Origin of the sequence: Streptomyces yaizuensis (assembly GCF_034961445.1) — a bacterium.
Taxonomy (GTDB): Bacteria; Actinomycetota; Actinomycetes; order Streptomycetales; family Streptomycetaceae; genus Streptomyces; species Streptomyces yaizuensis.
This window is the reverse complement of record NZ_BSBI01000001.1, coordinates 519,044-749,729: the sequence shown is the minus strand read 5'-3', so window position 1 is coordinate 749,729 and position 230,686 is coordinate 519,044. Positions and strand designations below refer to the sequence as shown.

The 230,686-nt window shown below is 73.3% G+C and carries 178 protein-coding genes, 4 pseudogenes and 4 riboswitches (2 of these 186 cut by a window edge); of the genes and pseudogenes, 97 read left to right on the top strand and 85 right to left on the bottom strand.

All coding sequences use genetic code 11. The features are described 5' to 3' along the window. The 5 genes from SYYSPA8_RS02795 to SYYSPA8_RS02775 all read right to left on the bottom strand — a co-directional run. Positions 1-877, bottom strand: the 5' portion of a protein-coding gene (locus tag SYYSPA8_RS02795) for an ABC transporter permease (protein ID WP_323445267.1). Its footprint begins 89 nt before the window's first position; only the first 877 of its 966 coding nucleotides appear in the window; its start codon is at positions 875-877; its stop codon lies beyond the left edge, outside the window. Positions 878-930: 53 nt separating this feature from the next. Then, entirely contained in the window at positions 931-2,469 is a 1,539-nt protein-coding gene (locus SYYSPA8_RS02790; protein WP_323445516.1) for an ABC transporter substrate-binding protein, read from the bottom strand. A gap of 253 nt (positions 2,470-2,722) precedes the next feature. Next, positions 2,723-3,904: an acyl-CoA dehydrogenase family protein gene (locus SYYSPA8_RS02785; protein WP_323445266.1), complete on the bottom strand. Its 1,182-nt coding sequence runs from the start codon at positions 3,902-3,904 to the stop codon at positions 2,723-2,725. Further along, positions 3,901-5,097: an acyl-CoA dehydrogenase family protein gene (locus SYYSPA8_RS02780; RefSeq protein WP_323445265.1), complete on the bottom strand. Its 1,197-nt coding sequence runs from the start codon at positions 5,095-5,097 to the stop codon at positions 3,901-3,903. The genes SYYSPA8_RS02785 and SYYSPA8_RS02780 overlap by 4 nt, the downstream gene beginning before the upstream one ends. Next, positions 5,094-6,107, bottom strand: a complete 1,014-nt coding sequence (locus SYYSPA8_RS02775; RefSeq protein ID WP_323445264.1) for an NADPH:quinone oxidoreductase family protein — start codon at positions 6,105-6,107, stop codon at positions 5,094-5,096. Before SYYSPA8_RS02775 ends, SYYSPA8_RS02780 begins: the two co-directional genes overlap by 4 nt. 235 nt (positions 6,108-6,342) lie before the next feature. Between SYYSPA8_RS02775 and SYYSPA8_RS02770 the strand changes: the two genes are divergently transcribed. Together SYYSPA8_RS02770 and SYYSPA8_RS02765 are read left to right on the top strand one after the other, a co-directional pair. Beyond that, a complete protein-coding gene (locus SYYSPA8_RS02770) occupies positions 6,343-7,311 on the top strand; it encodes a ribokinase (RefSeq protein WP_323445263.1) in 969 nt (322 codons plus the stop codon). Positions 7,312-7,392: 81 nt separating this feature from the next. Further along, entirely contained in the window at positions 7,393-8,094 is a 702-nt protein-coding gene (locus SYYSPA8_RS02765) for a nitroreductase family protein (RefSeq protein ID WP_323445262.1), read from the top strand. A gap of 51 nt (positions 8,095-8,145) precedes the next feature. On the opposite strand, the gene SYYSPA8_RS02760 is transcribed toward SYYSPA8_RS02765, so the two are convergent. From SYYSPA8_RS02760 to SYYSPA8_RS02740, 5 genes are all read right to left on the bottom strand, one after another. Continuing rightward, entirely contained in the window at positions 8,146-9,975 is a 1,830-nt protein-coding gene (locus SYYSPA8_RS02760; RefSeq protein ID WP_323445261.1) for a caspase family protein, read from the bottom strand. 3 nt (positions 9,976-9,978) lie between these two features. Next, complete coding sequence (locus tag SYYSPA8_RS02755; RefSeq protein ID WP_323445260.1) at positions 9,979-10,392, bottom strand: effector-associated constant component EACC1; 414 nt, start codon at positions 10,390-10,392, stop codon at positions 9,979-9,981. Between the two features lie 105 nt (positions 10,393-10,497). Beyond that, on the bottom strand, positions 10,498-11,211 hold the full coding sequence (locus tag SYYSPA8_RS02750; RefSeq protein WP_323445515.1) for a PIG-L deacetylase family protein: 714 nt from the start codon (positions 11,209-11,211) through the stop codon (positions 10,498-10,500). A 110-nt stretch (positions 11,212-11,321) separates the two neighbouring features. Next, positions 11,322-12,620 carry an alpha/beta fold hydrolase gene (locus SYYSPA8_RS02745; RefSeq protein ID WP_323445259.1) on the bottom strand — a complete coding sequence of 433 codons (1,299 nt, stop codon included), beginning with the start codon at positions 12,618-12,620 and terminating at the stop codon, positions 11,322-11,324. Between the two features lie 154 nt (positions 12,621-12,774). Beyond that, complete coding sequence (locus SYYSPA8_RS02740) at positions 12,775-14,271, bottom strand: cellulase family glycosylhydrolase (protein ID WP_323445258.1); 1,497 nt, start codon at positions 14,269-14,271, stop codon at positions 12,775-12,777. Between the two features lie 190 nt (positions 14,272-14,461). Here SYYSPA8_RS02740 and SYYSPA8_RS02735 point away from each other — a divergent pair, with 190 nt between their 5' ends. Both SYYSPA8_RS02735 and SYYSPA8_RS02730 read left to right on the top strand, forming a co-directional pair. Further along, the gene (locus SYYSPA8_RS02735) at positions 14,462-15,625 is read left to right on the top strand and encodes an ABC transporter ATP-binding protein (RefSeq protein WP_323445257.1); all 1,164 of its coding nucleotides are present in this window, start codon (positions 14,462-14,464) and stop codon (positions 15,623-15,625) included. 504 nt (positions 15,626-16,129) lie between these two features. Beyond that, positions 16,130-17,293, top strand: coding sequence for a hypothetical protein (locus SYYSPA8_RS02730; protein ID WP_323445256.1), 1,164 nt, complete (start codon positions 16,130-16,132; stop codon positions 17,291-17,293). A gap of 22 nt (positions 17,294-17,315) precedes the next feature. Here SYYSPA8_RS02730 and SYYSPA8_RS02725 read toward each other — a convergent pair whose 3' ends face one another. The 6 genes and pseudogenes from SYYSPA8_RS02725 to SYYSPA8_RS02700 form a co-directional block, all read right to left on the bottom strand. Next, positions 17,316-17,939, bottom strand: coding sequence for a S1 family peptidase (locus tag SYYSPA8_RS02725; RefSeq protein WP_323445255.1), 624 nt, complete (start codon positions 17,937-17,939; stop codon positions 17,316-17,318). A 135-nt stretch (positions 17,940-18,074) separates the two neighbouring features. Further along, complete coding sequence (locus tag SYYSPA8_RS02720; protein ID WP_323445254.1) at positions 18,075-18,572, bottom strand: transglycosylase SLT domain-containing protein; 498 nt, start codon at positions 18,570-18,572, stop codon at positions 18,075-18,077. A gap of 576 nt (positions 18,573-19,148) precedes the next feature. Further along, positions 19,149-20,030: pseudogene (locus SYYSPA8_RS02715) on the bottom strand (ABC transporter substrate-binding protein); the annotation flags it as partial. 68 nt (positions 20,031-20,098) lie between these two features. Next, positions 20,099-20,770, bottom strand: a complete 672-nt coding sequence (locus SYYSPA8_RS02710) for an ABC transporter permease (protein WP_323445253.1) — start codon at positions 20,768-20,770, stop codon at positions 20,099-20,101. Then, on the bottom strand, positions 20,767-21,465 hold the full coding sequence (locus tag SYYSPA8_RS02705) for an ABC transporter permease (RefSeq protein WP_323445252.1): 699 nt from the start codon (positions 21,463-21,465) through the stop codon (positions 20,767-20,769). The genes SYYSPA8_RS02710 and SYYSPA8_RS02705 overlap by 4 nt, the downstream gene beginning before the upstream one ends. A 63-nt stretch (positions 21,466-21,528) precedes the next feature. After that, entirely contained in the window at positions 21,529-21,960 is a 432-nt protein-coding gene (locus SYYSPA8_RS02700) for a VOC family protein (protein ID WP_323445251.1), read from the bottom strand. Between the two features lie 94 nt (positions 21,961-22,054). On the opposite strand from SYYSPA8_RS02700, the gene SYYSPA8_RS02695 reads away from it, so the two are divergent. Continuing rightward, on the top strand, positions 22,055-22,642 hold the full coding sequence (locus tag SYYSPA8_RS02695; protein WP_323445250.1) for a TetR/AcrR family transcriptional regulator: 588 nt from the start codon (positions 22,055-22,057) through the stop codon (positions 22,640-22,642). 42 nt (positions 22,643-22,684) lie between these two features. Here the strand turns inward: SYYSPA8_RS02695 and SYYSPA8_RS02690 are convergent, their stop codons facing one another. Both SYYSPA8_RS02690 and SYYSPA8_RS02685 read right to left on the bottom strand, forming a co-directional pair. Further along, positions 22,685-23,080 carry a Zn-ribbon domain-containing OB-fold protein gene (locus SYYSPA8_RS02690; protein WP_323445249.1) on the bottom strand — a complete coding sequence of 132 codons (396 nt, stop codon included), beginning with the start codon at positions 23,078-23,080 and terminating at the stop codon, positions 22,685-22,687. 143 nt (positions 23,081-23,223) lie between these two features. Next, complete coding sequence (locus SYYSPA8_RS02685) at positions 23,224-23,925, bottom strand: TetR family transcriptional regulator (RefSeq protein ID WP_323445514.1); 702 nt, start codon at positions 23,923-23,925, stop codon at positions 23,224-23,226. Positions 23,926-24,111: 186 nt separating this feature from the next. Here SYYSPA8_RS02685 and SYYSPA8_RS02680 point away from each other — a divergent pair, with 186 nt between their 5' ends. From SYYSPA8_RS02680 to SYYSPA8_RS02670, 3 genes are all read left to right on the top strand, one after another. After that, entirely contained in the window at positions 24,112-24,900 is a 789-nt protein-coding gene (locus SYYSPA8_RS02680; RefSeq protein WP_323445248.1) for an electron transfer flavoprotein subunit beta/FixA family protein, read from the top strand. A gap of 65 nt (positions 24,901-24,965) precedes the next feature. Further along, positions 24,966-25,949: an electron transfer flavoprotein subunit alpha/FixB family protein gene (locus tag SYYSPA8_RS02675; protein ID WP_323445247.1), complete on the top strand. Its 984-nt coding sequence runs from the start codon at positions 24,966-24,968 to the stop codon at positions 25,947-25,949. A 183-nt stretch (positions 25,950-26,132) separates the two neighbouring features. Then, entirely contained in the window at positions 26,133-26,918 is a 786-nt protein-coding gene (locus tag SYYSPA8_RS02670) for a thioesterase II family protein (RefSeq protein WP_323445246.1), read from the top strand. Positions 26,919-27,255: 337 nt separating this feature from the next. Here SYYSPA8_RS02670 and SYYSPA8_RS02665 read toward each other — a convergent pair whose 3' ends face one another. The 13 genes from SYYSPA8_RS02665 to SYYSPA8_RS02600 form a co-directional block, all read right to left on the bottom strand. Further along, positions 27,256-27,765: a GNAT family N-acetyltransferase gene (locus SYYSPA8_RS02665; protein ID WP_323445245.1), complete on the bottom strand. Its 510-nt coding sequence runs from the start codon at positions 27,763-27,765 to the stop codon at positions 27,256-27,258. Positions 27,766-27,830: 65 nt separating this feature from the next. Further along, a complete protein-coding gene (locus tag SYYSPA8_RS02660) occupies positions 27,831-29,075 on the bottom strand; it encodes a cytochrome P450 family protein (protein WP_323445244.1) in 1,245 nt (414 codons plus the stop codon). After that, positions 29,072-30,130: an amidohydrolase family protein gene (locus tag SYYSPA8_RS02655; protein WP_323445243.1), complete on the bottom strand. Its 1,059-nt coding sequence runs from the start codon at positions 30,128-30,130 to the stop codon at positions 29,072-29,074. Before SYYSPA8_RS02655 ends, SYYSPA8_RS02660 begins: the two co-directional genes overlap by 4 nt. Next, positions 30,127-31,026 (bottom strand): NAD(P)-dependent oxidoreductase, encoded by a 900-nt coding sequence (locus SYYSPA8_RS02650; protein WP_323445242.1) that lies wholly within the window; start codon positions 31,024-31,026, stop codon positions 30,127-30,129. Before SYYSPA8_RS02650 ends, SYYSPA8_RS02655 begins: the two co-directional genes overlap by 4 nt. Beyond that, positions 31,023-31,361 carry an antibiotic biosynthesis monooxygenase family protein gene (locus tag SYYSPA8_RS02645; RefSeq protein WP_323445241.1) on the bottom strand — a complete coding sequence of 113 codons (339 nt, stop codon included), beginning with the start codon at positions 31,359-31,361 and terminating at the stop codon, positions 31,023-31,025. Before SYYSPA8_RS02645 ends, SYYSPA8_RS02650 begins: the two co-directional genes overlap by 4 nt. A gap of 214 nt (positions 31,362-31,575) precedes the next feature. After that, positions 31,576-34,137, bottom strand: coding sequence for a SufS family cysteine desulfurase (locus SYYSPA8_RS38470; protein WP_456115153.1), 2,562 nt, complete (start codon positions 34,135-34,137; stop codon positions 31,576-31,578). A gap of 336 nt (positions 34,138-34,473) precedes the next feature. Continuing rightward, positions 34,474-35,541, bottom strand: a complete 1,068-nt coding sequence (locus SYYSPA8_RS02630; protein WP_323445240.1) for a trypsin-like peptidase domain-containing protein — start codon at positions 35,539-35,541, stop codon at positions 34,474-34,476. A gap of 117 nt (positions 35,542-35,658) precedes the next feature. Beyond that, complete coding sequence (locus SYYSPA8_RS02625) at positions 35,659-36,828, bottom strand: trypsin-like peptidase domain-containing protein (protein ID WP_323445239.1); 1,170 nt, start codon at positions 36,826-36,828, stop codon at positions 35,659-35,661. After that, positions 36,825-40,004 carry an ATP-binding protein gene (locus tag SYYSPA8_RS02620; RefSeq protein ID WP_323445238.1) on the bottom strand — a complete coding sequence of 1,060 codons (3,180 nt, stop codon included), beginning with the start codon at positions 40,002-40,004 and terminating at the stop codon, positions 36,825-36,827. Before SYYSPA8_RS02620 ends, SYYSPA8_RS02625 begins: the two co-directional genes overlap by 4 nt. Continuing rightward, the gene (locus tag SYYSPA8_RS02615) at positions 39,985-41,109 is read right to left on the bottom strand and encodes a hypothetical protein (RefSeq protein ID WP_323445237.1); all 1,125 of its coding nucleotides are present in this window, start codon (positions 41,107-41,109) and stop codon (positions 39,985-39,987) included. Before SYYSPA8_RS02615 ends, SYYSPA8_RS02620 begins: the two co-directional genes overlap by 20 nt. A 92-nt stretch (positions 41,110-41,201) precedes the next feature. Further along, the gene (locus SYYSPA8_RS02610; RefSeq protein WP_323445236.1) at positions 41,202-42,257 is read right to left on the bottom strand and encodes a hypothetical protein; all 1,056 of its coding nucleotides are present in this window, start codon (positions 42,255-42,257) and stop codon (positions 41,202-41,204) included. A 141-nt stretch (positions 42,258-42,398) separates the two neighbouring features. Then, positions 42,399-42,860, bottom strand: a complete 462-nt coding sequence (locus SYYSPA8_RS02605; RefSeq protein WP_323445512.1) for a DNA/RNA non-specific endonuclease — start codon at positions 42,858-42,860, stop codon at positions 42,399-42,401. Beyond that, the gene (locus SYYSPA8_RS02600; RefSeq protein ID WP_323445235.1) at positions 42,773-43,294 is read right to left on the bottom strand and encodes a DNA/RNA non-specific endonuclease; all 522 of its coding nucleotides are present in this window, start codon (positions 43,292-43,294) and stop codon (positions 42,773-42,775) included. The genes SYYSPA8_RS02605 and SYYSPA8_RS02600 overlap by 88 nt, the downstream gene beginning before the upstream one ends. Between SYYSPA8_RS02600 and SYYSPA8_RS02595 the strand changes: the two are divergent. From SYYSPA8_RS02595 to SYYSPA8_RS02485, 23 genes and pseudogenes are all read left to right on the top strand, one after another. Then, positions 43,285-44,190, top strand: a pseudogene (locus SYYSPA8_RS02595) (caspase family protein); the annotation flags it as partial. The gene SYYSPA8_RS02600 and the pseudogene SYYSPA8_RS02595 overlap by 10 nt on opposite strands. Positions 44,191-44,644: 454 nt before the next feature. Continuing rightward, a complete protein-coding gene (locus SYYSPA8_RS02590; RefSeq protein ID WP_323445234.1) occupies positions 44,645-46,003 on the top strand; it encodes a bifunctional o-acetylhomoserine/o-acetylserine sulfhydrylase in 1,359 nt (452 codons plus the stop codon). 5 nt (positions 46,004-46,008) lie between these two features. Next, the gene (locus SYYSPA8_RS02585; RefSeq protein ID WP_323445511.1) at positions 46,009-47,241 is read left to right on the top strand and encodes a homoserine O-acetyltransferase family protein; all 1,233 of its coding nucleotides are present in this window, start codon (positions 46,009-46,011) and stop codon (positions 47,239-47,241) included. Between the two features lie 463 nt (positions 47,242-47,704). Next, positions 47,705-49,552 (top strand): phage tail sheath family protein, encoded by a 1,848-nt coding sequence (locus tag SYYSPA8_RS02580; protein ID WP_323445233.1) that lies wholly within the window; start codon positions 47,705-47,707, stop codon positions 49,550-49,552. Positions 49,553-49,664: 112 nt separating this feature from the next. Further along, positions 49,665-50,189, top strand: a complete 525-nt coding sequence (locus tag SYYSPA8_RS02575) for a phage tail protein (protein WP_323445232.1) — start codon at positions 49,665-49,667, stop codon at positions 50,187-50,189. A gap of 31 nt (positions 50,190-50,220) precedes the next feature. Further along, a complete protein-coding gene (locus SYYSPA8_RS02570) occupies positions 50,221-50,967 on the top strand; it encodes a T4 family baseplate hub assembly chaperone (RefSeq protein WP_323445231.1) in 747 nt (248 codons plus the stop codon). Next, the gene (locus tag SYYSPA8_RS02565) at positions 50,960-51,664 is read left to right on the top strand and encodes a hypothetical protein (protein WP_323445230.1); all 705 of its coding nucleotides are present in this window, start codon (positions 50,960-50,962) and stop codon (positions 51,662-51,664) included. Before SYYSPA8_RS02570 ends, SYYSPA8_RS02565 begins: the two co-directional genes overlap by 8 nt. Positions 51,665-51,668: 4 nt before the next feature. Further along, a complete protein-coding gene (locus tag SYYSPA8_RS02560) occupies positions 51,669-52,466 on the top strand; it encodes a DUF4255 domain-containing protein (protein WP_323445229.1) in 798 nt (265 codons plus the stop codon). 227 nt (positions 52,467-52,693) lie between these two features. Next, positions 52,694-54,520, top strand: coding sequence for an ATP-binding protein (locus SYYSPA8_RS02555; protein ID WP_323445228.1), 1,827 nt, complete (start codon positions 52,694-52,696; stop codon positions 54,518-54,520). Continuing rightward, entirely contained in the window at positions 54,511-54,795 is a 285-nt protein-coding gene (locus SYYSPA8_RS02550) for a hypothetical protein (RefSeq protein ID WP_323445227.1), read from the top strand. Before SYYSPA8_RS02555 ends, SYYSPA8_RS02550 begins: the two co-directional genes overlap by 10 nt. After that, complete coding sequence (locus SYYSPA8_RS02545) at positions 54,792-61,019, top strand: eCIS core domain-containing protein (protein WP_323445226.1); 6,228 nt, start codon at positions 54,792-54,794, stop codon at positions 61,017-61,019. Before SYYSPA8_RS02550 ends, SYYSPA8_RS02545 begins: the two co-directional genes overlap by 4 nt. A 10-nt stretch (positions 61,020-61,029) precedes the next feature. Next, a complete protein-coding gene (locus SYYSPA8_RS02540) occupies positions 61,030-61,716 on the top strand; it encodes a hypothetical protein (protein WP_323445225.1) in 687 nt (228 codons plus the stop codon). Positions 61,717-61,760: 44 nt separating this feature from the next. Next, positions 61,761-62,450: a hypothetical protein gene (locus tag SYYSPA8_RS02535; RefSeq protein WP_323445224.1), complete on the top strand. Its 690-nt coding sequence runs from the start codon at positions 61,761-61,763 to the stop codon at positions 62,448-62,450. Then, positions 62,447-62,800 carry a hypothetical protein gene (locus tag SYYSPA8_RS02530; RefSeq protein ID WP_323445223.1) on the top strand — a complete coding sequence of 118 codons (354 nt, stop codon included), beginning with the start codon at positions 62,447-62,449 and terminating at the stop codon, positions 62,798-62,800. Before SYYSPA8_RS02535 ends, SYYSPA8_RS02530 begins: the two co-directional genes overlap by 4 nt. Further along, positions 62,790-63,929 (top strand): hypothetical protein, encoded by a 1,140-nt coding sequence (locus SYYSPA8_RS02525; RefSeq protein ID WP_323445222.1) that lies wholly within the window; start codon positions 62,790-62,792, stop codon positions 63,927-63,929. Before SYYSPA8_RS02530 ends, SYYSPA8_RS02525 begins: the two co-directional genes overlap by 11 nt. A gap of 49 nt (positions 63,930-63,978) precedes the next feature. Then, positions 63,979-64,503 (top strand): phage baseplate assembly protein V, encoded by a 525-nt coding sequence (locus SYYSPA8_RS02520; protein WP_323445221.1) that lies wholly within the window; start codon positions 63,979-63,981, stop codon positions 64,501-64,503. A 14-nt stretch (positions 64,504-64,517) separates the two neighbouring features. Continuing rightward, positions 64,518-64,862, top strand: coding sequence for a hypothetical protein (locus SYYSPA8_RS02515; RefSeq protein WP_323445220.1), 345 nt, complete (start codon positions 64,518-64,520; stop codon positions 64,860-64,862). Further along, a complete protein-coding gene (locus tag SYYSPA8_RS02510; RefSeq protein WP_323445219.1) occupies positions 64,859-65,245 on the top strand; it encodes a GPW/gp25 family protein in 387 nt (128 codons plus the stop codon). The genes SYYSPA8_RS02515 and SYYSPA8_RS02510 overlap by 4 nt, the downstream gene beginning before the upstream one ends. Next, on the top strand, positions 65,242-68,499 hold the full coding sequence (locus tag SYYSPA8_RS02505; RefSeq protein WP_323445218.1) for a putative baseplate assembly protein: 3,258 nt from the start codon (positions 65,242-65,244) through the stop codon (positions 68,497-68,499). Before SYYSPA8_RS02510 ends, SYYSPA8_RS02505 begins: the two co-directional genes overlap by 4 nt. Beyond that, positions 68,496-72,146 carry a putative baseplate assembly protein gene (locus tag SYYSPA8_RS02500; RefSeq protein ID WP_323445217.1) on the top strand — a complete coding sequence of 1,217 codons (3,651 nt, stop codon included), beginning with the start codon at positions 68,496-68,498 and terminating at the stop codon, positions 72,144-72,146. The genes SYYSPA8_RS02505 and SYYSPA8_RS02500 overlap by 4 nt, the downstream gene beginning before the upstream one ends. A gap of 718 nt (positions 72,147-72,864) precedes the next feature. Further along, positions 72,865-75,039 carry a hypothetical protein gene (locus tag SYYSPA8_RS02495; protein ID WP_323445216.1) on the top strand — a complete coding sequence of 725 codons (2,175 nt, stop codon included), beginning with the start codon at positions 72,865-72,867 and terminating at the stop codon, positions 75,037-75,039. Between the two features lie 140 nt (positions 75,040-75,179). After that, the gene (locus tag SYYSPA8_RS02490; RefSeq protein WP_323445215.1) at positions 75,180-76,856 is read left to right on the top strand and encodes a DUF6519 domain-containing protein; all 1,677 of its coding nucleotides are present in this window, start codon (positions 75,180-75,182) and stop codon (positions 76,854-76,856) included. Between the two features lie 38 nt (positions 76,857-76,894). Continuing rightward, positions 76,895-77,830 (top strand): peptidoglycan-binding protein, encoded by a 936-nt coding sequence (locus tag SYYSPA8_RS02485; protein WP_323445214.1) that lies wholly within the window; start codon positions 76,895-76,897, stop codon positions 77,828-77,830. A 174-nt stretch (positions 77,831-78,004) separates the two neighbouring features. On the opposite strand, the gene SYYSPA8_RS02480 is transcribed toward SYYSPA8_RS02485, so the two are convergent. Continuing rightward, positions 78,005-78,649: an HD domain-containing protein gene (locus tag SYYSPA8_RS02480; protein ID WP_323445213.1), complete on the bottom strand. Its 645-nt coding sequence runs from the start codon at positions 78,647-78,649 to the stop codon at positions 78,005-78,007. Between the two features lie 96 nt (positions 78,650-78,745). Further along, on the bottom strand, positions 78,746-79,141 hold the full coding sequence (locus tag SYYSPA8_RS02475; RefSeq protein ID WP_323445212.1) for a hypothetical protein: 396 nt from the start codon (positions 79,139-79,141) through the stop codon (positions 78,746-78,748). A gap of 563 nt (positions 79,142-79,704) precedes the next feature. On the opposite strand from SYYSPA8_RS02475, the gene SYYSPA8_RS02470 reads away from it, so the two are divergent. The 7 genes from SYYSPA8_RS02470 to SYYSPA8_RS02440 all read left to right on the top strand — a co-directional run bounded on the left by SYYSPA8_RS02470 (position 79,705) and on the right by SYYSPA8_RS02440 (position 91,020). Next, the gene (locus SYYSPA8_RS02470) at positions 79,705-81,441 is read left to right on the top strand and encodes a hydrogenase maturation protein (protein ID WP_323445211.1); all 1,737 of its coding nucleotides are present in this window, start codon (positions 79,705-79,707) and stop codon (positions 81,439-81,441) included. Between the two features lie 325 nt (positions 81,442-81,766). Next, positions 81,767-81,994: a hypothetical protein gene (locus SYYSPA8_RS02465; RefSeq protein ID WP_323445210.1), complete on the top strand. Its 228-nt coding sequence runs from the start codon at positions 81,767-81,769 to the stop codon at positions 81,992-81,994. 180 nt (positions 81,995-82,174) lie between these two features. Continuing rightward, on the top strand, positions 82,175-83,569 hold the full coding sequence (locus SYYSPA8_RS02460) for a cytochrome P450 (protein WP_323445209.1): 1,395 nt from the start codon (positions 82,175-82,177) through the stop codon (positions 83,567-83,569). A 558-nt stretch (positions 83,570-84,127) separates the two neighbouring features. Then, positions 84,128-85,378, top strand: coding sequence for a glycosyltransferase (locus tag SYYSPA8_RS02455; protein WP_323445208.1), 1,251 nt, complete (start codon positions 84,128-84,130; stop codon positions 85,376-85,378). Beyond that, a complete protein-coding gene (locus SYYSPA8_RS02450; RefSeq protein ID WP_323445207.1) occupies positions 85,375-87,192 on the top strand; it encodes an ArnT family glycosyltransferase in 1,818 nt (605 codons plus the stop codon). Before SYYSPA8_RS02455 ends, SYYSPA8_RS02450 begins: the two co-directional genes overlap by 4 nt. Beyond that, the gene (locus SYYSPA8_RS02445; protein WP_323445206.1) at positions 87,189-88,433 is read left to right on the top strand and encodes a glycosyltransferase; all 1,245 of its coding nucleotides are present in this window, start codon (positions 87,189-87,191) and stop codon (positions 88,431-88,433) included. Before SYYSPA8_RS02450 ends, SYYSPA8_RS02445 begins: the two co-directional genes overlap by 4 nt. 199 nt (positions 88,434-88,632) lie before the next feature. After that, positions 88,633-91,020, top strand: a complete 2,388-nt coding sequence (locus tag SYYSPA8_RS02440) for a galactose oxidase early set domain-containing protein (protein WP_323445510.1) — start codon at positions 88,633-88,635, stop codon at positions 91,018-91,020. Positions 91,021-91,106: 86 nt separating this feature from the next. Here the strand turns inward: SYYSPA8_RS02440 and SYYSPA8_RS02435 are convergent, their stop codons facing one another. Beyond that, positions 91,107-93,926, bottom strand: a complete 2,820-nt coding sequence (locus tag SYYSPA8_RS02435) for a type 1 periplasmic-binding domain-containing protein (RefSeq protein WP_323445205.1) — start codon at positions 93,924-93,926, stop codon at positions 91,107-91,109. Positions 93,927-94,403: 477 nt separating this feature from the next. Between SYYSPA8_RS02435 and SYYSPA8_RS02430 the strand changes: the two genes are divergently transcribed. Both SYYSPA8_RS02430 and SYYSPA8_RS02425 read left to right on the top strand, forming a co-directional pair. Further along, a complete protein-coding gene (locus SYYSPA8_RS02430; protein ID WP_323445204.1) occupies positions 94,404-95,606 on the top strand; it encodes an amidohydrolase in 1,203 nt (400 codons plus the stop codon). A gap of 153 nt (positions 95,607-95,759) precedes the next feature. Next, positions 95,760-96,143, top strand: a complete 384-nt coding sequence (locus SYYSPA8_RS02425; RefSeq protein WP_323445203.1) for a VOC family protein — start codon at positions 95,760-95,762, stop codon at positions 96,141-96,143. 100 nt (positions 96,144-96,243) lie between these two features. Here SYYSPA8_RS02425 and SYYSPA8_RS02420 read toward each other — a convergent pair whose 3' ends face one another. Then, on the bottom strand, positions 96,244-96,657 hold the full coding sequence (locus tag SYYSPA8_RS02420) for a DUF5997 family protein (RefSeq protein WP_323445202.1): 414 nt from the start codon (positions 96,655-96,657) through the stop codon (positions 96,244-96,246). Between the two features lie 58 nt (positions 96,658-96,715). On the opposite strand from SYYSPA8_RS02420, the gene SYYSPA8_RS02415 reads away from it, so the two are divergent. The 3 genes from SYYSPA8_RS02415 (at position 96,716) to SYYSPA8_RS02405 (ending at position 100,339) form a co-directional block, all read left to right on the top strand. Next, positions 96,716-97,516 (top strand): LysR family substrate-binding domain-containing protein, encoded by an 801-nt coding sequence (locus tag SYYSPA8_RS02415; RefSeq protein WP_323445201.1) that lies wholly within the window; start codon positions 96,716-96,718, stop codon positions 97,514-97,516. Positions 97,517-97,732: 216 nt separating this feature from the next. Continuing rightward, complete coding sequence (locus SYYSPA8_RS02410) at positions 97,733-98,389, top strand: DUF7019 family protein (protein WP_323445200.1); 657 nt, start codon at positions 97,733-97,735, stop codon at positions 98,387-98,389. Beyond that, on the top strand, positions 98,390-100,339 hold the full coding sequence (locus SYYSPA8_RS02405; protein ID WP_323445199.1) for a HEAT repeat domain-containing protein: 1,950 nt from the start codon (positions 98,390-98,392) through the stop codon (positions 100,337-100,339). A gap of 685 nt (positions 100,340-101,024) precedes the next feature. Here the strand turns inward: SYYSPA8_RS02405 and SYYSPA8_RS02400 are convergent. Both SYYSPA8_RS02400 and SYYSPA8_RS02395 read right to left on the bottom strand, forming a co-directional pair. Next, positions 101,025-101,543 carry a hypothetical protein gene (locus tag SYYSPA8_RS02400; protein WP_323445198.1) on the bottom strand — a complete coding sequence of 173 codons (519 nt, stop codon included), beginning with the start codon at positions 101,541-101,543 and terminating at the stop codon, positions 101,025-101,027. Positions 101,544-101,576: 33 nt separating this feature from the next. Beyond that, positions 101,577-102,623: an aminotransferase class V-fold PLP-dependent enzyme gene (locus SYYSPA8_RS02395; RefSeq protein ID WP_323445197.1), complete on the bottom strand. Its 1,047-nt coding sequence runs from the start codon at positions 102,621-102,623 to the stop codon at positions 101,577-101,579. Between the two features lie 333 nt (positions 102,624-102,956). Between SYYSPA8_RS02395 and SYYSPA8_RS02390 the strand changes: the two genes are divergently transcribed. Continuing rightward, entirely contained in the window at positions 102,957-104,018 is a 1,062-nt protein-coding gene (locus SYYSPA8_RS02390) for a hypothetical protein (protein WP_323445196.1), read from the top strand. On the opposite strand, the gene SYYSPA8_RS02385 is transcribed toward SYYSPA8_RS02390, so the two are convergent. After that, the gene (locus tag SYYSPA8_RS02385) at positions 104,008-105,762 is read right to left on the bottom strand and encodes a VanW family protein (RefSeq protein ID WP_407705886.1); all 1,755 of its coding nucleotides are present in this window, start codon (positions 105,760-105,762) and stop codon (positions 104,008-104,010) included. The two genes, SYYSPA8_RS02390 and SYYSPA8_RS02385, sit on opposite strands and share 11 nt — an antisense overlap. A 538-nt stretch (positions 105,763-106,300) precedes the next feature. Here SYYSPA8_RS02385 and SYYSPA8_RS02380 point away from each other — a divergent pair. The 5 genes from SYYSPA8_RS02380 (at position 106,301) to SYYSPA8_RS02360 (ending at position 111,197) form a co-directional block, all read left to right on the top strand. Then, the gene (locus SYYSPA8_RS02380) at positions 106,301-106,573 is read left to right on the top strand and encodes a DUF6400 family protein (RefSeq protein ID WP_323445508.1); all 273 of its coding nucleotides are present in this window, start codon (positions 106,301-106,303) and stop codon (positions 106,571-106,573) included. Beyond that, positions 106,557-106,799, top strand: coding sequence for an LSm family protein (locus tag SYYSPA8_RS02375; RefSeq protein ID WP_323445195.1), 243 nt, complete (start codon positions 106,557-106,559; stop codon positions 106,797-106,799). Before SYYSPA8_RS02380 ends, SYYSPA8_RS02375 begins: the two co-directional genes overlap by 17 nt. A gap of 126 nt (positions 106,800-106,925) precedes the next feature. Further along, entirely contained in the window at positions 106,926-107,978 is a 1,053-nt protein-coding gene (locus tag SYYSPA8_RS02370) for a polyphosphate kinase 2 family protein (protein WP_323445194.1), read from the top strand. After that, entirely contained in the window at positions 107,975-110,863 is a 2,889-nt protein-coding gene (locus SYYSPA8_RS02365; protein WP_323445193.1) for a cation-translocating P-type ATPase, read from the top strand. Before SYYSPA8_RS02370 ends, SYYSPA8_RS02365 begins: the two co-directional genes overlap by 4 nt. A gap of 136 nt (positions 110,864-110,999) precedes the next feature. Then, positions 111,000-111,197 carry a hypothetical protein gene (locus SYYSPA8_RS02360; RefSeq protein WP_323445192.1) on the top strand — a complete coding sequence of 66 codons (198 nt, stop codon included), beginning with the start codon at positions 111,000-111,002 and terminating at the stop codon, positions 111,195-111,197. Positions 111,198-111,321: 124 nt separating this feature from the next. Here SYYSPA8_RS02360 and SYYSPA8_RS02355 read toward each other — a convergent pair whose 3' ends face one another. Together SYYSPA8_RS02355 and SYYSPA8_RS02350 are read right to left on the bottom strand one after the other, a co-directional pair. Then, the gene (locus tag SYYSPA8_RS02355; protein WP_323445191.1) at positions 111,322-112,218 is read right to left on the bottom strand and encodes a hypothetical protein; all 897 of its coding nucleotides are present in this window, start codon (positions 112,216-112,218) and stop codon (positions 111,322-111,324) included. Between the two features lie 419 nt (positions 112,219-112,637). After that, the gene (locus SYYSPA8_RS02350) at positions 112,638-113,261 is read right to left on the bottom strand and encodes a GNAT family N-acetyltransferase (protein ID WP_323445190.1); all 624 of its coding nucleotides are present in this window, start codon (positions 113,259-113,261) and stop codon (positions 112,638-112,640) included. 195 nt (positions 113,262-113,456) lie between these two features. Here SYYSPA8_RS02350 and SYYSPA8_RS02345 point away from each other — a divergent pair, with 195 nt between their 5' ends. From SYYSPA8_RS02345 to SYYSPA8_RS02320, 6 genes and pseudogenes are all read left to right on the top strand, one after another. After that, positions 113,457-113,801 carry a DUF5713 family protein gene (locus SYYSPA8_RS02345; protein ID WP_323445189.1) on the top strand — a complete coding sequence of 115 codons (345 nt, stop codon included), beginning with the start codon at positions 113,457-113,459 and terminating at the stop codon, positions 113,799-113,801. 137 nt (positions 113,802-113,938) lie between these two features. Beyond that, positions 113,939-114,505, top strand: coding sequence for an EF-hand domain-containing protein (locus SYYSPA8_RS02340; protein WP_323445188.1), 567 nt, complete (start codon positions 113,939-113,941; stop codon positions 114,503-114,505). Beyond that, positions 114,496-114,768: pseudogene (locus tag SYYSPA8_RS02335) on the top strand (AraC family transcriptional regulator); the annotation flags it as partial. The gene SYYSPA8_RS02340 and the pseudogene SYYSPA8_RS02335, both read left to right, overlap by 10 nt. Positions 114,769-115,441: 673 nt before the next feature. Beyond that, complete coding sequence (locus SYYSPA8_RS02330) at positions 115,442-116,689, top strand: FAD-dependent monooxygenase (protein ID WP_323445187.1); 1,248 nt, start codon at positions 115,442-115,444, stop codon at positions 116,687-116,689. 348 nt (positions 116,690-117,037) lie between these two features. Further along, positions 117,038-118,432, top strand: a complete 1,395-nt coding sequence (locus SYYSPA8_RS02325; RefSeq protein ID WP_323445186.1) for an SGNH/GDSL hydrolase family protein — start codon at positions 117,038-117,040, stop codon at positions 118,430-118,432. A gap of 261 nt (positions 118,433-118,693) precedes the next feature. After that, entirely contained in the window at positions 118,694-119,887 is a 1,194-nt protein-coding gene (locus SYYSPA8_RS02320; protein ID WP_323445185.1) for a L,D-transpeptidase, read from the top strand. Between the two features lie 149 nt (positions 119,888-120,036). Here the strand turns inward: SYYSPA8_RS02320 and SYYSPA8_RS02315 are convergent, their stop codons facing one another. Beyond that, a complete protein-coding gene (locus SYYSPA8_RS02315) occupies positions 120,037-121,251 on the bottom strand; it encodes an alpha/beta hydrolase family protein (RefSeq protein WP_323445184.1) in 1,215 nt (404 codons plus the stop codon). A gap of 497 nt (positions 121,252-121,748) precedes the next feature. Between SYYSPA8_RS02315 and SYYSPA8_RS02310 the strand changes: the two genes are divergently transcribed. Continuing rightward, positions 121,749-123,020, top strand: coding sequence for a YrhB domain-containing protein (locus SYYSPA8_RS02310; RefSeq protein WP_323445183.1), 1,272 nt, complete (start codon positions 121,749-121,751; stop codon positions 123,018-123,020). Between the two features lie 148 nt (positions 123,021-123,168). Here the strand turns inward: SYYSPA8_RS02310 and SYYSPA8_RS02305 are convergent, their stop codons facing one another. Beyond that, positions 123,169-125,154, bottom strand: a complete 1,986-nt coding sequence (locus tag SYYSPA8_RS02305; RefSeq protein WP_323445507.1) for an NAD-binding protein — start codon at positions 125,152-125,154, stop codon at positions 123,169-123,171. 505 nt (positions 125,155-125,659) lie between these two features. On the opposite strand from SYYSPA8_RS02305, the gene melC1 reads away from it, so the two are divergent. From melC1 to SYYSPA8_RS02290, 3 genes are all read left to right on the top strand, one after another. Beyond that, positions 125,660-126,067: an apotyrosinase chaperone MelC1 gene (melC1, locus tag SYYSPA8_RS02300; protein ID WP_323445182.1), complete on the top strand. Its 408-nt coding sequence runs from the start codon at positions 125,660-125,662 to the stop codon at positions 126,065-126,067. Between the two features lie 19 nt (positions 126,068-126,086). Beyond that, on the top strand, positions 126,087-126,920 hold the full coding sequence (locus tag SYYSPA8_RS02295; RefSeq protein ID WP_323445181.1) for a tyrosinase family protein: 834 nt from the start codon (positions 126,087-126,089) through the stop codon (positions 126,918-126,920). 160 nt (positions 126,921-127,080) lie between these two features. Beyond that, on the top strand, positions 127,081-127,314 hold the full coding sequence (locus SYYSPA8_RS02290; RefSeq protein ID WP_323445180.1) for a chaplin: 234 nt from the start codon (positions 127,081-127,083) through the stop codon (positions 127,312-127,314). A 44-nt stretch (positions 127,315-127,358) separates the two neighbouring features. Here the strand turns inward: SYYSPA8_RS02290 and SYYSPA8_RS02285 are convergent. The 5 genes and pseudogenes from SYYSPA8_RS02285 to SYYSPA8_RS02265 form a co-directional block, all read right to left on the bottom strand. Beyond that, positions 127,359-128,157: pseudogene (locus tag SYYSPA8_RS02285) on the bottom strand (ECF transporter S component); the annotation flags it as partial. Next, the gene (locus SYYSPA8_RS02280; RefSeq protein WP_323445179.1) at positions 128,154-129,902 is read right to left on the bottom strand and encodes an ABC transporter ATP-binding protein; all 1,749 of its coding nucleotides are present in this window, start codon (positions 129,900-129,902) and stop codon (positions 128,154-128,156) included. The pseudogene SYYSPA8_RS02285 and the gene SYYSPA8_RS02280, both read right to left, overlap by 4 nt. Continuing rightward, positions 129,899-131,101 (bottom strand): energy-coupling factor transporter transmembrane component T, encoded by a 1,203-nt coding sequence (locus tag SYYSPA8_RS02275; RefSeq protein WP_407705885.1) that lies wholly within the window; start codon positions 131,099-131,101, stop codon positions 129,899-129,901. Before SYYSPA8_RS02275 ends, SYYSPA8_RS02280 begins: the two co-directional genes overlap by 4 nt. A gap of 3 nt (positions 131,102-131,104) precedes the next feature. Continuing rightward, positions 131,105-132,076 carry a hypothetical protein gene (locus SYYSPA8_RS02270; protein WP_323445178.1) on the bottom strand — a complete coding sequence of 324 codons (972 nt, stop codon included), beginning with the start codon at positions 132,074-132,076 and terminating at the stop codon, positions 131,105-131,107. Then, positions 132,073-134,829 (bottom strand): prenyltransferase/squalene oxidase repeat-containing protein, encoded by a 2,757-nt coding sequence (locus SYYSPA8_RS02265; RefSeq protein WP_323445505.1) that lies wholly within the window; start codon positions 134,827-134,829, stop codon positions 132,073-132,075. Before SYYSPA8_RS02265 ends, SYYSPA8_RS02270 begins: the two co-directional genes overlap by 4 nt. A 203-nt stretch (positions 134,830-135,032) precedes the next feature. Beyond that, positions 135,033-135,182: riboswitch (cobalamin riboswitch) on the bottom strand. Positions 135,183-135,285: 103 nt separating this feature from the next. Next, positions 135,286-135,359, top strand: a riboswitch (cobalamin riboswitch). Positions 135,360-135,494: 135 nt separating this feature from the next. Between SYYSPA8_RS02265 and SYYSPA8_RS02260 the strand changes: the two genes are divergently transcribed. Beyond that, on the top strand, positions 135,495-136,907 hold the full coding sequence (locus SYYSPA8_RS02260) for a prenyltransferase/squalene oxidase repeat-containing protein (RefSeq protein WP_323445177.1): 1,413 nt from the start codon (positions 135,495-135,497) through the stop codon (positions 136,905-136,907). A 27-nt stretch (positions 136,908-136,934) separates the two neighbouring features. Here SYYSPA8_RS02260 and SYYSPA8_RS02255 read toward each other — a convergent pair whose 3' ends face one another. Beyond that, positions 136,935-137,354: a hypothetical protein gene (locus SYYSPA8_RS02255; RefSeq protein ID WP_323445176.1), complete on the bottom strand. Its 420-nt coding sequence runs from the start codon at positions 137,352-137,354 to the stop codon at positions 136,935-136,937. A 163-nt stretch (positions 137,355-137,517) separates the two neighbouring features. Then, on the bottom strand, positions 137,518-138,033 hold the full coding sequence (locus SYYSPA8_RS02250) for a lytic polysaccharide monooxygenase auxiliary activity family 9 protein (RefSeq protein WP_323445175.1): 516 nt from the start codon (positions 138,031-138,033) through the stop codon (positions 137,518-137,520). A 471-nt stretch (positions 138,034-138,504) separates the two neighbouring features. On the opposite strand from SYYSPA8_RS02250, the gene SYYSPA8_RS02245 reads away from it, so the two are divergent. Both SYYSPA8_RS02245 and SYYSPA8_RS02240 read left to right on the top strand, forming a co-directional pair. Further along, positions 138,505-138,660 carry a DUF6131 family protein gene (locus SYYSPA8_RS02245; protein ID WP_323445174.1) on the top strand — a complete coding sequence of 52 codons (156 nt, stop codon included), beginning with the start codon at positions 138,505-138,507 and terminating at the stop codon, positions 138,658-138,660. Between the two features lie 233 nt (positions 138,661-138,893). Next, on the top strand, positions 138,894-140,039 hold the full coding sequence (locus SYYSPA8_RS02240) for a GDSL-type esterase/lipase family protein (protein WP_323445504.1): 1,146 nt from the start codon (positions 138,894-138,896) through the stop codon (positions 140,037-140,039). A 37-nt stretch (positions 140,040-140,076) separates the two neighbouring features. Here the strand turns inward: SYYSPA8_RS02240 and SYYSPA8_RS02235 are convergent, their stop codons facing one another. From SYYSPA8_RS02235 to stsA, 9 genes are all read right to left on the bottom strand, one after another. Next, positions 140,077-140,427: a PRC-barrel domain-containing protein gene (locus tag SYYSPA8_RS02235; RefSeq protein WP_323445173.1), complete on the bottom strand. Its 351-nt coding sequence runs from the start codon at positions 140,425-140,427 to the stop codon at positions 140,077-140,079. Positions 140,428-140,639: 212 nt separating this feature from the next. Then, positions 140,640-141,428 (bottom strand): SigB/SigF/SigG family RNA polymerase sigma factor, encoded by a 789-nt coding sequence (locus SYYSPA8_RS02230; protein WP_323445172.1) that lies wholly within the window; start codon positions 141,426-141,428, stop codon positions 140,640-140,642. Positions 141,429-141,566: 138 nt separating this feature from the next. Beyond that, entirely contained in the window at positions 141,567-142,121 is a 555-nt protein-coding gene (locus SYYSPA8_RS02225) for a DUF6328 family protein (protein WP_323445171.1), read from the bottom strand. Positions 142,122-142,199: 78 nt separating this feature from the next. After that, positions 142,200-144,044, bottom strand: a complete 1,845-nt coding sequence (locus tag SYYSPA8_RS02220) for a transketolase (protein ID WP_323445170.1) — start codon at positions 144,042-144,044, stop codon at positions 142,200-142,202. 311 nt (positions 144,045-144,355) lie between these two features. Next, the gene (locus tag SYYSPA8_RS02215; protein ID WP_323445169.1) at positions 144,356-145,165 is read right to left on the bottom strand and encodes an ABC transporter permease; all 810 of its coding nucleotides are present in this window, start codon (positions 145,163-145,165) and stop codon (positions 144,356-144,358) included. Continuing rightward, positions 145,155-146,129: an ABC transporter ATP-binding protein gene (locus tag SYYSPA8_RS02210; protein ID WP_323445168.1), complete on the bottom strand. Its 975-nt coding sequence runs from the start codon at positions 146,127-146,129 to the stop codon at positions 145,155-145,157. The genes SYYSPA8_RS02215 and SYYSPA8_RS02210 overlap by 11 nt, the downstream gene beginning before the upstream one ends. Further along, a complete protein-coding gene (locus SYYSPA8_RS02205) occupies positions 146,122-146,433 on the bottom strand; it encodes a PqqD family protein (protein ID WP_323445167.1) in 312 nt (103 codons plus the stop codon). Before SYYSPA8_RS02205 ends, SYYSPA8_RS02210 begins: the two co-directional genes overlap by 8 nt. Before the next feature lie 25 nt (positions 146,434-146,458). Then, a complete protein-coding gene (stsB, locus tag SYYSPA8_RS02200; protein WP_323445166.1) occupies positions 146,459-147,946 on the bottom strand; it encodes a StsB family radical SAM/SPASM domain sactipeptide maturase in 1,488 nt (495 codons plus the stop codon). A gap of 90 nt (positions 147,947-148,036) precedes the next feature. Further along, on the bottom strand, positions 148,037-148,150 hold the full coding sequence (gene stsA, locus SYYSPA8_RS02195) for a StsA family sactipeptide RiPP (protein WP_323445165.1): 114 nt from the start codon (positions 148,148-148,150) through the stop codon (positions 148,037-148,039). Between the two features lie 414 nt (positions 148,151-148,564). Between stsA and SYYSPA8_RS02190 the strand changes: the two genes are divergently transcribed. Then, positions 148,565-149,491, top strand: a complete 927-nt coding sequence (locus SYYSPA8_RS02190; protein WP_323445164.1) for an ABC transporter substrate-binding protein — start codon at positions 148,565-148,567, stop codon at positions 149,489-149,491. An 84-nt stretch (positions 149,492-149,575) separates the two neighbouring features. Here SYYSPA8_RS02190 and SYYSPA8_RS02185 read toward each other — a convergent pair whose 3' ends face one another. Continuing rightward, a complete protein-coding gene (locus SYYSPA8_RS02185; RefSeq protein WP_323445163.1) occupies positions 149,576-150,070 on the bottom strand; it encodes a DUF4430 domain-containing protein in 495 nt (164 codons plus the stop codon). A 161-nt stretch (positions 150,071-150,231) separates the two neighbouring features. Continuing rightward, a riboswitch (cobalamin riboswitch) is annotated at positions 150,232-150,304 on the bottom strand. A gap of 251 nt (positions 150,305-150,555) precedes the next feature. Further along, the gene (gene metE, locus SYYSPA8_RS02180; protein WP_323445162.1) at positions 150,556-152,874 is read right to left on the bottom strand and encodes a 5-methyltetrahydropteroyltriglutamate--homocysteine S-methyltransferase; all 2,319 of its coding nucleotides are present in this window, start codon (positions 152,872-152,874) and stop codon (positions 150,556-150,558) included. Positions 152,875-153,042: 168 nt separating this feature from the next. Next, a riboswitch (cobalamin riboswitch) is annotated at positions 153,043-153,267 on the bottom strand. 483 nt (positions 153,268-153,750) lie between these two features. On the opposite strand from metE, the gene SYYSPA8_RS02175 reads away from it, so the two are divergent. Both SYYSPA8_RS02175 and SYYSPA8_RS02170 read left to right on the top strand, forming a co-directional pair. Then, entirely contained in the window at positions 153,751-154,263 is a 513-nt protein-coding gene (locus SYYSPA8_RS02175; RefSeq protein WP_323445161.1) for a hypothetical protein, read from the top strand. Then, positions 154,260-155,555 (top strand): FAD-dependent oxidoreductase, encoded by a 1,296-nt coding sequence (locus tag SYYSPA8_RS02170; protein WP_323445160.1) that lies wholly within the window; start codon positions 154,260-154,262, stop codon positions 155,553-155,555. Before SYYSPA8_RS02175 ends, SYYSPA8_RS02170 begins: the two co-directional genes overlap by 4 nt. Positions 155,556-155,657: 102 nt before the next feature. Here the strand turns inward: SYYSPA8_RS02170 and SYYSPA8_RS02165 are convergent, their stop codons facing one another. After that, a complete protein-coding gene (locus SYYSPA8_RS02165; RefSeq protein ID WP_323445159.1) occupies positions 155,658-156,830 on the bottom strand; it encodes a cytochrome P450 family protein in 1,173 nt (390 codons plus the stop codon). A gap of 204 nt (positions 156,831-157,034) precedes the next feature. Between SYYSPA8_RS02165 and SYYSPA8_RS02160 the strand changes: the two genes are divergently transcribed. Together SYYSPA8_RS02160 and SYYSPA8_RS02155 are read left to right on the top strand one after the other, a co-directional pair. Then, on the top strand, positions 157,035-157,514 hold the full coding sequence (locus tag SYYSPA8_RS02160) for a MarR family winged helix-turn-helix transcriptional regulator (RefSeq protein ID WP_323445158.1): 480 nt from the start codon (positions 157,035-157,037) through the stop codon (positions 157,512-157,514). A 76-nt stretch (positions 157,515-157,590) separates the two neighbouring features. Continuing rightward, positions 157,591-157,953, top strand: coding sequence for a DUF4180 domain-containing protein (locus tag SYYSPA8_RS02155; RefSeq protein WP_323445157.1), 363 nt, complete (start codon positions 157,591-157,593; stop codon positions 157,951-157,953). 27 nt (positions 157,954-157,980) lie between these two features. Here SYYSPA8_RS02155 and SYYSPA8_RS02150 read toward each other — a convergent pair whose 3' ends face one another. The 7 genes from SYYSPA8_RS02150 to SYYSPA8_RS02120 form a co-directional block, all read right to left on the bottom strand. Beyond that, positions 157,981-159,093 (bottom strand): LLM class flavin-dependent oxidoreductase, encoded by a 1,113-nt coding sequence (locus tag SYYSPA8_RS02150; RefSeq protein ID WP_323445156.1) that lies wholly within the window; start codon positions 159,091-159,093, stop codon positions 157,981-157,983. Positions 159,094-159,224: 131 nt separating this feature from the next. Next, complete coding sequence (locus tag SYYSPA8_RS02145; RefSeq protein WP_323445155.1) at positions 159,225-160,259, bottom strand: LLM class F420-dependent oxidoreductase; 1,035 nt, start codon at positions 160,257-160,259, stop codon at positions 159,225-159,227. 83 nt (positions 160,260-160,342) lie between these two features. Continuing rightward, positions 160,343-161,962: an ABC transporter substrate-binding protein gene (locus tag SYYSPA8_RS02140; protein ID WP_323445154.1), complete on the bottom strand. Its 1,620-nt coding sequence runs from the start codon at positions 161,960-161,962 to the stop codon at positions 160,343-160,345. Positions 161,963-162,041: 79 nt separating this feature from the next. Beyond that, the gene (locus SYYSPA8_RS02135; protein WP_323445153.1) at positions 162,042-162,911 is read right to left on the bottom strand and encodes an ABC transporter ATP-binding protein; all 870 of its coding nucleotides are present in this window, start codon (positions 162,909-162,911) and stop codon (positions 162,042-162,044) included. Continuing rightward, on the bottom strand, positions 162,908-163,741 hold the full coding sequence (locus SYYSPA8_RS02130; protein WP_323445152.1) for an ABC transporter ATP-binding protein: 834 nt from the start codon (positions 163,739-163,741) through the stop codon (positions 162,908-162,910). Before SYYSPA8_RS02130 ends, SYYSPA8_RS02135 begins: the two co-directional genes overlap by 4 nt. Further along, positions 163,738-164,610: an ABC transporter permease gene (locus SYYSPA8_RS02125; RefSeq protein ID WP_323445151.1), complete on the bottom strand. Its 873-nt coding sequence runs from the start codon at positions 164,608-164,610 to the stop codon at positions 163,738-163,740. The genes SYYSPA8_RS02130 and SYYSPA8_RS02125 overlap by 4 nt, the downstream gene beginning before the upstream one ends. After that, complete coding sequence (locus tag SYYSPA8_RS02120; RefSeq protein ID WP_323445150.1) at positions 164,607-165,557, bottom strand: ABC transporter permease; 951 nt, start codon at positions 165,555-165,557, stop codon at positions 164,607-164,609. The genes SYYSPA8_RS02125 and SYYSPA8_RS02120 overlap by 4 nt, the downstream gene beginning before the upstream one ends. Positions 165,558-166,350: 793 nt before the next feature. Here SYYSPA8_RS02120 and SYYSPA8_RS02115 point away from each other — a divergent pair. The 7 genes from SYYSPA8_RS02115 to SYYSPA8_RS02085 all read left to right on the top strand — a co-directional run bounded on the left by SYYSPA8_RS02115 (position 166,351) and on the right by SYYSPA8_RS02085 (position 174,735). Continuing rightward, positions 166,351-167,283: a response regulator transcription factor gene (locus SYYSPA8_RS02115; protein WP_323445149.1), complete on the top strand. Its 933-nt coding sequence runs from the start codon at positions 166,351-166,353 to the stop codon at positions 167,281-167,283. An 849-nt stretch (positions 167,284-168,132) separates the two neighbouring features. After that, the gene (locus SYYSPA8_RS02110) at positions 168,133-168,984 is read left to right on the top strand and encodes a hypothetical protein (RefSeq protein WP_323445148.1); all 852 of its coding nucleotides are present in this window, start codon (positions 168,133-168,135) and stop codon (positions 168,982-168,984) included. Next, the gene (gene asnB, locus SYYSPA8_RS02105) at positions 168,985-170,823 is read left to right on the top strand and encodes an asparagine synthase (glutamine-hydrolyzing) (protein ID WP_323445147.1); all 1,839 of its coding nucleotides are present in this window, start codon (positions 168,985-168,987) and stop codon (positions 170,821-170,823) included. It begins immediately after the preceding gene. After that, a complete protein-coding gene (locus SYYSPA8_RS02100) occupies positions 170,820-171,413 on the top strand; it encodes a flavin reductase family protein (protein ID WP_323445146.1) in 594 nt (197 codons plus the stop codon). The genes asnB (SYYSPA8_RS02105) and SYYSPA8_RS02100 overlap by 4 nt, the downstream gene beginning before the upstream one ends. Next, the gene (locus SYYSPA8_RS02095; protein ID WP_323445145.1) at positions 171,410-172,909 is read left to right on the top strand and encodes a 4-hydroxyphenylacetate 3-hydroxylase family protein; all 1,500 of its coding nucleotides are present in this window, start codon (positions 171,410-171,412) and stop codon (positions 172,907-172,909) included. The genes SYYSPA8_RS02100 and SYYSPA8_RS02095 overlap by 4 nt, the downstream gene beginning before the upstream one ends. Beyond that, positions 172,906-173,763, top strand: coding sequence for a class I SAM-dependent methyltransferase (locus SYYSPA8_RS02090; protein ID WP_323445144.1), 858 nt, complete (start codon positions 172,906-172,908; stop codon positions 173,761-173,763). Before SYYSPA8_RS02095 ends, SYYSPA8_RS02090 begins: the two co-directional genes overlap by 4 nt. Before the next feature lie 114 nt (positions 173,764-173,877). Continuing rightward, complete coding sequence (locus SYYSPA8_RS02085; protein WP_323445143.1) at positions 173,878-174,735, top strand: helix-turn-helix domain-containing protein; 858 nt, start codon at positions 173,878-173,880, stop codon at positions 174,733-174,735. Between the two features lie 44 nt (positions 174,736-174,779). Here the strand turns inward: SYYSPA8_RS02085 and SYYSPA8_RS02080 are convergent, their stop codons facing one another. Continuing rightward, a complete protein-coding gene (locus SYYSPA8_RS02080) occupies positions 174,780-176,015 on the bottom strand; it encodes an MFS transporter (protein WP_323445142.1) in 1,236 nt (411 codons plus the stop codon). A 782-nt stretch (positions 176,016-176,797) separates the two neighbouring features. Here SYYSPA8_RS02080 and SYYSPA8_RS02075 point away from each other — a divergent pair. From SYYSPA8_RS02075 to SYYSPA8_RS02055, 5 genes are all read left to right on the top strand, one after another. Further along, the gene (locus tag SYYSPA8_RS02075; protein ID WP_407705884.1) at positions 176,798-181,030 is read left to right on the top strand and encodes a LamG domain-containing protein; all 4,233 of its coding nucleotides are present in this window, start codon (positions 176,798-176,800) and stop codon (positions 181,028-181,030) included. A 133-nt stretch (positions 181,031-181,163) separates the two neighbouring features. Then, complete coding sequence (locus SYYSPA8_RS02070; RefSeq protein WP_323445140.1) at positions 181,164-188,108, top strand: polymorphic toxin-type HINT domain-containing protein; 6,945 nt, start codon at positions 181,164-181,166, stop codon at positions 188,106-188,108. Between the two features lie 18 nt (positions 188,109-188,126). Further along, on the top strand, positions 188,127-188,555 hold the full coding sequence (locus SYYSPA8_RS02065) for a DUF4259 domain-containing protein (protein ID WP_323445139.1): 429 nt from the start codon (positions 188,127-188,129) through the stop codon (positions 188,553-188,555). Positions 188,556-188,741: 186 nt separating this feature from the next. After that, positions 188,742-189,554 carry an SAM-dependent methyltransferase gene (locus tag SYYSPA8_RS02060; protein WP_323445138.1) on the top strand — a complete coding sequence of 271 codons (813 nt, stop codon included), beginning with the start codon at positions 188,742-188,744 and terminating at the stop codon, positions 189,552-189,554. A 97-nt stretch (positions 189,555-189,651) separates the two neighbouring features. Beyond that, positions 189,652-189,915 (top strand): DUF4190 domain-containing protein, encoded by a 264-nt coding sequence (locus SYYSPA8_RS02055; RefSeq protein WP_323445137.1) that lies wholly within the window; start codon positions 189,652-189,654, stop codon positions 189,913-189,915. A gap of 48 nt (positions 189,916-189,963) precedes the next feature. On the opposite strand, the gene SYYSPA8_RS02050 is transcribed toward SYYSPA8_RS02055, so the two are convergent. From SYYSPA8_RS02050 to SYYSPA8_RS01990, 13 genes are all read right to left on the bottom strand, one after another. Beyond that, a complete protein-coding gene (locus tag SYYSPA8_RS02050; protein WP_323445136.1) occupies positions 189,964-190,137 on the bottom strand; it encodes a CsbD family protein in 174 nt (57 codons plus the stop codon). Positions 190,138-190,242: 105 nt separating this feature from the next. Beyond that, positions 190,243-190,512: a 4Fe-4S dicluster domain-containing protein gene (locus SYYSPA8_RS02045; protein WP_407705883.1), complete on the bottom strand. Its 270-nt coding sequence runs from the start codon at positions 190,510-190,512 to the stop codon at positions 190,243-190,245. 51 nt (positions 190,513-190,563) lie between these two features. Next, entirely contained in the window at positions 190,564-191,808 is a 1,245-nt protein-coding gene (locus SYYSPA8_RS02040) for an NAD(P)/FAD-dependent oxidoreductase (protein WP_323445135.1), read from the bottom strand. A gap of 152 nt (positions 191,809-191,960) precedes the next feature. After that, complete coding sequence (locus SYYSPA8_RS02035) at positions 191,961-192,887, bottom strand: DUF1702 family protein (RefSeq protein WP_323445134.1); 927 nt, start codon at positions 192,885-192,887, stop codon at positions 191,961-191,963. Beyond that, a complete protein-coding gene (locus SYYSPA8_RS02030) occupies positions 192,884-193,894 on the bottom strand; it encodes a DUF1702 family protein (protein ID WP_323445133.1) in 1,011 nt (336 codons plus the stop codon). Before SYYSPA8_RS02030 ends, SYYSPA8_RS02035 begins: the two co-directional genes overlap by 4 nt. Further along, positions 193,891-195,201, bottom strand: coding sequence for a cation:proton antiporter (locus SYYSPA8_RS02025; protein ID WP_323445132.1), 1,311 nt, complete (start codon positions 195,199-195,201; stop codon positions 193,891-193,893). Before SYYSPA8_RS02025 ends, SYYSPA8_RS02030 begins: the two co-directional genes overlap by 4 nt. A 38-nt stretch (positions 195,202-195,239) precedes the next feature. Continuing rightward, a complete protein-coding gene (locus tag SYYSPA8_RS02020) occupies positions 195,240-196,163 on the bottom strand; it encodes a DUF1702 family protein (protein ID WP_323445131.1) in 924 nt (307 codons plus the stop codon). Then, a complete protein-coding gene (locus SYYSPA8_RS02015) occupies positions 196,160-197,116 on the bottom strand; it encodes a DUF1702 family protein (protein ID WP_323445130.1) in 957 nt (318 codons plus the stop codon). Before SYYSPA8_RS02015 ends, SYYSPA8_RS02020 begins: the two co-directional genes overlap by 4 nt. Before the next feature lie 6 nt (positions 197,117-197,122). Beyond that, entirely contained in the window at positions 197,123-202,747 is a 5,625-nt protein-coding gene (locus tag SYYSPA8_RS02010) for a polyketide synthase (RefSeq protein ID WP_323445129.1), read from the bottom strand. After that, positions 202,740-203,624 carry a thioesterase II family protein gene (locus tag SYYSPA8_RS02005; protein ID WP_323445128.1) on the bottom strand — a complete coding sequence of 295 codons (885 nt, stop codon included), beginning with the start codon at positions 203,622-203,624 and terminating at the stop codon, positions 202,740-202,742. The genes SYYSPA8_RS02010 and SYYSPA8_RS02005 overlap by 8 nt, the downstream gene beginning before the upstream one ends. Further along, positions 203,621-205,426 carry an NAD(P)/FAD-dependent oxidoreductase gene (locus SYYSPA8_RS02000; RefSeq protein WP_323445127.1) on the bottom strand — a complete coding sequence of 602 codons (1,806 nt, stop codon included), beginning with the start codon at positions 205,424-205,426 and terminating at the stop codon, positions 203,621-203,623. The genes SYYSPA8_RS02005 and SYYSPA8_RS02000 overlap by 4 nt, the downstream gene beginning before the upstream one ends. After that, a complete protein-coding gene (locus SYYSPA8_RS01995; RefSeq protein ID WP_323445126.1) occupies positions 205,423-207,123 on the bottom strand; it encodes an NAD(P)/FAD-dependent oxidoreductase in 1,701 nt (566 codons plus the stop codon). Before SYYSPA8_RS01995 ends, SYYSPA8_RS02000 begins: the two co-directional genes overlap by 4 nt. Further along, on the bottom strand, positions 207,116-208,966 hold the full coding sequence (locus SYYSPA8_RS01990; RefSeq protein WP_323445125.1) for an NAD(P)/FAD-dependent oxidoreductase: 1,851 nt from the start codon (positions 208,964-208,966) through the stop codon (positions 207,116-207,118). The genes SYYSPA8_RS01995 and SYYSPA8_RS01990 overlap by 8 nt, the downstream gene beginning before the upstream one ends. Positions 208,967-209,347: 381 nt before the next feature. Here SYYSPA8_RS01990 and SYYSPA8_RS01985 point away from each other — a divergent pair, with 381 nt between their 5' ends. Next, on the top strand, positions 209,348-209,734 hold the full coding sequence (locus SYYSPA8_RS01985; protein ID WP_323445124.1) for a nuclear transport factor 2 family protein: 387 nt from the start codon (positions 209,348-209,350) through the stop codon (positions 209,732-209,734). Between the two features lie 62 nt (positions 209,735-209,796). Here the strand turns inward: SYYSPA8_RS01985 and SYYSPA8_RS01980 are convergent, their stop codons facing one another. After that, the gene (locus tag SYYSPA8_RS01980; RefSeq protein ID WP_323445123.1) at positions 209,797-210,687 is read right to left on the bottom strand and encodes an AfsR/SARP family transcriptional regulator; all 891 of its coding nucleotides are present in this window, start codon (positions 210,685-210,687) and stop codon (positions 209,797-209,799) included. Between the two features lie 175 nt (positions 210,688-210,862). Between SYYSPA8_RS01980 and SYYSPA8_RS01975 the strand changes: the two genes are divergently transcribed. Continuing rightward, complete coding sequence (locus tag SYYSPA8_RS01975) at positions 210,863-211,708, top strand: TetR/AcrR family transcriptional regulator (RefSeq protein WP_323445122.1); 846 nt, start codon at positions 210,863-210,865, stop codon at positions 211,706-211,708. A 95-nt stretch (positions 211,709-211,803) separates the two neighbouring features. On the opposite strand, the gene SYYSPA8_RS01970 is transcribed toward SYYSPA8_RS01975, so the two are convergent. Then, positions 211,804-212,538: an AfsR/SARP family transcriptional regulator gene (locus tag SYYSPA8_RS01970; protein WP_323445121.1), complete on the bottom strand. Its 735-nt coding sequence runs from the start codon at positions 212,536-212,538 to the stop codon at positions 211,804-211,806. A gap of 503 nt (positions 212,539-213,041) precedes the next feature. Here SYYSPA8_RS01970 and SYYSPA8_RS01965 point away from each other — a divergent pair. The 8 genes from SYYSPA8_RS01965 (at position 213,042) to asnB (SYYSPA8_RS01930) (ending at position 220,555) form a co-directional block, all read left to right on the top strand. Further along, complete coding sequence (locus SYYSPA8_RS01965; protein ID WP_323445120.1) at positions 213,042-213,470, top strand: VOC family protein; 429 nt, start codon at positions 213,042-213,044, stop codon at positions 213,468-213,470. Positions 213,471-213,487: 17 nt separating this feature from the next. Further along, a complete protein-coding gene (locus tag SYYSPA8_RS01960) occupies positions 213,488-213,817 on the top strand; it encodes an SCP2 sterol-binding domain-containing protein (protein ID WP_323445119.1) in 330 nt (109 codons plus the stop codon). A gap of 38 nt (positions 213,818-213,855) precedes the next feature. Beyond that, a complete protein-coding gene (locus SYYSPA8_RS01955; protein WP_323445118.1) occupies positions 213,856-214,638 on the top strand; it encodes a methyltransferase domain-containing protein in 783 nt (260 codons plus the stop codon). A 104-nt stretch (positions 214,639-214,742) separates the two neighbouring features. Beyond that, the gene (locus SYYSPA8_RS01950; protein WP_323445117.1) at positions 214,743-215,075 is read left to right on the top strand and encodes a YciI family protein; all 333 of its coding nucleotides are present in this window, start codon (positions 214,743-214,745) and stop codon (positions 215,073-215,075) included. A gap of 46 nt (positions 215,076-215,121) precedes the next feature. Continuing rightward, positions 215,122-217,536 carry a DHA2 family efflux MFS transporter permease subunit gene (locus tag SYYSPA8_RS01945; RefSeq protein ID WP_323445116.1) on the top strand — a complete coding sequence of 805 codons (2,415 nt, stop codon included), beginning with the start codon at positions 215,122-215,124 and terminating at the stop codon, positions 217,534-217,536. A 13-nt stretch (positions 217,537-217,549) separates the two neighbouring features. Continuing rightward, a complete protein-coding gene (locus SYYSPA8_RS01940) occupies positions 217,550-217,891 on the top strand; it encodes a TfoX/Sxy family protein (protein ID WP_323445115.1) in 342 nt (113 codons plus the stop codon). Beyond that, positions 217,881-218,585, top strand: coding sequence for a DUF2461 domain-containing protein (locus SYYSPA8_RS01935; protein ID WP_323445114.1), 705 nt, complete (start codon positions 217,881-217,883; stop codon positions 218,583-218,585). The genes SYYSPA8_RS01940 and SYYSPA8_RS01935 overlap by 11 nt, the downstream gene beginning before the upstream one ends. A 116-nt stretch (positions 218,586-218,701) precedes the next feature. Then, a complete protein-coding gene (gene asnB / locus SYYSPA8_RS01930; protein WP_323445113.1) occupies positions 218,702-220,555 on the top strand; it encodes an asparagine synthase (glutamine-hydrolyzing) in 1,854 nt (617 codons plus the stop codon). Positions 220,556-220,591: 36 nt separating this feature from the next. On the opposite strand, the gene SYYSPA8_RS01925 is transcribed toward asnB (SYYSPA8_RS01930), so the two are convergent. Next, positions 220,592-220,876, bottom strand: a complete 285-nt coding sequence (locus tag SYYSPA8_RS01925; protein ID WP_323445112.1) for a putative quinol monooxygenase — start codon at positions 220,874-220,876, stop codon at positions 220,592-220,594. A 507-nt stretch (positions 220,877-221,383) separates the two neighbouring features. On the opposite strand from SYYSPA8_RS01925, the gene SYYSPA8_RS01920 reads away from it, so the two are divergent. The 8 genes from SYYSPA8_RS01920 to SYYSPA8_RS01885 all read left to right on the top strand — a co-directional run. Continuing rightward, on the top strand, positions 221,384-223,573 hold the full coding sequence (locus SYYSPA8_RS01920) for a transglycosylase domain-containing protein (protein ID WP_323445111.1): 2,190 nt from the start codon (positions 221,384-221,386) through the stop codon (positions 223,571-223,573). Between the two features lie 105 nt (positions 223,574-223,678). Next, complete coding sequence (locus SYYSPA8_RS01915) at positions 223,679-224,671, top strand: LysR family transcriptional regulator (RefSeq protein WP_323445110.1); 993 nt, start codon at positions 223,679-223,681, stop codon at positions 224,669-224,671. Beyond that, a complete protein-coding gene (locus SYYSPA8_RS01910; RefSeq protein WP_323445109.1) occupies positions 224,668-225,570 on the top strand; it encodes a serine hydrolase in 903 nt (300 codons plus the stop codon). Before SYYSPA8_RS01915 ends, SYYSPA8_RS01910 begins: the two co-directional genes overlap by 4 nt. Positions 225,571-225,760: 190 nt before the next feature. Further along, positions 225,761-226,570, top strand: a complete 810-nt coding sequence (locus SYYSPA8_RS01905; protein ID WP_323445108.1) for a heparin lyase I family protein — start codon at positions 225,761-225,763, stop codon at positions 226,568-226,570. Between the two features lie 194 nt (positions 226,571-226,764). Further along, on the top strand, positions 226,765-226,896 hold the full coding sequence (locus SYYSPA8_RS01900; RefSeq protein WP_323445107.1) for a hypothetical protein: 132 nt from the start codon (positions 226,765-226,767) through the stop codon (positions 226,894-226,896). Positions 226,897-226,987: 91 nt separating this feature from the next. Beyond that, positions 226,988-228,337, top strand: coding sequence for a YcaO-like family protein (locus tag SYYSPA8_RS01895; RefSeq protein WP_323445106.1), 1,350 nt, complete (start codon positions 226,988-226,990; stop codon positions 228,335-228,337). A 12-nt stretch (positions 228,338-228,349) separates the two neighbouring features. Then, a complete protein-coding gene (locus SYYSPA8_RS01890) occupies positions 228,350-229,258 on the top strand; it encodes a LysR family transcriptional regulator (RefSeq protein WP_323445105.1) in 909 nt (302 codons plus the stop codon). A gap of 244 nt (positions 229,259-229,502) precedes the next feature. Then, positions 229,503-230,686, top strand: the 5' portion of a protein-coding gene (locus tag SYYSPA8_RS01885) for an FAD-dependent monooxygenase (RefSeq protein ID WP_323445104.1). Its footprint extends 82 nt past the window's final position; 1,184 of the gene's 1,266 nt are visible here — the first part of the coding sequence; it begins with the start codon at positions 229,503-229,505; the stop codon falls past the right edge of the window.

Below are 230,686 nucleotides of genomic sequence, written 5' to 3'. Positions count from 1 at the left end.
CGGTGAGGGCCGCGAGCAGCGGGAAGTCCGCGGCGAGGGCGGCGTCGACGGTCGCGGCGGCGATGCCGGGCCAGCTGAAGACGGTCTCGACGAGCAGGGCGCCGGTGATCAGTTCGGGGACGCGGGAGCCGACGAGGGTGAGGGCGGGCAGCATCCCGGAGCGCAGGGCGTGGCCGAGGAGGACCCTCCGCTCGCTGAGGCCGCGGGCGCGGGCGCCGCGTACGGGGTCCTCGTCCAGGGCGTCGCCGACGCCCTGCCGGACGAAGAGGAAGAACCAGGGCAGCTGGGTGACGCCGAGGACGGCGGCGGGCAGCACCAGATGGGTGGCGACCTGGCCGGCGGTGACGACGTCGCTGCCGGTGTCGGTGAGTCCCCCGGCGGGCAGGACGCCGAGTTCGAGGGAGAAGAACCAGATGGCGAGCAGCCCGAGCCAGAAGGCGGGGGCGGCTTCGAGGGTGTACGCGGCGGAGCCGGCGGCCCGGTCGAGCCAGCCGCCCCGGCGGCGCGCGGCCAGCACGCCGAGGGTGGTGCCGAGGACGACGGCGACGAGGAAGGCGGTGGTGGCGAGGAGCACGGACCAGCCGACGCGTTCGGCGATGGCGTCCGCGACGGGCTGCCGCAGGGAGCTGGAGTCGCCGAGGTCGCCCGTCAGGGCGGAGGTGAGCCACGACCACCAGCGGTCGGCCAGGGGGCGGTCGACGCCGAGGTTGGCGCGGATCTGGTCCAGGTTCTCCTGGGAGGCGGTCAGTCCGGCGCCGCCGGTGTACGCCTTGACGGGGTCGAACGGGGAGGCGTCGGCGACGGCGAAGACCCCGAAGGTCACCACCAGCAGGACGGGGATGGCGAACAGGGTCCGCCGTCCCGCCATCCGTGCCATGGGCCCCCAGGGGAGTCGGCGGCCGCCCGCCTTCTCCACGCGGAGGCCGGCGCTCACTTCTTGGGCTTCCAGTCCTGGACGTTCCACCACGGGCCGTTGGCGAGGCCGTGGTCGTGCGGCTCGACCTGGGTGCTGAGCCCGGTCCACTCGTCGTTGACGACGTAGAGGTGGTCGATGTGGGTGAGGAAGGTGTAGCCGGGGTTCTTCACCAGTTCGCGCTGGACGGTGTCGTACGCCGCCTTGCGGACCGCCTTGTCGCCGCTCTCCCGGGCCTGCCGGAGCGCCTTGTCGACGGTCTTGTTGTCGTACCAGGCCATGTTGTTGAAGCCGTCGCCCGCGAGGGAGGAGGTCAGCAGCAGGTACTGGTCGAAGTCGGGGTCGGCCGGGGAGCCGCCGCCGGCGAGGACGGCGTCCTGCTTCATCCGGGGCTCGATGACCTCCCAGGTGCCGGCCTGGGTCTTGATGGAGATGCCGGCCTTCTTGGCGTCGGAGGCGTAGGCGAGGGCGTGGTCCTGGCGGAGCTTGTCGCCGGAGAGGTACCAGAGCGGGAACTCGGCGCGGACGCCGTCCTTCTCCCGGACGCCGTCCTTCCCGGGCTTCCAGCCGGCCTCGTCCAGGATCTTCTTCGCGGCGTCGAGGTCGTGGGCGCGCTCGGTGCCCCGGGTGAACCACTCGCTGTCGGTGGGGACGGGGCCGTAGGCGGGCTTGCCCGCGCCCTCCAGGATCCGGTCGACCATGGTCTGCCGGTCGACGGCGACGTCGAGGGCGCGGCGGACGGCGGTGTCGCCGGTGACCCGGTGGTGGGTCGGCAGGGTCACGGTGCGGTAGTCGTAGGTCTTCGCGGTGTGGGTCTTCTTCCCCTTGTCCCCGGCGAAGCCCTTGGCGAGGTTGGGCGGCAGGATCGCGCCGTCGAGGTCCCCGGCGCGCAGCCGGGTGGCGCGGACGTCGTCGTCCTTGATGATCGCCATGGTGAACCGTTCCACCGCGGGCTTTCCGCCCCAGTAGGTGGGGTTCGCCTTGAAGCTGATCTTCTCGCCCCTGGACCAGTCGGCCAGGGTGTACGGGCCGGTGCCGATCGGCTTACTGGTGAAGGGGCCGGTGTTGGCGTCCTGGCCGGAGGCTATGTGGGCGGGGACGATGGGGTGCACGGTCCGCTGGGCGAAGGGCGCGTAGGGGTATTTCAGGGTGAAGACGACGGTGTCGTCGCCGGTGGCCCTGATGTCCTTGACCGCTTCGAGTTCGGACCGGGAGGGGTTGTTCGTCTTCTCGTCCAGGACGGTGCGGTAGGTGAAGACCACGTCCTTGGCGCCGAAGGGCTTGCCGTCGCTGAAGGTGACGCCCTTGCGGAGCTTGTACGTGTAGGTCAGGCCGTCCGCGCTGATGTCGGGGAGGGCGGCGGCGAGCGCGGGCTTCAGCTGCATCCGCTCGTCGAGGGCGAGCAGCCCGTCGAAGATCTTGGAGTTGCCGTCCTTGCCGTAGCCGAGCAGGGGGCTCAGGGTCTCCGGCTCGTAGGCGATGCCGACGACGGCGGAGGTGCCGGCGTCCGCGCCGCCGGAGTCGTTGCCGGGGGTGGAACAGGCCGCGGCGCCCATGGTCAGCGCGCCCGCCGTTCCGACGGCGGCCAGGCCGCGCAGCGTACGGCGCGATCGGATCGAACGGGAAGGCACGGCTCCCACACCCCTACTGATACTCAGCTGTTTTTGCGAACAGCTCGCAATTAAACCGCACCTAAAGGATGGCGCATACACCGGCCCGACCTGGGCTTCTGGCGGGCGGGCCGGTGTATGCGGAGGCCACCGGGGGTCAGGAGCGGGAGCAGGGAGCGGGGGCAGGGGGGCGTACGGCTCAGGGGGCGGGCAGATCGATCAGTTCCGCGAGGGCCGCGTGGTGCGCCCCCGGGGAGCCAAGAGCGATTTGAGACGATTTAGCTCTTTTGAGATAGAGGTGGGCGGGGTGTTCCCAGGTCATTCCGATCCCGGCGTGCAGCTGCACGCACTCCTCGGCGGTGCGGACGGCGACCGTCGCGGCATGGGACTGGGCGACGGCGACGGCGATCCCGGTGTCGGCGCCGGCCCCGGCGGTGGGCGTGTCCGCGGCGGGTCGGTCCGCGGCGAGCGCGGCGGCGGCGGCGCGGGCGACGGCCCGGGCGGAGACGATGCCCAGCCAGAGCTGGGCCATGCGGTGCTTGAGCGCCTGGAAGGAGCCGATGGGCCGGTTGAACTGGTGGCGCCGGCCGGTGTGGGCGACGGTCTCCTCCAGACACCACTCGGCCACGCCCAGCTGCTCGGAGGCGAGCAGTCCGGCCCCGGTGAGCAGGGCCCGGGCCACCGCGGGGGCGGCGGCGTCCCGGCCGGCGAGCCGGGTACCCCCGGCGGGCACGGTGACGGTGGCCAGCGGGCGGGTGAGGTCGAGGGTGGTCAGCGCCGCGACCCGGGCCCCGGCCCGGTCCAGCGCGTACAGGCCGTCGGCGCGGGGAATCAGCAGCACATCGGCCTCCAGCGCGCCGGCGACGCCGTCGGCCCTGCCGCCGTCCGGCACGGCCGGGTAGGGCGCGGACGGCGCGGTGGCGTACGGCACGACCAGGGCGGCGGTGGCCCGGCCGGTGGCGAGGTCCGTGAGGAGCCCGGCGGCCCCGGTGACCCCGGGCGCCTCGGGCCCGAGGGCGAGCAGGGCCTCGGTGGCGATGACGGAGCTGGTGAGATACGGGGCGGGGGTGACGGCCCGGCCCAGCTCCTCCAGGACGACGGCGGCCTCGCGGTGGCTCGCGCCCTGGCCGCCGTACTGCTCGGGGACGAGGAGTCCGGCGGCGCCGATGCCGTGGGCGAGGGCGGTCCACAGACCGGGGTCGCCGGGGTCGCCCGCCTCGGCGCGGGCGAGCAGGGCGGCCGTGTCGGCACGGTCGGTGAGCAGCGAGCGGACGGCGGCGCGCAGCTCGTCCTCGGTGTCGGAGTAGAGCAGGTCGAGCGGGGCGTCCACGGCGGTGGACCGGGGCGCGGGTACCGGGGCGGGGGTCGGCGCCGGGGTCATCGGGCCAGATCCTTCCAGGCGATGTCCTTGTCGTCGCGCGGCTCGGACGGCAGCCCGAGCACCCGTTCGGCGACGATGTTCAGCAGCACCTCGCTGGTGCCGCCCTCGATGGAGTTGCCCTTGGCGCGGAGATAGCGGTAGCCCGCGTCCCGGCCGGTGAAGTCGACCAGCTCGGGGCGGCGCAGCGTCCAGTCGTCGTACAGCAGCCCCTCCGGGCCGCGCAGTTCCACCTCCAGTGCGCTGATCTCCTGGTTGAGGCGGGCGAAGAAGAGCTTCATGGCGCTGCCCTCGGGGCCGGGCACCCCGGCGGCGAGCTGCTGGCGCAGGCGCTCGCCCGCGAGGCGGGCGGCCTCGGCCTCGACCCAGAGGGTCAGCAGCCGCTGGTGGAGGGCGTGGGTGCGCAGCTCGGGCCGCTCCCGCCAGGTCCGGGCGGCCGGGGCGATCATGCCGCCCTCGCGTGGCAGCCGCCGTCCGCCGATGGAGACGCGCTCGTTCATCAGAGTGGTCCGGGCGACCTGCCAGCCCGCGCCGACGGCGCCGAGCCGGTGGCGGTCGGGGATCCGTACGCCGCTGAGGAAGACCTCGTTGAACTCGGCCTCGCCGGTGAGCTGGCGCAGCGGGCGGACGTCGACGCCCGGGGCGGTCATGTCGCAGACGAAGTAGGTGAGGCCCCGGTGCTTGGGGAGGCCGGGGTCGCTGCGGGCGATGAGGATGGCCCAGCGGGCGGTGTGGGCGCTGGAGGTCCACACTTTCTGGCCGGTGACGATCCAGTCGTCGCCGTCGCGGACCGCGCGGGTCGCGAGCGCCGCCAGGTCGGAGCCGGCCCCGGGTTCGCTGAAGAGCTGGCACCACACCTCCTCGCCGACCCACAGAGGGCGCAGGAAGCGGCGTCTGACCTCGTCGGAGCCGTGGGCGAGCAGGGTCGGGGCGGCCATGCCGAGGCCGATGCCGATCCGGCGGGGGTCGTTGTCGGGGGCGCCGGCGGCGGCGAGTCCGTCGTCCACGACGGACTGGAGGGCGCGGGGGGCGCCCAGGCCGCCGAGTCCCTCGGGGTAGTGCACCCAGGCGAGCCCGGCGTCGAAGCGGGCGCGGAGGAAGTCGGTCCGGTCGGTGTCGGCCGGGGGGTGCGCGGCGAGCAGGTCCCGGGTCCGGGCGCGCAGGGCGCCGGCATCGGCGGGGGCGGCGGCCGTCATCGGCCGGCCCCCTCGCGGACGGCGGCGCTCCGGTCGGTGTCCTCTCCGGGCGGGGCCCCGGGCAGGACCGCGAGCCGGCCGGTGGTGGTGCCGTCCGCGACCCGCCGGACCGCGTCGGCGGCGCCCGCCAGCGGGACCCGTTCGCTGATGAGCGGCTTGACCACGCCCTGCGCGGCCAGGGTGGTGAGCCGGTCGTGGCAGTCGAGGACGGCGGCCGGGTCCTTGCGCACGTACAGGCCCCAGTGGACGCCGAGGATCGCGTAGTTCTTCACCAGGGCGTGGTGGAGCGCGGGGGCGGGGACGGTGCCGCTCGCGAAGCCGACGACGAGGATCCGCCCCTCGAAGGCGACGCACTTGGCGGACCAGGTGTACGCGTCGCCGCCCACCGGGTCGTAGACCACGTCCGCGCCCCGGCCGCCGGTCGCCTCCTTCACGGCCGCGACCACGTCCTCGGAGCGCCGGTCGACGACGACGTCGCAGCCGAGTCCGCGGGCGGCACGGGCCTTGTCGGGGCCGGAGACGACACCGATGACGCGGGCTCCGGCGGCGCGGCCGAGCTGGACGGCGGCGCTGCCGACCCCGCCGGCCGCCGCGTGCACGAGCAGGGTCTCGCCCGCCGTGAGCCGGGCGCGGCGGTGCAGCGCGAACCAGCCTGTCTGATAACCGATGTGCAGGGCGGCCGCCTCGGCGTCGTCCAGGGCCTCGGGGGCGGGCAGCGCCGCCGCCTCGTCCACGACGGCGTACTCGGCGAACCCTCCGTACGGCAGCGCGGGGTTGCCGATGATCCGGCGCCCGTCGGCGGTCTCGCCGCAGATCTCCACGCCGGGGGTGAACGGCAGCGGCGGCTGGACCTGGTACTTCCCGCGGACCATCAGCGCGTCGGGGAAGTTGACATTGGCGGCGCGGACCCGTACCAGGAGCTGTCCGGCGCCGGGCACCGGCCGGTCCACCTCTTCGAGCCGCATCACCTCGCCCGGCTCGCCGTTGCGGTGCACTCGCCATGCCTGCATGGTGGGGCCTCCCCCTGCCGTCGTCGGTACGGTGCTCGCCGCCGCATACTAAGCGGTCGCTTGCCTTCGGGGAACCCCCGGCGGCCGCTGTCGCCCCTTCGGCCCAGCGCCCCGCCCACAGCGGACGGGCGGCATCCGTCGTTGCGGGTACGGGAGTACAACCGGAGCGGCGGCCCGGCCGACGGAGACGGGCCGGCCCACGGCCGACCCACGGCAGCGAGGGAAGAGGGATCGCATGACGCGAACGGATGGAACGGCCGGGGCAGCGGCGCCCGCTGGTGAACGGGGCGGCGCCCCGGACGCGTTCGATCTGCTGGTGGTGGGGTCGGCCAACGCCGATCTGGTGGTGCGGGTGGAGCGCAGGCCCGGCGCGGGCGAGACCGTCCTCGGCTCCGATCTCGCCGTCCACCCCGGCGGCAAGGGCGCCAACCAGGCCGTCGCGGCGGCCCGGCTCGGCGCCCGTACGGCGCTGCTCGCCCGGGTCGGCGACGACGCGCACGGGCGGCTGCTGCTCCAGGCCCAGCGCGCGGCGGGGGTCGCGGTGGACGGGGTGCTCACCGGCGGCGCCCCCACCGGGGTCGCGCTGATCACCGTCGACCCGTCGGGCGACAACAGCATCGTGGTGTCCCCGGGCGCCAACGCGCTGCTGACCCCCGGCGACATCCGGTCGGCGGCCCGGCTCGTGCGGGCGGCCCGGGTGGTCTCCGCGCAGTTGGAGATCCCCCTCGCGACGGTGGTGGAGACGGTACGGGTGCTCGGTGGCGCGGGCCGGTTCGTCCTCAACCCCTCCCCCGCCGGTCCGCTGCCCGCCGAGGTGCTGACGGCCTGTGATCCGCTCGTCGTCAACGAGCACGAGGCCCGTGTCCTCCTCGGTGACGGCGCCGGGCCGGATCCGGCCGGCTGGGCGCGGTCCCTGCTCGCCCTCGGCCCCCGCTCGGTGGTGGTGACGCTGGGCGCGGCGGGCGCGCTCACCGCCGACGGCCGTACGGGGGTGGTGGAACGGGTCGCCGCCCCCCGGGTGAGCGCGGTCGACACCACGGGTGCGGGCGACGCGTTCACGGCGGCGCTGGCCTGGCGGCTCGGGCGGGGCGAGGAGCCGGCGGCGGCCGCCCGTTACGCGGCCCGGGTGGGCGCGGCGGCCGTGACCCGGCCGGGTGCCCAGGAGGCGTACCCCGTACCGGCGCAGTTGCCGCCCCCGGCCTGACGGGGGGGCGGCCGGGGCCGGCCGCGGCAGCCGCCCCGCGCCCCCTGTCGCGTACGCGTCCCACCGGGCACACTCGCCCCCATGGCCACCACGACACGACACTGGACCCCCACCCACGGCGACCCGTACCGGCCGGTGCCCTACCGCCCCGGCCGGATGGCACCCGCCGAATCCCTGGCCCGTGCGGCCGAGTTGCGTGCCCGGATGGACGAGCGGCGCACGGTCCGGCAGTTCGCCACCGACCCCGTCCCCCTCGACGTGGTCCGGGACGCCATCGCCTGTGCCGCCACCGCGCCATCGGGGGCGCATCAGCAGCCGTGGACCTTCGTCCTGGTGCGGGACCCCGGTGTACGGCGGCGCATCCGGGACGCCGCCGAGGAGGAGGAACGTCTCTCCTACGACGGCCGGCTGGGCGAGGAATGGCTCGCCGCCCTGCGCCCGCTGGGCACCGACGAGGTCAAGCCGCACCTCACGGACGCGCCCGCGCTGATCGTGGTCTTCCAGCAGCGCTACTGGCTGGGCGAGGACGGCACCAAGCGCAAGCACTACTACGTGGACGAGTCCGTGGGCATCGCGGTCGGCATGCTGCTGTCCGCGCTCCATCTGTCCGGTCTCGCCGCGCTGATCCACACCCCCAGCCCCATGCGCTTCCTCTCCGACGTCCTGGGACGGCCGGCGAACGAGAAGGCGTTCGCCGTGATCCCGGTGGGGTATCCGGCGCCCGACTGCCAGGTGCCCGATCTGGTGCGCAAGTCCCTGGACCAGGTGCTCGTCGAGTTCTGAGCGACCGTGGGCGGGGAGCAGCGGCGGAGGGGCAGGGGGCGGGGGCCGTGGTCAGGCGGGTCCGAGCCGGCCGGCGGCCGAGGTCGCCAGCGTGGTCGCGGTCCGGCACAGCGCTTCCTCGGGGCGGTCGCCGCCGACCGTGACGTTCACCGTCTCGACGGCGGTGTTCCCGTCCTGGTCGTCATAGGAGCGGTGGACGAAGCGGATGAGACAGGTGTCCTCGCCCTCCCCGCCCGGCTGGACCACGGCGGTCCGGCCGGCGATCCGGGTGAGGGCCCCCTCCGCGCCGTCCAGCGGGGTTCCCCGGTCGAACCGCAGTTCCACCCACATGTTCCGGGTGGTGCTGGACCATTCGCACGCGAAGTGGCCGAATTCCATGTCGTCGGCCCTGGCGTCGATCCCGGGCACGACTTCGAGGGCGCGGGAGGTGAGCAGCCGGCAGGCGTCGTACCGGCCGAGGGAGCCGGCGGCCAGGGGGGAGCGCCGGGGCAGCGTGCCCCGGCCGAGCACGGCGGCGGCGTGGCCGGTGGCCGCGTCGGCCAGCGGACAGAGCGCGGGCGTGGTCTCCCACCGTTTGGCCAGCACCCGGACGGTCACCTCCTGCTCCCCGTCGGCCAGCAGTCTGCGGCTGCAACCGCGGCCGTCGGACGGATCCTCCTCGACGCCGATGGCTCCGATGCGCCGGTCGGGGTCCCAGCCGTCGGGCCGTCCGGTGGTGTCGAGGTCGACCACGACGTCCACCGGGTCGCCGTCGCCGATGTCCACCAGGACGTCGCAGCGGTCGAAGTTGCCGTAGTCGCGGTCGAGCCGGGCCCGGCCGAAGCGGGCGAACACGGCGGGGTCGAGCAGCGCGCAGGGGTCGGCGGTGCGGTGGTCGCCGAAGCGGGACCCGGTCGGGGACGGCTCCGCCCCGGGCGAGGCGCGGGGGCCGTCTTGTGGCGTGTCGGCGAGCAGGCCGAACGGGAGGGTGATGGCGAGCAGCACACCGGCGGCCACCGTCACGGCCCGCCGCCACCCGGAGCCGCGGGGGTCGTCCGGCGGCCCGCCCGCATGGGCACCGTCCCTGTCACCGACCGGAACGCCGTCCCCGCCACCGCCTGGGGCGCCGGGCTCCGCGAGGTCCGGCGCCGGGGGCCGTTCCGTGGCGGGGGCGCCGGCGGCACGGTTGCGGACGAGGGCGATGGCGTGCCCGTCCTTGTGCGCGAGTTGCTGCGGCTCCGGCCACCCCTTGGCTCTCAGCCGGGTCCGCACCTCGGTGAAGACGGCCGCCATGCCCACCGGGTCGCAGGCGCCGGGGACGCCCTCCTCGATGGTGGCGACCAGCTCCCCCGTGAAGGCCGTGAACCGCTCCCCCGGCGGGGCCCACGCGGGCTGGAACCCGGCGGACGCCGTCATCACGTACGTACCCGCGACAGCCGCCGGCACAGGACCGACAGGCCCGCCCATGTGGCCGTCGAGCGCGCGCCCGCTGTAGCAGCAGTCCAGGATCACGACCCTGCTGGGCGCGTTGCAGGTGAACATCAGCTCATGGCGGATGTCGCGGTAGGCGACGGAGCGGTACAGCCGCTCGCTCTGCGCCGTCGGCAGCGCGAGCCGCAGTTCGGCGTCCGGCGACAGCAGCCCGTGGCCCGCGAAGTAGAGGAGGAAGGCGTCCGTGGCCGCTTCGGCGGCGCTGTGCACCGCGTCCAGGACGTCATCGGTCGACGCGGGCCGGTCGACCACCACGCAGTGCCCGGGGTCCAGACCCCAGAGCCCGGGGTCGGTGAGCAGCCCCTTGAGGGCGGTGAGGTTGTTCCGTACGGCGGGCAGCGGCCCCAGCTCGGTGTAGGCGTCGACGCCGATCAGTACCGCGCGGGAGCGCGCGGGGTCGGGCAGGGGCATGGCTCACCGGGCCCCGGGCCCCGGGCGGTCCTCCGCGTCCTGCCGCGGAGGGTCCGGCGGGGTCGGCGGGGTCGGCTCGGCCGGCGGGCGGGTGTTCAGCAGGTGCACCAGCCGCCGGATCTCGTCGTCGGACGCCCCCGTCAGGGTGACCGTCGCCCCCGGGGTGGTGAGGGTCACCGGCGGGGCGGTGCGCCGGGCCGCGCGCCACGCGGCGTACGACAGGGCGAGGTTGAGCACCGCCACGCTCTGCCCGACGACCAGGTCGATGATGTCGACCGTGCCCATCGTGCCCGGGGCCGGGCGGTGCGTCAGCCGTATCCGGGTGTCCCGCCGGACCTCGTCGTCGAGCCGGAGCCACCGGTGCAGGTCGGCGACGGCCCCGTCGCCTCCCCCGGGGGCGCTGATCTGGATCCGCATCGTCTCTCCTCGGTCGGGCCCGCGCGGGTGCCGGGCCCTCACACAGGAGAACGAGTGGACGCCGTGCATGACACGACCATCGGCTGAGATGTCCGCGTCCCGGGGTCAGCGCGGGAACAGCTCGAAGGTCACGGCGGGCACCCCGCCGAAACGGTCGGCCGCCCGCCGGGCGTTGCCGGTGAGGAAGTCCCGGCAGTATGTCTCCGGGTCGGCGTCGGTCAGCGCCTCGATGTAGGTGCGGTGCTCCATGAGGGAGGCCACCGAACGCTCCAGACCGGGCCGGGCGTCGACCGCGTGGGTGGGCTCGGTGGAGCCGGCGACGGCGATCCAGCGGACTCCGTCCCACGGTTCGAGGCCCTGCTCGGTGCGGAGTTCGGGGAAGATCCAGCGGTTGCCCGCGTCCGCCGCCGCGTCCAGGCTCGCCCGGCCGACGGCCCGGTGGTCGGGGGTGTTCCAGACCGTGCCGCCCCAGGTGTCCCGGTGGTTGAGCGTGATGAGCAGCTCGGGGCGGTGGCGCCGGATGGCGGCCGCGATGTCCCGGCGCAGCGCGGTGCCGTACTCGACCACGCCGTCCCGGTGGTCCAGGAACTCCACCGACGTCACGCCGACGACGGCCGCGCTCGCCCGCTGCTCGCGCTCGCGCAGCGGGGCGCACACGGCCGGGTCGAGGGTGTCGATGCCGGCCTCACCCCGGGTGGCCAGGAGATAGGAGACCTCCCGGCCGCCGTCGATCCAGCCCGCGATGGCCGCGGCGCAGCCGTATTCGAGGTCGTCGGGGTGGGCGACGACGGCGAGAGCGCGCCGCCAGTCGCCGGGCATCGGCGCCAGCGGCGGGAGGCCGGACTCCGCCGCCCCCGTCGCCCCTGTGGTGTCTGTCGTTCCTGTTGTTCCTGTCGTGTCTGCCATGATCGAAAGCCTACGGGCGGGGGTCAGACCTCGTCGCGCGACAGGGCGATCAGCCGGTCCAGGACCCGGGTCCCGCTCGCGCGCACGCCGTCGTGCTCGTACTCGTCGGTGACCCAGGTCCGCAGGCCGCGGATGGCGCGGGCGGTGCGCAGGGAGTGCCCGGTGTCGACGTACATGTCGTCGTGGTAGACGGCGGCGGCGACCGGGACGGTGGTGGTGGCGAGCCGTCCGGCGTCGTACAGCGGGGCCCAGTCGGTCCGGGCGGCGAGCAGGTCGGCGCACTCCCGCAGCGGGCGCAGCGCGGGATCGGCCTCGAAGTGCCAGGGGTGGATGGTCTCGCCGGTGAACAGCAGCGGCGCGTCGCCGTCGAGGGCGGTGGCGGCGTCGAACCGGGGGAACTCGGCCCGGACGCGTTCGGCGGACCAGGCGGTGGGCCGGTCGCCCTGGGCGTAGCACGCCTCGTGGAGGACGGCGTAGAGGGGATTTCCGGCGAAGGACAGCTCGGCGGCGACCGCCTCCTGGAAGGAGTCGGAGAGTTCGCGCCGGTCGCCGGCCCGGACGAAGGCGTTCTCCAGCAGGTAGTGGAGACGGTGGCTGCCGTCGCCGGAGCCGAGGAGGAGGCCGAGCGACTGGAACGCCTCGGGGGTGAGGCGGTAGCCGGTGGGCAGGACGGCGGGGTGGGCCGCGAGGTGGGCGGCGATCTCGCGGGCGCGCGCCACGTCCTGGGGGTAGCGGTCGTAGTGCGCGGCGACCTTGCGCTCGATACGGGGGTAGGCGGCGCGGTAGACGTCGTCGGCGTGGCCGTCGAGGGAGGGCAGTCCGCCGGTGATGAAGACCTCGCGGAGTCCTTCGGGGGCGAAGGAGAGGTAGTGGGTGGCGCAGAAGCCGCCGAAGCTCTGGCCGAGGACGCTCCAGGGCGCTCCGCCGGTGAGGCGGCGCCGGATGGTCTCGCAGTCGCGGACGATGCTGTCGGCGCGGAAGAGGGCGAGGTGGTCGGCCTGGGCGCGGGCGTCGCCGCGGGCGGCGAGGGTCTGGCGGTTCTGCGGGGTGGAGCGGCCGGTGCCGCGCTGGTCGAGGAGCAGGACGCGGTATTCGCGTACGGCGCGTTCCAGCCATGCCTGGGTGCCGACGAAGCGGCGGGCCGCGCAGCCGGGGCCGCCTTCCAGGTAGACCAGCCAGGGCAGGTCCTCACCGGCGCGGGAGCCGGCGACGACCTCCCGGGCGTAGATCTCGATCTGTTCGCCGTCGGGGCGGTCGTGGTCGAGGGGGACGGTGAAGACATGGTCGGTGAGGACGACGCCGGGCTGGCGGTAGCTGGTCACGGACACACTCCTGTTCGGTACGGCACGCCCGCCCATGGGATCACATGGATCTCCCGGGGGCGGGCGCGGGTGGTGCGCCACACAGGAGGACAGACACCTCCACGGCCCACCCGCCGCAGGGGCGGGTGGGCCGTGGAGGTGCCTCCGGGCGGGGTCAGCGGGTGCGGAAGTCGTCCGGGGTCCTCATCCGGTCGCGGATCCACACCCCGGCCGGCTTGAGGGAGGAGGTGCCGGCGTAGGGCCCGCCCGCGTTGCAGGTGCCTTCCTTGAAGACGGCTCCGGAGCGGTGGTCGTCGGAGTAGTTCCAGCTGGTCCAGCTGATCTTCTTGCTGGCCATGAGGTCGAGGTAGCGCTGGGCGTAGGCGAAGTCGTTGCCGCCGTCGCCGGTGTAGGTCTGGGTGCCGAACTCGGTGACGAACATGGGGAGCCGGTCGGCGGCGCGGGAGAGCGCGTTCAGGTACTCGTCGCGGTGCGAGGCCGCGTAGAAGTGGAAGGTGTACATGATGTTGGTGGCGTTCACGGGGCTGTTGACGATCTCGGCCTCGGTGGCGCCCTCGGAGACGCCGAGGGAGGACCAGGCGCGGGTGCCGACGAGGACGGGGGTCTCGGGGTCGTACCGGCGGATGACCGGGATCAGCTGCTCGGCGTAGCTCTTGATCCGCGCCCAGGAGACTCCGCTGGGCTCGTTGGCGATCTCGAACAGCAGGTTCTTCTTGTCGTTGTGGCGCTGGGCGATCTCGGTGAAGAACGTCTTGGCGCGGGCGAGGTTGGCGTGCGGGTCGCCGGGGGTCAGCATGTGCCAGTCGACGAGGGCGTACATGCCGCGCGCGCTGGCCTGTTCGATGAGGTTGTGGACCCGGTCGGTGAACCCGCGCGGGTCGGTCTCGTAGCCGCCCTCCTGGATGTACAGGGAGATGCGCAGGACGTCGCCCTTCCAGTCCTGGGCGAGGGCGTCGAGGGAGGCGGCGGTGGCGCACTGGGAGTACCACTGGAGTCCGTGGGTGGACATGCCGCGCAGCTGGACGGCCTTGCCGTTCTGGTTGCAGAGCTTGGTGCCGCAGACCCGGAGCTGGCCGTTGGCGGCGACGGGGGTGCCGCCGGGGCCGGGGCCCGGTCCGCCGGAGTCGCCCACGGTGAGGCTGTCCACGTTGGGGCCCCCGTTGGCGGTGGTGGCGGTCGCCCGGACGGTGTTGGTGCCTTCCTGGAGGTTCACGTCGAGGGTGGTGGTCTGCCAGCGGGTCCAGGCGCCGGTGCCGGGGAAGGAGCGGCCGGTGGCGACGGGGGTCCCGTTGACGGTGAGGGTCATCGGGCGGTCGGTGGTGGTGCCGTTGGCGAACCGGAGGGTGAGGGGGACGCTCCCGGCGGCGCCGGCCTCGACGGTCCATTCGACGCTGCTGCCGGTGACGTTGTCGTAGTTGACGAAGCCACGGCCGGTGTAGCCGCGGTGGTTGGACTCGACCGCGCCCCGGGCGACGGTGGCGTCCTCGGCTTCGAGCACGGCGGCGCGGTGGTCGGTGCCGCCGGCGGGGGCGGCGGGGGCGGGGGTCGCACCGGTGGGGGCGGCGGGGGCGGCTGTCACTCCGGCGAGCAGGGCGGCGGTGAGGATGCCCGCGCCGGCGAGTGAGCGCAGCGCGTTGCGTGGGGGTGTCATGAGGGTCTCCGTTGCCTGGTGAGGGTACCGGGACTGGAAGGAAACTTTCCTAACCGATGGAAGCAGCACCCGTCGGCCACTGGCAAGGGTCATGACAAGAGAGATCGCGGTGGCCGGATCCGGCCACCCGGATGGCCCGTGTGCGCCCGGCCCGTGTGCGCCCCCGGGGCCCGGCTCCTAGCGTGGAGACATGATCCGGTTCGAGCAGGTCGGCAAGGTCTACCCGGACGGCACCACCGCCGTCGACGGCCTGTCCTTCGAGGTCGCGAAGGGTGAGCTGGTCACTCTGGTGGGTCCGTCGGGCTGCGGCAAGACCACCACCATGATGATGGTCAACCGGCTGATCGAGCCCACGGCGGGCCGGATCCTCGTCGACGGGGAGGACGTCTCCACGGTCGACCCGGTCCGGCTGCGGCGCCGGATGGGCTATGTCATCCAGCAGGTCGGGCTCTTCCCGCACCGTACGGTTCTCGACAACACCGCGACCGTCCCCGCGCTCATCGGCTGGAAACGCGCACGGGCCCGCGCACGGGCGGCGGAACTCCTCGAACTGGTGGGGCTCGACCCCGCCGTCCACGGGCCGCGCTACCCCGCGCAGCTCTCCGGCGGCCAGCGCCAGCGGGTCGGTGTCGCCCGCGCGCTGGCCGCCGATCCGCCGGTGCTGCTGATGGACGAGCCCTTCGGCGCGGTCGACCCGGTGGTGCGCGAACACCTCCAGAACGAGTTCCTGGCGCTCCAGGCCACCGTGCGCAAGACGGTGCTGCTCGTCACCCACGACATCGAGGAGGCGGTGCGGATGGGGGACCGGATCGCCGTGTACGGGCAGGGGCGGATCGAGCAGTTCGACACCCCGGGTACGGTCCTGGGGGCGCCCGCCAACGCCTATGTCGCCCGGTTCGTCGGCGCCGACCGGGGGCTGAAGAGGCTCGCGGTCACCCGGATCGAGCCGGACGACCTGGAGGAGCCGCCGCTGGCCCGGCTGGACGAGCCGGCGGGGGCGGCGGCCCGCCGGCTGCGCTCCGTGGGGGCGCGCTGGGCGGTGGTCGTCTCCCCCGCCGGCGATCTGCACGGCTGGGTGGCGGCGGACACGCTCGACCTCGCCGGGGAGGGGGCCACGGTGGGCTCTCTCGCCCGGCGGATGGAGGCGTGGGTGCCCCTCGGGTCCACGCTCAAAAGGGCGTTCAGCGAGATGCTCCAGCACGACGCCGGGTGGATCGCGGTGGTCGACGGGTCCCGCTTCCTGGGGGTGCTGACCCCGGCACGGCTCCACGAGGCGCTGCGGCGGTCGGTGGACGCGGACGAGCGCGGCATCCCGCGCGACGAGGTGGAGTTCCACTCGGTGTCGGACGCCTGACCGCGCCGCGCGCTCCGGTGGACCCGCGCGGCAGGGGCGCACGTGAGCGCGCGTGCACGCCCTTCCGGCCGGGGGGTGTGCACGGTTTTCGGCCACCGCCGTCCTGCATCCCGGTCCCGGTCCCGATCCCGTTCGGGGACGCAGGGGCGGACACGAGGGAAGTCCCCGCGGCTGACGGGGAACGTACCCCTGGCCCTGCGCCGGAGTCCCGTGCCGCCGGGCCCTGCGCCGGATCCCGGCGGGCTCCCCCGTACCCCGTCGGGACCGTGCCTGCCGGCCGGCTCCCGGGGCACGGACCGCGCACATCTCCGGCGGGTGCGGGCCGGTGCCCGCGCGTCCCCGGGACGCGTCCCGGGGCCGGTGGCCCGGCGTCAACGTCCGTACGCGCCGGTGCCCGTACCGGCAGGCGGACCCGGCGCGGGAGGCCGCCGGGGTGCCGGGCCGGTCGGCGGGGCGGGCCCCCTGGGCCGCCGGGGGACGGACCGGGGCGCGGAGTCGGATACCGTGCGGGGTGTGCTGATCACGGGAGGGGACACCGCCGCGCCGGGAACCGCGCTGCTCGTCGCGGCCGCGCCGGTGGGCAGGGGGCGGCTGGTCGACGCGAGTTCCGTACTGCCCGCGCTGGCGGCGGTGCCACCGGGCGTCCTGGCCGGGACACCGGCGGCGACGGTGGTCGAACTGGCCGACCCCGTCGACCCGCAGACCGTCCTCACCCGGATCAGATCGGCCGCCGCCACGGCGGGCCCGCTCCGGCTCTTCCTCGCCGGACAGCTCCATCTCGACCGCAAGCAGCGGCTGCCGCATCTCGCGCTCGCCCGGTCCACGCCGTCGACCCTCCGCTACACCGGGCTGCCCTGGCACTGGCTCGCCACCGAACTGACGATCCGCCGGCCCGGCACCACCACGGTCTTCGTGGATCTGGTGGCCGATCAGGAGGCATGGCGCTGGGCGGCCGAGGAGGGCCTGGGGCTGGGCCTCGGGGTGCGGATGTACGGCCGGGTGGCCCGGCCCGCCCCCCGCAGGACCCGCGACCCGGACGCCGCCGGTCCGGCGTATCTGCGGGCCTGCGCGGCGATCTGGCGCAGCGGTGCCCGGCCCGACGCGGACACCCTGCACGAGCTGGCGGGGGCCGAGTCCGGGGCCGGATCGGCGGACGTGCTGCTGCTGGGCGGGGAGCCGGCCGTGCGGGAGGCCCCTGCCCCGCCGTTCGCCGGGTCCGCGCCCGCCGCCCCGGCCACGGCCGACCCCCATCCGGCGATACTGGCCGCCGCGCGGGCCGGACGGCACACCGAGGCGGCGGCGGCAGCGGCCGCCTGGGAGCAGCAGGAGCTGCGGGCGCACGGACCGGGTTCGGCGCAGGCGCTCCACTGGCTGGAGGTACGGGCGGACCTGGCCCGGCTGGCCGACGAGCCGGCGCTCAGCTGCGAGTTGTGGATGACGGTCGCCGACGCCCGGCTCACCCGCTCCCAGCCGGCGGACGACCCGGAGGTCGAGGGCGCCGTCGACCGGGCCCACCACCAGTGGGAACAGATCCGTGACGCCCCGGCCGCGCGGGCGCTGGCGCCCCGGCTGGTGGCGCTGCGCCGCCGGGTCCCGGGCCGTCAGCGCGGGGCGCTCACGGTGCTCCAGCGGCGGTTGGAGAGTCTGCACACGGAGCGCACGTCGTAAGGGGCGGCAGCGCGGACGGCACTCAGTAGACGGACAGTCCGAACTGGTTGATGACGGAGATCGGCCAGTACGTCGTGGTCCCTGTGGGGCAGACGCCGTTGTTCCGGGCGATGAGCCCGAGCGCGGTGGTGCCGGAGAACGCCGGACCGCCGAGGTCTCCGGGCGTCGAGCAGGCACTCGCCGCGGTGCCCCAGGTTCCGCAGCGCTGTCCGGAGACCTGGCCGACGTGGCAGTAGGGCTGGCCCGATGCCGGGGTGCCGGCGGCGGTGATGTCCACGGTCGTCCCGTTGAGCAGGTTCACCTCCCCCGGGTGGGACACGGCGGGATTGGTGTACTGGACGACTCCGACCTGCGTCGTGGAGGCGACCCGGGAGCCGGCCGGCACGGTGAGCGCCGGGTCCGCGTACCAGGTGGTGGCGAGGTTGACGCAGCTGGGCGGGAGCAGGGCGTAGTAGAGCGTGCCCCGGCGGACGTTGAAGCCGACCGTGCAGGCGACGCCGCCGGCGGCGTGGAGGGTGTCCCCGCCGCGCACCACCGGGTTCCTCGGCGTCTCCTCGGCCGCCTGCGCCGCCGTCGCGGGCAGGGAGAAGGCGGCGCACACGACGGTGGCGGCGGCGCACAGGGCGGTACGGATCGTCCTCGGCATCGGCGTGTCCCCTCGTGAACGGCGGCCCTCCCGGGGGCACCAGGCCCCGGGAGGGCCTCATTGTGGGGAGTGGCCCGTCCCCCCGCACAGTCGACTACCGGCCACGCGGGGGGATCATGCCGGGCGGGGCCCGGGTCAGTAGGCTCCGAAGACGTTGTCGATCGAGCCGTACCGGTCGGCGGCGTAGTTGGCGGCGGCGACGATGTTGGCGACGGGATGGAAGGGGTCGTTCGGGGTCCCGGCCACCCAGTAGGCGTCGAAGGTCGGGTCGATGACCTGGAGCAGGCCCTTCGAGGGGGTGCCGTTGACGGCGTTGATGTCCCAGTTGTTGACGGCCAGCGGATTGCCGCTGGACTCCCGCATGATGTTGCGGTGCAGGCCCTCGTAGCTGCCGGGGATGCCGTTGGCGCTCATGATGTCGAGCGCCTCCAGGATCCACCCGTCCAGATTGTTCGCGTAGGTCACGGCGGCGGGCGCGGCCGGGGCGGCGGCCGGCGCCGCCGAGGCGGTGGTGGGGAGCAGGGCGAGGACGACGGCCATGGCGCCGGAGAGCACGAGGCCCCCGGCGACGGTGGTACGGGCCGTGGCCCGGCGGTGCGTACGGAGACGGCTGCGGGTACGGAGAACGGACATGCCGGATTCCCTTCCGATGGGGAGAGCCGCGCACGGAAGGGAGCCGTTCTGCGCTCCGGTGGCGGCGGGTGCGCAGATTCTTAGCGGCGCCGGGAAGCGGTGACAATGCCCGGAACGCTAAGCCGGATAGTGGACGCGTCCGCCCCGGCCCGCCCGCTTCGGTGCCCCACCGGCCCCCGGCACCCGCTCACGCCACTAGGCACGCTCGTATGTGATATAGGCCCCACGAATGCCAAAGCGGACGCAAAGGGAATAATCCGACAGGGGTGTGCGGGTGCCGTGCCGGGTGGGCCACCAGCGCACCGATCACGGACGGCGCGGGCCCGCCGCCGGACAGGCGCCGGCCCCGGGGCACGGCGACACGGTGCCGCTTCCGGCGGGGCCGCCGGGCGGCCGGATCACGGCCGCGCGCCGGATCCACCAGGCCCCGTCCGGGACCCAGGACCGTCCGGTACGGGCGGGCAGCCCGGGCAGGGGATGCTCGTGCGGGCCCTGGGGGTGGCCGTGGTCGGGGGGCGGGAAGAGCCGGCGGGCCGGTGCCGGTGGCGGCGCGGCGGGCGGAGCGGCCGCGGGGCCCAGCAGCCCCCGTTCCTGGAGGTACTGCCGGGCCACGTCGTCGGGGAGCCGGCGCCAGCTGTCCACCCGCTCGTTCAGCCCGGCCAGGTCGGCGGTGGTGAGGACGGTGTTGAGGCGGTTCAGGGCGCCGACGGCGCGGGGGCCGCCGGCGCGCGCCCGGTTGACCACCGGCACGATGTAGTCGGCGTTCTGGAGGTGCCGGTCGTCCTGGAGCAGCACCAGCCCGAAGGCGCCGAGGGTCGCGTCGGTCGTGGTCGTCAGCACCATCTGGTCCTGGCCCCGCTGGACGGCCTGTTTGGCCTGGGTGGTGCCGACGCCCTTGGGGTCGACGGCGGTGATGTCGATGCCGTAGACGCGTCTCAGGCCGGGTGCGCAGTAGGGGCGTTCCACGCATTCGTCGCCCGCCGCGAGCCGTACCGGGAGTCCCGATCGGCCGAGGTCGCTGAGGGTCCGCAGCCGGTGGCGGGCGGCGTAGTCCCGGGCGACCGCGAAGGCGTTCTGGTCGACCGCCCGGCCCGGCGGCAGGACGTCGAGTCCGCGCGGGGTGGCCAGCCGCCGCAGCGCGGTCATGGTCCGGGCGAGGTCGGGCGATCCGGCGGGGGGCGCGCCGGGCCCGTTGGTCCGGGCGTTCAGCCAGTCGGCGAAGGTCGCCGCGTACTCGGGGACCACGTCGATCCGGCCGCTCTCCAGGGCCGGTTCGTAGATCTCCCGGTTGGTGACGGTGAGGACGTCGGCGGTGAGCCCGGCGTGGCGCAGCAGCAGCGCGTACATCCGGGCGATCAGGTCGCTCTCGGTGAACCCGGCCGAGCCCACGGTCAGATGGCGGCTGTCGCCGGGGGGCGCGGTGACGGCCTCGCGGTTCTCCAGCGCGGGCCCGGTCATGCAGGCGCCGGCGACGGCGAGGACGCCGGTGGCCAGGGCGAGCGCGGCGCTCCTGGACCGGGGCCGCATCAGCCGCCCTCCCGCGCCCAGGCGGGGGCCAGCCGCCCGCCCACGACGAACAGTCCCTCGACGAGGAGGGCGAAGACGGCGACCAGCGTCGCGCCCGCGACGACCTGCGGGGTGGAGGCGAGATTGAAACCGGCGGTGATGATCCGGCCGAGGCCGCCGCCGCCCGCGAGGGCCGCGAGGGTGGCGGTGGCGACCAGTTGCACGGCGGCGATCCGGACCCCGGTGAGGATCAGCGGCAGCGCCAGCGGGATCTCCACCCCGTACAGCATCTGGCGTCCGGTCATGCCCATGCCCCGGGCGGAGCGCACCACGTCGCGGTCGACCTCGCGCATGCCGGTGTAGGCGTTGACGAGCAGCGGGGGTACGGCGAAGAGCACCAGCGCGATGACGGTGGGCCAGGAGCCCCAGGTGCCGATCGGGCTGAGGAGCAGCAGGACGAGGACGGCGAAGGTGGGGACGGCGCGGCCGATGTGGGAGATGTTGACGGCGAGCGCGCCGCCCCTGCCGAGGTGGCCGAGGACGAGGGCGACGGGCAGGGCGATCAGGCAGCTGATGCCGAGGCAGACGGCGGTGAGGTAGAGGTGTTCGCCGAGGCGCTGCCAGATGCCGCCGTCGCCGGACCAGTGGGCGGGGTCGGTGAGCCACTGCCAGGCGTCGGCGAGGGTGTTCACGCGGCCACCGCCCGGGTCCAGGGGGTGGCGAGCCGCTGGACGCCGAGCAGCAGCAGATCGGCGGCGATCGCGATGACGACGCAGAGCGCGGACGCGGTGAGCACCTGCGCCTTGAAGTAGGTGTTCATCCCGGAGTAGATGAGGTTGCCGAGGCCGCCGTGGCCCACGATGGCGCCGATGGTGACCAGGGAGACCGCGGAGACGGTCGCGATCCGCAGCCCGGCCATGGCGGCGGGCAGGGCGAGCGGGAGTTCGACGGCGAGCAGCAGGCGCAGCGGCCCGTAGCCGAGACCGCGGGCCGCCCGCCGGGTCTCCTCGGGGACGGCGCGCAGTCCGGCGAGGATGTTCCGTACCAGCAGGGTGAGCGAGTAGAGGACGAGGCCGGCGACGACGAGCGCGCCGGAGAGCCCGTACAGGGGCAGGAGCAGGGAGAACATCGCCAGCGACGGGATGGCGTAGAGGACGGTGGTGAGGCCGAGGACCGGTCCGGCGGCCCAGCGCCAGCGGCGGGCGGCGACCGCGAGGGGCACGGAGAGGGCGAGGGCGATCAGCACGGAGACGGCGGTGAGCTGGAGGTGCTGGGAGACCGCGTCGAGGAGGATGTCGCGCCGGGTGGTCAGGTACTCGCCGCAGATCCAGTCGTTGCGGGCGAGGCAGTCGTCGGGAGGCGCCTGCGTGTCGCTCCCGTTCGTCATCCTCCCATTGCAGCCCGGGCCCCGGGGGCGCGCACGCCGTACGGGGCCGTCCGGGCGCGGGGTTCAGCCGGTGGCGGTGCCGTCGGCACTGTCAGTGCTGCGGGCGTACTGGCCGGTCGGCGGGATCTCGGTGATGACGTCGATGAGCACCCCGCTGGGGTCGGCGACGATGAAGTGGCGCTGTCCGAAGTCCTCGCTGCGCAACTCCAGCCGGGGGGTGAGGCCTTCGCGGACGACCAGGCGCTCCCATTCGGCGTCGACGTCGTCGACCTCGAAGTTGAGCAGGAGTCCGCTGACCTCGTTGCGGTAGCCCTCGGGGATGGTGGGGTGGGTGTGGTCCAGCAGGGCCAGTTCGTACGGGAGGGTGCCGGGCCGGCGGAGGCTGACGTACCAGTCCGCCTCGAAGGTGATCCCGAAGCCCATCAGCCGGGTGTAGAAGTCCTTGGACTCCTCGATCCGGGAGGTGGCGATCACGGGGTAGAAGCTGCTCAGCATGGGTGCGACCCTTCGTTCACATACCGATGGTAGGTGAGAGACGGTATTGACGTACCATCGGTATGTCAACAGGGGACGGAAGGAGCCACCGGGGATGGGACAGACGGCCAGGGAGCGGCAGCGGGAGCGGACCCGCAGGAGACTGCTGGACGTGAGCAGGGAGCTGTTCGCGACGGAGGGGTACGGCGCGGTGGGGCTCGCGGAGATCGTCGCCGCCGCCGAGGTCACCAAGGGCGCGCTCTACCACCACTTCAGCGGAAAGGCGGATCTCTTCCGCGCGGTGCTGCGGGAGGTGCAGGAGGACGTGGGGCGGCGGGTGGCCGGGGCGGCGGACGCCCGGGAGGACCCCTGGGAGCGGCTGACGGCGGGCTGCCAGGAGTTCCTCACGGCGGCCACCGGACCCGGCATCCAGCGGATCATGCTCGTCGACGGCCCCGCCGTGCTCGGCTGGAACGAGTGGCGGGGCATGGACGAGGAGTCGTCGGCGCGCCACCTGGGCGAGGCACTCGCGGAACTGATGGAGCACGGGGTGGTGGCCCGTCAGCCCGTCGCCCCGCTGGCGCATCTGCTCTCGGGCGCGATGAACGAGGCCGCGCTCTGGCTCGCCACCTCGGCACAGCCGCAGGACATGGCGGACACGCGGGCGGCGCTCGCCCGGCTCCTGGAGGCGCTGCGGGCGTGATCGCCGCCCCCGGGGCCCCGGGGCGGGGGCCGGCCGGGCAGGTCAGTAGGGGGAGACGGGGGTGACGGGATCGCAGATCTCCAGGACCGCCTCCCCCGCGCGGGGGTCGGTTCCGGCCGTGGGCCGGACCCTGGCCCCGACCCAGACCAGGTGCGGCGCGGTGCCGACCACCCGGCAGCGGAGCGTGAAGCCCTCCGGGAAGCGCACCAGCGACTCGTTGCGCGCCACCCGGGTGTAGCGGTTGACCACGGCCGACTGGATGACGACCCCCTCGCCCTCGCTGCACGCGGACTCCAGATCGCTGGAGGCGCAGACGGGGCAGAGCATCCGCCGGAACGACGCGGTGCCGCACCAGCGGCAGCGCTGATAGATGAGGCCGGACTCGCCCCGCACCGGTGGCGCGGCGCAGGCTCCGGGCTGGGACATGTCTCGATGCATCTCGACTCCCTGCACTCGGCTCCAGGGCGCCCCGCCTCGCGGAGGCGCCCCAGCACCATATGGCACTGAGTGCCGCCACGTATAGGCACTGGGTGCTCTCCAACATCCGGGCGGGCGGCGGCGGTGGGTTCGGCGGGCGGTTCTCAGCCCTCCGCGAGGACCGCTTCCAGCTCTTGGACGACCCGCCAGAGCGGGGTCCTGCGGGAGGCCACCATGACCACCACCTCGCCGTCGGCGCCGCCCGCCGCCGGGAGGGCCACCACCGGGGGCGGCGGGGGCCCGAGCGGGTCGATCCGGCCCGCCCACACCTCGCGGACCAGGGCGAAGGCGTGCTCCACCGCGAGACGGGCATCGCCGGAGCCACCCGAACGCAGCCAGGCCCGCAGGCCGTTGTTGTGCGCGGCGACCACCGCCGAGGCGATCATCTCCGCACGCAGCGAGCCGTCGGGGGCCGCGCCGAGGCGCCGCCGCAGATAGCCGGCCAGGGTGCGTTCGTAGCGGCGGACCACGGACAGCTCATAGGTGCGCAGGCCCGGCACCTCGCGGGTGAGCCGGTAGCGCTGGACGGAGAACTCGGGGTTGGCCGCGTACATCCGCAGCACGATCCGGGCCGCGTCGAAGACCCGGTCCAGCGGATCGCCGTCGGGCCGGGCCTCCAGAAAGGCCGTCATCTCCGCGAGACTGCTCTCGTGGTCGGGGAAGACCGCGTCCTCCTTGGACGGGAAATAACGGAAGAACGACCGCCGTCCCACGCCCGCCCGTGCCACGATGTCGTCGACAGTGGTGCGCTCGAACCCGTGCTCCAGGAAGAGCTGGAACGCAGCCTCCGCCAGCGCCTCGCGCATGGGCGCCCGGGCGGCCGCCGTCCCGTCCCCGGGGAGGGCCGGGGTGGCCTTGCGTGCTCTGCGTGGCTGCGTCATGCGGGGCAACGTAGCACCGGAAGCCATATTTTGGCACTAGGTGCCTTTACATGGGGTACTCAGTGCCATAGCCTCGCGACAACGGACCACCCACCGGTAGGAGAAAGCGTCGTGAGCTTGAGGATCGTTGTCTGTGTGAAGTTTGTGCCGGATGCGGCGGGTGAGCGGCGGTTCGGTGGGGATCTGACGGTGGATCGTGAGGATGCGGACGGTCTGTTGTCGGAGCTGGACGAGTACGCGGTGGAGCAGGCGCTGCGGATTTCGGAGGCCTCGGAGGGTGAGGTGGAGGTGACCGTTCTGACGGTGGGTCCGGAGGATGCGCGGGAGGCGGTCGCGAAGGGTCTGCGGATGGGTGCGGACCGGGGGGTGCATGTCGAGGACGACGGGGTGCACGGGTCGGATGTGATGGGGACGTCGCTGGTGGTGGCGAAGGCGGTGGAGAAGGCCGGCTTTGATCTGGTGCTGTGCGGGATGGCGTCCACGGACGGCGGGATGGGGGTGCTGCCGGCGCTGCTCGCGGAGCGGCTGGGGGTGCCGCAGGTGTCGCTGCTGTCCGAGGTGGCCGTGGAGGGTGGCACGGTGTCGGGGCGGCGGGACGGTGACAGTGCGACGGTGCGCGTGGAGGCGTCGCTGCCGGCGGTGGTGTCGGTGACGGACCAGTCCGGTGAGGCCCGCTACCCGTCGTTCAAGGGGATCATGGCGGCGAAGAAGAAGCCGGTGGTGTCCTGGGACCTGGACGACCTCGGCATCGACCCGGGCGACATCGGCCTCGGCGGGTCGTGGACGCGGGTCGAGGACGCGGCCGAGCGCCCCGCCCGGGTGAAGGGGCAGCTGGTCACCGACGAGGGCGACGGCGGCCTGAAGGCCGCGGCCTTCCTCGCCGAACGCAAATTCGTCTGACCCCCGCCCCCGCCGTTCCATCCCCTGCTTCCGGTTCTTCGTAGAGAAAGTGTGTGTGCCCGGTCATGGCTGAGGTTCTTGTTCTTGTCGATCACGAGGGCGGCGCGGTCCGCAAGCCCACCCTCGAACTCCTGACGCTGGCCCGCCGTCTGGGTGACCCGGTCGCCCTCGCGACCGGCCCCGGCGCCCGCGCCACCGCCGGCACCCTCGCCCGGCACGGCGCCGTCCGCGTCCTCGTCTGCGAGGACGAGCGTTTCGGGCAGTACCTGGTGGTCCCCGAACTCGACGCCCTCACGAGCGCCCATGAGGCGGTCGGCCCGGTGGCGGTGCTGGTGCCCTCCAGCGGCGAGGGCCGGGAGACCGCCGCCCGTCTCGCCCTGCGCACCGGCTCCGGCCTGATCACCGACGCCGTCGACATCGAACCCGGCAACAGTGACGGCGATGGTGATGGTGAGGGTCCGGTGGTGGTGCAGTCGGTGTTCGCCGGCTCCTTCACCACCCGCTCCCGCGTCACCCGCGGCATCCCCGTCATCACCGTCAAGCCCAACAGCGCCCCCGTCGAGGAGGCCCCCACCGGCGCCGTGGCGGAGGACCTGGCCGTGGTCTTCTCCGACCCCGCCACCGCCGCCCGCATCACCGAGCGGGCGCCGCGGGCCGCCTCGGGACGGCCCGAGCTGGCCGAGGCCGCGATCGTGGTCTCCGGCGGCCGCGGCGTCGGCAGCGCCGACAGCTTCGCGGTGATCGAGGCCCTCGCCGACGCCCTCGGCGCGGCCGTCGGCGCCTCCCGCGCCGCCGTCGACTCCGGCTGGTACCCCCACTCCCACCAGGTCGGCCAGACCGGCAAGAGCGTCTCCCCCCAGCTCTACATCGCCTCCGGGATCTCCGGCGCCATCCAGCACCGCGCCGGCATGCAGACCTCCAAGACCATCGTCGCCGTCAACAAGGACCCCGAGGCCCCCATCTTCGACCTCGCCGACTACGGCGTCGTCGGCGACCTCCACACCGTCCTCCCCCAACTCACCGACGACATCAACCACCGCAAGAACTGACAACCCGCAGGACGACGACCGGGGGCCGTACGGGACACACCCGCACGGCCCCAGCACTTGAAGTCGCTGGTCACTGGCGGCCCACCGCACGGGGCGGGCATACTCTCCCGGGCATGACGGCGGCCCGCCGACGGCGGGGAGAACCACCCGGGGGACCGGGCAGTGAGAGAGGGCGAGCGGACCATGGCTCAGCACGTCGGCGACACTCGGTTGTGGCTGCGGAACTACTCCCCCGCGCCCGAGGCGGCGATCCGGCTGGTGTGCTTTCCCCACGCCGGGGGCTCGGCCAGTGCCTACCACCCGATGGTGAAGGCGCTGTCGCCGGCGGTGGACGTGACGGGGGTCCAGTACCCGGGCCGTCAGGACCGCCGGTCGGAGCCGTGTGTGGACACCATCCCCGGCCTGGTGGACCGCATCGTGCCGGTGCTCGCGTCGGTCGCCGACGACCGGCCGCTCGCCCTCTTCGGGCACAGCATGGGCGCGACCGTGGCGTACGAGGTGGCGCGGCGTCTTGAGGCGGCCGGCGGGCCGGGCGCCCCGGTGCTGGTGTTCCTGTCCGGGCGGCGCCCGCCGCACCTCCAGCACAGCTCACAGGTGCACCTCCTCGACGACGAGGGCATCCTGCGGGAGCTGATGACGCTCGGCGGCTCGGCGGTCGAGGCGCTGGCCGACCCGGAGCTGCGGGAGCTGGTGATGCCCTCGATCCGCAACGACTACCACGCGGTGGAGACCTACGAGCACGTGCCGGGCCCGCCGCTGCGCTGCCCGGTGGTGGGGCTTTCGGGGGACGCGGACCCGCGTGCCTCGGTGACCGACGTCGAGGGCTGGCGGCAGTACACCGAGGGGCCGTTCGCGATGCACGTCTTCCCCGGCGGCCACTTCTACCTCCAGGACCGGGGCGACGAGCTGCACGCGGCCGTCCGTGCCGAACTCGCCCAGGTGGGCGCCCGGGGCGCGAACGCCCGCTGACCCGCGCACCGCCCGCTCCCCCGGTCCGCTCCCCCTGCTCGTACACCCGTTTGGGTTCCGGACGGTGCTCCGTCCCCGGCGGCCGGTCGCGCGGTGCCGCGCGGCGCAGCTTGCCGGATGCGGTCCGGGGCAGCCCCGTGGTGAACTCCAGGCACCGCGGGGCGGGCGGGAACCGGCAGTTCGGCGTGGAGCAGGGCGAGGACGGCGGCCGCGGTGGCGGCGGTGGCCGGGGCCCACGGCCCGGATCCGCAGGGCAGGGCCGGGGTCCGGGACGGCCCCGGCCCCCGGTGGTTGCCTGGGGCGGTCACCGGGGCCGGGGCGCGTGTCCTGGCGGGGCTCAGACGCCGAAGGGCGCCGCGTAGCGGATGACGCCCGACGGCACCGGCCGGTCGGAGTCGAGCACCAGGGCCATCATGGCCTCGTCGGGTACGTCGAAGGGGGCCCGGATGCCCCAGCGGGACGCGGGCTCGAAGCCGAACCGGGGGTAGTAGCCGGGATGCCCCAGGACCACCACCAGCCCCTCTCCCCACTCCCGCGCGGACTCCAGCGCCGACCGGATCGCCGCACCCCCGGCGCCCTGCCGCTGATACGCGGGAAGCACCGCGCACGGGGCGAGGGCCAGCGCGGGCGCGTCACCGACATGGCAGCGGGTGAGCAGGGCATGCGCCGCGACGGTGCCGTCGGGCGCCTGGGCGATCCAGGAGAGTCCGTCGATCCAGGCGCCGGGGTCGGCGCGCAGCGCGTCCACGAGATCCGCCTCCGCCTCCGTTTCAAAGGCGGCCGCGTTGACCGCGTGGATCGCGGGAATGTCGCCAGGGGTTTCCGGACGGGTGGTCCAGAGGGTCATACAGGGTCCGTTCTGCCGTGTGTCGGTCGTTCCGCCGCCCCGGGGGCCCCGCCGCGCCCCCTCGGTCAGGGCGCCGGCGGTTCCAGGACGACGGGCAGCTCCGCGAGTCCGCGGAAGGCTGGGAACGGTACCACCAGCCACTGCGGCTCCCGCGCGGGGTCCGCCGGGGTGATGCGGGGGAACCGTTCGAGGAGCCCGGTGAGGGCGAGCCGGGTCTCCAGCCGGGCCAGCGCCGCGCCCAGGCAGTAGTGGATGCCGTGGCCGAAACCGAGGTGGGCGCTCTGCGTGTTCGCGGGACGGCGCACGTCGAAGGTGTCGGGCGCGTCGAACTTCAGCGGGTCGCGGTTGGCGGAGTTGAGGGCGATCTGCACCAGCGCCCCGCGCGGGATGGTGGTGCCGGCGATCTCCACGTCCTCGGTGGCGTACCGGAAGGTGGCCGTCTCCACGGAGCCGTCGTACCGCAGCACCTCCTCCACGGCCCGGGGGACCAGCTCCGGGTCCTCCCGTACCGCACGGAGCTGGTCGGGGTGGGTGAGGAGATGGTGGACGGCGTTGCCGATGAGGTAGGCGTTGGTCTTGTGGCCCGCGAACATCAGCAGGAAGGCGGTGGAGATGAGTTCGTGCTCGGTGAGTCTGCCGTCCTCGTCACGGGCGGCGATCATCGCGCTGAGCAGGTCGTCGCTGGGGCGTTGCCGCTTCTGCTCGACGAGTTCGGCGAAGTAGGCGTGCAGGGCCTCCTCGGCGCGCTGCTGGGCCTGCTTGGACTCCTTGCTGAATCCGGTCTGGGCCACCGTGATCGACCAGGTCTGGACCTTGGGCCGGTCCTCCGGCGGGACTCCGAGCAGTTCGCAGATGACGATGATCGGCAGCGGGAACGCGAACGCGGTCAGCAGGTCGACCGGTTCACCGACGGGGCAGTCGTCCAGCAGTCCGGTGACGATCTGCCGGATGTGCGGCCGCAGCGACTCGACCCGGTGCGGGGTGAACTGGGAGCTGACCAGCCGGCGCAGCCGGGTGTGCTTGGGCGGGTCGGAGTTGAGCATGTGGTCGTCCAGCGCGACGGAGGAGTCGCCGAAGATCCGCCGGTACGAGTCCAGCGCGCCGTACATGTCCTTGCTCAGCCGGGGTTCGGCGAGGGCGGTGCGGGCGTCCTCGTACCGGGTGATCAGGTAGGTGCTGATGCCGTGCGGGGGGTTGAGGGGGCAGACGGGCGCGGTGTCCCGGAGGTGGCCGTAGACCGGGTAGGGGTTCCGCCGGAACTCGGGGGTGCACCGCTCGGCTGCGGCCGCCGGGTCCTCCACGCTGGTCATGGGCGCTTCCTCAGGTCGAAGAGGGCCTCGGCGTTGCCGCCGAGGATGAGCTGCTGGGCCGCCTTGTCGACGGGGAGCTTCTCGATCATGCGGATGAAGTCCTCCAGCGGCACGTCGATGGGCGGCGAGTCGGTGCCGAAGAGCATCCGTTCGGGCCCCAGTACCTCTGCGTTGAGGCCCAGATGGGCGGGGCTGAAGGTGCTGGTGTCGACGTACATGCGGCGCAGCGCGGCGCCCGGGTCGGCGGTCGGCGGCACGGGGAGCGGCGGCACGGCGAATTCCGGCCCGGTCGATTCCAGCCCGGCCGATTCGGGTCCGGTCGATCCCGGTCCGGCGGGCGGCGGTGGGCCGCCGGGAGCGGAGGCACCGGGTGCCGGCGGCCCCTGGCCCCAGTGCCGGGGGCGGGCGGCGGTCTGGAGCCGTTCGGGCAGCAGCGCCAGCGCGCCCCCGCCCGTCGCCCCGATCACCCGCAGCCCGGGGTACTTCTCCAGCCACCCGCCGAAGGCGATCATGGAGAGTCCGAGCTGGACATCGCCGAAGCGCCCGATCTGCTCGACGAAGCCGTGGGAGGTCACGCCCTCGGTGCCGATCGGCTCGGCGGGGGCGTGCACCAGCACCGGCGCACCGCTCTCCGCCGCGAGGGCGAAGAACGCGTCGGAGCGGGGCGAGCCGAGGAGTTCGCCGTGGACGCTGGAGGTGGTGATCAGCCCGACGAACGCGGGGTCGGCCAGCGTCTCCCGGACCCCTTCCAGATGGTCGTCGTCGCCGAAGGGGTTGGCGTACACATAGCCGCGCAGCTGGTCGGGGAAGGTGCCGATGAGTCCGGAGAGCCAGGCGTGGAAGCGGCGCAGCCGGTCGCGGGGCTGGCGGTAGTTGTCGACGCCGGGGACGCGGGCCATGGCCCCCGCGCCGACGGGGCTGCCGATGAGGGTGAGGTCGATACCGGCGCGGGCGCGGGCGGCGAGCATGCCGTCGACGTCGGTCAGGCTCGGGGGCATCGGAAAGCGCTTGGCGGCCTCGGGCGGGGACAGGTGCCCGTGAATATCAATGATCATCTCTGTGGTCCCGGGTCGGGGGGGTCGGGTGCCAGGGCGTGGGCGACGGCGACGCAGTCCTCGTCGCCGTGTCCCCGCTCGGTGGCGCGTACGTGGGTGTCCCGCGCGGCTTCCAGCAGGGGCAGTGCGAGCCCGGCGCGTTCGGCCTGGCCCGCCGCGAGCAGCAGGTCCTTGGCCATCAGCCGGAGCCGGAAGTCGGGTTCGCCGAAGCGGCCCGCGGCCAGTCGCTTCGCCTTGAAGGCCATCACCGGGGAGGCGAAGCCGCTGCCGGCGATGGCGCCGAGGACGCGGCCCCGGTCCAGGCCGCTGGCGGCGGCGAGTTCGACGGCCTCGGCCATCGCCTGCACCTCGATGCCCATGAGGAGGTTGAGGAGCAGTTTCATCCGCATGCCGGAGCCGAGGACGCCCAGATGGACGACTTCCTTGCCGAGGAGTTCCAGCAGGGGCAGACCGGCGGCGAAGACCTGGTCCTCGCCGCCGACGAAGAGGCGCAGTTCGCCGCTGCGGGCGTGGTCGCGGTTGCCCAGCATGCCGACATCGAGGACGGAGCGCACTCCTCCGGTGAGGCGGACGACGTCCTCGGGGGCGACGGTGCTGGCACAGACCAGGGCCCCGGGGTAGGGGCCGTCGGAGAGGATGCCGTCCGGTCCGCGCAGGACGGCGGAGAGGGCCTCGCTGTCGGCGACCGTGCAGATCGCCGCGCTGGTCCCGGCGACGGCCTCGGCGGGGTGGGCGGCGGCCACGGCGCCCGCGCGGGCGAGCGGTTCGGTCCGTTCGGCGGTCCGGTTCCAGACGCGTACCCGCACGCCCTGGTCGAGCAGGCGCCCGGCGAGTCCGCTGCCCATCGAGCCGAGGCCCAGCACGGCGACGGGGCCGGGGCCGGTGTGGTCGGTCATGCCTCGGCCCCCGCGGTCTCCTGGACGACGCGGAAGCGGAGCGACTGGGTCTGGTCGACCCACTGCCGCAGCGGGGCGAGCAGGGCCCGGTGGTCCTCCCCCTGCTGCCAGGCGAAGAAGTGCTCGGGGGTCTCCCACTCGCTGGTGATCACCCACTGCCGGGAGTCGTCGATGGGCTCGCCCAGCCGGTCGATGATGTGCCCGGGAACGCTCGCGACGGACTTCCGTATGCGGTCGTAGGCGTCGCGGAAGCCCCGCTCGCCCCCTTCGACGACATGGACCGAGTACACCACGGACAGTTTGTCGGTCTCCTGACCGTTCGGCATGGTGCGCATATCTCCTCCTGACGGTGATATCCGGCTGAGCATGCCTTCACGGACTCATGACCGGGGGGTGCCCGCAACTCCGGCGCGGCGGCCTCCCCCGGTGCCGGGCGGGTGCGGTGGCGCGGAACGACGCGTTCGGGTGATGGACTCCGCCCCCTGGCCGTGACTCTCCGTCATCGGACCGCGGAGCGGAGCCCGTCACCCGGACGGGCGCCCGGGGCGGTCAGGCGCGCAGCTCGTAGACCGCGCTGCGGGGGGTCTCGGCGGCCCGCCGCCAGCGGGTGAAGCCGGCCTCCCGCGCCAGCCGGCGCAGGGTGGCCTCCCCGGCGTGGTTGCCGAGGGCGAGCGGTCCGTTCTGCGCGGCGGCGGCCGGCAGGCAGAGCGCGGTGGACAGGGCCATGAAGAGCCGGCCCACGGGGTGGTCGTTGGCGGTGGGGTCGGCCTCGGCGTTGGGCTCCACGAGCATCACGGTGCCGTCGGGTCCGATCGCCTCGCGGGCGCCCTTCAGCGCGGCGAGCGGGTCGCCCATGTCGTGCAGACAGTTGAAGAGGGTGACGAGGTCGAAGCCGCGGCCCGAGCGGGCCAGCTCGGCGGCGGGCACCGTGTCGAAGCGGGCCCGGTCGTCCAGCTCGCGTTCCTCGGCGATGATCCTGGCCCGGTCGATGGACTCCCGGTGGGTGTCGTAGCCGTGGAAGACGGAGCGGGGGTACGCCTTGGCCATGAGCAGGGTCGAGTAACCGACGCCGCAGCCCACGTCGGCGACCTTGGCGCCCTCGGCGAGCCGGGTCTCGACTCCGTCGAGGGCGGGGATCCACTTCTGGGTGATGTTGGCGCGGTACGCGGGGCGGAAGAACCGGGCGACGCTGCGGAACATCTGCGGCGGGTACTCGCCCCAGTCGATGCCGCCGCCCCGGCGGAAGCACTCCGCGAGCCGGTCCTCGACGCCGTAGAGGGTGCGGAGCGAGGCGAAGATGCCGACCCCGGCGGCGGGGGCGTCCGGGTCGGCGAGGACGGGGGCGTGCGCGGCGGGGAGTTCGTAGCCGCGCCCGGCCCCGGACTCGTCCCCGGTTCCGGACCCGTCGAGGGGGACGGCCCGGACATAGCCCGCGCCGACCTGCGTGTGCAGCCACTCCCGTACGTACAGCTCCTGGGTGCCGGTACGGGCGGCGAGCGCGGCGGCGGTGAGGGGGCCGGCGCCGGCCATGGCCCGGTAGAGGCCGAGGCGGTCGCCGAGCGAGACGGAGAGTCCCGTGGCGGCGGTGGCGGCGTCAGCGAAGACCCGGTCGAGGAACGCGGCCGTCTCGTCGCGGCCGCCGGCCGCGCCCGGCCCGCCGCCCCGGGCCGGGCGCCCGTCCCCGGACCCGGCGGGGACGGTCGCCGCCGGTACGGTCGCCTCCGGGACGGCCGCGGCCGGTCCGGACAGCGCCGCGCCGGGGTACGCGCTCGGCTCGGCCAGCTCCGCGATCGCCCGGGTGAACGCGTCGACGTCCTCCTCGGTGGTGTACGCGTAGAACGAGGCGCGGGTGGTCGCGGGCAGCCCGAAGCGCAGGCACGCGGGGCGGGCGCACAGATGTCCCACCCGGATCGCGATGCCGCGCGCGTCCAGGTGCTCCCCCACCTCCTCGGGGTGGTGCCCGGAGACGGCGAAGGAGAGCGCCGGGCCCCGGTCGGTGGTGTCGCCGGGTCCGACGATCCGGACGCCCTCGATGGCGTTCAGGGCGTCCAGGGCGCGTGCGGTGAGGCGTTCGCCGTGGTCGGCGATCCGGCGCCGGCCGAGTCCGTCGAGGTAGGCGCAGGCGGCGGCGAGCGCGACGGTCTGTGCCACGACGGGGGTGCCCGCCTCGAACCGGTGGGGCGGGTCGGCGAAGGTCGCGTGGTCCATGGCGACGGTGTCGTTCATCTCGCCGCCGGTGAGGAAGGGCGGCAGGGCGGCCAGCCGGTCGGGCCGGCCCCAGAGGACCCCGATGCCGGTCGGGCCGCACATCTTGTGGCCGGAGAAGGCGAGGAAGTCGACGCCGAGGGCCGCGACGTCCACCGGCAGATGCGGGACCGACTGGCAGGCGTCCAGCACGGTGAGCGCCCCCACCGCACGGGCCCGGCGGACGAGCCGGGCGACCGGGTTGACCGTTCCGTACACATTGGACTGGTGGGTGAAGGCGAACACCCGGGTGGTCTCGTCGACGATCTCGTCCAGCCGGTCGAGGTCGAGCCGGCCGTCGGGGGTGATGGTGAGCCAGCGCAGGGTGGCGCCGGTGTGCTGGCAGAGCTGCTGCCACGGCATCAGGTTGGAGTGGTGTTCCATCTCGGTGACGACGACGCTGTCACCGGGCCCGATGGCGAGGGAACGCAGGTCCCTGCGGGCGTGCGGCGCGTTCATCAGGCCGTAGGCGACCAGGTTGAGGGCTTCCGAGGCGTTCTTCGTCAGGACGATCTCCTCGGGCCCGGCGCCGACGAAGGCCGCGATCCGGGCACGGGAGCGCTCCAGGAGGTCCGTGGCCTCCCGGGCCAGCTCGTGGAAGCTGCGGTGGACGGTGGCGTTGTGGAGCCGGTAGTAGTCGCTCTCGGCGTCCAGGACGGAGTCGGGCTTCTGGGAGGTGGCGGCGGAGTCGAGGTATCTCAGCGGCAGTCCGCCGCCGACGGTCCGGCGCAGGATGGGGAAGTCCGCGCGGACTTCCCAGGGGTCGAGGATCCGGTCCGCGCCGCCGGGCCGGTGGTCTGTCCCGATGGGGTCCAGAGCCCGGTGGGCGGCGCAGGTACAGGAGTGTCCGGAACCGGTGGCGGTCATGGGTCACGCCCCCTTGCAGGTGCTGTTACTCGCGGTTCGCTCCTTTCAGGGAAGCAGGCGCCGGACGGCCCGCTTGAAGGCGATTTTCAGCCAGTGACCGAGTAAGCCATCCGGTCGCATTCCAGCCAGTGCGCGCAACATTCGTCCACGCCGTACGAGAACCGGCGGGACAACCGGAAGGAGCGTGTACCGAGCACTTCAGGACATCTCACGCCCAGCGGCCCGCGCAGCACTGGACGCGCGCCCGGCGCGCGAAAGTGCGCCAGGGGTACGCCGGGAGTGCGCCGACAGCGGCCGTGGTTCCCGGACGGCCGGTCCGGCCGCTCCGGCCGGGTGTCAGACGAAGTTCACCCCGGCGCTCCGCAGCAGCGGATCGTCCGTGAACCGCCACAGCGGTACGGCGTAGTTGCCGACGCCGTAGCGGCCACCGAAGTGCAGGCCGACGACCCGCTCGTCGAAGAGGTCGACGACCGGGGAGCCGCTGTTGCCGCCGAGGGTCGAGCAGTCGTGCGCCAGGACCGCGCCGCCGGGGAGGAGTTCGGTCACGGTGCCCGGCTGGAGCCGTTTGACGTTGTAGACGTCCATGAAGATCCGGCGCATCGCGGCCGGTTCGTTACGGCGTCCGTCGTAGGCGGGGTAGCCGACGCAGTAGACGGGCCGGCCCTCAAGGGCGCCGGGGCCGGTCGCGGCGACGGCGAAGGGCGTGGGCGGCGGACCGGCGACGGGGTCCGGCTCGATCCGCAGCAGGGCGAGGTCGAGATCGGGGTGGATCCCGATGACGCCGGCGACCCGGTAGGCCGGGCCCCCGGCCGTCGCCGACGGCCCCGGACAGTCCTCGCCGGGGGTGATCCGGGCGCTCATGCCGCCCTGGAAGGTCCAGCCCGCGCCGTCCTGGCGGGCGAACTCGGCGGCCACATGACGGTTGGTCATCACCACGTCGTCGCCGACGACGAAGGCGGTACCGAGCCAGTCCAGGCTGGGATGCCCGCCGACCTCGACCCGGCCCACCCGGGCGATGGACCGGCGGATCGCGTCCCGACGCTCGTCGAGGACCGCCCAGTCGCCGCCCTGAGCGGCGAAGTCCTGGTTCTCGACGAGGATGGCGGGCCGGCCCTCCAGCAGGACGATGGCCTCCATCCCGAAGGACTCGTCGTCGCGGATCTCGTCGGCGCGGCCGCCGGCCAGCTTCTCCAGACCGGCCGCGCCCGCCGCGAGGACCCGGTCCCGCTCCCGCCGGGCCCCTTCGAGCACCCGCTCGGCGGGCTCCTCTTCGGCGGACAGCTCCCGGGCCGACTCGGGCACCTCCTGCCGGAGCCGGTCGCGCACCCGCCGGGCGACGGCCCCGGGATCGGCGAAGATCCGCTCGGGGCCCGCGGCCACCGGTGATCGTGTACGGCTGCCCATGGCGCGCTCCTCCGTTCCGCTCCGTTCCGCTCCGGTCCGGTCCCGCCGGGGGATCCGGCGGTTCGGTCGTTCTGTACGGCTCAGTCGTGCTGTGCGGCTCAGTCGGCCTGTCTCGTTTCAGTCGGCCGGTACGGTTCGATCGTGCTGTGCCGCCGCGATCTCCTCGTGGAGCGCGGGGCTGGTGGCCGCCAGATGGCCCATGACCCGGCTGATCTGGGTGCCGACGTTGACGAACGCGGTCGACCTGCCCTGGAAGCGGACGTCCTCCACCCGGCGGGTCCCCCGGTGGAGCGCGACCACCTTCCAGTCGTCGGTGAGCACGGGCGACCCGGAGGAGCCGCCCCGGGTGTCCGTGAAGTAGCGCACATCCTGCTCGTCGGCCGCGTAGACCAGGTTGTTGCGCAGCCCGACCCGCTTGGCGCGTCCCCCGGGGTGCTGGATGATGTTGACGGCGACGATCTCCCCGTCGGCGACCGTCATCGGGCGGGCCGCGAGGCGCAGCGCGGATCTGCCGGGCGCCTCGGCCAACCGCAGCACCGCGTAGTCGAGTTCCGCGTCCGCCGCCGCGAGCGCGGCCACCGCGCCTTCCGTGCCGGCCGCCTCTCCCAGCGCGTCGAGGGTGTCGGGGTCGTCGTCCTCGAAGTCGAAGAGGACCCGGGTGTGGCGGGCCTGGAGTTCCAGGTCGGCTGCGTCGGCGTGGGGGCGTTCCCCGCCCGTGGCGCTGCGGGCGTTGACGACGTGGTGGTTGGTGACGAGGAGCCCGGGGGCGACGAGCCAGCCCGTGCCCGCGTGCGGGAAGCCGTTCGGCCGGAGCGGGGCGCCGTCCCGGTAGGGCGGGACCTTGAGCCGGGCGACGGCGGCCCCCGCCAGGTCGCCGCCCCGCAGGAAGCCGAAGGGGACGGTGTCGTCGCGGTGGACGATCTCCTCCTTGGTCTCGGCCGCGGGCAGGCGGGCCGCGATGTCCGGCTCTCCCCCGGCGCTGCGGGCCACTTCGTCCAGGGCGCGCTGGAACAGGGCGAGCGCCGTGGCCTCGGTGGTCTGGGCGACGGCGTTGCGCAGCCAGGTCTCCAGCGGTACGGAGCCGTCCACGAGCCGTTCGACGCGGTTCATCTCCTGGAGGTCGGAGTGCACCTGCCGGCCGGGGGCGGGGAGCATGGGGAGGGTGCCCCGGTAGCGGGGCAGGATCCCGTCGAGGAGCAGCGGGCGGACGGTGGGGTCGGCGAGGCCGGTCTCGACGGCGGCGTCCCGGATCAGCAGGATGTCCTCCGGGGGCAGATAGGCGGTCATGGGCGACCAGGCCGTACGAGGCCGTTCCCTTCGCCCGGGGGCGCCCCGCGCGGGCCCGGGGCGCCCGGGAGCGGCGCGGCGGGTGGGGCGGTGGGCGGCGCGGCGGGTGGGGCAGCAGGTGGGGCGGTGGGCGGTGCTGCTCCCGTGCCGGCGCCCATCGCGGCGGCCACCGCCGCGGCGATCTCGCCGCTCGGGTCGGGTACGTCGAGCAGCCGCCGGGCCAGGGTGTCGAGGGTGCCCCGGTCGCGGGCGAGCCGCAGGATGTCGCTGGTGCTGGTGGGTCCGGTGCTGGCCGAGGGGCCGGTGGGGCCCGCAGCGTCGCGCAGCAGCCCCATCAGGGTGCCGAGGAGTTCGGGACGGCGGGAGGCGGCGGTCCGGATCGCGGCGCCCAGGGTCTCGACGGCCTCGTCGTCGGTGGGCAGCCCCACGACCTCCAGCGCGTGGTCGAGGGCGCCGGGGTCCCGTCCGTACACCTGCGAGGCGACCGCGCGCACCAGGGCGGGCTGGTCGGCGAGGACGGCGTCGGGGGTGTGCCGCAGCCGCTGCGCGAGCCGGCTGCCGGCGGCGGATCCGGTGCCTTCGGTTCCGCCGAGGCGGGCGCGTGCCAGCAGGGCGCCCATCGCCTCCAGGTCCTGTCCGAGGTCGACGGCGAGATCCTCGGCGCGGCGCAGCGCGCGGTCGGCCGCGCCGGTGTCGCCGGCCTCCTCGGAGAGCCGGGCGGCGAGCAGCAGCAGTTCCAGCAGGGTGCCGGAGCAGCCCGCCGCCTCGGCGGCGGCGGTGGCGTCCGCGACGGCGGTGCGGGCCTCGTCGGCGCGGCCGATCCGGTGCAAGGTCTCCCCCAGCAGGGGGTGGAGCGGCGCGCAGGGGGTCCAGGGGCGGCGCTCCGACAGCCGTTCCAGGGCCGCTTCGGCGAACCCCTGGGCCAGCAGGTCCTCCACCTCGCGGGCGGCGATCCGCTCCCAGTCCTCCTGTTCGGCCCCGGCGAGGACGGGGCGGGGCGCCTCCCCGCCGAGGCGGGCGGTGAGCAGGGCGGCCGCGCGGTGAGGCATGTCGTCGACGGCTCCGGCGAGCAGCCGTTCGACGCCGGGCAGCCAGCGCTCCTCGACGGTGCGGGGGTCCTCGTCGAGCCGGAGCCGGTGGTAGATCTCCTCGGCGCGGGCCTCCAGTCCGTCGCGGGCGGCGTAGTAGGCGACGGCGTTCTGTTCGACGGCCCGCATGACGCCGGTGCGGTCGCCGCCGGGCAGCCGGAGCATGATGGCGCGGACGTCGCCCCGGTGGCGGACCGCGCCGGGTCCCGCCGGTTCCACGAGGTCCAGCCGGGCGAGTTCGCCGTAGAGCCGCAGGGCGTCCTCGGGGGTGTCGACGCCCAGTCCGCAGGGTCCGGCCAGTACTTCCTGGATGATGCCGGGGGTGATGACCCGCAGGACGAGGCCGGGGTGGGCGAGCCGGCGGACCTCGGGGTCGGGGATGTGGTGCAGGATCCGGTCGTAGAGGATGCCCTGGACGAGCATCTGGTCGACCCGGCGGAAGACGGTGTCGCGCCGTTCGGGCAGGCTGCGGATCAGCTCGTCGGCGTCCGTCCCAGGCGGCCCCGCGCCCGCGTACCCCGCGTCTGCCCTGTCCTCGGCGGTGGCATCGGCAGTGCCATCGGCGGGGGCCGCGAGGGTGGCGGCGCGGGCGGCGAGGCGGAGGCTGAGGGGGTGGCCGCCGACGCGTTCGGCCAGGGCCCGCGCGACCTCGGGGTCGCTCACCCCGCTGCTGGTGAGCAGGGCGACGGCGGCGTCCGGGTCGAGTTCCGACAGTTCGATGTCCGGGGAGCGGGGGAAGTCGGCGGGGTGCTCGACGGAGGCCCGCCCGGAGATCACGATCCGCAGCCGGGGGTAGACGCTCTGGAGGGAGACGCACATGGCCCACATCCGGCCGAGGACGGGCGAACCCCGGTACTGGGCCGCCTCGAAGGAGTCGACCACCATCACCAGGGGTGCCCCGTCCTGCCCGGCCTCCGCGACCGCCGCCACCAGTTCGGCGGCGGTGCGTCGGATGAGGTCACTCTCGCGGGCGGTCGCCAGTGTCTGGAACTCCTGCGAGGAACTGCGCCCGAGGACCGAGCGGGTGGTGGCGAGCCCGTGCAGCTGGGTGACCCGTTCCTGGCCCTCGCGCTGGCTGCGGGCGGTGCGGTGGCATTCGTCCACGAGGGCCTCGAACCCGGCCCGCCGGCCGGGGTACTGGATGGCGAGCTGCCGGGCGGTCTCGGCGATCAGGGTGACCGGTTCGTGGACGGAGAGGGTGGGGCGTTCGAAGTCGATGTAGGCGAAGGGGAAGCCGGAGGCGTGGCCGTGGATGCTGTCGAGGAGGAAGCGGGCGAGCAGGGTGCTCTTGCCCATGCCGCCGGGGCCGTGGATGACCAGCGGCGGGACGGGCGGGGCGGGCGCGGCACCCGTCCCGGCGCCCCCGGGGGCCGCCGGGGGCGCCGCCGGGAGGTCCAGGGCCCCGCGGACGTACGCCCGGAGCGCGGCGAGTTCCCGTGCACGTCCCTGGAACGGATGGCTGACCAGGCGTTCCAGGGGTTGCAGCAGCCGGGCCCGCGCCAGGGCGTGGTGGACCGATGAGGGGTCGGGCAGCCCGCCCGTGCCCGGTACCCGGGAGAGCCAGAGCACCGCGCGCAGCAGATCGGCGAGGCCCTGCGGGCCGAGTCCGTCGATCCGCGGCGGGGTGCCGGCGAGGCAGGCGAGGGCGACCCGCTCCGGGCCGCCGCACCGTTCGTCCTGGACCGCGCCCAGGTTGTGTTCGAGCGCGCGCCGGGCGGCACCGGGTCCCGAGAGTGAGCGCAGGGTCTCGTCCCGCACCTCCCGCCGCAGGCTCCACACGGTCCCTTCCTTGGTCCCGGTGGTGGTGCAGTCGTCGACGAGTTCGAGCACGGCACCGCCGGTGGGCTGTTCCTCGCCGGGGAGCCTGAGGAGGGTGGGGTCGAAGTGGGAGAGGAGGCAGGCGGCTTCGCGGTAGGCCCGGCGGGCCGGGGCGGGGCCGCCGGGGCCCTCGCCGGAGCGCAGTTCCTCGCGCAGCCGGGCGGTGAAGATCCGTACCACGTCGGCCGGGGTGGTGGGCGGTGTCCCCGGGGGTGCCCCGGGCGCGGGGTGGGGCGGGTCCGAGGCGGCGTCAGAGGGAGTGGTAGACACGGATCGCCCCCTCGGCCGCGGTACAGACCCGGCGCATGTAGCCCTCGTCGCCGCTGTCCTGCCCGGTCGCCCGCAGCACCTCGGCGACGGCGGCGTCGACCAGGGCGTCGACAACGGGGTCCGGCTGCTGCCCGGCGTCGAGGAAGGGCGGCGGCCGCTCGTGGAAGTACTGGTCGAAGAAGGTGCGCAGATCGTCGGGCCCGGCGGCGCGGGCGGTGTCCCGGCAGAGGCTGCCCCGCAGGTCGTACGGGAGCTGGCGCATCGAGGACCCGTAGCCGAGGAGGACGAGCCGGGGGGACTGCCCGGCGCTGACGGCGGTGTGCTCGTAGACGGCGAGGGCGAGCTGACCGATGAAGTCCCAGACGTCGGAGCTGGGATCCAGCCGGTCGCACTCATCGAGAACCAGCCAGAACCGGTCGTCCGCGGCGGTGGCACGGCCGACCACCCAGTGCACGGCGTCCTCGATCGACGGCAGCGCGTCGTTGAGCCCGGTGGGGTCGAGCGGGGAGGCCGTGGTGCCGGGCTCGGCGACGAACGCGGCGAGCCGGCGCACGACCCGGTCGGCGGTGGAGGTCCGGGAGAGGGTGACGCGCGCGGGCCGGAAGCCCTGGTGCTGGCCGATGTGGCGGATCAGGTTGTACGTGTACGAACGGCCGCTGCCGGGGTCGCCGTCGACCAGCAGGACGGACTTCTCGGGGTCGTCCACGAAGCGGCGCAGCGTCTCGCGGAGGTCCCGGCGGTCGATGAAGACCTCCGTGCCGTTCTTCAGTACGCAGGTGCGGAAGGTGTCCTGGGAGGCGTGGGCCCGGCTGTCCTCGCGGAGCCGGTTGCGGAACTCCCGCGCCTTGGCGATCTCGGGGAGCACCGCGAGCCGGTCGGCGGAGGTGAGGATGTCGATCAGCCGCAGCTGCCGTTCGATGTCCTTGCGGGACGCCCGGACGAGGGAGTGCGCGTTCTCGGTGCTCACGGCGGTCAGCCGGAGGGCGGCCACGAAGTCGGAGGGGAAGCCGTACGCCACGAGCCGGCCGTGCGGGTCCGTGGTGTCGAGCAGGTACTCGCGTACCCAGAGCGTGACGAGATCCCACTCCGTTTCGGCCAATGGCATGGTGCACCTGCCCATCCGGCCCGGTCATCCGGGACGGATCAGTTGCTCACAGAGGTGATTTTTCCACCCATAGTGGAGCAGTGCAAGGCAGGTCAGCGGGGTGCCGCGGGGTACAGATCGGCCACGACCAGCCGCAACGCCGCCCGGACCTGCGCGTTCCGCAGATAGCCGGTGATGCCGTGGTGGTTTCTGCTGGTGTTGGTGACGAGCAGATCGGTGATCCGCCCGGCCGGTGGGTAGGCGGGGGCGAGCAGATGGCCGAGGGAGACCAGGTCCCGCAGGTCGCAGACGTTGTGCCAGGAGCGGACCCCGGGCGGGACGGCGGGCGGGACGGCCAGCAGGTCCTTGAACTCGGTGACCGCGAGCGGCGATCCGGCGGTCAGGAAGAGGCCGAGATCGCGGTGGCGCTCGGCCAGTGCCTCGTACGCGATCACGGAGCCGAGGCTGTGGCCGACGACGACGCCCCGGTGGCCGTCGAAGTCCGCCAGCGCGTCCGCCACGATCCGGCGGATCGCGGGGCCGTCCCCGCCGAAGAAGTAGGCGTGGACGTCGGTGAAGGCGACCTTGACGAGGGCCCGGAAGACGGGGGTGCGGACCGGGCGGGGCAGGGGCAGCACCTCGTACCCGTTCTCGTGGTCGCGGTCGTCCCCCTGTTCATGGACGGGATCGTGCCCGGAACCGGAACCCGCGTCGGCGTCGGGGCCGGGGCCGGGCTGCGGGGCGGCCGGACCGGTCTCCCGCGCGGCGAGGGCGTCGGCCAGTTGGGTGGTCCGGCGCAGCCACTGCCGCAGTGCCTCCCACTCGCCGGTGTCGGGACCCCGGCCCGGGACGGACTCGGTGGCCGCCTCCCCCGCGCCGGCCAGGAGCCGTTCGACGAACTCCTCGGCGGATTCAGGGGACTCGGGGGACTCCGCGAGGGCGGAGGCGGAGACGGACCCGGTGGGCTCCGCCGCGCCTTCCGCCGGGTCCAACCGGCCGTCGGGCAGCGGCCGGGCGTGCCGGACCCCGGCCCAGTACGCCACCCGGGAGGCGTCCCCCAGGTCCCGGCCGAAGAGGGCCCGGTCCCACTGGGACTTGAGCGCGTCCGGTGCGGCCTTGTTGCCGATTCCGTGCACATAGAGGACGCGGGGGGCTTCCGTGGTGCCCATCGTTGCCTCCCGACACCGCGGCGACGCCGGTCAAGGACAGTATCGGCCGGGTCCGGGGCGGTCGCCATTCGATGCCGCGCGCACCGCCTTCCCGCCGCACCGCTTCCCTTCGCCCCGGGCCCCTCCGCCGGCGCGGTCGCCTCAGTCGCCCCGTCCGCCGAGGGCGATGTCGTCGTACGACTCCAGCCGCCGCCAGCGCAGTTGCGGATCGCGGGCGAGCGGCATCAGGTCGGCGCCGGGCAGCGGCCCCAGTTCGAGACCGGTCAGCTCGGCGATGTCGGAGACCGGCACCTGGAAGGTCCGGAACGGCCCCAGCGGCGGCGGCTCGCCCGGCCGGGCCCCGGCGAACGCCCGGTCGGCGTCCCGGGTGAGGTCGGGGCTCTGGTCGAGGAGGTACGCCGTCGAGGCCAGCGCCCCGGACTGGACGAAGGCCGCCACCTTCCAGAACCGCAGGGGGACCTGGATGCCCGGGTAGGGCGGATCGGAGTCGTGGAGCACCGGCCCGGTGAAGACGCTCAGCCTCCGGTCGAACCGCGCCGCGTGGTCGAGCAGATGGTTCTCCAGACCCTGCCACAACTCCTTGCCCTGGTTGAAGAGGTCCATCTGCGGGGCGGCGTTGGTGAAGTGGAAGCTGTCCGAGTTGGCCTGTTCGGCCTCCCCCTCCCGCCCCACACGGGATCGAGCCGGCGCACCAGATGGCCCCGGTCCAGCCGGTTGTTCGCGTAGATCTCCTTGCCCGCCTGCGCGGATCCCGGCAGCCGGGGGTCGAGCCGCCAGTCGTCGCCGCGCGGCACGTCCTCCTGGGGCAGGGAGCCGTCGATGCAGACCCCGGTGGCGGCGGCCAGCCGCCGGTCGGGCCGGTGCACGACGGTGAAATGGGTGTACGGCAGGACCACGGTCCCGACGCCGGGGTCGGCGGGCACCGGCAGCGGCACGGGCGTGCCGAGGAAGTGCTCGTCGTACCCCTGCCGGTCGCCCAGGGACCGCGCGGCGGCCGCGTCGGGCGCCGGGGCGGGGGAATCGTCCGATGGGCTCATGTCCGGCCCCTACCACCGGGCAGTCCGCGCGCGCCGGGGGCACGGGGGACGCCACTCCGATGCCCCCCCGGGGACCATCCGGCGGAGCGGGCCCGTTCGGGGGGTTGCCCGCGGGCCGGCGGTTGGGACGGCGCCGGTCCATGGAACGGATGGAACGCGGCGGGGCGGGCCCGCCGCTCCCCCGCCCGGGGTCCTCCCCGCCCCCTCGCACCCCCGGTACGGGCCCCGCCGCACCACCGACACCCTACGGAGCTGCCATGGCCACCGGCCGATCCCTGCACATCGGACTCAACAGCGTCGACCCGGCCCGGTACGGAGGCTGGGACGGCCGGCTGGTGGCCTGCGAGAACGACGCCCGGGACATGGCCCGGATCGCCCGTGCCGCCGGATTCGAGGACACGGTGGTGCTCACCGCCGACGGCACGGTGGAGAACGTCGCCGCCGAACTGGGCCGGGCGGCCCGGGCGCTGGACCCCGGCGACATCTTCCTCCTCACCTGCTCGGGCCACGGCGGCCGGCTCCCGGACACCGGCAGGGACCTGGAGGACGACCTGCTCGACGAGACCCTGGTCCTCTACGACCGGGAGTTCCTCGACGACGAGCTGGACCGGGAGTTCTCGTACTTCGCCGACGGTGTACGGATCCCGACGTTCCTCGACTGCTGCCACAGCGGGACCGCCATCGAGCTGCCCGCCGACACGGGCGGTCCCTCGCCCCGGCTGATGCCGCCGGACCGGCAGCGGGAGGTCTTCGAGCGGGACCGGGAGCTGTACGACGGGATCCGGCGGGACCTGGCCGAGTCCGGCGGGCGGCAGGACGCGAGCGCCCTGCTGATCTCCGCCTGCCAGGACCACCAGGTCGCCTCCGACGGGCCGGTCAACGGGAAGTTCACCGGGACCCTGCTGGAGGTCTGGGGCGACGGCGCCTTCGACGACGGCGGGTACCAGGCCTTCCACCAGGCGATCCTGCGCCGCACGCCCCGGGACCAGAGCCCGAACCTGTTCACGTCGGGACAGGTCGGCGAGGACTTCCTGGGGCAGCGCCCGTTCACCGTCCGAACCGTTCCCGCCGGCCCGCCTGATCCCCCTTCCCGGGGTCCGCCGCCCCTCCGTCGGCCCTCCATCGCCCGGCGGCCGCCGTACGGAACATTGCCTGCGTATTGCGGCAGTGTGGAGATACCGCCCGCCACGTTCCATGTTCGATTTTTCGGTCGTTACGGTGCTGGGCGGCACAGTCCCGGACGGTCCGGGAGCGTCCGCCGGGCCGGTTCCGGTGGCGGACGTGTGCGCCAGGTCCCGCCTGCCCGCCCTCCCCCGGGCCAGGCGGGCGGACAACGCACGGAGGAAACGCATGAGCCAGCCCCTCGACGAGGTGGCCGCCGGTCACACGCCCGACGAGCCCGCCGCCGACGCCCGTCCCGGCTGGTCGTTCGAGACCCGGCAGCTGCACGCCGGCGCCGCGCCCGACCCGGCCACCGGGGCCCGCGCGGTGCCCATCTACCAGACGACGTCCTTCGTCTTCCGGGACACCCAGCACGCAGCGGACCTGTTCTCGCTGGCCGAGCCCGGCCATATCTACACCCGGATCCACAACCCGACCACGGACGTCCTGGAGCAGCGGGTCGCCGCCCTGGAGCAGGGCGTGGCCGCGGTCGCGCTGAGTTCCGGGCAGGCGGCGGAGACCCTGGCCATCCTGACCCTGGCCGGCGCGGGCGACCACATCGTCTCCAGCACCTCGCTCTACGGCGGTACGTACAACCTCTTCCGCCACACCCTGCCGAGGCTCGGCATCGAGGTCTCCTTCGTCGACGACCCCGACGACCTGGACGCCTGGCGGGCCGCCGTCCGGCCCACCACCAAGGCGTTCTTCGCGGAGACGCTGGGCAACCCGCGCGGCAACGTCCTCGATGTCGCCGGGGTCGCCGACACCGCGCACGCCGCCGGCGTACCGCTGATCGTCGACAACACGGTGCCGACGCCGTACCTGCTGCGTCCGATCGAGCACGGCGCGGACATCGTGGTGCACTCGGCGACCAAGTTCCTCGGCGGGCACGGCACCACGATCGGCGGCGTGGTGGTGGACGCCGGGTCCTTCGACTTCGGCGCGCACCCCGAGCGCTTCCCCGACTTCACCGAGCCCGACCCCAGCTACCACGGGCTGCGCTACTGGCCCGACCTGGGCGCGGGCGCGTTCGCCGTGAAGCTGCGGGTGCAGCTGCTGCGGGACATCGGCCCGGCCCTCGCCCCGCACTCGGCCTTCCTGCTGCTCCAGGGGATCGAGACGCTGAGCCTGCGGATGGAGCGCCACTCCGCCAACGCCCTCGCGCTGGCGCGGTGGCTGAGCGAGCGCGACGAGGTGGCGGCCGTGCACTACCCGGGGCTGCCGGGCAACCGCTGGTACGAGGCGGCCCGGCGCTATCTGCCGCAGGGGGCGGGCGCGGTGCTCTCCTTCGAGCTGCGGGACGGGGTGGAGGCGGGGCGGCGGTTCGTGGACGGCGTGGAGCTGTTCAGCCATCTCGCCAACATCGGCGACGTCCGGAGTCTGATCATCCACCCGGCGTCCACCACCCACAGCCAGCTCACCCCGGAGCAGCTGGTGGCGACCGGCACCACGCCGGGTCTGGTGCGGCTCTCGGCCGGCATCGAGAATCTGACGGACCTCACCGCCGACCTGGAGGCGGGGTTCCGGGCCGCGAAGGGCGCGTCCTGAACACGGTGCCCGGCGCACGGCTCCCCGTGGCCGCCCCGCCGCCCGCCTCGGGGGCCTGGCAGGAGGGGGACCCGGCCGGCCGCCGCCGCTGGGTCCGCCTCCCGGCGCCCCTGCCGCTGGAGGCGGGCGGGGCGCTCCCGGACGTGAGGATCGCCTACGAGACCTGGGGGCGGCCCGCCCCGGACGGTTCCAACGCGGTCCTCGTGCTGCACGCGCTCACCGGCGACAGCCATGTCGCCGGTCCTGCCGGGCCCGGCCACCCCACCACCGGCTGGTGGGACGCCCTGGTCGGGCCCGGCCGGGCGCTCGACACCGACCGCTGGTTCGTGGTCGCCCCCAATGTGCTGGGCGGCTGCCAGGGCAGCACCGGCCCGGCCTCGTACCGGGAGTACGGAGAGGACGGAGAGTACGGAGAGGACGCAGAGAATCCGGCGGGCCCGGCCGGTCGGGACGATCGGGGTGGTCGGGGTGGTTCCACAGCCCGCTGGGGCGGCGCGTTCCCCTTCCTGACCACCCGTGACCAGGTCGAGGCCGAGGCCGCCGTCGCCGATCACCTGGGGATCGGGCGGTGGGCGCTGGTCCTCGGCGGCTCCATGGGCGGCATGCGGGCCCTGGAGTGGGCGGTGGGCCGGCCGGAGCGGTGCGCCGCGCTCCTGGTGCTCGCGAGTACGGCGGAGGCCAGCGCCGAACAGATCGCCTGGGCCGGGGTGCAGCTGCACGCGATCCGCGCGGATCCCCGGTGGCGCGGCGGCGACTACCACGAAGCGGGCCCCGGCGGGGGCCCGCACCGGGGGCTGGGCACGGCCCGCCGGCTCGCCCATGTCACCTACCGCAGCGAGGCCGAACTCGCCTCCCGCTTCGGCCGCGCGCCCCAGGACACCGAGCACCCGTGGCGCGGCGGCCGCTACCGGGTGGAGTCGTATCTCGACCACCACGCCGACAAGCTGGCCCGCCGGTTCGACGCGGGCAGCTATGTGGTCCTGACCGAGGCCATGAACAGCCATGACATCGGCCGGGGCCGCGGGGGTACGGAGAGCGCGCTGCGCCGGGTACGGGCCAGGACCCTGGTCGCCGGGGTCGACTCCGACCGGCTCTACCCCCTGGCGCAGCAGCGCAGGCTGGCCGACGGCATCCCGGGCGCCGACCGGCTGCGGACGATCGAGTCGCCGTACGGCCACGACGGCTTCCTCATCGAGACGGAGCAGGTCGCCGCGCTGGTGCGCGAGCTGACGGGCTGACGCCCCGGCAGGGGTCCGCGCCCGCGCGCCGGTACGACTTCCGTACCGGCGCGCGGGCCTTTTTTCCGGCGGTGACGGGTGGCCGGCGCGGGGACCGTCGAGTTTTCCCGCCCATCACCGTGAAGTCCCGGTGAATATCCCGCCGCCATTACCGCGTGATATCTCTCTGACCTGACCGGACGCCCTCCATATGCCCATCGGAAAAATGATCAATGGGCTGACCGAAACAACCTCTTGACCCTGGACCGTGGCGAGAACAAGACTCCGAGGGGCACGCAGGCACCGGGATCCACTGCACACGCGTATGCCGAAGGCCCGGCGATACCGATATCGCACGGGGTGTGCGACGGGGGAAAGACGGCGAGCACCGCCGAGTCACGCACATTTTTCGTGCGACGGCTGGACGCACTCTCTTCACCTCCCCTCCCCAACTCTCCTGGTGCGCGAAGGGAATGGAGGGGGAATGCCTGTGCACATGGGCCATCCCGGCGTTTACATCGAAGAGCTTCCCAGCACCGTCCGGACCATCGCCCCGGTCACCACGTCGGTGACCGCGTTCGTGGGGCACACCCGCCGTGGTCCGCTCAATCAGCCCGTGCGCATCACCGGTTTCGCCGAATTCGAGCGCCGTTTCGGCGGACTGACCGCCGGCGCCCCCGTCGGTCACGCCGTGCACCAGTTCTTCGGCAACGGCGGCGGCGTGGCGGTCGTCGTCCGGGTGGCCCGGGCGGGCACCGGCGAGGAGGCGTGCGTCGCCCTGGAGTCCACCGAGGGGCACAGCGCCTGTCCCGTTCTGGAGATCCGGGCCAAGGAGCCGGGCGGCTGGGGGTCGGGGCTGCGGGTCGTCGTCGACCAGGACACGCCCGCGCCCGACGCGACCTTCAACCTCCAGGTCCTGGACCCGCGTTCGGGTGCCCGCGAGGCGTTCACCGGGCTCTCCATGGACCGCGGCCACGACCGTTTCGTCGAGGGCGTCGTGAACGCCGGATCCGCGCTGGTCCGGGCGAAGGCGCTGGCCGAGGACCGGCCGGACCCCTCCGGGACCGTCTCCCGGCCCTTCGCCGACCGGCTGCCGGACCTCGCCGTGGACCTCCAGGTCAAGATCGGTGCGGTGGAGCGGGAGTTCACCCTGTACCGGCCCGGCGCGGACGGCGAGGCTCCGACCGATGTCACCGGGCTCGCCCTGCTGCTCGAACGGAAGCTGCGGGCCCTGCCCGACGCCCCCGGCAAGCACACCTACGCCGGGGTCAGGGTCATCCCCTTCGGCCGCCGCCTCCAGGTCGTCGCCGGCTCCACCGACCCCGGCGACGTGGTGCGGTTCATCGGCGAGGCCGCCAACGACCTCGGCCTGGAGACCTCCGTCAACCCGCCGGTCTTCCCGCTGAGCGGCGGCCGCGACGGCGAGGCCCCGGGCCCGCGCGACCTCATCGGCAGCGAGGCGGAGAAGACCGGCATCCAGGCCCTGCGCGACGTGCCCGACGTCAATCTGCTCTCCCTGCCCGAACTCGCGGGCTACGACTCCACCGAGGACATGGTCACCGTGATCTCGGCCGCCGACAGGCTCTGCCGGGACCAGCGGATCTTCCAGCTGGTGGACGCCCCGGCGGCCTGGACGAGCGTGGACGCGGCCCGGGCCGGGATCGGCGCCTTCGACCCCGTACGCAGCGATCATGCCGCGATCTACTTCCCGCAGCTGCGGCTCACCGACCCGCTCACCGGACGGCTGGGCTCCTTCCCGCCCTCCGGCGCCATCGCCGGGGTCATCGCCCGGACCGACGGCGAACGCGGGGTGTGGAAGGCCCCGGCCGGGACCGACGCCCGGCTCGCGGGCACGCACTCGCTCGCCGTGCCCCTCACCGACCGGGAGAACGGGCTGCTCAACCCGCTGGGCCTGAACTGCCTGCGGGCCTTCCCGGTCGCGGGCCCCCTGGTGTGGGGCACGCGCACCCTGGCCGGCGCGGACGCGCTGGACGGCGAGTGGCGCTGGGTGCCGGTCCGCCGGCTCGCGCTGCACATCGAGGAGAGCGTGTACCGGGGGCTGCGCTGGGTGGTCTTCGAACCCAACGGGGAACAGCTCTGGCAGCAGATCCGGCTCAACGCCTCCGCCTATCTCAACGATCTCTTCCGGCAGGGCGCGTTCAAGGGCACCACGCCCCGCGAGGCGTACTTCGTCAAGTGCGACAAGGACACCACGACCCCGTCCGACATCGAACGCGGAATCGTGAATGTGGTGATCGGTTTCGCCCCGGTGAAGCCCGCCGAGTTCGTGATCGTGAAGATTCAGCAGATCGCCGGTGACCTCGCCCTCTGACGATCCGGAGCGCCCCGGCGCACACGGCGGGAACCACCGGTAGCCACCGAGGACTTCCCCGAACTCCAGAACTTCCCAGGACTTCCCAGGACCTCTAAGGACATGGACACCGATGGCTGAGTTCCAGGTCAACGCCCACCGATTCGACCCGTACAAGAATTTCAAGTTCCTGGTTCTGTGGGACGGTCGGACGGTCGCGGGCATCAGCAAGATCAGTCCCTTGAAGCGGACCACCGAGGTCGTCAAGCACCGCCACGGCGGCGACCCCAGTTCCCCCCGGAAATCCCCGGGCCGCTCGGAATTCGAAGGGGTGACACTCGAACGCGGGGTCACCCACGACCCGGAGTTCGACCGCTGGGCCAACAAGGTCTGGCAGGTCGGGGCGGGGCTCGGCGCGGAGGTCTCGCTGCGCGACTTCCGCAAGGACATCGTCATCCAGGTGCTCAACGAGGCCGGCCAGGTGGCGGTCTCCCACAAGCTCTACCGGGCCTGGGTGAGCGAGTACCAGGTCCTCGGCGAGCTGGACGCCAACGCCAACGCCGTCGCCATCCAGAGCGTCAAGCTGGAGTGCGAGGGCTGGGAACGCGACTACGAGACGGAGGAGCCCACCGAGCCCTCGTTCACCCACCCGGCCTGAACGGCGCCACGTACGGACAGGGGGGTGAGCGATGACAGCGACGGGACCCGCCGAGCTGCTGGCCGTCTGGGAGGCCGGGCTCGCCCGGCCCGCCGGGGACCGCTCCCGGCTGCTCCACCGGGCCGCCCGGCCCGCGGCGGGCGAGGGCGAACTGCTCGCGCTGACCGCCGGGGAGCGCGAGGCCGACCTGTACGCCCTGCGCCGTGCGCTCTTCGGCGAGCGGATGCAGATCCGGGTGGCGTGCGCGGGGTGCGGCGAGGAGATGGAGTTTGACCTCGACGCCGCCCCGCCGGGCGCGGACACCCCCGTACCCGAGGGGCCGCTGCGGGTGACGGAGGGCACCTGGAGCGTGGAGTTCCGGCTGCCCACCGTCGCCGACGTCCTGGCGGCGGCCTCCGCGCCCGACCGGGAGACGGCCCGCGAACGGCTGCTGGAGCGCTGCGCGGTCACGGCGGCGCACGACGGGACGCCCGTCCCGGCGGCAGGGCTGGCGCGGCTGCTGCCCGACACGGTACGGCGGCGGATCGCGCGGGCCGCCGAGGAGGCCGACCCGGCGGCGGCGACGACCCTGGACGTCCGCTGCCCCGAGTGCTCCGCGAGCACTCCCGCCGAGCTGGACATCGCCTCCTTCCTCTGGACCGAGGTGGACCACTGGGCACGGGACCTGCTGCTCGACGTCCATCTCCTCGCCACCGCCTACGGGTGGAGCGAGCCGGAGATCCTGGCGCTCAGCCCGCTGCGGCGGCGCTACTACCTGGAGCTGTGCGCTGATGTCTGACCACTTCGACCGGCTGCTCGCCCGGTACGCGCCCGACGGCCCGGCGCCCGGGACGCCCCTGGCACGGCCCCGGCTGCCCGGTCCGTTCGAACGGGTGGAGGCGGTACGGAGCGCTCCGCCCGAGCCCGGGGAGCCCGCGCCGCTGCTGCCGACGGCGCCCGCGCCCGTACCCGTACGGGAGGTCCCGCCACGGCCCGCGCCCGGTTCGCCACCCGAGCGGAAGTCCGTCGTCCGGTCCGTTCCCGGGCCGTCCGCGCCGGAGGGGCTCCCGCCGGCCCCGGCACGGGACGCGGGGCCGCGGCCGGGTCCGGTGCCGCCGGTGGCGCCGGGACCCCGGCCGTCCGGGGGGCGCCGCCGCACCGCGGACCGGCGTCCGCCCGCCCCGGCGGCGGGCCCGGCGCACCACCCGGTCGCCGCACCGGACGCACCCGCCACTCCCGTGCGTCCACCGGCCGTGGCCCGCGCCCCGGGAGCCGGGGAACGGGGTGTGCGGGCGGCGGCGCTCCCCGGCGTCGGCCGCCGGGTGCCGAGACCGCCCGTGCCCGAGCGGGTGGTGCGGGTGGAAATCGGCCGGCTGGAAGTGAGCGCGGCCCCGCCGCCCGCCGCGTCGCCCGCCGGCGCCCGGCCCACTCCGGCCGGACGCCGGGCCCCGGCCGTGAGCCTCGAACGCTATCTCGCCCGCGGAAAGGAGGAGTGAGGAGGTGAGCAACTCCCTCGCCATCGCGACCGTCACCCAGGCCCTCGCGCTGCTGATCGAGAGCAACATCGGCCCCGAGACGGACATCGCCGTCAAGGTCGTCACCCGCAGGCCGCCCGCGGACCCGCCGGTCGAACCCACCGTCAACGTCTTCCTCTACCAGGTCGCCCCGAACCCCTCGATGCGCCATCACGACCTGCCCACGCGGGCGTCGGACGGCACCCTGCTCAAGCGCCCCGCGGCGCCGCTGGACCTGCACTACCTGATCAGCGCCTACGGGGAGGAGGCGGAACTGGTGGGCCAGCGGCTCCTGGGGAGCGTGGTGCGGACGCTGCACGAGATCCCCGTCCTCCCCCGGGACGTGATCGAACGGGCGGCGGAGCGCCCGCATCTGGCGGGCAGCGATCTCGCCCTCTCGCCGCAGCGGGTCCGGTTCACGCCCACGGTGATGGACATCGACGAGACGTCCAAGCTCTGGGGAATGCTCCATCAGACGCCCTACACGCTCTCCGTCGCGTATCAGGCCACGCTGGTCCTCATCGAGGGCCGGGAGCTGCCCGCGCCGGGGGTGCCGGTCCACGAACGGACGGTACGGGCGCTTCCGTTCGGTGCGCCGGGGGCCCCGGAGCCGCCGGGCGCCGGTGAGGACCCGCCCGCCGAGCCCCAGCCTCCGGAGGGGGCGGCGACGGCCGCGGAGGAGTCACCCCAGCGGCGGGTGCCCGCGCGGAAGCCGGCGGGCCGCCGGGCCCGTTCCTCCCGTACGTCACCGAGGTCCACCGGGCCGGACAGCGGGAAGGGCTGAGGCGCGTGCGGGGGACGGGGGGTGCGGACGAGGGGGCGCGGGCGCTGGCGGCGGCGGTGGCGGAGGTGCTGGCCCGGGTGGACGCGCACGCGGAGCGGGCCACGCCCGGGGTGCCCGGCCCGGATCCCGTTCCTGTTTCGCGTTCTGATTCCGTTTCTGATTCCGTTTGTGGCTCCGTTTCTGACTTCGTTTCTGATTCTCGTTCGGGCGGAACACCGGATCCCTCTGTGCCGTCGCCGCCGGCTCCCCCTCTCCCTCCCCCTCCCGCGGCGCTGACGGCGCTCGCCGACTGCTTCGGGCTCACCCGGTTCGAGCGGGAGGTCGTCCTGTTGTGCGCCGCCGTCGAACTGGACCCGACGACGGCCGCCCGGTGCGCGGCGGCGAGCGGCGACCCGGGCCGCGCGTACCCGACCTTCTCGCTGGCGCTCGCCGCCCTCGGGGAACCCCACTGGAGCGCGCTGACCCCGGTCGCGCCGCTGCGCCGCTGGCGGCTGGTCGAACCGGCCGACGAGTCCCCGCTGACGACCTCCCGGCTCCGGCTGGACGAACGCATCCTCCACTTCCTGCTGGACTCGCCCTATCTGGACGCGCGGCTGCACGGGATGCTGCGCCGTACCCCCGTACCGGAGTCCCTGCCCCCGTCGTACGGGAAGGCGGCGGACCGGGTGGCGGCGGGGTGGTCGGCCCCGGCCCCGTACGCCCCGCTCCGGGTGGAACTGGTCGGCGGGGACCCCCGGTCCCGGGCCGACATCGCGGCCGAGGCCGCGAGGCGGAGCGGATTGGGCCTGTACACGATGGCCGCCGACGACATCCCCGCCGACCCCGCGGACCGCGACCGGCTGGCCCGGCTCTGGCAGCGGGAGGCGGTGCTGCTGCCCGCCGCGCTGCTGCTGGAGGTCGGCGACCCGGACCGGGAACGGGCCGCCGCCACCGAGGCGTTCATCGAGAGCGCGGCCGTGCCCCTGGCCGTCTCCGGCGCCGGCCCCCGGCGCACCGAGCACCCGCGCGGCGAGCGGGTGACCGTGCCCGTCCTGGACGAGGACGAGCAGCGGGAGCTGTGGGCGGCGGCGTTCGCCGGGATGCCCCAGGTCTCCGCCGGCGATCTGCGCTCCCTGGCCGCGCAGTTCTCCCTGCCGCCGCATCTGATCCGCTCGGCGGGGGCGGCCGCCGCCCGCGACCCGTCCGGCGGCCCCGGCGCGGCCACCGCCGCCTGGCGGGCCGGGCTCGCCGAGGCGCGGGTGGGCATGGACGAGCTGGGCCGCCGGGTGGAGCCCCGGGCCGGCTGGGACGACCTCGTCCTGCCGGAGCGGCAGGTGCGGACCCTGCGCGAGATCGTCGCCCATGTGCGGCAGCGCCCGACCGTCCACGAGGAGTGGGGCTTCGCGGCGACGCTGCGCAGCGGTCTGGGCGTCACCGCGCTCTTCGCCGGCGGCTCGGGCACGGGCAAGACCCTCGCCGCCGAGGTGATGGCGCGGGAACTGGGGCTCGATCTCTTCGTCGTCGATCTCTCGCAGGTGGTCAGCAAGTACATCGGGGAGACCGAGAAGAACCTGCGGCGGGTCTTCGACGCGGCCGAACGCGGCGGGGCGCTGCTCCTGTTCGACGAGGCCGACGCCCTGTTCGGCAAGCGCAGCGAGGTCAAGGACAGCCATGACCGGTACGCGAATCTGGAGGTCAGCTATCTGCTGATGCGGATGGAGGCGTACCGGGGTCTCGCGGTGCTGACGACCAATATGAAGCAGGCGCTGGACAGCGCGTTCCTGCGGCGGATCCGTTTCGTCGTCGACTTCCCCTTCCCCGGCGAGAGCGAACGCGCCGAGATCTGGCGGCGGGTGCTGCCCGCGCGGGCGCCGCTGAAGGACGTCGACTGCGCCCTGCTGGCCCGGCTGACGGTAGCGGGCGGTTCGATCCGCAATATCGCGCTCTCCGGCGCGTTCCTCGCCGCCGAGGAGGGGGACCGGCTCGGGATGCGGCATCTGCTGGCGGCCGCGCGGACCGAATATCTCAAGCTGGACCGCTCCCTGACACCGTCGGAGGTGCACGGATGGGTCTGAACGAGGCGGCCCGTACGGTACGGGTGGACATCGGCGAGCTGGTCCTGACCGGGTTCGACGGGGTGGACCCGGAGCGGGTGTCCGCCGCGTTCCACACGGAGCTGACCCGGCTGGTACGGGCCGGGGGCGTGCCGCTCGCCGCCGGGGGCGACCGGGCCCTCGCCGCGCTGGGCGGGCTGCCGCGGCTGCCGGCGACCGTCTCGGCGACCCGCCTCGGCGAGGCCCTGGCGCGTGCGGTGCACACCGGTCTCTCGGGCGGGGGTGAACCGCTGTGACCACGCACTCCCCCGCGCAGGACGGCCGCGCCCCCGACCGGGCCCGCGGGAAGAAGCGCCCGTCCCGTGCCGCGCTCCCGGAGCCCCGCCGCATCGTGTCGGGCGCGGGCCAGCCCCTCGACCCGGGCGTCCGCCGCGACCTGGAGGAACGCCTCGGCCACGACCTGGGCCGGGTCCGCCTGCACACGGACCGCGACGCGGGCGCCCTGACCGCCCTCCTCGGCGCGGACGCGGTCGCCGTGGGCCAGGACATCCTCTTCCGCGAGGGCGCCTACGTCCCCGGCACCGCCGCCGGCCACCGTCTCCTCGCCCATGAACTCCTGCACACCCTCCAGAACCCGGACGGCCTGGGCACCCTCCGCGCGGGCCGCGACCCGGGCGCGGTGAGCCTCGCCCACCAGCCCGTCGAACGCGAGGCGGAATCGACGGCCCGCGCGCTGACCGAGCAGGACGCCCCCGGGGCGTCGACGTCGGTGGAACCGGGCCACGCCACTCCGGGCTGGCTCCGCTACGCGACGGTGGACGCGGACCGGGCCCGCCTGGAGGCGGTGGATCCGGCGACGCTGGTGGACCGGCTCGCGAACGATGTCCTGCGGTCGTTGCGCGGCGACCCCACCGATTCATCGGGCCGGGTACGGCTCCACCTGGGGCGGATGTCCCCCGATCTCCAGGATCTGGTGCTGGACCGGCTGGAGATCAGGCTGCCGGCCCCGGAGCACGACCGGCTGGTGCGGCTGGCGGAGGAAACCGACCCGGACTCCCTGCCGTTCGAGGCATCGACGACCCCGCACGCGCTGCCCGACGCCCTTGAGGAGATCGAGCGGGAACACGAGAGCGACGAAGCCGCCTGGCGGGCACGGCTGGAGAACGCGGAACGGGTCGAGGACGAGCGCGTCGCGGCGGCCCGGCGCCGCCCCGCGGTCGATCCGCGGACGGCCGAGGGATCCGGCGGGGCGGCGGGAGAGCCGGGACGGTCAGGCTCCGGCGGGGCCTCGGCACAGGGAAGCACGGGCGCCACGCGGGAGTCGACCGCCTCCGCCGCAGGGGCAGCGGAGGCGAAACCCCTGGAGCGGGAGGAGCCCGCACAGGCGGCGGAGGAGAAGGGCAGCGCACAGGACGGGAAGACCGCCACCGGCCAGGAGCAGGAGGGCGAGCGGAAGGAGGCGGCCGACACCGCCGAACCCCAGCAGGAGGCCGTTCGGCAGGCGGGCACGGCCGTGCGCCGGACCGGCTCGGTCCGGCCGGGACCGGTCGACCGGAGTGCGGCCGAGCAGGACGACACCCGGGCCGGGCCCCCGGCCACGGACCCAGCACCGCCTGTTTCGGGCCCGGAGGACGAGCCGCTGGGCCTTGAGGAGAGCGGTGTCGCAGAAGCCCTGGCCGAACTGGAGGGGTTGCTGGGCGAGGAAGAGGCCGTCGAGCCCGCTCCCGAGGCCGCTTCGTCCCTTCCCCCGAGTACGCTCGATGCCTCGACACCGGCCGCTTCCGCGCCGGGAACGGACCAGGAAGCGGGGCGGAGCAGGGCGACACCACCATCGCCGCCCCGCATGCAGGCCGAGGAGGCCGAGGAGCTGGCATCCTCGCTGGAGGAGGCCGACAGCGAGACGGAGAGGACCGATCCGGAACCGGACGGTGGTCTGGCCACCGACCGCCCCTTGGACCAAGAGGTCGGACCGGACCCCGGGAGCGACGCTGCGGATCGGTCCGCACCGCCTCAGGTGGCGACGGGCGACCGGGAAACGGACGAGGACGCCCGGTCCGGGGAGGCGCAGGACCGGGACCTGGCCTCCGAGACCCGCCGCGCCGGTTCCCCGTCCGGTGCGGAGCCGACCGGGAACGAGGCGACCGGCGGCGCAAGCGCCCCGGGAAAGCTGGCCAGGGCGGACGAGGACGCCCGGGGCCAGGCGACCGGTGCGGCCCCGGGTGGTGGCGGTGCCGGAGGCGGCAGTCCCGCCGGCGGTACGCGGACCCAGGCGCCGGCCAAACCGATTGCTTCGGTGACCCCTGCCCGTGCGTCCGCGCCGCGCGCGCCTTCAGGCGGCGACACCAGTGTCGTTCCCCCTGCCCGTGAGGTCGTCCCCGCAGCTCCGCGGTCGGAGGGTCCACCACGCCACGAGCGGGCGCGGGTCGATGACGACCGCCCTGTGAAGGCCAAGGCCCCGCCACGGGCCAGGACCGGTGGGCGGCCCACCGCAGGGGGCGGCGCGGGTGGACGGCCGACGGCAGCACCCAAGAAGGCGGCGGCCCCGAACGTCGCCGGTGTCCCGCCCGAGGCCGGGCTCGCGGCGGCAGCCGGTCTCCCGCCCCATCTGGCGCTGACGACCCTCAAAGGCGTCGATACGGCGGTCGGCACGACAGCAGGCAAGGAACGCGGGGCGTTGCAGGCGGCACCTCCCGCCATGGAGCGGCCGGTGGGTTCGCCCACGACGGTGCGCGGCGGCCCCCGGCCGGACGCTCCGGGGACGTACACCTCGGAGCAGGTCGGGGAAACCCAGGCGGCACAGGGCAGGACACCCGAGATCACCGGCGAGAAAACCCCGAGCGGAGATCTCCCCGGCGGCCGGATGAAGGAACCGGGCTGGTGGGACATCACCATCGCGGTAGGTGGGGCGCTCGCACGGAAACTGCTGTCCAAACTCCTGCCCCTGGACAAGCTGACGAATTCCATCAGCGGGCTGCCCACCACGGACAAGGGGCTGCAGGGGGCGAAGGTCGGTGACGCGCCCAAACTCCCGCTCACGGAGGACTCGGACCCCCAGCGCACCGACCAGCAGGCTCGGCTCCTCGACGACAGGAGTGCCGAACTCCACACCGCGGGGCGCGACGACGCGGCCCGGCCCATGGGCGAGGATCAGATCTATCCGGACGTGCCCAGGGAGACGCTGACCGCGAAGGTGAGCGGCGGTAAGCGACAGGCCGGTCCGGGCACACGGCCCGCCGGGGCACCGGGCGCGGGCCTGCCACTGGAAGCCGTCTCCGCGGTGGCGGAGCACGAGCAGGGCCCGCAGATCAAGCAGGCCTTCGGACGCGCCCGGCAGAGCATGGCGACCGTGCGCCGTGCGAAGGAGACCAAGGCCCGGCAGGACCGCCGCACCCATGAGCAGAGCGTCCGGCGGGAGGTCACCGCCAACACCAAGGAACAGGCCGACGCCCGGGACCGTGGCCGTGCCGAGATCGTCCGCTCCCGCGGTGGTTGGCGTAAGGAGCAGGACGACAAGCTCGCCGCAGCCGACGGAAAGAAGAGCAAGCAGTTCACCAAGGTCCGCAAGGACATCACGGATAAACAGGAGAAGACCGACCAGGACGTCGACAAACGCACCAAGGAAGATCAGAAGAAGATCGACGACAAGCGCACCAGCTCGGAACAGGAAGTCGTACAGAAGCGGGACGACGGCAAGAAGGACTCCGGGAACTGGTTCGAGAAGGGCCTGAACTGGATCAAGGAGCAGTTCAACAAACTGAAGAAGGCCATCAAGGATGTCTTCGAGAGGGCCCGCAACCTGGTCAAGGGTGTCATCGAGGAGTTCAAGAAGCAGGTCTTCGCCCTCATCGACACAGCCCGCAAGTGGGTCATCGAGCAGATCAACGAATTCGCCGACATGCTGATCCGGCTCGGCGACGAACTGCTCAAGGACTATCCCGCGCTCCGGGACAAGTGGCGCAGGACCATCAACGGCTACCGCGACGCCGCCGTGCGAAAGGTCAACCAGGCGGCGGACAAGCTCAAGAAGGTCGCGGGAACCCTCATCGACGGGCTCGGCGGAATGCTCCTCGCCGGTCTGGACCTGATGGAGGGCGGCCTGCTGCTCGCGGTCGACATCGCGGAGACCGTGACGGTCAAGTCGCTGGAGATCGGTGCGGCGATCCTCAAAGGGCTGGGCGAGTGGGCCGACATCGCCACCGACATCCTGAGCGACCCCGGCGGCTGGCTGGTCAAGGCGAAGGACGCGGCGGTGACCGGCGCTCGTCAACATCTGTTCACCGAGATCAAGGCAGCGGTCCGGGAGTGGTTCAACCAGAAGCTCCAGCAGCTCATCGGGATTCCGATGGACATGTTCCAGCGATTGATCAAGGGAGGGGTGTCCAAGGAGGAGATGGCCCAGATGGCCTGGGACGAGGCGCTTCCCCAACTTCCCCTGATCATCGGCGAGCTGATCGTGACCAAGGTGGTCGCGAAGCTGATTCCCGGGGCCGGCTGGGTCATGGCCATCATCGACGCCCTCAAGACCGCGTACGAGGCGTTGGGGGCGATCCTGCGGGCGTTCGGGGCATTCATGTCCTTCCTCAAGGCCGTCAAGGGAGGGAACGCGGCCCTGCTGTTCGCGAAGGCCGTGGCCTCGGGTGTGGTCGCGCTGCTGGAGCTGATCTACCAGTGGTTGGTCAGCGGCGTCGGCAAGTACCTCGGGAAGGTGGGGCAGGCCCTGAGGGACCGTGCCGCGCGGCTCGGCGGCAAGGGGACGGACCCCAAGGACCGGACCCCCGACCCGAAGAGGCCCGAGCCCCGCAAGGACCCGAAGGACGACCCGGCCCCCCGGCCCGGGCAGCCGGCCAAGAAGGACGACCGCCCCGCGCCGGCACCGACCCCGGGGCGCAAGCCGACACCGAAGCCCGCACCCGCCAAGGAGAAGCGGGACGACGAGGAGCGCCGCCGGGACGGCCGCTACGTCAATACGGCGGGCCGGGGGCTGACCAACGCGTCCCGCAGCCTGGGGCCCCCGGCCAAACCGGACCGCCGCCCCACCCCGAAGCGCCCCGAGCCGGGCAAACCGACCGGGCGCCGCCCGGAACCGGCCAAGCCCAAAGACTCCCGCCCCGCCTCCCGCCGCCCCGACCGCGACGACAAACACCCCGGCACCAAGGAGTCCCCTCGCCCCAAACCCCGCACCCGCGCTCTGAACCGCGCCCGCCAGGCCGTCAAAGCGGCCCTGGCCAAGGTCCGCCGCGCGATCCGCGCCCTCCGCGGCAAGGCACGCGCACTGCGCGACCGACTCAGGAATCTGGCCCGGCGGCTGAGGGACAAGTGGCGCCGGATGCGGGAACGGATGCGGCGGGATCACCGCCGGGAAGACGAGAGGAGAAGGCGCCGGGAGAAAACGCGCGACCTCAACCTTCCTTCGACACGCTTCCGTGACACTCCCGGTGTACTGCATACCTTGAAGTTCAGCGGGCGGGGTGGGGGAGCAGAACTCAACGTACACAGCTCTGTCATTGACGCCCCACAATTCCTCCGATTCTGGAAAATCGAAATCAACGAAATGCAGGATTCCAAAAAGAAGGAACAACAGAGCAGCTTCCACCGGGCAGCATGGGACGATTATAGGCAAGTTAAAATCATCCAGAGGAGACTCCCGAGGAGAGTCCCGAGGAGCGCAGTTCCTGCCAAATGGCAACTGGATTTCCGGGACCTGCAGGCCAGACTCGACTCTCTCGCGGACAATTTTTCGAATCGAATTTACGGGGAGGGAAAACCTCCCCTCCCTGCGACCATCTTCCCTGCCTTCGCCGACAGGGAGCTGGCGCCGAAAAACAGCAAGGCTCACTACATCAAGGAAAGTACTCGGCGAGGCGAACCATCACACCTCGCCAAGAAGGGAAACCCAAAAGGCTGGGAGGAAATCAAAATCGGCAAGCACTCCGGCCCTCCAGAATATTGGCTGAGAATGCATTTGCTACCAGATCGAATTGGCGGGCTCGCCACCGGATCAAACCTCGTACCAGCCCCTCTGGCAATCAATAACCAATTCCTCCGGGACGTGGAGGACGATGCGGACAAGGCCAGAAAGGACCCAAGCAAGGAAGAGATCATCTGGTACCAGATGAAGGTTGAGTTCCAGCCACCCGGAACCTTGCTTTGGCATGAATATCTCCCCAAAAGAATCGTCTCCAAATGGGGTGGATACTTCGTTAATTCAATCAGAAAATGGGAGGAGAAGCCTGAGTCCCCCAGCCGCACCGCAGACTCAGGAATCATCAGCCTTCCATCCCTAATCCCCAAAGGTGTCACCAACCTGACTAGAGACTCGGCCGAAAAAATTGCGATCGCACTAGGGACAACGGACAGCTTCGGCCGGAAGATCAAAGAGCTTGGACCATTCGGCAGCAAGGCCGATGCGGTCAAAAAGCTAACCATATACGAAACCACAAAGAAGCGCGGGGCGCCAAAACTTCCCGACTTCATCACTGTCACATCAAGGCTACTTCACGACCCGTCGATCGAAATCTAGGGATCACGGAATGACAAATCTGATGGAATTTGAAAGAAGAATCAAAATGACACTCGAATCCCTATCGAAACATCCCTCAATTGAGTGTGAAGTGCTGCGATGCAGTCCCGTAAACGAGGACTTCGGCAGCGCATCCGAAATGCTCCAAGTGATTGGAGCGCTTTGCAATGCAAGATTCCCCGCAGGAACCCGTGAAGTACTCTTCAGATTCGAAGAAGTAGCGGCCCAATGGTCACTCCAGGAGTCCACAGTAAAGCTGTCCGGCGAGTTTCACGTAAAACCACTCCTCTTCGCTGTCACGGCTCCACCTCCTCACATCTCCTGGAAAGAAGCCCCCAAGGATCTCCAGCGACTCCACTCACACTTCCGAGTCATCGATGACACACCCGAAACTGGAGCTGGAATTATGGCGTCCATGCGCATGGGGGAAGATTCTTCAGCTCCGGAGATCTGGATCACGGACGTCTCCCTTGGAACTTACAGGATGAGAATTGACTATGCCGCCTACATGGAAAATCTACTTGTCACCAAAGGGACTTTCGGATGGCATTACCTCTTCACTGAAGCCCCGCTTCGCGAATCACAGTTCAGTTATGTTAGGAGGAATATTCAGACAATGCTTCAAGTTTTTCCACGGATCTTCCCTGGACTCGCCTACGCTCCGCTCCAAGAGCTCTTCGCTGAACGCTTGCGTTAGAAAATCGTCTCCAACCTTTCAGTACCTGAACAGGCATAGGAGTCATGACCCGCTACGCCGACATCCCCCGCCCCATCCGCTCCGGCATCGTCGTCCTCGACCCCGACTCCGGCACCCCCACCCGCGTCATCGTCCTCCAGTTCAACCCCGACACCCTGGAGCGCTCCCTCTCCCCCCAGTCCGCCGGCGACAGCGCCGACTCCGGTGCCGGCGGCGGAGGGGGCGGTGGCGCCGGGAGTGGGGATCGGAACGAGGCGTTGCGGCTCAAGGGGCCCGCGCAGGAGAGCTGGAAGTTCACCGCCGAGATCGACGCCACCGACCAGTTCGAGGTGCCGGCGCCGGACGGGATCCATCCGCAGCTCGCGGTGCTGGAGATGCTGGTGCAGCCGACGACGGCGCAGCTGCGGGAGGCGACCCGGCTCACCAAGAAGGGGAGCATCGAGATCAGCCCGATCGAGATGCCCCTGACCGTGTTCACCTGGGGCAGCAAGCGCGTGATGCCGGTGCGGCTGACCGAGCTGTCCATCAACGAATCCGCGTTCGACATCCAGCTGAACCCGATCCGGGCGTCGCTGAGCATCGGCATGAAGGTGCTGACGGTGAGCGACCTGCCGGCCGGGCACCGGGGGGCGGATCTGTACATGGCGCATCTGGCGCAGAAGGAGCGGCTGGCCGCCGCCGTGCGGGGCGGGCGGCTCGCGGAGTTGGGGCTGGGAAGGGGGTTGCGGGCATGATCGAGCCGTACGAGAGCGCGCTGGACACGGTTCCGGGGGCGCATCCGTATCCGCGGAGCAGCCGGTACCACGAGACGGGGATCGGGGTGCACGTCCTGCCCGACGGGACCCCGGTGCGCTATCTGCGGCGGCGGTTGCTGCCGCCGCTGGAGGCGGACGACGGCGAGGAGGCCGGGCACACGGTGCGGGAGGGCGAGCGGGTCGACCATCTGGGGCAGCGGTATCTCGGGGATCCCGGGCAGTGGTGGCGGATCGCCGACGCCAACCCGGTGCTCGACCCCGGGGAGCTGACCGGCGAGCCGGGCCGGCAGATCCGGGTGCCGGGGCCGGGCGGGTTCCATGCCGGATGAGCCGATCGGGGCGGGGCCCGTCCATCTCACCCTGCACATGGGCGCGCGGCTGGTGCGGCAGGTTTCCCCGGAGGTGATGGAGGCGCTGCTGTCCGCGCAGATCACCAGCACCGCCGGGGAACGCGGCGGCTTCCAGCTGGCGTTCGACCTCACCAAGAGGGGGCTGATCGCGACGCGGCTGCTGCCGGAGGGGTACTTCGACCCGAAGAGCAGGGTGATCGTCACGATCACGGTGCGGGGCACGACGACCGTTCTGCTGGACGGGCTGATCGTGCGCCAGGAGGTGGGCGCCAGCAACCGCCCCGGGCAGACCACGCTGACGGTCACCGGCGAGGATCTGACGCTGCTGATGGATCTGGAGGAGCGGGCGGAGCGCTACCCGAGCCTCGCGCCGTCGCAGCGGGTCGAGCGGATCCTCGCCCGGTACGCCGGCTACGGCATCCGTACGCACATCATCCGCGAGCAGGTGCCGCAGCCGCCCCGGGAGCGGCTGCGCGTGGACTGCCGCACCGGTACGGACCTCCAGTACGTCAACGACCTGGCCCGTGCGAACGGCTACACCTTCTATCTCGTGCCCGGCCCGGTCCCGGGGCACTCCACCGCCTTCTGGGGGCCGGAGCTGCGGCTGGGCCTGCGGCAGCACGCGCTCAACGTCAACATGGACAGCAACTCCACCGTGGACCAGCTGACGTTCGCGTACGACGGCACCGCCCGGGAGGAGCCGCAGGCGCGCGTACAGGACCCGCTCACGCGGGACGCGCGGCTGCTGCCGCAGCCGGACATCGGGCCGCTGCGCCCGCCGCTGGGCCGCCGCGCCACGCCCGCGCTGAAGCGCCGGACGCTCTCCGGCACCGCGAAGAAGGAGCTGGGGCAGGCCCAGGCGGAGGCGCTGGCGCGGGCGGCGACCTCGGCGGACGCCATCTCGGGGTCGGGGTCGCTGGACGTGGCCCGGCACGGCTATGTGCTGCGGCCCCGGGAGCTGGTGGGTGTGCGGGGCTCCGGGGTGACCTACGACGGCGACTACTACGTCAAGTCCGTGACGCACAATCTGCGCCCCGGTTCGTACCAGCAGAACTTCACCCTCTCCCGCGAGGGCCTGATCGCGCGGAGCACGACCGTACGTCCCTAGCAGACGGAAGCGCACGGACGCACACGGACACGTCAGGAGAACACTGGGCATGGCACCGGCGAACAACCGCTTCCTCGGCAAGTTCCGCGGCCGGGTGACGGACAACAGGGACCCGCTGGGGCTCGGCAGGATCACGGCGGAGGTGCCGGACGTCCTGGGCCGGGAGACGTCCACGTGGGCGCTGCCGTGTCTGCCGTTCACCGGGCGGGGCTCCGGGCAGTACGTGGTCCCCGAGATCGGCTCCGGGGTCTGGATCGAGTTCGAGCAGGGCGATCCCAGTTTCCCCGTGTGGACGGGCAGCTGGTACGGGTCGGTGGCCGAACTGCCGTCCGACGCACGGGCCGAGGTTCCCGGTTCGCATCCGGTGGTGGTCGAGACGCCGGGGGGTCACAAGCTGGTGCTGTCGGACCTGCCGGGCGGTACGGGGATCCTGCTGCGCGCCCCGGGCGGCGCGTATGTGCAGATCGACGAGCGGGGCGTGACCATCTCCAACGGCCGGGGCGCCTCGGTGGTGCTCTCCGGTGACGAGGTCGACATCAACAACGGCCGTCTGATCGTGCCGGGTTCCTCATGAACGGGAGTGACAGGGTGTCCGGAAACGTGGTGACCAGTGGTACGGCGATCGCCTGCCCGCACGGCGGCCGTGCGGTGGCCGTCCCGGCCGCCTGGGCGTCGGCGGCGGTGCGGGTCGACGGACGGCCGGTTCTGACCGCCGGCGACGTGCTCGCGGTGAGCGGCTGTCCGCACACCGTGGGCGGGGTGCCGCAGCCTTGTGTGTCGGTCCGCTGGACGCCGGAGGCCGGCGGGGTGCGGAGTGGCGGTTCCCCGGTGGTGCGGGAGCGCACGGCGGGGCTCTGCTACAGCGCCGCGCTGGTTCCGCAGGGGCTGCCGGTGGTGACGGCCGTCGCGGGCCGGGGGGTGACGGGCCGGTGAGGACGCGGCGTACGGACATCGCCTTCCCGTTCCGGATCGACCGCCGGGGCCGTACCGCCGGGGCCGCCTACGACGAGCATGTGCGGGATCTGATCGAACAGTTGCTGTTCACCGCGCCCGGGGAGCGGGTGATGCTGCCGGACTTCGGCTGCGGCCTGCTCGACCTGGTCTTCGCGCCGGGCAGCCCGGAGCTGGCGTCGGCGGTGGAGCTGTCGGTGCTGGCGGCGCTCCAGCGCTGGCTGGGGGAGCTGATCGAGGTGGCGGAGCTGGATGTGGAGAGTTCGGGGGCCGAGGAGAACACCGTGCGGGTGCGGCTGAGCTACACCGTGCGCGCCACCGGCACCCGCCGGGACGAGTCGTTCGCGGGGAGGGGGCCGGCATGAGCGGCGCGGACACGGCGCACGGCGGGCCGGTGTGCCGTACGGACGTCAGGCGCGGGCGGGTCCGGGAGGCCGCCCTGAACGGCGTCGACACGGTCGAGGCCGGGGACGACGGGCTGACGCTGGTGGTCACCTTCCTGGGCAAGGCCCCGGAGGGGCTGGGTCCGGAGCATGTCCGGATCGACGGCGGCCGGCGGATCACCGGGCTGCGGGCGGTGGAGGTGGCCGTCGAGCGGGAGGAGGACCCGGAGCTGGACGACCGGCTGGTGGTCACCCTCGACCGGACCGGGGACACCTCCCGTTACCGGCTCTCCGTGGTGGAGACGGATCCGTACGGGCGGCCGGGTGAGGCGCCGTTCCCCGGGTTCGACCAGCGGTACTTCGCGGCGGGCTTCGTCTTCTCCGCGGAGTGTCCGTCCCCGTTCGACTGCGGGCCGGTCGACGAATGCGGGTGTGCGCCGGACGACGGCTGCGGATCCGGCGGCGGATGTGCGGCGGACAGCGGACACGGACCGGACGGCGGCGGCGCACCGGTCGTGGACTACACGGCGCGCGATTTCGACACCCTGCGCACCCTGCTGCTGGAGCGGCTGGCGCTCACCGCGCCCGGCTGGGTCGAGCGCAACCCCGCGGATCTGGGTGTCACGCTGGTGGATCTGCTGGCGCACACCGGGGATCTGATCTCCTATCAGCAGGACGCGGTGGCCACGGAGGCGTATCTCGACACCGCGCGCCGCAGGGTCTCGGTCCGCCGCCACGCGCGGCTCGTGGACTATCCGATGCACGACGGGGTGAACGCGCGGGCGTTCGTCACCGTCGCGGTGGAGCGGGCGGTGACGCTGGCGGCGGGGTCGTTCCGGTTCGCCGCCGTCGATCCGGTCGGCGCGGGGGGCCCGTTCGCGCGGGAGGTGTCCGAGCCCGGGACCGTGGTGGACGACCGGGAGCTGGGGGCGCTGGCGGAGCGCGGCCCGGTGGAGGTCTTCGAGCCGGTCGCGGCCGAAGAGCCGGCGCTGTGGCCCGCGCACAACACGATCTCCTTCTGGACCTGGGGCGAGGAGGTCTGCGCGCTGCCCCGGGGCGCCACGGCGGCGACCCTGCGGGACGCCTGGGCGGACGAGGCGTGCGAGGAGCGGGCGCTGCGGCTGACGCCGGGCGACCTGCTGCTGATCGAGGAGGTCAGGGGGGCGCGGTCAGGGACGCCCGGCGACGCGGACCCGGCGCACCGGCAGGCCGTCCGGCTCACGTCGGTCACCCCGGCCGTCGACGCTCTCTGCGGGCAGCCGGTGCTGGAGGTGGCCTGGGCGCGGGCGGACGCGCTGCGTTTCCCCGTGGTCCTCGCCGTACGGGGCGGCCCGCGCTGCGAGCCGGTGCCGGACGTGAGCGTGGCCCGGGGCAATGTCGTCCTGGTGGACCACGGCCGTTCGCTGACGTTCTGCTGCGGCGGGCCGGAAACCGTGCCCGTGCCGCCGGAACCCGCCGTACCGGGCTCCTGCGACCCCTGTGGTCCCGGCTGCCCCGGTGAGGACCGGGGGAACGCCCCGGGCGCGCTGCTCGCGGCCCGGATCGCGCAGACGGAGAGCGGGCGGCTGCTGACCGGGCCGCAGCTGCGGGAGTTGTTCGCGGCGGTGGGCGAGGAGGCGGTGGTACGTTCCGGCCTGCGGCTGGAACTGGTCGCCCCGGATGTCGAGCGGGTGCTGCCGGGGACCGCGTACGAGCAGGCCGAGCGGGTACGGACGCTGCTGGCGCAGTCGGTGTATCCGGGGATCGCGCCCCGGCTGCGGCCCGTGCTGGCGCGTTTCCCGGTGGTGCAGGCGGTGCCGTTCCCCCGGCCGGGTGATGTGGCGGCGGGGCAGGCCGAGCGGCTGGCGGGGATCCCGGGACGGGTCCGGGAGCGGCTGGTGGAGCTGTGGCGCAGTGCCCGGGACGGCGACGGGTTGGCGGAGGAGGAGATCGAGGAGCTGGCGGTCCTGTTCGGTCTGGGGCTGCTGGAGCGGATCGGGCTGCGGCGGCATCCGGTGCGGGCGCTGCGGGAGTTGCTGCACCGCTCCGGGCGGCTGCTGGCGGCCGGAACACGTCGGCTGGAAGTGCTGCGGGCGCGGGCGCTGGCGGGCACGGTCCTGGACGCGTCGGTGGCCTGGGAGATCGAGCGGAGCTGGGGCGCGCGGTACGCGGCCGGGCTGGATCCGGACGATCCGGTGCTGCGTGGTCCGGCGGCGGCGGCCGTGGGACAGGATCCGCGGGAGGCGCTGCCGGCGGTGACGGCCGTCTCCGCGGACGGCGGCCCTCGCTGGACGCCCCGGCGGGATCTGCTGGACTCCGGGCCGCGCGACGCGCACCTGGTCGGGGAGCTGACGGACGACGGGCGGCTGGCGCTGCGGTTCGGGGACGGGCGGTACGGGGCACGCCCGGCGCCCGGGTCGCGGCTGGAGCTGCGGTACCGGATCGGCGGCGGCACGGCGGGGAACGTGGGCGCCGAGTCCATCACGCACCTGGTGGTGTGCCGGACGGACCCACAGCACGTACAGCGCGGGGAGTGCGGTCCGCCGCCAGTGTCGGCGGTGCGCAATCCGCTGCCCGCGGTGGGCGGTACGGAGCCGGAGACCCTGGACGCGGTGCGCCGGGCGGCCCCGCTGGAGCCCCGGCGGACCCGGCTGCGGGCGGTCACCGCGGCGGACTACGCGAAGCTGGCCGGGCGGGTGCCGGGGGTGCGGCGGGCCGCGGCCGAACTGCGCTGGACCGGTTCGGCGCGGGAGGCGCATGTCGCGGTGGACGCGGCGGGCACCGCCGATCCGCCGGCCCGGCTGCTGGACGCGGTGGCGTACGCGCTGGAGCGGTACCGCAGGATCGGCCACGAGGTGGTGGTCGCTCCGGCCCGGAGCGTGCCGCTGGACGTGGCGCTGTCGGTGTGCGCGGCGCCGGGGCACCAGCACGGGCGGATCCTCGCCGAGCTGTACCGGCTGCTGGGCGCCGGGCGGCTGCCCGGTGGGCGGATCGGGTTCTTCCACCCGGACGCGCTGGAGTTCGGGGAGCCGGTGCGGCTGAGCCGGCTGGTGGCGGTCGCCGCGGCGGTGCGGGGCGTGGTGGATGTCCGGGTGACCCGGCTGGCGCGGCTCTTCGAGCCGGAGCCCCGGGGCGGGGCGGCGCTCGCGTCGGGTGTGCTGCGGATCGGCCCGCTGGAGGTCGCGCGGTGCGACAACGACCCGGATCGGCCCGGGAACGGCCGCCTGTCGATCGAGCTGAGCGGAGGTGCCCGATGAGCGGGTTCACCGAGGAGGGCCGCGACCCCGGCTACGGCTGCGACGGCGGTTGCGACGGTGGCGGCTGCGGCTGCGACGGCGGTGGTGGCGGGCACGACGAGAGCCGGGCGCCCGCGGGCCTGTACAACCCGCCGGGGCGTACGGCGCTGGAGTACCGCGTCGGCACCCACGGGTCGTTCCTGGCGGCGATGGTGGACCGGCTGGCGTCCCCCGCGTACCCGGCGCTGGAGCGGCTGACCGTCCGCACCCCCGAGGACCCGGCGATCGCGCTGCTGGACGCCTGGGCGGTGGTCGGCGACCTGCTCACGTTCCACGCGGAGCGGATCGCCGACGAGGGGTATCTGCGGACGGCGAAGGAGCGGCGCTCGCTGGAGCTGCTGGGACGGCTGGTGGGGTACCGGCCGCGCCCCGGTCTGTCGGCGGACACCTGGCTCGCGTACGCGCTGGATCGCGATCCGGCGGACGAGGACGCCCCGGTGGTGATCCCGCGCGGGGCGCGCGCTGCGAGCGTGCCGGCGGCGCCGGGCGAGGAGCCACAGACCTTCGAGACCGACGCGGAGCTGACGGCGCGGGCCGCGTGGAACGTGCTGCCGGTGCGGCTGCGCCGGCCGGACCGGCTGACCGCCCGCGAGGTGCGCGGCCGTTCGTGGATCGAGGTCGGCGGCACGGACACCGGTGTGCGGGTCGGCGACCGGGTGCTGTTCGTCTTCGGGGACGGTTCGCGGGGGCAGCGGCTGCTGCTGCCGGTGGCCCGGCTGCGGGTGGACCGCGAGGACGGGGTGACGGCGATCGGGCTGCCCGAGGCGCCGCCGCCGTCGCTGCGGGAGCTGCTCGCGGAGGTGCGCCGGTGGATCACCGAGGACCCCCGGGAGACGGAGGACGGGGAGCCCACCGTGGACAACCCCAATCCGCGCCCGGTGAGCAGGTACATCGACACCTTCGACGACCAGGTGCTGGCGCCGCTGCGGGCCGGTCTCGGCGCGATCGGCACACCGGCCGCGTTCGACGCCCGGCTGGCGGGGCCGCAGGAGCGGTCGTCCGAGGCGCAGGCGCTGACGGCGGCCCATCCACCGGTGGCCGCCTGGTTCGAGCAGCTGGAGGCGGTGTTCGCGGAGCTGCGGGAGCGGGTGGCTGAACTCGATCCCTCCCGCGCCGACGACGAACGTGCCGAAAGCGGCGGCGGTGACGCGGTGCGCGGCCTGCGGGACCGGCTGCCCGCCCTGCGGGCCGTGTCCGGGGACCCGGGGCAGGCGCCGCTGCTGCGGGAGGTGCGGGCGCTGCCGGTGACGGCGGCCCCGTTCGGGGCGACGGCCCCGCTGCGGCCGGTCCAGGACGAGCGGGGCCGGGTGGTCCAGCAGACGGACTGGCCGCTGGGGGCCGCCACGCTGACGTCGACACGGGTGGTGTTCGACACCGCCGGGCGTGTCCCGGTGCGGGCGGAGTTCCAGCACGTCGAACGCGGTGCCTCGGCGCAGCGTTCGGAACAGCTGCCGTCCCGGACCGACTTCGCGCTCGGTCCCGGCCGGGTGGCCCTCGACGCGGGCACCGCTCCCGAGCTGGGGCTCGACTGGCTGGGGACGCGCTCCGGGGACTCCCGGGAGCCGGGGGTGACCGTACGGTTCTCCGGCGCGCTGCCCGCGGTGACGCTGCTGGTGTCGCGGCCCGCCGACGACGGGAGCGTCGAGGTGGCCGTCGTCAGCGGTGAGCCGCTGACCTGGCGGCTGACGCCCGGGGACCGGTACCGGGTGACGCACGGCGGCTTCGAGGTGGATGTCCGGTTCACGACGGCGGGCGAGCCGCCGGCCGTCGAGATCGGCGTGGCCACGGTACCGGCCGCCGCCGAGCGCCGGGTGCTGGCGTTGGACGCGGTCCATCCGGAGATCACCGTCGGCGGCTGGGTGGCGATCGAGCGCCCCACCAAGGGCGCGGCGGGCGGCATCCCCGGCAGCCGGGAACTGGCCCTGGTCACCACCCGGGTGACGGGGGTGCGCACCGCCGTGTACACGGATTTCGGGATCACCGGGCGGGGCACCGAGCTGACGCTCGCCGATCCCTGGCTCGACGAGCACGACGTGCTGCTCTCCACGATCCGGGAGACGACCGTGCACGCGGGTGGTACGGCGCTGCGCCCGGCGGGCGAGCCGCTGGGCGACGAGGTCCACGGCAACGAGGTCGAGCTGGCGGGGTGGCACGAGGGGCTGCGGCCGGGCCGGGAGCTGCTGTTCACGGGTGAGCGCACGGACGTCCCGGGGCCGGCGGGGGCGACCGCCGCCGAGCGGGCGGTGATCGCGGCGGTGGAGCACCGCCCGGATTCCCTCTCCCCGGGCGGCCCGCCGCACACCGTGCTCACCCTCACCGCCGATCTGCGGTACCGCTACCGGCGGACAGCGGTGCGGATCCTGGGCAACGTGGTCGCCGCGTCGCACGGGGAGAGCCGGGACGAACCGATCGGCAGCGGCGACGCGAGCCGCCCCGGGCAGTCGTTCGCACTGTGGCAGTCGCCGCTGACCTGGCTGCCCGCCGACAGCGCGGCGGGGGCGGCGGCGTCGCTGGAAGTGCGGGTCGACGGGCTGCTGTGGCACGAGGTGGACAGCCTCTCCGGGCGCGGCCCCCGGGACCGGGTGTTCGTGACGGGGACCGGCGCCGACGGGCGGACGACGGTGACGTTCGGCGACGGGGTGGCGGGGGCCCGGCTGCCCACCGGGCACGAGAACGTCCGTGCCCGCTACCGCTTCGGCACCGGGGCGGCGGGCAATGTCGCCGCCGGCCGGGTCACGCAGACGGTGACCCGGCCGCTGGGCGTCGTGTCGGTCACCAATCCGCTGCCCGCGACCGGCGGCGCGGACCCGGACGGGCCGACGTCGCTGCGGCGGCGGATCCCGCTCGCGGTGTCGGCGCTGGACCGGCTGGTGTCCGTGGCCGACTACGAGGACTTCGCGCGCTCCCGCGCCGGGATCGGCCGGGCGTCCGCCCGTGAACTGTCCGACGGGCGGCGGCGGGTGCTGCATCTGACGGTCGCCGGCGTGGACGACGTCCCCGTCGGCGAGGACTCCGCGGCGCTTCGGACCCTGCGGGCGGCGCTCGCCCGCCACGGCGACCTGGATCTGCCGGTCCTGGTGGCGGTGCGCGAACCGGTACGGCTGCGGCTCGCCGCGCGGGTGAAGGTGGCGGCCGGCCACACCTGGGCGGTGGTGGAGCCGGCGCTGCGGCAGGCACTGCTGCGCCGCTTCGGCGCCGGAGAACGGGAACTGGGGGCGCCCGCCCGGCTCTCGGACGTCCTGGCGACCGCGCACACGGTACCGGGGGTGGAGTACGTCGACGTGGACGCGTTCTCGGGGACGCCGGACGGCGCGGCGCCGGCCGGTTCCGCGGCGGCCCCACCCGCGGATGTGCCGGGGCGGTTCGCGCGGTACGAGGAACGGACGTACCGGGTCACCGCCGACGGCGGCGAGACCCTGACCTCCGTCGCCGCCCGGCACGGCATCCCCCTGGCCCGGCTGCTCCGGCTCAATCCGGACATCACCGATACCCGGCCGCTGCCGAAGGGGCGGCTGGTCCTCGTCTTCCGGGGCATCCGGCCGGCCCGGCTCGCGCTGCTGTCGCCGGGGGACCCGGACGCGCTGGTCCTCAGGGAGGTGAGGCCGTGAGAACGCCATCGGAGCGGCCGGCGTCACCACGTACCGCGCCCGTGTCCGTGTCCGCGCCCGTGTCCGTGTCCGTGTCCGGGGAGTGTCTTCGCAGCGGCGTCGTGCGCCCGGAGACCGGACCCGGCACGGGCCGGCGCGTACGCCCGCACGACGGAGGACGAGGACACCCCCACCCGGCCCGCCACACCCAACAGGACTACGGGGCCGGGGCACAGACGCCGACGACACGACCTGGCGGCCCACGGCGTACGCGCCCCCGACACCGGGACGCCGCACCGCCGCCGCGTACCGCGACCGCGCCGACGCCCGTGCCCGGGGAGTGCCTGCACAGCAGCGTCGTGCGCCCGGAGACCGGACCCAGCACAGGCCGGCGCGTACGCCCGCACGGCGGACGACGGGGGCACCCCCACCCGGCCCGCCAGACCCAACGGAAATGCGGTGCCGGAGCACAGCGCGCAGACGGAACGCCGACGACACGACCCGGCGGCCCACGGCGGACATGGGACCCGGGCACTGCGGCACGGCGCCGGCGGCCCGGCGTCCAGTACCGCACCACACCGGCACCACCGGGGCGTACGAGCATGCGTCACGCGCCCGGCGGGCATCCCGGCGGGCCGCGCACGGGCACGGCGGCCGTGGCCGTGGGGTGCCCGGGACCATCGCACGGCGACACAGAGGCGCCCCCGCTCGCGGGCGGCGCCGGAGGGAGGGTTCGGACATGAGCAGGGAACCGGACGGTCTGGCGGAGCTGTTGCCGCGCCGGCACCGGATGCGGGACGCCGACGAGGGCGAGCCGCTGCGCGCCCTGCTCGCGGTGATCGCCGAGCAGGCCGACCGGGTGCGGGACGGCGTCGAGCAGGGGTACGACGACTGGTTCGTGGAGACGGCGGCGCCCTGGGTGCTGCCGTACATCGGGGATCTGGTCGGCCACCGCCCGCTGCCGGGGTACGAGCGGGTGCTCACCGCGGGGCTCGGCGGCCGAGACGCCGCGGCGCGCGACCGGCTCGCCGAGGCCCTGTCGCCGCGCCGCGATGTCGCGGCCACCGTCGCCCACCGCCGCCGCAAGGGCACCCTCCCGCTGCTGGAGGAGCTGGCCGCGTCGGTCGCGGGGCTGCCCGCGCGGGCGGTGGAGTTCTCGCGCTCGCTGGCGGCGCATCAGCCGGTGCGGCTGTACGGGTCGGGCACGGCGGCGGTGAACGCGCGGCGGGCCGGGCGCGGCCGGCTGGCGGATCTCCGCGACGGGTCCGCGCTGGACCAGGCGCAGGGGCCGTTCGGCACGGTGGCACGGTCGGCGGATGTCCGGCGTGCCGCGTCGGCCCGTACCCGGGGGAGCGCGTCGCCGGGGGGTGTCGGGCTGTTCGTGTGGCGGCTGAAGCCGTACCGGGTCACCCGGGCCCCCGCCTACTGCGTCGACCGGGCCCGTCATCTGTACACCTTCTCGATCCTGGGCAACGACAGCCCGCTGGTGACCCGGCCGGTGCCGGAGCCGTCGGCGACGCACATCGCGGCGCTGGACCACGTCCCCGCGTACATCGGCCGCCGGACGCTCGCGGACCGCCTTCCCGACCTCTACGGCCCCGACCGGTCGCTGGCGGTCTGGCGGGACGGCGACGGGGAGCCGGTGCCGATGGCGGACCTCGTGGTGGCGGATCTGTCCGGCTGGCGCTACCGGCCCCGGCGGGGGCAGATCGCCGTCGACCCGGTGCTGGGCCGGATCGCCTTCGGGGCGCGCCGGGCGCCGCGCAAGGGGGTGTGGGTGACCTACCACTACGCGTTCTCCGCCGACATGGGCGGCGGCGAGTACCCCCGGGACCGGGTGACACCGCCGTCCGCGCGGGTCTACCGGGTGGGTTCCGGCGAGGCGTACGAGCGGATCATGGACGCGTACACCGACTGGCGCCGGGACCGGGGGGCCGCAGGGGAGGGCCCCGACGGCGTGATCGAGATCGCGCACAGCGGCGCCCATCAGGAACAGCTCGACTTCGATCTGGAGCCGGGCGACCGGCTGGAGCTGCGGGCGGCGGAGGGCACCCGGCCGGTGATCCGGCTGCTCGACTGGTACAGCAACCGGCCGGACGCCCTCAATGTCCGGGCCGTCGGGGGCGAGGGCGAGCCACCCCGGCTGGTGCTGGACGGGCTGCTGGTCACGGGCCGGGGGATCCATGTCAGCGGCCCCGTGGGCTCGGTGACGCTGCGGCACTGCACCCTGGTGCCGGGCTGGTCGCTGGAGCCCGCGTGCGATCCGCACGCGCCCGGGGAGCCGAGTCTGGTGCTGGAGTGCACCACGGCCTGTGTCGCGGTCGAGCACAGTGTGCTGGGCACGGTCGAGGTCATCGGCGACGAGGTGTCCCGGGACCCGGTGGAGATCCACATCAGCGACAGCGTGCTGGATGCCACCGGGCACGACCGGACGGCGCTGTCCGCGCCCGACTGCCGGTACGCGCACGCCGTCCTGCACGCGCACCGGACCACCGTGATCGGCGAGATCCGGACACACGCGGTGCGGATCGCCGAGAACAGCCTCTTCACCGGGCCGCTGCGGGTGGCCCGGCGGGGTGTGGGCTGTGTGCGGTACTCCTGGGTGGCGCCGGGGTCGCGGACCCCGCGCCGCTTCCGCTGTCTGCCGGAGCCCGCCGACGGGCCGCGGCCGGTGGCACGCCCGCTGTTCACGAGCGAGCGGTACGGCACGCCGGGGTACGCGCAGTTGGCGCACGGCTGCCGGGAACCGGCCGACGGCACCGGAGACCGCCGGGTGGAGCGGGGCGCCGACGACGGCGCGGAACAGGGCGCCTTCCACGACCTGTATCTGCCGCAGCGGCTCGACGGTCTGCGGGCGCGGCTCGCGGAGTACACCCCGGCCGGAGCCGACGCGGGGATCTTCTGTGTCACCTGAGCCGCCGTCCGATGCCACACCCCGGCGGCCATCAGGACCGCCAGGGCCGCCCGGAGCGCACACCGCCGCCCGTGCCGCCGCCCGGGGGCCCGCCGACCGACGTCCACCGAACGCCAGAGCACCGAAGGGGATCCCTTCCCATGCACGCTGATCTCTCCCGTGTCACCTTCCGGCCGGACCGGCCCTATGCCGCCGTGATCGCCCAGCAGGGCCGGGTGCAGCTCGACGCGGACGCCAACGAACAGGCCGCGATCCAGCTGGTGACGGCCCGCCGGGTGGCCGCCGACCTCATCGGCCCCCACGGCGGGCCGGCCGGGGCCACCGGCTTCGCGGTGGGTTTCGAGGGCCGGAGCCGGGAGCTGGACGACCTGACGATCGGGGGTGGCCGGTACTACGTGGCCGGAATCCCCCTCGACGCGACCCGGCCCCTCCCGGGAACCCCGGTTCCCGACGCCGGGCACGCACCGGGCGAGGGCGGCACGGCACCGGCGTCCGACGCGGCTCCCCGGACCTGGACCTACTGGGACCAGCCCGACGCCCACCGCGACCCCGAGTGCGCGGCGGACCGGCTCCCCACCACGTTCCCGTACCTGGTGCATCTGACGGTGTGGGAGCGCTCGGTGACGGCCGTCGAGGATCCGCTGCTGCGCGAGGTGGGGCTCGGCCCGGCGGTCGCGGACACCTCGGCCCGGATCAGGACCGTCTGGCAGGTGCTGCCGCTCGCGGGCGAGGAGCTGGGCGTGGAGGACGGCGCCGGACCGGACCGCGTCCGGGCCGCGTTCGCCGACTGGTCGGCCCGGCAGGCGTCGACGGCCCGGCTGGCGGCCCGCACCGAACGGCCCGACCACGCCGACGACGACCCCTGCGCGCTGCCGCCGGAGTCCCGGTACCGGGGGCCGGAGAACCAGCTGTACCGGGTGGAGATCCACGAGGGCGGCCAGGCCGGGGAGGCGACCTTCAAGTGGTCGCGGGAGAACGGTTCGGTCGCCCTCGCCGTGGAGTGTCTGGACGGCACCTGGGCGGAACTGGCCTCGCTCGGGGGCGACGACCGGCTCGGGCTCCAGGTGGGCGACTGGGTGGAGCCGCTGGACACGGCCGCCGTCAGCCGGGGCGGGGCACGGCCGCTGCTGCGGATCGAGGAGGTCGACCTGCCGGGCCGCCGGGTGCGGCTGTCGGCGGAGCCGGACCCGGCCGTGGGGCGGCGGCCCGAACTCCACCCGTTCCTGCGCCGCTGGGACCACCGCCGCTCCCCCGGCCGCTCCGGTGGCCGGGGGCCGGCCGGACCCGCCGCCCCGCCGCTGCGCCGGGGCGCGCACCGGGTCGAGGAGGGGAGCTGGCTGCCGCTGGAGGACGGCGTGTTCGTCTGGTTCGAGCCGGGTGCGACCTACCGTACGGGCGACTTCTGGACCGTCGCGGCGCGGACGGCGACGGGGGACGTGGAGTGGCCGGCGGACACGGCGGGACGGCCGCTGCTCCAGCCGTCGTGCGGAATCCGGGTCCACCGGGCGCCGTTGGCGTGGGTGCTGGGCGAGGGGTCGGTGGTGGATCTGCGGCTGTCGTTCGCGCCGCTGGCCGTCCCGGTGGCGGTGGCCGGGGCACCGGCGGCGGCGACGGGGACGGAGGGCTCGGAGGGCGCGGCGGGGACGGCGGGCGCGGGTGCGTCCGGCGCCGGCGCAGAAAGCCCCGCGGGGGGCCGGAGCGCCACCGAAGCGGATCACCCGGGCCAAACCCCAGCAACCCCTTCGGAAACATCCCCCGGAAGCGGTTCGGCGACGGCTCCCGGCGGGCAGAATGATCAAGAGCGGTCGGACGACTGACGACGGCTGGGAAAGATCGGAACGAAGGAGCACAGCCCATGGCGACACCGCTATCCGCTGACAGACTTGTGGAAGTCCTGCGGAACGAAGGTCTGCGCGTGGTCGAGCACCGGAGCTGGCGCACACACAACCGCAATCACAAAGGACCCTGGGGGCCGGTCCACGGGGTGATGGTCCATCACACCGTCACCTCGGGCACCCAGGGGTCCGTCGAGCTGTGCTACAACGGGCACTCGTCCCTCCCCGGTCCCCTCTGTCACGGGGTCATAGCCAAGGACGGCACGGTCTATCTGGTGGGCAACGGCCGTGCGAACCACGCCGGGCTCGGCGACGGGGAGGTACTGCGTGCGGTGATCGGTGAGGAACCCCTCCCGGTCGACAATGACGCCGACACCGACGGCAATCGCTATTTCTACGGTTTCGAATGCATCAACCTGGGCAATGGGACGGACCCGTGGCCCGAGGCCCAGCTCCTCGCGATCGAGCGGGCGTCGGCCGCGATCTGCCGTGCGCACGGCTGGTCGCAGCGCTCGGTGATCGGGCATTTGGAGTGGCAGCCGGGGAAGATCGACCCGCGGGGTTTCACCATGGACGCGATGCGCGCGCGGATCGCGGGGCGTCTCACGGGGGACTCGGGCCGGCCGGCCGAGCCGCCGGCGAAGCCGCCGCAGACCAAGCCCAAGCCGAAGCCCCAACCGAAGCCGAAGCCCAAGCCGAAGCCGGTGTCGTACGAGCCCTTCCCGGGCGCGGCCTTCTTCGCCGTGGGACGGCGCAGCGCGATCATCACCGCGATGGGACGGCGGCTGGTGGCCGAGGGGTGCGGACGGTACGCGGTCGGCCCCGGCCCGTCCTGGAGCGAGGCCGACCGGAAGTCGTACGCGGCATGGCAGCGCAAGCTGGGTTACACGGGGCAGGCCGCCGACGGCATCCCGGGCCGCGCGAGCTGGGACAGGCTCAAGGTGCCCAACGTGTGAGCCGTGCCGCCCGCGGGACGGGCGGGCGGCGGCGGGCGGAAGGTTGGCCGGTTCTCCCCCGTCCGGGCCGGTGGTCCGGGCGGGGAAACCCGGTCGGGAGCCGGTCGGGTGCCGGCCCGGTGCGAGCGGCAGGCGGTCGGCAGCCGGCGACCGTCCCGCCGCGGCGCCGGGGTGCTACTCCGGCCAGGGTGAGTCCTGGATGACGCGGACGAAGTCACCGCGTTCGAAACCGGGGACGAAGTGCTCCAGCACATCGGCCTTCACATTGCCGAAGGTGGTCTGCGGCTTGGGCGCGATGCCCTCGGTGAAGGCGGCGAGGATCCGCCGTTTGAAGTCGGGGCGCGGATGCAGGGCGGTGATCTCGGCCCGGTCGGCCGCGCCGACGTCGTCGTAGCCGATGCCCAGGACGTCGTACTCCACTCCGGCCGTGACGAGGGCGACCTCGGGATCGAGGAACGCCGGGATCTCAGGCGTCGTGTGCAGGGCGATCGCCGTCCAGACCCGGCGGACGGCGTCCTCGGGGACCTCACGCGCCCGCAGGAAGTCCGCCGCCGCCTCGGCCCCGTCGATCTCGAACCGCCGGCCGCTGCCGCGGTGCTCCACGCCGAGCCCGACATCGTGGAAGAGGGCTCCGACGTAGAGCAGTTCGGGGTCGAAGGCGAGGCCCCGGCGGCGGCCCTGGAGGCTGCCGAAGAAGTAGACCCGGCGGGAGTGGTGGTAGATCAGCTCCCCGGTGGTGTCCCGGATCAGCTCGGTGGCCTCCCGGGCGAGCGCGCTGTCCGGTACCGCGACTCCCGCCGGACCCGGTGCGTCGGGCATGTCCCACTCCTCCTCGTCGACGGGCGGATCCGAGGGTTCCGAGGGTAGGGGTACGGGCCGCCGGGAGCGGTCAGGCCCGCCGGGAACGGACCGGTGTCACGGGCCCTCGGGTACGGGGCCGGGGACGGCCGGCCGGTGGACGCGCAGCGCGAGCTGGCCGGGCCGCCAGCCGCCCCGGTCCACGGTCTCCACCGTGTAGCCGAAGCCGCGCAGCGCCTCGGCGACCGCCGCCAGCCGCTCCCTGCGGTGCTCGGCGGCCCCCGGCGGGTCCTCCCCGCCGAACCGCCAGCGGTAGGCCGCCGCCGGGAAGTGGGTGACCTCGACACAGAAGGCGGCGCCGGGCGGCCAGGTGTCCGGATGGGTCGCCTCCACCGTGCAGAACTCCCCCGGCCTGCTGCCCGGCCGGCGGTCCTGGGGGGTGGTCAGCCCCGCCTCCGTGAGCCGTCCGGCCACCTCGCCGGCCGCCGTGTAGTAGGCGGACCCCGGGGGCACGGACGGCTCCCGCGGTACGGGTTCCCGCGGCGCGGATCTGCCCCGTACAGCGCTCTCCGGCAGGGTTGTCTCCGGCCCGGCGCCGGCCGGTACGGAGGTGCCGTCCGCCGCCGCGCGGGACGGGCGGAGCGGAAAAACGTTTGCCGCTGGAGTGGGGTCGTGCATGGCCATGTCCCATGGTGCCCATGGGACATCCCCCCAGCCGCTGCTTTCCGGACAGGTACTTGCCGACCTGTCCGGAAAACGGTGGACCAGGTGCCATCGCTGCGCCGACTGCCCGGCCCGGCCGGAAAGTACAGGCGGAATGCAGGGGAAACCGAGCATCACATGGAAAAGTGACCGGGGCGCGGACGCACGCGGACCGACCGCCGCGCCGCGGCCGGAAGGGGCCGAACCCCCAGGGAAACCGGCCGACCCCGGACACATCACGCGTCCGGGTGAACCGGGCACCGGGACGGCACGTTCTCCAGGGCAGAACCGGCCACTCCCGCTCCCGGACCCCGGCCGCGCGGACCAGCCGTGCCCGCGCGCCCACGCGCCGGGCCCCATCACGGAGGGCACCCTTGCGTATCCTGCTGATCGCCAGCGCCTTCAACAGCCTCACCCAGCGCGTCCACACCGTGCTGCGGGACGAGGACCACACCGTCGCCGTCCATCTCGTCCGCGGCGACGAGCCCCTGCGGGAGGCCGTCCGCGCGACGGACCCCGATCTGATCATCGCGCCCATGCTCACGGCGGTGGTCCCAAAGGACATCTGGGCCGGCCGTACGGTCCTGATCGTGCACCCGGGCCCCAAGGGCGACCGGGGCCCCTCCTCCCTCGACTGGGCGATCCAGGAGGGCGCCCAGGAGTGGGGGGTGACCGTGCTCCAGGCCGACGCGGAGATGGACGCCGGGGACATCTGGGCGTCCGTGCCGTTCCGGGTCGTGCCCTGCGGCAAGAGCGAGCTGTACCGGGGCGAGGTCGCCGACGCGGCGGTGGCGGCGGTGCTGCTCGCGGTGGAGCGGTTCGCGTCGGGCACCTTCACCCCCGAGCCACTGGACTACTCGGCCCCCGACGTCCGCGGCCGTCTGCGGCCCCTGATGCGGCAGGAGGCCCGGCGGATCGACTGGGACCGGGACGACACGGCCACCGTGCTGCGCAAGCTGCGGGCCGCGGACTCCCGGCCCGGGGTCCTCGACGAGCTGTACGGCGAGGAGTACTTCCTGCACGGCGGGCACCCCGCAGACGAGCTGGACGGCCTGGACGGGCTGGACGGGCTGCGGGGCGGGCCCGGCGCCGTGCTGGCCACCCGGGACGGAGCGATCTGCCGGGCCACGACGGACGGCGCGGTGTGGATTCCCCAGCTGCGGCGACGGCGGGTCCCCGGTGGCCCGGTCACCGTGAAGCTGGCCGCCACCGCGGTGCTCGGCGAGCGGCTGGCCGGGGTGCCGGAGAAGGCCGCCGATCCGGTCGCCTCGGCGGACCGCACCACCTGGGCGGAGATCCGCTACCGGGAGCTGGGCCGCGCCGGATTCCTGGAGTTCTCCTTCCCCGGCGGGGCGATGGACACCGGGCGCTGCCGCCGGCTGCTGGCCGCCTACCGGGCCGCCTGCGCCCGGCCCACCTCGGTCCTGGTGCTCGGGCCGCGCCGGGACTTCTTCTCGAACGGCATCCACCTGGGGACCATCGAGACCTCGGCGGACCCGGGCGGGGAGTCCTGGGAGAACATCAACGCCATGGACGACCTCGTCCACGCCGTGCTCACCACCACCGACCGGCTGACGGTGGCCGCGCTGCCCGGCAACGCGGCGGCGGGCGGCCTGATGCTGGCGCTCGCCGCCGACGAGGTGTGGTGCAGGGAGGCGGCGGTCCTCAATCCGCACTACCGGCTGATGGGTCTGTACGGCTCGGAGTACTGGACCTATACGCTGCCCCGCCGGGTGGGTGCCGCCGAGGCGGAGCGGCTGACCTCGCGGGCGCTGCCGGTGAGTGCCGCGTACGCGGCGGAGCTGGGCCTGATCGACCGGACCTTCCCGGGCGGCCAGGAGGAGTTCCGGGCCGGGGTCGAGCTGCGGGCGGCCGCGCTGGCCGGTGCGGCGGAGCTGGCGGACCGGATCGCCCGGAAGCGGTCCGGCCGGGAGCGGGAGGAGGCCGAACGGCCGCTGGAGGCGTACCGCCTGGACGAACTCGACCGGATGCGGCGGAACTTCTTCGCGGCGGGCGAACCGTATCCCGTACTGCGCCGGGAGTTCGTCCACGGGGTGCGGCCGAGTGGCACCCCGGAGCATCTGACCGCCTGGGTGCCGACCGGGACCTGAGGGTGCCGCACAGGCCGGCGGCGGACCCGGGGCACGTCCGGGGCGGATCCCCGCCGCCACCCGGGCGTGTCGTGCCCCGGGCCCGGCCCGGGCCCGGGCCCGTTCCCGGTGGCGCGCCCCACCCCGTCGTCCGCCCCGCGTTGCGCCCGCCCGCACCTGGCCGGTGGGCGGCACGGCCGGGACGGAACGCGCCGTCCGGCGACGGGCCCTGACGGAGGCCTTGACACTCCTCCCGGCCGTCCCTACGTTCACGCATCGGCCGATATTCAGGACTTCGCCCCATGTTCACGGGGGTGAACTCGTTCCGCCGGGAAGGCGGTGCCTCATGCGCACCCGCAAGCTGCTCCCCGCCGTACTCACCGGAACGCTGACCGCCGGCGTGCTGTCGCTGCTCGGCAGTGAGGCCGAGGCCGCCCCGGGCGTCCGGCGAGCGCCGGCGGCCCCGGTGACGTCCACCGTGACCTGTACCGGGACCTGTACCGGGGCGATGGCCGCCGACGGTCGCTTCGGCCGCCCTCCCGCCCCCTGCCCCGGCGCGTCACCGACCCGCTGACCCCGGCCAACGGCCCGTCATGGCCTCTTGGGCACATCCCCGCCGGTCACTACGCTGTCCTCGCGCCACAGCGGTCCCGGCCCCGGGGACCGCCGTCCCGTCCCCCACTCCGGGCCGCGGAGCACCCCCGCGGTCACGCGGAGCACGCCCCCGCGCCGTACCGCAGAGAAGAAGTGGACCATGACAGCCAAGACGCCTCCCATACCCAAGGCTCCCGGAGCCCTCCCCCTCGTCGGGCACGCGCCGACCATCTACCGCGCGCCGCTCCGGTTCCTGTCCTCGCTGCCCCGCCACGGGAAGCTGGTCGAGGTGCAGCTCGGCCTCAGCCCCACCCTGATGGTCTGTGACACGGAGCTGACCCGCCAGTTGTTCATGGACGCCCGCACCTTCGACAAGGGCGGAGCCCTCTTCGACCGGGCCCGCGAGGTCATCGGCGAGAATCTGATCACCTGCCCGCACAGCAGGCACCAGCGGCAGCGGCGACTGACCCAGCCCGCGTTCCATCTCTCCCGGTTACCGGGGTACGCGGCCATCATGTCCGATGCCGTCGAACGGGCGGTCCGCTCCTGGCCGGCCGGGGAGCCCGTCGATCCGGTGCCCCTGATGATGCGGCTCAGCGCCGAGGTGACGGCCCGGTCGATGTTCTCCCACGACCTGTCGGAGCGGTCGTCGGATCAGTTCGTCACCGACAGCATCACCCTGGTCGACGGCATCTTCCTCCGGTCGCTGCTGCCACGCTCGGCCGACCGGCTCCCGCTGCCGGCCTATCGCCGTTACGAGCAGGCCCGGCGGCGGATGGACGCCCTCTACCGGCAGGTCATCAGCGAGTACCGGGCCACCGGCGGGGACCGGGGGGACCTGCTCTCGATCCTGCTCTCCGCCCGGGACGAGGAGGCGGGCGCCGACACCGGCGGCGCGCGGCTCACCGACACGGAGGTCAAGGACCAGCTCTCCGGTTTCTTCATCGCGGGCACGGAGACCACCGCCAGCGCCCTGTCCTGGGCCCTGGCCGCGCTGGCGGAGCACCCGGAACTCCAGGAGCGGCTGCGGGACGAGGTCGACACGGTGCTCGGCGGACGACCGGCCGGCTACGACGACGTGGAGCGGCTGGAGACGACCCGGGGAATCCTCACCGAATCGCTCCGGCTGCACAGCCCCGTCTGGCTCCTCACCCGGGAGGTCGCCGCGGAGACCCGGCTCGGACCGTACACCGTGCCCGCCGGGGCGACGGTCGCGTACAGCCCCTACCTCGTCCACCGGGACCCCGCGCTGTACGCCGACCCCGAGCGCTTCGACCCGGACCGGTGGGCGGACGGACGGACCCCGCCCCGGCACGGGTTCGTCCCGTTCGCCTCGGGTCCCCGGAAGTGCATCGGCGATGTCTTCGCGACCATCGAGGCCACCCTCGCGCTCGCCACGTTCGCCGCGCACTGGACCTGGACGGCCGCACCGGGCAGCCGGTCCCGCCCCAACCCCGGTGCGGTGATACGGCCCAAGGGGCTGCGGCTGCGCTTCACCGCCCGCACCCCGCGTCCGCGGCACACGACGGGCGGGAAGCCGGCGCCGACGGCGTAGGCGACCGATCACGACGCCGTCAACCGGAGTGTCTCCCGAGGGGGTTGGGCACCGCTCCCCGACACCGGGCCGGGGAGCGGAGAGGACCGGGCAGCGCGCCCCGGTCGGGCACCCGCTCCCCCACACGTCCTTCACCTCTGTGGAGGGCGGCGCTTTTCCGACACGCGCGGCAGGTCCGGGAACTTCCGTTCTCCACAGAGGCATTGACCGGTTTTCCGCCCTCCTCCGGGACACCTGGGAGCATCCGCGCCGGACCGTGCCCTCGTCCACGGAGCCGAGGGGCCACACGGCGAACGGCCGGGAAACGACCAACCGCGAGGGAGCATAGTCAAAATCCCGCCAAGAGACGGCAATGCGCCAGTGTTTGACGAATGAGTACCGGACCCTCACATTCCGAAGATAGGGTCCCCTCTGCGCAAGGAGCAGCCTGGAGTGCACACGGGGGAGTGTGCGCCACATGAGACCGCATGGCTGCGCGCGCACGTGCACGATCGGCCCCCGGGCCCCGAGCGCCGTGCGCGAGGGGGGCCCGAGGGGGAGCTCAGTTTGTTGTTGTCAATGTTCGTTGTCGCCATTTCCGTGGCCCTGTTCTGGATGGCGGCCTTCACGCTCTGGTGGCAGATGCACGCCTGGCGTACGCCCGAGACGCTGGCCGCCACCAGCTTCGACCGGCCCGACAGCGAGGTCGGGCTCTCCTTCTCCCTGCTGCTGCCCGCCCGGCACGAGCAGGCGGTGCTGGAGCACACCATCGAACGTCTGCTGGAGTCCACGCACTCCCGCTACGAGATCATCGTGATCATCGGTCATGACGACCCCGGGACGGGCGCGGTCGCCGAGCGCGCCGCCCTCCGGGACCCCCTGCGGGTCCGGGTCGTCATCGACACCCATGAGAAGAAGAACAAGCCCAAGGCCCTCAACACGGCGCTGCCGTACTGCCGCGGCGATGTCGTCGGGGTCTTCGACGCCGAGGACCAGGTCCACCCGGAGCTGCTGAGCCATGTCGACCACGCCTTCACCAGCACCGGCGCCGACGTGGTCCAGGGCGGCGTCCAGCTGATCAACTTCCACTCCAGCTGGTACAGCCTCCGCAACTGCCTGGAGTACTTCTTCTGGTTCCGCAGCCGGCTCCACCTCCACGCGGAGAAAGGATTCATCCCGCTCGGCGGCAACACGGTCTTCGTCCGCACCGATGTCCTGCGCGCGGTGGACGGATGGGACCCGCACTGCCTGGCCGAGGACTGCGACCTGGGCGTGCGGCTCTCCTCCAGCGGCAAGAAGGTCGTCGTCGCCTACGACAGCGACATGGTCACCCGGGAGGAGACCCCGGACAGCCTGCTGAGCCTGATGAAGCAGCGGACCCGCTGGAACCAGGGCTTCCTCCAGGTCTACCGCAAGAAGGACTGGCGGCGACTGCCCACCAGGCGGCAGCGGCTGCTCGCCCGCTACACCCTGATGACCCCGTTCCTCCAGGCGTTCTCGGGCATCATCATCCCCGTCAACGTCGCCATCGCGCTCTTCCTCGACGTCCCCGTGGGCGTCGCCATCATGACCTTCCTGCCGCTGATCACGGCCATGGTCACCTTTGTCTTCGAGATCGTGGGACTGCACGACTTCGGCAAGCAGTACGGCCTGCGGGTGCGGTTCGTGCACTACCTCAAGCTCGTCCTCGGCGGCCCCTTCTACCAGGTGCTTCTGGCCGGGGCCGCCATGCGCGCGGTCTGGCGGGAGCAGCGGGGCCAGGGCGAGTGGGAGCTGACCAGCCATGTCGGGGCGCACCTCACCGACACGCGAGAGGACGTCCGCCGGTGACGACCACCCTGCCCATGCCCGAGGACACCACCCCCCAGGACGCCACCCCGCAGGACACCGCCCTGCCGGCGGACCTCGCGCCCGAGATACCCGAACTCCGGCCCGCCGGACCGGCCGTGGCCGCGCGACCGGAGCCGGAGGAGATACCCGACGGGGTCCGGGTGCGTGCCGTGCCCCGGCCCGTCGTCCGCTTCCGCAGCTCCCGCCCCGATCTGCTGCTCTGCCTCGCCCTTCTCACGGTGATCCTGCTCGTCCAGGGCTGGAACATCACGAACTTCCCCACTCTCAGCGACGACGAGGGCACCTATCTCGCGCAGGCGTGGGCGGTGCAGGAGGGCCGGGGCCTGGCCCACTACACCTACTGGTACGACCATCCGCCGCTGGGCTGGATCCAGATCGCCGGGCTCACCTATCTGCCGGCGCTCCTCTCCCCCGAGTCGATGTCCGTGGCGACGATGCGGTTCGCCATGCTGCTGGTCAGCGCGGCCAGCGCGGTGCTGCTGTACGTCCTGGCCCGGCGGCTCTTCCTGCCCCGCTGGTCGGCGGCGCTCGCGATGCTGCTCTTCGGGCTCTCGCCGCTCTCCGTCGTCCTCCAGCGCGAGATCTTCCTCGACAACCTGGCGGTGATGTGGATCCTGCTGGCGTTCTGCCTGGCGGCGTCCCCGAGCCGGCATCTGTGGCACCACTTCGCGGCCGGGGTGGCGAGCGCGGTGGGGGTGCTCACCAAGGAGACCATGCTGGTGGTCCTGCCGGCGCTGCTGGTGACGATGTGGACGCACAGCCACCGTGACACCCGGAAGTTCGCCGTGACCGGCGCGATCACCTCCTGTGTCCTGATCGGTCTGTCGTACCCGCTGTACGCCCTGCTCAAGAACGAGCTGTTCCCCGGCCCCGGGCATGTGTCGCTGATCGACGGGATCGTCTACCAGATGGGCCGGGAGGGGTCCGGCTTCATCTTCGACCCGGGCTCGGGCTCGTACGACGTGCTCCGGTCCTGGCTCTACTACGACCAGGTGCTGCCGATCGGCGGGGTCGCCGGCGGCCTGCTGCTGCTGTGCGTGCTGCGCTGGTCGGTGACCGCGCGGGCGCTGGCCGGCCCCGCGTGCGCGGTGGCGATCCTGACGCTGGTGGCGATGCGCCCCACGGGCTATCTGCCCGCGATGTACGTGATCCAGGGCCTGCCGTTCCTGGCGCTGGTCCTGGCCGGGGCGGCGGCGAGCGTCGTCCACGCCGTGCTGAACCGGCCGGTGCCGGCCCGGACCGCCGGGGACCTCGCGCCGCGGAGCGGCCCGCCGCCGGCGGCCGGGTGGCGCGGGCTCCTGACCGCGGACGGCCGGCGCGGACTCCTCACCCCGCGCCGGGGTGTCGTCGCCGCGCTGGCCCTGGCCTCCGTCGCCCTGCTGGTGCCCCGCTGGATCGACGGGAACAGGGACGCCCTCACCCTCGACGCCAACGCGCCCTACCGAGGGGCCGCCGCCTGGCTGGAGCGGGAGGTCGCCGACCCGGGGTCGACCCGGGTCCTCGTCGACGACGCGCTCTGGCTGGACCTGGTGCACGACGGCTTCGCCCCCGGCACCGGGGCGATCTGGTTCTACAAGGCCGATCTGGACCCGGCGGTCACGAAGACCCTGCCCCGGGGCTGGCGGGACATCGACTATGTCGTCTCGTCCCCGACGGTCCGCAGGGACTCCGTCGACCTGCCCCGTGTCAAGGCGGCGCTTCAGCACTCCCGCCCCGTCGCCGTCTTCGGCACGGGACCCGACCGGATCGAGATCCGCCGGGTCGTGGACTCCCCCGACGGAGGCGAGCGATGACCACACCCCGTACCGGCGTCGGCGCGCTCGGCGATCCGGAACTCGGCGACGGGGACGGCGACGGCGAGCGGCGGCCCGCCGACCGGCTCCGCGCCGCGCAGCTCGCCGAGCCGGGCGCGGTCACCATCGTCGTCCCGACCTTCAACGAGGCGGAGAACGTCCGCGAACTGCTGCGCCGGCTCACCGAGTCCGTGCCCTCCCGGCTGCCCTGCGAGGTCGTCTTCGTGGACGACTCCACGGACACCACGCCGGAGGTGATCCGGAGCGCGGCCCGGGACTGCCCCTTCCCGGTGACGGTGCTGCACCGGTCCGAGCCCGTCGGCGGGCTGGGCGGGGCGGTCGTCGAAGGGCTGCGGAACGCGGGCTCGGACTGGATCGTCGTCATGGACGCCGATCTCCAGCACCCGCCGGCGCTCGTACCCGACCTGGTCGCGGCGGGCGAGTCCGCGGGCGCCGATCTCGTGGTCGCCAGCCGGTACATCCGGGGCGGCAGCCGGGCGGGCCTCGCGGGCGGCTACCGCATCGCGGTGTCCCGGGGAGCGACCTGGCTGGCGAAGGGTCTCTTCCCGCGCGGCCTGCGCGGGATCAGCGATCCGATGAGCGGGTTCTTCGCCGTCCGGCGCGGCGCGGTCGCGGACGCGGTCGGGGCCGGCGCGCTCAAGCCGCTCGGCTACAAGATCCTGCTGGAGCTGGCGGTGCGCTGCCGGCCCCGGGCGGTCACGGAGGTGCCGTTCGTCTTCCAGGACCGGTACGCCGGTACGTCCAAGTCCACCGCGCGGGAGGGCATGCGGTTCCTGCGGCATCTCACGGAGCTGCGCACCGCGTCGCCGGCGGCCCGGATGGTGGCCTTCGGGCTGATCGGCCTCACCGGCTTCCTGCCCAATCTGCTGGCGCTCCATCTGCTGACGGGGGCGGGGATGCACTATCTGCCCGCCGAGGTCGTCGCCAACCAGTTCGGCGTGGCGTGGAACTTCCTGCTGATCGAGGTGCTGCTGTTCCGGGACCGCCGCGGGCACCGCCACTGGGCGGACCGGATGGGCCGCTTCGCGCTGCTGGCCAACGCCGATCTGATCCTGCGGATCCCGCTGATCGCCCTGCTGGTGGGGTCGATGGGGATGGCGGTCCTGCCGGCGACGGCGCTGGCGCTGCTGCTCACCTTCGTCCTGCGGTTCGCGGCCACGGAGACCCTGGTCTATCTGCCGCGCGCGGGCCGTGCGGGCCGGTTCCGTCGGCGGACCTGAGTCCCCGGCACGGGCGTGCCCCCCTCACCCCCCAGTCCCCCATCGACCTCCCTCGGCCGCCCGTGCCCCGGGACCGCCCGCGCCCCGGGCCCTCGCATGCCGTGCGGGGCCCGTACCCCTGCTTCCGCACGGAAAGGAGAACATCTTGCCATCAGTCATTCGCCGGTCCAGATCCGCCGCACTGCTGGCCGTCACGGGGATGACCGCGGCGCTGCTCGTCACCGCCCCCACCCCCGCGTCCGCCGGCCCCAACCTGATCCTGAATCCGGGCTTCGAGACCCCCGGGGGTCCCGGGAACGACGGAATGCCGGACTGCTGGAAGAAGGCCGGCTGGGGGAACAACGACGTCACGTACGAGACGGTCGCCGACGCGCGCACCGGCTCGGCGGCCATGAAGGTCTCCCTCGGCCGCCGGGTCGACGGCGACCGCAAGGCGCTGATCACGGAGACTCCGCTCTGCTCGCCCACGGTGTCGCCGGACCGGCAGTACGACCTGTCGCTCTGGTACAAGAGCACCACGGCGGACGTGTCCGTCACCCTGTTCCGGCACGACACCACCACCGGGACCTGGGGGTACTGGACCGATCTGAGGACGCTTCCGCTCAGCGCGGACTACACCCGCGCCGAGGTGCGGACACCCGCCGTGCCGCCGAACACCGACCGGATCAGCTGGGGTGTCTCGGTGTACGGGGTGGGCTCGGTCACCACGGACGACTACGCCATGGAGGAGGTGACCGTCCCCACGCCCGACCCGGAGTGCACGGGCACCCCGGCGGAGTGCCTGAAGGGCCGCTGGGAGGTGCTGCCGACGCGGAACCCGGTGCGCTCGGTGCACTCGGTGGTCCTGCACAACGGCAAGGTGCTGGTGATCGCCGGCTCGGGCAACTCCGAGTCGATGTTCGAGGCGGGCACGTTCACCTCGGCCGTCTACGACCCGGGCCCCGGTACCTGGAAGCAGATCCCGACCCCGGTGGACATGTTCTGCGCCGGTCATGTCCAGCTCCAGGACGGCAAGGTCCTGATCATGAGCGGCAACAAGGGCTTCCCGACGCCCGACGGGCGGATCGGCTACCAGGGGCTGAAGGACTCGTACCTCTTTGACCCGGACACCGAGAGCTACATCAGAACCAATGACCTGAGCGAGGGTCACTGGTACCCGTCCGCGACGATCCTGGGCAACGGCGACGTCATCACCTTCGGCGGCCTGAAGCAGGACTCGACCGGCAATGTGACGGCGGAGCGCTGGTCCGCCGCGCAGAACCGGTGGCTGCCGACCAGCCAGGTGAACCAGACCTGGTCGTACTGGGGCCTGTACCCGTCGATGATCCTGATGCAGGACGGGCGGCTCTTCTACTCGGGCAGCCATGTCTTCGGCAACGGCACCCCGGGGACCGGCGCGTCGATCTACGACTACGACCGCAACACCATCACCGATGTGCCGGGCCTCCAGAACAAGGACCAGCGCGACCAGTCGGCGAGCGTGCTGCTGCCGCCCGCGCAGGACCAGCGGGTCCTGACGATCGGCGGCGGCAACAACGAGTCCAACCCGGCGGCCAACCGGCTCACCGACATCATCGACCTCAAGGAGGCCGCCCCGGCCTACCGGCCGGGTCCGCCGCTCCCGCAGGGCGAGGTGGAGCAGGGCGGGGTCCGGCGGGCGCAGCGGGGCAGCGAGGGCAAGATGTACATCTCGGCCGTGCTGCTGCCCGACGGGAAGGTCTTCGAGACCGGCGGCGCGCTGCACGACCGGGCCGACCCGGTGTTCGAGGCGTCCTTCTTTGACCCGGTGACCAACACCTACACGCCGGACCTGGCGAAGGACCCGGTCCCGCGCGGCTACCACTCCTCGTCGTTCCTGCTGCCCGACGGGCGGGTGATGTCGGTCGGCGACAACCCCGGCAACAACACCTACAACCACAATGTGTCGGTCTACACCCCGCCGTATCTGCTCAGGGGCCCCCGGCCGCGGATCACATCGGTCCCGGACGACCGCTGGAACTACGGCGACACCCAGCGGATCACGGTGAACCGGCCCATCGCCAAGGCGGAGCTGATCCGCCCGGCGGCGGTCACCCACTCGTCGGACCCCAACCAGCGTTTCGTCGATCTGCCACTGACCGTCAACGGCAGCACCATCGACCTCAATGTCACCAGCAACCCCAACCTCGCTCCGCCCGGCTGGTACATGCTCTTCGCGGTCGACGCCAACGGGATTCCCTCGGTGGCCGAGTGGGTCCATCTGGGGCCGCGGACCGGGGCGGCACGGCACGCGTCCCACGCCCCGTCGGCGCATGTCCACGACTTCGCGGACCAGCCGGCGAACCCCGTCAGGAAGCGGCTCGCGAAGCGAGACTCGGTCCCGGTGAGCCCGACGGTCACCGGCTGTGAGCGGGCCTACGGCGCGGCGGGCGTCTGTGTGCCCACCGCCTTCCCGAAGACGGTGCGGGCGACGACCGCGGCGCGCTGCGAGTGGCTCGCGGACCGCGACTTCGGCCGGCTGAAGGTCAACGGCGGCCGTGACCCGCACCGGCTCGACCGGAACCGGGACGGCGTCGCCTGCGGCAAGGGCGATCTGCGGCCCCACTGACCCGGCCCCGTATCACCACCTCTGTCACCACTCCGGCCGGGACCCGTCGTACGGGTCCCGGCCGGAGTCCTGTCCGCGCGGGTGTCTCAGCGGGCTCCGGGCAGGGCGCAGTGGGCGGCGGTCAGCGGCCGGGCGTCCCCCGCCGAGCGGGCGCAGACCTCGGTGAGCCGGGGCGAGCCGTCGGCCGCGCCCCGGACCTCGTTCAGGACGATGCTGTGGCCCTCGCGGTCGGCGTACGGCCGGGCACCGGTGAAGTCGATGGTGCCGGTGGCCATCCCCCACAGCCGGACCGTGCGCATGTTCACCCAGGTCGCGGCGCGGCTCTGCGGCTGGCCGCTGCGGCTCGCGGCCTTGTGCAGGGCCTGGGTCGCGTCGTGCGCGAGGGCGGTCTGCCCGCTCCGCAGGGCGGGGTTCGCGGACGAGTGGGGCCGTACCATGCCCAGCTCGCTCAGATAGCGCGCGGCGTTCCGGTAGAAGAGGGTCCTGCGCTCGGAGGAGAGCTTGGCCAGGGCCGCGTGGTAGAGCGTCACCCCGGAGGTCACGCCCTGGCCGTCGGCCGAGAAGTTGGCCTTGGACAGATCGTCGCCGGTGAGTACGGAGATGTCGCGGCTGGCGCAGCCCTCCTCCGTGTTGAGCTGGGTCATCAGCGGCGGTACGTCCTCGACCCGGCCCGCGAAGTAGATCACCGAGGGCACCCGGCCCCGGCAGAACTCCTCGGTGTGCACCTCCAGGCCGGGGCGGCCCGATGTGACGGCGTACCGGCGCTGCCCGAGGAGGGTGTACCCCTGCTGCCGCAGCATCTCCTCGCCGTACTTGGCCTGTTCGTCGGTGTAGAGGTCGTGGGTCCGCTTGGTGTCGCGGGCGAGGACGAGCGCGTACTGCCGGCTGCCGGGGGTCCGCAGCTGTCCGGCGATCAGGCCCAGCTGCTCGGCCTGCCACTCGTCGGTGGCGGCCAGGCTGAACCAGTTGGCGAACTCGCGCGGCAGATAGGTGGCCGAGTTGGTCCCGGAGACGACGGGCAGCTCCGCGTCCCGCAGCACGCGGGCGGTGTCCCGGCTGGAGCGCAGGTCGCGCCCGGCCCCGATCACGCCGACGACGGTCGGGTCGTCGGCCGCGTACTCGGCGACGGCCTCGGCCGCCCGCACCTGGTGCCGCATGTCCACCCCGCCGTTGGCGACGAGGACCCGCAGCTGGACGGTGCTGGTGTCGTTGATGGCGGCCTGCGCCAGATAGACCCCTGCCAGCTCCTCTATGCCCTTCACCGGTGAGGTCCGCTCCCCGGTGGAGGCGCTGAGCGGCCCCAGGTAGACCACGGTCACATAGTTGCCGGGGTGTTCCTCGACCACCTTGCGGTTCTCGGCGCTGATGCTCTGCTCCAGTGCGCGCACGGTCCACGGGACCTGCTCCCGGCGGGGGGCCTTGCCGCCGTCGGCCAGCCAGTCGGAGAAGCGGACCCCGCCGGTGGCGATGCCGATGCACTCCGTGGGGTCGGGGCCCTCCTCCACGCGGACGGTGTCCTTGTTGGCCGTCAGCAGGGAGGCGGAGCAGTACCGTTCGTCGAGATCCGCCGCGCGCAGCCCGACGCCGGTGGCCAGCAGGGCGGTCACCAGGACGAGGGTGTGCAGCGACCACACCAGCCGGGCGGCGCTGGGGCGGGAGAGGGCCTTGGCGCAGTGCCGCTGGCCGTCCGCGGACGGTACCAGCCGGTCGCTCGGCAGCGGCACCTTGATCACCCAGGGCAGTTCGGCCAGGGCCCGGCTCGGCGACTGCCCGGCCCGCAGATTGCGGCCCCACTCCTGGTACCAGGTCCAGGGCGCCGTACCGGGCTGGGAGATCACGCTGCGCTGGAGCCGGGTCACGTCGGTCAGCGACACGGAGGCGACGATGAGCAGCGGGTCGAGTTCGCTGCGGCGGCTGCGGACGTCGCTGACCGCCTTGATCAGCTCGATGCCGCCGTTCGCCGCGCTCGCCCGGGGCAGCAGGAGCACCGGGGGCCGGGTGCGTTTGAAGCCGCGCAGGTCCCAGCTCCACCGGCGGTGGCTGTCGCGCAGGTCCTCGCAGAGCGCCAGGACGTACAGCTGGAGCTGGAAGTCGTCCCCGGTCTTCAGGGCCTCGGCGACGTCGTGGGCGCGGGCGGCGATGGCGTTCCAGGAGCGGACCGGTCTGAGCAGGGAGACCTCGGTGGGGCGGCCGGGCGAGGCGGCGCGCAGGAAGGTCGTGGTCATGAACCAGCGGCTCTCCCGGCGCAGCCACAGGAAGATGGGCGCCCGGCCGGGGAGGATGTTGTCGAGCAGCATCAGCAGCACCAGGAAGCCGGCGCCCGACGCGAGGGCGATGGACCAGTCCGTCCGGGCCAGCAGTGCGGCGAGGACGGCGACCAGGCTGGCCGGGAGGATGTGCGCCATGTCGAACAGGTTCAGCCGGGCGCTCCAGCGGTGGCTGCCCTTCGGCCGCCAGCGCTGGCGGGCCAGCTGGTCGAGGAGGGTCTGCGCGGGGTCGGCGAGGCCCTGGGCGGTGCCGGTGCCGGAGGGCGGTCCGGGCCAGTCGGGGTCCAGTTCGCCGACGGCGTCCTCGATGGCCCGGACCAGTCGCAGCCGGGGGAAGGAGTAGCGCCGGTAGAGCGCGCGGCGCCCGTCCCAGCGCTTGGGGTCCCCCAGGTCGCGGACGAGCCCGGCGGCCCGGCGGACCTCCGTGGGGCCCTCCCGTTCGGCGGGGGCGACGGCGCAGCGCGAACCGTGCGCGTCGTGTCCCGCGAACAACTCCTCCACCAGGCCGACGACCCGGTCCTCGTCCGTCGCGTCCTCGGCGTGCAGGACGACGACGGGCATGGGTGGCCGGCTGCTGCGGAAGTCTCGTACGAGCATTTCCAGCCGCCGCTGGACGTCGACGCCGGCCCCCGTCGTCATCCCGTGTCGTACTTCCGGACATTGCGGCAGTTCACGGTCCTCGTTGCGCACGTCCGTTCTCCCCCGTTCGTATGGAGCTGGAATACGACGCTATCGGGCGGCGGCGCAAGGGGGGCGTGCTTGGGGAGAGTGGAACTCCCTTGTGGGCTACGCCCGATGACGGACAGGTGTACGTACAGCTGTACGACGGAGGGGCGCTTCGCCGGGCGGGCGTCGGCGCGGTGGCGGCGCGGTGGGCCCGGGGCGGCGCGCAGGGTCGCCGACCATCCCGGAACTCCCTGTTCCGGGGTGGTCCCGGGGCGTGGGGCGGGATCTGCGATGATCGGCGGCGGACCGGGCAGCGGGCCCGGCGACGGTACGGCGGCGCCCACGCGGCCGGCCCGCGCGCGCCGCCCGGCGGGGCCGGTCCGGCGGCGCGGGCGGCAGTGCGCGCGCGGCGAAGGCACCGGACGTACGAACCGAGGAGTCCACCGGCCCATGGCACAGCACACCCCTGCCCTCCCCCCTCTTCTGTTCACCGGCGTCCGCACCCCCGGCGGCGGCCCCGGCGATCTGCTCGTGGCGGACGGCCGGATCGCCGCGTACGACCCAGCCCGGCCGGCCGCCGGGCTGACGACGGTGGACGCCGGGGGCGCGCTCGCGCTGCCGTCGCCCGTGGACGCCCATGTCCACCCGGACAAGACGACCTGGGGCGGGCCCTGGCTGAGCCGGGAGCCCGCCGGGTCGCTGCGGGACCTCATCGAGGGGGATCTGCGGGCGCGGTCCGAGATCGCCGCGCCGGTCGCGGAGCGGGCCGGGGCGCTGATGGACAACGCCGTCGTCCGGGGCACCCGCGCCTGGCGGGCCCATGTCGACGTCTCGCCGGTGCACGGGCTCACCGGCGTGCACGGGGTCCGGGCCGCCGCCGATGCGCGGGCCGGCCTGCTCGACGTACAGATCGTCGCCTTCCCCCAGCTCGGCCTGGTCAGCCGGCCCGGCACCGCCGAACTGCTGGAGCAGGCGCTGTCCGAGGGGGCCGACGTCCTCGGCGGGATCGACCCGCTGGGCGTCGACGGGGACCTGGACGGCCAGCTGGACTTCCTCTTCGACGTGGCGGTACGCCGACAGGTGCCGCTCGACATCCATCTGCACGACCGTGGCCCGAAGGGGTTGCGGCAGGTCCGGGAGATCGCCCGCCGCACGGTCGCGGCGGGGCTGTACGGCCGGGTCGCCCTCGGCCATGTCTTCTGCCTCGCCGAGGCGGACCCGGCGGAACTGGCCGGTACCGGCGGGCTGCTGGCGGAGGCCGGGATCGCGCTCACGACCTGTGCCCTCGGCGCGGACCCGGTCCTGCCGACCGGGGCGCTCGCCGGGCACGGGGTGCTGGTGGCGGCGGGCTCCGACGGGGTACGGGACGCCTGGAGCCCCTTCGGCGACGGGGACATGATCGCCCGCGCCCATCTGCTGGCGTACCGCACCGACGCCCGGACCGACGCGGAGCTGGACGCCTGCTACGACGTGGTGGCGCAGGGCGGCGCCGCGCTGCTCGGGCTGCCCGCGTCCCGGCTGGCGGTCGGCGATCCCGCCGACTTCGTGCTGGTGGCGGCGGCTTCGACGGCCCAGGCGGTGGTCGACCGGCCGCTGCCCCTGATGGTCGTGCGCGCCGGCCGGGTGATCGCCCGCGACGGCCGGCTGGTCTGAGCGCGGGGCCTTCCCTCCCACCGGGTCCTTTCACCGGGTCCTTCACCGGGTCCTTCGCCACGCCCGGCATCACGCCCGGCATCACGCCCGGCATCACGCCCGGCATCACGTGATCACGGGTCCGGCGGTGCCGCGCACGGCACACTGACGGGCATGGCATGCCGCATCAGTGAACTGGTTGTCGACTGCACCGACCCCGAAAGGCTCGCCGCCTTCTGGAGCGCGGTCCTCGACTACGTCGAACTCGGCCGGGACGACGACGGAAGCATCGAGATCGGACCGCCCGGCACCGGCTTCGGTGGCCCGCTGCCCGTCCTCGTCCTCAGCCCGACCGGCGAGCCGAGGCCCCGGAAGCTCCGGCTCCATATCGATGTCAGCGCCACCGACCGCGACCAGGGCGCCGAGCTGGAGCGGCTGCTCGCGCTCGGCGCCACGCCCGCCGACATCGGTCAGACCGGCACCGAGAGCTGGCATGTCCTGGCCGACCCGGAAGGCAATGAGTTCTGCCTCCTGCACGCCCGGATCCAGCCTGTCTGAAGACACCCGGGCGGAAGACCGGACCGCCCCGGCGGCACCGGCGGGCGGTGCGACCGGGGCGGTCGGCAAACGGTTCGGGCGGGGATCGGGGCGTACGGGGTCAGGAGCGCGCGGGGCCGTCGTTCTCGGCCTTCTGCTCCTGGTCCTGGCGCTTCTCCTTCAGCCGGGCGGCCTCCTTGCGGACCCCGGCCTGGGTCTCGCGCTCCTTCAGGAGCCACTCGGGAGCCTCCTGGTCCAGCGCCTCGATCTGCTCGGTGGTGAGGGGGTCGGTGTACCCGGCGCGGGCAAGGCCCGAGATGGAGACGCCCAGCTTCGCGGCGACCACCGGCCTCGGGTGCGGGCCGTTGCGCCGCAGCTCGCGCAGCCACGCGGGCGGGTCGGCCTGGAGCGCGTTCAGCTCGTCGCGGGTGACGACACCCTCCTGGAACTCCGCGGGGGTGGCTTCGAGGTACACACCCAGCTTCTTCGCCGCCGTGGCGGGCTTCATGGTCTGGGTGCTCTGGTGCGACGTCATGGGGTCCAGGATATCGACCGTGGCCGCCGCCGCTGACCACGCACGGTAATCTGAGCCTGTGAACGCCTCGGAAGCATCCCCTTCGTTCCGGCTCGCCTATGTTCCGGGCGCGACCCCGGCCAAATGGGTACGGATCTGGAACGAGCGGCTGCCGGGCACCCCGCTGGAGCTGATCGCGGTGTCCGCGGCCGAGGCCGGCGGGCTGCTGCGGGACGGCGGCGCGGACGCGGGCCTGGTGCGGCTGCCGGTGGACCGGACGGTGTTCAGCGCCATCCCCCTGTACACCGAGACCACGGTGGTCGTGGTCCCGAAGGATCACGCGGTGACGGCCGCGGACGAGGTGTCCGTCGCCGATCTGGCCGACGACATCGTGCTGCACCCGCTCGACGACACCCTCGGCTGGGAGACGCCGCCGGGGCTGCCCGCGCTGGAGCGGCCCGCGACGACGGCGGACGCGATCGAGCTGGTGGCGGCGGGGGTGGGCCTGCTGGTCGTGCCGCAGTCGCTGGCCCGGCTGCACCACCGCAAGGATCTGACGTACCGGACGGTCACGGACGCACCGCAGTCCGCTGTCGCGCTCTCCTGGCGGGAGGACGCCACCACCGACCGGGTGGAGGACCTCATCGGGATCGTGCGCGGCCGGACCGTCAACAGCACCCGGGGCCGCCGGCAGGACACGCCGGAGAAGGCCGGGCGCTCCGGGGCGAAGCCGGAGAAGAAGAAGCAGGACAACAAGCAGCGGGGCGGGGCCGGTGGCGGCGCCCGGCAGGGTGCCGCGGGCGCCAGGGGTGGCCGGAGCGGTTCCGGACGTTCCTCCTCCGGTGGTACCCGGAGCGGCAAGCCCCGCCGCCGCTCCTGACCCCGGGCGGGCATCCGGCAGTACGGCCGAGGCCCGATCCAGGTGCCCGATTCCACGTGTCCGATTCCACGTGTCCGGTTCCAGGTGCCCGGTCCGTTGTGCCGGCGATATGCCCTCCCTGTCCGGTGAACCGTGGCATCCTGCCCGCAACGGTGTGATCGGACCTCGGTGGGGAGAACGATGAGCGGCACCCCGTACGACGGCGTCTGAGGGCGCATGCGCTACTACCTGTATCTGTCCGGCGCCAAGCTGGACATGCTGTACGGGCAGATCCCGGCCGGGCTGATGCGCCGGCTCGCGGTCGAGGCCCAGCTCGATCTGAAGGTCCTCAAGGTGGTGCTCCAGTCGCCGCGCGGGGAGCTGAGCGACTACGACCGGCTGGCGCTGGTCGAGTCCTATCTGGACCGCGAGTTCGACGTCAGCTGGATGACCGGGCCCTCCTCCTGGTTCCGGGGCGACCTGGACCTCCAGATCGCCGGCTACGGCAGCGCCGAGGGTCCGGTGTTCATGGCCGGCCGGGAGGGCGACACGGTGGTCGCCCTGATCGGCTCGGCGCACCATCTGGTGGGGCAGCGGCCGGTGCCGGAGGCGATCCCGGTCAGCCACTCCGGGCTGCCGTCGCTCTTCCGGCTGCTGCGGGACCCGCCGGAGGACTGGCGGCGGGTGTACGGCGACGGTTCCGGCGGCGGCGAGGAAGCCCAGCGCCAGGTCCTGGCGTACACCCGCCGGCTCAGGGAGCCCCCCGTGTACTGCGAGTTCCTGGCCCGGCGGCTGCTGCGGTCGACGGTCGTCGGGGACGACGGGCGGGAGCTGGAGATCGTCGTCGGTACGCCGCTGTACGTCGCCCAGGCCGACGAGGACCAGGAGCGCTGAATGCCACGGGGGGCCGGGGACACGGGCGGGCACGGGCCCGGCCAGGACGGCTGGGACGGATACGCGATCGCGCGGCTGCGGCTCGACGGAGACGTCCCCGGGCTGTACCGGGCCGCGCGGGAGGCCGACCGGCCGACCGCGTACGGATCCGTGGCCCTGCTCGCCGACATCGGCTCCCCCGCCGCCGCCGACGCGCTGCTGGACCTGCTGCGCGGCCGGGACACCGGACGGCTCGGGACCCGGCTGCGGGCCGCGTCCGCCCTCGGGCGGCTGCGGGAGGCCCGCGCGGTGCCCGCGCTGCTGCGGCTGCTGGACGAGGTGGCCGGGGAGAGCGACCGCAGACGGAAGACCGTGGTCCGTGCCCTGGGGCGGATCGGCGGGCCCGGGGCGGCCGCCGTCCTGCTGCGCCGGTGGGAGGAGGGCGAGGACCCGCCGTGGGTCCTCGTCCACGCGCTGACCCGGCTGCGGGCCCCGGAGGCGGTGCCGGCGCTGCTGACGGAGTGGGACCGGGTGCCGGCCTCGGACCCGTTCGGCCGGATACGGGTGGTCCGCGCGCTGGGCACGCAGCGCGACCCCCGCGCGGGCGCGGTCCTGCTGTCCGTCGCCGGGGACCCGGCCACCGTCCCCCCGGTGCGCGCGGAGGCGATCGACGCGCTGGCCCGGCTGCCCCACGACAGCTGGCCGGACCCGCAGGACCCGCGTACCGGGGAGCTGCTGCGGCCCGGGGTCGCCGACCCGTCCCCGCGTACGGGACCGCTCGCGGCCGGGCTGCTGGCCAGGACCCCGGCGGGCCGCACCGAACTGCGCCGGATCCTCGACGGCGCGCTGCGCCGGACACCCGGTGACCACCGGCCGTCCGTGACCGTCGTCGTGCGCGCCCTGACGGTGCTGCGGGAGCACCCCGGGCTCCTGGGCGCGGCGGGCGGCGGGCTGGTGGTCAGGCTGCTGCGCGAGGCCCCGCAGCCGATCGTGCGCCGGGCCGCCGCCCCCGTGGTCGCGGCGGGCGGCCCCGAGGCGGCGGAGGTGCTGCTGACCGCGCTGGACGACGAGCGGATCACCGACGCGGTGGCGGCGGCGCTGGCCGGGCTGCCCGTACCGCCCGAGGAGCGGCTGCTCGCGCTGCTCGCCCACGGCACGGGTCCCGCCCGCCGGGGTGCGGCCGCGGCCCTGGGGCTCGCGGGGTGCGCGCGGGCCGCGCCTGCGCTGCTGGCGGCGGTCGACGCGACGGAGCCGACGGACCTGCGGACCGCTGCCGCCGATGCGCTGGGGGCACTGCGGCACCGGCCGGCGGCGGGGCGGCTGGCGGCACTGGCGGCGGACCGGGAGGAGGCGGGGACGGTACGGGCCCGTGCGCTGTGCGCCCTCGGGCTGATCGGTGTGCCGGAGTCGCTGCCGGTGGTGCTGGCCTGTCTCCGGGAGCCCCGGGAGGCGGTACGGGTCCGGGCCGCCTCGGCGCTGGGGGGCTTCCCGGTGCCGCAGGCGGCGCAGGCGCTCGGCCCGGTCGTGGCCGGGGACGCGGACCCCGATGTCGCCCGGGCCGCCGTCCGCGCCCTGGGGCACATCGGCGCGCCGGCCTCGTCGGTACTGTGCGGGCTGGCCCACCGGCTCCGGCCGGACATCGCCCCGGACCTGGTCGCGGCGCTCGCCCGGTGCCCGGGGGCGGATGCCACGGGCGCGCTGGCGCTGCTGGCGCTCTCGCCCCCGGTACCGGGCCGGGTCCGGGCGGACGCCGTCCGGGCGCTCGGCGAGCGGGCCACACCGGAGTGCGTGGCCCCGCTGGCGGAGCTGGTGGCGGACGGCCGGCGGTACGCGTGCCACCCGGACGCGCTGCGCGGGCTGGCGAGGGCCGGCGGCACGGAGGCGAGGGGGCATGTCCTGGCGTACTGCCGTCACTCCGCCGACCATGTCGAGACCGCGCGGGAGGCCCTCGGTCTCCTGGGGCCTGTCTGACGGATCAGGCTGGGTGAGGGGGCGGGGTCTGGTGCATGGGGTCTCCGCAGGCCCGCCGGCCGACAAGGAATGCGTTCTCCGCAGGCCCGCCGACGGGCGAGGGGTGGGCTCTCACCAGACCCGACGGCGGACAAGGGACGGGGTCTCCCCAGACCCGCCAGCCGACAAGGGAATGAGGTCCCCGCAGGCCCGCCAGCGGACGAAGGGCGGGCTCTCACCAGACCCGACGGCGGACAAGGGACGGGGTCTCCCCAGACCCGCCAGCCGACAAGGGAATGAGGTCCCCGCAGGCCCGCCAACGGACGAAGGGCGGGCTCTCACCAGACCCGACGGCGGACAAGGAACGGGATCTCCCCAGACCCGCCAGCCGACAAGGGAATGAGGTCCCCGCAGACCCCAGGGCCGAGGGGACAGATCGCAAGGCGGAGGAGGGGGTACGTACTCCCCCTGGCTCCGCCGCCCGGGGCACCCCCACCCTGGCCGCCAGACCCAGGGGGCGAGTCCCTGCGGTGGGGGCACCTCCCGGGCCGCCAGGGCCAGGGAGCCAGGGGGCCAGCGGCGACCGACGACAGCGCGGCGTGGGGGTACCACCCGGGCCGCACGGCCCAGGGGAGCGGTACCCGGGCACGCGAGCCCAGCACCATCCGTCAGACACGCCCCGGCGGCCCGCCGGCGATCGATGGTGTCAGCCGAGTGCGTGGACCCGCAGACGCGGGTCGGGCGGGCCGAAGTCGAGCCCGTTCTCGTCGAGGGCGTTGATGACGGTCACCCGGCCGGTGGCGAAGACGAAGCTCACGGAGACGCTCCCCTCGGCCGCGTCATCGCCGTCTCCGGCCTCTTCGAGCAGTTCGACCCGGTCGAGGGGCAGCCCGCGCAGGGCCTGTGCCCCGGGCCGGGGCTCCGGGCGCCACGCCAGGTCGAAGTCGCCGCCGGGCCAGTGGACCGGTCGGGCGGGGTCGGCCGTGTTCCAGGTGACGGAGAGGTCGTCGAACCGCCGGTGGTTGATCTCGGCCTGTTCGCCGTCGAAGTCGAGCAGCACGGGGCAGTCCGGGAACCACGTGTCGTCCCGCAGGTCCCGGACCGTCCAGACGCAGGTCAGCGTCCGGCCGGCGAGAGCGCGCAGCCGGTGCCCGTGCTCCCGCGCGACCTCGCCGGGGCCGCGCGACCACAGGGGCCGGTAGCCCTCCGTACCGAATTCGAACATGGCGTCATCCTGTCAGCACCGCGCTGCGGCACGTCAGCCGGTCAGCAGGTCCAGTGCCCGGTCCACGTCCTGGTCGGTCGTGGAGATGTGGAAGGAGCACCGCAGCCGTCCGCCGCGCACGGAGGCCACGACGCCGTGGGCGGCGAGCCGTTCGGCGGTGCCGTCGGGGACCGTGAGCGAGACGATCGCGGAGTCGCCCGCGGGGAGGCCGAGGCCGGCCCGGAAGCGGTTGGCCAGGGCCAGGTCGTGGTCGTGGATCCGGGCGGGCCCGAGGCCGTCGAGGAGTTCCAGCGCGGGGGCGTGTCCCGCCCAGGAGGCCCAGGCCGGAGAGGCGTCCAGCCGCCGGGCGCCGTCGGCGAGCCGCAGTGGGGTGCCGTAGATGCTGTCCCAGACGTCCCGGCCCGCGTACCAGTTGGCGGCCAGGGCGGGCACCTCGGCCAGGGCCTCCTCGGTACCGGCGAGGAAGGCGGTGCCCCGGGGGCCGAGCAGCCATTTGTAGCCGCCGCAGACCAGCAGGTCGATCCGGTCGACGGGCAGCGGGAGCCAGCCCGCCGCCTGGGTGGCGTCCACCAGGACCCGGGTGCCGTGGGCGGCGGCCGCGTCCAGGATCCGGCCGAGGGGGGCGAGGGCGCCGTCGGCGGACTGGACGGCGGAGACGGCGACCAGGTCGGTGCCGGGGCCGATCGCGTCGGCCAGCCGGTCCAGAGGCACCGCCCGTGCGCCCACGCCGCGTTCGGCGGCGGCGAGGAAGGGGAAGAGCAGGGAGGTGAAGTCGCCCTCCGCCAGCAGGACCCGGGCACCGGGGCGGAGTCCGGCGGCGATCAGCCCCACCGCCGGAGCGACCTGGGAGCCGATGGCGACCCGGTGCGCCGGCAGCCCGACAAGCCGGGCGAAGGCGGCCCGTGAGCGTTCGACGGCGCGGTCCATCTCCGCGATGTCGAGCCGGCCGGCCGCGCGGTCGTGCTCGGCCGCGAGGGCTGCCCGGTGGGCGGCGGTCGGCGGCAGGCCGTAGGTGGCGGTGTCGAGATAGTGGTTCCGGTGCGAGAAGGCGTCCCTCAATGACTCCGTCAGTGACTCCATGAGGGAATCGTGCAGCATGCACCGAACTTCCGGCAATCATGATCCGTTCCGGCGGCACCCCACCCGGTGGACAGCGTCCTCGCCGGCCCCGGGGAGCCGGGCAGGGCGACGGACGGGTGCGGGGGCCTCCCCAGGCCCCGGGCGGGCACGGGGTCAGGGTCACTGGCGCACGCGTCGGCGCAGGCGGGTCCGCCGTCCGGCGCCCCGAGCCCGGGCACGCCCAGGGCACGGCGGATAAAATGGGCATACTGCTTCCGTCCGGATCCCTGGCCCGGCGGCCTGTCCTGACCACCCGGACCGCGGCAGGTGCACGCCGAGCACACCGGGGCGAGGATGAGAGACGACACCAGCGGCCGCACACCGGAGCGGGAGACGCCCCCCGACGGCCCAGGACCGCTGTTCCGGCTGGCGGAACTGCGCGAGGAGAGTGCCTGCCGGCACTGGTGGCGGCTGGCGGTCACCGACGCCGGCACCGCCCTGACGGCCTGTCACCGGCTCGGTGCCGGGCCCGCCGTACCCGGTGTCCTGTGGCTGGAGTGCGCGGCCGGCGCCGCATCGGCACTGCTGTCCGGGCCGGTGCGGGCCATCACCGGAGTACGGTTCCACCGGCCCCTGCGCCCGCGCCCCGGAGGCGGGCTGCCGGCCCTCCGGCTCGGCGCGCAGCCCCCGGTCCACCCCCCGACCCGGGGCCCGGCGGCGGTACGGGTGGTCATCGAGACGGCGGAACCGGACGACGGCCTCGCGGACCCGGCAGACGGCTCGATGGCCGACGGGTCCCACGGCGCGCGGATCGCCGAGGCGACCGTCCACATCGGCCCCCTCGCCCCCGCCCCCGCCGCCGTCCGGCTGCCGCGCCTGCCCGCCCTGCCCAGCGTCGACCCGTGCCAGCAGCCCGGCGGCCCGGTCCTGCTCGGCGGGCCCTTCACCGCGCTCACCCGGCTCCGGCGGCACCCCTGGGGCGGCACGGGCGAGTTCTCCCCCGCCACCACGGACCCGCCGCGGCTCTCCACCGCGTACCGGCTGCCCCTGATCGCGCTGGACTGCCTGCTGCGCATGCAGTGCCAGCCGCCCCTGCCCCGGGGCGACCTGCTGCCCGCGTACACCCCGCTGCGGCTCGCCTCCGTCGAGTTCTTCACCCGGTACGACGACGACGCGCTCGGCGCGCCCCCCGTCCTCCTGGTGCACCGCCCGGCGCCGGCACCCGACACGGGCGTCCTCACCGCCGTCGACCCGGCGCACACCCTGCTGCGCGTCACCGTGGCGGCCAACCGTCTCCTGGGGCGCTTCGACTCCCGTACCCACAGCTGGGAACAGCCCTCCGCACACACGCGTCCCCCGGCACGGCAGCGGGAGACAGCCGGACCGGGAGACGGGCACGCACGGCTCAGAGCGTGATCGGCGCCTCGCACGTGACCTCGTCACGGGGGGTGTAGCGGGTCGTGAACTTCTCCCGCTTGACCTCCTGGCCACCGGAGCCGAGGACCCGCTCCACGGTCACGTTGAAACCGTCGAGCGGCGTCTGCGGCAGGCAGTTCTTCTCCGGGCCCTCGCGCTTGCCGGGCTTCTTCACCTCGGTACGGGGGCCCTTCACCGCCTCCACCGAGTCGTATTTCTTTGAACCGTAGAAGGAGATGGTGACGGAGGAGTCGGTGGAGCTGGCGGCGATGTAGAGGGACTTGCCGGAGTCGTTGAGGAAGCGCAGGTCGAGACTGCCCCAGGCGACGGTGGCCTCCCGGCCCTCCGGGTAGCGCTCGATGTAGAAGGAGTGGGCGCCGTACTCGACGGGCTTGACCCCGGCGAAGAAGACGGCGTTGAACATCGTCGTGGCGACGGCGGAGACCCCGCCGCCGGCGGCCTTCGTGTACTGGTCGTCCTGGATGATGATGCCGTCGACGAAGCCGTTCTCCTTGGTCCGCTCGCCGACCGTCCCGTTGAAGCTCCACTCCTCGCCGGGCTTGACCAGCGAGCCGTTGATCAGCTCCACCGCGCGGCCGATGTTCGTGGTGCGGTACGGGGCCGGGTCGAAGTTCACCGTGAAGGTGGACATCTGCTCCTTCAGCCCCAGGGAGTCGAAGGTCTCCCGGGACAGCTCGGGCCGGACCTCCCGCGTGGGCAGCGCGGCCGTGCGGGCGGCGCCCTCGCGGGTCAGCACCGGCAGCACGGCCCGCTCCAGGCCGGCCGCCGAGACCGTCTGTCCGGGCCGGCCGTCCTGGGCGAGGACCACACGCTCGCCCGCGACCCGCAGGGTGCCCTCGACGGGCTCGTCGGTGATGCCGTCGATGGCGCGGTTCACCTCCGGGTCCTTGCGCAGCGCGGCGGCGTCCAGCCGGGGGGTGAGCCGGTTCGCCTTGTCCGGCTTCATCGTCAGATGCCTGCCGACGGCGTCCGCGCCGATCGTCGCGCTCTCGGCGCCCACGGTGACGGTGACCGGGCCGGACATCGCGGGCCGGGCGAACTCCGCCATGGCCCGGTCGACCTCGTCGGCGCCCACCTTCGGCTCGCTGCGCCGCACCGGCAGGACGACGGGCCCGGTCTCCTCCTCCAGGACGGCGGAGCGCAGTGATTCCGCCGCCCGGTCGAGGTCGACGGCCTCGCCGACGCGCGCCTGGACGGGCACGGCCCGGCCGTCCCGGAAGGTGATCGCGCCCTCACGGGCCGTACGGTCGTACTTCTGCGCCAGCGCGGCCACCGCCGTACGGGTCTTCGCCTCGTCGACGCGGTGCACCGGCTCGACATCGCGCTCGGCGTCGGAGAACAGCCGCCCGATCACAGTGAACGGATCGGAGCCGGAACGCGCCGCGCGCGCCGCGGTCTCCCCGGCGTCCAGGGTGAAGCCCGCGGTCCGGGCGTCGACGGTGCCGGTGCGGTCGCCGATGCGCACCTCGACGGGCGCGGGCCAGCGCTGCCCCAGGTCGCGCTCCAGCTTCCGTTCGGCCTGCTCGGGGGTGAGCCCCCCGATGTCCACCCCCTGCACCCGGGTCCCCGCGGGCACCTCGCCGTCGAAGGCGAGCAGCCCCGTCAGATACAGACCGCCGAACCCCAGGCCCGCGACGCCCACGACCCCCGCCACCACGAGCGCGGGATGTATTCGGCGCCGGCCGCCGCCCGTGGTGCCCTGCGGTCCGGATGAACGAAGCACGGAAATCTCCTTGTCGATGGCTGGCCGCCCTGGTCTGTGCTCGTCCCCCGTCGCACGTACGGCGATCCGGCGATCGTAGGTGCGCGCCCGTGAAGTGCCGGTAAACCGGAGTCGCCGGCTGCCGGTGAACACCTCGGCGCGGGCACGGCCCGGCCGATCGCCTGTCCCCTGCATGGTACTGACCGCAGATGTCCGGCCCGGCGGCGGGACGGAACTCCGTCCGCCGAATTCGCTTACGGAATGCGCCGGTTCGGACACGGAGCGCCAGGTGGCGGCGGTCATGCGGGGTGGCACGGGGGCCCGGCACCTACCCGTGACTCTGTGACGCACGCCACACATCTCGCCGTGTGCGGGACCGACCGCGCTCGGTCACCTTTCCCTCGGGGGCGGGCCGCGACCTGCGGGATCGGCCGGGGAGACTGAGGTCACCCTTCCTTGCGCGGCGGGACCTCTGGTACAGCTGGTGTGACACCACCAGAACTGCGGAAGTTTCATGATGGATCACGACAAGCAGGACGAGAACGGCGAGCGGGAGGGGATGGGCGGCGGCCTGCCCGCCGCGCCCGGATCACCGGCCGGCCCGCTGACCGATTTCACGATCGACCTCACCTTCGAGGAGGTCCGGCGCCGGGCCGAGGTCGTGGCCGCGCTCGGGCCCGACTGGGACCCGGTGGCCGCCCTGCGCGGTGAGGAGGAGGCGTACGAGCGCCTGTACTCGGGCCTCGACGCCGAGCAGCGGCGTACGTACGACCTGCTCGTGGCCGCCGGCGTCCTGCCGGGAGAGGAGCCGGGCCGTGCGGCTGCCCATTGACCCGCAGGCGGACTACGCCCGCAGGGCCTGGGTGGCCTGCCCCTCCTGCGACGACGCCCGCTCCTGCGCGACCTGCGCCGACCGGCGCAACTGCGGTGAGCACTGGCGCTACTTGATCTCCAACAAGGGGCCGGTGCTGCATCTCCAGTGCCCCGGCTGCACCCATCTCTGGTCCTTCGACACCCGCCCCGGCATCCCGGGCCCCGCCGTCGGCGACCACGCCTGACACCCGGCCGCCCGGCCGCCCCGCTCCACCCGAACGGCCCTCCGTGTCTGGCGCCGCCGGGCCGCCGGCGGAAGCGTGGCGGGTGTCCCCCGTACCCGGGCGTACGGGGAGAAGGGCTGGTCGGCCATGGCGGACACACGAGCCGCGCGCCTCGCGAAGTTCATCGAGCCCCTGCGGGTCGCCCCGGGGTCGCGGGTCGACCTGGCCAAGGACTTCGATCCCCGCTACCGGGACGGTCTGCTCCGGCGCCAGGCCACCGAGCTGCTGCGCTCCGGCACGGAGCTGCTGACCGAGTACCAGGCACGGCTCGCGGCGCAGGACACCTACGGCGTCCTGGTCTGCCTCCAGGCCCTGGACGCCGGGGGCAAGGACGGCACCATCCGTCATGTCATGAGCGGGATGAACCCGCAGGGGGTGCAGGTCAGCAGCTTCAAGGTGCCGTCGGCCGAGGAGCTGGACCACGACTATCTGTGGCGGTACGCGCGCAGGCTGCCCGAGCGCGGCAACATCGCGGTCTTCAACCGCTCCCACTACGAGGAGGTCCTCGTCGTCCGGGTGCACAAGGAGGTGCTGGCGCGGCAGAAGCTGCCCCCGCCCGCCCTGCGCCCGGGGATCTGGAAGCGGCGCTACCGGGAGATCAACCAGTGGGAGCGCCAGCTCACCGACAACGGCTTCACGGTGGTGAAGATCTTCCTCAATCTCTCCCGGGAGGAGCAGCGCATCCGCTTCCTCAAGCGGATCGATCTGCCGGAGAAGAACTGGAAGTTCTCGGCGGCCGATGTGCGGGAGCGCCGGTACTGGGACGACTACCAGCGCGCGTTCTCGGAGATGCTGTCGGCCACCAGTACGCCGTGGGCGCCCTGGTACGTCGTACCGGCGGACCGCAAGTGGTTCGCGCGGCTCTGCGCCTCGGCGGTGCTGGTGCGGACGCTGATGGAGCTGGATCCGCAGTACCCCACGGTCGGCAAGGAGACCCGCAAGGAGCTGCGGGTCGTCCGCAAGGAGCTGGAGCGGGAGGCGCCGAAAGGCGCGCGGGCGGATCCGTACGCGTCGGCGAAGGCCCGGAGAGCCGAGAAGGACGGGAAGGACGGGAAGAGCGGGAAGGGCGGGAAGGCCCGGGAGAGCGGGAAGCGCGGGAAGAAGGGCGGCCGGTCGGGGAAGGCCGGGGGGCGGGCGTGAGCACCGCCGGGCCGCCCGACTCCCCCGGCGCCGGACCTGCCGAGCCGACGCCCTGGTACGCGCTCACGGCGGCCGAGGTCGCCACCGCCCTCGGGGTGGACCCGGCGACCGGGCTCACGGCGGAGCACGCGGCACGGCTCCTGGCGGAGCACGGGCCCAACGCACTCCCGGAGGAGAAGCCCCCGCCCGGCTGGCGGCGCTTCCTGGACCAGTACCGCAGCTATATGCAGCTCATCCTGGTGGCGGCGGCGATCGTGTCGCTGCTGGTACGGGAGTGGAGCACCGCGATCCTGCTGGCGCTGCTGACCCTGCTGAACGCGGTCGTCGGGCTGCGCCAGGAGGGCAAGGCCGAGAGCGCGATGAACGCGCTGAAGTCGATGATGAAGGCCACGGCACGGGTGCGGCGGGACGGGGCCGAGTCGCAGATGCCGGCGGAGCGGCTGGTCGTGGGCGATGTGGTGCTCGTGGCGGCCGGGGACCAGGTCCCGGCGGACGGGCGCATCGTGGCCGCGACCGCGCTCCAGATCGACGAGTCCGCCCTCACCGGGGAGAGCCTGCCCGTGGCGAAGGACACCGGGCCGCTGCCCGCGGGCAGCCCCGGTGTCGGCGACCAGTCGGACATGGCCTTCATGAACACCCCCGTCACCCATGGCAGCGGGGTCCTGATCGTCACCGCCACGGGCGCGGGCACCGAGCTGGGCCGGATCTCCGGGATGCTCTCCACCACCCGGCGGGAGGCTTCGCCGCTCACCCGGCAGCTCGACAGCCTGACGCTGTGGATCGCGGGCGCGGCCGGGCTGACCATGGTGGTGATGTTCGCCCTCGGCCGGAGCCGGGGGGAGGCGTGGGACGTCCTGTTCGTCAGCGCCGTGTCGCTCGCCATCGCGGCCATCCCCGAGGCCCTGCCGACGGTGACGCAGGTGATCCTCTCCGTCGGCAGTCTCAATCTGGCCAGGCACAACGCGATCGTGAAGGAGCTGCCGTCCGTCGAGACCCTGGGCTTCACCTCGGCGATCAACTCCGACAAGACCGGCACCCTGACCATGAACCGGATGAGCGCCGTGGAGGTGGTGAGCCCCACCGACCACTACACCGTGTCCGGTTCGGGCGGGGAACTCGACGGGCAGGTGCACCGGGCGGCCGGCTCCACGGCGAGCGTCGAGGACGCGATCCTGCCGTTCCTCGTCGCCAATGACGCGGAGCTGGTGGCGGGCGAGGTCGTGGGCGACCCGACCGAGGGGGCGCTGCTGGTCCTCGGCCACAAAGCGGGGCTCGACATCGGCGCCACCCGGGAGCGGCTGCCCCGGCTCGCGACCCTGCCGTTCGACCCTGAGCACAAGCTCATGGCGGTCTTCACCCGGGCCGCCGGGGCCTCGGGGCGGCCCGTGGTGCGCTGTTTCGTCAAGGGCGCGGGCCCGGCGGTGCTGGAGCGGGTGACGAGCGCGCTCGCGGCCGGGGAGAGCGTGCCCTTCGACGCGGAGCGGGGCCGGTGGGCGCGGCAGGAGACTCAGCGCCTGGGGGGTGCGGGGTACCGGGTGATGGCGGCCGCCGTCCGGGATCTCGACCCGGCGGACTTCGACCCCGCCGGTGACCTGCTCGGGTATGTCACCGGGCTGTCCCTCACGGCCCTCGTCGGCATGGTCGACCCGCCGCGCGCGGAGTCGCGGGCCGCCGTGGCCGGGGCGCAGGCCGCCCATATCCGGGTCCGCATGGTGACGGGGGACGACGTGACGACGGGCGCGGCGATCGCCCGGCAGCTCGGGATCCCCGGTGAGGCGGTCCTCGGCGCGGACTTCGCGGCACTGTCCGAACGGGAACAGCTCGCCCGGATCGATTCCATCGGGGTGGTGGGGCGCGTCGCGCCGGAGCACAAGGTCCTGCTCGCCGAGACGCTGAAGAAGAAGGGCGACGTGGTCGCGATGACCGGCGACGGCGTCAACGACGCGCCCGCGATCAAGGCCGCCGACATCGGTATCGCGATGGGCAGCGGCACGGACGTGGCGAAGAACGCGGGCCGGATGATCCTCTCCGACGACAACTTCGCCACGATCGTGTTCGCCGTGCGGGAGGGCAGGAAGCTCTACGACAACCTCACCAAGTACATCCGGTTCGTCCTGCTGTTGCTGGTGGCCTTCGTCCTGACCTTCCTCGGCGCGGCGGTCCTGAACATCGCGGCCGGTGAGCCGTTCACCCCGGCGCAGGTGCTGTGGGTCCACTTCGTCGTCAACGCGCCCTTCGGCTTCGCGCTCGGGTTCGACCGGGAGAGCCCCGGGCTGATGCGGCGGCTGCCACGGCCGCGCGGGGAATCGGTGCTGACCCGGTCGCTGCTGCTGACCGTCGGCCTCGCCGGGCTCGCCCTCACCGTCCTGCTGCTGGCCCTGATCCAGCTGGGCGAACGGCACTTCGGCAGCGCGGCCGTCGGCAACTCGATGGCGTTCACGGCGTTCGCGCTCTGTCTGATCGTGGCCGCGTTCGAGTGCCGCAGCGAGACGGAGTCGGTGCTGCGGACGTCGACCTTCGACAGCAAGCAGATGAACTGGGCGGCCCTCGGCGAGTTCGCGCTCGCGGTGATGGTGACGCAGATGGACGGCTTCCGGCGGATCCTGGGGACGGAACGGATCGATCTGCGGCAGTTCGGCTGGGCGCTGCTGGCGGCGCTCGTCCTGCTCGTGGCCTGGGAGGCGGGCAAGTTCATCGCCCGCAGGGCGGGACAGCCACGGGGCGCGGACGGGACGAAGGGCATGGGTGGCACGAGCGGGACGAGCGCGGGAACGGATCCGGCGGCCGGCTCCGGCACAGGAACGCAGTCGGGAGCGGGAGCAGGAGCAGGAGCAGGAACGGAAGCGGGTGGCGGGGCAGGGGCGCTCCGGCCGCCGGCCCACTGACCCACCGCTCCCTGCGGACGACCCTTCCGGCACACCGCCGGGCCGGCCCGCGGTTGCGCGGGGGAAGTCCTCCACCGCGCACGGATGGAAGGATGGACGGCGGCCACCCGGACCCCGGAAGAAGGAGTCGCCGACCGTGAAGTTCGTGCTCGAAGTGACGCTCGACGAGGGAAAGATGACGGAGGACACGGCGGGCGAGCTGGGCCGCGTCCTGCGGTACTGGGGCGGCAATCTGCACCACTACGCGCTGCGGCCGGGCGACGGCTCGGCGGTGTACGACTCGGAGTACCGCGAGGTGGGCCGGTGGCGGGTGGTCGAGTCACCCGCGGACTGACACCTCGTACGGGCCGTACGGGCAGGCGGGCGGGTCCCCGTGGGCGGGACACGGGGACCCGGCCACCGCGGACGACCGGTCAGGTGTACGCGGGAGGCCGGGTCCCGGCCGCCACCGACGCCGGTCAGGCGCCGGACGCGGCGGCCGTCCCCGCCTCGTCCGTGGCTGCGGGCCGCCCCTCCGCACCGACGGACACCGCGCCGGCCACGGCAGGCGCCCCGCTCACGGCGACCGCCGTGTACCAGACCGACTTCTGCCGGGCCTCACGCTCCACCAGACCCTTGGCGACATGGGCGTTGAGGGCGTCCCGGACCACCGGAACACTCGTCCGCAGCTCCGGGTGGACCCGTGCGATCTCGTCGGCGACCTCGCGTGCCGTGCGCGGCTCGCTGTGGCCGCGCAGCAGCTCCAGCACGGCCGTGCGCAGGGTGACCTTCTTCTCGCCCGCCGCCCCCGGGGCCGCCTTCGGGCGCCGGACCTGGGTGGCCTGCCGGGGGGCCGGCGCCGACTTGGCGGCCTTGGCCGCCTTCGCCGGCTGAGCCGCCTTGGCCGACTGAGCCGCCGGCTTGGCCTTGGCGGCCCCGGACCCGGCTTCCTTCGCGGGCTTGGCGGGCTTGGCGGCCTCCCGCGCACGCCGCGGCTTGGGCACGGAGGCCCGGGGCGCCGGGGCGGGAGCCTCGCCGGTCTCCGCCACCGCTGCCGGCGCCTCGTCGGGTGCCTCGTCCGGTGCCGTGGTGGCGGGTGCCGTGGTGGCGGGTGCCGCCTCCTGCACCGGGGACGGCTCGGGGGCCGGCACTCCTGCGATGTCCTCGCCGTCCTGCGCCGCCTCGCGCATGCCGGTCAGCCAGTCGTGGTCCTTCTCCAGTTCCTGGAGCCGTCCCGACAGCCGCTCCAGTTCCGCCCGGACGCCCGTCTGTTCGTTCCGATTGCTCTCCAACTCCGCCGCGAACCGGGCCGTGTACTGCTCCCTGAGGCTCCGGCCCTGCTCCTGGTCGGTGGACGTGTCCGCTTCGCTGGTCATCACCGCTCGCTCTCCGTCGAGTTCGATGTACTCGATCCATTCGATGTGCCCGCCATGCCGCCGCGTATGCCAGACACCGCGGCGGCCCCGGCCGACGGCCGGGGCGGGATCGAAGAGTACGCGAGCATCCTGGCACGTCCCCTCCCCCTGACAGCCAGGGAATGACAGGCAGTCCCGCCAAAGAGCCTGCGCGGACGGCGTGGACGGGGTGGCGCCCCGTCTCCCCCGCCGGACCTTCCTTCACCCGTACGGCCTACCAGGCCACCGATCGGGCCCTGTTGGGGCATGGCAGGGGGAGGTCCTGCCCGCCGTTACGGTCCCGCGCGGCCGGAGCGCGCGGGACCGTCGTGAACCTCCGGGGGCCGTCGGGACGGCCCCGGGCCCCTACGGACCCGTACGGGTGGCAGGGCGGCGGGGGTTCAGCTCCCGGCGGCCGGCTCCCGGCGCATGCACCACGTGGTGGGGCCGCCGTCGGTCCCGGACACCTGGGCCGTCACCGTGAAGCCGAGCCGTTCGTACAGCCGGACGTTCGCCTCGGTGGCCGTCTCCAGATAGGCCGGGTACCCGGCGCGGTCGGCGGCCGCCAGCCCGGGTCGGATCACGGCACTGCCGAGGCCCCGGCCCTGCGCGGACGGGTCCACGCCGACCGTGGCGAGGAACCAGACCGGCTCCTTGGGACGGTGCGGCTCAGCCGCGCGCTCCGTGGCCTCGTAGAAGGGGGCCCGGTCGCCCGCCAGCTCGGCGACGCGCGAACCGACTTCGGCGAACCCGGGACCCGGGTCCTGGTCCGGCGTGGTCCACACCGCGACGGCGAGCCCGTCCCCGTCGATCCAGACCCGTCCGTACGGCATGCCGACAGCGGTCAGGAACAGCTCCTGAAGTCCGCGGACCCGCTCCTCGTGGTCGTCGGCCGCCACCACGTGCCGGGTGTGCGGGTAGTCGGCGAACGCCCGGGTCAGGGTGCGCACCGCCGCGGGGATGTCCTCGGGGGTCGCGGGGCGGACCGTGCCGGCTGCGGATCCGGAGGGGGTGGGGCTGGTCATACGGTGTCTTCCTTCGTCCTGGTACGGATGCGGGCCGTTCACGGGGAGCGGCACCATGGGAACGATCAAGGAATTCGGGGAGTTCCGCAATCGGCTTCGGCACGGCGGCCACCGGGGACTGTCAGTGGGGCGGCGCACAATCGGGGCAACGGCCGTGCGCGGGAGCACCGGCCTCCGGGAAAGCGGGAGAGCACCATGGCGTTGTCCAACCAGCGGGTCGCGCGGCACACCTTCCTGGGAGCGCTCTACGCGGACCCCTACTTCCCGGATCACGTACTCGACCGGGGCACGGCGATCCTCAGGGGACTGTGCGAGCGGATCGAGGCGGAGCGGCCCCGGGACCACGCGGCGCTCTGCGCGCTGACCCGGGAGGCCACGGAGGAGTTCAACCGGCTGGAGGCGGCGGCGTTCGAGGCGGCGGACAGCGAGATCGAGACGGTGGCGCGCGAGGAGATAGCGGAGGCGTTCTGGTTCGTGGCGGTCGCCTATGGGTTCCCCGACGCCGATGTGGAGGACCTGATCGCTGCCAGGGACTGGTGACGGCGGCGGGCCGCTCCCGGAGCGGCCGGCTCGGGGGCGGTTCGGGGGGCGGTCGTGGTGAACGGGCCTTGTACCGCTCCGGATTCGGGTAGACAGGGGCCGATCGAGTGTCGGCAGGAGAGCGAGGGAGCAGACGGATGACGCAGATCGGCCCGTTTCTGGAACGCAGGCTCAGGCGGCGGTTCGCGACGTACGACACGGATGGGGACGGCTTTGTCCAGCGCCATGACTTCGAGACCGCGGTCGACCGGCTGGGGGTGGCGTTCGGTCTGGGGCCCCAGGCGGCCCCGCTGGTGCGGCTGCGGGCGCTGAGCCTCGGGCTGTGGGAGCACCTGTCGCAGGCCGCCGACACCGGGAGGGACGGCCGGATCAGCGAGGAGGAGTACCAGGTCGCCTTCGCGGCGGGGCTGTTGGTGACCCCGAGGACGTTCGACGCGTCGTACGGGCCGTTCCTCGACGCGATCATGGACATCGCCGACAGGGACGGCGACGGGCGGCTGACCCGGGACGAGCAGGTCCGGTGGACCGGCGCGCTGATGGGGATGGCGGAGGGGGACGCCCGGGAGGTCTTCGGCCGGCTGGACACCGACGGCGACGGTCTGATCGGCCGGGAGGATCTGCTGGGGGCGATCCGCGCGTACTACTTCGACGAGGACCCCCACGGGCCGGGGTCCTGGCTCCTCGGTCCGCTGGACGGCGGCTGACGACCCCGCCCGCCGGCCGGCCCGCGTCGGCCGCGGGTGCCGGGGTACCGGCCGGGGAGCGGACGCTGCCGGAGGTCGCGGTGGGTTGCGGCTGAACCTCGGGGGAGGCGTTCGCCCGTGTGTTCCGCGCGACGCACGGTGTCGGTGCCGGCGAGGCCGGGCGGACCGGTGCGCGTCTGCCGTCGCAGCCCCGGATGTCCCTCCGCCTCATCGTCGAAGGGAGCAGCAGCATGCGGTACAGGGTCGTGGAGAAGGAGGAATTCCTGCGGGCCCGGCTGTCGCAGGACGCGGCGCGGGCGGACGCGGAGCCGTGGATCCCCGTGGAGCGGACCGGGGTCTGAGTGAGGGCGCGCGGCGGCCCGGGGCCGCCGCGCGTCCCCGTTCCGGGCGGGGGCGCGGGCCGGAGGCAGGTCCACCCGGACAGATGATCCCGCCGTGCCCGGGTCATCCGCACCGGCGCAGTGCTGTGCGTCCCCCGGGAGGCCGGCCGGCAGTCGGCCGAGCGGCCGGCGGAGGAACAGGCGGCGCGACAGGCGGAAGGCCCGGCCGCGGCAGAGGCACGTCGCGCAGGGCCGGTGGCGAGCCTGCCGAGCCGGCCGGTCCTCCTCCCGGCGGGCAGGACCCCGCCATCCCTGCCCTGCCCCGTGTCCGGCCGGACCTGGCCGGCGTGCGGGCACCCGGCCATCCTTACCCACTGACCTTCCGGAGGACCGTCATGCCAGCTGTCGCCGACCCCGATCCCGGCACCCCGCCGCGCCCCACCGCCCCACGGGTCCCCGCCCCGCACGCCACCCGGCGGGTGCGTGTCCTGCCGTCCCGGACCGGACGCCCGGGCCGCGCCGCGAGAGCGCCGCGCGGAAACGCGGGGCCCACGGCACACCCGGTCCGTGCCGGCGCCCGGCGCGCGGCCGGCCGGCCCGGCGAGCGGAGGACCGTGTGACCGTTCTGATCGCCGGTGCCGGGATCGCCGGACTCACCACCGCGCTGAGTCTGCACGCGGCAGGGGTGGGCGGTGTCCGGGTCCTCGAAGCCGTGCCCGAACTCCAGCCCGTGGGCGTCGGCCTGAACATCCTGCCGAACGCGGTGCGCGAGCTGGACGAGCTGGGGCTGCTCCCCGCGCTCGCCGCGGTGTCCGCCGAGACCGCCGGCCTCGGCTACTACGACCGGCGCGGGCGGCTCGTCTGGAGCGAGCCGCGCGGGCGGGACGCCGGGTACCGCTGGCCCCAGCTCTCCGTCCACCGGGGTGGTCTCCAGTTCGCGCTCGCCGTGGCCGTCGGCGAGCGGCTGGGGGCCGACGCGATCGTCACCGACGCCCGGGTGGAGGGGTTCGCCCAGCTCCCCGGCGGCCGGGTCGAGGTGGCCGTCCGCCATCCCGCCGCCGGAGCCGTTTCGCGCCTCACCGCGGACGTCCTGATCGGGGCGGACGGGGCGGGTTCCGCCGTGCGCGCCGGTCTGCACCCGGGCGAGGGGCCGTCGCCCGGGAACGGGCTGGTCGTCTGGCGGGGAACCACCTGGGCCGCGCCCTTCCTCGACGGCCGCTCGATGGTCATCACCGGCGACGACCGGCGACGTGCCGTCGTGCACCCCCTGTCCCCGCCCGGCGGCGAGGACGACCGCGCCCTCGTCAACTGGGCCGTGGCCCGGGTCGCCGGCCGCGAGGCGGCGCCGGGGCCCGCCGGTGCGCACCGGCCGGTGCACCCCCGCACGTTCGTGGACGGGTTCGCCGACCTGGCCTTCGGCTGGCTCGACGTGCCGGGGCTGATCCGTGGCTCGTCGGAGGCGTACGCGTACCACCCGTCGGGCCGCGATCCCCTGCCCCGGTGGAGCGAGGGGGCGGTGACCCTCATCGGCGACGCCGCGCACGCGATGCATCCGATGGGGTCCAACGGCGCCACCCAGACGATCATCGATGCCCGGGTGCTCGCCCGGGAACTCGCGCTGCGGCCGGACCCCCGGGAGGCCCTGGCGGCGTACGAGGAGGAGCGCCTGCCCGTGCGTTCGCGGCTCCGGCGCACGACGGGACACGGCGGGTGCGGGGAGGCCGGGGGCCGGCGGGAGACCTTCCCGGGCTCGGAACTGGAGGACTTCTCGGCCGACTTCGCCCGGCTGGGCGGCTTCGACCCGGACACGGTCAACAACCGCCCGTCCTACGGAATCGGCTCGGGAGCGACGGCACACCGATGATCTGATGAGCCGGTCATCACCCTGGATCCCGGGGCCCGTACGACCGCCTCGGTACGGTGTCGTCCGGCGCCGCACCGAGGCGTACCGGGTGCTCCACCGCCGGGCCGAAAGCTCATTGGCCGGGAATCCTCTGTCAGGGAGAGCGCTTTCCCCACCCCCGACCGGGGAATTCACCGCAGATGCGGCATCGCGGGCATCCACCTGTCCGGAGATGTGCCACTTTTCTCGGGCAGTGGCACTTTCTTCTTCCGGCCACTTCTTGGGCCCTGCTCATGCCAAGCTGCTGCCCGATTCCGACGGTTCAGCGGTTCCGGCCGACCGTGGCCGGGACCAGGGGGGAGCAGTCCTGTGCGCATCCATCGGAGAACGGCCTGGCTGGGGACCGCGCTGCTGATCGGCGCGCTGGCCACGCCCATGGCACGGGCGGTCGACGCGCCCGACGCGCGGGGAGCCGTCTCGACGGCGGCGGGCCCGCTGCCCGGCAAGGCGGCGGCCCGGGTGACACCGGCGGCCCCGGCGGCGGGCGAACAACTCATCACCTTCTCGGAGTTCCCGGTCGACACCGCGATCACCCGGCAGTACCGGCCGCGCGGGGTCGTCTTCTCCGGCACCGGCGGTGGCGGAACCCCGTTCATCAGCCCGGACGGCGCCAACCCGACCGCCCCCGCGCTCTCCGGGAGCCCGCGCTTCCAGGGCGGTATCCGGGGCGACTTCGTCAAGGTCGGCGGGGCGCCGCGCACCGTCGGCACGTTCTCGCTGGACGTGGGGTACATCGACGACCCCGACTCGGTCGCGGTCACCGCCCATGACGCGAAGGGCAAGCAGCTCGCCCGGAAGCTGGCCGACCGGCGGGGGATGGTGCGGATCACCCTCACCGCCAAGGGCATCACCTCCTTCCGGGTGCAGCAGGTGGCGGGCGAGTCGGCGGGATTCGCCGTCGACAACCTGCGCTACCCCCGCCCCGAGCTGCTGGCCGCGCTCGGGGACTCGTACTCCTCCGGAGAGGCCAACCCGCCCTATGTGAAGGGCACGGACGTCAAGGGCAAGGGCTGTCACCGCAGTCAGAAGGCGTGGCCGGTGCTGCTCGGCAAGAACAACACGGCGGTCAGCCGGGTCAAGCACCTCGCCTGCTCGGGGGCGCGGACCACGGCGCTGACCCAGTCGTACAACGGGGAGATCCCCCAGCTGACGGCGCTGGGCAGACTCACCGGCAAGGACGAGCCGGCGGTGGTCACCGTGACCCTCGGCGGCAACGACGTCGGCTTCGGCACCGTGCTGGAGGCGTGCTACGTCTTCTGGGGCAAGTGCCTCGGCAGGGACGGCGCCGTGGCCAAGGCCGAGAAGGAACTCGCCACGCTCGGCGGCAGGCTCAAGAACCACTATCTGAGCATCCAGCGGAAGGCGCCCAACGCCACGATGGTCGTGGTCGGCTATCCGCGGCTCTTCCCGGCCACCGACCGGGAGGAGAACTGCGCCTGGCTGTCGAACGACGAGCGCAAGGCCCTGAACGCGCTCGGCACGAAGGTCGACGGGGTGCTCGCCGCGCGGGCGAAGGAGGCCGGGCTGGCGTACGTCACCGTGCAGGAGACGACGGCGGGGCACGAGCTGTGCACCCGTAACGAGTCCTGGTTCTTCCCCGTCGGCCTCACGGGCGGGCAGCAGCGGGCGCACCCGGTGCTCAAGGGCCAGCAGGCCATCGAGGCGAAGGTCCGGCGGCACATCGACACACTGCTGAAGCGCTGACGGCGGACCGGACCGGTGCGGGCGGGGGTCACCAGCCGGTGGCCCCGCTCCCGCGCGCCCGCCCCTCTGATCCGCCCCCTCACCTCGGCCGACGGGCGAATGTGACAGTACGCCGACGGTTTCCCATCAGTGGCTGTTACACAGCTTTAACGTCTCTCACCTGCGCTCTTTCCGCAGTAGGGTCACGGATGTCCCTGTGATTCCACAGACTCACCGACCTTTCTGACGGAGGTTCCGTTGCGCCCGATATCCGTGCACCCCGTGCGTCACCCGTCCGCGCGTCTCGCGGTGGCTGCCGCGGTGCTCGCCCCCCTGGTGCTCACCGCCTGCTCGTCGGGTGACTCCGGCGGGTCCACGGACGGCAAGGCCGGCGGATCCCAGTCGAACAGCAAGCCGGCCACGGTCACCGTGACGCCCAGCGGCCAGGCGGCCAAGGCCGGCGAGCCGGTCCGGGTCACGGCCCAGGGCGGCCGTCTCGCCTCGGTCGAGGTCACCGACGGCAAGGGGAAGGCCCTCAAGGGCCGGCTCTCCGACGAGAACACGGTGTGGACCTCGGAGCGCAGGGCCGCGCCCGGCACCACGTACCAGGTCACCACCAGGACCTCCGCGGACGGCGGCGCGACGGACACGAAGAAGGCGTCCTTCACCACCACCGCGGCGCAGAAGGTCAACAAGGTCGAACTGCGGCCCGGCAAGAAGACGACCGTCGGCATCGGCCAGCCCATCTCCTTCGTCTTCGACCACCCCGTCGCCAACAAGGCCGAGGTCGAGAAGCATCTGAAGGTCAGCACCTCGAACGACACCGAGGGCTCCTGGGGCTGGATGAAGGACTGGTCCGGCCGGGACCGCGTGGACTGGCGGCCCGAGGAGTACTGGAAGCCCGGCACGAAGGTCACCCTCGACGCCCAGCTGAACGGCATCGACTCGGGCCCGGCCGGCGGCTGGTTCGTACGGGACTACTCCACCGACTTCACCATCGGCTCGCACCAGGTCGTCAAGGTCGACCTCGACGCGAAGCAGCTCACCCTGGAGCGCGACGGGAAGAAGGTGCGCACCATCCCCGTCTCCGGTGGCACCCCGGACGACAAGCGGCGCTCCTGGAAGGGCACCACGGTGCTCATGTCCAAGGAGGGCACCATCAACATGCGGTCGGAGACCGTGGGCCTCGGCGACGCCTACGACAAGATGGTCGACTACTCGATGCGGCTCACCTGGTCCGGCATGTACGCGCACGCCGCGCCGTGGAACAGCGGCTACTTCGGCCGCGCCAACAAGAGCTCCGGGTGCATCGGCATGAGCACCGAGAACGCGGCGGGCTTCTACGACCAGGTCAGGGTCGGCGACCCCTTCGTGACCACGGGCCAGGACACCAAGGGCGTCCCCCCGCAGGGCAACGGGTTCAGCAACTGGAACCTGTCGTGGACGGAGTGGCAGAAGCTCAGCGCCCTGAAGTGAACGCCGGGACCGCCGGTCCGGGCGGCTGAGGCCGTGTCCCCGAAGTCCCCACCGCGCTCTCCCCCCGGGGAGGGCTCCCGCACCGGGAGCCCTCCCCGTCCGCGTACCCCACGGCACCGGCCCCGGCGGCGCGGGGACCGCAAGGCCTCTCAGGGGGTGTGGAACACGACCTCCGGGTCGGCGGCGGTGGGCCCGTCCAGGACGGGCCGGTCCGCGCCCTTCAGATGCCGGTCGAAGAAGGCCGTGACGAACGTGCCCATGATCCGCGCCGACCGCTTCCCCGGCAGCTCCCCGGGCCGGGCGGGCGCTCCCGGGACCTGGTCGACGAGGACGGGCGCGTCACTGAAGGTGTGGTGCCGGGTCCCGGTGACGGTCAGCCAGCGCTTCCAGCCGTCCAGGTTCCGCCATGCCTCGTCCCAGCTGCCGTCCCCGCCCGGGCCGGTGTCCCCCGCGCCCAGCATCAGGAACGGGCGTCCGCCGAGCCCTTCGCGGGGGACCGGCGAGAAGAAGGAACCGTCCATGTTGACCCCGGCACCGACCCGGGGGTCCGTCTCCATCGCGCGGGCGGCCGAGGCACCGCCGATGGAGTGCCCGGCCATCCCGATCCTGCGCGGGTCGATCATTCCGGCGTGCTGCCAGACGGCGCCGGGCCCGGTGAGCCGGTCCAGGACGAACGACACGTCCTCGGCCCGCCCCCGGGCCACCGCGTCGAAGCCGATCTGCCCGCTGTCCGTCTTGTCGCAGGCCGTGCACGGCAGCACACCCCGGCCCGGGAACGCGGTCGCCCGCGACTCGAAGGCGTGGTCCACCGATGCGACGACATAGCCCTGGCTCGCCAGCGCCTCCGCGAGCTGCGTCAGCGACTGCCGCGACGCCCCGAAACCGGGCGACAGGACCACGAGCGGGAACGTCCCCGGCGCCGGCCGCGCGTCCTTCCGGGCCCAGGTCCGGGTGGCGGCGATCAGGTCCCCGCTGCCCGGCGGCACCATGTCGGGCCCCAGCACCCGCACCAGCTCCCGCGCCTCGGCCGCGCTCAGATAGGGGGCGCGCCCGGTGCCCGTGTGCTTGCGGGCGGGGTAGTGCAGCGACACCAGCAGCTGCCGGGCCCCCGCGCCGGGCTCCCACGGGTCCTGCCGGGCGGTGTCGGTCAGGTGCAGCCCCGAGGTGCCCACGGCGTACGGGCCGGTGGGCCGGGGCAGGGCGACCCGTCCCGACCGCTCCGCCTCCGCGCCCGAGAAGGCGGCCGGAACGGAGGAGGGGGCGGAAACCGCGGGTGGGGCGGCGGCCGTGGCCGTCTGCGCCAGGGGCAGGGTGACGGAGAGCGCCAGCAGCGCGGCCATCGCACCGCGTCGGAAAGTGATCATGTACAAACGGTAGGCACCGGGCCCCTGACGGATCGTCGGCACCACGGATGAACCGGCCTCAGCCGCCGGTCCCGCTCCCCATACCCCCGGCTGCGACCTCGGGCCGACCCCGCCGTCCTCCTCACGGCTGACCCCGCGCCGCGAACGTCCCTGTCCACAGGGCGCCGAACCATTGCTTTCCGGCCATGGCGCCAACTCCCGTACGGGACGGTAATTCCCGGCGTTGACTAGGGTCGTGCACTCCGGTGGGGATCACGAGGGGATACGGGGATGGGCTCCGGCTCGACGGAGGAGTGGCGACAGCTCACGACGGCGTACGTCCCGTGCGGCGTCGCCGTGAACGCGGCGGGGCCCGGTCCCGCGCCGCGTCCCCCCGTACCCCGGATCGTGCCGGGCGACGGCTCCGCTCCCCACGGCCCGCCGGCGAACGCGTCGCCGGACGAATCCCGGCGCATCCGGGAGACCGGTGTCCGGCCCCCTCACCCCAAGGCGTGAACATGCATCCGAACCCCCAGGACATCGCCCGGCACTGGCTCCAGCAGACCTACCACGGACTGGTCGAGCCCGCCGTTGAGGGACCCGTCGCGCAGGACGGGGCGACCTGGCTGTTCGCGTGCCGGACGGTGGCGATGCCGGGATACGCGCAGACGCCGATGCTCGCCGCGTCCCTCGTCGTACCGAAGGACGGCGGAATGCCCTTCCACCCGGCCGCCGACGACCCGTGGGGCGACGCCGCCGCATACCCGCGTACGCCCGAGGCACAGCGGGCACCGCAGGCGCGGGCGCGGCGGCTCAACGCGCGCGGGTGTGTCGTGGCGACGGCGGCGCGGCTCGGCGCGGGGGCCACGGCCACGCCGTTGCCGTGGCAGCCCGCGCACGAGGCGCCCGGGTGGTGGGAGCTGCTGCTGCGCCGGTACTTCCCGGGGGCGGAGCAGGCGCGGTGCGGGACCTGGGACGAGGTCGCGGGGCGGATCGAGGAGGCCGGCCCGGACACGCAGGGCGTGGTGTGGGTCCGGCGGGCGGTGGGGGGTGCCGAGGCCAGCGGGCATCTGCTGAATGTGGTCAACGACGGCGGGAACGTCGTCTTCCTGGACGGCATGACCGGCGGTCCCGGCCGGTTGGACACCGCCGGGGTGGTGGAGCTGGTGCTCGCCCGTACGCGTCCGGCCTCCCCCCGGGCCGCCGATGACTTCGCGTCCGCCCGTGCCAGGGCGGAGGCGTGGCTGCGGCGGATGTACCGGGAGCCGGTGGAGCTGGTCGCCCCGGATCCCGGGGACGAGACGGCGCGGGGCTGGCTGTTCGCCATCGACTCCGCCGCGTATCTGCGCAGCGGGGACTGGCGCGATGCGATGGTCGACGCGGCGGTGGTGGTGCCGAAGGGGCCCGGGCAGCCGTTCCTGCTGCCGAACTCCGATCCGTGGGGCCACTTCGCGGCCTGGGACCGGGGCGAGCCCGTCGGCCCGACGCCGGAGCCCGGTCCGGCGGCCTGGTTCGAGCCGACCCTGCGGCAGCTGGGCGCGGTCCTGTCGGTCTCCGAGCACCGGACGGTCACGGAGGCCGTGAGCGCGCTGGCCGCGCTGCCGCCGGGTGGGCGGGCACTGGTGTGGGCGCGGCGGCTGGACGGCAGGAACCGTCCGTCGACGGGTCTGCTCCTCAACGGGTTCCGGACGCCGGAGGGGGCGGTGGGCCTGGTCGACAGTGCGGCGGAGAGCTTCACCTCGCTCGACGGGCTGCACGAGTACGAGGTGCGGGTGATCCGTTACCGCTGACCCGTAGGGCCTGTCTGACGGATCTTGCCGGGGCCGCGGTGCCGCGTGTTGCGCGGCGAGGTGGCGCGCGACGAGGGCGGGTCCGGCGGGCCGGGTACCCGCCGTTCGACCGGCCGCCGCACCCGGGCGATCGTGCCGTCCCTGGACGTCACCGGCCCGCGCCGGCCCGGCCGCCACCGGACCGGCGGGGGCCGTGACGGCGGGGCAGCCGGGGTCTGCGGACCGCGCCGCCACGGGTGCGCCGGTCCACCGGGCGGCGGGGGCCCGGCGGGCGGGTGCCGGCGTCGTCCAGCAGCTGGGCGAGCCCCTGCCGGGTGGCCGCGACGACGACCCGGTCCCCGGCGGCGAGCACCTGGCCCGGGGGCAGTTCCCAGACGAGACCGGGGCGGTCGGCACGCGCACCGCCGGACGCGGCGGCCGTCAGGTCCGGGCTCCTCTCGCCGGGGGAGGTCACGTCCAGGGCGATCACCCGCCAGGCCCCCGGGCGGAACGACTCCGCGACCGTACGGCCCTCCAGCCGGGGGTGGCCGGCCACGTCGAGGGCGGCGAAGAGCAGGACCCGGCGCTCGACCGGTATCGCGCCCAGGATCCTGCGGCCCATCATCGCCCCGGCGAAGGCGGGCGCCGCCAGATGGGTGACGCTGCGGCTGCGGGTGAGGGCGTGGGGGTGGGCCGCGCGCAGGGTGCGGTGGACGACGGTGGCGAACTCGTCGTCGTACAGCCGCAGGACCGTCCGCAGATCCGGCCGGATCGACCGGGCGTACAGGACGGCCTCCAGATTGGTGGTGTCCGAACTGGTCAGCGCGAGCAGGGCGTCGGCGCGGTGGGTGCGGGCGGCCTCCAGTACGCCCTCCTCGGTGACATCGCCGAGGATCACCGGGATCCGGAGCCTGCGGGCGAGCGGCAGACCCCGGGCCTCCGGGTCGCTCTCCACGCACACCACGGGGATGTCCAGCTCCCGCAGCCGGCTCAGGACCCGCGTGCCGATCTTGCCGAGGCCGAGCAGGACCACATGGCCGGAGAGCCCCCGGGGCGGGCGGCGCAGGGCGCTCGCGGTGCGGAAGGCCCCGAACGCCTCCAGGAAGGCGGCGACCAGGACCGGGAGCAGCAGCAGTCCCACGAGTGCGGCGAGCAGCTGGAGCACCTGGCGTCCCGCCGGGCCCTCGGTGGCGGGTTCGTTGAGGGCGAAGAGGTCGAGCAGGGTGTGGTAGCCGGCTTCCAGCGGGTGGCCGCCCAGGGTGAGCCAGGAGGTGAGGGTGAGCGCGGCGAGCGCCGTGAGCAGGATCGCGAGGGACCAGCGGAGCCGCCGGGAGAAGAGCGAGCCCACGGGGGGTGCCTGGAGCCAGGGGTCGGTGCGCGCCGGGCCCTGGTGCGACACCGCTTCCAGGACGACGGTGCCCCGGCCGGCCGCCGCTTCGACCTCGCGGTCGTCGGGGAGCAGCCGGGGGCCCAGTGCGCCGCTGGCGTCCGAGCCCTCGCTGCCGGCGGGGTCGCGGGTGGTGGCCGACAGCAGGGCGAGGGTGCACAGGCCGGGGTCGGGGGTCTCGCCGCGCTCCGGGGGCGGGCGTTCGGCCGCGCGCAGCAGCAGGCCGTCGGCCTGGATGACCTTGCTCGTCCCGGCGAGGACGGTGGCGGCGAGCGCGGGGGCGACGGTGTCGGCGTCGGACAGGACGGTGGTGGAGGAGTCCAGTTCGGCGAGGTCGATGCCGGGTTCGGCGACGATCGCGGCCTGGTCGAGGAGTTCTTCCAGGTGCTGGCCGAGTTTGCGGTTGTAGAGGCGGATCACCAGGCGGAGGCGGGGGTTGAGCCGGCGGGCGGCGAGCGCGGCGCGGACGTTGGTCTCGTCGTCCTCGTAGACGAGCGCGAGCGCGGTGGCGGTGGCGGCGCCCGCCTGGGCGAGGGTCTCCTCGGTGGGCTCGGTCCCTTCGACGATCCGCAGCTCCCCGGCGGGTCCGCGTCCGCCGTCCGGCCCGCCGCCCCGCCCGAGCAGTCCGAGCGCCCGCGCGGACGACCAGCGCCCGGCGGTGTCGGGCGGGTCGTCCACGGGGACGACGAGGGTCACCCGGCGCTGGTAGACCTCGCGGAGTTCGTCCGCGAGGCGCCGGGCGAGTCCGTCGTCGCCGCAGACGATCATTTCGGGGGTGGGGTGGTGACGGGGTATCGGGTGAGCGGGCACGGGCTCAGCATGCCATCGGGGTGCGCCGGTGCCCTCCGGAGCGGACTCCGGTCCTGCCGGTGCCGTGTTCGCCGGGGGCAGCGCCGCCTCCCGGTCGGCCCGGGGTGATCGCGCCGGGTGTTCCGGGAGGGGTCGGAGCGGACAGCGGATGTTCGGTTTTCGGACAATCTTTCCATGAGTTTTTCCCCGGCCTCCTGCGGCGGGGAGTCACTCCGAGTTCCGCAAGTTCTCCAGACAGAAGGTGCACCACCGGCGGAATATCGTCTTCCGCCAGGGAAAAGGACCAGAGCGGAACGCCTGCTCAGGACCCTTACCCTCGGTACCACCTCGTAGAAATTGGCTGTTTGACAGCCAACCGGAATCCTCGGGCTTCTTCTTCCCCTCTCCCCATCGGTAGTCATGTGCGGTGACTCGAAATATCCCGGTGGGTCACGTTCAGCCACTTTTCAGGGGGTTACTAGTCATGTCCACTCTCAGCCGCCGTCAGGTCGTGGGTGCCCTCAGCGGCGCCGCCGCCGGCCTGGCGCTCGCCGGAGCGGCCACCGCCGCCACCGCGGCCACCGATGCGCCCGGACCGAAGAAGGCCGGCGGCCATGAGCACCCGGCCGGCCCCGCGCCCTTCGACGAGGTCTTCGAGGGCCGCCGGATCCAGGGCCTGCCCGCCAGGGGCTCCCGCGCGGCCCACGCCCACCACGGCTCCGGCTACCGCGTCCTCATCGACGGCCGCGAACTCCACCTGATGCACCGGACGGACGGCACCTGGACGAGCGCGGTCAACCACTACGAGACCTTCCGCACCCCCTACGAGGCGGCCCGCACCGCGGTCACCAGCCTCCAGGGCGCGGACCTCGTCCCCCTTCCCACCGCCTGAGCCCGGAGAGCGACCACTCATGACCGTACGCAAGAACCAGGCCAACCTGACGGCCGCCGAGAAGAAGGCCTTCACCGACGCCGTGGTGGAGGTGAAGCGCAGGGGCGTGTACGACGAGTTCGTCACCATGCACCGCACCCGGTTCATCCAGGACATGAACCCGGCGCACATACGCACCGGCCACAACACGCCGTCCTTCCTGCCGTGGCACCGCCAGTACCTGATCGCCTTCGAGCGGGAACTCCAGAAGGTCCAGTGGGGCGTGTCGATCCCCTACTGGGACTGGACGACCGCCCGCAGCCGCACCGCCTCCCCGTGGACGCCCGACCTCCTCGGCGGCGCCGGGCGGGACGGCGACTCCCAGGTGATGGACGGGCCCTTCGCCCACTCCACCGGCAACTGGCCCATCACCGTCCAGACCGACACCCATCCGTTCCTCAGACGCACCCTCGGCGGCACCTACCCACTGCCGCTCCAGAGCGACGTGGACCAGGCCATGGCGCAGTCCACGTACGACGCGCCCCCGTGGGACGAGAGCGCGCCCGGCTTCCGCAACACCCTGGAGGGCAACCAGGGGGCCTGGCTGCACAACCAGGTCCACATCTGGGTCGGCGGGCAGATGGCGCAGCCCGTCTCCCCCAACGACCCGGTGTTCTGGCTGCACCACGCCTTCGTCGACAAGCTGTGGGCGGACTGGCAGCGGCGCTACCCGGGCAGCAGCGCCTACCTGCCCACCGGGAACACCGCCGGTGTGGTCGACCTCAATGAGCCCATGGCGCCCTGGGACAGCGGCCCGAACCCCGTGACGCCCGCCCACATGCTCGACCACACGCGGTACTACACGTACGCCTGACCCACCCCGGCCGGGGCCCGGCGCGCGGGACGACGCGCGCCGGGCCCCGGCCACCCGCCGTCCCGCGACACGCCACCGAACGGACGAATCATGGCAGAACGCCTGTTCCTACCGTTGTGATCGTGCTCCGAGCACGTCCATCACCCCTTCGGGAGAGAACATGCGCAGATTCGTCTCAACAGTGACCGCCCTGGCGGTGGCCGGTGTCCTCGCCGGTGCCGGTACGGCCGTCGCGGACGCCGGTGCCCAGGGCGCGGCCATCGGCAGCCCCGGTGTCGGCTCCGGCAACGTCGTCCAGGTCCCCGTCCACGTACCGATCAACATCTGCGGGAACTCGATCGGCCTCATCTCGGCCCTCAACCCGCCGATCGGGAACACCTGTATCAACACCTGAGCAGGACCCTCCGGGGCCCGGGCCCGTCTTCTCGGAGGCGGGCCCGGGCCCCGGGGCGAAGCGGACGGGGGCCCGGAAGCGGGCCTTGCGGGCGGCGCGGCGGAAGACCGTGAGGACGGCGGGGCCCGCCAGCAGCACACAGACCAGATTGGTCACGGCCCGGCCCGTGTCCCACCCCAGGGACGTGGCCACGTCGAAGGCGAGATAGCGCTGGAACTGCTCGGTGAACGGCAGTCCCGGCAGATACGCGATCGAGCTGCCCGGGTCGAGGGAGAACGGCCAGAACGACAGGTTCAGCAGAAAGCCGAACAGATAGCCGGACCCGGCCCCGTACACCGCGAGCATCACGATCTCGCGCCGGCCCGTGGCCCGGGGCAGCAGTCCTGCGAGCATGCCCACGAAGGCGCAGCCGAACATCTGGTACGGCATCCACGGCCCGACGCCCCCGGTGATCAGCGCGGACGCGAAGAGCGACGTACAGCCGAGGGTGAAGCCGAAGCCGGGGCCGTAGACGCGGCCCGCCAGGACGAGGATGAAGAAGACCGTCTCGATGCCCGCCGTGCCGGCGCCGAGGGGGCGCAGGGCCGCGTTCACGGCGGAGAGCACGCCCAGCATGGCGAGGGCCTTGGAGTCGATCCCGCCCTCGGCGATCTCCGAGATCACCACGGCGAGCACGACCACCAGCAGGACGCCGAAGATCAGCGGCGGGGCGTAGTGCGAGCCGAAGGTGCCCGGTGCGACGAGGAACGGCCAGAAGAAGGCGACGATCCCGAGGAACGCGGCCATCGTGATGACCACGCGGGCGCGGCCGCCGATCCCGATGGCGCGGGCGTGGCCGCTCATGAGACGGCCCCGGCCGGCCCGGCGGCGGGAGCGGCGGGAGCAGCGGGAGCGGTGTCCAGTGCGGCGGTCACCTGGGCCACGGTCAGGAACGGGTGCGGGGCCAGGATCTTCGCGGTCTGCGGGGCGAGGACCGGGGAGGCCACGATGACGTCGGCGGTCGGGCCGTCGGCCACGATGTCGCCCTCGGCCAGGACGACGACCCGGTCCGCCGCGCGGGCGACGAACTCGACGTCGTGGGTGGAGACCACCACGGCCCGCCCCTCCCCCGCCAGCCCGTCGACGATACGGATCAGCTCCTCCTTGGCCCGGTAGTCGAGGCCCCGGGTGGGTTCGTCCAGGAGCAGCACCGGTGGTGAGGCGGCCAGTTGCAGGGCGAGGACGAGGGCCAGCTTCTGCCCCTCGGACAGGTCGCGGGGGTGGCTGTCGTCGGGGATGCCGGGGGCGAGCCGGTCCAGCAGGGCGCGGGCCGAGGGCCTGTCCCGCGACGGCCCGTCCTGCGACCGCCTGTCCCGCCGCGACGCGCCCTGGGACGACGTGCCCTGGGACGAGGTGTCCGCCCGGTCGCGGTCCGCCTGGTCGAGTTCCTGGCGTACGGATTCGAGGTAGAGCAGGTCGGTGGGGGTCTGCGGGACGAGGCCGACCAGCCGGCGGGCCTCGGCGGCACTCACCCTGCGGGGGTCGGCGGGCCGGGCGCCGGGGGCACTGACGCGGACCGTGCCGCCGGTGAGCGGCCCGGCCCCCTGGACCGCCCAGAGCAGGGAGGACTTGCCGGAGCCGTTGCGGCCCATGAGCGCGGTGACCTCGCCGCCGCGCAGGGTCAGGTCGACCTCGCGGACGGCGGGCACGCCCCGGTAGGAGACGGTGACCGCGCGGGCCGTCAGCAGGTCCGGGCGGCCGCCGGGGGCGGGTGCGCGGACCGGCCCCGGGGTACGGCCGGCGAGGCGGGTACGGAGCGGAGCGGCGGCCCGGCGGGCGTCGCGGACGGACAGCGGCAGCGGGGTCCAGCCGGCGGCGCGGCCCAGTTCGACGATGGGCGGGGCGATCGTGGTCGTCCGGAAGATCTCGGCCGGTTCCCCGGCGACGACGCGGCCGTCGCCGGGGAGGTGGAGCACCCGGTCGGCGTACTGGACGACCCGCTCCAGCCGGTGTTCGGCGAGCAGGACGGTGACGCCGAGGTCGTGGACGAGGCGGGTGACGGCGGCGAGGACCTCCTCGGCGGCCGTCGGGTCGAGCGCGGAGGTGGGTTCGTCCAGGACCAGGATCCGGGGGTGGGCGGTGAGCACGGAGCCGATGGCGACCCGCTGCTGCTGGCCGCCGGAGAGCTGGTGCAGCGGGCGGTGCCGCAGATCGGCGAGGCCGAGGAGGTCGAGGGTCTCCTCGACGCGTTTGCGCATGGTCGCCGGGGGGACGGCGAGCTGTTCCATGGTGTAGGCGAGTTCCTCCTCGACGGTGTCGGTGACGAAGCCGTCGAGGGGGTCCTGGCTCACCACCCCGACGACGTCGGCGAGTTCGCGCGGCGGGTGGTGTTCGGTGTCGCGGCCGTCGACGAGGACCCGGCCGTGCAGGGTGCCGCCGGTGAAGTGCGGTACGAGGCCGTTGACGGCGCCGAGGAGGGTCGACTTTCCGGCGCCGGTGTGGCCGACGACGAGACACAGCTCGCCCTCGGCGATGGTCAGGTCCACGTCCCTGAGGACCGGTTCGGCCCGGTCGTCGTAGCGGACGGTGAGCCGGTCGAAGGTGATCACTGGGATTCCTCGGGTGGGCGGGGTGCGGAGGGGTGCGACGCCGCCGCCGTCGGGGGCGGGGTCGGGGGCGGTGCGAGGAATCCGGCGGCGCCGGCCAGCAGGATCGCGGCGGCCGGGACGAGCGGCAGGGTGGGCCAGGTGAGCGGGTACAGGGACGGGTTGAGTTCGGCGGGGTCGAAGCCGGAGCCGCTGAAGAGGAGCACGGCGCAGAGCACGCCGCAGCCGGCCACGGCCCATTCGGGCAGCCGCCAGGGGTCGGGCCGGTAGGTGGTCCGGGTGACGCGCCGGCCGCCGAGCCGCAGCCCGGCGAGGCAGAGCAGGCCGCCCGCGGCCATGGCGGGCAGGCCGAGCGGTTTCGGGGCGGTCGGGTCGAGGAGTCCGTACGCGCCCGCGCACAGCCCGCACATGCCGGTGAGCATCAGCCCGCCGGTGATCCGGCGGGAGGACTTCGTGGCGCGGCCCGCGCGGCCGTAGCCCCGGGAGTCCATGGCGGCGGCGAGCCGCAGGGAGCGTTCGAGGGCGTCCTCCAGGACGGGGACGACGATGCCGCGCAGGGCCCGCAGCCCCTTGGTCCTGGCGGCCCGCAGCCGCCGGGCCCGGTGCACGCGCTGGACGCTCTGCACCAGCTGGGGGGCGACGCTGAGGGAGACGGTGACGGCGACGCCGAGTTCGTACAGGGCACCGGGCAGGACCCGCAGGGCCCGTTTGGGGTTGGCGAGGGTGTTGGCGGCGCCGATGCAGCACAGCATGCAGGCGAGTCGCAGCCCGTCGGTGGCCGCCGACAGCAGGGCCTCCAGCGAGACGGGGCCGCCGATCTGGATGCCCGCGTACCAGTCGGGGGTCGGGATCCTCGGCAGGGCGAAGAGGAAGTGGTCCTCGGGGGTGAGGCCGGTGGCGAAGACGGCCCGGAAGACGACGCGGATCGCGACCACGATCAGGGCCAGACAGAGGTAGTACTGGAAGCCTCTGGCCCAGGGGGCCTCGGTCCGGCGCAGGGTGATGACGTAGCCGAGGACGGCGAGGACGAGGAGGAGCAGCAGGGGGTTGTTGGTCCGGCTGACGGCGGTGGCCAGGGCGAGGGCCCAGATCCACCAGGCCACCGGGTGGAGGGTGCGGGGCAGCCGGCGGCCCCGGGGGTCCGGTGCGGTGCCGGTGGCCTGCGGCCGGGGTCCTGCCCCGGTCGTGGTGGTGGGGGGCACGCGCTATCCCGTGGTGCGCTTGCGGCGGCGCGCGGCGTACGCGGCGGCCGCGCCGATGGTCAGGACGAGGGCGCCGGTGGCCACGGCCGGCAGGGACGAGCCGCTGTCGTGGTCGGCGTCGGCGGCGGGGGCCGCGTCGACGATTTCGGTGCCGGACCCGGGGGCGGCGACCGCCGACGGCGCGCGGGAGGAGGCCGTGGGGGATGGTGTTCCGGTGGCGTCCGCCGGGGACGCGGAGGCCGGGGACGGCTTCTTCGGCTTCGACTGCGCAGGGGACGGGGAAGGGGACGGCTTCGGCGGGCGGGGCGCGGTGGTGGTGGGCCGGGCGGGCGCGGGGCGTTCCGGGGCGGGTCCCGTGTCGGTGTCCGGTCGTACCGGCGCGGCGGTCCGGGTGTCCTTCGGCGCGGGCCCCGGCGCACCCGTCGGCCGGGTGTTGCGGGCGCGCAGCTGGTCGGGGGTGACCGTGGGCCGGCCCTCGGTTCCCTCGGTGTCGGTCCCGCCGAAGATCCACAGGTCGACGCTGCCGGGCTTCGGCTTGTAGAGCATCGCGCCGAGCCGGCTGTACGTCCAGGTGTTGGCGCCGGGGTCGGCGTGCCAGTACGACCAGTAGGCGGACGCGGGCGGGGTGAGGACGCAGTCCTCCTGCTGGGGCGGCGGGAACTGCTGACCGCCGCGGAAGCCGCTGTAGCCGATGCGGCAGATGAACGCCGGGCCGTCGTGGCCGGTGCCGGTGGTGCGCCAGCCGCCCTGGTTGAGCAGTTCGTACCCGGTGGTGGGGGTGGTGCCGCAGGAGCGGTGGACGGGGCCGCCCCAGCGGCTGAAGTCCACGGCGAGGACCGCCCCGGAGGTGGTGGTGCAGCGTCCCATCGGCTGGGGGGCGGCCTGGGCGGGTGCGGCGGTCGCGGCGAGGGATGCCAGCAGCAGGCCAGCGGCCGTGGCCAGACGGCCGGCCGCGCGCGCGGGTCGGATGGTCATCGCTGCTCCTCGTGGGTGGTGCGGCGGTGGCGCACGGCGGCGGTCAGGGCCCAGCCGCCACCGGTCAGCAGGGCGGCGGCGAGGCCGAGGGCGAGGGCCTGGGTGCCCGTGGCGGCGAGGCCGCCGCCCGGTCCCGGGGCGCCTGAGGCGCCGGACGATCCGGTGGTGGCGCCGCCGTCGGTGGTGACGATCGGGGGCGGGGACGGGGTCGGGCCGGGGCTCTGCGGGCCGGTGGGTGCGGGCCGGGGCACGGTGCCGGTCAGATCGCGGGTCAGCGTGGCGAAGGAGATCCCGGTGGCGCCGCCGACGGCCTGGGTGGAGGCGCGGACGTCGGAGCCGGGCTGCCCGCCCCGGGCGACGTTGAAGCCGCCGTCCCGGTTCTGCTGCCCGGCGAGGAACTTCCGCGCCTTCGCGATCCGGCCGGCGTGGGCCGCCGGGTCCAGGGAGAGGGCCTGGACGGCGAGGGCCGCGGAGTTGACGGAGTTCCCGGCCGCGCCGGGGAAGCCGCCGTCCTTCAGCTGCCGGGAGGCGAGCCAGCGCAGGCCCTTCGTCACGGCGGCGTCCGCTTCGGCGCCGCCCGCCAGATCCAGCGCCATCACGGCCATGGCGGTGGAGTCGACGTCCTCGTCCCGGGTGGACGGGACCAGGCTGGGCCAGGCCCCGCCGGGCCGCTGGAGGGACAGCAGATAGGCGAGGGGTTTCGCGGCCGCGGCCCGTTCACCGGCCCGCAGCTGGGCGATCACGGCCAGGGACTGGCCGAAGACGGAAGGGGTGTGGGTGTAGGCGCCCCGGGCGGCGCAGGAGCGGCCGGGGGGTGGGGACTTCGCGGGGCAGACGGCGCGTTCGAGGGCGGCGACGAGGTCCTTCCCGCCGAAGGCCCGGGGGTCGCGGCCGACGGCCTGGGCGAGGAGGGCGGCCTTGCCGATCGAGCCGCCGCCCGCGTACGCCGTACCGGCATGGGTCCAGTCGTGGACGCCCCGGCCGGTGCCGTCCTCGCCGCCCCGGTCGAGGAAGTCGACGATCCCGCGCAGGGCGGCGTTGTCGTGTCCGGTGGCGGCGAGTGCGAAGGCGCCGTCGATGGTGAGGCCGTAGTCGGCGAAGCCGCTGCCGCGCAGATTCTCGTAGTAGCGGCCCTCGATGAGGCGGGTGGGGTCGGTGAGGTACGCGGTGCCCTTGCGCAGATCCGGTCCCGTGCCCGGCGGCCCGGTCGTCGGGGGTCGCGGGCCGGTCGGGGTGGGCTTCGGGCTCGTGGACGGTTTCGTCGGCCGGGGCGGGGTGGTCAGCGCGACCAGGTCGGTGCCCGCTCCGGCGAGGACCGCCGGGCCGGTGGCGTACAGGGCGGGCTCGGTCGCGCCCTCCTCGAAGCCGAAGCCGCCGCCGGTGGGGCCGGGGAACTGCTGCTTCGACAGCCAGGAGACGGCGGCGGCGGCCCGTCGGGTGTCGCCGAGCGCCCGCAGGGCCTGCGCGGCCCAGCCGGTGGCGTAGGCGCTGCCCGCCGTCGTGTGCGGGGAGGCCGGGAAGCCGCCGCCCGGCTGCTGGGTCCCCGTCAGCCAGTCGCGGGCCCTGCCCAGTGCCGCGTCGTGGCCGCCGGCCCGTTTCAGGGCCAGCGCGACGAGACCGGTGGCTCCCACCTCGCTCTCGCAGGACTCCCCGGGCCGGATGAGGGTGCCGGTGAACCCGCCGTCGTCGCACTGGAGGGCGAGGAGCCGGCCGACCGCGTGGACCGGTGGGGCGACCTTGCCGTTCGCCAGCGCGATCACGGCCATGGCCTGGCCGTCCGTCTGGCCGGTGGTGCGGAAGTCGCCCCGGGTGAGGCAGCCGGGCCCGGGCTCGGGGACATCGCCGATGCCGCTTCGGCAGACGTGCGCCATCAGATCGCCGAGGAGGTCGCGGCCCCCGAAGTCACGGGGGTCGCCGCCGGTCGCCTCCGCCACCAGGGCCAGCCGGGCGGCGGCGGTGGCGTCCGGGGGCTGCTCCGTCCCGGCCGGGTAGGCGTACGCCTCGGTGTGGGCGGGTCGCGCGAGGAACGCGGCGGCCCGCGCGGCGGCGGGGCTCTTGCGGTCGGCGGCGGCGAGGGCCAAGGCGGCCTCCGTGGTGAGCAGGAAGTCGGGCCCGCCGTCCGATGTCACCACCCGCTCGCCGTCCTTGAGGGTGCCGCCGACCCAGCGGACGGCGGCGGGTACGTCGACCGCGCCCGGCGGGACGGTGGGCCCGGAGGGTCCCGGGGAGCCGGTGGGCCCCGGGCCCGCGCCGCCCCGGACGTCGTCGGGGGTGAAGCGGGGCGCTCCGGTGGAGCCCCCGACGCCCGTGGCGCCGAACACCCAGGCGTCGACGTCACCGGGTTTGAGGTTCCGGGCCATCGCGCCGAGCGGGCTGTAGGTCCACTTCCGCTGCCCGGGAGCGGCGATCCAGTACGACCAGTAGGCGCTGGCCGGCGGGGTGAGGACGCAGTCCTCCCGGTCCGGAGTCGGATACGCCGTACCGGAGTTGAACGGTCCGTAGCCGATGCGGCAGATGAAGGCGGGGCCGTCGCGGACGGTGCCCGCGGTCGTGAAGCCCGCGTCGCGCAGCAGCTCGTACCCGGTGGTGGGGGTGAGGTCGCAGCCGCTCTCGACCGTACCGCCGAACGGCTTGAAGTCCACGGCGACGACGGCTCCCCCGGCGCACGGCCGGGCCGGCGCGGCCCGGGCCGGGGCCGGTTCTGTGAGGAACGTCACGGCCGCGCCGAACGTGAGCAGCCCGGCGAGGGCCATGGACAGCGGCCACCGCCCCGCTCCGGCCCCCCGTGCGCCCAGCGCTCCGGTCGCCCGCGTGCTCAGCTCTCCGGTCCCCACCGCGGTCCTCGTCTCTGCCGGGGCGGTCCGCGTGCGTGGCGAAACACCCCCGCGCGGCGGCCCGTCGGGGCGCCGGGGAGGCGGTGACGACCACGCCGTAGTCCGCGACGGCGTTTCCTCGCTCGGTACTCCGCTCGGCGCCAGGTGTTCCGGCTCGCCCGGGGCTTTCGCCGGTCCGGGCCTACGGTTGCGGGTCAGCGCCGGACTTCGACCGGCTTCCCCTGGTGCTGAGTGCTTGCTGAGTGCTTATCAGCCGAAAGGGAACACGGATTCGGTCAGGGCGTCAAGGATGCCTCTTCCGGCTCCGGTTGACGGACCTGGGTGAACGGTGGCGGGCCGCAGGTCACTGGGGTAGCGTCCAGGGCTGCCACATGGGGGAACCCGGTGAGAGTCCGGGGCTGACGCGCAGCGGTGTGGGGCGGCCGGCGACCGCTCCGAGCCCGAATGCCCATGGGGCGAGGCATATTTCAGGAAGCCGTACCACGCGATCCGGACGGCGGCCCCCGGCAGGCGGACCCACCCGGCGCACAGCCGGCGGCGGCCCGTGCGGGGACCGGCCGCGTCCACGATTCCAGGAGCTGGCCATGGACCGTCACCGCACCGCCCGCCGTCTTGTCCTCACGGCGCCCGCCGCGCTGGGCGCCTTCGTCCTCACCGTGCTGCCGGCCTCGGCCACGTCCACGCCCGCCCAGATCGCGACATCGAAGACGAACGGCGTCGCCTATCTGAAGTCCCTCCAGGCGGCGGACGGTTCCTACGCGGGGGCCGGGCTCTCCCACGAGTGGGCGTTCAGCGCGTTCGCCGCCACGGGTACGGCCGTCGTCGACGTGGCCCCGGGCGGCGACACGACGAAGAACGCCCGTACCGTCTACCGGAATCTGCTCTCCACCCCCGGCTGGCCCTCGGCCGCGCCGGTGGTCACCGACTACGAGCGGGCCGTCCTCAACGCGTACGCGGCGGGAATCGACCCGGCGCGGGTCTCGGCCTCCCGGAACCTCATCGCCCATGTGTACGGCTACTGGCAGAGCGCGGAGCCGGGCTACTTCGGCCCGTCCGCCAACTTCAACGGGACCGTGTTCGCCGCCCTCGCCCTCGGCGGCGCCCGGACCCAGGCGGGCGGTGCCCGGGTACCGGCGGCCCTCACCACCTCGCTCGTCACGCGGATCCGGGCCAACCAGCATGTGGACGGGGGCTGGACCTTCGCCAAGGCCGAGGGCGACCCGACCGCCCTCGCCAAGCCCAGCGACATCGACATGACCGGCGCCGCCCTGGCCGCGCTCTGTGTCTCGGGCGTCCCCACCACCGACACCGACGTCGTCCAGGCCAAGAACTTCCTCAAGTCGAAGCTGGTGAACGGCTCCGGCGCGTTCAACTCCCTGTACGGCGTGAACAGCAGCTCCAACGGGTGGGCGGTGGCCGGGCTCAACGCCTGCGGCATCAACCCGCAGACCGGTGACTTCCTCACCGCGCTGGGGAAGACCCCGATCGACTTCCTGATCGCCAACCAGTACAACCCCGGCGGCGGATTCAAGTACCAGCCCAGCGACACCACGCCGTCGGCGTACTCGTCGATCGACGCGCTGCGCGCGGTCGCGGGCGGCGGCTTCACCAGCGCGCCGCCGGTCCCCGTCACCCCGGGCGCGCCCCGGTGGGTCGCCCAGCCGTCGTTCACGGCGGGCACGGGCACCCGGCTGGCCCTGAGCGTGGACGACGGCGCCGGGAACCTGAAGGTCTGCTCGGTGTCCTTCACGCCGACGGGTGCCACGGCCACGCTGGGCGAGGTGCTGGACGCCGCCGGGGCCGGGGCGACGCCGGCCGGCTGTGTCACCGGTGTGGTCCCGGCGTCCGGCGGCGGGGCCGTCACCTCCGTGAACGGCAAGGCCAACAGCGGGTCGAACACCTGGAAGGTCGGCGTCGACGGCTCCGCGTCCGCCGGGGCCGACCGGAGCAGGGTGATCAACGTGGGCGACACCGTCGCCCTGCGCTGGGGCGCCTGACGCACCGGCCGCGCGGGCCCGGGGAGCTCAGGAACGGGGCCGCGCGGGCCTGCGGGCCGGGGCCGCTGTCCCGGGTACGGCCAGGGCCGCGCCGAGCAGGACGTAGGCCGCGAGGGCGGCCGGCGGCACATGGCCGCCCGCGCTGTCGACATCGTCCATGAAGTACCCGGAGAGCAGGAACCAGGCCAGTGCGCCGACGACGGTGAGGAGTACGGTGCCGTGCTCCCGCAGCAGCCGCATGCCCGCCCACAGCAGCAGCGGCATCAGCGCCCAGGAGGTGAGGGTGGTGGCGCCGAACTCGACGATGCCGCCGAACGCGGCGCCGCCGGAGTCCGCGTCGGCCGCGCGGGCCCACGCGTACCCCAGGGACAGGACGCTGTGGCAGACGGCGGTGGCGGCGGCGGTGACGAGAGCGCCCCTGGCCGGTCGTACCCGTACCCGGTTCATGTGCTCCTCGCAGGTCGTGGGCGGCGCCCGGGCGTGGGGTCGTCGTCCCGCGGTGGTGGCCGGGCCGTGACGCGCCCCGGCCGCGCACCCCCTGCGAGGGGACGCGCGGCCGGGGCCGTCGCGGGCCGCCCCCGGCCGGTGAGCGGCCGGGGGCGGCCCCGGGTCAGCCGACCCTGACGTCGACGCAGACGTAGAAGGCCATCGGGGTGTCGGCGATGTTCCACACCGCGAGGACCTTCTGCTGTCCGCTCAGGGAGCCGAAGTTGACCGTGTGGTTCACGGTGGTGCCGGGCCTGGCGCCCCCGTCGTTGAACTCGGCGATCTTCCGGCCCCCGGCGTAGTACTGCCAGGTGCTGGTCGCGTGCGGTGCCGTCAGACGCCAGTTGAACGTGGTCGTCCGGCCGACGGGGCTGACCCGCCAGCCCTTGCCGTCGTCGTCCAGCTCACGGAAGGCGGCATTGCCCCCGCTACAGCTCCGCAGGCCCTTGGGCCCCTCCACGCTCTGCGGTTCGTACTGGATGGGTCCGCAGGCGATGGTCCGGGCCGCGCACTGCGCCTGGCGGCTCGGCGGGTTGGAGATGTAGCCGTGCGCGCTGGCCGAACTCGCGGGCAGACAGACGGCGAGGAGCGGGGCGATTCCCGCGCCGAGGGCGAGGGCCAGTTTCTTCTTGCTGTGCATGTCAGCTCCTTGGGTGTGGGGGAGGAGCACTCCGGTGCACGGGCGGGCCGGGGCGGCCACCGGTCGGGTCGGCCGGCGGCCGGGGGATCCCCGGCGGAGTGGTGCTACCCATGTGGTACTTGGTCTGGACCATACCTATTGACTGAGCACAGTCAAGGGGTACGGCCGTGTCGCTCCACCACGGCACCGGTCACGGCGCCACGAACAGCGGCGGGCGGGGCCGAGCCCGGTTCGCCCGGGGCGCGGGCGGCCCGCACCCGCGGAACCGCGCCCATCACGCGGAAATCACCGCCGTCACGAGGGGTCGCCGAGGAGCATCGCCGGGACCGTCGCCGGGGCCGGGGAGCGCCACCGGTGGCCGCCGCTCCCCCGGTCCGCGTGCGCCCGTGCCCACGACCGGAATCAGAGATACCGTTTATGGGTGGCCCTCTGTCGGGTGTCCCCGTTCCCGGGGGCCATCAGGGAGTCGTGATGATTGTTCTCGGAGTCGTACTGCTCATCGTGGGTCTCATCACCGGCCTGAACATCCTGTGGACGATCGGGATCATCCTGGTGGTGATCGGTATCGTCCTGTGGATCCTCGGCGCCCTCGGACACGCGGTCGGCGGCCGCCGCCACTACTGGTAGCCGCGGTCCCGCCCCCCGTTGTGAGGCGCCCTCGGACGCCGCGCCGGAACACCGGAAAAACAGGTGCGGACCCGGCCTCCGGTGGACAGGCTGGGACGATGGATGAGCGTCCCCCGCCGGAGCCCGGTGCCACACCCGCGAGCGGCCCACCCGCGAACACCGGCGTATCCACGAACGTGCCCGCAGGGGAAGGAGACCGTCCCGGCGCGGCCCCGATCACCACGGCCGTCACCATGGACCTGCTGCGGGGTGCGCTCGAACTGGAGCGGACCGCGTCCGGCGTGCTGCCGCACCGGCTGCCCGCGCGCGCCCGCGCGCAGTGCTCCGACCCGGGGCTCGCCCTGGCGTCGGCCCAGCCCTCCGGTGTCCGGCTGGCGTTCCGCACGAGCGCCACCGTGGTCGAACTGGACACCCTCCGCACCCGGATGGTGTACCGGGGTGCGCCGCCCCGCCCGGACGGCGGGTACGAACTGCGCGTCGACGGCCGTCCCGCCGGGCGGGCCACGACCACCGGCGGCAACGTCCTGCTGGTCGACATGGCCACCGGCGCCGCCGAGCGGCGGCCGGGCCCCCTCGGCACGGTCCGCTTCGCCGACCTGCCACGGGGGACGAAGGACGTCGAGATCTGGCTGCCCCACAACGAGGTGACCGAGCTGGTCGCGCTGCGCACCGACGCCCCCGTGGCCGCGGTGCCCGGCACCGGCCGCAGGGTCTGGCTCCACCACGGCAGCTCGATCAGCCAGGGCTCCGACGCCGCGGGCCCCACGACGACCTGGCCGGCCCTGGCCGCCTCGCTCGGCGGGGTGGAGCTGATCAACCTCGGGCTGAGCGGCGGCGCCCTGCTCGACCCGTTCACCGCCCGTGCCCTGCGGGACACCCCCGCCGACCTGATCAGCGTGAAGATCGGCATCAATCTGGTCAACACCGATCTGATGCGGCTGCGGGCCTTCGTCCCGGCGGTGCACGGCTTCCTCGACACCGTCCGCGAGGGGCATCCCACCACCCCGCTGCTGGTCGTCTCGCCGATCCTGTGCCCGATCCACGAGGACACCCCCGGCCCCAGCGTCCCGGACCTCGGCGAACTCGGCGCGGGACGGCTCATGTTCCGGGCCGGCGGCGACCCCGGGGAGCGGGCCGCCGGCAGGCTGACCCTCACCGTCGTACGGGACGAACTGGCCCGCATCGTACGGGAGCGGGCGGCCGGGGATCCGTATCTGGCCCACCTCGACGGCCGCGCGCTCTACGGGGCCGCGGACCACGCCGAGCTGCCGCTGCCCGACGGGCTGCACCCGGACGCCGCCACCCACCGCAGGATCGGCGAACGGTTCGCCGCCCACGCCTTCGGCACCGGCGGGCCGTTCGCCGTCCCCCGCTCCTGACCCGCCGCAAGCGGGCCGGGGCCGGGCCCGGAGCGGGTCACATACGGGGCGGCCAGTAGTAGGAGCCGAGCAGGTCGCGATAGGAGGAGTCGCTGAGGTGCTGATCGCTGTGGAACGAAGGCGCGTCCTTGATCTGCTCCTTCGTCCGGTCGACGTGGATCCGCTCCTCCACCGCGTCGACGCGGGTGACGGTACCGGCCGGCAGGAGCACCTCCCTGCCGAAGATCCACGGGCCGGTGTCGACGACCAGGAAGGCCGCGTCGACGTCCTCGGTGTGCTTGCCGACCTTCCCGATGCCGCCGTCCAGCGCTTCCACCTTGAAGCCGGTGAGGTCGGATCCGGCGGTGTGGCCGGCCGCGGCCGGGTAGTTCCACGCGTTCTCGTTCATGACGCGGATTCCTCTCTCAGGAGTCGTACGGGACAGTGAGGCGGGCGGTGCGCGGTCGTCGCCGGGGGCGGACCGTTCGCGGTCCGTTCGCCGCCTCACACCGCGCCTGCCCCGGCCCCGGCCGGTCATGCACGTCGACCGCCGGCCCGTACGTGAACCGCCGGGCCGCCAGGTCCCGGACGCCGTCCGGCGGCTCCGCCCCGAGGGCGCGCTCAGGCCGCGCCCGCCGTCACCCTGCTCCGCAGCCGCGCGCAGGTGGAGCTGAGCAGCCGGGAGACGTGCATCTGGGAGATGCCGAACTCCTCCGCGATCCGGCTCTGGGTCATCCCCCGGAAGAACCGCAGGTACAGGATGCGCCGCTCCCGCTCGGTCAGGTCCCCGATGAGCCGCTTCACCGCCTCCCGCTCGACGACGGTCTCCAGCGCCGGATCGGGGGCGCCGAGGGTGTCCGCGAGGGTGGCGCTCCCGCCGTCGGCGCCGGGAGCCAGCTCCGCGTCGAGGGAGAGGGCGGTGTGGGCGTGCAGCGCCGACAGGCCCTCCCGTACCTCGGCCACCTCCAGCGCGGCCCGTTCGGCGATCTCGGTGACGGACGGCTCCCGGCCCGACTGGGAGAGTTCCTGGTAGACAGCGCGGACCCGGCCGCGCAGCTCCTGCGTACGGCGGGGCACCCGCAGGCACCACGTGTGGTCGCGGAAGTGCCGGCGGACCTCCCCGGTGATCGTGGGCACCGCGTAGCTCTCGAAGGCGGCGCCGCGTCCCGGGTCGAAGTGGTCGACGGCCTTCACCAGCCCGACGGCGGCCACCTGCCGCAGGTCGTCCAGGGCCTCGCCCCGGTCGCGGTAGCGCCCGGCGATGCGGTGGGCCATCGGCAGCCAGGCCCGGACGACCTCCTCGCGCAGCCCGTCGCGCTCGGGGCCGTCCGGGAGGCCGGCCAGGCGCCGCAGCTCGTCGCCGGTGTCGGGAGCGTCATGGTGCGGATGTCGGCCACGGTTCGCGCTCATCACCTGCTCCGGGAGGTCGGTTCGCGCCGCGGGGAGGGACGGGGGCGAAGCCCCTGCTCCTACCACCACCCTGGCAAACTCCCCGCGCTCCCGCATCCGCGCGCCACCGGCGCCCGGTCCGTGCCGCGGGCGCGCGGCTCAGGTCCGGGGCGGGGGGTCAGCGGAGCGGCCCGACGAACGCGCCCACAGCGGCAGGACGAACCAGCAGAGCACGAACCAGACGACCATCAGCGCCACCAGCCAGACGGCGAGGGTGTTGTGCAGCACGACCCTCAGGATGAGCAGCAGCGACGACGTCATCGTGCACAGCAGCAGCACGAGACCGACGACGGTGAGCCGTGCGGCCCAGTCCACGAGCCACGGCTTCACGCTCAGGCCGGTGAGCATGCGGTGCAGCGCCACCGGGGCGATGAGCGCACCCATCGCGGCGGCCCCGAGGAGCACCGTGACGAGGTAGATGTTCCGGTCCGTGTCCGGCAGCTCCGCGAAACGCGACTGGAAGACCACGGTCAGCAGGAAGCCGAACAGGATCTGCACGCCCATCTGGGCGACCCGCACCTCCTGGAGGAGGTCGGACCACCGCCGGTCCGCCCGCTCCTCCACGGTCTCCCGGCGGCCCCGGACGGTGCTCCTGCCACCGTCCGCGTCCCCGTCCGTGTCCCCGTCCGCACCCGCCCCCGCGTCCGACCCCATGGCAACCCCTCTCCGTACCGCTCCGATGTCCTGACCGCACCCGGCGCCGCTGCCGGTACCCGGGTGCACGGGTCCCGGTCAGCGCACGACCGCCTCCCCCACCAGCAGCCGGACGGCGGCGGTGATCGCCCCGGCGTCGATGCCGGCATGGCTCAGCTGCTGCTCGGGGGTGGCGGAGCCGGGCATCGTGCGCACGGCGAGGCGGACCAGTCGCGGCTGCGGGCGGCCGTCGGCGAAGGCCTCGGCGACCGCGTCCCCGATGCCGCCCTCGGGCCGGTGGTCCTCCACGGTCAGCAGGCAGTCGGTGGCGTCGGCGGCCGCCTGAAGGGTTTCCGCGTCGACGGGTTTGACGGAGTACAGGTCGATCACCCGCACCCCGATCCCGGCGCCGGCCAGGGTGTCGGCGGCCTTCAGGGCCTCGTGGACGGTGATCCCGGCGGCGACGACGGTGACCCGGTCGCGGTCCCCGGAGCGCAGCACGCGGGAGCCGCCGACGGGGAAGTCCTCGTCCGGCCCGTACAGCACCGGGGTGGCCCCCCGGGTGGTCCGCAGATAGCCGACGCCGGGCAGGTGCGCCATGTGCTGGACGAGGCGGGCGGTCTGGTTGGCGTCGCAGGGGTACAGGACGGTGGAGCCGTGCACGGCCCGCAGCATGGCCAGGTCCTCCAGGCCCATCTGCGAGGGGCCGTCCGCTCCGATGGAGACGCCCGCGTGGGAGCCGCAGAGCTGGATGCCGGCGTCGCTGACGGCGGCCATCCGGATGAAGTCGTGCGCCCGGGTGAGGAAGGCGGCGAAGGTCGTGGCGAACGGCAGGTAGCCGCGGGCCCGCAGGCCCACGGCGGCGGCCACGAGCTGCTGTTCGGCGATGTAGAACTCGAAGTAGCGCTCGGGGTGGGCGCGGGCGAAGGCGGCGGCCCGGGTCGAGTCGCCGACCTCGCCGTCGAGGGCGACGACATCGCCGCGTACGGAGCCGAGGGCGGCGAGCGCGGCACCGAAGGCGTCGCGGGTGGCGACCTCGTCCCCCACCCGGTAGTGGGGTGTCGCGACCCGGCCGGCCGGGGTGATCGGGGTCAGGACGGTGTCGGGCGGCGGGGCCACGGGGACATGGGCGGACCGGACGCCGCCCAGTTCCTCGATCGCCCGCGCGGGGTGCGGCAGCGGCTTGCCGTGGAAGCCCTCCTGGTCGTCGACCTCGGCGACGCCCCGGCCCTTGTGGGTACGGGCGAGCACCGCCGAGGGTTTGTGGGAGGTGGCGGCGGCGAGCCGGTAGGCGGCGTCGATGGCCGCGACGTCGTGGCCGTCCACCTCGGTGGTGTGCCAGCCGAAGGCCCGCAGCCGCTGGGCGTAGGCGTCGAGGTCCCAGCCCTCGCGGGTGGGGCCGCGCTGGCCGAGCCGGTTGACGTCGACGATCAGCGTGAGGTTGTCGAGCTTCTCGTACGCGGCGTGTTCGACGGCCTCCCACACGGACCCCTCGGCCATCTCGCTGTCGCCGCAGACCACCCAGATCCGGTACGGGACACGGTCCAGCCGCCGGCCCGCGAGGGCCATGCCGACGCCGACCGGCAGGCCCTGGCCCAGGGAGCCGGTGGCGACGTCGACCCAGGGCAGCCGGGGGGTGGGGTGCCCCTCCAGGGGGCTGCCGTCGTGACGGAAGGTGAGCAGTTCGGCCTCGTCGATGACGCCCGCCGCGCGGTAGAGCGCGTACAGCAGCGGGGAGGCGTGTCCCTTGGAGAGGATCAGCCGGTCGTTGCCGGGGTGGTCGGGCTGGTCGAAGTCGTAGCGCAGATGGTGGGCGAGCAGGACGGCGGCGAGATCGGCGGCCGACATCGAGGACGTCGGGTGGCCCGAGCCCGCCGCTTCGGCGGCGCGGACCGCGTCGACCCGTAGTTGTTGTCCCAGCTCCGCCAGTTCCTCGTTCCGCATTCCTCGCTCCTTCCCGGGACCCCGTCCGTGCGCCGCGACGTCCGGACCCCGGCCCCGCGCCACGGGCGGTACGGGCGGGTGCGGACGGTCCGGAGCGGGCGAGGGGCGCGGCGCCCCTCCCCCGGCGCGCTCCGGGTGCCCCGGGCGCCGGCCCCGAAACCTCTCCGGGGGCCTTCCCCCGGGCGGACACGGGGCGCGGCCATGGGACAGGCACGGGACGGACACCGGACGGACACGGAAAGTGACATACCCGGTGGTCCCCGTCGTGGCTCGCGGGGTCACTCGTACGAGCGCGGGGTCCCCCGTTCCGGTCAGAGTTCCCGGGCCCGGGCCACCAGGGAGCGGGCCAGCAGCGGGCCCGTGACGGCGGCGATGCCGGCGAGGACGAGCAGCCAGGGCCAGGCGGCGCCGAAGCCGAAGAGGGCGCCGTCCCGGATGGCCCTGATCCCGTACGTCACCGGGTTGGCCCAGGACAGCCACTGGAGCACGGGGGCCATCCGGTCGACCGGATAGAACGACGGGCTGGAGAAGAGCAGCACCGGGGCCACGACATTGATGGTCACGCTGAAGCGGCGGAAGTCGGAGAACCGCGTGGCGAGCAGCAGATAGAGCCCGTTGAAGGCGAGGGCGGCCACGCCGGTCGCGCAGAGCGCCGCCGCCCAGTTGCCGGGCGGCCAGCGGAAGTCGAGGACGGTGAGGGCGACGACGAGGGCCGCGAGGGTCTGGGCGAGGATGAGCAGGGTGCTGACGAGGAGTTTGCCCAGGACGTAGCCGCCGGTGCCGAGGGGGTAGGACCACAGTTCGACGTCCATCCGGCCCAGCCGCTCCTGGAAGAGCGAGGTCCCGGCGGTGGTCGCGGCCGCGAGCATGGACGAGAGCAGGACCGCGGGCACGGTGAACTCGGCGTAGCCGACGGTCCGGCCCCCGTAGCGGACCTCGCCCACCAGGTTGGCGAGCGAGGTGGCGAAGAGCAGCAGGTAGACGGCGCTCGGGACGATCGCGAGCAGCAGGTTGGTGCGGTCGCGGGTGAGCAGGCAGTACTCGCGGTACATGGTCGCGGCGAGGGAGCCCCGCAGGGGCGGCGGCGGCTCGGGGGGCCTGCGGGCGAGGTCAACGGTCACGGTCGGCTCCCACGAGTTCGAGGAAGGCGTCCTCCAGCGAGGGGGTCCGGTATTCGACGGTGTCGATGCCGATGCCGAGTTCGGTCACCCGGGTCAGCAGGGACGGCAGCCGGGAGCGCATGTCCCGGCCCGCGATCTCGACCCGGCCGTCGCTGACGGCGACCCGCAGGGGCCTGCCGTCGTGCCGGGTGCCGAGCGCGCCCACCAGCCGTTCGGTGTCCCCGGCGCTGAGGGGGCGGACGAGGGCGACCTGTCCGCCGAACCGTTCGGCGAGGGCGCGGGGGGACGCGAACTCGACCAGTCGGCCGGCGTCGATGATCAGTACCTGCCGGCAGTTGCGTTCCAGTTCCTCGACGTAGTGGCTGGTCCACAGAACGGTGGTGCCGTGGCGGCGGCGCAGGTCGCCCAGCATTGTCCAGACCTGGCGGCGGCCGGTCACGTCGAGTCCGGCGGACGGCTCGTCGAGGATCAGCAGCGGCGGGGTACCGAGGAGGGCCCGGATCAGCTGGAGGCGCCGCAGTTCGCCGCCCGAGAGGGTGAAGACGAGCTGGGACGCCTTCTTCTCCAGGCCGAAGGCGCCGAGGGCGTCGGTCACGGTGCCCTGTGCCTCGCGCCAGCGGAGCCCTTTGAACGCGGCGGCGATCCGCAGGTTGTCGAGGACGCTCAGCATCATGTCGAAGGGGCCGCTCTGGTGGACGACGCCGATGGCGCGTTTGACCAGCCCGCCCCGGCCGGCGGGGTCGGCGCCGAAGATCCGGACACTGCCCCGGTCGGGTGTGGTGACGCCGCAGAGCAGCTTGGTGAGGGTGGTCTTGCCGGCGCCGTTGGCGCCGAGGAGCCCGATGACCGCTCCCTGTTCGACGTCGAAGGAGAGCTGGTGGACGGCGTCGCGTTCCATGCCCCGGTAGCGTTTGACGAGGTCGCGTGCGCGGATGGCCGGTGGCGCCGGTACGGCTTCAGGCATCGGCCGACGCTTCCGTGCCGGGCTGTGGCCTGCCGTCGGTGACCAGCAGGCCCTGGGCGGTGAGCCGGGTGAGGAAGTCGGCCACGTCGCGGGCGATCTCGTCGAGCTGTCCCGGGTCCTCGGCCCCGTAGCGCCGGCCGAGTTCCGCAGTGATGTCGTCGGTGCCGCGGCCCTCGGAGACCAGCAGCCAGAGTTCGGTGGCGGTGCTGTTGAGGGTCTGGAACTCCCCCGAGCCGGGGTCGTAGAGGCGTACTTCCCCGTCGTCGGAGAGCCAGACGACATCGGGGGCGATCCGGTGGGTCATCGCGCTTCCCTTCGCTCGGGCCGGGTCAGGGGGCCGGAGCCGGAGCCGTCTTTGTACCGCAGCCCCCGGCCCCGGCACTCGACAGGACGGGGAGCATCCGGCGGCCGGCGGACTTCCAGTCCTCGTGGACGGGGTGGACGGTGTCGTCGCCGACCAGGCGGGGTCGCATCAGCTCGTCCGGGGCCTCGGCGAGCCGCCGGCCGGTGGTGCCCACGGCCTGCCACCAGTTGGCGACCATGGACTGGCGCAGCATGCGGCAGAGGTGGCGGCCGTTGCGGTGGATGTCGCCGGATTCGGCCATGTGATAGCCGCGGCAGCCGCCGCCGCAGGCGCCCCGGATGTAGCAGCGGCGGCAGTCTTCGAGGTTCTTTCCCTCGACGACGCTGTTGCCGCGCATATCGGCGAGGAGCGGGGAGCGGAACAACTCGGCGAGGGGTTTGTGGCGCACATTTCCCGCCAGGTGGACCTGTTTGGTGACGAGTTTGCAGGGATAGACATCGCCGAGGGAATTGATGTAGATCTCGTTGCCGCCCATCCCGCAGTTTCCGGTGATGGAGCACGGTTTGGCGGCGCGGGGGCCGTCGGGGAGCAGTGCGTCGGACCGGGGGTCCGTCCACAGGAACTGCTGGATCTTCCGGTAGTCCGCCCAGCCGAAGTCGTAGTCGTCGCCGGCCGCCCGGCCGAGATCGGAGTGGTGCATCAGGCGCACCCGGCGGATCTTCAGACCGGAGACGAAGCGGCAGACCTCGTCCAGGGCGTCGACGTTCCCGGGGGTCACCACATGGTTGATCACGGGGACCACGCCCGCGTCGTTGAGCAGGGAGAGGCCGTGCGCGGTGCGGGCGAAGGTGCCTTCGCCCCGGGTGCGTTCGTGCAGTTCGGCGGTGCCGCCGTCGATGCTGACCGTCACGAGGGAGAACAGGTCGGCGATCCGGCGGGCGGTCTCCGGCTTCCTGATCATGGTGCCGTTGGTGATCATATTGACGGAGAGGCCGCGTTCGCGGGCGTGCCCGGCGACGGTGAAGAGGTCCTTCCGCAGCATGGGTTCGCCGCCGGTGAGGACGAGGGTCCGCGCGCCCATGTCGGCGATCGCGTCCACCAGGCCGAGCGACTCGGCCGTGGTCATCTCCCCGGGCAGACACTTCTCGGAGGAGGCGTAACAGTAGGGGCAGCGGAGATTGCAGCCGTCCGTGACGGCGTAGTAGACGATCTTCAGCGAGGGTTCGGCGAGGCGTACCTCGGGCCGGCGGCCGGGCAGGTACACGAGCCACTTGAGCACCAGCTTCGCCAGGGTGCGTTCCGCCCACATCGGGTCGGCGGGCGGTGGCCCCGCGGGCTCGTCCGGTCTGCCGCGCCGGGCCAGCGCCCGGAGCAGGCCGGCCTCCCGCTCGTCCAGCGCGCTCCAGGCGGCCAGTTCGGGGTTGGCGACCAGCCGGGTGCCGGAGTCGCGGTCCAGGAAGTAGACGAGGTCACCGGGCACGACCAGCGCGTCCCATTGTTCGAGCAGCTTCATCCGTCACCTCACTCTGCGGGCGTGCGGGCCGGTTCGGGTACGGGCGAGGGCGCCGGGGGGTGCCGTGGCCCCCGCCCGTGGCGGGGTGCGTCAGGTGGCGTCGCCGGCGCCGGCGCCGGCGCTGCCGCCGCACGCACAGGCGCACGACTGGACGGTGCCGAACTCGATGGGCAGCACCTCGGGCTTGATCCAGACAGGTTTCACGATGGCGTGTCCTTTCCCTTCGATGGCGGTGGTCCTTGCCGTTCCCGGGCGCGGAAATATCCCGACGGAAAGGTCAGGATTCGGGCGATCCGACGGCTGCGGAAAGGGAGAGGCGCGCACACTCGCTCCTTGCCGAAATGGCGCGTTTCCCTGTTCCGGACTGATCTCTGCGGCCCGAGGGGAAACAGTTTTGAAGGAGCTTTGAGGAGAAGTCAACCAGGAATGCAGCAGTCCGGATTCGGCCTTTCCGGGCTGCCCGCCCCGCTCCGGGAATCCTTTCAGCCACCCTGGCGCATTCCCTGCGACCGAAAAGGAAGGGTGTTCCGGAAGGCGGCCGACGGCGTGGGGGCGGAGGCTCCCGCCTAGAGTGGGGGGCGTCCCCGTCCGTCCGCGCGGTCGCCCCGGAGTCGCCGTATGCGCATCGTCTCGCTGCTGCCCGCGGCCACGGACATCGTGGCCGAACTCGGTCTCGTCGCCGACCTGGTCGGCCGGACCCACGAGTGCGACTGGCCGGCCGGCACCGTCGACCGGATCCCGGCCGTCACCGCGGCCTCGTTCTCCGACGCCACGCTGACCAGCCGGGAGATCTCCGACGCCGTCGGCGGCGCCGACCACTCCGGTTCCTCGCTCTACACCCTGGACACCGGGGCGCTCGCGGCCCTCGCCCCCGACGTGGTGCTCACCCAGGACCTCTGCGAGGTGTGCGCGGTGTCGTACCGGAGCGTCCGCCGGGCCGTGCGCGTCCTGGGCGGCGGCCCCGGACCCCGGGTGCTGAGCCTGGAGCCGCGCACCCTGGGCGATGTACTGGACTGCCTGGTCACCGTGGGCGAGTTGCTCGGCGTACGGGACCGGGCGGTGCGGCGGCGGGCCGCGCTGCGGGAGCGGCTGGCGCGGGTCGCCGCTCTCACCGAGGGTCTGGCCGCACCGCGCGTCGCCGCTGTCGAGTGGCTGGATCCGCTCTGGCCCGCCGGTCACTGGGTGCCCGAGCAGATCTCCACCGCCGGCGGCCGGCCCCTGCTCGCCGCGCCCGGGGCGCACACCGGGCCCGTCACCTGGGAGGCGGTACGGGCCGCCCGCCCGGATGTCGTCCTCGTCCTGCCGTGCGGCTTCGCCCCCGAACGCACCCTGGCCGAAAGGGAGCTGCTGACCTCGCTCCCCGGCTGGGAGGAGCTGCCCGCCGTCCGCGCCGGGCGGGTGTGGGTGCTGGACGGGCCCGCGTACTTCAACCGGCCGGGGCCGCGCGTGGTCCGGGGTGCGGAAGTGCTGGCGCACGTCCTGCACGGTGTGCGCGCCGGGGAGCCGGTGACGGAGCGCGAGGCCCGGCGGCTGCCCCCGCGGTGACCCCCGGCCCGGCAGGTGGCCCGGCCGGTGGCCCGGCCGGTGGGCGGCACCCGGGGCGCCGCCCACCGTTCGAGAAGGGGTGGATCAGAACGCGGTCCAGGTGAAGGCGACCTGGTCGCCCGTGTTCAGCTTGAACTGGCAGCCACCGACGGGCGTCGGGGTCCCGTTGACGGAGATGTTCCAGTACGCCGAGGCTCCCCCGCTGACGTTCTTGATCGTGTCGACGAAGAAGTCGTCGAACGCGGGGTACCAGGTCCCGTCCCAGGCGAAGTGGTACCGCTGGGCGGCGTCGTCGAGGGCGGCCGTCGGCGTGGGGACCTTGGTCGGGTACGCGCCGCCGTTGGTGCCGTCGCACTTGTGGGTGCCGCCGGTGGCGGTGGTCACGTCGTGCCCCTTGGTCCTGATCTTCCCGTGGAACAGCGGTCCGTTCGGACCCTGGACCGTCAGGGTCACCTTGACCGGCGCGTTGGTCGACGGGACGACCGGGGCCTGGGTGCCGGCGACCGCGGGGCCGGTGACGCATGTGAGGCCGAGGGCCGCGGTGCCGATGACGACGCGGCGCAAAAGGGTCTGGCGCATGGGGTGCCTTCCTTGACGGGCTCGCGGTCGGCGCCGCGCGCCCGGGCCCGTGGGGGCACCTCCGCGCCGGCCCGGCGCGGGCCTGACGGGGGTGCGGGAGCGGGACCCCGGGCTTCGCGCCGCAGACCATGACGGTGGGAAGCGATGCGTTTCCGCACCCCGGGTCTCCCGACTCACGGCGTGTCAACGCCGCACACGGTTGCAGGTCAGCGCCGGAATCCCACCGGCTTCCCCCGGTTGTGCACGCGGATACTGCTGTGGTGCCGTGCTGCCCGTACGGACCGGGCTGTACGGGCCCGGCCCTGAGGATCCTCGGATCCGTTGTACGGGTAAGAAGCCCCCGGGCCGGTCGCGTCCGGTGATCGCGGGCGGTCGTATCGTATGCCCGGCGACGGCCTTTCAGCCATGCCTTCCGGTGGATCGGTCGACGCCGGGGCGTCCGGGGTGTGGCCGGGAGGGCATGGGCGTCTCCCGGCCACGGCCCGTCAGGAGGCGGGGAGTTCGCCGCGTACGGTGCGGGCGGCGGCCACCAGGTTCTCCAGGGAGGCGCGGGTCTCCGCCCAGCCCCGGGTCTTCAGCCCGCAGTCGGGGTTGACCCAGAGCCGCTCGGCCGGGATGGCCTTGAGGCCGGTGCGCAGGAGAGCGGCGGCCTCCTCGGCGGACGGCACCCTCGGGGAGTGGATGTCCCAGACGCCGGGTCCCGCCTCGCGCGGGTAGCCGTGCGCGGCGAGTTCCCGGGCGACCTGCATGTGCGAGCGGGCGGCTTCGAGGCTGATCACATCGGCGTCGAGGTCGTCGATGGCCTGGACGATGTCGCCGAACTCGGCGTAGCACATATGGGTGTGGATCTGGGTGCCGGGCTGGACGCCGCTGGTGGTGAGGCGGAAGGACTCCGTCGCCCAGGCCAGGTAGCCGGCGTGGTCGGCGGTGCGCAGCGGGAGGGTTTCGCGCAGCGCCGGTTCGTCGACCTGGATGACGGCGGTTCCGGCGGCCTCCAGGTCGCCGACCTCGTCGCGCAGGGCGAGGGCCACCTGGCGGGCGGTGTCGCCGAGGGGCTGGTCGTCGCGGACGAAGGACCAGGCCAGCATGGTGACCGGGCCGGTCAGCATGCCCTTGACCGGCTTGTCGGTGAGGGACTGCGCATGACTGGTCCAGCGGACCGTCATCGGCTCGGGGCGGGAGATGTCCCCGGCGAGGACCGGCGGACGGACATAGCGGGTGCCGTAGGACTGGACCCAGCCGTGCTGGGTGGCCAGATAGCCGGTGAGCTGTTCGGCGAAGTACTGCACCATGTCGTTGCGCTCGGGCTCGCCGTGCACCAGGACGTCGATCCCGGTCTTCTCCTGGAACGAGATCACCTCGGCGATCTCGGCCCGGATGCGCTCCTCGTACCCGGCGGTGTCGATCCGGCCGGCCCGCAGATCGGCGCGGGCGACACGCAGTTCGTCGGTCTGGGGGAAGGAGCCGATGGTGGTGGTCGGCAGGTAGGGCAGGCCGAGGCGGGTGCGCTGGGCCACGGTCCGCTCGCCGTACGGCTGGGCGCGGCGGGCGTCCGCGTCGGTGATCGCTCCAGTGCGGGCGCGGACGGCGGGGTCGCGGGTGATGGGGGAGGCCGCGCGGGAGGCGAGGGCGGCCCGGTTGGCGGCGAGTTCGCCGGCGATGGCGTCGGTGCCCCGGGCGAGGCCCTTGGCGAGGGTGGCGATCTCGGCGGTCTTCTGCCGGGCGAAGGCCAGCCAGCGGACGATCTGCGGGTCGACGTCCCGTTCGAGCGCGGCGTCGAGGGGGACGTGCAGCAGCGAGGAGGAAGAGGCGACATCGACCCGGTCCGCGAGACCGAGCAGGGTGCCGAGGGTGGCCAGCGACTTCTCCAGGTCGTTGACCCAGATGTTCCGTCCGTTGACGACACCGGCGACCAGGCGCTTGCCGGGCAGCCCGCCGACGGCGGCCAGCTTCTCCAGGTTGACGGCGGCCGACTCGGTGAAGTCCAGCGCCAGGCCCTCCACGGGCGCCTTGGCCAGAACGGGCAGGGCCTCGCCGAGCTGGTCGAAGTAGGAGGCGACCAGCAGCCTGGGCCGGTCCGTGAGGCCGCCGAGGTCCCGGTAGGCGCGGGCGGCGGCGTTCAGCTCGGCCGGGGTGCGGTCCTGCACCAGGGCGGGCTCGTCCAGCTGGACCCACTCGGCACCCGCCGCGCGCAGATCGGCGAGGACCGACGCGTACACCGGGAGGAGCCGGTCCAGCAGGGTCAGCGGGTCGAAGTCCGCGGCCACGCCGGGGGCGGGCTTGGCGAGCAGGAGATAGGTGACGGGGCCGACGAGGACCGGGCGGGGGGTGTGCCCGAGCGCGAGGGCCTCGGTCAGCTCGCCGATCTGCTTGGCCGGATCGGCGCTGAAGACCGTGTCGGGGCCCAGCTCGGGCACCAGGTAGTGGTAGTTGGTGTCGAACCACTTGGTCATTTCCAGCGGGGCGACGTCCTGGGTGCCGCGGGCCATGGCGAAGTAGCCGTCCAGCGGGTCGGCGGCGACGGCCGCCCGGTGCCGCTCGGGGATCGCGCCGACCAGGACGGTGGTGTCGAGGACGTGGTCGTAGTACGAGAAGTCGCCGGTGGGGACCTCGTCGATCCCGGCGTCGGCCAGCTCCCGCCAGTTCCGCTCGCGCAGTTCGGCGGCGGTGGCGGTCAGGGCGTCGGCGGTGACACGGCCCTTCCAGTAGCCCTCGATGGCCTTCTTGAGTTCCCGGTTCTGTCCCTGGCGGGGGTAGCCGTACACGGTGGACCGTGCTGCCGCGGCTGCGGACTTCGATGTCACGGAGATCTCCTTCGCGAGATGAATCCCTGAGATCCCGGGGACGGGACGCGAGCGCGAAGGGGTGACGAACCGGGCGGACCCGGGCCGCGCGCGGCATGGCGCGGTCCTCCGCTCGGTATGGTCGCCGACCCGCCCACGAGGTCACCGGGATATCCGCACACGAAACGGTCCGTGTACGGGCAACGGGCAGGTCTTCGGACTTGCGGGCACACCCACCGGAGCCTTCCGGCGGACACCTACTGGCCGTCGCTTCCCAGACCCGTCCCGGGTCCAGTGCGTATGACGGCGGTCGTTCCCACTCACCGCTGCGGGGCAGTCCCGGATTCCCACCGGGTTCCCTCTTACGACGCGCCTGCCTGGCGGGCAGGGCGAACCAGTTGCCCGGTCAGACTAGGCCCCCGCCCGGTCGGTGGGTAGTCGTTTCCACATTCCGGACGGTGAGTCGGGACACGTGGGCGTCCCGTGCGGCACCGGGATCCCGCCACCGGGCCCCGCCGGCGGCGGTGCGGGCGGCAGCGCCCCGCGCGGGCCGGTGCGGGCGCCCGCCGAAGCTCCGGCCCCGGCCATGACCCATCGTCACCAACCGTTCACGGCGGTGGGATCTGGTCATCCTCGGCCGCTGTCCTGCGGGGGTCTGGTTCACCGCGGGCGCTCTTCGTACGCTCTGGGTCGCCGTCCGGCCGGGTCGCGGCGCGCTCGCTCGTTCGGGCGACGGCCGCCTGAGGTGAACCGCGCGATCACGCTCGTCCTGTCCGCAGTCCGATTGCCCCGCGTCCCGCACCGGACCGCCGCCGGGACAGGACGGACGGAGGGGGCAGGGGCGGCGGAGCGGACCGACCGACAGCCGCGGAGCTGAGACACCGGGAAGGGGCCGCCATGGGCGGGGACGGAGACCAGGACCACCGCCACCGGGCCCGTACCGGAAGCTGGGAGTGGCACGGCCACCGCGCCCGTCCCGGGAAACCCGGCCGGCTCCACCCGGGCCGCGCCGGGGACCGCGACGAACCCGGCACGCCGGACGGGGCCGCGCGGGCCCTCCGCACACCCGCCCGACTCCTCCCCACGGCGGCGGTCGCAGGCCTCGACCCGGAGGGCACCGCCCCGCTGGTGGACCGCAGGGCGGGCCGACTGCCGCGCCGCCACGACCCGGACGGCGACCGGGACACTCAGCCGGACGCGCCCGGCGCCCCCGGGGCGGCGGGCCCGGCGGTCGTCGCGCGGTGTGCGCTGCTCCGCTCCCCCGGCCGCGCCCGTCGGCAACCCGGCCGGATCCGCGCCCGTATCCGGGACCCCGCGCTGTACGGGGACGGCCCGCCGGGCCAGGGGCTCGCCCCGGGAGCGCTCGCCGGGCGCCGCGACCACGCGCGCCGCGCCGGGGGGACGCGGTGAGCGGGCGGCCGGACGTCGTCGTCTGCGGTGGCGGGGCCGCCGGGCTCGCCGCCGCGCTCGCCCTCGGCCGGCGGGGCCTGGACGTCGTCGTCCTGGAGAAGCGGCGCGACACCCCCGCGCTCGCCAAGGGGGAGGTGCTCCAGCCGCCGGCCGTACGGGTCCTCGGCGCGTGGGGCGTGCTCGACGGGCTCCGCGGCCGGGGCGCCGCGCCCCTGTCCCGGGTGGTGATCCGGGACGCCTGCGGCACGGCCACGATGGCGTTCGAGTACGGGACCCTCCCGGCGGGCTACACCTCCCTCCTCGCCGCCGAGCACCCGGCGATCCTGGGCGCGCTCGCCGACGGGCTGCCGGACGGTGTCGAGTTCCGGCGCGGGGCGGTCGTGGAGGGGCTGCTGCGCGACGCGTCCGGCCGGGTGCGCGGGGTGCGGATACGGGAGGGGGGCCGCCGCCACGACCAGCCCTGCGCGCTGGTGGTCGCCGCCGATGGCGTCTCCTCCCGCCTGCGCAGGGAGGCCCGGATACCGGCGGCGCCGCACGCGTACCCGCACCGGCTCGTCGCCTGGGAGTGCCCGGGCCCGCCGCCCCGTCCCGACGAGGTCACCGCGTACGACACCGTGGATGGGCTGCGGCTGGTGTACCCGCTGCCCGGGGCCAGGACCCGGTTGTACGCGCAGGTCACCGAGGGCGAACTGCGCGGCACCCACGGCGCGGGGCCGTGGGCCGCCCTCCTCGCCCGGGGGGTGCCCGAGCTGGGACCGCTGGCGGGGCGGCTGCGCGGGGACGACACCCGGCAGACCTTCGCGCTGCGGCGGTTCGTCGCCCCGTCGCTGGCCGTTCCCGGTCTGGTCCTGGTCGGTGAGGCGGCGCACGCCGTCCACTCGCTGGCCGCCCAGGGCATGAACACCGCCCTCGCCGACGCCGAGGCGCTCGCCCGCCATCTGGGCGCGGCCGGGGTGGACGGGCCCCGGTCCGTGGACCGGGCGCTGCGCGGGTACGAGGCCGAGCGCCTGCCCTGGATCCGGCATGTCGACCGGCTGAGCCACGAGGCGGTGGGCATGGTGATCGGTGCCGCGTGGCCGTCCCGGGTCCTGGCCCGCCGGGCCCTGGAGCGGATCCGGCGCAGCCCCCGGATGACCCATACCGCGACCTACAACCTCGCCGGGCTCGGGATCCGGCCCTTTCGCGCGCTGGACCGGCTGCACCAGCTCGGGCTGCCGGACCCCCGTGCGGGTCTCGTCCCCGACTGGCCGCCGGCCCTCGCCCCGGCGGCGGCCCCCCGGGAGCGGGAATGAGCGGCGGAGCGGGCGGCCCGGGGAGTGTCTTCCGCCATCCCGTCTGCGGTAGGGGCCCGTGGGGCCGGGTCGCGGTGTCGTCGTCGGGTACGGGCGTGCCCGTCAGTGCCGGCCGTGCAGGGTGACGGGGAGAGCGGTCAGCCGGCTGCCTTGCAGTCCGCCGCCGCGGGCCTGCTGGAGGTCGGCGAAGGGCACGGCGAGACGGGCCCGGGGGAAGTCGGTTCGCAGCACCGTGGCCACCGCGCGCAGTTCGAGCTGTGCGAGGTGGGCGCCGACGCAGAAGTGCGGACCGGCGCCGAAGGCTAGGTCCGGACCGGGCGGACGGGCGGGGTCGGTGTTGATTCCCTGGATGTCGACGAGCACGGGCGCCCGGGAGGGAAGCCGTGTTCCGGCGAGTTCGATCCCGGTGGTGGTGAACCGCCAGAGGGTGAAGGGGGCGGGCGGGTGCTGCCGGAGTGTCTCGCGGACCAGTTCGTCGATGTCTTCTCCGCCGGCCGGGGGCTGGTGCGGGCGGTCCGCGAGCAGGTGCGCCACCAGGGTGCCGAGGGCGGCGTCGGTGGTGAGCTGCCCGGCGAAGGTCAGCGCGAAGAGGTGGTATTGCAGTTGCTGTCGGGTGGTGTGTGCGGGGACCCGGTCACGCAGTTCGGCGGCGAGGCCCCGGCAGTTGTCACCGAGCCCGGAGGCGGTGAGTCCGGCGAGTTCGGCGATCGCGTCGCCCTGTACGCCGGCTTGGTCGCTGAGCATCCGCTTGCAGGCGTCGGCGGCCCGGTCGATGTTCTCCAGGGGGATGCCCAGCAGGTCCAGGAGGACGGTGAGGGGGTAGCGGGTGGTGAAGTCGGCCATGAGGTCGATCTCGGCCCGGTCGGCGGCCAGTCGGGTGAGCAGCGTCCGGGCGATCGCGTGGATCCGGTCGGAGTGCCCGCGGATCCGCTGAGGGGACAGGAGCGGGGCATGGGCGCGGCGCAGTTCGGTGTGTTCGGGGCCGTCGAGGGTGGTCAGGGACGGTTGCTCGGCGGCGGTCTGTTCGAGTCCGGCGGTGCGGCGGTCCCAGCCGGGAGGGGCGAACGCGGGGTCCTTGGAGATCCGGGGGTCGAGGAGCACCTCGCGTGCCAGGGCGTGGTCGGTCACGATCCAGGCCCGTCCGCCGGCCGGGGCGTCCACCTGGACGACGGGGCCGGCGGCCCGCAGGGCGGCGCGGACCGGGTCGGGTTCGGTGATACCGCGGACGGTCGCGGCGAACGGGTCGATGCCCGCGAGACAGGGAGCGTTCAGCATCCGGGCTCCATGCGTAGGGGGATGGGCGAGCGCTCGCGGTCCGGTGCGCCCCGCGAGCCGTTGCACCTCCACAGTAAAGTAACTTCACAAGCAAGTGACTTCACCGTGGAGTGACTTCGCGAGGAAGCTATGCTGCTCCGTGACACGTTGTCAACGCGCTCCGGCGAACGCATCCGCCGGCGGCGCAAGGAAGGGAGGGGCCCGGTGGGCGAATCGACGCCCGACGGCATCGCGGCGCAGCGCGAGCAGCTGGCGGAGTGCCTCAGGGCCTACGGCGCGGGCTTCACCGAGCTGGGCCGGCGCTTCGCCGCCCGGATCGGCGTGCACTCCACCGACGCCTTCGCCCTGCTGGAGATCGCCTCGGCCGAAGCCGACGGCGTCCCGCTGTCCCCGGCTCTGCTCAGCGGCCGCATCCCGCTGTCATCGGGGGCCATGACCGCACTGCTCAACCGCCTCGAAGGGGCCGGGTACGTCACCCGTACCCGCGAACACACGGACCGGCGGATCGTCACCCTGCGCAGCACGCCCCGGGCCAGGGAGCACGCGGACGCGTTCTTCGCCCAGGTCAACGCGCGCCAGGACGAGGTCCTGTCCCCGTACCCGCCCGAGCTGCTCCAGCAACTCACCACGGTCCTGACCCAGCTGCGCTCCACCCTGGACACCCGGCCGACCGGCGGTTCGTAGCACCGCCCCGGGACGGGGGGCCGGGCGGGCGGGAAACCCGTGGCCGGCGGCGGACGCGTTGCCTACGATCGCCGTCATGTCCTTGCTGCGAACGATCCATGACGTGCCCGTACTGATGTGCCCCGCCGACGGCCCGCCCGTCGCCGGTGAGAGCGATGCCCTCGACCTCATCGGCGAGGCCGGCTACCTGGGCGCCTCGTGGGTCGTCCTGCCCGTGGAGCGGCTGGACGAGTCGTTCTTCCGGCTGCGGACGCGGGTCGCGGGCGACATCGTCCAGAAGTTCGTCAACTACCGCATGGGGCTGGCCGTCGTCGGTGACATCTCCCGGCACACCGACGCCAGTGAGGCGCTGCGGGACTTCGTCCGGGAGTGCGACCGGGGGCGGCAGACCTGGTTCCCGGCCGACACCGCCGAACTGGAGGCACGGCTCGCGGGCTGACGCGCCCCTCATCCGGAGGCGGCCGGGTCACCAGCCGCGTCGCGGGTGGCTGCTCCCCCGGGCCGGGGACGGCACGAAACCGCTGCGCAGCCGTGCGACCAGGGCCCGGCGCAACTCCCGGTCCTCGTCGGTCTCCACCGCCACATCGAGCTGGACGATGTCGACGCCCGCGGTCCGGAGCCGGCCGATGCGTTCGGCGACGGTCTCCGGCGATCCGACGAAGGCCCCGGCCAGGGAGCGGCGGACGGCGGCGGTGATCCGCTCGTGGTCCGGCTCCGCCCCGGTCAGGCCGCGTTCGCGGTCGCGGTCCAGTTGGACGGCGTCCGCCCGGCGGGCGGCGCCGGGCGCGGTCGACAGCCGGACGGCGTCCCGGCCGATGAGCCGGGCGCGGTCCGCCGCCGCGTCGTCGGTGCGGGCGAGGACGAGGGTGACGTGCCGCCAGATCCGCAGGGTCCTGCCGTGTTCGGCCGCCGCCGCGCGGGCCTCGGCGATCCGCCGCCGGGTCGTCGGCAGGGGCCCGGGGGCGACGGCGTACACCTCCGCGTACCGGGCGGCGAGCCGGACGCCTTCGGGCGAGGAGCCGCCGAAGGAGATCAGCTCCCCGCGCGGCCGGGGCCACACCCCGGTGCGGGCGTCTCGCACCTGGTAGAACTCGCCCCGGTGGTCAAAGCCTTGACGCTCGGTCAGGCCGCGCCGGAACAGCTCCAGATACTCCCCGGCCCGGCGGTAGCGGTCGGCCTTCGGCAGGAGGTCGCCGTCGCGGGCGACGTCCGTGTCGCTGGAGCCGACGATCACATGGGCCGAGGCCCGGCCGCCGGAGAGCCGGTCCAGTGTGGCCAGCGAGCGCGCCGCCGCCGTGGGCGCGGTGACGCCCGTGCGGTGCGCCACCGCGATACGCAGTCTGCTGGTGGCGGCGAGCGCCCACGCCCCCACCAGCCAGGGGTCGGGCCAGGAGCTGGACTGCACGACCAGGGCGCTGTCCAGCCCGTCCTCCTCGTTCTCCCGGGCGCTGCGGGCCACGTACGCCGGGTCGGCGTCGCGCTCGGGCGGGTCCGGGGCGAACCGCAGCGCCTGCCGTTCGCCGGGGGTGTCGCCCGCGACGGGGGCCGCCCGGACGCCGCCCCGCAGATCCAGTTCCATGCTCCGTCCTTCCTCGGTCCTGCTCGGCCCTTTTCAGCCCTTCTCGGAACTTCTCGGAACTCCTCGGAACTTCTCGGGCCTTCCTCGGCCGGTGACGCGGTCCGTACCGGTCCCGGCCCGCCCGGGGCGGGTCAGTGGGACGCGGGTCCCAGCCGCGCCAGCGTGTCCAGGAGCCGGGCGCGGCTCACGAAGACGTCGGGCGGCAGGGACACGTACAGCTGGATGGTCGTCACCCCGGGCCGGTGGTAGGCGCGGATGCGCTCGCGGCACTCCTCCGGGGAGCCGCTGATGAAGAGGCCGTCGACGACCTCGTCGGGCAGGGCCTTCTGGGCGGCCTCGGGGTCGCCCGCGGCCCACGCGGTGTGGGACTCGCGGAGCAGTTCGCCGTGGCCCAGCCACTCGTGGAACTTGCGGTACGGCTCGCGGTTGAGGATCCAGGCGAGGAAGGGCCGGGTCGCCCGGTGCGCGTACTCGGTGTCCTCGGTGGGGCACACGAACACCTTCACCACGAGTTCCTTGCCCGGGGGCTGCGGGCCGACCGCGTCGAGGACGGTGGGCACGTCCTCGGGGAAGAGCAGGTTGGTGATGGCCCCGTCGCCCTCGTGGAAGCCCAGGCGCAGCATGCCGGGGCGGAGTGCGCCCAGGATGACCTTGACGGGTTCGGCGGGCGGGTGGGGCAGCCGGTAGCCGGTGATGGAGAAGGTGTCGAAGTCGCCGGCGATGTGTTCGCCGCGCAGGGCCCGGGTGACGAAGCGCAGCACGTCGCGGGTGCGTTTGAAGGGTTCGTCGAACGGGATGCCGTTGATGTCGGTGACGTGCGCGGGGACGGAGGAGCCGAGGCCGAGGAGGAGCCGTCCGGGGGCGAGCTGGGCGAGGGTGGCGGCGGTCTGGGCGAGGACGGCGGGGCCCCGGGTCTGCACGGGGACGATCCCGGTGGCGATCCGCAGCGACGGCGACCAGGTGGCGGTGGCGGCCAGCGGGGTGAACGCGTCCGTTCCGCCGCCCTCGGCGCTCCACACGTCGGTGTAGCCGAGGTCGGGCAGCCGCTCCACGAGGAAGCGGTGGCGGTCGATGGTCAGCCCGGGCAGGGGCAGGGTGATGCCCCAGTTCGGCGGGGTGGTGCCGCTCGCCGTGCGGGGGTGGTGCGGGGGCTGCTCGGCGGTCATGGAACCGGCCGTCCTTCCTGTGTCCGCCACGGGGGCCCGCCCGGGGGCGGGCCGGTGGCGCGGTGGGTCGGTGGGGGTACGGGTCACGGGGTGACGCGGACGGTGGTCAGGTCGAGGAACCACGACCGGGGCTGTACCAGCCCCTTGACGGAGGGGGCGAGCGCCCTCGGGTTGCGGTCGTTGACGACGAAGAGCCACGGGGCGTCCCGGGTGACCTCGGCGAGGGCCTTGCGGTAGTCGCGCTGGCGGGCGGTGCGGTCGGGCGTGGCGGCGGCCGTGGCGAGCAGGGCGTCCACCCGGGGGTTGGTGTAGCCGCCGGTCCAGAAGGTGCTGTCGCTGCCGATGAAGAGCGGCAGCAGCGCCTCGGACTGGAAGAGGGTGGTGGACTGGGCGATGGCGTCGGAGCCCCGGGCGACCTCGCCCCGGGCCTCGGCGCCGATCAGGGTCGCCCAGTCGGTGGTGCGGATCTCCACGTCGATGCCGACGGCGGCGAGGTCGCGCTGGAGCGCTTCGGCGATCGGGACGGGGAGCAGATTGCCCGATCCGGCGGTGGGTACGGTGACCGAGGTCCGGAAGCCGCCGGCCCGGCCGGCTTCGGCGAGGAGCCTGCGGGCCTTCGCCGGGTCGTAGCCGTAGAGGTCGCCGGACGGTTCGTGGGCGAGGGTGGAGCGGGGCGCGGCCTGGTAGGCGGGGTCGGCGGTGCCGTGGAGGAGTTTCTCCGCGATGGCCTCGCGGTTGATGGCGTAGTTGGCGGCCCGGCGGACCCGGGGGTCCTTCCAGGGGCCCTTCTCCGTGTCGAGGATCCAGTACCAGAGGTGGTCGTAGTGGTTGGTGACCACGCGGGCGCCGTCGGCCCTGAGCGCGGCGAGGTCGTCGGGGTGGGGGTATTCGATCCAGTTGACGGAGCCCGACCGCAGGGCGGCGGTGCGGGCGGCGGCGTCGGGGAGCGCCTTGACGACCAGTCGTTCCACCCGGGGGGCTCCGCGCCAGTAGCGCCGGTGGGGCACGAGCTGGATCTCCTCCCCCGGCCGCTGGGACTTGAAGGCGAACGGTCCGGTGCCGACGGGCCGCCGGGCCAGTCCGGTGGAGCCGCCGGCACGGACGGCGGTGGGGCTGGCGATCAGCACATGGGCGAGGTCCTCGGGAAGGTGGCCGTTGGGCTTCCCGGTCACCAGCTCCACCCGGTGGGTTCCCAGCGCGCGGTACGAGGCGATCGAGCCCGCGTACTCCTGGGCGGCGGCCCCGAGGGCGGCCGTGTGGTGGGGGTGGTCCGGGTCGAGGTAGCGGTCGAGGTTGAAGACGACGGCGGCGGCGTCGAAGGGGGTGCCGTCCTGGAAGGTGACGCCCTCGCGCAGTTCGAAGGTCCAGGTGCGGCGGTCGGGGGCGACCTTCCAGGAGGTGGCGAGGGCGCCGGTGATGCCGGGCGCGGTGTCGGTGCGGGACAGGTCGTAGCGGGTGAGGCCCTCGTACAGCTGAAAGCTGACCAGCCGTTTGCCCTCGAAGCCGGCGCCGCCGATCACGGTGTCGGTGTTGGGGAGTTTCCCGGTCGCGCCGATGACGAGGGTGCCGCCCCTGCCGCCGGGCAGGCCCGTGCCGGGGTCGGCGGCGCAGCCGGGGAGCGTGAGCAGCAGCGCGGTGGCGGCGGGGAGCGCGGCGGCTCTCAGCCTCCGGTGGGCGGGGCGGGGCGGGCGGTGGTGCGTCATGGATGTCCTCTGGGTGCGCGGTCCGCGGAACGCTGGTGGCGGGTGGGGCGGGTGGTTCACCCGGGCCGAGGTGGGTGGTTCACCCGGGCCGGGTCCGGGTGGTGGCGGGCAGCAACGGCGGTACGGGGAGGCCGGTCAGGTCGGGTGGCGTGGCCGGGGACGGTGGCGACTGGGGCGTTCCGAGGTCGGCCGCCGCGAGCAGGGCCCGGGTGTAGGGGTGCGCGGGCGCGTCCCAGATCCGGTCGGCGGGGCCCTGTTCGACCACGCGGCCGGCGCGGAGCACGACCACCCGGTGGGCGAGCCGCCGGACCACGGCCAGGTCGTGCGAGATGAGGAGATAGGCCAGGCCGTGGCTCTGCTGGAGTCCGCCGAGCAGGTCCAGGAGCCGGGCCTGGACCCCCGGGTCGAGGGCGGAGGTGGGTTCGTCGCAGATCACCAGGGAGGGGTCGGTGGCCAGGGCGCGGGCGACGGCGACCCGCTGGAGCTGTCCGCCGGACAGTTCGCGGGGCCGGCGGGGCGCGAGCGCCGGGTCGAGCCCCGCCAGCCGCAGGAGTTCGGCGGTCCGCCCGGGCCGCTCGCGGCGGGGTACGCCCTGGGCGCGCAGCGCGAAGGAGACCGCGTGGCCGCAGGGGAGCGCCGGGTTGAGCGATCCGTACGGATGCTGGGGGACGAACTGGAGCCGGGCCCGCGCGGACCGGCTGCTTCGCCCCCGCCACCGGTACGGGTCGTCCCCGGCGAAGCGGACCGTGCCCCGGGTCGGCGCGAGGAGTCCCAGCGCGATCCGGGCGAGGGTCGACTTGCCGGAGCCGGACTCCCCCACCAGGCCGACGGTCTCCCCCGGCCGGACGTCGAGGTGGATGTCGTGCAGGACGGTCCGGGCGGGGTCGGGTCCGCGCCCCGGGTAGGTGTGGGTGACGCCGGTGAGGGTGAGCAGCGGGCCGGTCGTCATGGGCGGGCTCCCGGGTCGGCGGCGACTGCGGGCAGCCGGGCGAGGTCGGCGGTGTACGGGTGGCTCGGGCGGTGCAGGACGTCGGCGGCGGGCCCGGTCTCGGCGATCCGGCCGGCCCGCAGCACGGCGACGGTGCCGCCGATCCGGCGGGCGGCGGCCAGATCGTGGGTGATCAGCAGCAGGGCGAGGCCGGTTTCGGTGCGCAGGGCGGTGAAGAGGTCGAGGATCCGCACGCGCAGGAGGGGGTCGAGGGCGGTGGTGGGCTCGTCGGCGACGAGCAGCCGGGGGCCGCAGCAGACCGCGAGGGCGATGGCGGCCCGCTGCCGCTGTCCGCCGGAGAGTTCGTGAGGGCGGCTGCGGGCGATGCGGTGGGGGTCGGTGAGGCCGGCGCGGGCCAGCACGGCGGGGACGGCGGCCCGGGCCGCGCGCCGGCCGGGTGCGGCCCGGTGGCGCAGCAGCACCTCGGTGATCTGGGAGCCGATCCGGCGGAGCGGGTCGAGGGAGGTGGTGGGGTCCTGGGGTACGTAGCCGATGCGGCGGCCCCGGATCCGGGAGAGTTCGCGTGCGCCGAGGCCGCTCAGGTCGGTGCCGTCGACGCGGACGCTGCCGGTGGTCGTCGTCCCCGGGGCGGGCAGGGCGAGGACGGCGCGGGCGAGGGTGGTCTTGCCGCTGCCGGACTCGCCGACGAGGGTGAGCGCGGCTCCGGCGGCGAGCCGGAGGGAGACGCCGTCGACGGCGGGGGGCGTGCCGGGGTGGCGGACGGTGAGGCCGGTGATCTCCAGGGCGGGGGCGGCGGGACCGCTCCGGGTGGCGGCGGGGCGGGCGGTCATCGGACGGTCTCCGGGGGCGGGGTGGTGCCGTCCCCGGTGCGCCGCCGCAGCGCGTCCCCGAGGGTGTTGAACACCACCGACACGAACAGGACGGCGAGCGCGGGCAGGACGGCGACACCGGGGTGGGTGAGGAGGACGGGCCGCAGCTCGTCCAGCATGGCGCCCCATTCGGCGGCCGGCGGCGGTGTGCCGAGGCCCAGGAAGGAGAGCCCGGCGGCGTAGACGACGGACAGCCCGACGAGGGAGGAGCAGTAGACGAGGACGGCCGGGGCGACGACGGGGGCGACCTGGAACAGCAGGACGGCGCCGCGGGAGGCGCCGCCGACGCGGGCGGCCTCCAGGTACTCGGCGGTGCGGACGCGGCGTACCTCGGTGAGGACGACCCGGGCGACGGCGGGGGTGAGGACGATCGAGAGGGAGACGACGGTGGTGGGCAGCCCGGGTTCCAGCACGGTGGCGACGGTGAGGGCGAGCAGCACGCCGGGGAAGGCGTAGAGGACGTCGAGGGCGCGGAGCACGGTGTGTTCGGTGACGCGTCCGCCGAGTCCGGCGACCGCGCCCAGGGCGGTGCCGGCGAGTGCGGCGACGGCGACGGGGAGGACCCCGCCGACGAGTGACGGCCGGGCGCCCGCGACCAGCCGGGCGAGCAGGTCGCGGCCCTGGCTGTCGGTGCCGAGGAGGTGCCCGGGGGCGCCGGGGCCGAGGAGCCGGTCGTCGAGGGTTCCGGCGGCCGGGTCGGGCAGCGGCAGCCAGGGGCCGGCGAGCGCGATCAGGACGAGCAGTCCGGCCAGGGCGGCGGGGACGGCGACGCCGGTGGGGCGCCGCCGGGTCCCGGCCGCCTTGCCCGTGCCGGGTACGAGGAGGCTCACCGGGCGGTCCTGACCCGGGGGTCGATCAGGGCGTGCGCCGTGTCGACCAGGAGGTTGATCCCGACGAAGGCGACGGCGACCAGGAGCACCCCGCCCTGGACGAGGGCGAGGTCACGTGCGGTCAGCGCGTCGTACAGCAGCCGTCCGAGCCCCGGCCAGGAGAAGAGGGTCTCCACGAAGACGACTCCTTCCAGGAGGTAGGCGAGTTGCAGTCCGCCGATGGTCAGCAGGGCGGGGGACGCGTTGTGGAGGGAGTGCCGCAGGACGGCGGCGCGGCCCAGTCCCCGGGCGCGCAGCCCGTCGGCGAGGTCCGAGGTGTGCACGGCGGCCAGCGCGGCGCCGAAGACGCGGGCGGTGAGTCCCATCGGTACGAGGGCGGCGGCGACGGCGGGCAGGACGAGGTGGCGCAGCCGGTCCAGGGCACCGGAGGAGCCGAGGACATCGTGGGTCCCGCCCGGCGGGAGCCAGCGCAGCCAGACCGCGAAGACGGCGATGAGCAGCAGGGCGACGGAGTACTGGGGCGCGGAGACGGCGAGGGTGCCGAGGCCGCGGGCGAGGCGGCCCCGGGCCGTGCGCGGGCGCAGTGCCGCGACGGTGCCGAGCAGGACGCCGCCGGCGACGACGAGGACGAACGCGGCGGCGGCGAGCAGCAGGGTCTGTCCGGCGGCGGGGAGCAGGAGTTCGGCGACGGGCCGCTGGGCGGAGACGGAGTCGCCGAGGTCGAAGCGGAGGAGGTGGCCGAGCCAGACGGCGTAGCGGACGGGGGCGGGCTCGCCGAGGCCGAGCCGTTCGGTGAGTTCCTCGCGGGCGGCGGGCGGGGCGCCGGGGCCGAGGAGGGCGGTGACCGGATCGCCGGGGACGAGGGTGGCGGTCAGGAAGACGACGAGGGTGACCCCGAGGACGGTGGGTACGGCGAGCAGCAGCCGGCGGAGCAGGTAGCGCCTCATGCGCCGGGCCTCCGGGGGGCCGCGCCGGGGCGGGCGGCGGTGGGCGGGCTCGGGAGGCGGGGCATGGTCGGGTTCCTTCCGGGATCGGGAGAGCGGGCGGGGCGGGAGGACGAGGGAGTGACGGGAGGGTGGGCGTGCGGACCGGTGTTCCCGCTGCTCCGTGCTCCTGTGCCGGGCCGGTGGTCGGGCGGGCGGCCGGCGGCGGTGGGCCGCTCCGGGGGCGCCCGGCCCCGGTCCACCGGTGCGCCGACGCGCTGGTGGACCGGGTCGCGTGCCCTCCCCGGCGGGAGGACGCCGCTACGCCGCGGGGCCCGGCGCACGGCCGGGAGGGCGGGGCGGTCCGGATTCCCGGCGGGCCGGTCCGGGCGGTGAGTCGAAGGATGGGCGACGGGACGGGCCCGTTGCCAGGCAGGCGTTCATACGGATACTCCCGGTCATAGGATCGGCGTGGACCGGTACTTCCTCCGGGGCGGACAACTGTGCGACGGCCGACATTGACCGGCACCTGAAGCCCTCACTAGGCTGGGCTTATGGCTCTCAGGCGCACCGACTTCACCCTGGTCGGTATCTGCGGATCGTGGCACCGCAGGTGCTTCGACGAGACCTGTCGCGCCGTCGCCGGGCGCTGACCTCCGCCGCCGGACAGCAGCGCCTCCTCCTCTCCTTCCTTTCCTGCCGGGTCCGTTCCCTCCCCCAGCGCCCAGGTCGCCGCCGACGCCGCTCGATCTGATGGCAGGTCAGGGATGTGCGAAGAGTCCGGTGCCACCGTCGTGTCCGAGGGGAACCCATCGCGATGCCGTACCACTTCCGAGAACCCGCCCCCAAGGCCACCGCCGTTCCCCACCCGCTGACCGGGGTGGAGAGCGGGAAGCAGCCGTGTGCCGTGATCGCCCCGGGCGGGGCCCGGTCCGTGCACGCCGAGATAGACAACCCGCTCGATCTGATCGCCGGTCATCAACTCCTCGCCGAGGACCGGATGCCGGCGGGGCGGCCGCTCCCCTACCGTCTCCCGGAACCCGCGGGGTGCGTCTGCGGGCATCCGCTCTGCCCCGACACGGGGCCCCGGGCCGCGGCGACCACCCGGGTCTTCCTGGTGGAGCCGCACCCGGTCGCCCGCGCGGGGCTGCGCGGCGTGCTCGGTCTCGTACCGGGCATGACCGTGGTGGGCAGCTCCGGCGACACGGACCGGGCGATGGAGTCCGTACGGCGGGTACGGCCCGATGTCCTGCTGCTCGGGGGCGGTGCGCGGCTCGCCGACGATCTGGCGGCCGTGGTGCGGCTGCGGGGCCCCGAGGGGCATCCGGGGGCGCGGGTCCTGCTGTTGCGGCGGGCCGAGAGCACCACGGAGGCCAGCCGGATGCTGCTCGCCGGGGCGAGCGGCTGCTTCCCGCTGGACCTGCCGGAGGAGCAGATCATCGGCGCGGTGTCGCTGGCGGCGGGCGGTGCCACCGTCTTCCTGCCGGCGCCGCCGCCGGCGCCGGTGCACGCGGCGAGCCTGGCGGGGCAGGCCGCCGAGCCCCCGCCGCAGCACTGCGGCCTGACGGAGCGGGAGCGGGAGGTGCTGGCGCAGCTGGCCCGGGGGCTGAGCAACGCGGAGATCGGGCGTGAGCTGGCGCTCGCCGAGGCGACCGTGAAGAAGCACCTCACGCAGGCGATGCGCAAGACCGGGCAGTCGGACCGGCTGCGGGCGGCGCTCTACGCCCACCGGCACGGCCTGGCGGGCTGAGAACCGCCCGCCGGGGCGGCCCGGGTCCGCTCCGGCGGGCGGCGGGACGCCCCGTCGGCCGGGCGGCCGGGGCCCGGGCGGCGGTACCGGGGGCGCGGTCCCGTACGGATTTCGGCGCCCCGCGCTCGTACCCCGGCGCGGGCGCGGGCAGCCGCGACCGGGCAGTACGGGACCGTACCTCCGCGCCGGATCCGCACGGCGAGGGGTGCGCTCGTCCTCCACCGGGCCCGCACGTCCCCCGCCGGAACACGCCAGGCACGCGGGACCCCTGACGGATGCTCGTGCGTTGTCGGCGCGAGCGCGCGCGGCTCCCGCCCGCAGGTTCACCGGATCCGTACGGCGAAACCGATGAACCCGCCCTGCCCCGCGGTCCTTGACGGATGCGGGCCGGGTACCCGCGACCGCTCCCCCGGCTCCCGGCGCGGCCACGGACGATCGCGGCCGGGCGCTCCGGGAGCGTACGTCCGTCTGCCCGCGCGATGACCGCCGGACCCGTACGGCGGGACCGGTGGACCCGCCCCCCTGCCTTTCACATCCCGGACATCCCCGTACCGGGGTACGGGCTCACGCGCGCCCCGGCGCCCGGTGCCGGAGCGCGCCCGGGGCGCCCAGGTCCCCGGCTCACCCCATCGTATTCGGACACGTAACTCCCGCCGCCCGGGGCGACCTTCGGAGCATCCGGCCTGGCCCGATGGTCTCCGGCACCGACTCCGTTCGTGGCTTCTGGCCGGATCCCGTACCTCCTAGCGTGAGGGACGGGACCTGGGGGGACGCCCGGTCCCGTCCATCACCCCACCCCATCTCACTCCCTCTCACCCACCCCACCCTCACTCGCATCAGGAGACCCCGATGAGCGATGTGTCCGAAGGAGGGTCCTCCCGCTCCGGGACGGATTCCGGGTCCAGACCCGGCCCCGGCCCCGGGGCCGTGCCCGCCGCCGGACCGCCGGACGGGCGGGAGCCGTCCGACGTGCCCCGCGCCCGTACGTCGGTACTGGCGCCCCCCGCATCCCCCGCCAGCCCGCCCCGGCGGGACGAGCGGTCCCGCAACGTCTACCGCTCCATGGCGGACGCGGAGCGCTCCGCCCTGTGGCGAAGACGGCTGCACGAGGCGGAGGCCGGTCTCACCGGTCTGCTCACCTCACTCGGCGACCAGGACGAACTGGCCGGCTGGTTCGCCCTCCAGGCCGAGCTGTTCGCCGATCTGCCCGATGCGCGATCCGCTCCCGCGAGCGAGTGGCAGCGCCTCTTCTTCCGCGGCCAGGCCCTGATGGAACGTTTCCTCGTGACCCGGTACGGCGAGAGCGTCCTCGCCGACTGGGCCCGCGCCAACGCCGAGGTGCACCGCCGGGTCGAGCCCGATCACGGCCGTGGCGCCGCCGACCCGCTCCACCGCGTCGCCCGGCAGGCCGAACTCTACGGATCGGACTACGAGTTCGACTGCGACGACGAGCGCTCCGCGGGCCCGGCGCGGCACGCGGCGGTCACCATCACCCACTGCGCCATCTGGGACTACCGGGAACAGGCCCGGCGCAACGGGGTCCGCCTCACCCTCGCGTCCCCCTGCACGTACTGCACCGAGGCGATCGGCTCCAATATCCGCGCCAAGGGCTACCTCCCCACCCACCAGCTGCGCACCGGCCCCACCGGCCACGGCTGCCGCTGGGAGGCCACCGCCCCCGACACACCCGAGGAGTCCTGAATGTGCGGAGTGACCGGCTGGACCGACTGGGAGCCGGACGGCCGGCACGGCGAGGCGACCCTGCGGGCGATGACCGAGACGCTGGCCTGCCGGGGCCCGGACGACTCCGGGGTCTGGCTCTCCAGGACCGCCGCCCTGGGCCACCGGCGGCTCGCCGTGATCGCCCCCGACGGCGGCGCCCAGCCCATGACGGACACCGGGGCCGCCGCCGCGCCGGGCCTGGTCCTCTCGTACAACGGGGAGCTGTACAACCACCCCGAGCTGCGCCGCGAACTGGCCTCCCTGGGGCACGCGTTCCGCACCCGCTCCGACACGGAGGTGGTGCTGCGGGCGCACCTCCAGTGGGGTGCGGACGCGCCGCGCCGCTTCAACGGCATCTTCGCCTACGCCCTGTGGGACGAGCGGCGGCAGGAACTGCTGCTGGTGCGGGACCACCTCGGCGTCAAGCCGCTGTTCTGGCACCCGCACCCCACCGGGGTGCTCTTCGGGTCGGAGCCCAAGGCCGTCCTGGCCCATCCCCGCTTCCGGGCCGAACTCGACGCCGAGGGCATCGCCGAGCTGTTCGCCCTGCCGGCCGCGCCCACGCCGGGCCACGGTCTCTTCCGGGGGCTGCACGAGGTGCTGCCCGGCCGGATCGTGACGGTGACCCGGAGCGCGACCCGTACCACCCGCTACTGGGCGCCCGAGCCCCGTCCGCACACCGACGACGCGGCCACCACCCTGCGCACCGTCCGCGAACTCCTCGCCGACACCGTGGAACGCCAGCTCGTCGCCGATGTGCCGCTCTGCTCGCTGCTCTCCGGAGGGGTGGACTCCAGCGCGGTGACCGCGCTCGCGGCCGCGGCCCGGGAACGGGCCGGACAGTCCAAGATCACCAGTTTCTCGGTGGACTTCCCCGGCAGCGAGGACCGCAGCCCCGACGCCTGGCGCACCGGGGCCGACGCCCCCTTCGTCCGGGCGGCGTCCGAGCACATCGGCACCCTGCACACCTCGGTGGTGATCCCCGACGACGATCTGCTCGACGCCCGGAACGCGGTGCTGCGCGCCCGGGACCGGCCCGGCTGGGGCGAGATGGACGCCTCGCTGCACCTGCTCTTCCGGGAGGTGCGGCGCAGATCCACGGTCGCCCTCTCCGGCGAGGCCGCCGACGAGATCTTCGGCGGGTACCCCTACTTCCACGACCCGAAGGCGCTGGCCGCCGGTACGTTCCCCTGGCTGCACGGGCGCACCACGCCGGCCGCGCTGCTCCGGCCCGAGGTGGCGGCCGAGGTGCGCCCCGAGGAGTACACGGCCGAGCAGTACCGCCGGGCGATCGCCGACACCCCCCGGCTCGCGGGCGAGAGCGGCCGGGAGCGGCGGCTCCGCGAGGTCTTCCATCTGGCGCTCACCCGCTGGCTGCCACCGCTGCTGGAACGGGTCGACCGGGTCAGCATGTCGGTCGGCCTGGAGGTCCGGGTCCCGTTCTGCGACCACCGGCTGGTCGAGTACGCGGCGGGGGTGCCGTGGGCGCTGAAGACCCCGGGCGGACGGCCCAAGGGGCTGCTGCGGGACGCGGTCCGTGATCTGCTGCCCCCCGAGGTGGCGGACCGGCCCAAGAGCGGCTACCCGTCGACGCCTGCCGTCCGCTACACCGAGGTCCTCGCCGCCCGCGCCCGGGACCTGCTCGCCGACGCGCAGGCACCCGTCTTTGACCTGGTCGACCGGGAGCGGGTGCGGCGGGCCCTCGCCGAGGGGCGCGCCCTGCCGGGGCCGCGGACCGCGCCCAACCCGGTCGGTGGACTCGACCATCTCGTCCAGATCGACGAGTGGCTCCGCGCCTACCGGGTGGGGCTGCGGTGAGCGCGACGACCCCGCGCCCGCGAGCGGTCGCCGAACACCCGCGCGCCGGTGACCGTACGGAGGGCTCCGCGCGCACGGCGGACGCGGCGGACGCCTACCGGGCCGCCGCCCGCCGCTGGACCACCGGCGTCGGTGTGCTGACGACCCGGTCCGGCGAGGACGTCTACGCCAAGACGGTCTCCTCGCTGTGCACCCTCTCCCTGGATCCGCTGCTGATCAGTGTGGCGGTCGCCGCCCGCAGTCCGCTCGCCGCCGCAGCGCGCGCCAGCGGCCGGTACGCGGTGTCGGTGCTCGGAGCCGGACAGGAGGCGGTGGCCCGCCGGTTCGCCGCGCCGGGCGCGGGCCACGCCCTGGGCCTGTTCACCCAGGTGCCGATGCGGGACGACACCGGGGTGCCGGTGCTGGAGGAGAACGTCGCCTGGTTCGACTGCCGGCTGCACACCGTGCTCCCCGGCGGCGACCACACCGTCCTCGTCGGACGGGTCGTCGGCTCCGGCACCACCCCCGGCGACCCCCTCCTCTACCACGAGGGCCGCTACCACCGCCTCCACCACCACCTGCCCACATCGCCGACAGGAGCCCGTGAATGACCCGACCGGAACCGTCCCCGGCCCTCGCGCACGAGGGGCTGCTGACCGGTGAGCGCTACCGCGCGTCGCTCGCCGACGGACGCGAGCTGTACCTCGACGGCAAACGGATCACCGATCCCGCCGGGCACCCCGCCTTCCGGCCCGCCGTCGACGAACTCGCCCGGCAGCTCGACCTCCAGCACGACCCCGACCACCGCTCCCTGCTCACCTGGAAGGACCCGGAGAGCGGGCTGCGGCTCGCCCGCGGCTACCAGCCGCCGCGGACCCTGGAGGAGCTGCGGACCCAGCGCCGCAGCGCCGAATTCTGGCACGCCGAATCCCTGGGGCAGCACGGCCGCTCCCCCGCCTTCATGGCGTCCATCGCCGTCGGCGTCCACGACTTCCGCCACCGCCTCGAACAGGCGCGTCCCGGCGCCGGGGCCAACGCGGACGCCTGGTACCGGCACTGCGCCACCCACGACCTGGTGCTCTCCCACGCCCTGGGCGATCCGCAGATCGACCGATCGGCCGACCCCGTGGACGACCCCGATCTCGCGCTGCGGGTGGTGGAGGAGAACGACCGGGGCGTCGTCGTCCGCGGGGCCAAGCAGCTCACCACCCTCGCGCCGCTCGCCCACGAGGTACTCGTCTATCTGTCGGCGTCGTTCACCCAGCGGCGCGGCGAGCGGTTCGTGGTCTGGTTCGCGCTGCCGCTGAACACCCCCGGGCTGATCACCCTCTGCCGGGAACCCCTCGGCAGCGCCCCCTGGGGCCACTCCCATCCCGTCGGCGCCCGCTTCGACGAGCAGGACGCCATGCTCTTCTTCGACGATGTGACGGTGCCGTGGGACCGGGTCTTCCTGCTGCGGGACGGGCTCCTCGCCCGGGAGGGACTGGCGCGGATCAACGCCTGGAGCGCCTACATCGGGCATGTCCGCTACCGGGAGCGGCTGCGGGCCCTGCTGGCGACGGCCACCCTGGTCGCCGAGTCCATCGGGGTGGACGGCTTCCGCAACGTCCAGGAGGACCTGGGCCGGCTCGCGGGCTACGCGGAGCTGACCGAACTGCTGCTGGACGCGGCGGAGGCACGGGCGAGGGTCACCGACAGCGGGCTCCTCGCGCCGGGCGACACCGCCGCCGGGCGGGTCTGGTCGGCGGAGATCGCCGGGGAGGCCGTCGACATCCTGCGCCGGATCGGGGCGTCGGGACTGCTGATGCAGCCCACGGAGAACGACCTCGCCCACCCCCGGCTCCGGCCCCACCTCGACCGCTACATGCGCGGGCGGGACACCGGCGCCGAGGAGAAGTCCCGGCTGTTCCGGCTCGCCTGGGAACTGACCGGGGACTCCTTCGGCCAGCGCCAGCACCTGTACGAGTACGTCCACCGGGGCGATCTCACCCGTAACCGCATCAATCTCTTCAAGCGGTACGACCAGAGCGGCCCGCGCGAGCGGATCCGGCGTCTCCTCGGCACACCTGTCCCCGCTCCCGCTCCCGTTCAGGAGGACCGCGCATGACCGCCCCCGCATCCGCCACCGAGGCCCAGGCCCGCACCCTCGCCGGCTACGACCGGGCCAGCGCGCTGCGGCAGGTCCACGACCGCGACTGGGTCCTCGGCGGGATCGGCGGCGAACCCGCCGTCCTGTTCGATCTGGGCTGCGGCATCGGGCAGTTGCTCCAGGAGGCGCTGGAGCGCTTCCCCTCGCTGCGCCTGGCCGTGGGTCTCGAACGCTCCGAGCACCGCATCGCCGAGGCGGGCGAACGGCTCGCCGCCCACGGACCCCGGGTCCGGCTGCACCCGGCCGATCTCACCGAACCGCCCGCCCTGCCGGAGCGCGCCGACGTCGTCACCATGACCTCGGTGCTGCACTGGCTCCACCCGTACGAGGAACGGATCTTCGCCTGGATCGCCGGCCGGCTGGCGCCCGGCGGCCGCTTCCTGCTCACGACGTACCACCCCGCCCGGGACGGTGACGGGTTCGGCGGGGAGGACGAGATCGTACGGGAGGCACTGGCCGCACTGGGGATCGCACCGGCGGCGGTGCCCGGCCTGTTCGCGACGCACGGGGTCCTGCCGATCGCGGTCCGCACCCGTACCCCGGGCGGCCTGGAGGAACTGCTGTCCCGTCACTTCACGGTCGACTCCGGCGCCGAGCGCGCGGCCCGGGTGTCGGTGGCGGACGCCCGCCAGTACGAGCACTTCCACGCGGCCACCTTCGGCGACTACTACGCGCGGCTGGTGGCACCCGAGCGGCGGGCGGAGTTCTTCACGGCGGTCGGCGAGAGCGCCTGGCGGCGCCAGCGGGAGCGGGGCCGGGTCAGCGACATGCCGGTCCGGCTGTGGCGGCTGGCGCCGCGCACGGACGGCTGAGCGGGGCCGTCCTCGCGGCTGCCGTATCGCGGGGGCGGGAGGCGCGGCTACGCTGGCCGGGCGTCCCGCCCCCGCCTCTTCCCGCTTCCCCCGGTCTTCGAGGAGACGTGCCCGATGTCGTCAACCCCCGCCCCCAGCCCGGAACTCGGCGCCTTCCTGCGGGCCCACCGCGAGCTGCTGAAGCCCTCCGACGTGGGTCTGGTGGCCACGGCCCGCAGACGCACCCCGGGGCTGCGCCGGGAGGAGGTCGCCTCGCTCTCCGGGGTGGGTCTCGCCTGGTACACCTGGCTGGAGCAGGGCCGGGTCACCGCGTCCCGGCAGGTCCTGGCGGCGGTGAGCCGGGCCCTGCGGCTGGACGCCGCCGGGCAGCGCCACGCGATGCGGCTGGCCGGGTACCACGACCCCGGCCCGGAGCCCGGCCCCCGGGACACCGCCGGTGACGCGCTGGCGGCGGCGGTCGGCCCGGTGCTGGACTCCTGGCCCGCGAGCCCCGCGGTGCTGCTGGACCGCCACTTCGACCTGCTCTGCTGGAACACGGCCTGGAGCGCACTGTGGGGCAGCCCCGCCTCGATCCCGGCCGACCGGCGCAATCTGATGTGGCTGATGGTCGCCGACGGGCGGCTGCGGACGGTGCTGCACGACTGGGAGCCGCTGGCGATGAACGTGTTCCAGCACTTCCGGGCGCAGGCGGGCCGTGCGCTGACCGACGGCCGGACGGTCGAGGTGTACGAGCACATGGAGCGGGACGCGCCGGAGTTCCGCCACTGGTGGGGATGCCATTCGGTGGCGGAACTGACGGCCCGTACGGTGACGGTGGAACCGGCCGGTGCGCAGCGGCTGGAGCTGTCGTTGTCGTCGTTCCACCCCGTGGACGACCCCAGCGCGCTGGTCCTGCTGTTCACACCGGTCGCGGAGGAGGGCCGGCGGCGGATGTCCGAGCTGGTGGCCCGCCCGCTGCGGCCGGTGGGCTGAGCCCCGGGCCGCCGGGGGGCGGTCCGGGGCTCGAATCTGTCGGCTCAGCGCTTGTGAGCGGTCCGGTCCTCCCCGGCCCCGGTGGCCACCCGGCGCGACCCGGCCGTGACGGCGAGCGCCCCGACGGCCGCGAGGAGGGCGAGTCCGGTGCCGATGACGAGGGTTCCGGCGGCGACATCGGCGAAGAGCCCCAGCGCCCAGGCGCCGACGCCGGTGCCCGCGTACATCGTGGACGTCAGCCAGGCGCTGGAGGTGGCGCGCAGCTCGGGGTCGACGGTCCCGGCGAGGGTCTGCTGATCGGTGACGAAGCCGCCGCTCGCGACGAACCAGAGCACCACGCCGACGAGGGCGGGCACCAGGGTGGGCCCGTACGCCGTGAGGGCGATGCCGCCCGCCATGAGGACTCCCCACAGCGGCAGGAGGGGCACCCCGCCGGTCCCGGCGGCACGGGCGCGGTCGCCGAGCCGTCCCCCGAGCAGGGATCCGGCGACGCTCCCGGCGCCCACCAGGATGCCGACGAGCCCGAGTGCGGTGACCGACAGGTCGAAGCGGTGGTCGAGCAGGGCCCCGAGGAAGGTGTACGCGCCCAGGTTGGCGGCGTGGAAGACGGTGTTGACGACGAGGGCACGGCGCAGCGCGGGATCGCCCCAGGCGGCGAGCACGGCCCGGGCCGCCCCGGTACGGGCGGGCGCGGGGCGGCTCGCGGGGATCTGGCGCAGCAGCAGCGGCAGCGCGGCCCCGGTGGCGACGGCCATGGCGAGGAACGCGGAGCGCCACCCGGCCGCGTCCGCGAGGAGGGCCCCCAGCGGCACGCCGACGACCTGCCCGCAGGAGAAGAACGCCATGCCGAGGCCGAGGGCCCGCCCCCGCACGGCGTCGCCGGCGGTCTCGGCGATGTGCGCCCAGATCGCGGGGCCCGCGGCCGCGGCGGCGAGTCCGGCGACGGCGCGGGAGACCACGAGCAGGGTGAGCCCGGTGGAGAGGGCGGCGATGACGTTGGAGACCAGGAAGAGGACGGCTCCGGCGATGAGTGTGCGGCGTCTGCCGAAGCGGTCGCTGAGCAGCCCGAGGAAGGGGGCGCAGACGGCGTAGACGAGGACGTACGCGGTGACGGTGGAGGCGGCGGCGGCCTCGCTGACGTCGATGTCGTCGGCGATGGACGGCAGCAGCGGGGAGACGAGGAAGGTCTCGGTCCCGAAGAGGAAGAGCAGGGCGAAGACTCCGGCGTACCGCAGTCGGTCGAGGGTCTCGGGGCCGGCGGGGTCCGGTGGAGCGGTCACGGATTCACTGCCTTTCGGGCATCGACGGGGGATCCGCGGACCGGCGTGGTGCCCCGGGGGCGGCTTCCCGGCCCGGCGGCGGGCCCGCCGGCGCGGTGGACCCATCGTCCGCGTGCGCGGCGGGCCGCAACCAGTCAGCCGTTGATCCTGTGACCGCCGGTCACAGGCTCGCCGCCGCCGGGGGCGTCTCCGAGTGGGCCCTTCGCTGTCCGTGTGGCGAAGAGCGATGACGACTCCGCCGTCCGTTGCAGGTCCAGAAGCAGGAGTCCGAAGCCCCACTCTCCTGTCAGGTCAGCGCGAGCATGCTCGCGCCCACTTCGCGTCCTCGGAGAAGGCATGTCGACGTCATGGCATGTCTGCCCCGGACCCGCCGACGAGAGCCCCGAGGCAGTGACGGAGATCGGCATGCGCAACGACCGGGCGACCGGATAACCTGAAGCGATCAACCGCATGCACGGGGTGACCGTACCACTTGACGATCATGGCCGCACGCGCCCGCCCACCAGCCCTTTCCGGGCCCGATCTCACATTGATGCACTCATAGCGCAACCCCTTGACAGCGCTCCGCTACCACCCTTAACTCTGCTGAGACTTTGTGAAAAGAGTGAATCTCTAAGTCTGAATGGGTGGATGAGGCACAAGTGAATCGCGTTCTCCGGCTGAGGTGCCGGAGCAGAGACCGGTTGACAGCCCGCGGAATGGCCGGAGGTCTCGCCATCGCGCTGACAGCCGGTATCGCACCGGCAGTTGCGCAACCCTCCACAGGGGCTGTATCGACCGTAATGCCAGCCCGGACACCAACCGGCCTCCCCGCCGGACCGGTTGGGGCCGACCGGACTGACGGGGGGAATCCCTCCGTAGCCACCACTGATGCTGCGCTCGCGGAGGCAAAACGTTCCGGCACCCCGGTGGAGGTCGCCTCGCTGCGGAGCGAGACCAGCGATGTCCTTGCCATGCCCCAGGGCAAGCTGGAGTCCCGCATTCATCTTCGCCCGGTGCGCGTGCGCACCCAGAGCGGCTGGAAACCGGTCGACACCGATCTGACCCGCTCCCCGGCGGGAAGGGTTCTCCCCAAAGCGGCCACGGTCGAACTGGAGTTCTCCGGTGGCGGCAGCACACCGCTGGTACGGATGGAGAAGGCGGGGCGGGAGCTGTCCTTGTCCTGGCCGGACCCCCTGCCCGCCCCCGAGCTGAACGGTCCCACTGCCACCTACCGCGAGGTACTGCCCGGAGTCGACCTGCGGATGGGGGCCAAGGAGGACGGCTTCACCCAGCTCCTGGTGGTCAAGTCCGCCGAGGCCGCGGCCAACAAGAGGCTCACCGAGCTGCGGTTGGCCCTCGGATCCGAAGGGCTGGAGGTGCGTCAGACCACCAGCGGCGGGCTGACGGCGGTGGACGAGAGCTCCCAGGGGACGGTGTTCGAAGCCCCCCGGCCAGTGATGTGGGACTCCAGCACTCCGTCAGGCGGCAGCAATCAGCCGACCCCTGCCACCCAGAAGCAACCTGCGGGCAAGCGGGCCGCCGCATTCCCGGCCGGCGAGTCGGGTGCTACGGAGCCAGGAGCCGGCGATTCGGGCAAACTGGCCACGGTCGGCGTGGAACTGCCCGCTGCCGGTGACACACTGGTCCTCAAACCGGACGCCACAGTGCTCACAGGACCGAACACCGTCTACCCGGTGTACATCGATCCGCAGTGGAACTCGCCGCGGGCATCGTCGTGGACGATGGCTTCGAAATACTGGGACAACGAGCCGCAGTGGGAGTTCAACGGCAAGTCCACCGAGGGACTGGGGCTGTGCAACTGGTACTACTGCAACCCCCATGACACCAAGCGGCTCTTCTACCAGATCGACACCTCGGGCCTGGCCGGCAAGCGGATCGAGAAGGCGGAGTTCATCGTCCGCAACACCTGGTCCGCTTCGTGCTCCGCACGTGGGGTCGAGCTGTGGCAGACCAAGGCCATCAATGACCGGACGACGTGGAACACGCAGCTGACACCAGGCTTCTGGATCAAGGAGCTGGCATCGCGTTCCTTCGCCCACGGATTCGAGGGCTGCGTGGCGAAGGACGCCGAGTTCGACATCAGGGCAGAGGCTCAGGCGGCCGCCAATGACCGGACGCCGACCATGACCTTCGGTCTCAGAGCGGCCAGCGAGACCGACGCCTACGCCTGGAAGCGCTTTTCCGACCGGGCTCATCTGCGCGTGCTGTACAACCGGCCGCCGCCGCAGATCAAGCACACACAGATGTTCATGGAGTACGGCGGCGCCTGCCCGGGGAACGCCACTCCGGCCCGGGTGCGCAGCCGGGGCACCATATCCGTCAGGGATGTCACCGATCCTGACGGTGACGCCGTCCAGGTGAAGTTCCAGGCGAGCTGGGACAGCGGTGACGGCAAGGGCGTGATTCCGCGCTGGACGCCCGCCTGGACAACCAAACAGTCTTCCCGCTCGACCTTCACCATCGAACTGCCTCCCCTGCCCGTGGATCGTGAGGTCTCGTGGTACGTGAAGTCACGCGACGGCGAGGGAGCGGGGAGCGCGGAGTCGCCCTGGTCCAACGCCGGCGACCCGACCGGTTGCTACTTCATCTTCGACAACAAGGTCCCCAAGGCCCCCAGCATCACCTCTCGCGAGTACCCTGCCTCCAACAACGCGAATCCGCAGGATCCCTGGCTGGACGGCGTCGGCAACTACGGGCTGTTCGAGATCAAGGCGTCCGACAGCGATGTTCAGCGCTACCGCTACGGCATCAACGGCAATCCGACCGAAGCGAACACACTGTCGACATCGGGCGGGGCGGCCAGAACGATTCCCGTCCTGCCGTCCCGGCCGGGGCTGAACTATGTCACCGCACAGGCGTTCGACGATGCCGGCATCAACAGCGAGATCCGCACCTACCAGTTCCGCGTCCGCTCCGGTCAGCCGGAACGCGCCGTCTGGGCGATGGACGAACCGGGGCAGCGGACGGAGGTCCAGGGAACCGCGGGTGACCGGTCCGCAACCCTCCACGGCGGAGCCACGCCCGGCGTGCCAGGGGCAGTGGGAACAGCCGTGTCCTTCGACGGCGTGGACGACTACGCACGGACCGACCTCTCCTCAGTCGCCACCGAGGCGGCCTTCTCCGTCTCCGCCTGGGTGAAGCTGTCGAAGCTGCCGGAAGGGGCGGCGGTCATCGCGGCCCAACCAGGAAACCACCGCCCGGGCTTCGAGCTCTACTACTCCAAGAGCTACGACCGGTGGGTGTTCAACCAGTACACCGCCGACACCGCAACCGCCACCCCGGTGCGTGCCATGGCATCCACCGCAGGCGGAGTACGTGCGGGTGAGTGGACCCATCTGGTCGGCACCTACAGCCAGGGCGCGGGGGAGCTCAAGCTCTACGTCCAGGGCAAGCTGGTGGGCACGGCACCACATACCGGATCCTGGGACGCCCGCCGGGGGTTCCAGATCGGCGCGGGTTCCTACAGCGGACAGCTCGAATCCTTCTTCCCTGGTGCAATCGACGAGCTGCGCGTCTTTGACAAGCCGCTGTCGCCGACCGAGGTCACCCTGCTGCACTCCAAGCAGTCCATCGGTGAGGGCCGCCCCGCGCGCGCCGTCTTCCCGCTGGACGAGCCTGCCGGTGCCACCGACGTCATCGGCCGGGCCGATGTCGACGCGGCTGCCCTCAGGGGCGGCGCCGTCACCGGCGTGAAGGGCATGGACGGCCACGCGCTCAAGCTGGACGGCAAGGACGACTACGCCGTCACCACCGCCCCGCACCTCAACAACCAGCGCGGCTTCGCCGTAGCGGCATGGGTCAGGCTCGACTCCGTACCGGGCCAGGCGGCGATTGTCGCCACTCAGGCGGGCACTCACAAATCCGGCTTCGAGCTCTACTACTCCAGTGCGCTCAACAAATGGGTGTTCAACCAGTACGCCGCTGACAGCCCGGAAGCGGCACCCATCCGGGCCGTCGCCGAGGACAAGGAGGTCAGGGCCGAGGCGTGGGTGCATCTCGTCGGGGTCCACGACACCGTCGCCAACCGACTGACGCTCTACGTCAACGGCGCGGAGGCGGGCCGTACCATCGTTTCGGAGACCTGGTACGCGGGTGGCCCGGTGCAGATCGGCGCGGGCTCCTACGATCGCCGGCCCGGCTCCTTCTTCCCCGGGCTCATCGACGACGTACGCCTCTTCGACCGACCGGTCTCCGGCCCCGAGGTGCAGGCACTGTTCAAGCAGCGCGCCCTGGTCAACGGTCGCTGGAACTTCGAGGAGGTCAGCACCGGAACCACGGTGACCACCCCCAACGGGCTCCCCGGCGGCACGCCGCTGACCCTGCGCGGAGCGGCGAGGCTCAGCGACGGGTCCCAGGTGGACAACAAGGCGCTCGAACTCAACGGCTCCGACGCCTTCGCCACGATGTCCCAGGTCCCGGTGGACACCAGCGGCAGCTTCACCGTCACCGCCTGGGCGCGGGCCACCGCCAAGCCCCGGCACAGCGTCGCCCTCATCGGGGCCGACGGCGCCCTCCGCAGCGCCGTCGAGATCCGCTACCTGCCGGGTAACGCCGCCAACCCTGCGGACCCCGGCTACTGGGAGGTGGCCGTCGCGGACAAGGACAGTGTCAACCCCGTGGACAAGCCGGTGGTCAAACGCGTGAAGCACACAGCTGGCTTCCGGGTGGACGCCTGGACACATCTCGCTCTGGTCTACGACGGCCATGACAAGGAACTCCGTCTCTATGTCAATGGCTCCCTCCAGGAACACGAGTGTGCCGACACCGACGGGGACGGCAAGAACGACGACTCCACGTGCGTCGACCTCCTTTCCTGGACCGAGAACGCCCTGGTCTTCACAGCGGGCAAGAGCCTGCTGATCGGCCGGGCCCGGAACGAGACATCCGGCAAGCCCTTCCCCGGCCTCATCGACGATGTATGGGTCTTCCAGGGAGCACTGAGCGGCACCCAGGTCGAGATGGTGAAGGCCAGGCTGTTCGACGCCCCCACCGAGGTCCCCACAGACATCTGACACCGAACGCGCACGGCGCCCGGGCTGATGCCCGGGCGCCGTCCTCGGCACGCCTCGGGCGTGTCTCCTCCACTCATGGTTCATGCGCGCCCCGACCCGGAACGCGCGACATCCGACATTGAGGAATGCACCCATGAAACCCCCATTGGTACGCCTGCGCAGAACCTTGCTCAGGCGTACGACGCTGGCCCTGTCGACGGTGATGATCGCCACCGTGATTCAGGGCGTCACCTTTCCGGCGGAGGCGGGGATCCGCACCCCGCCTCCGTTGCCCGGGGTTCCCTCGGCCGAAAAGCCGATCGCCGGAAGTTTCGGCACCACTTCCCTTGCCCGGGCCGACTGGCGCGGCCCTCAGGGCCCGCGGCAAGCTCCCCCGGCGTCCTGGCCCACCGCCGGAGGGACCACGGTGACCGTGGCACGTGCCGGATCCGGCGTCGCCGTCCGGTCCGCGCAAGCCCAGAAGGGCCTCATCCGGGTCACTGCCGCAGCAGCGAACACCGCCGGGAAGCAGCAAGGGAGCACGTCGGCCGCACGGCGGACCGCGCCCGCTACCGTCGAAACCCATGTGCTCGACCGAAAGCAGACCGAGCGCGCTGGGGTGAAGGGTGTTCTGTTCACTCTTGAACCCGGCCGAGGTACCACCTCAGCACAGTCCGGTCCGGTCGACGTCGCCCTCGACTACGCCGACTTCGCGGGGGCGTTCGGTGGCTCCTACGCCTCCCGGTTGCGCTTGGTCGAGCTTCCTGCCTGTGCGCTGACCAACCCCGCCAAGGACGCATGTCACACCGCGAAGCCCCTCCCCACCGGCAATGACACCGCCAGGAAGACTCTGACGACACAGTCCGTCGCCATGCGCGTCGGTACGCCGACCGTACTGGCCGCCATGGCGGCCCCTGAGGGCGACAGGGGCACCTACAAAGCGACCTCTCTGGCGTCTTCCGCCTCCTGGAAAACCAATCTCAACACCGGTGACTTCACCTGGTCGTACAGCATGCCTGTGCCCAGTGTCCCCGGGGGGCTGGTGCCCAAAATCGGCCTCCACTACGCCTCAGGGTCCATCGACGGTCGCACCGGCAACTCCAACAACCAGGCGTCCTGGGTCGGTGACGGTTTCGACCTGTCGCCGGGTTCCATCGAGCGCCGGTACAAGCCGTGCTCCGAGGACGGCGTAGAGAACGCCGACGGCAGCAGGCCCGGCGACCTGTGCTGGGCGTACGACAACGCCTTCCTGTCCTTCAATGGCAAGGGTGGAGAACTCGTCCCGGTCAATCTCGAGGAAGGCACCTTCAAGCTCAAGAACGACGACGGCACCAAGGTGCAGCGCCTCTTCAGCCCGGATCGGGGCAACGGCGACAAGGACGGCGAGTACTGGCTGCTCACCACTCCCGACGGCGTTGAGTACTACTTCGGCTACAACCGGTTGCCCGGCTGGACCGAGGGGAAGGAGGCCACCAACTCCACCTGGACCGTCCCCGTCTTCGGCAACGACGCGGGAGATGAGTGCAACGGGACCGACTTCGCCAAGTCCTGGTGCCAGCAGGGGTGGCGGTGGAACCTTGACTACGTCCGAGACCCCCACGGAAATGTCATCACCTACCACTATGACAAGGAGGAGAATTCCTACGGCCGCAACCTCAAGAGCGAGGACGACACCCCCTACACCCGCAGCGGTTACCTCAAGCGTGTCGACTACGGTCTGAAGGTAGGTCGTGTCTACACCGACAAGCCCCTTGCTCAGGTGGACTTCGAAAGCAAGGAGCGGTGCCTGCCGGAGGCGGGTGTCACCTGTCTGCCGGACACCATCAAGGACAAGGCATTCCACTGGTTCGACACTCCCTGGGACCTGAACTGTGCTGCGGGCAGCACATGCGACAAGGGCCGTCTCTCGCCGTCCTTCTGGAGCCGTAAGCGGCTGACCGGGGTCACCACCCAGACGCTCAACGCAAGCGGCGGCTACGACCGCAACGACAGCTGGAAATTGGGGCATCGCTGGGGCAGGGCGGACGTCGACTACCAGCTCATCCTCACCGACATCCAGCGCACTGGGCACACGGCCGCCCCGGCCGTCACCCTGCCGCGGACCACCCTCCACTACACCCAGCTGGAGAACCGGCTCGACAAATCCGGCGACGGCTACGCCCCCTTCATCAAGGAGCGACTGTCCACCATCGACGACGAGATGGGGGGCAAAGTCAGCGCCAATTACTCCGCAGCCGTCTGTGACTGGAACGCCCTGCCCACTCCGGAGAGGAACACCACCCGCTGCTACCCGCAGTACCTTGGCGGCGACGCCACCAGCGCGGCGGAGACCCATTGGTTCAACAAGTACGTCGTCACCTCCGTCACCACCAGCGACCGGACCCGGAGTGGCGCTCCCGACGCGGTGACGCGCTACGAGTATCTGGGGGACGCGGCCTGGGCCTTCGACAAGGACGACGGCCTGAGCAAGGAAAAGGAGCGGACCTGGTCCCAGTGGCGCGGATACGGACACATCCGGGTCCAGTCCGGCGGCCAGGGCGGCGCCACCGCCATGAAGTCGCAGCAGGACACCTACTACCTGCGGGGTATGCACGGCGATCGGGCCGGCGTGAAGCCGGAGGACGGCACGAAGCTCGCCATCGTGAACCTGGGCGAGGGCGAGGGCCTGCCGATCACCGACCATGAGGCCCTCGCCGGCTTCAGCTACAAGAGCATCGTCTTCGACCAGCCCGGGGGCAAGGTTCTCTCGAAGACCGTGAGCAGGCCCTGGCACCACGAGACCGCCAAGAAGGAGCGCTCCTGGGGCACGGTGACCGCCAACTTCACCGGTAGTACGCAGGTGAAGGGCTGGGAGTCGCTCGACAGCGGCGCGGGCGCCAAGTGGCGCACCAATTCCACCGAGAACAGTTACGACACGGTCGCAGGCCGGCTCGTCAAGGTGGACGACCTCGGCGACGACGCAACCGCCGAGGACGACCAGTGCGTCAGGACCACCTACCCCACCGGTACCTCCGCCATCCTGAGCCTGCCCTCCCGGGTGGAGACCGTCGCCAAGGCCTGTGCGGCACCGACCGATCGCACCAAGGACGTCATCACCGATGTTCGCATGGCGTACGACGGCAAGCCCTACGACGCGGCTCCGGTCAAGGGTGATGCCACGGCCAGGGCCGTCCTCAAGAAGCGGGACGCCGCACAGGCGGTCTATCTGGAGACAGGTTCGACGTACGACGGTTATGGCCGCGTACTCACCAGCACCGATCTGACCGCCGATGTCACCGTCCCGACAGGCAAGGGACCCACGCGCACGGCACGCACCGACGGCCGTACCAATACCACCGTCTACATCCCGGCGAGCGGCCTGCCCACACAGGTGAGGGCCACTACCCCGCCGGCCGACACCAAGGTCCCGGGCAGCGCGCAGACGTCTACCCAGAGCCTCGGCGCGCGCGGACTTCCGGTGCGGGTCACCGACACCAACGGCAACGTCACCGAGCAGACCTACGACGCGCTCGGCCGCAGCTCCAAGGTCTGGCTCGCCGACCGGAGCACCACCGAACTGCCGAGCCACGAGTTCGTCTACCACATCCAGGACGGCAAGCCGTCGGTAGTGGTCAGCAAGACGATCAACAACACCAACGGACAGATCTCCTCGCAGGTCCTGTACGACGGCCTCCTGCGAGAGCGTCAGACCCAGTCGCCCGGACCGAACGGCGGCACCATCCTGACCGATGTCTTCTACGACAACCGTGGCAACGCCGTCAAAACCTTCGCGCCCTACTACACGACGCAGAAGGCCAAGCCCGAACTCTTCACCCCTGATGAGGCGCTGTCGGTCGAGACCCAGACCCTCACCACCTACGACGGCCTCGGCCGCGAGACCCAGGTGCGCCAGATCGCCGGCAACAGTGACGGCGGCGCTGTCCTGTCCACCACGACAACCGCCTACGAAGGCGACCGCACCACCATCGTCCCGCCGACCGGCGGCACCACCATCACCAACCTCCTCGACGGACGCGGACGCATCTCCGAGGTCCGTCAGCACCACGAGCGTTCCGCCGACTCCGCCTACGACTCCACCCGGTACCGTTACCACCCGAGCGGTCAGCTCTCCACGCTGACCAGCCCGTCCGGAGCCACCTGGAGCTACGACTACGACCAGCTAGGCCGCCCGACCGAGTCCAGCGACCCGGACAAGGGAATCACCAAGAGCTCCTACGACGACCGCGGTCAGTTGCTTTCCACGACCGATGCCCGGAGCAGGTCGCTCCATCACATCTACGACAACCTCGGTCGGAAGACCGAGCTGCGGGAGGGCAGCGCGACCGGAACCGTGCGCGCCAAGTGGGTGTACGACACCGTTTCCCAGGCCAAGGGGCAGCTCGCCGAGTCCATCCGCTACCACAAGGACCAGGCGTACATCTCCAGGGTCACGGCCTATGACCGGCTGTACCGTCCCACCAGGACAGCGGTGGTCATCCCCGGCGCCGAGGGAGATCTCCTCAAGGGCACCTATCAGAACGCCACCGCCTTCAAGCCGTCCGGTCTGACGGCATCGGTCAGCTACTCCGCCGCCGGCGGACTGCCCGGTGGAGCGATTGTCACCGCGCATGACGACATCCTCCGTCCCGTGGGCATCGCGGGTGACGGAGTGTCCGCGAGTATCGCCCACAGTCTCACCGGCAAGCCGCTCCAGTACACGATGAACCGGACCGACGGCAAGAAGGTCCAGGTCACCAACACCTTCGAGTGGGGCACCCAACGGCTCGCCACCTCCCGGGTCGACCGCGAGGAACAGAACGGCGTCGACCGTCATGTCACCTACCGCTACGACGACGCCGGCAACGTCCGGTCGATGGCCGATGTCTCCCGCACCGGCACCGACAACCAGTGCTTCGCCTATGACCACCTCGCCCGTCTGACCGAGGCATGGACCCAGTCCGCCACCACCTGTGCGACCGCCCCCGCGACGGACAAGATCGGTGGACCGGCCCCCTACTGGCACAGCTACCGCTACAACAAGGCCAGCAACCGCGCGACGGAGATCCTCCACGACCCCGCCGGCCAGACGGCGAACGACATCACCCGTAGCTACACCTACCCGAAGGCCGGGGAGCCTCGACCGCACAGCCTCCTCTCGGTCTCCAGCACCGGCCCGGCTCCGGAGACCAGGAACTACGGCTACGACGCCGTCGGCAACACCGAGACCCGTCCGGGCCAGAACCTCGAATGGGACATCGAGGGCAGGCTCGCCAAGGTCACCGAGGGCAGCAAGGTCACGGAGTATCTGTACGACGCCGAAGGCAATCGGCTCATCGGACGCACCCCGACCGAGACCACCCTCTATCTCGGCCACACCGAGATCACCCTGCCCAAGGGCGCCACGGCGACCAAGGCCACCCGCTATGTCCCCATCGGTAGCGGTCACACCGCAGTCCAGAACAACGACCGCACCCACACCTTCACCATCGCCGACCACCACGGCACCGGGCAGCTCGCCATCAACGCGTTCGACCTGAGCGTGAGCCAGCGCCGCAGCCTCCCCTTCGGCGGCATCCGGGGCGACGCCCCCGCGTCCTGGCCCGGCAGCAAGGGCTTCGTCGGTGGCACCGACGACACCAAAGCAACCGGTCTCACCCACCTCGGCGCGCGTGAGTACGACCCGGCCATCGGCCGCTTCATCAGTGTGGATCCGCTTCTCCAGACCAGCATCCCGCACACCCTGAACGGCTACAGCTACGCGGCGCAGAACCCGATGACCAGCTCCGATCCCAGTGGCCTCGGTGTTCCCGAGTGCCACACCGGAGTCCTGTCGAAGTGCAACAACGGCGCCCCCACCAAGGACTCCGGGTACCACCCGGAGCGGGAGCCGAGCACCTGCGTCAAAGACTGCTACAGCGGCGAAGAGGCAGGCACGGGTGGCGGCGGCGGAAGCGGTGGAGGCGGTCACGGCGGCGCGGCCAACATGGGCGGCGGCGGAAGCGGTGGAGGCGGAGGCAAGTCGAAGGGCTTCCTGGACGGTGCCTGGGCGCTGGGTAGGAACATAGTCGAAATACCATCGGAGGTGCTGTACGGAGGCATCTCAAGCGCCGCTCACACGTCCGAGCTCTTCGGATGGACCTTCGATGGCGACTGCTGGAACGGCGGCGCCGGCGCTCCCGGCTGCGACTACGGAACCCAGTGGGACAACTACATCGGCGAGCACGGAGTCGACACCGGCAGTGCCGGCTACCAACTCGCCGGGCTCGTGGGCACCTTGCTCGGCCGCAAGCCGATGGGGAAACCAAGCACCAAAACAAAGACCAACAGCAGGTGCCCCAACTCCTTCCTCGCCGGTACCGCTGTCCTCATGGCGGACGGAACGACCAAAGACATCGAGGATGTCGAGGTCGGTGACATGGTCATGGCCCTGGACCCGGAAAAGGGTGAATGGGGATCCCGAGCAGTCACGCATCTCATCCGCACCGACGCGGACCGAAAGCTCAACAAGCTCTCCATAGCGACAGAAGGCGGCGTCCAACCGCTCATCGCGACGGACGAGCACCCCTTCTGGTCCCCGTCCGAGCGTCGCTGGGTCAACGCGGTCGACCTCAAAGCAGGCATGACCCTGCTCACAAACGTCGGCACCACTGTCCTGGTTACGGCCAACCGCGCTTACGCAGAGCGGGTCAAGACCTATAACCTGACTGTGGACGATCTCCACACGTACTATGTGGTGTCGGGCGGGACAGCGCTTCTCGTCCATAATGCAAATTGCACACCAAATCCGGGGACACGGTTCGATGTACCCAACACGCCGGGCATATACACAATCCACCTCAACGACGGATCGAAATATGTCGGCAGTTCAATTTCGAGCAAATATGGAATGAGGGACCGCGTGAATAAGTCAATGCGCTCCAAGCATTCCGTAGCCAAATCCGGATATGGTCCGGACGACGTCGAGAACGTCACATACTTCGAACTACCCGCTGGCATCTCAAAAACCGTCGCACGTCGAATCGAGCAAACAATGATGGAGGGATACAAGGAAAATGGCGTCACGCTAGTCAATACAAAGGATCCAGAAATACCCGTAGCGACCGGTGGCTATCTGCCATGATTCCTTAAAGGAGAGGTTATGGGCACCTGGGGCTCTGGCCCTTTCGACAGCGACACCGCCGAGGACACTCTTGAAGAGCTGCACGACATGTCACCTCAAGAGCGCGAGGCCATGCTACTGTCGGTGTTTCACTCCGCCCGGGAAGGGCAGGGGAGACTTTCTTCCGCAGTACTCCCAGAAGAAGTGATTGTTGCCGCAGCGGTTGTAGCCGCAAATACTTCCACCGGAGGCGAAGTCTCCTGGCACGAGGACCACTCAATCGAGGAGTGGCTCACCAAGCCCATTGACGGAAACCTCACTGCAGAGGCCATGAGAGCCGTGGAATCGGCATTGCCTCCAGACGGCTGGTATTGGAGCGGCTGGGTAAATTCAGACGACCGGGCAGAAGCTCGGGAGTGGATCGATCGAATTCTCCTCATTCTCCGATCCGCCGGGTCTCCCGACTAGCAAATCAAAAAGAGGCCCCGTCAGGTACGTCCTGACGGGGCCTCTGCCACCCGGCATGACAGTCACCGGCACCAACCTGCTGATCGCCGCGCCTTCACCCGGCACCGGTGATGTTCACTGCATACCCACCGAAGGTCCCCGCAGCCCTAGACTGCGGACTCCCCCTGGAGCGACGGGAGTTCACTCATGGCACACGAGGCAGACCGCGCGGCGGGGCGCGTGGACACCACCCGGGCGCATTCGGCCCGGGTGTACGACTACATCCTCGGCGGCAAGGACCACTACCAGGTCGACATCGACGCGGGCCGGGCCATGTGCGCGGAGTGGCCGGCCCTGCCGGTCCATATGCGCGCCAACCGGGCGTTCATGCAGCGGGCCGCGCGCCATCTCGCCCGTGCGGAGGGGATCCGTCAGTTCCTGGACATCGGGACCGGGCTGCCCACGTCCCCCAATCTGCACGAGGTCGTGCAGGCGGAGCGGCCGGACGCCGGTGTCGTGTACGTCGACAACGATCCGATCGTGCTCGCCCATGCCGAGGCCCTGCTCACCAGTGCCCCCGAGGGGCGGACCGCCTATGTCGACGCGGACCTGCGCGATCCCGGGGCGATCATCGGCTCGGCCGGGTTCCGAAGCGTTCTCGATCCGGGGGAACCGGTCGGCCTGATGGTGATCGGCATGCTCCACTTCATCCTCCCCCCGGAGGACCACGTCCTTCTCCGGCGCCTTCTCGACCCGCTTCCGCCGGGCAGTTTCCTCGCCGCCACCATCGGTACCGCCGACTTCGCCCCGCAGGAGGTCGGCCGGGTCGCGCGGGAGTACGAGCGGCGGAGGATGCCCATGAAGCTGCGTACGCGCGCCGAGGCCGAGTCCTTCTTCGACGGCCTCGACCTGGTACCACCGGGCCTGTGCCAGGTCCATCACTGGCGCCCCGAGCCCGGCGAGCCGGTCTGTGACGACCGGGACATCGCGATGTACGGCGCACTCGCCCGCAAGCGCTGATCCCGCCCGGGTGCGGTGATCCGGAGCGTGGGACGGGCCGGGCGGGGTAGCCGCACAGGCACAAGCACACCGCACGGATCGACGACGGGAGTCAGACGTGTACGCATCCAGGAGCCTGCCCGGCCTTCGCACCCGGTCCGCGCCTTCGGCCCTGGCCGTGGCCAGCGTCGCCGCCGGGGTCCTCGCCTTCTTCTTCCTGAGCCTGCTGCTCGCGCCCCTCGCGGTGCTGACCGGCCATCTCGCCCTCCGCCACAGCGGCGGCCGGAGCGACCCGGGCGGAACGGTCCTCGCCAGGACGGGTGTCGTCCTCGGCATCGGCGTCCTCGTCGTGTACGCCGTGCTGCTCGTCGCCCGCTCCTGACGCGGCCCGGTGGGCCTCCCCGGTGCTGCGGCCGCCCGCCCGGCGCGGTCAGCTCTTGAAGACGTCCTTGATCTTCTCCTTCGCCTGGCGGGCGTGGCCCTCGGCCTCCTTGGCGCGGCCCTTCGCCTCCGTCCGTTCGCTGCCGACCGCGCGTCCCGCCTCCTTCTGGACCTTGCCCTTCAGCTGCTGGGCCTTCGCCCTGGCCTTCTCGTCCCCGGCCATGTCCCTCGCCGCCCTTCCGGTGTCGTTGTCACGGTCGCCCGCCGGGTTCCCGCGTGGGCACGCGGGAAACGCCACCACCGTCCGCGGTCGGGGCCCCACGCACGGTCAGGCCGGCCGGGCCGTGAAGAAGTCCCTGTTCACCGCGATGGAGCCGTGCGACTCCTCCGGTACGTCGTCCTCGGGGTAGATCGCCTCCACCGGACACACCGGTTCGCAGGCGCTACAGTCGATGCACTCGGTCGGGTCGATGTAGAGCTGGACGTGCGTGCCGAAGGAGGCGTCCTTCGGGCCGGGGTGGATCGCGTCGGCGGGGCACGCCTCCCAGCAGGCGGTGTCCTTGTTCCCGGCGCAGGCTTCGGTGATCACGTAGGTCATGGGGGTCTCCGCGTGGAAGGGGTGGCGGGATCGGTGCCGGGATGCGGGTGCTCAGCCGATGCCGGCACCAACGTCCGGGCCGGTCAGGCCCATCAGGGCGGACAGGTTGCGGGGGGAGAAGAACTCCGCCCAGGGGACGGTGTTCTGGATGACGCCGAAGAAGCGGTTGACGGCGTCCTGGTCGCCCCGCATCGCGGCCAGGACGTCCTGGAAGCCGGGTTCGAACGGCTCCATGGTGGCGTGGTCCACGATGAAGTCGTAGAGGGGCTTCAGGGCCTCGTCGCGCCGGTAGGCGTAGGTGCGCAGGGCCGTTTCCAGGGGCATCCGGCCGGAGAATCCGGCGTCGAGGGCGGTGGCGAGCAGTTCGGCGTCCCGGAAGGCGTCGGTGATGCCCTGGGCGGTGATGGGGTCCTTGTGCACGCCGGCGTCGCCGACCAGCGCCCACCCGGGGCCGTAGGGCTTGCGGAAGAAGTTGGGACGGTTTCCCGCGCCCATGAACCGGTGCGCGAGGCTCCCGGCGTCGAGGCGTGCCCCCAGCTCGGGGGCGATGTCGTCGACCGTCTTGCGGTAGCCGGCCCGTACATCGGCCTTGAAGTCGGCGAAGTCGCGCTCGGGCCGCTCCACGAACACGGCGGCCTGGTCGTCGTGGGTGGGGAAGGCGATGACGGTGCTGCCGGGGCGGGTGTAGAACTCCAGGCCCCTGAGTTCCACGCCGCCCCAGTAGGTGTAGTAGCCGAAGGCCTTGGGCGGGACGACGTGGTACTCGGGCGCCGCGACGGTCTGCGCGACGATCGACCGCAGCCCGTCCGCGCCGACGACCGTACGGGCCCGCTCGGTGATGGTGATCCCGCTGGCGCCCCGGCCGCGGACCCCCACGACCCGGCCGCCCTCGGTGAGCACCTCCCGGACGGAGAACCCCTCGCGGACCTCGGCGCCGGCCGCGGCCGCCGCGTCCACGAGGATCTTGTCGAGGATGGTGCGTTTGGGGGCGTAGATGGCGGCGAATCCGTCGTCGTCGCGGTAGGGGAAGCCCTCCAGGGCGAAGTGGCCGTACCGGTCGAAGCAGAGGTCGAGGACGATGTTCGTCACGGCGGGGCACCCGGATGCCTCGATCTGGCCGAGCAGTCCCCAGCGGCGGAGCCGGGCACTGCCCTCGACCGTGATCATGTGGGTGGAGACGGTGTCGCTGGGAAAGGTGGCCCGGTCCAGGAGGAGTACCCGGTGCCCCTTCCTGGCGAGCAGCATGGCGGTGGGCGCACCGGACACCCGGGCACCGATCACGATGGCGTCGTACACGGCCGACTCCCTGTCGTCGGGGTTCGTTCGGGGGTTGCTGCGGCGGTTGCTGCGGGGGTTGCTGCGGGGTTCGCGTGCGGTTTCCGCGGGTTCTCTTTTGGTGGTGCGGGGTTGCCTCGGTGGTGTCGCCCGCCCGGCCGGTGCCGTGGGGCTCAGACGGCCAGGGCCTCCTCGATACGTCGGCGCCAGATCTCGTAGGCCGGTTCGACGCTGATCACGGGCAGGTCCCGGGCGGCTTCCGCGACGACGGCCGCCGCGTCCCCGCTGCCGCGGCCGCAGAAGACCCGGCAGGCGAGGTCGGTGTGTTCGGTCTCGTTGCCCGCCGTGCGACGTCCCCATGCGGCGGTCGCCGCGCCACGGGCGAGCCGGCGCCGGTGGCCGGGGGCGTGGGTGAGGACCGAGCGCAGGGCGTCCTCGTCGGCGCCGCCGCCGTAGGCCGATGCCAGGCCGACCCCACTCCACAGGTCCGCGTGCCGGGCGGGCGGGAAACCGGCGACGAGGCGGGCGACGAGGTCGACCTGCGCGCCGCCCGAGAACCACAGGGCCCGGCCCACGCCCTGGTCGAAGTACCGGCGGCCGGGAGCGGACAGCCGGGCCGGTACGGCGTGCCTCTCGACGCAGCGGCGGCGTCGGAAGAACGCCTCGTGGAAGCCGTAGCCGTCGGCGGTCACCCATCCCAGCAGCGGATCGAGGCCCGCGAGGCGGTCCTCCGGGGCGCGCCGCAGCCGGGCGTAGGCGAGGCCCACGCCGACGTACACCGGGTAGATGTGGGGGGCGCCGGGCCCGGCGACGAAGGCGTCGAGCCGCCGTTTGCGGGGCGAGACGGCGTCCAGTGCCGCGAGGCCCATGCCCGCGCCCTCGTAGGCGAAGCCGGTGAGCGAGGGTTCCACCGCGTCCAGGCGTGCGGTGAGGGCCGGCAGCCTGGGGTCCTCCAGGGCCGCGTGGTAGCCCTCCATGAGGGAGCGGGCGACCGGGGCGAACCGCTCCCATGCCTGGGGGGCGAACCCCGGCCGGGAGAACACCGCCCGGGCGGAGGGGATGCCGAACAGCCGCCTGCGGACGGCTCCTGCCGTGGTCATGTGCCGGTCTCCTCGTTCGCCGCCGGGGCGGGCGCGGGTGTGCCGGGCCAGGATGCCCGGATCTCCTGGCGCCACCGCTCGTAGGCGGGTTCGCCGGCCGTCCGGCCGGTGGCGCCCGGCCGGCCCGCGGCACGGCCCGCCGCGTGGGCGAGGGCGGCGACCGGGGCCGCTCCCCTGCCCCAGACGACGTCGCAGGCCAGGTCGGTGTGGGGGGCCGGCAGACCGGACTGCTCCCGGAAGACGGACGCCACCGCCGTGCCCGTGGCGAGGTCGCCCCGGTGCGGTCCGGCCGCCTCCAGGAGGGCCGCGACGGCGTCGCGGTCCATGACCCCGGCGGCGTACGCGCAGGCCAGGCCGATACCGCTCCACAGGTCGCCCTGCCGGTGGTCCGGGAAGGCGCGGATGGTGTCGATGATCCGCCCGGCGTTGGCGCCGGTGGAGAACCACAGGCTGCGCCCGACGCCGTGGTCGAATGCGCGGGCCGCGTAGCCGCCGATCCGGCGCGGCGCGCGGTGCCGTTCGACGATGTCACGCCAGGAGAAGAAGCCCTCGTAGAAGCCGTAGCCGTCCATCACCAGCCAGCGCAGGAAGGGGTCCTGCCGGGCGAGGAAGCGCCGTGGGGCGACGGGCACCCGGGGCAGGACGAGTCCCGCGCCGATGTGGACGAGGCAGCGGTAGGGCGCCCCCGGTCCGTGGAGGAAGGCGGGCAGCCGCCGTCTGTACGGGAAGAGGCTGTCGAGCAGCATCAGCCCCATGCCGGCGCCTTCGTAGGCGATGCCCCGCAGTTCGGGCGGTACGGCGTCCAGCCGGGGGACGAGGTCCTCGTGCCGTGGGTGGTCCAGCGTCAGATAGAAGCTGTCGACCAGGGTGCGGGCGACCGGCTCGAAGGTGAGCCAGGTCCTGTCCATGTCCTCCTGCGCGCCGAACCGTTCGGCCGCCATCCTCGGGAAGGCGTCGGCGGACAGCGGGAAGACCGGCTTGAGCAGGGTGCCGAGGCGCGGGCTCATGGCGTGCCCTTCCGTGCTCCGGCCAGCGGCGGGGCACTCCCGTCGGGGGCGCTGTCGCCGGCGGTCGGCTGCGGCCGGAACCGGCCGTAGACGAACTCGAACAGCGGGGTGGCCATGAGGGTGGTCACGATGGCCATGAAGACGAGGATGGTGAAGAGGGTCGGGGTGATCAGGCCGGCCTGGAGCCCGATGTTGAGCAGGATCAGCTCCATGAGGCCCCGCGCGTTCATCAGGCTGCCGATGGCCAGGGCCTCGCGCTGGGGTTCCTTGTTGAGCCGGGCCGCGAACCAGCAGGCGACGCCCTTGCCGAGGACGGAGACGAGGAGGATCAGCAGCGCGACGCCCCACAGGGCCGGGCTGTTGACGAGGCCGATCTCGGTGTTCAGGCCGGAGAAGACGAAGAACAGGGGCAGCAGCAGGTGGACCGTGAGCGGTTCGAAGCCGGCCCGGATGCGTTCGGCGAAGATCCCGCGCGGCATCGCGGCACCGAGGATGAACGCCCCGAACACCGCGTAGATCCCGACCCAGTCGGTGAACCACGCCGCCAGCATGAGCAGCATCAGCACCACCGACAGGACGGGCGAACCCACCCCGCCGTCCCGCTCGGCCTTGTCCCCCAGCCGGCTCAGCAGCCGCCGGCCGGCCGTCAGGACGACGACGGCGTAGGCGATGCCGCCGCCGATGGCCAGGAACGCGATCTGCATGTCGTTCTTGAACACGGCGAGGACGACGGCGAGCAGGCACCAGGAGATCGCGTCGTCGGTGGCTCCGGCCGCCAGGGCGAGCGTGCCCAGCGAGGTCCCGGTGAGCCGGCGCTCGAAGATGATCCGGGCGAGCATCGGGAAGGCGGTGATGGCGATGGCCGACCCCATGAACAGCATGGCCTGCCAGGTCTTGACGCCTTCGGTGAAGAACCTGCCGTCGTCCTGGACGAGCAGATAGGCGGTCAGCGCGCCCAGCACGAGGGGGACGAAGACTCCGGCCATCGAGATCGAGACGGCGCTGGGGAGCCGGTGCCGGATCAGCCCGGTGTCGAACTCCAGGCCCACCAGGAACATGTACAGCACCAGTCCGACCTGGCTGACCACGTAGATCACGGTCATGGACGAGCCGGCCGGGAACAGTCTCTCCTGCCAGTCGGGGACCAGCAGCCCCAGCAGGGAGGGCCCCAGCAGAACGCCGGTGATCATCTCCCCCACGACCTGAGGCTGTCCCAGCCTCCTGGCGAGCAGCCCGACGACACGGCAGGCCGCCAGGATCACGGTCAGTTGGAGGAAGAAGCGGATGGCGATTTCCGAGTTGGACACGTTGCCCCCATCGTTGTGCGAGTGGCCGACGTGGATGGTCAGGCGAAGCGGCGGCGGAGGCGCCGGCGCCAGATCTCGTAGGCCGGTTCGATGTCGTCGGTCGGCAGGTCGGCCAGGGCCTCGGCGGCGATGTCCGCGGCCGCGCGGCTGTCGATTCCGCAGACCACACGGCAGGCGATCTCGTTGTGCTCCGCCGTGTTGCCCACCTGGTGCCGGGCGCGGGCCGCGACGACCACGCCTTCGGCGAGCCGGTCCCGGTGGCCTTCGGCGCGGGCCCGCAGCGCACGGACCGTGGGCTCGTCGACCCCTCCGGTGTATCCACAGGCCAGGCCGATACCGGCCCACAGGTCGCCCCGCCGCGGCGCGGGGAACGCCTCGATGGTCGCCACGACCCGCTTGACGTCCGCGCCGGTCGCGAACCAGATGCTGCGCCCGAGACCGTGGTCGAAGGCGGACAGCCCGTAGCCGCTGAGGTACCGGGGCGTGGCGCGTTCCTGGACATGCCGGCGGTGGGCGAAGAAGCCCTCGTGGAAGCCGTACCCGTCGAGGACGGCCCAGTCGAACACGGGGTCCCGCAGCCGTCGCCGGAACGGTTCGGGGTCGCGGCCCAGCCGGGCGAGCCCCATCCCCGCCCCGAGGTAGACCGCGAAGACATAGCGGCCGGCGGGCCCGGCCACGAAGCGGCGGGTGCGCTGCCGCCACGGCGCCAGGTGGTCCAGGGCCGCGAGGGCGACCCCCGCTCCCTCGTAGGCGAATCCGCGCAGCTCCCGCGGGTACGCGTCGAGCTTGCGCAGCAGCACCGCCTCCCGCCGGTTGAGGAGCGTCGTCTCGCAGCACTCCGTCACGGTGAAGACCACCCTGCTCAGCCGCTCGGCGGCGGCGTCGGAGCCCAGGGCGACGGCCGGCAGGTCCGACGGGGTGACGTCGAACAGCGGTCTCAGCACGGCCCCCAGGACGCTCATGAGCCCTCTCCCGTCGCCGAGGACGCGACCGCGAGACTGGTCTGAAGGCGTCGCTGCAAGGTGTCGTAGGCCGGCTCGGACTCGGTGTCCGGCAGGTCCTCGAAGGCCTGGTCGACCAGGCGGGCGGCCGTCCGGCCGGAGATGCCGCACAGCACCTCGCACGCCAGGTCGGTGTCGGGGATCGGATTGCCGGCTCGGAGCCTGCCCTTGGCCACGAACGCCGTGCCGACCGCCATCCGGGTGGCGTGCCGGCCGGCGGCCGCGCGCAGGGCCTTGACGGTGGCCCGGTCGACGCCGCCGACGTATCCGCAGGCCACACCGGTGCCGAGCCACAGGTCTCCCTGCCGGTGGACGGGGAACGCGGCGATGGTGGCGGTGATCCGGCCGGGGTGGGCCCCCGAGGTGAACCAGATGCTCCGTCCGATGCCCTGGTCGAAGACGCGGCGGGCGAAGGGCGACAGATGCGCGGGGACGCGCTGCCGCTCCACGAACCGCCGCTGTTTGAAGAAGCCCTCGTGGAAGCCGTAGCCGTCCAGTACCAGCCACTTCAGGGCGGGGTCCGTCAGGCGCCGCAGGAACGGCTCCGGCCTGCGGCGCAGCCGGGCCAGCGCCTCACCCGCCCCGATGTGGGCCATGTAGAGGTGCGGACTGCCCGGTCCTTCCAGGTACGCCTGGAGCCGGGAGGGGCCCGGCAGGAAGCAGTCCAGGCCGGTCAGGCCCATGGCGGCGCCTTCGTAGGCGTAACCGCGCAGTTCCAGCGGTGTCCGGTCCAGCCGGGGGACGAGGTCCTCGAAGCGGCTGCCGTCCAGGACGGCGTGGTAGCCACCGACCGCGGTCCGTACGGCGGTCTCCAGATGTCTCCAGGTCTGGGTGTCACCCCGGCTGAAGGCGGTCGCCTCCGCGTCCGAGACGCCCATCACCGCGCGCCGCACTCCCCTGAGCGACAGGGCCATGGTTCCTCACTCCCGTCGGGTTCTCGGTGGGTCCGCTTCCAGCTCGTCCAGGAGCCGTTCCAGCTCGTCGGGAGGGACCTGGGCGAGCAGCGCGGCGAGTTCGTCCCCGGGCGCCTCGCCGCCCGGGGTGTCCGCGCCGGTCGCGGTCGTTTCGGAGGGATCCCCGGGTGGGGACCCGCCGGGTTCCGCCGGGGCGCCGGGTTCCGCCAGGACGATCAGGGGCAGGATCCGGGCGGCGAGGTCGCGGACGGTCACCCCCTGGAGCAGGTCCAGGACGGAGATGTCCGCGCGCAGGGTCGCCTCGACGCGGTACTTGATCTCGACGGCCATCAGCGAGTCGATGCCGAGGCCGCTGAGGTTGGCGTCGTCGCCGAAGTCCGCCGGGTCCAGTTTGAGGACGAGTGCGGCGATGGCGTGCAGATGGGCCGCGAGCGCGTCCGGGCGGTCCGGCTCCGGGGTGCGGCGCAGGGCCGCGAGGACGGCGTCGGCACCGGCGGCGGCGTCGGTGGCGGTCTGAGCCGGGTGGTCGGCGTCCGCCGCGCCGAGGTCGCCGAACATCGGCGGGAGCTGTGCCCCCGGGGACGCGGACCGGGCACTCGCCCAGTCGGCGGTGATCGCGACCACCTGGGCCGGCCGCTGGCCGATGAGGCGTCCCAGGATCCGTGCCCCGGCCTCGGGGGTGATCAGTTCGATGCCGCGCCGGGCGTACATCTGCTCCAGGCCCAGCTTCTCCACCATGCCGACCGACCACGGGCCCCAGCCGATGCTCAGGGCGGGCAGGCCCAGGGACCGGCGGTGGTGGGCGAGCGCGTCGAGGAAGGCGTTGGCGGAGGCGTAGTTGGCCTGGCCGGCGGAGGCGATGACGGAGCCGACCGAGCCGAACAGGACGAAGAACTCCAGGGGGGTGCCGGCGAACAGGCGGTGCAGCAGCCAGCCGCTGTTCAGCTTGGGCCGCAGCACGCGCCGGAAGGTGTCCCGGCCCATCCGGGGCATCAGCTCGTCCTCGACGACGCCGGCGGCGTGCACGACTCCCCCGACCGGTGGCCGGCCGAGCCGCCGGTGCTCGGCGGACCACGCGTGCAGGCGGGCCTCGTCGGCGCAGTCGACGGCGGCGCAGTGGACCCGTATCCCGCGCGCCTCCCACCGGAGCAGGTCGTCCACGAGGTCGCGCTGCGCGTGGTCGGCGGGCAGGGTCCGCCAGGTGTCGGGCGGGGGCGGCGGGGTGCGTGACATGAGGACGAGGTGGCGTGCGCCCCGGTCGGCCAGGAAGGCGGCGACCAGGCGTCCGAGGGCTCCCGTGCCGCCGGTGACCAGATAGGTCACGTCGTCGCGCAGGGCCAGCGGGAAGGGCGGTGCGAGGCTGTCGGAGCGGGCCAGGCGGGCGACGTGGCGCTGTCCGTCCCGGTACGCGATCTGGTCCTCGCCGTCCCGTGCGGTGATCTCGTGGACGAGCCGGCGGGCCTCCTCCGCGTCCGGCCCGGCATCGAGATCGATCATGCCGCCCCACAGGCCGGTGAACTCCTGGTGGCCGATGACCCGGCCGATGCCCCAGATCGGGGACTGCGGCAGGGCGAGGGGCCCCGGGGCCGCCCCGACGGCCTGCGCCCGGCGGGTGACCAGCCATACCCGGGGCAGCCGCCGGGTGACCTGCGCGGCGAGGGCCTGCATCAGGTGCAGTACGGAGAGCGCTCCGCGGTCCTGGCCGTCCTCCAGCGCCGTGACCGGCATGTCCTCGGTGAACGGCAGGTCGAGGCCCCACAGGTGCACCACCCCGCCGATCCCGCCGCCGTGCGCGAGTTCGCCCAGCACCTCCCGGTAGTGCTCGGGGCGGGTGGGGTCGAGCACATAGCCGTCCGCGGGGGTCCCCACGGGCTCGGGCACCGGTCCGGGGGCCACGGTGACGACGCGGTGTCCGGCACGGGTGAGCAGGGCGGCAGTCTCGGCGCCGACTCCGCCGGCGCCGGTGAAGAGGACCCACAGGGCCTGCGGGTCGTCCGGTTCCGTGCCGCCGCCGGTCGGTGCGGGATGCCACTGGACCTCGTACAGCCCCTGGTCGATGCGTTCGGGTGTCAGGCCCGCCGCGGTGTCCAGGGACTGCGCCCGAAACCCCCGGATGTCGACGAGCACCCGGCCGCCGGCGTCGCACAGGGCGAGGTCGCTGACGATGACCCGCGCGTCGGCGGTGACGACCTCGGCCACCACGTGCATCTCGTCGGCGGGGCGGCCGAGGACGGAGATGCTGTCGATGCCCACGGGCAGATAGGGCCCAAAGGTGGGGGCCGCGTCCGTCTCCCGTGGCGCGGCGGATGTCAGCAGGACCTGGAAGGCGGCGTCGATCAGGCTGGGATGGAAGCGGTAGCTCCCCAGGTCCTCCCGTACGGAGTCGGGGACCGTGACCCGTCCGACGGCCCGCCCGGGGCCGGTGGCTGTCTCCTGGACCGTGCGGAAGGCGGGCCCGTACTGGAATCCCATCCGCTCGACCAGGTCGTAGAACGCGTCGTGGGACACGCGCTGTCCGCAGCGGGCGCGGGCGTCGGCGAGGTCCCGTGCGACGCGGTCCGGTGGCCGCCGTACGAGGCGGGCGCTCGCGTGCAGGGTCCAGGTGCGGGCGCCGCCGGGCGAGGCCGCGAAGCCGGCGAACTCGACGCGGCCCGTCTCCTGGTGGAGGGTGGTGCGCAGCCGGGGGTCGGCGGTGGCGGGCAGGACGAGGGCCTTGCGCAGCTCCAGGGCGTCGAGGGTGTAGTCGCCTTCGCCGTAGACCTCGTGGGCCGCCGCCAGGGCCAGTTCGACGAAGGCCGCGCCGGGGAGGACGGTGTTCCCCTGGACGCGGTGGTCGGCGAGGAAGGGCAGCAGCCGTGGGGTGATCTCCCGCTCCCAGGTGGGGTGGGTGGCGTTCATGGGCTGGCCGAGCAGGGGGTGGACGGCGGCGCTGTGGCGGTCCTCGCGGGCCTCGGCCGATTCGTTCCAGTACCTCTTGAGCTGCCACGGGTAGGGCGGCAGGTCCACCAGGCGGGCGCCCTCGCCGTAGAAGACCGTCCAGTCCACGTCGTGGCCGTGGCTGTAGAGGGCGCCGAGGGAGCCGAGGAGGACGTCGTCGTCGGGTTCGTCGCGCCGCAGCGACGGCACCACGAGCCCTTCCTGCCGCTGTTCCGCGAGGAGTTCGCGCATGGAGCCGGCGAGGACGGGGTGGGGTCCGAGTTCCACGAAGTGGGTGTAGCCGTCGGCGAGCATCTGCCGGAACGCGGCGGCGAACAGGACGGTGGCGCGGACGTTCTGCCACCAGTAGCGGGCGTCGGCGCCCCGGCCGTCGACGCGGGTGCCGGTGACGGTCGAGTACAGCGGGAGCGTGGCCACGGCGGGGCGGATGTCGGCGAGTCCCTTCTCCAGGTCCTCGCGCAGCGGGTCCATGCAGTGGCTGTGGTAGGGGACCTTGACGGTCAGGAACCGGTGGAAGACCCCGAAGGTCTCCAGCTGGTCGGCCATGCTCCGGAGGATCCCCGCGTCACCGGAGAGGGTGACGGCGGTGGGGCTGTTGACGGCGGCGACGGAGACCAGGGGGCCCGCGTCGGCGACGGCCTGGTTCAGGGTCTCGGGGGTCATGCCCACGGCGAGCATCCGGCCGGTGCCGGTGGCCCGCTGCTGGAGGCTGCTGCGGTAGTAGGTGACCCTGATCGCGTCCTCGAAGCGGAGGACGCCGGCGAGGTACTGCGCGGCGACCTCGCCGGTGCTGTGCCCGACGACGCCGTCGGGTTCGATGCCGAAGGAGCGCCACAGCTCGGCCAGGCCCACCTGGACGGCGAAGTTGGCGGGCTGGGCGACCTCCGTCTCGGCCATGCGGGACTCCTCCTCGGGTGCGAGGAGTTCGGCGAGCAGGGACCAGCCGGTGTGCTGCGCCAGTTCCCGGTCGCAGCGTCGGACGGCGGCGTGGAAGACGGGTTCGCTCTCCAGCAGCCGCCGGGCCATGGCCCACCACTGGGGGCCCATGCCGGAGCAGACGAACGCCAGCTTCGGCCGCTCCTTGGCGGGTACGTGCCCGGCGGTCACGCCCCGGGGTTCGTCCCCGGCGGCGAAGGCGCGAAGGCGTGCGGCGGCCTCGGCGGCGGTGCCCGCGACGACCGCGAGCCGGTGGTCGTGGTGGTCGCGGCGCAGGGCCCGGGTCCAGCCGATGTCCCGCAGGTCGTCCGGGGCACCGGACAGGGCGTCGGACAGGGACGCCGCCAGGTCCGCCAGCGCCTCGGGGGCGCGGGCCGACAGCGGGACGAGATACCGCCGCCGCTGCGGCGCGGTCGGCGCGGGCTCCCGCGCGGCGGGGGGTTCCTCCAGGACCACATGGGCGTTGGTGCCGCCGAAGCCGAAGGAGTTCACCCCGGCGTGGCGCGGTCCCGCCGCCTCGGGCCAGTCGCCCGGCCGGGTCTGGACCCGCAGGCGCAGGCCCTCGAAGTCGATGGCCGGGTTGGGGGTGCGGTGGTGCAGCTGCCCCGGGATCCGGCCGTGCTCCAGCGCCAGCGCCGTCTTGATCAGGCCGGCCACTCCGGCGGCGGCTTCGAGGTGTCCGATGTTGGTCTTGACCGATCCGATCACCAGGGGCCGGTCGGCGGGGCGTCCCTCGGAGAAGACCCGGCCGATGGCGCCGGCCTCGACGGGGTCCCCGACCGGGGTCCCGGTTCCGTGCGCCTCGACGTACTGGACCTCGTGGGGTGCGATGCCGGCCTGCCGGCAGGCCGCGCGGATCGCCGCCTCCTGCGCGTCCCCGTTGGGTACGGTGATGCCGTTGCTGTGGCCGTCCTGGGAGACGGCCGTCCCCCGGATCAGCGCGTGGACGCGGTCGCGGTCGGCGAGCGCCCGCGACAGCGGCTTGAGCAGGACGACTCCGACGCCCTCGCCCCGCGCGTAGCCGTCGGCGGACGCGTCGAAGGCCTTGCAGCGGCCGTCGGGGGCGAGGAATCCGCCCTTGGACTCGGCGATGGTCATATTGGGCGCGATCATGACGTTCACGCCGCCGGCCAGTGCCAGCGAGCACTCGCCGCTCCACAGGGACCGCGCGGCCAGGTGGACCGCGACGAGCGAGCCCGAGCAGGCGGTGTCCACGGCGAGGCTCGGCCCCCGGAAGTCGAACACGTACGACAGCCGGTTGGCCAGCATCGTCATCATCATGCCGGTGGCCGAGTGGGACTGGAGTTCGTAACGGCTGTGCACGCCGTAGTTCTGGAGCAGCTGGTAGTCCAGGGTGAAGCCGCCCATGAAGACGCCCGTGTCGCTGCCGGCGAGGCGGGCCGCGACCTGGCCGCCGTCCTCCAGGGCCTCCCAGGCGGCCTGGAGCAGCAGCCGCTGCTGGGGGTCCAGCCAGATCGCCTCCCGGGGGGCGATCCCGAAGAAGGGGGCGTCGAATGTGTCGATCCGGTCGAGGAACCCTCCCCGTACGGTGTTCGTCTTGCCCAGTTTGGCGGGGTCCGGGTCGTAGAACTTGCCCGCGTCCCAGCGGTCCCGGGGCAGCTCGCCGGTGGCGTCGACACCGGCGCACAGCAGGTCCCAGAAGGCGGCGGGAGTGGTGGCGCCACCGGGAAAGCGGCAGCCGATTCCGATGATGGCGAGGGGTTCCGGCGGCGCGTCGGCCGGCGACCGGTCAGTCATGGCGTCCTTCCCCTTCCGTGGTACGAGGGGTCGGCCCGAGTTCCCGGGACAGCTCGGCCAGCAGCAGGTCCTGCGAGCTGTGGAGGAAGAAGTGCGACCCCGGGAGCATGACGAGGCGGAACGTTTTGGCAGTCTGGGTGCGCCAGCTGTCGAGATCACCGCGGCCGACGCGGACGTCCTGGTGGCCCCCGAAGACGGACAGGGGCACGGCCAGGGGCTGTTCCTCGCGGTGTTGGTAGGTGTCGCACAGCTCCAGGTCGGCCCGGAGCGTGGGCAGCAGGGCGCGCATCAGCTCGTCGCTCTCCAGCACCTGCCGGGGCGTGCCCTCCTTGCGGAGCACCGTCTTGAGCACCTCGTCGGGCAGGTGGTGGATCCTGATGTGGGGGTTCGGCAGCTGGGGCGCCCGGAAGGCGCCGAGGAGCAGCCGGGTGGGCAGGGGTGCCCCCCGGCGGCGCAGGAGCCGGGTGAGTTCGAACGCGACGAGGGCGCCCATGCTGTGGCCGAAGAAGGCGTACGGCAGCTCCAGCCGTGGCAGGACGGCCTCGTACAGGGCTTCGACCAGGGGGTCCATACGGCGCAGGGCCGGTTCGGCGACCCGGGACTCCCGGCCCGGCAGCTGGGCCGCCCACAGCTCGACACCGGCGGGCAGACAACCGCTCCACTCGCGGAACGCCGAACCGCCGCCACCGGCGTAGGGGAAGCAGAACAGCCTCAGCCGCGGTGCCTCGGTGGAGGGGTGGCGGACGAACCACCGGTCCGTGTCCCCGGCGCCGTCCGTCCGGCCGCGCAGCCGCCGCACGAGACGGGCGCGCTGGTCGTCGGGCAGGCGGGCGATCCGCTCGTGCGGTCTCGCCCCCTCCCCCAGGACGCTGGTCATCGGACCTCCCCCGTGCCGACGGCCTCGCCGGCCGGCCGGAGCCGGATCCACTGGTCGCTGAGCGGCATCGCGTCCCGCTCCCGCAGATGGATCCCGACCAGGGCCATGAGGGCTTCGTCGGCCCGCCAGCGCCGCGCCTGCTCCTGCTTGGCCGCGTTCCAGGGCTCGGCCTCGAACTCCTCCAGCACCGTCGCCACCAGCTGGCCCGACAGATGCTCGACAAAGAGGATGTTGGCCGCGAACTGCGCGCTCAGCTCCGCGTCCGCGAGGCCCGCCGTCATACCGATGTGGAGGCGGCTCATGAAGTCGAAGTCGTAGAAGCGGACGAAGGGCGTCTGGTCACGGGGTTCGTCGTCGACGGCGGCCCACTCCCGGAAGAAGCGCTGGACGTCGCGGCCGGCGGTGCTGAAGCGGGCCAGCCCGGTCACCATGTCGGGCCGGTCGCCCAGGTGCCGCAGCGCGTCGTGGAAGTAGAGCAGCCCGGGGGCGGCCCAGTAGACGGCCGTGTCCCAGATGACCTTGGCGAGCATCACGCGGGCGTTGCCCATCAGCGCGTACTGGCTCTCGTAGACGCTCAGCCAGCCGTCGGCGATCAGCAGGAACACCTGGTTGTGGATGGCGGCGCGCTCCTGGATGTCCTCGCCGTCGAGCGCGTGCGTGATCAGGTCGGTGATCAGGCCGTTGCTGATGGCGATCAGGTCGAGCCCCGGGGAGTACAGGGGGTCGAGGAAGACGCCCGCCTCCCCCGCGAGGCACCAGCGGTCCTCGGAGAAGACCTGCTCGCAGCTGTACGCGTAGTCCTTCATCACCCGGAAGTCCTGGATCTTGTCCAGGTCCCGGCGGATGACGCCCGCGCACTGCGGCTCGTGCGCGTCGAGCCATTCCAGGGCGCGTTCGAACCGGTTGAGCTGTTCGAACGGGTGGAGGTCCGGGTCGGTGACGATGCCGACGCTGGTGGAGCCGGAGGCGAGCCGGATCAGCCAGACCCAGTAGCCGGGACCCATCAGATGGTTGGTGGACAGCTCGCGGCGGCCCTCCTCGATCCGGGCGTGCCACTGGGGGTCGTCGGACCACTGGTCGACGTCGATGGGGCAGCCGACGCGGAACCAGACGGCGTTGGCCCGGTGGCCGACCTTCTTCGCGAGGCCGAGCCGCCGCTTGAGCAGGGAGGCGCGGCCGGTGGCGTCGACCACCCAGCGGGCCTGGAACTGCCGGGTCGCGCCGTCGTCCGTGCGGACCCGGAGCCGGTGGTGCCCGTCCCCGGGCAGCAGGTCCAGGGCCTCGACCTTCGCACCGGACAGGAAGCGCACGCCCCGCTCGGCCAGTTCGCGCCCGAGGGCGTTCTCCAGCCGGCCCCGGTCGAGCTGGTAGGTGCCGACCGCGCCCGACGGGCGGACGGAGTGGCCGAGTTCCACCCGGCGGGTGATGTCGTCGTTGCCGTCCTTGGAGAAGAACACCCGCAGTCCGTACTTGTTCAGCTGCTGGGACTGGAGGTGCCGGCCGAGGCCCAGGACCTCCCGCAGGTAGTAGCCGGCGATCTCCACGGTGGACTCGCCGACCTTGTGGGCCGCCTCCGGCACCGGGTGCGCCTGGCGCTCCAGCACCACGATCCGGGTGCCGGGGCGCTGCTCGCGCAGGTGGAGCGCCAGGGTCAGCCCGGCGGCTCCGCCCCCGATCACGGCGACGTCCACGATGTCGTCGGGTGCCGCGGCCACGGTGTCCTGCGCGCCGGTCGCGCCCATCGCATCGCTCACGCCGCTCACCTCGGTCACGTCTCCGTCGCTCGGGTTGCTGTCGCTCACGGGGCCACCGCCTCCGTCCGGCTCCCGAGGGTGATCCAGGCGCTGTCGACGGCGGCGGCGGACGACGGCGACCGCTCCCGGTACCGTCCGACCACCTCCCGCAGCAGTTCGTCGCCGCGCCACCGCTCGATCCGGGCCTTGGCCGCGTCGTCGGGGCCGCGCTGCTCCAGGCGCTCGATGACCGTGCTGACCAGCTGGCCCGCGATCTCCTCCAGCAGGACGACGTTCCGTCCGAACTGCTCCTCCAGCTCCTCGTCGTCCAGGCCGGCCGCCATGCCGTTGTGCAGATCCACGATGAAGTCCATCAGGCTGTAGGGGTCCGCGAACACATCGGACGCGGGCTCGTTGCCGACCTGGTGCCACTCCCGGAGGAATTCCTGTACGCGGGTGTGCAGCAGCCAGGTCCGCTGGAGGTTGACGAAGGCCCTCGGGCTCTCCCCGAAGCGGCGGAACTTGTCGTGGAAGAAGAGCAGGCCGGGCACGGCCCAGTAGATGATCGTGTCCCAGATGACCTTCGCCACCATCACCTGCGGATTGCCCATGACGGGGTACTGGCCCTCGTAGGCGACCAGCCAGATCTCGCTGAGCACCAGGTAGACCTGGTTGTGCGCGACGGCCCGCTCCTCGATGTCCTCGCCCCGGCGGTCCCTGGTGACGAGATCGGTGATCAGGCCGTTGCTGATGGCCATCAGATCGCCGCCGGAGGAGTAGAGCGGGTCGATCGCGACGCCCGCCTCCCCGGTCAGGCACCACCGTTCCCCGGAGTACACCTGGCGGCAGCCGTAGGCGTAGTCCTTCATCACCCGGAAGTCCTGGATCTTGTCCAGGTGGAGCCGTACCTCGGCCGCGCACTGCGGCTCATGTCCGTCGAGCCACTCCAGGGCCCGTTCCAGGGTGTTGAATCCGTCGAAGGAGTGGGCCGCGTCGTCGGCGACGATACCGATGCTCGTGGACCCCGACGCGAGCGGGATGAGCCACACCCAGTACCCGGGGCCCATCAGATGGTTGGTCGACAGCCGGCGCAGACCGCCGTCGACCCGGGCCCGCCACCGCTCGTCCTTCGACCACTCCTGTACGTCGACCTCGTGGTCGATCCGGAACCAGGAGGAGTTGGCGCGGTGGCCGAGCGCCCGCGCCAGGCCCAGCTTGCGCTTGAGCAGGCCCGCGCGCCCCGTCGCGTCGACCACCCAGCGGGCCCGGAGGGTGTGTTCGTCGTCGCCGTCGAGGAAGCGCACGACGTGGTCGGCGCCGTCGGTGCCGAACTCGACGTCCCGGACCTTGCAGCGCTGGCGGAAGGAGACCCCCAGGCCGGTGACGAGTGTGCCGAGGGCGTTCTCCAGCCGGCCCCGGTCGAGCTGGTAGGAGGCGAGGGGCGCCGCGGAGATCTGGCCGTACTCGACGCGGCGGGTGATGTCCTCGTTGCCGGCGTGCGTGAAGAACATCCGCAGGCCGAACTTGTGCAGCTGGTCCCGTTCGAGGTGTTCCTTCAGGCCGAGGACGTCGCGCAGATAGTGGGCCTGGACCTCCACGCTGGACTCGCCGACCTTGTGGGCGGCCTCGGGCACGGGGTGCCGCTGCCGTTCGAGGACCGCGACGCGCAGCCCGGGGTCGGTGCGCCCGAGCTGGAGGGCCAGGGTCAGTCCGGCGATGCCGCCGCCGAGGATCACCACGTCGAAGCGTTCGATGGCGTCAGACATAGCTGACCTCACTGCTGTGCTGTTCCATGCTGTCCGCTCCGTTCCCATCGTGACCTGCGGTGCCTTCCCCCGCGCCGGGCGCGCGCAGGGCGATCCAGCCCTCGCTGGTGGGACTGTGGTGCCGCTCGCGCCGGTGGACGGCGATCAGATCGGCGATCAACGGGTCCCGCTGCCAGCTCTGGACCTGGGCGATGACGCGGTCGTCGCCGTAGCGGCCGCCGTGGGCGTCGATGACCGCGGTGATCAGCTGCCCGGCCAGCTGGGCGAAGAGCGTGGTGTTGGCGGAGAAGCGCTCGGGGAAGCGGTCGTCGGGCAGGTCGTCGGCCATGCCCGCGTGCAGCTTCACCATGAAGTCGAGCGGGGAGTAGAGGTCCACGAACCGGGCTTCGAGGGGGGAGTCCTCGATGGCGGCCCACTCGCGGAAGAACGCCTGGACCCGGTTGCTGATGTCGGCGAGGCGTTCCAGGTCGGCGGCGACGGAGGGGCTGTCGGCCACCCGGGGGAATCGGCCCTGGAAGAAGAGGAGGCCGAAGACCCCCCAGTAGAAGGCGGTGTCCCAGATCACCTTCGAGACCATCACGCGGGCGTTGCCCATCAGCGCGTACTGGTTCTCGTAGACGGCGAGCCACATGTCGGTGACCCGGCGGAAGAGCGCGTCGTGCACGGAGGCCCGGACGGCGACGTCCTCGCCGTCGAGGGATCGGGTGACGAGGTCGGCCACGAGTCCGTTGCTGACGGCGATGAGGTCCAGACCGGGTGAGTAGAGCGGATCGAGGAAGATCCCGGACTCGCCGGTCAGGCACCAGCGGGCGCGGCCGTCGTAGACCTGGTCGCAGCTGTAGGAGTAGTCCTTCATGACCCGGAAGTCCTGGATCTTGTCCTGGTGTTCCTCGACGGCCCGGGCGCACTGCGGCTCGTGGGCACGCAGCCAGTCCAGGGCCCGTTCGAGGGTGTTGAAGTCCTCGAACGGGTGCGTGCCGGCCTCCGCGACGATGCCGATGCTGATGGACCCGGAGGCGAGCCGGATCAGCCAGACCCAGTAGCCGGGACCCATCAGATGGTTGGTGGACAGCTCGCGCCGGCCCTGGCGGATCCGGGCGTGCCAGTCCGGGTCGTCGCTCCAGGTGCCGAGGTCGATGGGGTGGCCGAGCCGGAACCAGGCGGCGTTGGCCTTGTGCCCCACCTCCTTGCGGAGACCGAACCTCCGCTCCAGGAAGTGGCTGCGTCCGGTGGCGTCGATCACCCACCGCGCCCGGACGTCGCGCTCCTGGGCGTCCGCGAGCAGCCGCACCCGGTGGTGGGAGCCGTCGGTCGCGAACTCGACCTGGAGCACCTTGCTCCCGGGGAGGAAGTCGACGCCCTCGCGGGAGCAGACCGCGCCGAGTTCGTTCTCCAGGCGCCCCCGGTCGAGCTGGTAGGTCGCCAGCGGCGGGAAGACCGAACTGCCCAGTTCGACCCGCCCGGCGATGTCCGTGTTGTCGTCGTCGCTGAAGAACATGCGCAGGCCGAACTTGCGGATCTGCCGGGTCTCCAGGTGCTCGCGGAGTCCGAGGACATCGCGCAGATAGTGGGCGGCGATCTCCACCGTCGACTCGCCGACCTTGTGCGCGGCCTCGGGCACGGGGTGCTCCTGCCGCTCGGCGACGAGGACCCGGATGCCGGGGCGCGCCCGGCGCAGGTGGAGCGCCAGGGTGAGGCCGGCGGCCCCGCCGCCCAGGATGACGGCGTCGTACCGGTCGGGCCGGGTGGCCTCGTCGGCGGCGCGCGTGCGGAGTCTCCGGGCGAGCAGGGCCCGCTTCTCGGCGGACAGGTCGGATATCCGATGCCGTGCTGGTTGGGTCATGCGTCCCCCTTCGTCCCCGACGAATGTCCGAGGAAGGGATTACGGACGACTTACTTCAGATGCAAGCTGAGGCCGTTTTCGCCGTGCGCCCGGGGCATCGGCGCAGGTGGGGGCGGTGACCGGGTGGGCACGCGGTCCGTGGCGGGCCGCCTTGGGGGCAGGGTCCGACGGGCTGCCGTGGCGCGATCGGGCCCCTGGGCGGGTGGCCGCTCCACCGCCACGGGCCCGATCTCCCGATCGTCCGACGGGGTGATGTGACGACGAACGGCGTGTCCCGGGCGGACCGTGCCCGGTTGGGGAAGCGTAGGCCATCGGCTCCCCGGCCGGCGCCGACGGCGCGATGTCCCGGGGAAGCCCCGGAGAGAAGGACACGACACCACGATGACCGACGCCCCCAGCCCGGCCCTGGAGACCGCGCTCGCCTACCACCGCGCCTGGACCGGCCACGACTTCGACCGTGCGATGACCTATGTCGCCGACGACATCGTGTGCGAGGCACCGGCCGGACCCATCCGGGGCGCGCGGGCCTTCCGGGACTTCATGGAGCCCTTCAGCCATATCCTCACGGACTCGCGCGTGATCGCCGCGTTCGGCGACGAGACGACCGCGCTGATGATGTACGACACCACGACGCTGCCGGTCGCGAGCGCCCCCGGGGCCGAGTGCCTGACCGTCGGGGACGGCGTCATCACCCATCTGCGGATCATCTTCAACCAGGCGCCCTTCATCGCCGCGGAACAGGCGCGGCGGACGCCGACCGGTGGGTGACGCCGCGCAGTCCGGTTGCGGTTCCGGTTACGGCTGTGGCCGGGGCCGTGGCCGCGGGGCTCTCAGCGGCGCACCGGGACGGGCGCGGGCAGGCCGGACCCGCGCCCGTCCCGGGGTATGTCCATGATCCGTTCCCGCAGGGCCAGGAGACTGCCGCAGGCCCCGGCCCCGAAGTCGCGCTCCAGGGACCCCAGGAACAGGGACAGTTCGCGCAGCGCGTGGGCCGGTCTGCCGAGCTGGAGATGGGCCTCGATGATGGTGGTGGCGGCGAGTTCGTTGTACGGATCCAGCCGCAGCTTCTCGTAGGCGTACTCCAGCGCCTCGTCCAGCTCCCCCCGCGCCCGGTGGATCTGGATCAGCCGGATCAGGGCCTGCGAACAGAGGCCCTCGTACTGTCTCCGGTACGGCGCGAGCCACTGCTGCTGGGACTCCTCGTCCTCCAGGAACCGGCGGACGGTGTAGGCGGCGACGCGGCTGTAGTAGAAACAGGCGCGGCGCGCGTCGCAGTGGGCGTCGCAGGCACGCGCCTGCTCGAAGAGCCGCTCGACCTCGTTCGCGTCGCTCCACCAGCCCTCGCCTGCCTCGAAGCGGTAGAAGTTGGCGCCGCTGCGGTGGATGAAGGACGACTCCTGCCCCGGGCGCAGATCCGGTTCGAGCATCCGCCGTAAGCAGTGCATGCCGACGTGGAATCCGCTGGCCGCCTTCTCGGGGGTGGTGTCCCGCCACCCGAGGTCGATGAGCTGGTCCATGGAGGCCGGCTTGCCCGGGTTCAGCAGGAACCACTTGAGCAGCAGCAGCGCCTTCTCCCGGCGCTGCCGGCGCTGGCCCAGGACCTCCTCGCCCTTGAAGACCCGGAAGGGCCCGAACAGATAGGCCCGATAGGTGGCACCGTGCTCCCGCTCCCGCGGCCGGAACCGGTCGGTTCCCGGCAGCAGGGCCGCCCCGGTCGTCATACCGTGCACGTTCGCCCTCCCCGTCGTTCTCTAGCGATCGTGTATGGGTATAGGGCCAGTTACCAGGCTTCACGGTGAAGGGTGTTCACGAAGGTTGTCAAGCGTTATGGTGGAACCGGCGGGTGCGGCACACCTGCCCTTCTGCGTGCCTTGACGGTCAACTGGGAGGTGCCGGATGAGCCAGGTCGACCCCGGACGCGTCGGACAGAAGCGTCCGGTGCGAAGTCGCCGGGAGCGTCTCCGGCAGTCCACTCTCGAAGAAATCGTCGAAGTCGGCCGAGCGCTGCTGCGCGAGGGCCGGGAGGTGACGCTGCGCGCGGTGGCGACGGAGATGGGCTTCACCGCGCCCGCGCTCTACCGGTACGTCGGCAATGTGGCCGCGCTCAACGGACTCCTGTCGAACAACATCTTCGCCGAGATCGTCCGCGAGATGGCCGCGACCGCCGAACCCTACGGGGACGACGATCCGGCGGCGCAGATGGTGGCGGCCGCCACCGCCTTCCGCTGCTGGGCGCTGGACCATATCGACGAGTTCCAGTTGGTGTTCCACACCAACTCCCTTTCGGGCGAGCACGTCGCCCGCTCGAAGGCCGGGAAGCCGCTCCATCCGCTCGCACCGCCCCCTCAGGAGGGCGCCGCCGACGGCGTGCAGAAATTCGCCGACTTCTTCGGGCGGATCTTCATCGGGGTGTCGCAGCAGTACCCGTTCCCCGTGCCCTCCCGTGCGGAGCTGGACGACGACTTCGTCGCGGTCCACTCCCCGGGCGGGTCGGGCAAACCCGACCTCGCCAGGCTCCTGGGCGCGGACGGACTGGGGCTGATCTGGCTCTTCGAGCTGGCCTGGGCGCAGCTGTACGGCATCGTGACCCTGGAGGTGTTCGGTCACATCCGTCCCCAACTGGTCAGGTCCGGAGCCCTGTTCACCGCCGTGATGCACGAGATCGGACGCCGCGCCGGGATGGCGGACGACTGGGACCGGCTGGCCGCGATCAGCCAGGAGATCCTCGCCCGGCGGGCGTAGGCCCTGTCCGACGGATCTCGCCGGGACTCGCGTGCCCTGGTGCCGCACCCCGTACGACCGGCGGCCGCGCGCAGTGCGGTACCGCGCGCGGGCCGTCATCGCACCCGTCTCACCCGTTCCCGCAGCGCCAGGAGTTCGGGCCCCGGCGCCACCCCCAGGTCCTCCCGCAGAGTGCGGACGAACTGCTCCAGCTGCACCATCGCCCCCGTCGGGCTGCCCTGCTCCAGATGGATCTCCGCGACGGACGTGGCCGCCTCCTCCGAGTAGGGGTCGCGGTCCAGGATCCTCGTCGCGCAGGTCAGCACCTCGTACAGATGGCCGGCCTCCCGGTGCAGGCGTAACAGCTGGATGAGGGTGTCCTCGTGGCCGCGCTCGTGGGCCGCCCGGAAGGACGCGAAGGCGTCCCGGTAGACCTCCTCCGGGAGGAAGCCCTGTTCGTAGTGGGCGAGGAGTCGCTCGTAGGAGGCTGTCGCCGCCCTCGCATCGCCCGCCCGCCGTGCGGCGCACGCCGACGCCGACAGCAGGGCGACCTCGTCGGTGTCGGTCCACCAGCAGTCGGACGGGTCGAACCAGTAGTGTCCGTGCGGATCCGACCGGATGAACCTGGACGGCCGGCGGCTGGGCAGCTCCGGCTCCAGGATCCGGCGGAGCGAGTGCTGCGTGACATGGAGCCCGTTCGCCCGGTTTCCCGCCCGGCCGGGCCAGAGCACCTCCGACAGCTCGATGTCCCGGAACTTCTGTCCGGGGTTGAGCAGGAACCACTTGAGGAGGGTGCGCGCGCTCGCCCGCCCGCCCCGTGGGTCCCCCAGCGGGGCGCCTCCGCGGCGCACCCGGAAGGGGCCGAACAGCCATGCCTCGTACTCCCGCCGTGCGTCCGTCGCCCGGTCGGCTCCGGCCGGCGGTGTACCACCGTCCCCCGCGGATACGGAAGGTACGGAAGTTGCGGCGGATGCGGCGGATATCGGCGTCGGCCCAGCCTCCTGTGATCGTTCCATCTGTCCCCCCACTGCCCCCTTGAACACACCGTCAGGTGCTCGGGGCATGGTTCCCCTCGCATCACGGGATAAACCACCCGGTGCCATAGTCTTCGTCGCTTATGTACCCCGTCGTGGAAGGGTCCTGTCCGCCCCGTGCGGCCGGCCTGACGACCTGACCGGGGAGGTGTCGGCCCGGGGGTGGGAGGGAAGGCACTCCGATCGGCGTGCGCGGGGTGCGGCGCCGCCCACTTTCGCGTCCCGTAAGCACCCGGTAAGTCGGCGGCACTACCTTCACCGAGCAGCCCCCAGGGGGCTGTTTGGACCCATCCACTACTCACGAGGGAGGGACGCGGACCGTGCTCTCGCATCTGGATGCGGTGACCATCATCGCAGGCGACGTGGAGCGGACCAAGGCCTTCTACACCGACCTCCTTGGCTTCAGCGTCGTCCCCCCGTTCACCTCTCCCGAAGGTGACTTCGTCTGGCTGCGCTCCGAGGAACGCGGCTCCAGCATCATCGTCCAGGACGTGGCGACGAGGGCGGACAAGCCGACCCAGGCGGACATCCCGGTGGCCAGCGGCGGGCTCATGCTCGGGTTCGCCGTCGACGACGCCGAAGCGGCCCACCGGACGGCCCTGGAGGGCGGCTACGAGATCCGGACCCCGGTGGTCGACATGGGCTTCGGCCGCACCTTCGGCGTCAAGGACCCCGAGGGCAACTACCTCCAGTTGTTCGATGTCTATCCGCAGGTCAAGGAGCTCCAGCGCCGGCTCGGCCTGGGCTGACCACAAGGAGCCGTTCCATGTCCATGACCGTAGGGGAACTGTTCGCGGCCCTCTCGACGCGGTTCAACCACGACGCCGCGGTGGGGCTGACCAGGACCCTGCAATGGAGGATCACCGACGCGGACCCGGGCGTCTGGGCCTTCGAGATCGTCGACGGCCGGGGCCGTCTGATCCCGGGTGGCGTCGCCGAACCCGACACCACCTTCACCACCAGCAGTGAGACCTGGATGGCGATCGCCGAGGGACGGCAGGACGCGATGCGCGCCTTCATGACCGGAAAGCTGAAGGTCGAGGGCGACATGATGCTCGCGATGAAGGTCCCCAAGCTCTTCGTGACCGGCGTCTGACACCCCCGGACACCCGCCTTCCTGAGGAGTTGACGAACGTGCAGCATTCCGCCGAGCCCGAAACCGACCCCGAGAAGGTCCGTCTGGAGCAGGTGGCGGCCCTCACGGACCCCGCCACCATCCGCTACCTGGAGAAGATCGGGGTGGGCGAGGGCTGGACGTGCGCCGAGGTCGGGGCGGGCGCCGGGTCGATCGCCCGCTGGCTGTCCAACCGCGTCGGCCACTTCGGCAAGGTCCACGCCATCGACATCGAGCCCACGTACATGGACGGGGTCACGGCCCCCAACCTGGAGGTCCGGCAGCAGGACATCACGACGACACCACTGGAGCAGGGTGCCTACGACCTCGTCCACAGCAAGATCCTGCTGATGCATCTGCCGGACCGGGAACGCGTGCTCGGCGAGTTCGCCAAGGCCCTCAAGCCCGGCGGCCACCTCCTCGTGGAGGAGGCGGACATCCGCAGCATCCAGCGGGTCGACCCGCCCTCGCCGCTGCTCACCCGGGCGGCCACCGCTCTGGAGACCTTCTTCTACTTCGGCGGGGCCGACCCCGGGTACGGGATGAAGCTCCTGCCGGCCTTCCGCCGGACCGGGCTGACCTTCCTCGGCACCGACTGCCAGCTCACCGCGGTGCAGGCGGGCACCCCCGAAATGCAGACGATCGTGCTGAGCCTGGCCAAACTCGCCCCCGTGATCACCAAGGTCGGCCTGATGGGGGCGAAGGAGATCGAGGCCGCCTTCGACCAGCTCCAGCAGCCCTCGGACACGGTCCTCTACACCCCGATCACCGTCTCGGTGTGGGGCCGGCGGGACCCGGAGTGATCCGTCCCCCCGACTCCCCCATCGGCAATGGCAGTCGGCATCGGCAGTCGGCAGTCGGCAGCACGGAGACATCACACGGACTTCACACGGAAAGGACACCGGCATTGCTGTACGCAGTCATCGCGTATGACGGCACCGACCCGGGCACCTTTGAACGGCGGATGAGTGTCCGCCCGGCCCATATGGCCAACGGCGAGAAAATGATGGCCGACGGCTCCTTCCTCTTCGGCGGCGGCATCCTGGACGGCGCCGGGAAGATGACCGGCGGCGTGCTGATCGTGGATTTCGAGACCCGCGACGAGATCGACGAATGGCTCAGAAGCGAGCCCTACATCATCAACAAGGTCTGGGACCGCGTCGAGGTGCACCCCTTCCTCGTACCGCCGCAGTTCCTCGGCCTCTTCCCGAAGTACCAGGAGCAGCCGGTCGCCGGCTGAGAACCCCCCAAGCGGCTCGCACCATTCTTCAGGGAGTTCACGCACCATGCAGACAACATCACGCAGGATCAGGGCGCTGACCCTTCTGGTCACCAGCCTGGGTACCTTCATGGTCCTGCTCGACGGGTCCATCATCTTCGTCGCGCTGTCCGAGATCCAGAAGGACCTCGGCGCGGAGATCTCGCACCTCCAGTGGACCGTCGACGCCTATACGCTGCCGTTCGCGGCGCTGATGCTGATGACGGGCACCCTGGGGGACCGGCTGGGCCGCAAACGGGTGTTCCTCACCGGCCTGGTGCTCTTCATCGCGGGCTCCGCGCTGTGCGGCTTCGCCGACGGTTTCGACGTCCTCATCGTCGGCCGGGTGGTGCAGGGTGTCGGCGCCGCCGCCATCGAGACGGCGAGTCTGGCCCTGCTCGTGTCGACCTTCACCGACCCGCTGGGCCGGGCCAAGGCGATCGGCATCTGGACCGCCGTCTCCGGTGTCGCCCTGGCCCTGGGTCCGCTGGTCGGCGGCGTACTGATCGAGTCCTTCAGCTGGCACGCGATCTTCCTGCTCAATCTGCCGGTGGGGGCGCTGGCGCTGCTCCTCGGCGTCCAGCGGCTGATCGAGTCGAAGGACCGGCACACCCGCGGCTTCGACGTCCCCGGCCAGCTCCTCGCCACCGCCGGGCTGTTCTGCCTGATCATGGGGCTGATCCAGGGCGAGCGCGAAGGGTGGGGTTCACCGCTGATCATCGGGCTCCTGGTCGGTTCCGTGCTGATGTTCGGCGCGTTCGTCGTCGTGGAGCGGCGCAGCCGGGAACCGCTGTTCCCGCTGGAGCTGTTCCGGAACCGAACCTTCACGGCCTCCTGCGCGATCGCCTCGCTCCTCGGGTTCGTCATCGTCGGTGCGATGTTCTTCATGGCCCAGTACTTCCAGGCCGTGCAGAACCACTCCGCGCTGGAGTCCGGTCTGCGACTCCTCCCGCTGACGCTGGGCATCTTCTTCCTCTCGCCGCTCGCCAGCGTGATGGCCGGCCGGACCGGGCCGCGGATCCCGATCATCGTGGGCGCGCTGCTGGTCACGGCCGGTTTCCTGCTGCTGACCACGGTCGAGCCGGGTACGGGTTTCGGCGCGGTGTGGTGGAAGCTCGGCCTGGTCGGCGGGGGCATCGGCTGCATGTTCGCGCCGCTGACGGTGGCGGTGATGGCCTCCACTCCCCCGCACCGGGCGGGCCTAGGCTCCTCGGTGATCAACACCACCCGTATCACGGGCTTCACCGCCGGGGCCGCGGTGCTGGGCACGGTGGTCGTGGCCCGCTTCAAGGACGAGGTCGTCGCCGCCCTCGCCGGTCTGGACGTGCCCGCCGAGGCCGCCCGGCGGATCGCGGAGCGGGTCGGCGGCGCGGGCGCCGGTGCGGGGCAGGAGGCGGGCCGGTCCGGGGACCTGCCGGTCAGCGGTGGTGACTTCACCACGGCGGTGAACGAGTCCTTCGTGGACGCCATCCATGTCGCGTTCCTCGTCTGCGCCGGCTGCACCCTGCTCATCGCCGTGCTCGCCGCCGCCCTGATGACCCGTGGGCGGCTGCCCGACCAGGACGCCACCGGCGGTACGGGGCCCTCATCGCCGCTGGTGGAGACGGAGTGGCTCGCCGAGCGCCTGGGCCGGCCGGGGATCGTCGTCGTCGACTGCACGGTGGCCTTCCGGCCGCTGCCGGAGGGCGGGGTCGAACTCGGGAGCGGCCGGGACGGCTACGGCCAGGGCCATATCCCCGGCGCCGTCTTCGCCGACCTGCTGACCGAGCTGTCCGACCCCACCGCGCCCAAGCCGTTCGGTCTGCTGCCGGCCGGCCGGCTGGCCACCGCGCTGGAGGATCTGGGCATCAGCAACAGCGACACGGTGGTCCTCTACGACCGGGCGCACACGGCGTTCGCCACCCGGCTCTGGTGGCTCCTGCACTCGGTGGGCCACGACAACGCGGCCGTGCTCAACGGCGGCTGGCGGAAGTGGACCGCCGAATCCCGCCCCGTGGCCACCGGGACACCGGCGGCGGTCCGGGGCACCTTCGTCCCCCGGCCCCGCCCCGAGTTGTTCGTCACCCGCGAGCAGGTGCAAACCGCCATCGACGACCCCGGTGTCTGTCTGATCAACGCGCTCTCGCCCGACCAGCACGCCGGACGCATCCCGGTCGCGCACGGTCGCACCGGCCACATCCCCTCCAGTGTCAATGTGCCCGCCGCGGCCCTCATCGACCCGGCGACCGGCAGCTTCCTGCCCGGCGGACAGCTCGCCTCCCGTCTCGCGGAGGCCGGTGCCACGGACGGCGGAAAGGTCATCGCCTATTGCGCGGCGGGAGTCGACGCGACCGTCGACGCCTTCGCCCTGAAGATGCTGGGCGTGCACGATGTCGCCCTTTACGATGACGGCCTCGTGGAATGGAGCGGCGACCCCACGCTGCCCCTGATCGCCACGGTGTAGGAGGGGCACGGAAGTGGCATACGACAAGGAAATGGCCGACCGCGTTCGTGAGGCCCTCGCGGGGGAGGACCAGGTGCGCGAGGTGAAGATGTTCGGGAGCCTCGCCTTCATGGTCAATGGGAAAATGGCCGCGGCCGCGAACCCCAACGGCCGTCTCATGCTGCGCTGCGATCCCGACCGGGCCGAGGAACTGCTCGAACGCGACGGAGCCGAATGGCCGGAAATGCGCGGCAAGAAGATGACCAAGGGGTGGATCATCGTCGCCGACTACGGCACCGAATCGGATGAGTCCTTCGACTTCTGGATGGCCGAAGCACTCGACTACAACAAAAAGGTGAGCGACAGTGGCGACTGACGATGCCATGCGCGTAACCCCGCCCTTCGACGGATTCCCCCCGGAACTCTTCACCTTTCTTGAGGGCCTGGAGAAGGACAATTCCAAGTCCTACTGGGAAGCGCACAAGGAGGCCTGGGAGAACTCCGTCAAGGAGCCGGTCGACCGGCTCATGGCGGATCTGGAGGACGAGTTCGGTCCGCTGCGCACCTTCCGGCCCCACCGCGATGTCAGGTTCTCGAAGGACAAGTCCCCCTACAAGACCTGGGTCGGTGTGACGACCAGCGACCGGGCCGTCGGCGGGATCGGGGCCTTCCTGCGGATCGACGGCGACGGCATCCGGCTGGCGGGCGGGGCCATGGCGTTCGCCCCGGACCAGGTCAAGCGGTTCCGGTCGGCGATCGACGAGGAGCACTCCGGCGCGGCGTTCGAGGCCGTCCGGCGGCGGCTGGCCGACCGGGGGATGCCGGTGGGACCGGGTGTGCAGCCCGTGCTCCGGCGCGTCCCGGCCGGGCTGCCCGCCGACCACCCCCGTGCGGAGCCGCTGCGCTGGAAGGGCGCGGTGGTGATCAAGGAGTACGAGCGGGCCGCGTGGATGCACCGGCCGGGGGCGATCGACACGGTGCGCGAGGTGTGGACCGCCATCGCCCCCCTCAAGGAATGGATCGACGTGTACGTCGGGGAGAGCGCGGCTCCCCCGAGACGGCCGCGGTGACGGTCCGCCGGCCCCGGTGGCCCCTCCAGGAAGCCGCCGGGGCCGGCGCACGCCATGGACGCGGCAGGTGAGCCGGGGGGCCGACGCTCCCCGAAGGCCGTCAGGAGGATGGGCAGATGTGCGGAATCACCGGTTGGGTCTCGTTCGACCGCGACCTCAAGGACGAACGGGACACCCTCGACGCGATGACGGGGACGATGGCGTGCCGGGGCCCGGACTCCTCCGGCACCCTCGTCGAGCGGCACGCGGCACTCGGCCATCGCCGGCTCGCCGTCATCGACCTGCCCGGCGGGAAGCAGCCGATGTCCGCGCGCACACCGAACGGCGAGGTCTCGCTCGTCTACAGCGGCGAGACCTACAACTTCACCGAGCTGCGCGACGAACTGATCCGGCGGGGCGAGAGATTCCAGACCGCGAGTGACACGGAGGTGGTGCTGCGCGGCTATCTGCACTGGGGCGAGGCGCTGGTCGACCGGCTCAACGGCATGTACGCGTTCGCCGTCTGGGACGCGCGGGACCAGAAGCTGGTCATGGTCCGCGACCGGCTGGGGATCAAACCCCTCTACTACTACCGGACACCCGACGGCCTGCTGTTCGGCTCGGAGCCGAAGGCGATCCTGGCCAACCCGCTCGCGAAGCGGGTGGTCGACGCGGACGGGCTGCGCGAGTCGCTCTCGTACTGCTTCACACCGGGGCACGCGATCTGGTCGGGCATGGAGCAGGTCGGGCCCGGCACCGTGGTCACGGTCGACGCGGCCGGCCTGCGGACGCGCACCTACTGGCGGCTGGAGACCCGCCCCCACACCGACGACGTGGACACCACCGTCGAGCGGGTGCGGGAACTCCTCGACGACACCGTGCGCCGGCAGCTGGTCGCGGACGTGCCCCGGTGTGTCCTGCTCTCCGGCGGCCTGGACTCCGGCACGCTCACCGCGCTGGCCGCCGGTCATCTCGGCGGCGAACGGGTACGGACCTTCTCGGTCGACTTCGCGGACCAGGCCGAGAACTTCACCACCGACGACCTGCGCGACACCCTGGACGCGCCCTTCGTCCAGGAGGTCGCACGGCATGTCGGGTCGGACCACGCCGACATCGTGATCGGCCCGAAGACCCTGGCCGACCCGGAGGTCCGCAGGGCCGTCATCACCGCGCGGGACGTGCCGATCGGCATGGGCGACATCGACTTCTCCGCGTACCTGCTCTTCCAGGAGATCCGCAAGCGGTCGACGGTGGCGCTGTCCGGGGAGTCGGCGGACGAGCTGTTCGGCGGGTACAAGCACATGCACATACCCCAGATCCAGCAGGCGCCCGCCTTCCCGTGGATCGTCCTCAACATCGGCGCGTTCGACAAGGACGGGACGGGACTCGACGCGGGACTGTGGTCCGCGCTGGACCTCGACACCTACCGGCGGGAGGAGTACGCGCGGGCCGTCGGCGAGGTCGCACGGCTCGACTCCGGGGACGCGTACGACGCCGAGGACGACTTCGAGTACCGCATGCGGATCATGATCCATCTGCATCTGACGCGGTTCATGCGGTTCCTGCTCGACCGGAAGGACCGGCTGAGCATGGCGGTCGGCCTGGAGGTGCGGGTGCCGTTCTGCGACCACCGGCTGGTCGAGTACGTCTACAACACCCCCTGGTCGCTGAAGACCTACGACGGCCGGGAGAAGAGCCTGCTGCGCGGGGCCATCAAGCACCTGCTGCCGGAGTCGGTCGCCTGGCGGCCGAAGAGCGCCTACCCGTCGACGCAGGACCCGTACTACTTCCAGGAACTCCAGCAGCAGGCGAAGGACCTGCTGACGCGCCGGAGCCACGGGGTGTTCGACCTGGTGGACCGGCGGTGGCTGGAGGGCGCGACCGGTGGGGAGCCGACCGGGATGGACCGGCTGACCCGGCTGGGCCTGGAACGGACCCTCGACCTCGCCACCTGGCTGGATGTCTACCGGCCGACACTCGACCTCCCGTAGGGCCGCTCGCCAGGGACCCCGCCGGGCTCGCGCTCCCTACGGCGCCTCGACCCCCGATACGCGGTACGTGCGCACGTCGGCGTCACGGATCCGGGCCGCCTGCCCGGGCTCCGGGCCCGCGTCCCGGAAGCGTTCGAGATCCTCGTCCGTCGCCCAGCGCTCGTACACGTTGATCCGGTCCGGCCGGACCGGATCGGCGGACAGGGCGAAGTCGAGACACCCGGGAGCGGTACGGGCCTGTTCGACGACGGCCGAGCAGTCGGCGAGGTAGGTGTCACGGTCGGCGGCGTCCACGTACAGCGCCCCGGCGATGATGATCACGGTGTTCCCCTCACGGTCCGGATGCCCGCCGGGGCCGGGTGGCCCCGGTGGGCGTACGCGAAAGGCCCCGGTCTCCCTGAGGAGGCCGGGGCCCTGATCGAGCGCTGAGCAGGCCTTGCACCTGCATCCCCCCACGGGAAGTGGGGTGTCTTTCCTTGGACCACCAACGCCGGTCTCCCGAACCGGTCTTCCCGGCCGCGAGCACATGATCACTATACCCCGGGGATCAGGGACCGCGCACACCCCGGCTCCGGGGCCTGAGCACCTATCACCGTGTGGTCGCACGGCCGCCCTCCCCGGAGCGGCCGGGCCGGGGACGCTCCTCGCAACGATTTGAAGATCTCTCGTATTCGGCGCAACCCTGCACGGGTCCTGAACTGTCTCAGAGGACAGTCAGTCAGGTCGTGGAACATCCTTGCCCTGGCTCATGACCGGCACCGACGACGAGGCCGCCCCGGGGGCGCTGCCTCCTCGTGGCACGCCCCGAGTACGGATGAGGTTGGATCGATGCAAGAGGAAAGCCCGGGCGGGCGTCTGTCGGGAAGCCGGCAGGCCGCGAGATTTCTCGCTGTCAGCGCGCTCTCCGGAGTGGTCCTGGCCGGAGTCGCCCTGCCGGGCGCGGGCCTGCTGGGGGTCGCCGCCAAGGGCGCGGTCAAGAAGTTCGACGAGCTGCCGGCGAATCTGACGACGCCGCCGCTCAGCCAGCGCACCACCATCCTGGACGCCGACGGCAAGAAGATCGCGTCGGTGTTCTCGCGCGACCGTACGGTGGTCCCGCTCAAGGACATCTCGCCGCACATGCAGAAGGCGATCATCGCGATCGAGGACGCGCGCTTCTACGAGCACGGCGCCATCGACCTCAAGGGTGTGCTGCGGGCGCTCAACAAGAACGCCAGGAGCGGCGGCGTCACCGAGGGGGCCTCCACGCTGACGCAGCAGTATGTGAAGAACGTCTTCGTCGAGGAGGCCGGGAACGACGTCGCCAAGGTCGCCGAGGCGAACCGGCAGACCGCCGGCCGCAAGATCCGCGAGCTGAAGTACGCGATCCAGGTCGAGGAGGAGCTGGGCAAGAAGCGGATCCTGGAGAACTACCTCAACATCACCTTCTTCGGGCAGCAGGCGTACGGCGTCGAGGCCGCGGCCAAGCGCTACTTCTCCAAGTCGGCGAAGCACCTGACGCTGGAGGAGGCGGCGACACTCGCCGGACTCGTCCAGTCCCCCAGCTACTACGACCCGACCGTCAGCCCCCAGCGGGCCCAGCAGCGCCGCAACCTCGTCCTGGACAGCATGGCGAAGACCGGCGACATCACCCCCGCCCAGGCCGCGAAGGCGAAGAAGTCCCCGCTCGGGCTCCGGGTCAGCAAGCCGAAGAACGGCTGCATCACCGCCGTCAAGGGCGCGGGCTTCTTCTGCGACTACGTACGGAACGTGTTCCTCACCGACCCCGTCTTCGGCAGAACGCCGCAGGAGCGGGCCAAGCTCTGGAACCGGGGCGGCCTCACGGTGCGGACCACGCTCGACCCGGCGGCCCAGCAGTCCGCCCAGAAGTCGATCAAGGACTACGTCTACCAGACGGACAAGGTCGCCGCCGCCGTCACCCTGGTCCAGCCGGGCACCGGCAAGATCCTCGCCATGGGGCAGTCGCGGCCCTACGGCTTCGGGCGCAACGAGAGCCAGATCAACTACTCGGTCGACAAGAAGATGGGCGGGTCCAACTACGGCTTCCCGGTCGGCTCGACCTTCAAGCCGTTCGTGGCCGCCGCCGCCCTCCAGGAGGGCCGGCCCGCGAGCCAGTCCTACCCGTCCCCGTACTCGATGGCGTACCCGGCCTCCATCCCGACCTGCGACAGCGGCAAGCCCTGGGTGAACACCGAGAACGCCGACCTCACCAACGAGCTGACGTCCGAGAAGGGTCCGTACGTCCTCAAGCAGGCCATGGAGGCGTCGGTCAACACCTACTTCGTGCAGATGGTCGACGACATCGGCCTCTGCCCGGTCGTGGAGATGACCGACAAGCTGGGCCTGAAGGTCGGTGACGGGAGCAAGCTGCGCGCCGCCCCCTCCTCGCTGACGCTCGGCTCCGAGGGCATGTCCCCGCTGACCATGGCCGGCGCGTACGCCACGTTCGCCAACCGGGGCACGTACTGCACCCCCGTCGCCATCGAGTCGGTGCGCGCGGCCGACGGCAAGGCGCTGAAGGTCCCGAAGACCGACTGCGCGCGGGCGATGACCGAGCGGACCGCCGACACGATGAACACCCTGCTGGGCGGCGTCGTCTCCGACCGGGGCACCGGCGCCACCGCCGGGCTCGTCGGCCGGGACAACGCGGGCAAGACGGGAACGACGGACGGGCGGCGCAACGCGTGGTTCGTCGGCTACACCCCCAACCTGTCCGGCGCCGTCTGGGTCGGCAGCCCCACCCAGCAGGTGAAGATGTTCGACATCACTATCGGCGGACAGTACAAGCCCAAGGTCTTCGGCGGTGACGTCCCCGGCTCGGTCTGGCGCGACGCCATGACCGGCGCGCTGGCCGGCAAGGACGCCCCCGACTTCAACGACGTGTACATACCCGACCCGCCCAAGCCCGAGACGTCCGGCGAACCCGGCGGCGACCCCTCGGGCGACCCGTCCGGCGACCCCTCCGGTGACGCGGAGGACGGCACCGGCGAGGAGGGCACCGGCGGCGACGCGGACTGAACCGTCCCCGGTGGCGGGCCCAGGGCCTGCCCGACGGCCACGACGGCCACGACGGCCACGACAATGCGATCGGGGCTCATAGCGAAATGGCTATGCTCCCTGTTCGTGGACCTGGTCAAGCATGTCCGGTACTTCGTGGCCGTTACAGAAGAAGGACACTTCGGGCGCGCGGCCGCCCGGCTCGGGGTGGCCCAGCCCTCGCTGTCCCAGCGCATCCAGCGGCTGGAGCGGGAACTCGGCGTACGCCTCTTCGACCGCACCGGCAGGGGCGTCGAGCTGACCGAGGGCGGCAGACTGCTGCTCTCGCAGGCCCGGCCCCTGATCGAGCAGGCGGACACCCTCCTCGGGGTGGCCGCCCGGGTCCGCAGCGGCGCGGCGGGGGTGCTGCGCGCGGCCGTGCCGCCGGAGCTGGGCAGTGCCGTCGTCGCGGCCCTGGTCGGCGGATTCCGTGACAGGTCCCCCGGGGTACGGCTCGCCCTGCGGGAGCGGGGCGCGCCGGCGCAGCTCGCCGAACTGCGTGCCGAGACGCTCGACGTGGGGGTGGTGCGGCACCCTGTCGACGTGGCGGGCCTCGGCCTCGGTGAGGTGCTGTGCCGGCCGTACGGGGTGGTGCTGCCCCACCCCGCGGGGCCGGACGGCGGCGTCGGCCCGGCCGGCGTGGAGGCGGGCGCCCCGGTGCGGCTGGACGCGCTCGGCGGGCTCGACCTGGTGCTGTTCCCGCAGCCGTCGGCGCCCGCCCTGCACGCCGAGATCCTGGCGCTCTGCCGCAGGCACGGCTTCGAGCCCGGCACCGTGATCGCCGGGCAGGACCCCGAGTTCGTCGACGGCATGGTCCTCTCCGGGACGGCCGTGGCCTTCGCGACCCGCGACCGGAGGCTTCCGCCGGGCACGGCCTGGCACCCCCTGACGGGCGAACCCCTGCTGGAGCAGGTGTCCGCGGCCTGGCTGCGCGGCCGGCAGGACGACCCGGTGGTGCGGCTGTTCGCCGAGGTGGCGCAGGATGTGCTCACCGAACGAGGAGGAATGGTCCCGGTGATGGAGACCGTCATGGCCCGGCGGACCGCGCTGCCCGGCCCCGCCTACGGGTACACGGTATGAGAGCGCCCGGTGAGGCGTCCCGCCCGGGTCCCGGCGTCCGGTCCCGTATCCGGTCCGTGTTCACCGACGCGGGGGTCACCGGCTGGATGCACGCGCTGGACCTCGGGACGGGCGCCGAGATCGCCGTCGCCGCGGACACCCCGGTCAGCACCGCCAGCGTCCACAAGCTCTGCCTCGCGGTCACCGTGCAGCGGCTCGCCGACGAGGGCCGCATCGACCTGGACGAACTGATGGACTCGGCCCCCGGTGACCGCACCCCGGGCCCCACCGGCCTGTCGATGCTGCGCGGACCGGTGCGGATGTCCGTCCGCGACCTGCTCGCGATGGCCCTCACCGTGAGCGACAACGCGGCGGCCGACCTGCTCATCGACCGCGTCGGCCTCACCGAGATCAACGACGCCATGCGCGCCCTCGGCCTGCGCCGCACCGTCGCGGTGCAGACCATGCGCGACCTCATCGCCTCCATCGACGAGGACTCCGGCGGCGATGCGGCCCGGCTGGCGTCCGACCCCGCGGTCCTGGCCCGGCTGCGGGTCCTGGACCCGGCCCGCGCCAACCGCAGCACCCCCCGGGAGATGACCCAGCTGCTCGCGGCGCTCTGGCGGGACGAGGCGTGCTCGCCGGACCGCTCCCGCGAACTGCGCGCCGTCCTGGGCCTCCAGGTGTGGCCGCACCGGCTCACCTCCGGATTTCCGTACGACGACGTCCGCGTCTACGGCAAGACCGGCACGCTGCCGACCGTGCGCAACGAGGCCGGGCTGATCGAGTACCCCGACGGCGGCCGCTACGCGGTGGCCGTCTTCACCCGCGCCGCCCGCACCGCCGCCCGCCAGCCCGCCGCCGACGCGGCGATCGGCACGGCGGCCCGGCTCGCGGTCCGCGCCCTGCGCGCGCCCTGACCGCGGGCGGACACCGGGCGGACGTCCGCCCGGAGTGCGCCGGGCCGTCCACGGTGCCGCCGGGCCGAAAGGAGATCGGTGGCCCAGGCAACCTCCGGCGTCCGTCCGCCCTCTCCCTCCTCAGCAGACGCTCGGGCGAACGGCCGTTCCGGGACGGACGGTCCGCCGCCCCACCCCGAGACGAGGACCCATGACCGTACAGAGGAACGTACGCAGGAACGTGACCACGGGCGCGGCCGGCGCGCTGGCCGCCACCGCCGCCGTGATGACGCTGCTCGCCGGGCAGGCGCACGCGGCACCGGTCCTGCCCGCGGGCGGCTGGAACGGGGACCCCGACACCGGTCTCGCCGCCACCGCCGCCTTCGGGCACATCGGCAGCAACTGCGCCCCGGACAAGGGCAGCATCACCGCGCCGAGCAGCGGCACCCGCGGCAAGATCTGGCGCTACCACAAGCCGGTGGGCTCCGACCGCTGCGAGAGCAAGGGCATCAAGGTCACGGACGATGTCACCGGCGCGCCCGTGATGCACGACTTCACCCCCAGGGCCGGCGAGGCGAACAAGTACTACCTGGGCTGGGAGAGCCGGCTCTCCAGCACGGTCGACAACCACGCGATCTTCCAGTGGAAGTCCTACCCCGAGGGCCTCCAGAACTGGCCCGTCGTGCTGAAGGTCGTGAACAACAAGCTCACCCTGATCCACCGCACCACGGCCACGCCCGTCCCGGTGACCCTCTGGCAGAAGGACATCCTGCCCAACGACTGGAACCACATCGTCCTGGGGCTGAAGCTCTCCGGCGACGCGGCCGTCGGCACCATCGAGCTGTGGATCAACGGGACGAAGCAGACGCTCAGCAATGGGGCGAAGGAGTACCCGGCCCGGACCTGGGACACCGGGAACCAGCCGAAGTGGGGCCTGTACGGCGCGGCCTTGGACGAGGTGAACCACGACATCGACAAGGTGCGGGTCAGCACCGACTACAACGACGTGAAGCAGCCGTAACCTTTCCGCGGCGGCCCCGGGACGCCGGGGCCGCCGCGGTGCCGGGGCGCGGCGGACCCGGTGACCCGGTGGGATCAGCGATGGTCACGGCTGCCATCACGACTGTGTATTGGACCCGCGCGGGCCGGTGGCCGGAGGCTGGGGGGCAGGCCGCCTGCCGACGGCCGGATTCCCGATGTGGAGGAGGTGTCGTCATGGGCGGACTCCAGGACCGCTGGGGTTACCAGGCGGAGGAAGTCGTCCTCTCGGCCCACGAGCAGCGCGTCATCGCGGAGCTGGTGCCGGAGGAGCCGCCGGAGGCTGTCGGACTGCCCGAAGAGAACTGACCGGCAGCCGGACGGCTGCACATCCGGAGTGCGGGCGGCGGGTCGCCGTCCGGTCGGCCGGCGCCCGCACTCCCCGGCAGACGGGTTTCCCATGGCAACGATCCCTCTGGCGACCGACGAGTCCGGAGAGCGCCGACTCACCCCGGCCGAGGCATTCGCCCATGCGGTGGCCGCGGTGGCGGAACTGGGGGTGGAGGCCGATCTCGCCCCCGTCCTCGACGGGAGCCCCGGCACCTGGCGGTGCGTCCTGCGCCGTGACGGCGAGGACATCCGTACCGGACTCGGCCTGGGCAAGGGAAGTCGCGACGAGGCCAGGACCGGAGCGTTGTTCGAGTCCCTGGAGCACTTCCTCAGCGGGCTGCACGGGCTGCGCAGCGAGGAGATCCGGCCCGTCCCCGCGCACCGGCTCGCCGCCGGACCGCTCGCGGCCGACCTGCCGGTCTCCCTGCTCGGGGAGGCACCGGACGGACCGGTGGGCTGTCTGCCCTACCGGTCGCTGACCGGCGGGCCCGACCTGTCCGTACCGGTGTTCCTGTCGATGCCCGACTATCTGGGCGAGGCGGGCCGGGCCCTGCGCCGCCGCTCCGGCGACACCTACGACTACCGGACCGTCTGCCGCTACTCGGTGAACAACGGATGGGCCGCGGGCACCGAACCCGTCGAGGCCACGGTGCACGCGATCAACGAACTGATCGAGCGGGACGCGCTCTCCCTGCTGCTGGCCGGACAGTTCCTCCGGCCCTGGCCCGAGCGCCTCGCCCTGGTCGACCCCGGTTCGCTGCCCGTCCCGCTGGCCGGGCTCCTCGCCTTCGCCACGACGGCCACGGGCGGGCCGGTGCATCTGATCGACATGACGACCGACCTCGATGTGCCCGCCTACATGGCCTATCTGCCCGCGCCCGTGGGCCGGCCGGCGCGGGTGTGCGGATGGGGTGCCTCGCTCTCCCGCCGGTACGCGATCACCCGCGCGCTGACCGAACTCGTCCAGCTCCACTGCACCATCCCGCTGCGGGAGCAGTTCGCCCATCTGCTGCCCGCGCGCCGTGACGACACCGGGCCCTGTGCGCAGCTGCACGCCTGCTACCTCTCGGACTTCACGGCCGGTCTGCCGGGCGCCGAGGTGCGCCGTTTCGAGGACACCGAGGCTCCCGCGACCCCGGCGGGGCATCTCGAACGGCTGGTGTCCGTGCTGCGGGAGAGCGGTCTCGGTGTGCTCCGGCGGGAGCACTACGTCACGGAGCACCTCGCCGTCGTCAATGTGCTGGTGCCGGGCCTCGAACGCTTCATGCTGGTGACGGACGGGCATCTCGTGGTGCCCGGCGACCGCGGGATGGCGGTCATACGAGGCGGCACGCACCACGACGCGCGGGACGGGAGGACGACCGGGTCCGGGCGGCCGCGCCCCTCCTCCCGCAACACCGTTCGACAGCACCGGAGTTGATAGCCTCCCACCATGGAACTCCGCACACTTGAGTACTTCGTCGCGGTTGCGGAGGAGGGGTCGTTCACCAAGGCGGCCGCTCGCTGCCATGTCGTCCAGCCCGCGATCAGCCAGCAGATCCAGACCCTGGAGAGGGAGCTGGGCGAGCCGCTGTTCCAGCGGCTGCCCCGGCAGGTGGTCCTCACCTCCGGGGGTGCCGCCCTGCTGCCGCACGCCCGGGCGGCCCTGGCGGCGGCAGCGGCCGCGGCCCTGGTGTTCGCCGACCGTTCCGGGCTGCTCAGCGGCTCGCTCACGCTGGGGACCGTCGGCGGCCTGGAAGGCACCCGCGTCCCCCGGCTGCTGGGGGAGTACCACCGCCGGTATCCCGGCGTCTCGGTGAGCCTCTCCGGGTCGTCGAGCCCGAAACTGCTGGCGAGGGTCCGCGACGGAGGGCTCGACGCCGCCGTGATCGCGCCACCGCCGGGAGGGCTGCCCGCCGCCGTCGGCTCCCGGACCCTCCTGGAGGACCGGATCGTCGCCGTCCTCCCCGCCGGGAGCAGGGCGGCGGACCGTCCGATGACCCTGGACGAGGCGGCCCTGCGCCCCGTCATCAGCTACAGCCCCGACAGCGGCATCCACGCGTTCATCCGCGACGCCTTCGCCGCGAAGTCGCTGGAGCTGGACATCGCCTACGCGACGAACGACGTCGCCCTCCAGATCGCACTGGTCGCGGAGCGGGTCGGCATCGCGCTGACCTCCGACGCGAGCCCTGTCCTCGCCGCCGACCCGCGATTCGTCGTCGTGCCGCTGGAACCCGCCATCCGGTTGAGGAAGGTGTTCGCCTGGCGGCTGGGGACCCAGCCGAGTGCGCCCCTGCGGGCCTTTCTCGACCTGTGGACGGAGCTGACCGACGGGCCCGCGCGGGGCGGGGCCACCCCGTAGTCCACCACCGTCCGGCGCGGCCACCGATGACCGGTCGTCATGTGCACAGGCGTGCCCCCGGTCCGTCGCGCATGCGGTGACAACGACGGCAACGGTGCGATCACCGCTGCTGACTGCTGCCATCACCCCTGTGTATTGGACGTCCGCGGACCGGTGGCCGGAAGCTGAGGGCACCACGCTCCCCGTCGCGTCCGACGAGTCCGGGGCGGACCTCGCGACCTCGGCGGAAGGCAGGGACACACCGATGAGAGTGACCGTCGTGGGCGGGGGCATAGCCGGGTTGACCTGCGCCCTGAGTCTGCACGCCGCCGGCTTCGAGCCCCGGGTGTACGAAGCGGCGCGGACGGTCGAGGCCGTCGGGGTGGGCATCAATCTGCTGCCGCACGCCGTCCGGGAACTGGCCGAACTCGGACTCGCCCGCCGGCTGGCCGCCATCGCCCTGCCCCCGCGCCGGCTGAGCTACCGCGACCGCGCGGGCGAGGAGGTGTGGGCGGAGCCGCTGGGGCTCGCGGCCGGCTACCACTGGCCGCAGTACTCCGTGCACCGGGGGCAGTTGCAGATGCTGCTGCTGGCGGCGGTCCGGGAACGCCTCGGGCCGGACGCGGTCCGTACCGGACTGCGGTTCCGGAGCTTCGAGCAGACCGGGCGCGGCGTCCGGGCCCGGTTCCTGAACCGGGCGAGCGGAGTGACCACGGTCGAGGACGCCGACATCCTGGTCGGCGCCGACGGCATCGACTCCGCCGTCCGGGCCCGGCTCCACCCCGGCGAGGCTCCCGTGAACGGGAACGGCGTCCATATGTGGCGCGGGGTCGCCCGCGTCCCGCACCTCCTCGACGGCCGGACGATCGTGGTGGCCGGAGGCACCCCCGGCGCGAAGTTCGTCGCCTACCCGATCGGGGACCCGGCGGCCGAGGGCGGCGACGCCCTGATGAACTGGGTGCTGGAGGTGCGGCACGGGCCGTCCGTCCCGCCCGGGGCCGGCCTCGGCCGGCGGATCACGACGGCCGAGGCCCGCGCCGGCCTCGCGTCCTGGAATCTGCCGTGGATCGACCTCGCGGCGCTGGCCGAACGCTCCTCGGTGATCCTCGAATACCCGATGGCCGACCGCGACCCGCTGCCGCGCTGGAGCTTCGGACGGGTCACCCTGCTCGGTGACGCGGCCCACCCGATGTTCCCCATGGGCATGAACGGCGGATCGCAGTCCGTCGTCGACACCCGCGCACTGGCCTGGTGCCTGGCCCGGGAGAGCGACCCGGTGGCCGCGCTCCGCCGCTACGACGCGATACGCCGGCCGGCCGTCAACGCGGTGGTGCTGGCCAACCGGGACCAGGGACCGGAGGAGATCATCGCGCGAGCCGCAGAGCACGGCGGACCCCTGCCGCCCGGCCGGGCCGAGGGGATCGCGACCCGCTACCGGGAGCTGGCCGG

Bases quoted from the DNA above. Each gene is read 5' to 3' on its own strand.
- SYYSPA8_RS02345 (WP_323445189.1), top strand. From the start codon at position 113,457: ATGGCGTTGTCCAACCAGCGGGTCGCGCGGCACACCTTCCTGGGAGCG.
- SYYSPA8_RS02355 (WP_323445191.1), bottom strand. From the start codon at position 112,218: ATGACCAGCGAAGCGGACACGTCCACCGACCAGGAGCAGGGCCGGAGC.
- SYYSPA8_RS02485 (WP_323445214.1), top strand. From the start codon at position 76,895: ATGGCGACACCGCTATCCGCTGACAGACTTGTGGAAGTCCTGCGGAAC.
- SYYSPA8_RS02070 (WP_323445140.1), top strand. From the start codon at position 181,164: ATGAAACCCCCATTGGTACGCCTGCGCAGAACCTTGCTCAGGCGTACG.
- SYYSPA8_RS02305 (WP_323445507.1), bottom strand. From the start codon at position 125,154: ATGATCGTCTGCGGCGACGACGGACTCGCCCGGCGCCTCGCGGACGAA.
- SYYSPA8_RS02150 (WP_323445156.1), bottom strand. From the start codon at position 159,093: ATGGAACTGGATCTGCGGGGCGGCGTCCGGGCGGCCCCCGTCGCGGGC.
- SYYSPA8_RS02575 (WP_323445232.1), top strand. From the start codon at position 49,665: ATGGCTGAGTTCCAGGTCAACGCCCACCGATTCGACCCGTACAAGAAT.
- SYYSPA8_RS01890 (WP_323445105.1), top strand. From the start codon at position 228,350: ATGGAACTCCGCACACTTGAGTACTTCGTCGCGGTTGCGGAGGAGGGG.
- SYYSPA8_RS02220 (WP_323445170.1), bottom strand. From the start codon at position 144,044: ATGCGGAACGAGGAACTGGCGGAGCTGGGACAACAACTACGGGTCGAC.
- SYYSPA8_RS02685 (WP_323445514.1), bottom strand. From the start codon at position 23,925: ATGCGCGAGGCGCTGGCGGAGGCTGCGTTCCAGCTCTTCCTGGAGCAC.
- SYYSPA8_RS02665 (WP_323445245.1), bottom strand. From the start codon at position 27,765: ATGACCCTCTGGACCACCCGTCCGGAAACCCCTGGCGACATTCCCGCG.
- SYYSPA8_RS01990 (WP_323445125.1), bottom strand. From the start codon at position 208,966: ATGACCCAACCAGCACGGCATCGGATATCCGACCTGTCCGCCGAGAAG.
- SYYSPA8_RS01895 (WP_323445106.1), top strand. From the start codon at position 226,988: ATGGCAACGATCCCTCTGGCGACCGACGAGTCCGGAGAGCGCCGACTC.
- SYYSPA8_RS02430 (WP_323445204.1), top strand. From the start codon at position 94,404: ATGGCACAGCACACCCCTGCCCTCCCCCCTCTTCTGTTCACCGGCGTC.
- SYYSPA8_RS02270 (WP_323445178.1), bottom strand. From the start codon at position 132,076: ATGACCATCCGACCCGCGCGCGCGGCCGGCCGTCTGGCCACGGCCGCT.
- SYYSPA8_RS02290 (WP_323445180.1), top strand. From the start codon at position 127,081: ATGCGCAGATTCGTCTCAACAGTGACCGCCCTGGCGGTGGCCGGTGTC.
- SYYSPA8_RS02090 (WP_323445144.1), top strand. From the start codon at position 172,906: ATGACCGCCCCCGCATCCGCCACCGAGGCCCAGGCCCGCACCCTCGCC.
- SYYSPA8_RS02425 (WP_323445203.1), top strand. From the start codon at position 95,760: ATGGCATGCCGCATCAGTGAACTGGTTGTCGACTGCACCGACCCCGAA.
- SYYSPA8_RS02605 (WP_323445512.1), bottom strand. From the start codon at position 42,860: ATGGACCTCTTCAACCAGGGCAAGGAGTTGTGGCAGGGTCTGGAGAAC.
- SYYSPA8_RS02370 (WP_323445194.1), top strand. From the start codon at position 106,926: ATGGCGGACACACGAGCCGCGCGCCTCGCGAAGTTCATCGAGCCCCTG.
- SYYSPA8_RS02785 (WP_323445266.1), bottom strand. From the start codon at position 3,904: ATGACCCCGGCGCCGACCCCCGCCCCGGTACCCGCGCCCCGGTCCACC.
- SYYSPA8_RS02700 (WP_323445251.1), bottom strand. From the start codon at position 21,960: ATGCTGAGCAGCTTCTACCCCGTGATCGCCACCTCCCGGATCGAGGAG.
- SYYSPA8_RS02435 (WP_323445205.1), bottom strand. From the start codon at position 93,926: ATGACGACGGGGGCCGGCGTCGACGTCCAGCGGCGGCTGGAAATGCTC.
- SYYSPA8_RS02145 (WP_323445155.1), bottom strand. From the start codon at position 160,259: ATGACCGCCGAGCAGCCCCCGCACCACCCCCGCACGGCGAGCGGCACC.
- SYYSPA8_RS02075 (WP_407705884.1), top strand. From the start codon at position 176,798: ATGCCAGCCCGGACACCAACCGGCCTCCCCGCCGGACCGGTTGGGGCC.
- SYYSPA8_RS02740 (WP_323445258.1), bottom strand. From the start codon at position 14,271: ATGACACCCCCACGCAACGCGCTGCGCTCACTCGCCGGCGCGGGCATC.
- SYYSPA8_RS02135 (WP_323445153.1), bottom strand. From the start codon at position 162,911: ATGACGACCGGCCCGCTGCTCACCCTCACCGGCGTCACCCACACCTAC.
- SYYSPA8_RS02790 (WP_323445516.1), bottom strand. From the start codon at position 2,469: ATGGGCGCCGCGGCCTGTTCCACCCCCGGCAACGACTCCGGCGGCGCG.
- SYYSPA8_RS02750 (WP_323445515.1), bottom strand. From the start codon at position 11,211: ATGCCCGGCGACTGGCGGCGCGCTCTCGCCGTCGTCGCCCACCCCGAC.
- SYYSPA8_RS02445 (WP_323445206.1), top strand. From the start codon at position 87,189: ATGACCACACCCCGTACCGGCGTCGGCGCGCTCGGCGATCCGGAACTC.
- SYYSPA8_RS02400 (WP_323445198.1), bottom strand. From the start codon at position 101,543: ATGTTCGAATTCGGTACGGAGGGCTACCGGCCCCTGTGGTCGCGCGGC.
- SYYSPA8_RS02110 (WP_323445148.1), top strand. From the start codon at position 168,133: ATGAGCGATGTGTCCGAAGGAGGGTCCTCCCGCTCCGGGACGGATTCC.
- SYYSPA8_RS01905 (WP_323445108.1), top strand. From the start codon at position 225,761: ATGACCGTACAGAGGAACGTACGCAGGAACGTGACCACGGGCGCGGCC.
- SYYSPA8_RS02460 (WP_323445209.1), top strand. From the start codon at position 82,175: ATGACAGCCAAGACGCCTCCCATACCCAAGGCTCCCGGAGCCCTCCCC.
- SYYSPA8_RS02655 (WP_323445243.1), bottom strand. From the start codon at position 30,130: ATGATCATTGATATTCACGGGCACCTGTCCCCGCCCGAGGCCGCCAAG.
- SYYSPA8_RS02505 (WP_323445218.1), top strand. From the start codon at position 65,242: ATGAGCGGCGCGGACACGGCGCACGGCGGGCCGGTGTGCCGTACGGAC.
- SYYSPA8_RS02245 (WP_323445174.1), top strand. From the start codon at position 138,505: ATGATTGTTCTCGGAGTCGTACTGCTCATCGTGGGTCTCATCACCGGC.
- SYYSPA8_RS02565 (WP_323445230.1), top strand. From the start codon at position 50,960: ATGTCTGACCACTTCGACCGGCTGCTCGCCCGGTACGCGCCCGACGGC.
- SYYSPA8_RS02295 (WP_323445181.1), top strand. From the start codon at position 126,087: ATGACCGTACGCAAGAACCAGGCCAACCTGACGGCCGCCGAGAAGAAG.
- SYYSPA8_RS02735 (WP_323445257.1), top strand. From the start codon at position 14,462: ATGATCCGGTTCGAGCAGGTCGGCAAGGTCTACCCGGACGGCACCACC.
- SYYSPA8_RS02645 (WP_323445241.1), bottom strand. From the start codon at position 31,361: ATGCGCACCATGCCGAACGGTCAGGAGACCGACAAACTGTCCGTGGTG.
- SYYSPA8_RS02675 (WP_323445247.1), top strand. From the start codon at position 24,966: ATGGCTGAGGTTCTTGTTCTTGTCGATCACGAGGGCGGCGCGGTCCGC.
- SYYSPA8_RS02690 (WP_323445249.1), bottom strand. From the start codon at position 23,080: ATGCATCGAGACATGTCCCAGCCCGGAGCCTGCGCCGCGCCACCGGTG.
- SYYSPA8_RS38470 (WP_456115153.1), bottom strand. From the start codon at position 34,137: ATGACCGCCACCGGTTCCGGACACTCCTGTACCTGCGCCGCCCACCGG.
- melC1 (WP_323445182.1), top strand. From the start codon at position 125,660: ATGTCCACTCTCAGCCGCCGTCAGGTCGTGGGTGCCCTCAGCGGCGCC.
- SYYSPA8_RS01910 (WP_323445109.1), top strand. From the start codon at position 224,668: ATGAGAGCGCCCGGTGAGGCGTCCCGCCCGGGTCCCGGCGTCCGGTCC.
- SYYSPA8_RS02760 (WP_323445261.1), bottom strand. From the start codon at position 9,975: ATGCCCCTGCCCGACCCCGCGCGCTCCCGCGCGGTACTGATCGGCGTC.
- SYYSPA8_RS02250 (WP_323445175.1), bottom strand. From the start codon at position 138,033: ATGCACAGCAAGAAGAAACTGGCCCTCGCCCTCGGCGCGGGAATCGCC.
- SYYSPA8_RS02580 (WP_323445233.1), top strand. From the start codon at position 47,705: ATGCCTGTGCACATGGGCCATCCCGGCGTTTACATCGAAGAGCTTCCC.
- SYYSPA8_RS02570 (WP_323445231.1), top strand. From the start codon at position 50,221: ATGACAGCGACGGGACCCGCCGAGCTGCTGGCCGTCTGGGAGGCCGGG.
- SYYSPA8_RS02115 (WP_323445149.1), top strand. From the start codon at position 166,351: ATGCCGTACCACTTCCGAGAACCCGCCCCCAAGGCCACCGCCGTTCCC.
- SYYSPA8_RS02600 (WP_323445235.1), bottom strand. From the start codon at position 43,294: ATGAGCCCATCGGACGATTCCCCCGCCCCGGCGCCCGACGCGGCCGCC.
- SYYSPA8_RS02205 (WP_323445167.1), bottom strand. From the start codon at position 146,433: ATGACCCACCGGATCGCCCCCGATGTCGTCTGGCTCTCCGACGACGGG.
- SYYSPA8_RS02410 (WP_323445200.1), top strand. From the start codon at position 97,733: ATGCGCTACTACCTGTATCTGTCCGGCGCCAAGCTGGACATGCTGTAC.
- SYYSPA8_RS02035 (WP_323445134.1), bottom strand. From the start codon at position 192,887: ATGACCACGGCAGGAGCCGTCCGCAGGCGGCTGTTCGGCATCCCCTCC.
- SYYSPA8_RS02440 (WP_323445510.1), top strand. From the start codon at position 88,633: ATGACCGCGGCGCTGCTCGTCACCGCCCCCACCCCCGCGTCCGCCGGC.
- stsB (WP_323445166.1), bottom strand. From the start codon at position 147,946: ATGAAGCTGCTCGAACAATGGGACGCGCTGGTCGTGCCCGGTGACCTC.
- SYYSPA8_RS02720 (WP_323445254.1), bottom strand. From the start codon at position 18,572: ATGTCCGTTCTCCGTACCCGCAGCCGTCTCCGTACGCACCGCCGGGCC.
- SYYSPA8_RS02310 (WP_323445183.1), top strand. From the start codon at position 121,749: ATGCATCCGAACCCCCAGGACATCGCCCGGCACTGGCTCCAGCAGACC.
- SYYSPA8_RS02065 (WP_323445139.1), top strand. From the start codon at position 188,127: ATGGGCACCTGGGGCTCTGGCCCTTTCGACAGCGACACCGCCGAGGAC.
- SYYSPA8_RS02395 (WP_323445197.1), bottom strand. From the start codon at position 102,623: ATGGAGTCACTGACGGAGTCATTGAGGGACGCCTTCTCGCACCGGAAC.
- SYYSPA8_RS02630 (WP_323445240.1), bottom strand. From the start codon at position 35,541: ATGGGCAGCCGTACACGATCACCGGTGGCCGCGGGCCCCGAGCGGATC.
- SYYSPA8_RS02705 (WP_323445252.1), bottom strand. From the start codon at position 21,465: ATGACGAACGGGAGCGACACGCAGGCGCCTCCCGACGACTGCCTCGCC.
- SYYSPA8_RS02120 (WP_323445150.1), bottom strand. From the start codon at position 165,557: ATGAGGCGCTACCTGCTCCGCCGGCTGCTGCTCGCCGTACCCACCGTC.
- SYYSPA8_RS02465 (WP_323445210.1), top strand. From the start codon at position 81,767: ATGCGCACCCGCAAGCTGCTCCCCGCCGTACTCACCGGAACGCTGACC.
- SYYSPA8_RS02350 (WP_323445190.1), bottom strand. From the start codon at position 113,261: ATGACCAGCCCCACCCCCTCCGGATCCGCAGCCGGCACGGTCCGCCCC.
- SYYSPA8_RS02550 (WP_323445227.1), top strand. From the start codon at position 54,511: ATGGGTCTGAACGAGGCGGCCCGTACGGTACGGGTGGACATCGGCGAG.
- SYYSPA8_RS02525 (WP_323445222.1), top strand. From the start codon at position 62,790: ATGCCGGATGAGCCGATCGGGGCGGGGCCCGTCCATCTCACCCTGCAC.
- SYYSPA8_RS02005 (WP_323445128.1), bottom strand. From the start codon at position 203,624: ATGACCAGCGTCCTGGGGGAGGGGGCGAGACCGCACGAGCGGATCGCC.
- SYYSPA8_RS02455 (WP_323445208.1), top strand. From the start codon at position 84,128: ATGTTCGTTGTCGCCATTTCCGTGGCCCTGTTCTGGATGGCGGCCTTC.
- SYYSPA8_RS02140 (WP_323445154.1), bottom strand. From the start codon at position 161,962: ATGACGCACCACCGCCCGCCCCGCCCCGCCCACCGGAGGCTGAGAGCC.
- SYYSPA8_RS02540 (WP_323445225.1), top strand. From the start codon at position 61,030: ATGACAAATCTGATGGAATTTGAAAGAAGAATCAAAATGACACTCGAA.
- SYYSPA8_RS02590 (WP_323445234.1), top strand. From the start codon at position 44,645: ATGAGCCAGCCCCTCGACGAGGTGGCCGCCGGTCACACGCCCGACGAG.
- SYYSPA8_RS01900 (WP_323445107.1), top strand. From the start codon at position 226,765: ATGGGCGGACTCCAGGACCGCTGGGGTTACCAGGCGGAGGAAGTCGTC.
- SYYSPA8_RS01985 (WP_323445124.1), top strand. From the start codon at position 209,348: ATGACCGACGCCCCCAGCCCGGCCCTGGAGACCGCGCTCGCCTACCAC.
- SYYSPA8_RS01920 (WP_323445111.1), top strand. From the start codon at position 221,384: ATGCAAGAGGAAAGCCCGGGCGGGCGTCTGTCGGGAAGCCGGCAGGCC.
- SYYSPA8_RS02695 (WP_323445250.1), top strand. From the start codon at position 22,055: ATGGGACAGACGGCCAGGGAGCGGCAGCGGGAGCGGACCCGCAGGAGA.
- SYYSPA8_RS02380 (WP_323445508.1), top strand. From the start codon at position 106,301: ATGGGCGGCGGCCTGCCCGCCGCGCCCGGATCACCGGCCGGCCCGCTG.
- SYYSPA8_RS02315 (WP_323445184.1), bottom strand. From the start codon at position 121,251: ATGATCACTTTCCGACGCGGTGCGATGGCCGCGCTGCTGGCGCTCTCC.
- asnB (WP_323445147.1), top strand. From the start codon at position 168,985: ATGTGCGGAGTGACCGGCTGGACCGACTGGGAGCCGGACGGCCGGCAC.
- SYYSPA8_RS02495 (WP_323445216.1), top strand. From the start codon at position 72,865: ATGAGCAGGGAACCGGACGGTCTGGCGGAGCTGTTGCCGCGCCGGCAC.
- SYYSPA8_RS02060 (WP_323445138.1), top strand. From the start codon at position 188,742: ATGGCACACGAGGCAGACCGCGCGGCGGGGCGCGTGGACACCACCCGG.
- SYYSPA8_RS02535 (WP_323445224.1), top strand. From the start codon at position 61,761: ATGACCCGCTACGCCGACATCCCCCGCCCCATCCGCTCCGGCATCGTC.
- SYYSPA8_RS01945 (WP_323445116.1), top strand. From the start codon at position 215,122: ATGCAGACAACATCACGCAGGATCAGGGCGCTGACCCTTCTGGTCACC.
- SYYSPA8_RS02085 (WP_323445143.1), top strand. From the start codon at position 173,878: ATGTCGTCAACCCCCGCCCCCAGCCCGGAACTCGGCGCCTTCCTGCGG.
- SYYSPA8_RS02050 (WP_323445136.1), bottom strand. From the start codon at position 190,137: ATGGCCGGGGACGAGAAGGCCAGGGCGAAGGCCCAGCAGCTGAAGGGC.
- SYYSPA8_RS02020 (WP_323445131.1), bottom strand. From the start codon at position 196,163: ATGAGCGTCCTGGGGGCCGTGCTGAGACCGCTGTTCGACGTCACCCCG.
- SYYSPA8_RS02265 (WP_323445505.1), bottom strand. From the start codon at position 134,829: ATGGCCCTCGCCGGGCTGCTCACGTTCGGCGCGGCCGTGACGTTCCTC.
- SYYSPA8_RS02520 (WP_323445221.1), top strand. From the start codon at position 63,979: ATGGCACCGGCGAACAACCGCTTCCTCGGCAAGTTCCGCGGCCGGGTG.
- SYYSPA8_RS02095 (WP_323445145.1), top strand. From the start codon at position 171,410: ATGACCCGACCGGAACCGTCCCCGGCCCTCGCGCACGAGGGGCTGCTG.
- SYYSPA8_RS02500 (WP_323445217.1), top strand. From the start codon at position 68,496: ATGAGCGGGTTCACCGAGGAGGGCCGCGACCCCGGCTACGGCTGCGAC.
- SYYSPA8_RS02615 (WP_323445237.1), bottom strand. From the start codon at position 41,109: ATGCCATTGGCCGAAACGGAGTGGGATCTCGTCACGCTCTGGGTACGC.
- SYYSPA8_RS02390 (WP_323445196.1), top strand. From the start codon at position 102,957: ATGAGAGACGACACCAGCGGCCGCACACCGGAGCGGGAGACGCCCCCC.
- SYYSPA8_RS02225 (WP_323445171.1), bottom strand. From the start codon at position 142,121: ATGGGGTCGGACGCGGGGGCGGGTGCGGACGGGGACACGGACGGGGAC.
- SYYSPA8_RS02165 (WP_323445159.1), bottom strand. From the start codon at position 156,830: ATGCTGAACGCTCCCTGTCTCGCGGGCATCGACCCGTTCGCCGCGACC.
- SYYSPA8_RS02255 (WP_323445176.1), bottom strand. From the start codon at position 137,354: ATGAACCGGGTACGGGTACGACCGGCCAGGGGCGCTCTCGTCACCGCC.
- SYYSPA8_RS01960 (WP_323445119.1), top strand. From the start codon at position 213,488: ATGTCCATGACCGTAGGGGAACTGTTCGCGGCCCTCTCGACGCGGTTC.
- SYYSPA8_RS02190 (WP_323445164.1), top strand. From the start codon at position 148,565: ATGCGCATCGTCTCGCTGCTGCCCGCGGCCACGGACATCGTGGCCGAA.
- SYYSPA8_RS02340 (WP_323445188.1), top strand. From the start codon at position 113,939: ATGACGCAGATCGGCCCGTTTCTGGAACGCAGGCTCAGGCGGCGGTTC.
- SYYSPA8_RS02260 (WP_323445177.1), top strand. From the start codon at position 135,495: ATGGACCGTCACCGCACCGCCCGCCGTCTTGTCCTCACGGCGCCCGCC.
- SYYSPA8_RS02405 (WP_323445199.1), top strand. From the start codon at position 98,390: ATGCCACGGGGGGCCGGGGACACGGGCGGGCACGGGCCCGGCCAGGAC.
- SYYSPA8_RS02530 (WP_323445223.1), top strand. From the start codon at position 62,447: ATGATCGAGCCGTACGAGAGCGCGCTGGACACGGTTCCGGGGGCGCAT.
- asnB (WP_323445113.1), top strand. From the start codon at position 218,702: ATGTGCGGAATCACCGGTTGGGTCTCGTTCGACCGCGACCTCAAGGAC.
- SYYSPA8_RS02755 (WP_323445260.1), bottom strand. From the start codon at position 10,392: ATGCGGATCCAGATCAGCGCCCCCGGGGGAGGCGACGGGGCCGTCGCC.
- SYYSPA8_RS02480 (WP_323445213.1), bottom strand. From the start codon at position 78,649: ATGCCCGACGCACCGGGTCCGGCGGGAGTCGCGGTACCGGACAGCGCG.
- SYYSPA8_RS02420 (WP_323445202.1), bottom strand. From the start codon at position 96,657: ATGACGTCGCACCAGAGCACCCAGACCATGAAGCCCGCCACGGCGGCG.
- SYYSPA8_RS02015 (WP_323445130.1), bottom strand. From the start codon at position 197,116: ATGGCCCTGTCGCTCAGGGGAGTGCGGCGCGCGGTGATGGGCGTCTCG.
- SYYSPA8_RS01980 (WP_323445123.1), bottom strand. From the start codon at position 210,687: ATGACGACCGGGGCGGCCCTGCTGCCGGGAACCGACCGGTTCCGGCCG.
- SYYSPA8_RS02155 (WP_323445157.1), top strand. From the start codon at position 157,591: ATGTCCTTGCTGCGAACGATCCATGACGTGCCCGTACTGATGTGCCCC.
- SYYSPA8_RS02130 (WP_323445152.1), bottom strand. From the start codon at position 163,741: ATGACCGCCCGCCCCGCCGCCACCCGGAGCGGTCCCGCCGCCCCCGCC.
- SYYSPA8_RS02625 (WP_323445239.1), bottom strand. From the start codon at position 36,828: ATGACCGCCTATCTGCCCCCGGAGGACATCCTGCTGATCCGGGACGCC.
- SYYSPA8_RS02780 (WP_323445265.1), bottom strand. From the start codon at position 5,097: ATGACGGCCGCCGCCCCCGCCGATGCCGGCGCCCTGCGCGCCCGGACC.
- SYYSPA8_RS02210 (WP_323445168.1), bottom strand. From the start codon at position 146,129: ATGCCTGAAGCCGTACCGGCGCCACCGGCCATCCGCGCACGCGACCTC.
- SYYSPA8_RS02770 (WP_323445263.1), top strand. From the start codon at position 6,343: ATGACGCGAACGGATGGAACGGCCGGGGCAGCGGCGCCCGCTGGTGAA.
- SYYSPA8_RS02775 (WP_323445264.1), bottom strand. From the start codon at position 6,107: ATGCAGGCATGGCGAGTGCACCGCAACGGCGAGCCGGGCGAGGTGATG.
- SYYSPA8_RS01995 (WP_323445126.1), bottom strand. From the start codon at position 207,123: ATGTCTGACGCCATCGAACGCTTCGACGTGGTGATCCTCGGCGGCGGC.
- SYYSPA8_RS02185 (WP_323445163.1), bottom strand. From the start codon at position 150,070: ATGCGCCAGACCCTTTTGCGCCGCGTCGTCATCGGCACCGCGGCCCTC.
- SYYSPA8_RS02490 (WP_323445215.1), top strand. From the start codon at position 75,180: ATGCACGCTGATCTCTCCCGTGTCACCTTCCGGCCGGACCGGCCCTAT.
- SYYSPA8_RS02240 (WP_323445504.1), top strand. From the start codon at position 138,894: ATGGACCTGCTGCGGGGTGCGCTCGAACTGGAGCGGACCGCGTCCGGC.
- SYYSPA8_RS02010 (WP_323445129.1), bottom strand. From the start codon at position 202,747: ATGACTGACCGGTCGCCGGCCGACGCGCCGCCGGAACCCCTCGCCATC.
- SYYSPA8_RS02725 (WP_323445255.1), bottom strand. From the start codon at position 17,939: ATGCCGAGGACGATCCGTACCGCCCTGTGCGCCGCCGCCACCGTCGTG.
- SYYSPA8_RS02610 (WP_323445236.1), bottom strand. From the start codon at position 42,257: ATGGGCACCACGGAAGCCCCCCGCGTCCTCTATGTGCACGGAATCGGC.
- SYYSPA8_RS02230 (WP_323445172.1), bottom strand. From the start codon at position 141,428: ATGAGCGCGAACCGTGGCCGACATCCGCACCATGACGCTCCCGACACC.
- SYYSPA8_RS01975 (WP_323445122.1), top strand. From the start codon at position 210,863: ATGAGCCAGGTCGACCCCGGACGCGTCGGACAGAAGCGTCCGGTGCGA.
- SYYSPA8_RS02235 (WP_323445173.1), bottom strand. From the start codon at position 140,427: ATGAACGAGAACGCGTGGAACTACCCGGCCGCGGCCGGCCACACCGCC.
- SYYSPA8_RS02045 (WP_407705883.1), bottom strand. From the start codon at position 190,512: ATGACCTACGTGATCACCGAAGCCTGCGCCGGGAACAAGGACACCGCC.
- SYYSPA8_RS02175 (WP_323445161.1), top strand. From the start codon at position 153,751: ATGGGCGGGGACGGAGACCAGGACCACCGCCACCGGGCCCGTACCGGA.
- SYYSPA8_RS02030 (WP_323445133.1), bottom strand. From the start codon at position 193,894: ATGAGCCCGCGCCTCGGCACCCTGCTCAAGCCGGTCTTCCCGCTGTCC.
- SYYSPA8_RS02670 (WP_323445246.1), top strand. From the start codon at position 26,133: ATGGCTCAGCACGTCGGCGACACTCGGTTGTGGCTGCGGAACTACTCC.
- SYYSPA8_RS02765 (WP_323445262.1), top strand. From the start codon at position 7,393: ATGGCCACCACGACACGACACTGGACCCCCACCCACGGCGACCCGTAC.
- SYYSPA8_RS02660 (WP_323445244.1), bottom strand. From the start codon at position 29,075: ATGACCAGCGTGGAGGACCCGGCGGCCGCAGCCGAGCGGTGCACCCCC.
- SYYSPA8_RS02650 (WP_323445242.1), bottom strand. From the start codon at position 31,026: ATGACCGACCACACCGGCCCCGGCCCCGTCGCCGTGCTGGGCCTCGGC.